Annotated in this window: 181 protein-coding genes, 3 tRNA genes, 2 rRNA genes, 1 other RNA gene, 3 pseudogenes and 1 riboswitch (1 of these 191 only partly in view); of the genes and pseudogenes, 87 read left to right on the forward strand and 103 right to left on the reverse strand. The window is 62.1% G+C overall.

Translation table 11 applies throughout. From position 1 onward, the window contains the following. The 9 genes and pseudogenes from BMY38_RS00005 to BMY38_RS00045 all read right to left on the reverse strand — a co-directional run. Nucleotides 1-285: pseudogene (locus BMY38_RS00005) on the reverse strand (IS481 family transposase); the annotation flags it as partial. Continuing rightward, on the reverse strand, nt 198-554 hold the full coding sequence (locus BMY38_RS18650; RefSeq protein ID WP_217638773.1) for a transposase: 357 nt from the start codon (nt 552-554) through the stop codon (nt 198-200). The gene BMY38_RS18650 and the pseudogene BMY38_RS00005, both read right to left, overlap by 88 nt. Before the next feature lie 403 nt (nt 555-957). After that, a complete protein-coding gene (locus BMY38_RS00015; protein WP_092758585.1) occupies nt 958-2,364 on the reverse strand; it encodes an FGGY-family carbohydrate kinase in 1,407 nt (468 codons plus the stop codon). Then, nucleotides 2,361-2,678 (reverse strand): L-rhamnose mutarotase, encoded by a 318-nt coding sequence (locus tag BMY38_RS00020; RefSeq protein WP_092758587.1) that lies wholly within the window; start codon nt 2,676-2,678, stop codon nt 2,361-2,363. Before BMY38_RS00020 ends, BMY38_RS00015 begins: the two co-directional genes overlap by 4 nt. Continuing rightward, nucleotides 2,675-3,691 (reverse strand): ABC transporter permease, encoded by a 1,017-nt coding sequence (locus BMY38_RS00025; protein ID WP_092758589.1) that lies wholly within the window; start codon nt 3,689-3,691, stop codon nt 2,675-2,677. The genes BMY38_RS00020 and BMY38_RS00025 overlap by 4 nt, the downstream gene beginning before the upstream one ends. Then, a complete protein-coding gene (locus BMY38_RS00030; RefSeq protein WP_092758591.1) occupies nt 3,688-4,671 on the reverse strand; it encodes an ABC transporter permease in 984 nt (327 codons plus the stop codon). Before BMY38_RS00030 ends, BMY38_RS00025 begins: the two co-directional genes overlap by 4 nt. Nucleotides 4,672-4,675: 4 nt before the next feature. After that, the gene (locus BMY38_RS00035; RefSeq protein ID WP_092758592.1) at nt 4,676-6,196 is read right to left on the reverse strand and encodes a sugar ABC transporter ATP-binding protein; all 1,521 of its coding nucleotides are present in this window, start codon (nt 6,194-6,196) and stop codon (nt 4,676-4,678) included. A 72-nt stretch (nt 6,197-6,268) separates the two neighbouring features. After that, nucleotides 6,269-7,264 (reverse strand): rhamnose ABC transporter substrate-binding protein, encoded by a 996-nt coding sequence (gene rhaS / locus BMY38_RS00040; RefSeq protein ID WP_092758593.1) that lies wholly within the window; start codon nt 7,262-7,264, stop codon nt 6,269-6,271. A gap of 27 nt (nt 7,265-7,291) precedes the next feature. Continuing rightward, complete coding sequence (locus BMY38_RS00045) at nt 7,292-8,104, reverse strand: DeoR/GlpR family DNA-binding transcription regulator (protein WP_092758594.1); 813 nt, start codon at nt 8,102-8,104, stop codon at nt 7,292-7,294. A gap of 187 nt (nt 8,105-8,291) precedes the next feature. Between BMY38_RS00045 and BMY38_RS00050 the strand changes: the two genes are divergently transcribed. Further along, nucleotides 8,292-10,394 carry a bifunctional rhamnulose-1-phosphate aldolase/short-chain dehydrogenase gene (locus BMY38_RS00050; protein ID WP_092758595.1) on the forward strand — a complete coding sequence of 701 codons (2,103 nt, stop codon included), beginning with the start codon at nt 8,292-8,294 and terminating at the stop codon, nt 10,392-10,394. Nucleotides 10,395-10,405: 11 nt separating this feature from the next. Next, entirely contained in the window at nt 10,406-11,680 is a 1,275-nt protein-coding gene (gene rhaI, locus BMY38_RS00055; RefSeq protein WP_092758596.1) for an L-rhamnose catabolism isomerase, read from the forward strand. Nucleotides 11,681-11,805: 125 nt separating this feature from the next. Here rhaI and BMY38_RS00060 read toward each other — a convergent pair whose 3' ends face one another. Next, a complete protein-coding gene (locus BMY38_RS00060) occupies nt 11,806-12,111 on the reverse strand; it encodes a hypothetical protein (protein ID WP_092758597.1) in 306 nt (101 codons plus the stop codon). A 193-nt stretch (nt 12,112-12,304) separates the two neighbouring features. Between BMY38_RS00060 and cobO the strand changes: the two genes are divergently transcribed. The 3 genes from cobO to BMY38_RS18530 all read left to right on the forward strand — a co-directional run bounded on the left by cobO (nt 12,305) and on the right by BMY38_RS18530 (nt 15,059). Further along, a complete protein-coding gene (gene cobO / locus BMY38_RS00065; RefSeq protein ID WP_092758599.1) occupies nt 12,305-12,916 on the forward strand; it encodes a cob(I)yrinic acid a,c-diamide adenosyltransferase in 612 nt (203 codons plus the stop codon). A 117-nt stretch (nt 12,917-13,033) separates the two neighbouring features. After that, on the forward strand, nt 13,034-14,746 hold the full coding sequence (locus BMY38_RS00070) for a glycosyltransferase family 61 protein (RefSeq protein ID WP_092758601.1): 1,713 nt from the start codon (nt 13,034-13,036) through the stop codon (nt 14,744-14,746). Nucleotides 14,747-14,933: 187 nt separating this feature from the next. Then, nucleotides 14,934-15,059, forward strand: coding sequence for a hypothetical protein (locus BMY38_RS18530; RefSeq protein WP_281243185.1), 126 nt, complete (start codon nt 14,934-14,936; stop codon nt 15,057-15,059). A gap of 102 nt (nt 15,060-15,161) precedes the next feature. On the opposite strand, the gene ileS is transcribed toward BMY38_RS18530, so the two are convergent. The 4 genes from ileS to BMY38_RS00090 all read right to left on the reverse strand — a co-directional run bounded on the left by ileS (nt 15,162) and on the right by BMY38_RS00090 (nt 24,135). Next, nucleotides 15,162-18,122, reverse strand: a complete 2,961-nt coding sequence (gene ileS / locus BMY38_RS00075; RefSeq protein ID WP_092758608.1) for an isoleucine--tRNA ligase — start codon at nt 18,120-18,122, stop codon at nt 15,162-15,164. A 467-nt stretch (nt 18,123-18,589) separates the two neighbouring features. Then, the gene (locus BMY38_RS00080) at nt 18,590-21,355 is read right to left on the reverse strand and encodes a DUF2339 domain-containing protein (protein WP_092758610.1); all 2,766 of its coding nucleotides are present in this window, start codon (nt 21,353-21,355) and stop codon (nt 18,590-18,592) included. Nucleotides 21,356-21,596: 241 nt separating this feature from the next. Continuing rightward, nucleotides 21,597-22,664 (reverse strand): YcjF family protein, encoded by a 1,068-nt coding sequence (locus BMY38_RS00085; protein WP_092758612.1) that lies wholly within the window; start codon nt 22,662-22,664, stop codon nt 21,597-21,599. A 58-nt stretch (nt 22,665-22,722) separates the two neighbouring features. Further along, nucleotides 22,723-24,135, reverse strand: a complete 1,413-nt coding sequence (locus tag BMY38_RS00090) for a YcjX family GTP-binding protein (protein ID WP_092758614.1) — start codon at nt 24,133-24,135, stop codon at nt 22,723-22,725. A 262-nt stretch (nt 24,136-24,397) separates the two neighbouring features. On the opposite strand from BMY38_RS00090, the gene truA reads away from it, so the two are divergent. Both truA and BMY38_RS00100 read left to right on the forward strand, forming a co-directional pair. Next, entirely contained in the window at nt 24,398-25,168 is a 771-nt protein-coding gene (truA, locus tag BMY38_RS00095) for a tRNA pseudouridine(38-40) synthase TruA (RefSeq protein ID WP_092758616.1), read from the forward strand. A 51-nt stretch (nt 25,169-25,219) separates the two neighbouring features. After that, nucleotides 25,220-26,404 (forward strand): alpha-hydroxy acid oxidase, encoded by a 1,185-nt coding sequence (locus BMY38_RS00100; RefSeq protein ID WP_092758618.1) that lies wholly within the window; start codon nt 25,220-25,222, stop codon nt 26,402-26,404. On the opposite strand, the gene BMY38_RS00105 is transcribed toward BMY38_RS00100, so the two are convergent. The 3 genes from BMY38_RS00105 to dapA all read right to left on the reverse strand — a co-directional run bounded on the left by BMY38_RS00105 (nt 26,367) and on the right by dapA (nt 29,170). After that, entirely contained in the window at nt 26,367-27,509 is a 1,143-nt protein-coding gene (locus BMY38_RS00105) for an MFS transporter (RefSeq protein WP_092758624.1), read from the reverse strand. The genes BMY38_RS00100 and BMY38_RS00105 overlap by 38 nt on opposite strands. A gap of 109 nt (nt 27,510-27,618) precedes the next feature. Next, complete coding sequence (gene smpB / locus BMY38_RS00110) at nt 27,619-28,095, reverse strand: SsrA-binding protein SmpB (protein ID WP_092758625.1); 477 nt, start codon at nt 28,093-28,095, stop codon at nt 27,619-27,621. A 202-nt stretch (nt 28,096-28,297) separates the two neighbouring features. Next, nucleotides 28,298-29,170 (reverse strand): 4-hydroxy-tetrahydrodipicolinate synthase, encoded by an 873-nt coding sequence (gene dapA, locus BMY38_RS00115; protein WP_092758626.1) that lies wholly within the window; start codon nt 29,168-29,170, stop codon nt 28,298-28,300. A 134-nt stretch (nt 29,171-29,304) separates the two neighbouring features. Here dapA and BMY38_RS00120 point away from each other — a divergent pair, with 134 nt between their 5' ends. Next, entirely contained in the window at nt 29,305-31,284 is a 1,980-nt protein-coding gene (locus BMY38_RS00120; RefSeq protein ID WP_175495722.1) for a lytic transglycosylase domain-containing protein, read from the forward strand. A gap of 114 nt (nt 31,285-31,398) precedes the next feature. On the opposite strand, the gene BMY38_RS00125 is transcribed toward BMY38_RS00120, so the two are convergent. Next, complete coding sequence (locus BMY38_RS00125) at nt 31,399-32,346, reverse strand: DMT family transporter (RefSeq protein WP_092758628.1); 948 nt, start codon at nt 32,344-32,346, stop codon at nt 31,399-31,401. Then, complete coding sequence (mnmC2, locus tag BMY38_RS00130; RefSeq protein ID WP_092758629.1) at nt 32,343-33,011, reverse strand: tRNA (5-methylaminomethyl-2-thiouridine)(34)-methyltransferase MnmC2; 669 nt, start codon at nt 33,009-33,011, stop codon at nt 32,343-32,345. Before mnmC2 ends, BMY38_RS00125 begins: the two co-directional genes overlap by 4 nt. A gap of 52 nt (nt 33,012-33,063) precedes the next feature. Between mnmC2 and BMY38_RS00135 the strand changes: the two genes are divergently transcribed. From BMY38_RS00135 to arfB, 3 genes are all read left to right on the forward strand, one after another. Continuing rightward, nucleotides 33,064-34,098, forward strand: a complete 1,035-nt coding sequence (locus BMY38_RS00135) for an NAD(P)/FAD-dependent oxidoreductase (RefSeq protein ID WP_092761010.1) — start codon at nt 33,064-33,066, stop codon at nt 34,096-34,098. 60 nt (nt 34,099-34,158) lie between these two features. Beyond that, on the forward strand, nt 34,159-34,770 hold the full coding sequence (locus BMY38_RS00140) for a queuosine precursor transporter (RefSeq protein WP_092758630.1): 612 nt from the start codon (nt 34,159-34,161) through the stop codon (nt 34,768-34,770). Between the two features lie 301 nt (nt 34,771-35,071). Next, nucleotides 35,072-35,491 (forward strand): alternative ribosome rescue aminoacyl-tRNA hydrolase ArfB, encoded by a 420-nt coding sequence (gene arfB / locus BMY38_RS00145; RefSeq protein WP_092758640.1) that lies wholly within the window; start codon nt 35,072-35,074, stop codon nt 35,489-35,491. A gap of 188 nt (nt 35,492-35,679) precedes the next feature. Here arfB and BMY38_RS00150 read toward each other — a convergent pair whose 3' ends face one another. From BMY38_RS00150 to pncA, 5 genes are all read right to left on the reverse strand, one after another. Then, on the reverse strand, nt 35,680-37,095 hold the full coding sequence (locus BMY38_RS00150; RefSeq protein ID WP_092758642.1) for an ATP-binding protein: 1,416 nt from the start codon (nt 37,093-37,095) through the stop codon (nt 35,680-35,682). A gap of 37 nt (nt 37,096-37,132) precedes the next feature. Then, the gene (gene pncB, locus BMY38_RS00155) at nt 37,133-38,425 is read right to left on the reverse strand and encodes a nicotinate phosphoribosyltransferase (RefSeq protein ID WP_092758644.1); all 1,293 of its coding nucleotides are present in this window, start codon (nt 38,423-38,425) and stop codon (nt 37,133-37,135) included. 57 nt (nt 38,426-38,482) lie between these two features. Next, a complete protein-coding gene (locus BMY38_RS00160; protein ID WP_092758646.1) occupies nt 38,483-39,244 on the reverse strand; it encodes a YkgJ family cysteine cluster protein in 762 nt (253 codons plus the stop codon). A gap of 106 nt (nt 39,245-39,350) precedes the next feature. After that, the gene (locus BMY38_RS00165; protein ID WP_092758648.1) at nt 39,351-41,030 is read right to left on the reverse strand and encodes a BCCT family transporter; all 1,680 of its coding nucleotides are present in this window, start codon (nt 41,028-41,030) and stop codon (nt 39,351-39,353) included. 146 nt (nt 41,031-41,176) lie between these two features. Further along, nucleotides 41,177-41,797, reverse strand: coding sequence for a bifunctional nicotinamidase/pyrazinamidase (pncA, locus tag BMY38_RS00170; protein ID WP_092758650.1), 621 nt, complete (start codon nt 41,795-41,797; stop codon nt 41,177-41,179). Nucleotides 41,798-41,869: 72 nt separating this feature from the next. Between pncA and trhO the strand changes: the two genes are divergently transcribed. The 3 genes from trhO to BMY38_RS00185 all read left to right on the forward strand — a co-directional run bounded on the left by trhO (nt 41,870) and on the right by BMY38_RS00185 (nt 44,216). Continuing rightward, complete coding sequence (trhO, locus tag BMY38_RS00175; RefSeq protein ID WP_092761012.1) at nt 41,870-42,769, forward strand: oxygen-dependent tRNA uridine(34) hydroxylase TrhO; 900 nt, start codon at nt 41,870-41,872, stop codon at nt 42,767-42,769. Nucleotides 42,770-43,104: 335 nt separating this feature from the next. After that, nucleotides 43,105-43,776 carry an alpha/beta fold hydrolase gene (locus BMY38_RS00180; RefSeq protein ID WP_092761014.1) on the forward strand — a complete coding sequence of 224 codons (672 nt, stop codon included), beginning with the start codon at nt 43,105-43,107 and terminating at the stop codon, nt 43,774-43,776. Then, complete coding sequence (locus tag BMY38_RS00185) at nt 43,773-44,216, forward strand: DMT family transporter (protein ID WP_092758652.1); 444 nt, start codon at nt 43,773-43,775, stop codon at nt 44,214-44,216. The genes BMY38_RS00180 and BMY38_RS00185 overlap by 4 nt, the downstream gene beginning before the upstream one ends. A 27-nt stretch (nt 44,217-44,243) precedes the next feature. Here the strand turns inward: BMY38_RS00185 and BMY38_RS00190 are convergent, their stop codons facing one another. Continuing rightward, on the reverse strand, nt 44,244-45,632 hold the full coding sequence (locus tag BMY38_RS00190; protein ID WP_092758654.1) for an FAD-binding oxidoreductase: 1,389 nt from the start codon (nt 45,630-45,632) through the stop codon (nt 44,244-44,246). A gap of 103 nt (nt 45,633-45,735) precedes the next feature. On the opposite strand from BMY38_RS00190, the gene BMY38_RS00195 reads away from it, so the two are divergent. The 3 genes from BMY38_RS00195 (at nt 45,736) to gndA (ending at nt 47,962) form a co-directional block, all read left to right on the forward strand. After that, nucleotides 45,736-45,812: transfer RNA gene (locus BMY38_RS00195), tRNA-Met, on the forward strand. Nucleotides 45,813-45,939: 127 nt separating this feature from the next. After that, nucleotides 45,940-46,467, forward strand: coding sequence for a heme oxygenase-like domain-containing protein (locus BMY38_RS00200; protein WP_092758656.1), 528 nt, complete (start codon nt 45,940-45,942; stop codon nt 46,465-46,467). Nucleotides 46,468-46,564: 97 nt separating this feature from the next. Further along, complete coding sequence (gndA, locus tag BMY38_RS00205) at nt 46,565-47,962, forward strand: NADP-dependent phosphogluconate dehydrogenase (RefSeq protein WP_092758658.1); 1,398 nt, start codon at nt 46,565-46,567, stop codon at nt 47,960-47,962. A gap of 14 nt (nt 47,963-47,976) precedes the next feature. On the opposite strand, the gene hemC is transcribed toward gndA, so the two are convergent. Further along, nucleotides 47,977-48,921 carry a hydroxymethylbilane synthase gene (hemC, locus tag BMY38_RS00210; protein ID WP_092758660.1) on the reverse strand — a complete coding sequence of 315 codons (945 nt, stop codon included), beginning with the start codon at nt 48,919-48,921 and terminating at the stop codon, nt 47,977-47,979. 91 nt (nt 48,922-49,012) lie between these two features. Between hemC and hemE the strand changes: the two genes are divergently transcribed. Together hemE and BMY38_RS00220 are read left to right on the forward strand one after the other, a co-directional pair. Continuing rightward, on the forward strand, nt 49,013-50,041 hold the full coding sequence (gene hemE, locus BMY38_RS00215; protein ID WP_092758662.1) for a uroporphyrinogen decarboxylase: 1,029 nt from the start codon (nt 49,013-49,015) through the stop codon (nt 50,039-50,041). 38 nt (nt 50,042-50,079) lie between these two features. Beyond that, a complete protein-coding gene (locus tag BMY38_RS00220; RefSeq protein ID WP_175495723.1) occupies nt 50,080-51,273 on the forward strand; it encodes an NAD(P)/FAD-dependent oxidoreductase in 1,194 nt (397 codons plus the stop codon). 4 nt (nt 51,274-51,277) lie between these two features. Here the strand turns inward: BMY38_RS00220 and hemF are convergent, their stop codons facing one another. Beyond that, nucleotides 51,278-52,180: an oxygen-dependent coproporphyrinogen oxidase gene (gene hemF, locus BMY38_RS00225; protein ID WP_092758666.1), complete on the reverse strand. Its 903-nt coding sequence runs from the start codon at nt 52,178-52,180 to the stop codon at nt 51,278-51,280. Nucleotides 52,181-52,452: 272 nt separating this feature from the next. Here hemF and BMY38_RS00230 point away from each other — a divergent pair, with 272 nt between their 5' ends. Next, nucleotides 52,453-53,718, forward strand: a complete 1,266-nt coding sequence (locus BMY38_RS00230) for a serine hydrolase (RefSeq protein WP_425431611.1) — start codon at nt 52,453-52,455, stop codon at nt 53,716-53,718. A 6-nt stretch (nt 53,719-53,724) separates the two neighbouring features. On the opposite strand, the gene BMY38_RS18275 is transcribed toward BMY38_RS00230, so the two are convergent. The 5 genes from BMY38_RS18275 to BMY38_RS00255 form a co-directional block, all read right to left on the reverse strand. Beyond that, nucleotides 53,725-55,332, reverse strand: a complete 1,608-nt coding sequence (locus BMY38_RS18275) for an ABC transporter ATP-binding protein (protein ID WP_092758668.1) — start codon at nt 55,330-55,332, stop codon at nt 53,725-53,727. Next, nucleotides 55,329-56,441 carry an ABC transporter permease gene (locus BMY38_RS18280; protein ID WP_092758670.1) on the reverse strand — a complete coding sequence of 371 codons (1,113 nt, stop codon included), beginning with the start codon at nt 56,439-56,441 and terminating at the stop codon, nt 55,329-55,331. The genes BMY38_RS18275 and BMY38_RS18280 overlap by 4 nt, the downstream gene beginning before the upstream one ends. Continuing rightward, a complete protein-coding gene (locus tag BMY38_RS00245) occupies nt 56,441-57,526 on the reverse strand; it encodes a microcin C ABC transporter permease YejB (RefSeq protein WP_092758672.1) in 1,086 nt (361 codons plus the stop codon). Before BMY38_RS00245 ends, BMY38_RS18280 begins: the two co-directional genes overlap by 1 nt. 3 nt (nt 57,527-57,529) lie before the next feature. Beyond that, entirely contained in the window at nt 57,530-59,365 is a 1,836-nt protein-coding gene (locus tag BMY38_RS00250; RefSeq protein ID WP_092758674.1) for an extracellular solute-binding protein, read from the reverse strand. Nucleotides 59,366-59,597: 232 nt separating this feature from the next. Beyond that, nucleotides 59,598-60,122 carry a c-type cytochrome gene (locus BMY38_RS00255; RefSeq protein ID WP_092758676.1) on the reverse strand — a complete coding sequence of 175 codons (525 nt, stop codon included), beginning with the start codon at nt 60,120-60,122 and terminating at the stop codon, nt 59,598-59,600. A 145-nt stretch (nt 60,123-60,267) separates the two neighbouring features. On the opposite strand from BMY38_RS00255, the gene BMY38_RS00260 reads away from it, so the two are divergent. Both BMY38_RS00260 and BMY38_RS00265 read left to right on the forward strand, forming a co-directional pair. After that, nucleotides 60,268-61,113, forward strand: a complete 846-nt coding sequence (locus tag BMY38_RS00260; RefSeq protein ID WP_092758678.1) for a prephenate dehydratase — start codon at nt 60,268-60,270, stop codon at nt 61,111-61,113. A 98-nt stretch (nt 61,114-61,211) separates the two neighbouring features. Continuing rightward, nucleotides 61,212-61,799 carry a sulfotransferase family protein gene (locus BMY38_RS00265; protein WP_245737454.1) on the forward strand — a complete coding sequence of 196 codons (588 nt, stop codon included), beginning with the start codon at nt 61,212-61,214 and terminating at the stop codon, nt 61,797-61,799. A 61-nt stretch (nt 61,800-61,860) separates the two neighbouring features. Here the strand turns inward: BMY38_RS00265 and BMY38_RS00270 are convergent, their stop codons facing one another. Both BMY38_RS00270 and nudC read right to left on the reverse strand, forming a co-directional pair. Further along, complete coding sequence (locus tag BMY38_RS00270; protein ID WP_092758680.1) at nt 61,861-62,322, reverse strand: SRPBCC family protein; 462 nt, start codon at nt 62,320-62,322, stop codon at nt 61,861-61,863. A gap of 89 nt (nt 62,323-62,411) precedes the next feature. Continuing rightward, nucleotides 62,412-63,353, reverse strand: coding sequence for an NAD(+) diphosphatase (nudC, locus tag BMY38_RS00275; protein ID WP_092758682.1), 942 nt, complete (start codon nt 63,351-63,353; stop codon nt 62,412-62,414). Nucleotides 63,354-63,539: 186 nt separating this feature from the next. Here nudC and ffs point away from each other — a divergent pair. The 7 genes from ffs (at nt 63,540) to BMY38_RS00310 (ending at nt 69,043) form a co-directional block, all read left to right on the forward strand. Further along, an RNA gene (gene ffs / locus BMY38_RS00280) (signal recognition particle sRNA small type) lies at nt 63,540-63,636 on the forward strand. Nucleotides 63,637-63,739: 103 nt separating this feature from the next. After that, nucleotides 63,740-64,162 (forward strand): YidH family protein, encoded by a 423-nt coding sequence (locus tag BMY38_RS00285; RefSeq protein ID WP_342707719.1) that lies wholly within the window; start codon nt 63,740-63,742, stop codon nt 64,160-64,162. 23 nt (nt 64,163-64,185) lie between these two features. Continuing rightward, nucleotides 64,186-65,919 (forward strand): DNA polymerase III subunit gamma/tau, encoded by a 1,734-nt coding sequence (locus tag BMY38_RS00290; RefSeq protein WP_342707745.1) that lies wholly within the window; start codon nt 64,186-64,188, stop codon nt 65,917-65,919. A 135-nt stretch (nt 65,920-66,054) separates the two neighbouring features. Continuing rightward, complete coding sequence (gene dps / locus BMY38_RS00295; RefSeq protein ID WP_092761019.1) at nt 66,055-66,534, forward strand: DNA starvation/stationary phase protection protein Dps; 480 nt, start codon at nt 66,055-66,057, stop codon at nt 66,532-66,534. Nucleotides 66,535-66,664: 130 nt separating this feature from the next. Beyond that, nucleotides 66,665-67,009, forward strand: coding sequence for a YbaB/EbfC family nucleoid-associated protein (locus BMY38_RS00300; RefSeq protein ID WP_092758688.1), 345 nt, complete (start codon nt 66,665-66,667; stop codon nt 67,007-67,009). Nucleotide 67,010: 1 nt separating this feature from the next. After that, a complete protein-coding gene (gene recR / locus BMY38_RS00305) occupies nt 67,011-67,607 on the forward strand; it encodes a recombination mediator RecR (protein ID WP_092758690.1) in 597 nt (198 codons plus the stop codon). Nucleotides 67,608-67,720: 113 nt separating this feature from the next. Continuing rightward, entirely contained in the window at nt 67,721-69,043 is a 1,323-nt protein-coding gene (locus tag BMY38_RS00310; RefSeq protein ID WP_092758692.1) for an EAL domain-containing protein, read from the forward strand. A gap of 13 nt (nt 69,044-69,056) precedes the next feature. Here the strand turns inward: BMY38_RS00310 and BMY38_RS00315 are convergent, their stop codons facing one another. Next, a complete protein-coding gene (locus BMY38_RS00315; protein ID WP_092758694.1) occupies nt 69,057-69,701 on the reverse strand; it encodes a ribonuclease T2 family protein in 645 nt (214 codons plus the stop codon). A gap of 130 nt (nt 69,702-69,831) precedes the next feature. Here BMY38_RS00315 and BMY38_RS00320 point away from each other — a divergent pair, with 130 nt between their 5' ends. Further along, nucleotides 69,832-70,611 carry a DUF1013 domain-containing protein gene (locus BMY38_RS00320; protein WP_092758696.1) on the forward strand — a complete coding sequence of 260 codons (780 nt, stop codon included), beginning with the start codon at nt 69,832-69,834 and terminating at the stop codon, nt 70,609-70,611. Between the two features lie 103 nt (nt 70,612-70,714). Here the strand turns inward: BMY38_RS00320 and BMY38_RS00325 are convergent, their stop codons facing one another. From BMY38_RS00325 to ubiA, 3 genes are read right to left on the reverse strand one after another with little or no spacing between them, the layout of a single operon-like run. After that, the gene (locus tag BMY38_RS00325; protein ID WP_092758698.1) at nt 70,715-71,038 is read right to left on the reverse strand and encodes a hypothetical protein; all 324 of its coding nucleotides are present in this window, start codon (nt 71,036-71,038) and stop codon (nt 70,715-70,717) included. Beyond that, nucleotides 71,035-73,026, reverse strand: a complete 1,992-nt coding sequence (locus BMY38_RS00330) for an OmpA family protein (RefSeq protein WP_092758700.1) — start codon at nt 73,024-73,026, stop codon at nt 71,035-71,037. The genes BMY38_RS00325 and BMY38_RS00330 overlap by 4 nt, the downstream gene beginning before the upstream one ends. 52 nt (nt 73,027-73,078) lie before the next feature. Then, on the reverse strand, nt 73,079-74,020 hold the full coding sequence (gene ubiA / locus BMY38_RS00335) for a 4-hydroxybenzoate octaprenyltransferase (RefSeq protein ID WP_092758702.1): 942 nt from the start codon (nt 74,018-74,020) through the stop codon (nt 73,079-73,081). Nucleotides 74,021-74,038: 18 nt separating this feature from the next. On the opposite strand from ubiA, the gene BMY38_RS00340 reads away from it, so the two are divergent. From BMY38_RS00340 to BMY38_RS00355, 4 genes are read left to right on the forward strand one after another with little or no spacing between them, the layout of a single operon-like run. Next, nucleotides 74,039-74,776 carry a 16S rRNA (uracil(1498)-N(3))-methyltransferase gene (locus tag BMY38_RS00340; protein WP_092758704.1) on the forward strand — a complete coding sequence of 246 codons (738 nt, stop codon included), beginning with the start codon at nt 74,039-74,041 and terminating at the stop codon, nt 74,774-74,776. Continuing rightward, nucleotides 74,776-75,597, forward strand: a complete 822-nt coding sequence (locus tag BMY38_RS00345; RefSeq protein WP_092758706.1) for a GNAT family N-acetyltransferase — start codon at nt 74,776-74,778, stop codon at nt 75,595-75,597. Before BMY38_RS00340 ends, BMY38_RS00345 begins: the two co-directional genes overlap by 1 nt. Further along, a complete protein-coding gene (locus BMY38_RS00350) occupies nt 75,594-76,106 on the forward strand; it encodes a hypothetical protein (RefSeq protein WP_092758708.1) in 513 nt (170 codons plus the stop codon). Before BMY38_RS00345 ends, BMY38_RS00350 begins: the two co-directional genes overlap by 4 nt. Before the next feature lie 46 nt (nt 76,107-76,152). Then, a complete protein-coding gene (locus BMY38_RS00355) occupies nt 76,153-77,523 on the forward strand; it encodes a glutamate--cysteine ligase (protein ID WP_092758710.1) in 1,371 nt (456 codons plus the stop codon). Nucleotides 77,524-77,627: 104 nt separating this feature from the next. Here the strand turns inward: BMY38_RS00355 and BMY38_RS00360 are convergent, their stop codons facing one another. From BMY38_RS00360 to BMY38_RS00380, 5 genes are all read right to left on the reverse strand, one after another. Then, the gene (locus BMY38_RS00360) at nt 77,628-77,987 is read right to left on the reverse strand and encodes a hypothetical protein (RefSeq protein WP_342707720.1); all 360 of its coding nucleotides are present in this window, start codon (nt 77,985-77,987) and stop codon (nt 77,628-77,630) included. An 89-nt stretch (nt 77,988-78,076) separates the two neighbouring features. Beyond that, nucleotides 78,077-78,682 (reverse strand): glycerol-3-phosphate 1-O-acyltransferase PlsY, encoded by a 606-nt coding sequence (gene plsY, locus BMY38_RS00365; RefSeq protein ID WP_092758712.1) that lies wholly within the window; start codon nt 78,680-78,682, stop codon nt 78,077-78,079. Next, nucleotides 78,682-79,947, reverse strand: a complete 1,266-nt coding sequence (gene pyrC, locus BMY38_RS00370) for a dihydroorotase (protein ID WP_092758714.1) — start codon at nt 79,945-79,947, stop codon at nt 78,682-78,684. The genes plsY and pyrC overlap by 1 nt, the downstream gene beginning before the upstream one ends. A gap of 94 nt (nt 79,948-80,041) precedes the next feature. Further along, the gene (locus BMY38_RS00375) at nt 80,042-80,578 is read right to left on the reverse strand and encodes a hypothetical protein (RefSeq protein ID WP_092758716.1); all 537 of its coding nucleotides are present in this window, start codon (nt 80,576-80,578) and stop codon (nt 80,042-80,044) included. 28 nt (nt 80,579-80,606) lie between these two features. After that, nucleotides 80,607-81,575, reverse strand: a complete 969-nt coding sequence (locus BMY38_RS00380; RefSeq protein WP_092758718.1) for an aspartate carbamoyltransferase catalytic subunit — start codon at nt 81,573-81,575, stop codon at nt 80,607-80,609. Nucleotides 81,576-81,903: 328 nt separating this feature from the next. Between BMY38_RS00380 and BMY38_RS00385 the strand changes: the two genes are divergently transcribed. After that, nucleotides 81,904-82,248, forward strand: a complete 345-nt coding sequence (locus tag BMY38_RS00385) for a GNAT family N-acetyltransferase (protein WP_245737455.1) — start codon at nt 81,904-81,906, stop codon at nt 82,246-82,248. Nucleotides 82,249-82,288: 40 nt separating this feature from the next. On the opposite strand, the gene BMY38_RS00390 is transcribed toward BMY38_RS00385, so the two are convergent. Further along, on the reverse strand, nt 82,289-82,774 hold the full coding sequence (locus BMY38_RS00390) for a GFA family protein (RefSeq protein ID WP_092758722.1): 486 nt from the start codon (nt 82,772-82,774) through the stop codon (nt 82,289-82,291). Nucleotides 82,775-82,923: 149 nt separating this feature from the next. Here BMY38_RS00390 and BMY38_RS00395 point away from each other — a divergent pair, with 149 nt between their 5' ends. The 5 genes from BMY38_RS00395 (at nt 82,924) to BMY38_RS00415 (ending at nt 90,170) form a co-directional block, all read left to right on the forward strand. Continuing rightward, entirely contained in the window at nt 82,924-83,730 is an 807-nt protein-coding gene (locus BMY38_RS00395; protein ID WP_092761023.1) for a uracil-DNA glycosylase, read from the forward strand. A gap of 133 nt (nt 83,731-83,863) precedes the next feature. Continuing rightward, the gene (gene yghU, locus BMY38_RS00400) at nt 83,864-84,685 is read left to right on the forward strand and encodes a glutathione-dependent disulfide-bond oxidoreductase (protein WP_092758724.1); all 822 of its coding nucleotides are present in this window, start codon (nt 83,864-83,866) and stop codon (nt 84,683-84,685) included. Then, the gene (moaB, locus tag BMY38_RS00405) at nt 84,682-85,212 is read left to right on the forward strand and encodes a molybdenum cofactor biosynthesis protein B (RefSeq protein ID WP_092758726.1); all 531 of its coding nucleotides are present in this window, start codon (nt 84,682-84,684) and stop codon (nt 85,210-85,212) included. Before yghU ends, moaB begins: the two co-directional genes overlap by 4 nt. A gap of 98 nt (nt 85,213-85,310) precedes the next feature. After that, nucleotides 85,311-86,798, forward strand: coding sequence for an efflux RND transporter periplasmic adaptor subunit (locus BMY38_RS00410; protein ID WP_092758728.1), 1,488 nt, complete (start codon nt 85,311-85,313; stop codon nt 86,796-86,798). Between the two features lie 3 nt (nt 86,799-86,801). Continuing rightward, nucleotides 86,802-90,170, forward strand: a complete 3,369-nt coding sequence (locus BMY38_RS00415) for an efflux RND transporter permease subunit (protein ID WP_092758730.1) — start codon at nt 86,802-86,804, stop codon at nt 90,168-90,170. Nucleotides 90,171-90,173: 3 nt separating this feature from the next. Here the strand turns inward: BMY38_RS00415 and nusB are convergent, their stop codons facing one another. The 7 genes from nusB to BMY38_RS00450 form a co-directional block, all read right to left on the reverse strand. Further along, nucleotides 90,174-90,668 carry a transcription antitermination factor NusB gene (gene nusB, locus BMY38_RS00420; RefSeq protein ID WP_092758732.1) on the reverse strand — a complete coding sequence of 165 codons (495 nt, stop codon included), beginning with the start codon at nt 90,666-90,668 and terminating at the stop codon, nt 90,174-90,176. A gap of 59 nt (nt 90,669-90,727) precedes the next feature. Continuing rightward, entirely contained in the window at nt 90,728-91,273 is a 546-nt protein-coding gene (locus tag BMY38_RS00425; RefSeq protein WP_092758734.1) for a 6,7-dimethyl-8-ribityllumazine synthase, read from the reverse strand. 4 nt (nt 91,274-91,277) lie between these two features. Beyond that, nucleotides 91,278-92,408 carry a 3,4-dihydroxy-2-butanone-4-phosphate synthase gene (ribB, locus tag BMY38_RS00430; RefSeq protein WP_092758736.1) on the reverse strand — a complete coding sequence of 377 codons (1,131 nt, stop codon included), beginning with the start codon at nt 92,406-92,408 and terminating at the stop codon, nt 91,278-91,280. Nucleotides 92,409-92,495: 87 nt separating this feature from the next. Continuing rightward, on the reverse strand, nt 92,496-93,272 hold the full coding sequence (locus BMY38_RS00435) for an SDR family NAD(P)-dependent oxidoreductase (protein ID WP_092758738.1): 777 nt from the start codon (nt 93,270-93,272) through the stop codon (nt 92,496-92,498). After that, nucleotides 93,269-93,832, reverse strand: a complete 564-nt coding sequence (locus BMY38_RS00440; RefSeq protein ID WP_175495724.1) for a hypothetical protein — start codon at nt 93,830-93,832, stop codon at nt 93,269-93,271. The genes BMY38_RS00435 and BMY38_RS00440 overlap by 4 nt, the downstream gene beginning before the upstream one ends. Nucleotides 93,833-93,875: 43 nt before the next feature. Beyond that, nucleotides 93,876-94,097, reverse strand: coding sequence for a hypothetical protein (locus BMY38_RS00445; RefSeq protein WP_092758740.1), 222 nt, complete (start codon nt 94,095-94,097; stop codon nt 93,876-93,878). Between the two features lie 2 nt (nt 94,098-94,099). Beyond that, nucleotides 94,100-94,702 carry a riboflavin synthase gene (locus BMY38_RS00450; protein ID WP_092758742.1) on the reverse strand — a complete coding sequence of 201 codons (603 nt, stop codon included), beginning with the start codon at nt 94,700-94,702 and terminating at the stop codon, nt 94,100-94,102. Between the two features lie 134 nt (nt 94,703-94,836). On the opposite strand from BMY38_RS00450, the gene BMY38_RS00455 reads away from it, so the two are divergent. The 3 genes from BMY38_RS00455 to BMY38_RS00465 all read left to right on the forward strand — a co-directional run bounded on the left by BMY38_RS00455 (nt 94,837) and on the right by BMY38_RS00465 (nt 99,353). Further along, on the forward strand, nt 94,837-96,120 hold the full coding sequence (locus BMY38_RS00455; RefSeq protein WP_092758744.1) for a capsule polysaccharide biogenesis protein: 1,284 nt from the start codon (nt 94,837-94,839) through the stop codon (nt 96,118-96,120). A 94-nt stretch (nt 96,121-96,214) separates the two neighbouring features. Beyond that, on the forward strand, nt 96,215-97,351 hold the full coding sequence (locus BMY38_RS00460; RefSeq protein ID WP_092758746.1) for a polysaccharide biosynthesis/export family protein: 1,137 nt from the start codon (nt 96,215-96,217) through the stop codon (nt 97,349-97,351). A 1-nt stretch (nt 97,352) separates the two neighbouring features. Next, nucleotides 97,353-99,353 (forward strand): capsule polysaccharide biogenesis protein, encoded by a 2,001-nt coding sequence (locus BMY38_RS00465; protein ID WP_092758748.1) that lies wholly within the window; start codon nt 97,353-97,355, stop codon nt 99,351-99,353. Between the two features lie 15 nt (nt 99,354-99,368). Here the strand turns inward: BMY38_RS00465 and parA are convergent, their stop codons facing one another. After that, nucleotides 99,369-100,007, reverse strand: a complete 639-nt coding sequence (parA, locus tag BMY38_RS00470) for a ParA family partition ATPase (protein WP_092758750.1) — start codon at nt 100,005-100,007, stop codon at nt 99,369-99,371. Between the two features lie 148 nt (nt 100,008-100,155). Then, nucleotides 100,156-100,231: transfer RNA gene (locus BMY38_RS00475), tRNA-Ala, on the reverse strand. Nucleotides 100,232-100,343: 112 nt separating this feature from the next. Here BMY38_RS00475 and BMY38_RS00480 point away from each other — a divergent pair. Further along, complete coding sequence (locus BMY38_RS00480; RefSeq protein WP_092758752.1) at nt 100,344-101,627, forward strand: DUF2254 domain-containing protein; 1,284 nt, start codon at nt 100,344-100,346, stop codon at nt 101,625-101,627. A gap of 3 nt (nt 101,628-101,630) precedes the next feature. Here BMY38_RS00480 and gcvP read toward each other — a convergent pair whose 3' ends face one another. The 3 genes from gcvP to gcvT form a co-directional block, all read right to left on the reverse strand. Beyond that, nucleotides 101,631-104,459 (reverse strand): aminomethyl-transferring glycine dehydrogenase, encoded by a 2,829-nt coding sequence (gene gcvP, locus BMY38_RS00485; protein ID WP_092761027.1) that lies wholly within the window; start codon nt 104,457-104,459, stop codon nt 101,631-101,633. 231 nt (nt 104,460-104,690) lie between these two features. Further along, nucleotides 104,691-105,050, reverse strand: coding sequence for a glycine cleavage system protein GcvH (gcvH, locus tag BMY38_RS00495; RefSeq protein ID WP_092758756.1), 360 nt, complete (start codon nt 105,048-105,050; stop codon nt 104,691-104,693). A 16-nt stretch (nt 105,051-105,066) separates the two neighbouring features. Continuing rightward, entirely contained in the window at nt 105,067-106,176 is a 1,110-nt protein-coding gene (gcvT, locus tag BMY38_RS00500; protein ID WP_092758758.1) for a glycine cleavage system aminomethyltransferase GcvT, read from the reverse strand. Between the two features lie 106 nt (nt 106,177-106,282). Then, nucleotides 106,283-106,370, reverse strand: a riboswitch (glycine riboswitch). Between the two features lie 43 nt (nt 106,371-106,413). On the opposite strand from gcvT, the gene BMY38_RS00505 reads away from it, so the two are divergent. Next, nucleotides 106,414-106,932, forward strand: coding sequence for a gamma-glutamylcyclotransferase family protein (locus BMY38_RS00505; protein WP_092758763.1), 519 nt, complete (start codon nt 106,414-106,416; stop codon nt 106,930-106,932). On the opposite strand, the gene BMY38_RS00510 is transcribed toward BMY38_RS00505, so the two are convergent. Further along, nucleotides 106,929-109,007 carry a protein-disulfide reductase DsbD family protein gene (locus BMY38_RS00510; protein ID WP_245737456.1) on the reverse strand — a complete coding sequence of 693 codons (2,079 nt, stop codon included), beginning with the start codon at nt 109,005-109,007 and terminating at the stop codon, nt 106,929-106,931. The genes BMY38_RS00505 and BMY38_RS00510 overlap by 4 nt on opposite strands. Before the next feature lie 82 nt (nt 109,008-109,089). On the opposite strand from BMY38_RS00510, the gene BMY38_RS00515 reads away from it, so the two are divergent. After that, complete coding sequence (locus BMY38_RS00515; RefSeq protein WP_092758765.1) at nt 109,090-109,812, forward strand: DsbA family protein; 723 nt, start codon at nt 109,090-109,092, stop codon at nt 109,810-109,812. Between the two features lie 5 nt (nt 109,813-109,817). Here BMY38_RS00515 and BMY38_RS00520 read toward each other — a convergent pair whose 3' ends face one another. Genes BMY38_RS00520 through BMY38_RS00530 form a run of 3 tightly spaced genes read right to left on the reverse strand, consistent with a single transcriptional unit; the run spans nt 109,818 to nt 111,629 of the window. Further along, nucleotides 109,818-110,234 (reverse strand): PaaI family thioesterase, encoded by a 417-nt coding sequence (locus BMY38_RS00520; protein WP_092758767.1) that lies wholly within the window; start codon nt 110,232-110,234, stop codon nt 109,818-109,820. 11 nt (nt 110,235-110,245) lie between these two features. After that, on the reverse strand, nt 110,246-110,719 hold the full coding sequence (locus BMY38_RS00525) for a PaaI family thioesterase (RefSeq protein ID WP_092758769.1): 474 nt from the start codon (nt 110,717-110,719) through the stop codon (nt 110,246-110,248). A 52-nt stretch (nt 110,720-110,771) separates the two neighbouring features. After that, nucleotides 110,772-111,629, reverse strand: coding sequence for a methylenetetrahydrofolate reductase (locus tag BMY38_RS00530; protein WP_092761031.1), 858 nt, complete (start codon nt 111,627-111,629; stop codon nt 110,772-110,774). Between the two features lie 103 nt (nt 111,630-111,732). On the opposite strand from BMY38_RS00530, the gene BMY38_RS00535 reads away from it, so the two are divergent. The 4 genes from BMY38_RS00535 (at nt 111,733) to BMY38_RS00550 (ending at nt 119,544) form a co-directional block, all read left to right on the forward strand. After that, nucleotides 111,733-112,650, forward strand: coding sequence for a LysR family transcriptional regulator (locus BMY38_RS00535; RefSeq protein ID WP_092761034.1), 918 nt, complete (start codon nt 111,733-111,735; stop codon nt 112,648-112,650). A 387-nt stretch (nt 112,651-113,037) separates the two neighbouring features. Next, complete coding sequence (locus tag BMY38_RS00540; protein WP_092758771.1) at nt 113,038-116,964, forward strand: hypothetical protein; 3,927 nt, start codon at nt 113,038-113,040, stop codon at nt 116,962-116,964. A 359-nt stretch (nt 116,965-117,323) separates the two neighbouring features. Then, nucleotides 117,324-118,370 carry a UDP-glucose 4-epimerase GalE gene (galE, locus tag BMY38_RS00545; protein ID WP_092758773.1) on the forward strand — a complete coding sequence of 349 codons (1,047 nt, stop codon included), beginning with the start codon at nt 117,324-117,326 and terminating at the stop codon, nt 118,368-118,370. Between the two features lie 58 nt (nt 118,371-118,428). Then, nucleotides 118,429-119,544: an endo alpha-1,4 polygalactosaminidase gene (locus tag BMY38_RS00550; protein ID WP_217638774.1), complete on the forward strand. Its 1,116-nt coding sequence runs from the start codon at nt 118,429-118,431 to the stop codon at nt 119,542-119,544. Here the strand turns inward: BMY38_RS00550 and BMY38_RS00555 are convergent. Both BMY38_RS00555 and BMY38_RS00560 read right to left on the reverse strand, forming a co-directional pair. After that, entirely contained in the window at nt 119,486-120,841 is a 1,356-nt protein-coding gene (locus BMY38_RS00555; RefSeq protein WP_092758777.1) for a tetratricopeptide repeat protein, read from the reverse strand. The genes BMY38_RS00550 and BMY38_RS00555 overlap by 59 nt on opposite strands. Before the next feature lies 1 nt (nt 120,842). Next, nucleotides 120,843-123,116 carry a polysaccharide deacetylase family protein gene (locus tag BMY38_RS00560; protein ID WP_139204627.1) on the reverse strand — a complete coding sequence of 758 codons (2,274 nt, stop codon included), beginning with the start codon at nt 123,114-123,116 and terminating at the stop codon, nt 120,843-120,845. Between the two features lie 348 nt (nt 123,117-123,464). On the opposite strand from BMY38_RS00560, the gene BMY38_RS00565 reads away from it, so the two are divergent. The 8 genes from BMY38_RS00565 (at nt 123,465) to BMY38_RS00600 (ending at nt 134,535) form a co-directional block, all read left to right on the forward strand. Then, nucleotides 123,465-125,036, forward strand: coding sequence for a polysaccharide biosynthesis/export family protein (locus BMY38_RS00565; protein ID WP_092758781.1), 1,572 nt, complete (start codon nt 123,465-123,467; stop codon nt 125,034-125,036). Beyond that, nucleotides 125,033-126,058, forward strand: a complete 1,026-nt coding sequence (locus tag BMY38_RS00570) for a hypothetical protein (RefSeq protein WP_092758783.1) — start codon at nt 125,033-125,035, stop codon at nt 126,056-126,058. The genes BMY38_RS00565 and BMY38_RS00570 overlap by 4 nt, the downstream gene beginning before the upstream one ends. Next, nucleotides 126,051-126,923 carry a hypothetical protein gene (locus BMY38_RS00575; protein WP_092758785.1) on the forward strand — a complete coding sequence of 291 codons (873 nt, stop codon included), beginning with the start codon at nt 126,051-126,053 and terminating at the stop codon, nt 126,921-126,923. The genes BMY38_RS00570 and BMY38_RS00575 overlap by 8 nt, the downstream gene beginning before the upstream one ends. Beyond that, nucleotides 126,920-128,431, forward strand: coding sequence for a GT4 family glycosyltransferase PelF (gene pelF / locus BMY38_RS00580; RefSeq protein ID WP_092761036.1), 1,512 nt, complete (start codon nt 126,920-126,922; stop codon nt 128,429-128,431). Before BMY38_RS00575 ends, pelF begins: the two co-directional genes overlap by 4 nt. Beyond that, entirely contained in the window at nt 128,431-129,855 is a 1,425-nt protein-coding gene (gene pelG / locus BMY38_RS00585) for an exopolysaccharide Pel transporter PelG (RefSeq protein WP_092758787.1), read from the forward strand. The genes pelF and pelG overlap by 1 nt, the downstream gene beginning before the upstream one ends. Nucleotides 129,856-130,162: 307 nt before the next feature. After that, the gene (locus BMY38_RS18320; protein ID WP_175495725.1) at nt 130,163-130,984 is read left to right on the forward strand and encodes a LuxR family transcriptional regulator; all 822 of its coding nucleotides are present in this window, start codon (nt 130,163-130,165) and stop codon (nt 130,982-130,984) included. A 450-nt stretch (nt 130,985-131,434) separates the two neighbouring features. Further along, a complete protein-coding gene (locus tag BMY38_RS00595) occupies nt 131,435-133,180 on the forward strand; it encodes a type I secretion system permease/ATPase (protein WP_092758791.1) in 1,746 nt (581 codons plus the stop codon). Next, nucleotides 133,177-134,535, forward strand: a complete 1,359-nt coding sequence (locus tag BMY38_RS00600) for an HlyD family type I secretion periplasmic adaptor subunit (RefSeq protein ID WP_245737457.1) — start codon at nt 133,177-133,179, stop codon at nt 134,533-134,535. The genes BMY38_RS00595 and BMY38_RS00600 overlap by 4 nt, the downstream gene beginning before the upstream one ends. Before the next feature lie 341 nt (nt 134,536-134,876). On the opposite strand, the gene radC is transcribed toward BMY38_RS00600, so the two are convergent. Then, complete coding sequence (radC, locus tag BMY38_RS00610) at nt 134,877-135,839, reverse strand: RadC family protein (RefSeq protein ID WP_092758797.1); 963 nt, start codon at nt 135,837-135,839, stop codon at nt 134,877-134,879. Between the two features lie 158 nt (nt 135,840-135,997). Between radC and BMY38_RS00615 the strand changes: the two genes are divergently transcribed. Beyond that, a complete protein-coding gene (locus tag BMY38_RS00615) occupies nt 135,998-136,789 on the forward strand; it encodes an inositol monophosphatase family protein (RefSeq protein ID WP_092758799.1) in 792 nt (263 codons plus the stop codon). Nucleotides 136,790-136,823: 34 nt separating this feature from the next. Here the strand turns inward: BMY38_RS00615 and BMY38_RS00620 are convergent, their stop codons facing one another. Next, nucleotides 136,824-137,843, reverse strand: coding sequence for a hypothetical protein (locus tag BMY38_RS00620; protein WP_092758801.1), 1,020 nt, complete (start codon nt 137,841-137,843; stop codon nt 136,824-136,826). Between the two features lie 181 nt (nt 137,844-138,024). On the opposite strand from BMY38_RS00620, the gene deoC reads away from it, so the two are divergent. Continuing rightward, nucleotides 138,025-138,945, forward strand: coding sequence for a deoxyribose-phosphate aldolase (gene deoC / locus BMY38_RS00625; RefSeq protein WP_092761038.1), 921 nt, complete (start codon nt 138,025-138,027; stop codon nt 138,943-138,945). Nucleotides 138,946-138,999: 54 nt separating this feature from the next. Further along, nucleotides 139,000-141,309 carry an aldehyde dehydrogenase family protein gene (locus BMY38_RS00630; RefSeq protein WP_092758803.1) on the forward strand — a complete coding sequence of 770 codons (2,310 nt, stop codon included), beginning with the start codon at nt 139,000-139,002 and terminating at the stop codon, nt 141,307-141,309. A gap of 45 nt (nt 141,310-141,354) precedes the next feature. Here BMY38_RS00630 and BMY38_RS00635 read toward each other — a convergent pair whose 3' ends face one another. Further along, nucleotides 141,355-142,104 (reverse strand): sulfite exporter TauE/SafE family protein, encoded by a 750-nt coding sequence (locus tag BMY38_RS00635; protein WP_092758805.1) that lies wholly within the window; start codon nt 142,102-142,104, stop codon nt 141,355-141,357. Nucleotides 142,105-142,152: 48 nt separating this feature from the next. Continuing rightward, on the reverse strand, nt 142,153-143,073 hold the full coding sequence (locus BMY38_RS00640; RefSeq protein WP_092758807.1) for a hydrogen peroxide-inducible genes activator: 921 nt from the start codon (nt 143,071-143,073) through the stop codon (nt 142,153-142,155). Nucleotides 143,074-143,170: 97 nt separating this feature from the next. On the opposite strand from BMY38_RS00640, the gene BMY38_RS00645 reads away from it, so the two are divergent. From BMY38_RS00645 to mnhG, 7 genes are read left to right on the forward strand one after another with little or no spacing between them, the layout of a single operon-like run. Next, the gene (locus BMY38_RS00645) at nt 143,171-145,408 is read left to right on the forward strand and encodes a putative monovalent cation/H+ antiporter subunit A (RefSeq protein ID WP_092758809.1); all 2,238 of its coding nucleotides are present in this window, start codon (nt 143,171-143,173) and stop codon (nt 145,406-145,408) included. After that, the gene (locus BMY38_RS00650; RefSeq protein ID WP_092758811.1) at nt 145,405-145,824 is read left to right on the forward strand and encodes a Na+/H+ antiporter subunit B; all 420 of its coding nucleotides are present in this window, start codon (nt 145,405-145,407) and stop codon (nt 145,822-145,824) included. Before BMY38_RS00645 ends, BMY38_RS00650 begins: the two co-directional genes overlap by 4 nt. Nucleotide 145,825: 1 nt before the next feature. Beyond that, entirely contained in the window at nt 145,826-146,185 is a 360-nt protein-coding gene (locus BMY38_RS00655) for a Na+/H+ antiporter subunit C (RefSeq protein ID WP_092758813.1), read from the forward strand. After that, the gene (locus BMY38_RS00660; RefSeq protein ID WP_092758815.1) at nt 146,182-147,681 is read left to right on the forward strand and encodes a Na+/H+ antiporter subunit D; all 1,500 of its coding nucleotides are present in this window, start codon (nt 146,182-146,184) and stop codon (nt 147,679-147,681) included. Before BMY38_RS00655 ends, BMY38_RS00660 begins: the two co-directional genes overlap by 4 nt. Further along, nucleotides 147,678-148,154, forward strand: a complete 477-nt coding sequence (locus tag BMY38_RS00665) for a Na+/H+ antiporter subunit E (protein ID WP_092758817.1) — start codon at nt 147,678-147,680, stop codon at nt 148,152-148,154. The genes BMY38_RS00660 and BMY38_RS00665 overlap by 4 nt, the downstream gene beginning before the upstream one ends. Then, complete coding sequence (locus BMY38_RS00670) at nt 148,151-148,516, forward strand: MrpF/PhaF family protein (RefSeq protein ID WP_245737458.1); 366 nt, start codon at nt 148,151-148,153, stop codon at nt 148,514-148,516. Before BMY38_RS00665 ends, BMY38_RS00670 begins: the two co-directional genes overlap by 4 nt. Next, a complete protein-coding gene (gene mnhG / locus BMY38_RS00675; RefSeq protein ID WP_092758819.1) occupies nt 148,513-148,857 on the forward strand; it encodes a monovalent cation/H(+) antiporter subunit G in 345 nt (114 codons plus the stop codon). The genes BMY38_RS00670 and mnhG overlap by 4 nt, the downstream gene beginning before the upstream one ends. A 12-nt stretch (nt 148,858-148,869) precedes the next feature. On the opposite strand, the gene BMY38_RS00680 is transcribed toward mnhG, so the two are convergent. Genes BMY38_RS00680 through BMY38_RS00715 form a run of 8 tightly spaced genes read right to left on the reverse strand, consistent with a single transcriptional unit; the run spans nt 148,870 to nt 156,186 of the window. Then, a complete protein-coding gene (locus BMY38_RS00680; protein WP_092758821.1) occupies nt 148,870-149,520 on the reverse strand; it encodes a DUF1523 family protein in 651 nt (216 codons plus the stop codon). A gap of 11 nt (nt 149,521-149,531) precedes the next feature. Continuing rightward, a complete protein-coding gene (locus tag BMY38_RS00685) occupies nt 149,532-149,798 on the reverse strand; it encodes a hypothetical protein (protein WP_092758823.1) in 267 nt (88 codons plus the stop codon). A 1-nt stretch (nt 149,799) separates the two neighbouring features. Next, entirely contained in the window at nt 149,800-151,116 is a 1,317-nt protein-coding gene (locus tag BMY38_RS00690) for a DUF6638 family protein (RefSeq protein ID WP_092758825.1), read from the reverse strand. Further along, the gene (locus tag BMY38_RS00695; RefSeq protein WP_175495726.1) at nt 151,113-151,838 is read right to left on the reverse strand and encodes a hypothetical protein; all 726 of its coding nucleotides are present in this window, start codon (nt 151,836-151,838) and stop codon (nt 151,113-151,115) included. Before BMY38_RS00695 ends, BMY38_RS00690 begins: the two co-directional genes overlap by 4 nt. Then, a complete protein-coding gene (locus BMY38_RS00700; protein ID WP_092758829.1) occupies nt 151,733-152,038 on the reverse strand; it encodes a hypothetical protein in 306 nt (101 codons plus the stop codon). Before BMY38_RS00700 ends, BMY38_RS00695 begins: the two co-directional genes overlap by 106 nt. Next, entirely contained in the window at nt 152,035-153,951 is a 1,917-nt protein-coding gene (locus BMY38_RS00705; RefSeq protein ID WP_092758831.1) for an AAA family ATPase, read from the reverse strand. Before BMY38_RS00705 ends, BMY38_RS00700 begins: the two co-directional genes overlap by 4 nt. A gap of 49 nt (nt 153,952-154,000) precedes the next feature. Then, a complete protein-coding gene (locus tag BMY38_RS00710; RefSeq protein ID WP_092758833.1) occupies nt 154,001-155,119 on the reverse strand; it encodes a hypothetical protein in 1,119 nt (372 codons plus the stop codon). Further along, the gene (locus BMY38_RS00715; protein ID WP_092758835.1) at nt 155,116-156,186 is read right to left on the reverse strand and encodes a coiled-coil domain-containing protein; all 1,071 of its coding nucleotides are present in this window, start codon (nt 156,184-156,186) and stop codon (nt 155,116-155,118) included. Before BMY38_RS00715 ends, BMY38_RS00710 begins: the two co-directional genes overlap by 4 nt. A gap of 128 nt (nt 156,187-156,314) precedes the next feature. On the opposite strand from BMY38_RS00715, the gene BMY38_RS00720 reads away from it, so the two are divergent. The 7 genes from BMY38_RS00720 (at nt 156,315) to BMY38_RS00750 (ending at nt 162,038) form a co-directional block, all read left to right on the forward strand. Then, entirely contained in the window at nt 156,315-157,583 is a 1,269-nt protein-coding gene (locus BMY38_RS00720; protein ID WP_092758837.1) for an acetylornithine deacetylase/succinyl-diaminopimelate desuccinylase family protein, read from the forward strand. Beyond that, complete coding sequence (locus BMY38_RS00725; protein ID WP_092758839.1) at nt 157,580-157,927, forward strand: YigZ family protein; 348 nt, start codon at nt 157,580-157,582, stop codon at nt 157,925-157,927. Before BMY38_RS00720 ends, BMY38_RS00725 begins: the two co-directional genes overlap by 4 nt. A gap of 193 nt (nt 157,928-158,120) precedes the next feature. Beyond that, nucleotides 158,121-158,576 carry a hypothetical protein gene (locus BMY38_RS00730; protein ID WP_092758841.1) on the forward strand — a complete coding sequence of 152 codons (456 nt, stop codon included), beginning with the start codon at nt 158,121-158,123 and terminating at the stop codon, nt 158,574-158,576. Next, on the forward strand, nt 158,573-159,148 hold the full coding sequence (locus BMY38_RS00735; protein ID WP_092758843.1) for a hypothetical protein: 576 nt from the start codon (nt 158,573-158,575) through the stop codon (nt 159,146-159,148). Before BMY38_RS00730 ends, BMY38_RS00735 begins: the two co-directional genes overlap by 4 nt. Beyond that, nucleotides 159,148-159,738 (forward strand): SCO family protein, encoded by a 591-nt coding sequence (locus BMY38_RS00740; protein WP_175495727.1) that lies wholly within the window; start codon nt 159,148-159,150, stop codon nt 159,736-159,738. The genes BMY38_RS00735 and BMY38_RS00740 overlap by 1 nt, the downstream gene beginning before the upstream one ends. 60 nt (nt 159,739-159,798) lie before the next feature. After that, nucleotides 159,799-161,256 (forward strand): ABC transporter substrate-binding protein, encoded by a 1,458-nt coding sequence (locus tag BMY38_RS00745; protein WP_092758847.1) that lies wholly within the window; start codon nt 159,799-159,801, stop codon nt 161,254-161,256. Nucleotides 161,257-161,333: 77 nt separating this feature from the next. After that, on the forward strand, nt 161,334-162,038 hold the full coding sequence (locus BMY38_RS00750; protein WP_092758849.1) for a TspO-related membrane protein: 705 nt from the start codon (nt 161,334-161,336) through the stop codon (nt 162,036-162,038). A gap of 6 nt (nt 162,039-162,044) precedes the next feature. Here BMY38_RS00750 and BMY38_RS00755 read toward each other — a convergent pair whose 3' ends face one another. Then, on the reverse strand, nt 162,045-162,824 hold the full coding sequence (locus tag BMY38_RS00755) for an SDR family oxidoreductase (protein WP_092758851.1): 780 nt from the start codon (nt 162,822-162,824) through the stop codon (nt 162,045-162,047). A 231-nt stretch (nt 162,825-163,055) separates the two neighbouring features. Between BMY38_RS00755 and BMY38_RS00760 the strand changes: the two genes are divergently transcribed. Further along, nucleotides 163,056-163,961 carry a Hint domain-containing protein gene (locus BMY38_RS00760; RefSeq protein ID WP_175495728.1) on the forward strand — a complete coding sequence of 302 codons (906 nt, stop codon included), beginning with the start codon at nt 163,056-163,058 and terminating at the stop codon, nt 163,959-163,961. A gap of 3 nt (nt 163,962-163,964) precedes the next feature. Here the strand turns inward: BMY38_RS00760 and BMY38_RS00765 are convergent, their stop codons facing one another. The 7 genes from BMY38_RS00765 to BMY38_RS00795 form a co-directional block, all read right to left on the reverse strand. Then, entirely contained in the window at nt 163,965-164,426 is a 462-nt protein-coding gene (locus BMY38_RS00765) for a molybdenum cofactor biosynthesis protein MoaE (protein WP_245737459.1), read from the reverse strand. Further along, complete coding sequence (locus BMY38_RS00770; RefSeq protein WP_092758855.1) at nt 164,426-164,677, reverse strand: MoaD/ThiS family protein; 252 nt, start codon at nt 164,675-164,677, stop codon at nt 164,426-164,428. The genes BMY38_RS00765 and BMY38_RS00770 overlap by 1 nt, the downstream gene beginning before the upstream one ends. Continuing rightward, entirely contained in the window at nt 164,674-165,342 is a 669-nt protein-coding gene (gene pgsA / locus BMY38_RS00775) for a CDP-diacylglycerol--glycerol-3-phosphate 3-phosphatidyltransferase (protein ID WP_092758857.1), read from the reverse strand. Before pgsA ends, BMY38_RS00770 begins: the two co-directional genes overlap by 4 nt. A gap of 87 nt (nt 165,343-165,429) precedes the next feature. Continuing rightward, a complete protein-coding gene (gene uvrC / locus BMY38_RS00780; protein WP_092758859.1) occupies nt 165,430-167,298 on the reverse strand; it encodes an excinuclease ABC subunit UvrC in 1,869 nt (622 codons plus the stop codon). Between the two features lie 304 nt (nt 167,299-167,602). Next, the gene (locus BMY38_RS00785; protein WP_092758861.1) at nt 167,603-168,373 is read right to left on the reverse strand and encodes an SDR family oxidoreductase; all 771 of its coding nucleotides are present in this window, start codon (nt 168,371-168,373) and stop codon (nt 167,603-167,605) included. Continuing rightward, the gene (locus tag BMY38_RS00790; RefSeq protein WP_092758863.1) at nt 168,370-169,296 is read right to left on the reverse strand and encodes a calcium/sodium antiporter; all 927 of its coding nucleotides are present in this window, start codon (nt 169,294-169,296) and stop codon (nt 168,370-168,372) included. Before BMY38_RS00790 ends, BMY38_RS00785 begins: the two co-directional genes overlap by 4 nt. Nucleotides 169,297-169,465: 169 nt before the next feature. After that, nucleotides 169,466-170,269 (reverse strand): S49 family peptidase, encoded by an 804-nt coding sequence (locus tag BMY38_RS00795; protein ID WP_092758865.1) that lies wholly within the window; start codon nt 170,267-170,269, stop codon nt 169,466-169,468. 257 nt (nt 170,270-170,526) lie between these two features. On the opposite strand from BMY38_RS00795, the pseudogene BMY38_RS18330 reads away from it, so the two are divergent. Continuing rightward, nucleotides 170,527-170,782 (forward strand): annotated as a pseudogene (locus BMY38_RS18330) (IS481 family transposase); the annotation flags it as partial. A 120-nt stretch (nt 170,783-170,902) separates the two neighbouring features. Here the strand turns inward: BMY38_RS18330 and BMY38_RS00805 are convergent. The 14 genes and pseudogenes from BMY38_RS00805 to BMY38_RS00870 form a co-directional block, all read right to left on the reverse strand. Beyond that, nucleotides 170,903-171,843, reverse strand: a pseudogene (locus BMY38_RS00805) (IS5 family transposase); the annotation flags it as partial. Between the two features lie 748 nt (nt 171,844-172,591). Beyond that, the gene (locus BMY38_RS00810; RefSeq protein WP_245737460.1) at nt 172,592-173,680 is read right to left on the reverse strand and encodes a flagellar basal body P-ring protein FlgI; all 1,089 of its coding nucleotides are present in this window, start codon (nt 173,678-173,680) and stop codon (nt 172,592-172,594) included. 92 nt (nt 173,681-173,772) lie between these two features. Continuing rightward, on the reverse strand, nt 173,773-174,423 hold the full coding sequence (locus tag BMY38_RS18015; RefSeq protein ID WP_175495729.1) for a flagellin: 651 nt from the start codon (nt 174,421-174,423) through the stop codon (nt 173,773-173,775). Between the two features lie 352 nt (nt 174,424-174,775). Beyond that, complete coding sequence (locus tag BMY38_RS00820; protein WP_092758871.1) at nt 174,776-176,221, reverse strand: FlgK family flagellar hook-associated protein; 1,446 nt, start codon at nt 176,219-176,221, stop codon at nt 174,776-174,778. A 27-nt stretch (nt 176,222-176,248) separates the two neighbouring features. Next, nucleotides 176,249-177,550 carry a flagellar hook protein FlgE gene (locus tag BMY38_RS00825; RefSeq protein WP_092758873.1) on the reverse strand — a complete coding sequence of 434 codons (1,302 nt, stop codon included), beginning with the start codon at nt 177,548-177,550 and terminating at the stop codon, nt 176,249-176,251. A gap of 122 nt (nt 177,551-177,672) precedes the next feature. Next, a complete protein-coding gene (locus BMY38_RS00830; protein WP_092758875.1) occupies nt 177,673-178,479 on the reverse strand; it encodes a flagellar motor protein MotB in 807 nt (268 codons plus the stop codon). A gap of 56 nt (nt 178,480-178,535) precedes the next feature. After that, the gene (locus BMY38_RS00835) at nt 178,536-179,078 is read right to left on the reverse strand and encodes a pyridoxamine 5'-phosphate oxidase family protein (protein WP_092758877.1); all 543 of its coding nucleotides are present in this window, start codon (nt 179,076-179,078) and stop codon (nt 178,536-178,538) included. Next, entirely contained in the window at nt 179,071-180,087 is a 1,017-nt protein-coding gene (locus tag BMY38_RS00840; protein WP_092758879.1) for a lipocalin-like domain-containing protein, read from the reverse strand. Before BMY38_RS00840 ends, BMY38_RS00835 begins: the two co-directional genes overlap by 8 nt. Further along, nucleotides 180,077-182,452: an ABC transporter permease gene (locus BMY38_RS00845; RefSeq protein WP_092758881.1), complete on the reverse strand. Its 2,376-nt coding sequence runs from the start codon at nt 182,450-182,452 to the stop codon at nt 180,077-180,079. The genes BMY38_RS00840 and BMY38_RS00845 overlap by 11 nt, the downstream gene beginning before the upstream one ends. Nucleotides 182,453-182,461: 9 nt before the next feature. Continuing rightward, nucleotides 182,462-183,115, reverse strand: a complete 654-nt coding sequence (locus BMY38_RS00850; RefSeq protein WP_092758883.1) for an ABC transporter ATP-binding protein — start codon at nt 183,113-183,115, stop codon at nt 182,462-182,464. 84 nt (nt 183,116-183,199) lie between these two features. Further along, nucleotides 183,200-183,931: a proteasome-type protease gene (locus BMY38_RS00855; RefSeq protein WP_092758885.1), complete on the reverse strand. Its 732-nt coding sequence runs from the start codon at nt 183,929-183,931 to the stop codon at nt 183,200-183,202. 125 nt (nt 183,932-184,056) lie between these two features. Then, nucleotides 184,057-184,878, reverse strand: a complete 822-nt coding sequence (locus BMY38_RS00860; RefSeq protein WP_092758887.1) for a transglutaminase family protein — start codon at nt 184,876-184,878, stop codon at nt 184,057-184,059. Then, on the reverse strand, nt 184,875-185,816 hold the full coding sequence (locus BMY38_RS00865) for an alpha-E domain-containing protein (RefSeq protein WP_092758889.1): 942 nt from the start codon (nt 185,814-185,816) through the stop codon (nt 184,875-184,877). Before BMY38_RS00865 ends, BMY38_RS00860 begins: the two co-directional genes overlap by 4 nt. A gap of 75 nt (nt 185,817-185,891) precedes the next feature. After that, on the reverse strand, nt 185,892-187,319 hold the full coding sequence (locus BMY38_RS00870; RefSeq protein WP_092758891.1) for a circularly permuted type 2 ATP-grasp protein: 1,428 nt from the start codon (nt 187,317-187,319) through the stop codon (nt 185,892-185,894). 408 nt (nt 187,320-187,727) lie between these two features. On the opposite strand from BMY38_RS00870, the gene BMY38_RS00875 reads away from it, so the two are divergent. From BMY38_RS00875 to BMY38_RS00905, 7 genes are all read left to right on the forward strand, one after another. Beyond that, the gene (locus BMY38_RS00875; RefSeq protein WP_175495730.1) at nt 187,728-189,506 is read left to right on the forward strand and encodes an autotransporter assembly complex protein TamA; all 1,779 of its coding nucleotides are present in this window, start codon (nt 187,728-187,730) and stop codon (nt 189,504-189,506) included. Beyond that, a complete protein-coding gene (locus BMY38_RS00880) occupies nt 189,507-194,075 on the forward strand; it encodes a translocation/assembly module TamB domain-containing protein (RefSeq protein WP_092758895.1) in 4,569 nt (1,522 codons plus the stop codon). A 4-nt stretch (nt 194,076-194,079) separates the two neighbouring features. After that, complete coding sequence (locus BMY38_RS00885) at nt 194,080-194,700, forward strand: paraquat-inducible protein A (RefSeq protein WP_092758897.1); 621 nt, start codon at nt 194,080-194,082, stop codon at nt 194,698-194,700. A gap of 122 nt (nt 194,701-194,822) precedes the next feature. Then, nucleotides 194,823-195,323: a paraquat-inducible protein A gene (locus BMY38_RS00890; RefSeq protein ID WP_342707721.1), complete on the forward strand. Its 501-nt coding sequence runs from the start codon at nt 194,823-194,825 to the stop codon at nt 195,321-195,323. After that, nucleotides 195,320-198,055, forward strand: a complete 2,736-nt coding sequence (locus BMY38_RS00895) for a PqiB family protein (RefSeq protein WP_092758901.1) — start codon at nt 195,320-195,322, stop codon at nt 198,053-198,055. The genes BMY38_RS00890 and BMY38_RS00895 overlap by 4 nt, the downstream gene beginning before the upstream one ends. 4 nt (nt 198,056-198,059) lie before the next feature. Then, entirely contained in the window at nt 198,060-198,614 is a 555-nt protein-coding gene (locus BMY38_RS00900) for a PqiC family protein (RefSeq protein ID WP_092758903.1), read from the forward strand. 38 nt (nt 198,615-198,652) lie between these two features. After that, a complete protein-coding gene (locus BMY38_RS00905; protein ID WP_092758905.1) occupies nt 198,653-199,435 on the forward strand; it encodes a histidine phosphatase family protein in 783 nt (260 codons plus the stop codon). 41 nt (nt 199,436-199,476) lie between these two features. Here BMY38_RS00905 and BMY38_RS00910 read toward each other — a convergent pair whose 3' ends face one another. Continuing rightward, entirely contained in the window at nt 199,477-200,175 is a 699-nt protein-coding gene (locus tag BMY38_RS00910) for a GntR family transcriptional regulator (RefSeq protein ID WP_245737461.1), read from the reverse strand. A 307-nt stretch (nt 200,176-200,482) separates the two neighbouring features. Here BMY38_RS00910 and BMY38_RS00915 point away from each other — a divergent pair, with 307 nt between their 5' ends. From BMY38_RS00915 to BMY38_RS00925, 3 genes are all read left to right on the forward strand, one after another. Beyond that, nucleotides 200,483-202,003 (forward strand): sugar ABC transporter ATP-binding protein, encoded by a 1,521-nt coding sequence (locus BMY38_RS00915; protein ID WP_092758907.1) that lies wholly within the window; start codon nt 200,483-200,485, stop codon nt 202,001-202,003. A gap of 1 nt (nt 202,004) precedes the next feature. Then, nucleotides 202,005-203,018, forward strand: coding sequence for an ABC transporter permease (locus tag BMY38_RS00920; RefSeq protein WP_092758909.1), 1,014 nt, complete (start codon nt 202,005-202,007; stop codon nt 203,016-203,018). Nucleotides 203,019-203,082: 64 nt separating this feature from the next. Continuing rightward, complete coding sequence (locus BMY38_RS00925; protein WP_092758911.1) at nt 203,083-204,033, forward strand: ABC transporter substrate-binding protein; 951 nt, start codon at nt 203,083-203,085, stop codon at nt 204,031-204,033. A 248-nt stretch (nt 204,034-204,281) separates the two neighbouring features. On the opposite strand, the gene tnpC is transcribed toward BMY38_RS00925, so the two are convergent. The 6 genes from tnpC to BMY38_RS00955 form a co-directional block, all read right to left on the reverse strand. Continuing rightward, nucleotides 204,282-205,898: an IS66 family transposase gene (gene tnpC, locus BMY38_RS00930; RefSeq protein WP_092758913.1), complete on the reverse strand. Its 1,617-nt coding sequence runs from the start codon at nt 205,896-205,898 to the stop codon at nt 204,282-204,284. A 61-nt stretch (nt 205,899-205,959) separates the two neighbouring features. Further along, nucleotides 205,960-206,307: an IS66 family insertion sequence element accessory protein TnpB gene (tnpB, locus tag BMY38_RS00935; protein WP_092758915.1), complete on the reverse strand. Its 348-nt coding sequence runs from the start codon at nt 206,305-206,307 to the stop codon at nt 205,960-205,962. After that, complete coding sequence (gene tnpA, locus BMY38_RS00940) at nt 206,304-206,684, reverse strand: IS66-like element accessory protein TnpA (RefSeq protein ID WP_092758917.1); 381 nt, start codon at nt 206,682-206,684, stop codon at nt 206,304-206,306. Before tnpA ends, tnpB begins: the two co-directional genes overlap by 4 nt. Before the next feature lie 224 nt (nt 206,685-206,908). Further along, a tRNA-Met gene (locus tag BMY38_RS00945) sits at nt 206,909-206,985 on the reverse strand. Between the two features lie 49 nt (nt 206,986-207,034). After that, nucleotides 207,035-207,149, reverse strand: a 5S ribosomal RNA gene (gene rrf, locus BMY38_RS00950). A 92-nt stretch (nt 207,150-207,241) separates the two neighbouring features. Continuing rightward, nucleotides 207,242-210,000, reverse strand: a 23S ribosomal RNA gene (locus tag BMY38_RS00955) (it continues 71 nt past the right edge of the window).

Raw genomic sequence — 210,000 nt, forward strand, 5'->3', positions numbered from 1 at the left:
CGGGATGGTCGGCTGCAACGCATAAAGACAGTCGTCGAGCGGGAGCAGAGTATGGCAGCGGAAGGCAATAACGACGGCTTCCTCTTCGGCGCTGAGAACCGTTGAGCGCGGCTCCTTGGGCCCGGTCTTCTGATCTTCAACCGTTTGCCGCTTGCGCCACTTTGCAACCGTCTTGGGATTGATCCCAAGCTCTCGGCTCAACCCCGCGATCGAAGCTTGCGATCGCTGTATTGCTGCTCTGACGGCGTACGTGGTCGTGGCGCTGCCGTGACGAACTTGTCCCATAGTGCTTCCTTCCAGTCCATCGAATGGATCGCACCATCAAACCGTGGGATCAAACACCTAGGATCGGGACTGTATGGCGGCAGGAACAAGTGCCAACAAACGTGTCTTTTCATGGCCTCTGCTGCGCGCGGGCCTTTGTGGGTGGACAGGTTATCGAGGATGACAACGGTGCCGGGTTCGAGTTCGGGGACCGGTTGTGTTTCTATGTCAGTGTCGAATGCCGGACCGTTCATAACCCCGGCGATGACCCAGGGCGCAACCCAGAGCACGCTGCAGCGATGACAGTTTCACCTGAACCCTTTCGGTTTCGGACAGCGCTGTGGCCAACTCCTTCAGCGTGATGTCCGGCTCCGCACGCACGATATCCAGGACTCCACGAGACAACCGAGGTGACGAGCCCGCTTGCCGAACCGGCCTGGCGGCCTGCCTTGCCGTCTGGAAACACCCGGCCCCCAGCCTTCCGGTCCGCTGCAACCCGCACCGCCGCCGCGGCACTGACACCGAAGACCCGGCCCGCAGTACGCGCCGGATGGCCCCGCGCGACACAGGAACAAATCCGGTGACGAAGATCCAGAGAGCAGGGCCTGCCCATGACCCACCTTCCGACGGACGTGCACCAGACAATAGCCCGTGTGGAAATCACCGACCGGTTCAAGTCAAACGCAAAGTGCTTCAGACCGAATTCCGGGCCATGATGCCGGCGCGGGCGTCGTCGGCCGATCGACTCCAGTGCTTGGCGTAGGATTGCCATAGCGGCGCATTCGGCACCGGAGCGACCGGATCGGGCGGTACAAGCGCCGCGCTTCGCCCCAGCAAAAGGGCCGCGCCGATGCTTGTTCCGGTCGCAGACCGGCTCTGCAGAACCGGACGCCCGGTGGCACAGGCCAGCATGGCCATGAACTGCGTGTTGCGCGCAAACGGCCCTTCCACGATGGTCGGGCCAAGCGCCCCGGTCAGCTGCAGGCAGGTATTGGTCATCATCGCAAGGTAGAACGACAGGGCCGCATCCCGCAGCCCCGTCCCGAGCGCAGGTTCCCCACCCTGCCAGCGCATCCGCTGATCCCGATACGGGCCGGTCGCAGGTTCGACCGCCGGAAGGAGCATTACCTTGCGGGTCAGGGCCGCCAGACTGTCTTCCTCACTGGCCGGGGCAGGCCGCCGCCCCTGGATTATTTCATATTCCCGTCCCCCCATGAACCGGGCGGAGGGCACCTCCTGCCCGCGGGCGTCCACGTTCACGAGCGTGTCGCGATCCGGATCGAGATCGGGATCACCGCCCCCGACCGTCATCGCGACCACCCATGTCCCTGTGGAAACCACGGAAAATGCACCCTCCTGCGTCAGGATATGCGGATACAGAGAGGCATTGGAATCATGGATTCCGACCGCCACCGGCGTCTCGGGCGGCAACCCCGTCGCAGCCGCAACTTGGGGCAGTATCGGTCCCAGAACGTCCGTGGACCTGCGCACGGGGGCCATCTTGTCGACAAGGCCGAGCTTGTCGACAAGATCCGAATAGCGCCCCTCGCGCGGGCACCACAGATCGGTGTGACAGCCGATCGAAGTGACATCGCTGGCCACGACCCCGGTCAGACGGTGGCCCCAATATTGCGGATAGGTGACGATATGAGCGGTTCGGGCCATCAGGGCCGGGTCGCGGTGAAACTGCCAATCCAGCTGCGCCCCGACATTCAGGCCGCCGGCCAGTCTGGGCGACCCGGTTCGGGCGAACGATGGTCGCAACGCGTCATACGCGACGACGCGCTCGGCCGGACCGTCATGTTCATAATCGAGGATCGGCGCGGCAAGACGACCATCGGCATCCAGCAAGGCGGCACAGGCCCCATGCGTCGTGACCGAGATGGCGTCGATGCGATGGCTCCGGTGAAATCGCCCCAGGGCCTCCAGCAGAAAGGCCCAGTGGCCGTCTACGTCGAAATGCGGCCAGGGCGGTCCCGGCAGAACGTGATTGGGCCGCGTCACGACGTCGATCTCCTTCAGCGTTGGCAGATCGACGAGCGCGAGCTTGGCGTTGGTCTTGCCGATATCGATGACGGCGATATGGCGCGGCGACATCATGGCATGTGAAACAGACGCGGCAGCGTCACCGCGACGGGGGCGTTGTCGGGGTCTGTCTCCATGATGTCAGCCATATGCGCCCACCAGCGCTGCATCACCGGATGATCGGGCAAGTCGTCCATCCCGTGATCCGCATCCCGGATCAAAACTCCGATCAGCAGGTCGTTGGCTGCGTCGAAATGAATGCTGTAATCGCTGACCCCGGCCCCCCGCAGCAGTTCCACCAAATCTGTCCAGATCGCATCGTGGCGACGGCGATACTCCTCCGCCATTCCGGGGTTCAGGCGCATGCGAAAGACGTGACGCTCGCTCATCCGCGCCTCCGGTTCGCAGCCATGGTCCAAAGGCGCGGCAGGGCGATCACCCCGATCAGCAGCAGGCCGATGAAGATCGACATCACGATCCCCGGCACATTGAGCAAGCCCAGCCCGAACGTCACCAGGCCCATAACGAAAGCCGCGATCACCACGCCCGGAATCGACCCCGATCCGCCCAGGATGTTTACGCCGCCCAGGACAACCATCGTCACCACCTCCAGCTCCATCCCGGTCGCGATGCTGGGTCGGGTCGAACCCAGTCGCGAGGTCAGGAAGACCGCGGCGGCGCCCGACATCAGACCGGTCAGCAGGAACAGGATGAACTTGACCTTCTGCACGCGGATACCACTGAACATCGCGCCCGTGGGATTGTTGCCGATGGCATAGACCGCGCGACCGAAGTTCGTTTTGTGCAGCAATACGCCAAAGGCGAGCGCGATGATCACGAAGAACAGCATCTCGACCGTGAAGACCCAGTAGATATATCCCTGTCCGAACCAGGCGAAGCTGGCCGGATAGCCCCGGAAAGCGTCGTCCCCCAGAATGATATAGCTGATGCCGCGAAACAGGCTCATCGTGCCGATGGTGACGACGATGGACGGCAGGCCCATGATCGTGACGAAGACCGCGTTGAACGCCCCGCAGAGCAGACCCACCGCCAGCCCGATCACCACCAGTTCCGGCGTCCCCGCCCCGTATTGCACCGCCAGCCCCATCGCCGTGCTGGCCAGCGCGATGATCGAGGCGACGGAGAGGTCGATTTCGCCGGAAATGATCAATAGCGCCATGGCGAAGGCGATCATCGCCTTTTCGGTGAAGTTGAAAGTCGCATCGCTCAGGTTCCAGACGTTCAGGAAATACGGCGAGGCGAAGCTGTTGACGATGAAGATGGCAATGGCCACGGCCAGCAACAGGCTTTCCCAACTGCGCAGGGTGCGGAAGGCGCGGCTGTTCAGGCGGTCCGGCACATGGCGCGTTTCGGGGCGGGCTTGCAGGGTGCTGTCACTCATGTCGGGGCCACCGTGGATTTCAGGATGATGCGGCCCCTGGCCTTCCCTGCGCGCGCATTGAAGGCGACGGCAATCAGGATGGCACTGCCCGAAATGGCCAGTTGCCAGAACGGCGAGATGTCGACGACCGGCAGTGCATTCTTGACGACGCCGAGAAAGATCGCGCCCAGAACGGCGCCCCCGACCGACCCGATGCCCCCCGCGATGGAAATGCCGCCGATGACGCAGGCGGCCACGACCTCCAACTCGAACCCGCCGGCGATGTCGACATAGGCCACGGCATAGCGCGCCACCCAGAGGTAACCGGTCAGCCCGGCCAGCGCGCCCGAAATCACGAAGGCCAGGAATTGCGTCCGTCCGACGTCGATGCCCGCATAGACCGCCGCATGCGGGTTGCCGCCCACCGCGAAGATCGACCGGCCCAGCGGCGTTCGCGCCATCATCACGCCGAAGACGAGGATCGTGGCGATGGCAGCCCAGGACAGCACCGGCAGGCCCAGGAATGCGGCACGCGGAAAACCAGTGAAGGCGGCGCTCATCTCATGTGCGTTGACCCACTTCCCGTCGGAGATCAGGAAGATCGTTCCACGGAAGATCGTCATCGTGCCCAGCGTCACCACGATCGGCGGGATCGAGAGTTTCCAGACCAGCAGGCCGTTGATCGCCCCCATGACCGCGCCCAATGCAATGGCAACGGCGATGATCACGGGGATCGGCAGCCCCGGCATGGCGACGTTGATCATCGCCACGGTCATGCCCGTCAGGGCCAGGTTGGCGGCGACCGACAGATCGATGCAGCGCGTCAGAATGACTACCATCTGCCCCAGCGCCAGGATGATCAGGGGCGCTGTGTCGTTGAACACATTGGCCAGGTTTGCGGGCGCCACGAACCCGGCGAAACGAGAGGCCACCAGCGCCAGAAGGACAAGAATTGCACCGGCAAGGATAGCTTCACGCACAGGGATCAGTCGGGATACCATAGCCTCAGGCCTCCTGCGGTGCGGGGGTGGAAATACCGGCGGCATGACGCACGAGGGTTTCGGGGCGCAGATCGTCGCCCGACAACTCGGCGGCGATGCGACCGTCGCGCATCACGATCACCCGGTCGGACATGCCGATCACCTCGGGGATCTCGGAGCTGACCATGATAACCGACAATCCCTGCGCTGCCAGTTCCGCCATGAATTCATGGACGGCTGCCTTGGAACCGATGTCGATGCCCTTGGTCGGCTCGTCCAGAATGATAACCTGCGGCTGCGTGGCCAGCCATTTGGCGATCACGACCTTCTGCTGGTTGCCGCCCGACAGGTTGCCCACATCCTGATCCAGCGAGGCGGCCCGCAGGTCCAGCCGCTCCGAATACTCGCGCGCCAGTTTGAATTCCTCGGCCAGTTGCAGGAAACCATTGCGCGAGGTGCGGCCCAGCGACGGCAGGGTGATGTTCTGAAAAATCGGCAGGCCGATGATGGCCCCCTGCTTGCCTCGGTCTTCGGGGACATAGACGATCCCGTTGGCGACCGCGTCGGCGGGCGAGCGGATCACACGGATCTTGCCGTTCATCTTGCACACGCCCTTGCTGGGTCTGGTGATCCCGAACAACGACTGCATGAATTCCGATCGGCCCGCGCCGACCAGGCCATAAAAACCAAGGATTTCGCCACGGTGCAGGCGGAAGCCGATATCCGCGAATTCGGTCGGGTGGTCATAGCCCACGACCTGAAGGACTTCTTCGGCAACGGTCGGTCTGCGGGCGGGAAAGATATGATCGACCGCGCGACCGACCATCATCTTGACCAGCGCGTTCTCGTCGATGTCGGCGATCTCACCGTCGGCCACGAAGGCCCCGTCGCGGAAGACGGTGTAGCGGTCTGCAATGCGAAAAATCTCGTCGAACTTGTGGCTGATGAACAGGATCGCCTTGCCTTGCGCCTTCAGCGTCTCGACCAGTTCGTACAGCTCCTCGATTTCCTTGTGCGACAGGGCTGCCGTCGGTTCGTCCATGATGACGACGCGGGCATCCACCGACAGGGCGCGGGCGATGGCGACAAGGTGCTTGTTGGCGATGCCAAGCTCGCGCAGCGGCGTGTGTGTGCCGAAGGGCGCGCCGATCTCATCCAGCAACCGGGCGGCGGCGCGGTGCATTTCGGCCCGGTCGATCAGGCCCAATCGAGTGCGCGGCGCGTGGCCGATGAAGACGTTCTCCGCCACCGAAAGCTCGTCGAACAGGACGGTTTCCTGATGGATCGCCGTGATCCCGGACGCGGCGGCATCGTTAGGCGTGGTTAAGTCGACCGGGTTTCCGTCGATACGGATGGTGCCACCATCGGGACGATAGATGCCGGTCAGGATCTTGACGGTCGTGGACTTGCCGGCCCCGTTTTCGCCGACCAGAGCGGTGACCTGACCCGGATAGAGATCGAGCCGCACCTGATCCAGCGCCTTGACGCCCGGAAAGGTCTTGGTGATGGCGTCCATCGATACGACGGGCGATCCAGACTCGGTCATTGTGACACTCTCACATGTGGGGGTGGCCGGGGCTCGGCCCGGCGCGGAAACATGCGCCGGACCGAAGCAAGCTCAGAAGATCGACTTGAACTCTTCGATGTTGCTGGCGTCATAGACGAAGGGGTCGGCCATCGCGCCCTCGGTATTCTCGTCCAGGGTCAGCGTGCCCATGCGGCCCATCGGGATTTCCGCGCCGGGGGCCGCTTCCACACCGTTCTGGCTCAACTCATAGGCCAGCATCGTTGCGGAATAGCCAAGGTCGATCGGGTTCCAGATCGCGAAGGATTTCGACGCGCCGCTCTCGATGGCACCTGCCATTTCGGACGGCAGGCCAAGACCGGTCACGTTGACCTGCCCCACTTTTCCGGCGTCGACCACGGCCTGCGCGGCGGCAACGATGCCGACCGAGGTCGGCGCGATGATCGCGTCGAGGTCCGGATAGGACTGCATCAGGCCCGTCGCCTCGCGGTAAGACTTGTCGGCCAGATCGTCGCCATAGACGGTCGCGACCACTTCGATGCCGGGATAATCGCCCATGACCTTGTTCATCTCCTCGATCCAGGTGTTCTGGTTCGTGGACGTCGTCGTCGCCGACAGCAGCGCGACCTCACCCCCGTCGGGCAACTGGTCGGCGGCCAGCTTGATGATCATGTTGCCGATCAGCGGGTTGGACGATGGGTTGAGGTGCAGTTGACGGCCTTCGGCGGCTACGCCGCTGTCCCAGCTGATCACCGTGATGCCGCGCTGCATCGCGCGCTTCAGCGCAGGCACAAGGGCATCGGTGTCATTCGCCGAAATCGCGATGGCATCGACGTTCTGCGCGATCAGGGCGTTGATCACCTCGATCTGGCCTTCGGCGGTGGTGTCGGTCGGGCCGGTATAGATGATCTCGACATTGCCAAGCTCGGCCGCGGCCTCCTCCGCACCCTTGGCGGCAGCCTCGAAAAAGCCGATGCCCAACGCCTTGACGACCAGCGCGATGCGCACATCCTCCTGCGCGAAGGCCGGACTGGTCAGCAGCGCCGTCGCGGCGACCGCCGTCGTCAGAAATTTACGAAATACACTCATGGTTTCCTCCCTGGAGCGATGAAATTGTCAGGCTGGCAAACGCGCCACCCCGTCTTTCTGCGCCGCGCCACCGGGCACGACGATCAGCGTCACATCCGCGGACTCCAGCATTGCCGCCGTGCGGTCGTCGATGCCGTCGTCCGTGATGATGGTGTCGATCCGTTCAAGCGGGCACAGCACAAGGCTGGAGCGGTTGGCGAACTTGCTGCTGTCGACCAGCACGATCAACTCATCTGCCTGCCCGATCAGCTTCTGTTCTGCCTGGATCAGCAGCGGGTCCTGTTCCATCAGGCCCAGCGGCCCGATGCCCTGCGCCCCCATGAACATGCGGCGCGCATAGAAATTGCGGGTCACGTCGTTGTCGAAGGGCGACAGGATGATGTTCTGTTCGCGGTAGATGATGCCGCCGGGCAGCATCACCGTGTTGCGCGTGTTCTTGAGCAGGTGTTCCGCGATCGGGAATGAATTGGTGAAGACCTGCATCCGGCGCGTAGCCAGCGGATGCACCATCTGAAACGTCGTCGTGCCGCCGTTGATGATGATCGCGTCACCGTCTTCGCACAACTCGACCGCAGCGGCGGCGATGGCCTGCTTTTCGGCGTTGTTCATCGTCTCGTTAACGGAAAACGGCCGCCCGGCCAGTCCGACGAAGGGCGTCGTGGTCCGGGCTTCGGCCCCGCCGCGCACCCGTCGCAGACGCTTCTGTTCGTCCAGCGTATTGATGTCGCGCCGGATCGTCGCTTCGGACGCGCCGGTCAGGGTGCAAAGATCGACCACTGTCACCAGTGACCGGTCCTGAACAGCGGACAGGATGACGCGATGACGGTCTTTCTCGTGCATGGATGACCCCTTTTGCTGCCGTCAGGATGGAGTGAGTCGCCTTTCTCTGTCAATCATTTTTATTCATATTCAGTCATTCTGCATTGCAGCATGATTGAATATGATCGTTTATGATTGACTTGGCGAGGTATGGAGTTCAGCTTGGCATCGATCGAATTCCATGCCCCGGTCGCCTACGGAGACAATGATGAGCCCGCCCAAATCCGCACAACGCCTCGAAAACAAATGGGATGCGTCCCGCGCCAAGAACATGAGCGAGCCCGAAAAGCTGCTCTATCGGTCCAATCTCCTGGGGTCCGACAAGAGAATCACCAACTACGGCGGCGGGAATACGTCGGCCAAGGTCCTGCAGAAAGATCCGCTGACGGGTGAAACCGTCGAGGTCCTCTGGGTCAAAGGCTCCGGGGGCGACGTCGGCTCCATTGCCATGGACGGCTTTTCGACGCTCTACATGGACAAGCTGAATGCCCTTCGCGGCCTATATCGCGGCGTCGAATACGAAGACGAGATGGTCGCCTACCTGCCCCATTGCACCTTCAACCTGAACCCCCGCGCGGCCAGCATCGACACGCCGCTGCACGCCTATGTCCCGGCCAGGCACGTCGATCACATGCACCCCGACGCCATTATCGCCATCGCGGCGGCCAGGGACAGCAAAGCCCTGACGCAACAGATCTTCGGCGACACCATCGGCTGGTTGCCGTGGAAAAAGCCGGGATACGAGCTGGGCCTGTGGCTGTCGGACTTCTGTGCCAGGAACCCGGACGCCAGGGGCGTCGTGCTGGAAAGCCACGGGTTGTTCACCTGGGCCGATGACGCGCGGGACTGCTACGACCTGACGCTGGACATCATCCAGACCGCCATGGACTGGTTCGCGGAACAGACCGCAGGCAAAGACGCCTTCGGGGGGGCCAGGCATCAAAGCCTGCCCGCCGATCAGCGTCGCGCCGCCGCGTCCCGCCTGATGCCCGCGATCCGGGGCATGGTGTCGGGTCAGCAGCATATGGTCGGGCATTTCACCGACAGCGACGCGGTGCTGGAGTTCGTGAACGCCAACGAGATGGAGCGTCTGGCCGCGCTGGGCACGTCCTGCCCCGACCATTTCCTGCGCACCAAGATCCGCCCGCTGGTCGTCGATTTCGACCCGGCGAAACCGGACATTGACGCTACTCTGGCCGGGTTGGCAGACGCCATTTCCGACTACCGCGAGGACTACATGGCCTATTACGAACGGTGCAAACACGACGATAGCCCGGCCCTTCGCGATCCCAATGCCGTCGTCTATCTGGTGCCTGGCGTCGGCATGATCACCTTCGCGAAAGACAAGGCGACGGCGCGCATTTCCGGCGAGTTCTACGTCAATGCGATCAACGTGATGCGCGGGGCGGATGCGGTGTCCGAATATCGGGGCCTGCCCGAGCAGGAAGCCTTCGACATCGAATACTGGTTGCTGGAGGAGGCGAAGCTGCAACGGATGCCTGCCCCCAAATCCATGGCCGGGCGCGTGGCGCTGGTCACCGGCGGCGCGGGCGGTATCGGGTCGGCCACGGCGGAACGGTATCTGCGCGAAGGCGCCTGCGTCATGCTGGCCGATATCGACGAGACGGCACTGGCCGAGACGGCGGAAAACCTGAGCGCCCGCTATTCCGCCGACGTGGTGCGCACCGTCACCATGAACGTCACCGACGAGGCGGCTGTCGTCAGTGCCTGTTCCAACATCGCGGCGGAGTTCGGCGGGGTCGACATCCTGGTGTCCAACGCGGGCATCGCCAGTTCCGCCCCGGTCGAGGAAACGACGCTGGACCTGTGGAACAGGAACATGGCGATCCTGTCGACCGGGTATTTCCTCGTCAGCCGCGAGGCGTTCAAGCTGTTCCGGGTGCAGGACATGGGCGGTGCGATCGTCTTCGTCGCGTCCAAGAACGGCCTTGCCGCCTCGCCCAATGCCTCCGCCTATTGCACGGCCAAGGCGTCGGAAATCCATCTCGCCCGCTGTCTTGCCCTCGAAGGCGCGCCGATGGGTGTGCGGGTGAACGTGGTGAACCCGGATGCCGTTCTGAAAGGGTCGAAGATCTGGCAGGGAGAATGGCTGGATCAGCGCGCCGGGACCTATGGCACCGACAAGGACGGGCTGGAAGCGATGTATCGCGACCGCTCCCTGCTCAAGCGTTCGGTGCTGCCGGACGACATTGCCGAGGCGGCTTATTTCCTGGCCTCCGACCTGTCGGCCAAATCGACCGGAAACATCATCAACGTGGACGCAGGCAACGTTCAGGCCTTCACCCGATAAAGGACGCCCTCATGATCGAACCGGACATCATCGAGCAGACCAACGACAAGGCCGCCGCGTCGCTCCGGGCGGATTATGACGCTTTGGGCGAACATCTGGACCGACGCGGCATCGACATCGCGACCGTCAAGCACAAGGTCGCCTCCTATGGCATCGCCGTGCCCAGTTGGGGTGTGGGAACCGGCGGCACCCGCTTCGCCCGTTTCCCCGGCGCGGGCGAGCCGCGCGATGTGTTCGACAAGCTGGACGACTGCGCCGTCATCCATCGCCTGACTGCGGCCACGCCCTCGGTTTCTCTGCATATCCCATGGGACGCGCAACCGGCGGCCGATCTGAACAGCAAGGCCGAGGAAGTCGGACTGGCGTTCGACGCGATGAACTCCAACACCTTTCAGGATCAGCCGGATCAGGCGCACAGCTACAAGTTCGGCTCCCTCTCGCACACCGATGCCGCCACGCGGCGACAGGCCGTCGATCACAACATCGCCTGTATCGAACTGGGCCGACAGATCGGATCGAAGGCGCTGACGATCTGGGTCGGCGACGGGTCGAACTTTCCCGGCCAGACCAACTTCACCCGCCAGTTCGGGCGGTATCTGGATGCCGCGACGCAGGTCTACGATGCCCTGCCCGACGACTGGACCCTGCTGTCCGAACACAAGATGTACGAGCCCGCGTTCTATTCGACCGTCGTGCAGGACTGGGGCACCAACCTGCTGATCGCGCAGCAGTTGGGCGACAAGGCGAAGTGCCTCGTCGACCTTGGCCACCATGCGCCGAACGTGAATATCGAGATGATCGTCGCGCGGCTGACGCAATTCGGCAAGCTGGGCGGATTTCACTTCAACGACAGCAAATACGGCGACGACGATCTCGATACCGGCAGCATCGACCCCTATCGACTGTTTCTTGTGTTCAACGAACTGGTCGAGGCCGAGGCCGATCCGGACTTCGACCCGATGCACATGCTGGACCAAAGCCACAACGTGACGGACCCGATCGAAAGCCTGATGATCTCCGCCACCGAAGTGCAGCGCGCCTACGCGCAGGCGCTATTGGTCGATCGTGCTGCACTGGCCGGTTTTCAGGACGACAACGACGCCCTCATGGCCACGACGACGCTCAAGCGCGGCTTCCGGACGGATGTCGAACCGATCCTGGCCATGGCACGGCTCGAGGCCGGGGCCGCGATTGATCCGGTCACGACCTATCGCGCCTCGGGCTATCGTGCGCGTGTCGCGAATGAACGCCCTGCGGTGAGCGGTGCAGGCGGGGGCATCGTCTGACGTCCGCCTGACGTCCGCCTGACGTCCAACTCATGCTCGACGGCTGAACGACGGTCCATGGCGCGCGGTTGCGGATCACTGTGGCACGCCGGACGGGTTGCGCTTCAGGCCACAACCCCGGCGCCTCACTCCACCCGGCAATCCAGCGCCATGTTAACCAGTGCGATATCCCCGATTGCCGTGCCGGGGCGAACCTTGCAGCCCGTCACCTCCTGCGTGGCCTGAACGGCTGACTGGATCACCTGTGTCAGACCGGGACGCCATGCCGGATTGGTGCGTGTGGCCTGCGCGGATTCCAGATTCCAGTTCACCCGAAAATCGTGCCCGCCCGCGCTGGCCGTCCCGGTGCGGTTCAACCCGTCCAGCGGATGCGCCACGTTGCAGGCCGTCAGGACAAGCGGAAATATAAGCGGAAGAAATCTGACACGCATGGCCCGACCTGACACTGCTTTGGTTAACGGTGTCTTAACGCATACGTATCATGCAGCGTATGACGCGGGTAATACGTTCGTAATACAGCGATAATACCTACGTTTTGCACCGATCTGTCCGCCCTGCGCGTCCACCTTGACGCGAGCGCGGGTTCACCGGATTGTCCCCAGAACCGAAGCCGGAGGCTTGCTGATGACCGATCCCGATACCGACCGCCACAATGCGAAGATGGCCAAGAAGAAGGCCGCGCGCGACAAAATCATGGCAACCAAGACCGACGAGAAAGGCCTGGTGATCGTCCATACCGGCAAGGGCAAGGGCAAGTCGTCGTCGGCCTTCGGCATGATCTTCCGCTGCATCGCCCACGACATGCCCTGCGCCGTCGTGCAGTTCATCAAGGGCGGCATGGGCACCGGCGAACGTGATCTTATCATTAAAAATTTCAGCGATTTGTGCGATTTTCACACGATGGGCGAAGGCTTCACCTGGGAGACGCAGGACAAGTCTCGCGACATCGAAATGGCACAAGCGGCCTGGGCCAAGGCGAAGGAACTGATTGCCGATCCGGTCAATCGCATGGTGCTGCTGGACGAGATCAATATCGCGATACGCTACGATTACGTCGACGTGGCCGAGGTGGTGACGTTCCTGCGCGATCACAAGCCGCCGATGACCCATGTCGTGCTGACCGGGCGCAACGCCAGGGAGGAGCTGATCGAGCTGGCCGATCTGGTCACCGAGATGGAGCTGGTCAAACACCCCTTCCGCTCCGGCGTGAAGGCCCAGGCCGGCGTCGAGTTCTAGATCCGAACACTGCCTCGCCAGAGTCCAGTCAAGGCTGAAACAGCATTGTTGGCAAATACTTGCGCGCCCCAGCACCCTTAACATAATGCTCAAATCTGACAGGCCAGATCCTCACGCATGACCGAACCGACGCCCCGCGTGACCCTCGACTGGCAGGTCCCGCCCCGCGACTTCTTCTTCGCGCCGGGCGTGGACGACGGCTTGTGGACCGTGGGTCCGCTGCCACAGATGTGGGACAAGCGACCCAAGGGGCGCATCGCCGCCGCCTCGGTCAGCGAATTCGCCAGGTTCGAGACGCAGATCGAAAGCCATATCGAAACACATTTCCGCCGCCGCTCCTTCAGGTCGGGCCTCGTATTTCAGACCGTTCCCGTCGTGTTGGAGGGGCTGCGAACGGAAGGACATTATCTGGCCGTCCACGATCGCTATCTTCTGACCGGAGCGGCGGGGACACGGCTGCGCAATCGGTATCACTGGTATAACGAAGGCCTGCGTGACGCCGATGCCGAGACCGCTGAATACTTCGCCCGGCTTCAGGCCAAAGACCCCGTGCCGCCCATCTGGGACGGCCCGACCGACGGCCTGGATTTCGTCATCGACGCGCGCAACGCCTTCAACTTCTACCACTTTTCGACTGAAACGCTGGGGCAGCTATGCCTCGTCGATCACGATGGTTTCACGGGTCAGGTCTATATTCATTGCGACCGCCATGACGTGAAGGACTTCATCCGGGATTGGGTCGATCAGATGTTTCCGCGCCTTCTGGGGCGGGTGCATTTTCGGTCGGGCAGACACAGGTATGATCGCTGTCTGTCGACGCTGAATGCCCGGCATCTGTGGTATCAGAGCGGTCCGACCGTAATGGACGGCATCGACGCAGAGGCACCGGACACGCACTATTGGAAAGGCCGTGATCCCGACCGCATGAGCCTGGCTGTGCTTGCCATGAACTCCTGCGATGGACTGCTCCTGCGACTGCGCGAGACGGCGCTGCGCCTGATCGAGGGGGGCGAATGGGATCATTTGCCCCGACGCTTCTGGGTCGGTCGGAAATCGAACCGCGTGCGGCCCATGTGGGGCGAGGACGACCTGACCGATGCGTTGGAAAACCGGGGCTTCAAGGTCATCTATTTCGAGGATTACAGCCCGCTGGAACAGGTCGCCCTGATGGCCCGCGCCGAGGTGATGATGTCCTATCACGGGGCCGGTTTCGCCAACATGATGTTTGCCGGCCCCGACACCCATTGCATCGAAATCGGGACGTTGCAGACCTGTCTGTACCGCTGGCAGGATTTCATGCCGCATACCATCGTATCGGGGTGCCGCTATACCTCGCTGTTCGCGGATTTCAACGTCGCCGATCCGGCGGAAGGCCCGGAAATCCGGTCCCGCCCGCTGAACGCCGTGCGTCTTGGGCCTGTCGGACAGGCGCGCGTGCTGGACTATGTCGATGCGATTCTGGGCGATGTGAGGATCGACGATGCCGGATGGCTGGCCCGCGTCGCGGCCTGTCTGGGTCGAACGGACGATATGGTGGCGCTGGAGCGGTTGCTGGACGGGCATCCAAGGGCCGCGATGGCCGATCCCGACCTGATGATCCTGCGGGCGAACCTCTATCTGGCCGCCGACGACGAGGCTCTGGCCCGACTACTTCTGGAGCGCGCATGGGAGGCGACGGGCGATCGGCCGTTTCTGCTGGAACGACTGATCCTTCTCTGTGACCGTGCCGGGGCCGATGCCCCCTGGGCCGCGCTGCACCGGGACCTGTATCCCAACCGTGCCAGTCTGCTGAACCGGAAACTGCGGCGACAGCGACGACGAAGCGTCTAGGGCACATCCTCGCGATTCCACCCGGCAAGCGGGCACACAGCCCCGCGAACACTGCGCCGCGACGGAAGGCGCATGCTCCTGCGTGTAACCCTCAGTACGACGATGGTTGGATCTATTTCCGACAAGTCATCGCCCCCCAAACCGAGGCCCGGCTCAGAACAGGCAGGCCTGCAATGAGGATTGAGCCATGCGGACCCTTGCGATGTTTGTGACAATGTCCGGCCTTGCCCTGCTGATCGGCATCGCAACATTCCAGACCTTCGGCCCGACCGACGCCATGGAGCAATGGAACATGCAATCTGGGCGCGGTTGAGAGGCAATCCCCTTGCTGGATATTGCCGTTTAAACTCTGCGCTTGATTATCAGGTCGATGACTATCCCGGCGGCTCCATAATCGGGTCCACCGGGATATGTCTTACAATGCGCTGTCGCAGCGGGCGCAAACTCCGTCATGCCCGTGGTGCCCAACGTCCGGCAGGATCTTCCAGCACCGCTGACATTTGCCCCCTTCGGCCTGTGCAAATCCGACGGCAACACCGGGCGTATCGTCCAAGGTAAACGCATCGTCCTGCGCGGGTTCGGTCGTGACGACGATGCCGCTGGTGATGCAGATGTCATCGAAGGCCACATCCGACAGCAAAGCCGCCGTTTCCGCATCGACATGCACCACCGGCGCCGCTTCCAGCGACGCACCGATGATCTTGTCACGCCGCGCGTCTTCCAGCGCACCATTGACGACCCGGCGAACGGCGCGGATGCGCGACCACTTGGCGGCCAGTGCGTCGTCGCGCCAACCGGGACGCGGGGCGGGGAAATCCTGCAGATGAACAGATGAGCCGTCGCCCGGATGCACCTCCAGCCAGACTTCCTCCATCGTGAACGGCAGGATCGGGGCAAGCCAGGTCGTCAACCGTTCGTGCAGCAGCGCCAGAACCGTGCGCGCCGAGCGACGGCGCAGTGTGTCGCCATCGCAATAAAGCGCATCCTTGCGGATATCGAAGTAAAACGCCGACAGATCGACCGTCGCGAACTGGAAGATGATCTGGATGACAGCCGCGAAATCATGCGCCGAATAGGCGGCCCGGACCTGATCATCAAGTTCCGAAAGGCGGTGCAGGACCCAGCGCTCCAACTCCGGCATTTCCAGCGGATCGGCGGGCGCATCATCGGTCAGCGACCCCAGCAGGAAGCGCAGCGTGTTGCGCAGGCGACGATATCCATCCGCCACACCCTTGAGGATTTCCGGCCCGATCCGGTGGTCGGCGGTGTAATCCACCTGCGCCACCCAAAGCCGCAGGATATCCGCGCCGTATTGTTCGACGATGTCCTGTGGCGCGATGGTATTGCCGATGGACTTGGACATCTTCACGCCCTTGGCGTCCAGCGTGAAGCCGTGCGTGACGACAGACCGATAGGGTGCGCGCCCCATCGTGCCGCACGCCTGCAACATCGAGGAATGGAACCATCCGCGATGCTGGTCGGTGCCTTCCAGATAGACGTCGGCGATACCGTCCGCCGTACCGTCGGGCCGGTCACGCAGAACGAAGGCGTGGGTCGAGCCGGAGTCGAACCAGACATCCAGAATGTCGTCGACCTTCTGCCATTCGTCCGGATTGTAATCGCTGCCCAGGAATCGCTCTTTCGCGCCGGGTTTGTACCAGGCATCCGCGCCCTCTTCCTCGAAGGCCTGGATGATCCGCTGATTGATTGTCTCGTCCTGAAGCAAGAAGTCGGGGTCGTCCGCCTTGGCCCCGACGCGCGTGAAACAGGTCAGCGGCACACCCCAGGCGCGCTGCCGCGACAGCACCCAGTCAGGCCGGTTTTCGATCATCGAGAACAGACGGTTGCGGCCGTTCTTCGGCGTCCATTCGACAAGCTGGTCGATGGAGGTCAGCGCGCGGCTGCGCACCGTTTCGCCATAGGTGTCCTGCCCGTCGCCCACGGCCTTGTCGATCGCGGCGAACCACTGAGGGCGGTTCAGACGGATGACCGGGGCCTTGGACCGCCAGCTATGCGCGTCGGAAATCGTGATCCGGGCACGGGCCAGCAACGCGCCGACCTCCACCAGCTTGTCGATGACGGCCTTGTTCGCCCCGCCGGGCTTGCCGTTCGGCTTCAGGATCGCCTCGCCGCCGAACAACGGCAGATCGGCGCGATACGACCCATCGGCCTCGATGTTGAATGTCATCTTCAACCCGTGCTTCAGGCCGATCTGATAGTCATCATCGCCGTGGCTGGGCGCTGTGTGGACAAAGCCCGTGCCCGCGTCGTCGGTGACGTGATCGCCGGGGAACAGAGGCACGTCATAATCCCATTCGCCGTCCGCCCCCTCGGCCCCGCGAAGGGGGTGGGCGCAGATCAGCGCGGCAAGTTCATCGGTTGGCACGTCGCGCACCCGCGTCCACATGCCATCTTCCAGCCGAGCAGATGTCAGCGTGGCCTCGGCCAGCGCGTCGGCCAGCAGATAGCGGTCGCCGACATTCGCCCAGCTTTCGTCCGGCGTGCCGGTCACCTCATAGAGACCGTAGGAGATGCCGGGACCGAAGCTGATCGCGCGGTTCTGCGGCAGGGTCCAGGGCGTGGTGGTCCAGATAACGACCTGCGCTCCTGAGAAATCTGAAAAATACTGGGTGAATTGCCCCGCATCTGTCTTTCGAAACGTGGGCACATCGCGTCCAGGCTCATACAGTTCGGCCTTGCCCCCTTTCACCACCGGAAACTTCACCCAGACCGCATCCACCTGCCGGTCGTGATACTCTACCTCGGCCTCGGCCAGCGCGGTCTTCTCGACCGGCGACCACATCACCGGCTTCGACCCCTGATAGACCAAGCCGTTCATCAGGAACTTCTGGAACTCCGCCGCGATCACCGCCTCGGCGTGGAAATCCATCGTCAGATACGGATCGGCCCAGTTGCCGGTGATGCCCAGCCGCTTGAATTCCTCGCGCTGGATATCGACCCAACCGGCAGCGAACTCGCGGCATTCCTGACGGAACTCCACCAGATCGACGGCATCCTTGTCGCGGCCCTTCTTGCGATAGGCCTCCTCGACCTTCCATTCGATCGGCAGCCCGTGACAATCCCAACCGGGCACGTATCGCGCGTCGAAGCCCATCATCTGATGCGACCGGACAACCATGTCCTTCAGCGTCTTGTTCAGCGCGTGCCCGATGTGCAGGTGCCCGTTCGCATAGGGCGGCCCGTCGTGCAGCGTATAAGGCGCGCGGCCCTGTTTTTCACGCAGGCGGTCATAGACGCCGATCTCGGCCCAACGGGCCAGCCACTCCGGCTCGCGCTTGGGCAGGCCCGCCCGCATCGGAAAATCGGTAACCGGCAGGTTCAGCGTGGATTTGTAGTCGGGGGCTTCGGCGCTCATCGGGGGCGTCCTTCGGATCGGAATTGCATCAAGGTCGGTGCGGATCGGTCAGCACCTTGGCCCGGCCGCCCCTGTCGTCAGGGCGCCGGGGGACTAATTCGCGCTGGTTTCAGAACTCGTTCCGTCATCGCGCGCGTTATAGGCACCGGCGCGGGGGAACGGCAAGCGGGCCGGGTGTCGTCAAAGACCGGATTCGCAGGCACCGGACGCCCTGGACCGGTCGCTGCCGCCAGACTGGCGCGGAACAGACCCGGAGCGGTCGTTTCACACCGGACGATGACACGGTCGCGCGGAGCATCATGCCTTAACGCAAAGTTCATCATTTCGATGCAGGGTGACAGGCGGAGGAAATGCCATGTCCCTGTCCCTGCTGATCGCCTTTCTCGGCACCGCCGCTCTGGTTCTGGTGCCGCTGTGCCTGCCCCGTCCGCGTAAATTGCCCGTTCGCAAACACTGATCCGATTGCATTAAGGGGGCGGACCCTGTCCGCCATCCCGAGGTGCGTCGGAAGGCAACCCTTGCACCGGGCTCGCCGGTGCTGATGTCGTGCCCCCTGCCCAGCGATACAGCCATGCCAGCCCGCCCATCGCCGTTGCCAGTGCAATCAGCGCGCCGACCCGCAACAACCCGTCAAGGGACCAGACGTCGATCAGGAAAACCTTGAGCATCGTCACCGCCAATACCGCCGTCCCCGCGCGCCGCCACAGATCGGACCGTCTGGCCACGCCCTGATAGAACAGGGCCGCGCCAAGAATCAGGAGCGCAATCGTGTAGGTCGTGGTCTCCGGCTGCATTGCACCTTTCCAGATGCTCATCCGGTCGGCTCCCTGCCAGAAATGCCGGATCGTCAGCACGGCCCAGACCCCTGCCAGCATGCATCCGGTCGCAGCGGCCATCAGGGTCCATGCCTGAGACAATCGCAGATGCGCCATTCGCCACCATACCGCCAGCAGCAGAAGCGCAGGCAGCAGATAGCCGGGAATCAAGGTGTTGAGGACCGGCCAACCGGCGATGCTGTTCACCCCGGGGAAGGTGAACAACGGGTTGCCGAAGGTCAGCCCCGCAACAAGCGCCAGCCCGGCAATGCCGCCGAACGCCGCCGTCAGACCAAGACGCAGCCACGGCATCCGACCGCCCCGCGCCCAGACCTCGAACTGCGCCCAGGCCAGGATCAGCCAGATCAGCGCCGTCAGCCCGGCTCGCAGATGCCACGGGTCCGCCCCCCATTGCGCCAGCGCCCGCCACAACAGGATCGACGCGGTATATCCGATCGCAGCCAGTGCAGCCGATTCCGCCACCGCAAGGGGTTCGGGGCGACCCTTTGCGGGGTCCGCCTGCCGCAGCCACAATGCGGCAAGACCGAACCCGGCCGCAGACCCGACCATCGACAGAAGCGCAGGCAGGATCGGTGTCTCCAGATGCCACTCCAATCCCGGCACTCCCATCAGGCGCCAGAACGTGAATGGCGCGGCCAGAACCACGAACCACGACAGCAGCGGCAGGTTGAACCGCCGGTCCAGCCAAGCGGCCCCCGCAGCGATCAACGCAACCGAAGCGGTCAGCGCAGCCTCGCCCGCGACCTGCCCCAGCGCATAGGCAATCAACGTTACCGCGACCAGCGCGGCCAACGACGGGCGCAGGCGGTCTTCTCCGTCCATCGACGCCCAGACCCCCGCCGCCAAAGTCAACCCTGCCGCCACAGCCAGCGCGTGCAACGCCCAGACATAAGCCCCCATCATGCTGGGGGCGGCCCATGCCAGATGCAGGGCCAACCCTGTGGCAGGCGCAATCAGCACCGTCGCCAAGGCCCAGCCCAGCCGGTGCGTGACCGTGTCCCGAAAGCTGCGGAGCAATGCCGCAAACGACAGTGTGCCCCCCGCCAGCAAGGCCAGGGTGATCGCGGCGGCCCCGTCCGGCGCGGGCCATTCCGCGATGATCGCCAGCATGCCCAGCGCCGGGGCAAGCGCGGCGTCCTGCAGTCCCTCGGCCTTCTGCGCCCAAAGTGCGACCGCGACGAACAGCAGGACCTGCACGGCGATGGCGGGCCAAAGCGCCTCCGCCGCGCCCAGTACGGCAAGTGCCGCGGCAATGCTGACTGCGGCGAAGGCCAGCAGGTTCTCCAATGGCGCGCGATATCCCTTGCAGGCCGCCGTCAACACCATCGGTCCGGCGTGATCCGGTTGCAGACGCGCAATCGGAAGTGCCATCGCCGCCAGCGCCATCCCGGTGACGGCCATCAGATGCACGGTCACAGTATCCGGGTTGCCCAGGGCCAGCAGAGTCGAGGCGCCGAGCCCGATGGCAAGTGCCAGCCCGCTGACCCATCGCCCGCGCCAGCGCCGTACCGCGTCTATGGACAGGCCCATCACCGCCAGGATCAGGAAATAGCCGTGCAAGGGGCGCAGGTCGGCCCCGCGACCGCCGCCCACGACGAAGGGTGTCACTGCCCCGCCGATCAGGCCGACCGCCACCAGAAGCGGGCCGTGGAACCAGCCCAGCACGATGGCTCCCAGCGCGATCACCGACATCGCGCCCAACGCCGCGCCCTGTCCGATCAGATCATACAGATGGTGCGCGCCCAGCACCGCACCGAACAGCGTCACGACGCCCGCGCCGGACAGGACGGACGGCAGATAAGCAGTCGCCACATCCTCTCCGTCGCCAAAACGTCGCCGGATCAGTTCGCCGCCCGCAATCAACCCCGCACCGAAGATCAGCGCCGCGATAACCCGCACAGGGGGCGGCAATAGCCCCTGTTCCGCGCCGTATTGCACCAGAAATATCCCGGCCAGCGCCAGCGACGCGGCGGCGGCGGCATAGAACCAGTTCACCGACAGCCAGGCGATGGCCCGGTCGATCAGATTCGGACCGGATCGGATGGGACGCGGCGGATTGGCAGGCGAGGTCTGACTTATGAAGACCTGTGCGTCTGTGTCGTTCGGACCGGTGTCGGGCAACGGGATGACAGGCAACGGATCGTCCGTTTGCCCCGCCGCAGGACCCCATGGCGCTGCCTTTTCGACCGGTTTGGTTTCTGTCGCAGGCTGTGACGCAAACGGGGCCGACCCGTCGTCGGTTGCGCGGGATACACCGCCGCGCATCTGTGCAATCTCCTGCTCGGCCGCGCGCAGACGACGCCCCAGGCCGAAGACCGAAACCGTCAGGGCGATAATGGCAAGCGGCACCCCGACGACAAGCGCAATTGCCATAAAAACAAGCAAGGTTTCCATCATGTGTCCCGTCTGCCCGGTTTTGACGGGCAGCCTAGATCACGCGATGGGCAAGCGGGCAGTGAAACCGGCCAGCCGCGTCACAGACAAGGCGATAGTGGCGCAGAGGCCTCAGCCCGCCGCTGTCCTGTCGTTCACCCGCTGCTTCGCTATACGCCCCCAACCCCCAGTACAGGATGGCCGAACCTGCCCACCGAACCCGAAACCCGCCTTACCGATCCGTGGGAACGTCACCCTCCAAACATCAGCCTGTGGCGTCCTTCTGCCCGAACAATCCGGTCAGGGCGCGCCCGATCACGTCGGTGATCCGGGGCGGACGTTCGTGAACGAAGGGAAGCGGGCGGCAGACCTCCATCGCGGCCAGACCGACGCGCGCCGTCAGCGCCCCGTTCACGATGCCTTCGCCGAACCGGCGCGACAGCTTGGACAATACGCCACCGCCTGCGACCGACTGGATCATGTCGTCGCCCACCGCCACCGCGCCGGTCGCCGCAAGATGCGTCAGCACCGTGCGGGCCAGACGCCAGGACCCCAGTGTCCCGCCCCGTCCGCCATAGATCAGCGCGATGCGGCGGATCATCCGCAGGTTCGACGTCAAGGCGGCCACCACATCGGCCAGCGCCAGCGGCACGATCGCCGTGACCATCGCGACCTGCCGGGCCGCCGCTTCGACCTCACGGGTGGCGGCGGCGTCCAGCGGGCCCAGCAGGCTGCGTTCGGTCAGGGCAAGCATCGCATCCGCGTCGAAGACATCGCCGGTGCGCGCGGCCAGATCCTCGCGGCCCCAGCGCGTATCGGGACGACCCGCATAAAACGCGCCCAGCCGTTCCGATAGTCTGCGTGCGCTCGTCAGATCGGTGACGGCAGCGGCGTCACGATGAAATCCGTCGATGCGCTTCAGCCGCGACAAGGCCACCAGTTCACGCAATGCAATGGCAAGGCAGACCGCAACGAAGGCCCCGACCAGCGCCAGCGCGACCCAGCCCAGAACCGGGTTCGACGCAATCAGGCCGGTCACGAAATTCCACGCGGCCAGCGACATCGCAAACGTCAGCAGTGCGCCCAGCGTAGCGAAAAACCATCGTGCCAGACCGCTTTGCCGCCGCGTCGCCAGGATCGCCAGCGTCTGCATTGCACGTCCCGAGGCGGGCGGCGCACCGTCGTCGTCGGGCACCGGCGGGGCCGAGGCGGGGTCCAATCCGGTGGCGGTCGTGGCCAGCCGCACCGCTCCGGCGCGCGTTTCCTCGGCGGGCCGCGCTTCATCCTCGATATCGAACAGAACGGCTCGGCGCGGCGGGTCTCGGTCACTCATGGATCAGCCCTCGTTGTCGGTCGAAACCTATGATCGCCCACTTGATTTGCAATGGCCGTCACAACCGGTCGGACAGCAGGAACTCCGCCGCCCGGTCCAGCCGGATATGCGGCGGTCCTTCTCCGGGCCGCAGCGTCAGGGGCGCGGGCGCGAACTCCATCAGGTCGTATTCGCCGTCCAGCCAACTCTCCGCTCCTTGCCGCGCGCGTGTCAGAACATGCGCCGGATCTGCGGGCATCTCGCCCGGATACAGTGCTGCCTCGCGCCCCGGTGTGCCGTCTGTCCCCATCAGACGCCCGCGCACCACGGGCAGATCGTGTCCCTGATGTTCGCGCATTTCCTCGACCGTGGCGCGCAGCGCGGCCATCGAAATCGCCTTGGTCTGCGCGCCCGCAAAATCGGCGCGGGACTTGGCGTCGCGGACCATCGCTTCGGTCAGTGCGGTCAAACGCGCGTGTTGCGTGTGGTGCAGATGATCGGCCTTGGTCGCCGCGAACAGCAACCGATCTACCCGACGCGCCCCCAGAAGCGACAGCAGCCAACCAATCGCGCCGGGCCGGAACGCCGTCAGGATGTCGGTCATCGCAGCGCGCATTTCCTCCAGTGCACGGGGTCCGCGCCGCAAGGCACCCAGCACGTCAAGCAAAACGACCTGCCGATCCAGCCGGGCGAAATGATCGCGGAAAAACGGACGCACGACCTGGGATTTATAGGCCTCGAACCGCCGCTCCATTTCGCGGCGCAGGCTGCCGCGCGGCGCATCGCCGGGGGGAAGCGGGGCAAAGGTCAGCGCGGGCGATCCCTCCAGCTCTCCGGGCAGGAGAAACCGCCCCGGCGTCAGATCGTAAGCCCCGGCTAACCGCGCGGCGTGCAAAGCGGCGGTATAAGCACGGGCCAGTGTCTGCGCCTCCGTCTCTATCAGTTTGGCGGTGGGATCGATGGTCTGCATCGCCGCCGCGTAATCGCCGGCGTTCCAGGATGACAGCCGCGCCAGCGCAGCGGCGGACCATGCGTCATACGTCTTGTCCATCAACCCAAGGTCCAGCAGCCATTCGCCCGGATAATCCACGATATCCAGATGCACCGTCCGCGTTCCGCGTAGTCCGGCCAGCATGCCGGCGGGCCGCACCTTCAAGGACAGGCGCAGTTCCGACACGGCGCGGGTGCCGTCGGGCCAATGCGGTGTGCGCGACGTCAGCGCGGCCAGATGGCTCTCGTAGTCGAAGCGCGGCACGGTGTCGTCGGGCTGCGGTTGCAGGAAGGCCGTTTCAATCCGGGAACCGGCCGAAAATCCGGGCATCCGGCCCCGGTCGATCAGGTTCGCCACCAGCGACGTGATGAACACGGTCTTGCCCGCCCGGCTCAGGCCGGTGACGCCCAGCCGCAGCGTCGGGTCGAATACGTCGGTCACCGAGGACGCCACGTCCCCCACCCCGCGCGTCACTGCATCCGCCAGCCGTCCGATCACCATCCGCGCACCCCTTTGTCGTCGGCAAAGATAGGGGCGCTGAAGGCCGAGGGAAAGGCGCGGTCGAAAACCTGACCAGTTGGCCTTGCCGCGAATGGCATTCCGACAACGTCGGACCGGGATCGGACGTGGATCACCCCCATATCCGACGTGAAGCGGGTATGACCAAATCATCCGGATTGGTAAGGTATCAGGACCGATCCGCGTAAATGAAACGTTAACCCGGCATCTTGCCCTCGCCCCGTTCCCCGCCCTATCTGCGCCCATGCCCCGATATGCCTTTCGCATCGAATACGACGGTCGCCCCTTCGCCGGATGGCAGCGTCAGGACGGCCCCGCCTCGGTTCAGCAGACGGTCGAGGAGGCGCTACGCGCGTTGGAGCCTGACATGGGCAGCATCGCCGCTGCGGGCCGCACCGATGCCGGTGTCCATGCCACGGGACAGGTCGCCCATGCCGATTTATCAAGGGACTGGGGTGCCTTCCGCCTGTCCGAGGCGCTGAACTGGCACCTGAAGCCCGCTCCCGTCGCGGTGACCGCGTGCACCCGTGTGGACGACGACTGGCACGCAAGGTTTTCGGCGCTCGAACGGCGCTATACCTTCCGCATCATCGCCCGCCGCGCCCCCCTGGCGCTGGACGCAGGCCATGCCTGGCGCGTTATCGGCCCGTTGGATGTCGACGCCATGCGCGCGGGCGCGACGCGTCTGATCGGACATCACGATTTCACCACGTTCCGCGCGTCGATCTGCCAGGCGAAATCGCCGGTCAAAACCCTCGACGAGATTACCTTGACCGAGTCGCCCTACCCCGGTGGCCAGGATATACGCATTCACCTGCGTGCCCGCAGCTTTCTGCACAATCAGGTTCGTTCCATCGCCGGAACACTGGAGCGCGTCGGCGCAGGCGCCTGGTCTCCGGATCGCGTGGCCGAAGCATTGGAGGCCCGTGACCGCGCCGCCTGTGGGCCGGTCTCGCCGCCTGACGGGCTGGTTCTCACGGGTGTGGGCTATCCGAACGATCCATTTGCGGATTGAGCCCACCCCCTGAATTGGTTAAAAAGCCTTACCAATTTTCGGAGCCCCGACATGCCCCCCGTCATTACCGACATCGAAGACCTGCACAGGCTCTACCGCCGCCGCGTCCCCAGGATGTTCTACGACTACTGCCAGTCCGGCAGCTGGACCGAGCAGACCTATCGCGAGAACGAAACCGACTTCGACCTTATTCGGTTGCGCCAACGTGTTGCAGTCGACATGGAGGGCCGGTCGGTCCGGTCCAAGATGATCGGGCGCGAGGTCGCGATGCCGGTGGCGCTGGCGCCGGTCGGTCTGACGGGGATGCAACACGCGGACGGCGAAATCCTTGCCGCGAAGGCCGCCGAAGCGATGGGGGTGCCGTTCACCCTTTCCACGATGTCGATCTGTTCGATCGAGGACGTGGCCCGGAATACGACCGCACCGTTCTGGTTTCAGCTCTATGTGATGCGGGACGAGGATTTCATCGACCGCCTGATCGAACGCGCGCAGGCCGCCGGGTGCGATGCTCTGGTCATAACGCTTGATCTGCAGATCATGGGTCAACGCCACAAGGACCTGAAAAACGGCCTTAGCGCCCCGCCCAAGCTGACGCCCACGTCCATCGCCAACATGATGACGAAGGTGCAGTGGGGTCTGGGGATGGCGCAAACCAAGCGCAGGTTCTTCGGCAATATCATCGGCCATGCCAAGGGGGTCGAGGACGCGTCGTCACTGTCGTCCTGGACGGCGGAGCAATTCGATCCCCGGCTGGATTGGGACAAGATCCGGCGGCTGAAGGAGAAGTGGGGCGGCAAGGTCATCCTGAAGGGCATCCTCGACGCCGAGGATGCGCGCATGGCGCTGGCTGTCGGAGCGGACGCCATCGTCGTGTCGAACCACGGCGGGCGGCAGTTGGACGGCGCGCTGTCGTCGATCCGCATGTTGTCTGAAATAGTCGACGCCGTGGGCGACCAGATCGAGGTTCACATGGACGGCGGCATCCGGTCGGGGCAAGACGTGCTGAAGGCGATCGCGATGGGGGCCAAGGGCACCTATATCGGCCGGGCTTTCATCTATGGTCTGGGGGCCATGGGTCAGGCGGGTGTGACACGTGCACTGGAAGTGATCCGTCGCGAGTTGGACGTTACGATGGCGCTGTGTGGCGAGAAGGACATTCATAATGTCGGGCGGCACAACCTGTTGGTGCCCAGGGGATTCAGCGGCGAATGGGACCCTCGCGGACGAGACGGCTGAGCGGCCAGATCGCCGCCAGAAGAATCGCGACGCAGGCGAAGGCCCAGCGCAGGCCGAACGTCTGCGCACCAATCCCCATCAGGGCGGGCGCGATAAAGAAACCGATGAAGCCGATCACGGCGACCCGCGCGATGACGGCGGTCCGTTGTGACGGCAGCGACAATCGGCCCGCCAGGGCCAGACCCATCGGACCTATGACCGAGATACCAAGCCCCATCAGGCCGAACCCGATATAGGCAACGAACGGCGTCGGAGCGGCGGCGGCGATCAATACCCCGGCAACAGCCAGCGCTGTGGCGATACGGATAACGCCGATCTCGGAAAGGCGCGCGGCGACGGCCTGCCCCGAGAAACGGCCCACGGCCATCGTCAGGCCCAGCATCGCCGGGCCGAATGCGCCTTCGGCAGCGCCACCCAGAAGGGTGCGTTCGATATGCAGGGCCGACCAGCTTTCGACCGTCGCCTCGGCCATGAAACCGATCAGCACGATCGCCCCGCACAGCGCCACCAGTCCCAATGGAAGGCGCGGGACGGGACCGTTGCCGACGTCCCGAACCGCGACCTGCATCATCTGGAACGGCGCGGTCGCCAGAACCAGCATCGCTATCGCCGGAAAGATCGCGCCCGGTCCCCAGCCCGCCTCGCGCATGGCACCGGTCAGCAGGGCCGAGACGGCGTAGGCCACAGAAAACATAGCATGGTTCACGTTCATCAGGCTGCGGCTTGTTCGCGTCTCGATCTCGGAAACGCGGGCATTCATCACCACGTCGGTCAGGCCCGATGTCGCACCAAGGATCATCAGGATCACGAAGAACAACGGCACTGTATAGGCCACGGCTGGCAGCATTGACGCCGCCGCCAATATCACCGTGCCAGCCGGCAGCGCCCAACGTCCCATCCTTCGGTCCCAGCGCGGCGCGATATAGAGCGTGGTGGACAACCCGATGGCCGTGCCCAGCAACAGGAGCCCGAAGGAGGCGTCATCCACGCCGATCCGCGCCTTCAGCACTGGGGCCATGGCCGCGATGCAGCCCCAGGTCAGACCGACGGCCATGAAAGCGGCAACCGGCGCGCGGCTGAGGCGAAGGGCAGAAAGGATCGACATGGGCGGCAGGTGGTCCGTTCGTTCGGTTGAAAGCGGCGGGTCATCTGCCAGTTTCTCTTGGCGAAAATATCCCGGAGGAGCCGAAGGCCGGGGCTGGCCCCCGCCGGATCTAGCCGTGATCCTTCATCAGGCGGGCCTTCTGCCGCTGCCAGTCGCGCTTGGCCGCGGTTTCGCGCTTGTCGTGGTTCTTCTTGCCCTTGCCGACGCCGATCTTCAGCTTCACCATGCCCCGATGGTTGAAATACATCACCAGTGGAACCAGCGTGTAGCCCTCGCGCGCCGTGGCATTCCAAAGCTTCGACATCTCGCGGGAGCGTACCAGCAGCTTGCGGCGGCGACGCTCTTCATGGCCGAAGGTCTTGGCCTGTGCATAGGGCGCGATATAGCCATTCACCAACCATAACTCGCCCTCTTTCACCTCGGCATAGGATTCGGCGATGTTCGCCCCGCCCTGCCGCAGCGACTTGACCTCGGACCCCTCCAGCATGATGCCGCATTCGATATCGTCCTCGATCGCGTAATCGTAGCGGGCCCGCCGGTTCTCGGCGATTACCTTGTAGTTCTTGTCTTTGTCATCCTTGGCCATGTTGTGCCACTTAGGCCTGTGCAGCCGCCCTGTCCACGGGGGAGAAGCGACGCGACAGGAAGTTCCAACCGACCGCGACCGGCGTCATCGCGCCAGCCGCTAAACCAGCGCCTGCAACCCTGCGCCCGCCACGACCCAGCCGCTCGACGATGCACCACCAGGCCCGGCACAAGGCCCCTGGGCAGGCCCTATATCGTCTCGGTCAATTCAGCAGACCGGCGTGGCGCATGGCCTCGGCGATTCGGGTTCTGGTGCCTTCGGTGGCAGGCGTGATGGGCAGGCGGACCTCGTCCGAACATTTGCCCAGCATCGCCAATGCGGTCTTGGCCCCGACGACGCCCGGTTCAGCGAAAATGGCCTGATGCAGCGGCATCAGCCGGTCCTGAATGTCCAGCGCAGTGGCATAATCGCCCGCGAACGTCGCCTCGTGCAATTGCGACAGCAAGCGCGGCGCGACATTGCAGGTCACCGAAATGCATCCCACCCCGCCCTGCGCGTTGAAGCCGTGCGCCGTCGCATCCTCGCCCGAAAGCTGGATGAAGTCCTTGCCACAGGTAATTCGCTGCGCCGAAACGCGGGCCAGATCGCCCGTCGCATCCTTGACGCCGACGATATTCGGCAACTTCGCCAGTTCGCCCATTGTCGCGGGCGTCATGTCGACGACCGACCGACCGGGAATGTTGTAGATGATGATCGGGATGCCGACCTCGTTCAGCGCAGTGTAATGCGCGATCAGGCCCGCCTGCGTCGGCTTGTTGTAATAGGGCGTGACGACCAGCGCACCGTCCGCGCCGACGTCCCTGGCGAACTGTACGAAGCGCAGCGCCTCGGCGGTGTTGTTGGACCCGGCCCCTGCGATCACCTTGACCCGGCCCGCCGCGCGTTTGACGACGGCCTTGATGACCGCCTCGTGTTCGGCGTGAGTCAACGTCGGGCTTTCGCCGGTGGTGCCGACCGGGACCAACCCGTGGGAGCCTTCTTCGATCTGCCAGTCGACCAGCGCGTCCAGCGCGTCGAAATCGACCTCGCCATTCTTGAGGGGCGTCACCAACGCGGGCATGGAGCCTTTGAACATCGACGCATCCTCCTGTGGTCCGTATTCGCGCGGAAACTAGCCGGGGCCGTGCGGCGCGGCAAGGTGATGCTTTTTGATGGATCGCATCACTGTTAGTCGCCATGCGAGTGCCTTGCCCCTATATTGACGGAATGATGTTCAAAGACTTTCTTGCCGCAGCCACATTGACCTTCGCCCTGACCCTCAGTGGACAAGGGCAGGCCAATCCCGCAGTTGCTGCGGGGATTGCAGCCCTGCGCGCGGATGACGAGGTCGGGACCCGTGCCGCGTTGACGCAGACCGACGACCAGATCGCCCGCGATGTCATCTTGTGGCACCTTCTGCGGGCCCGGAAAGGTACCTTTTCGGAAGGGGAGGATTTCCTGCGCCGCAACCCCGACTGGCCCGGTCTGAACCTTCTGCGCGCGCGGGTGGAGCTGGACATTCCGGCCACCATTGCGCCCGAACGGATTGTCGCATTCTTCGACGGTGCACCGCCCCGCACCTCGCGTGGGGCGCTGATGCTGACGATCGCGCTTATGTCACTGAACCGCGAGACCGAAGCCGAAACCGTCGCCATCGACGCTTGGCTGACGATGCCGATGTCCGCCGCGTCCGAGGCGGGATTCCTCGAAATCATGGGTGATCTCCTGCGCCCTTTCGACGCCGCCAGGCTGGATGCAATGACCTGGGGAGGCGATATACAGTCGGCTGAACGGACGCTGGCCCGCGTCACCGGACCCGAAGCTGCACTGGCCCGCGCGCGCATTGCATTGCGCGCCGGGCGCGAAGGCGTGGACGAGTTGATCGCGGCAGTCCCCGAAGGTTTCCGCGACCATCAGGGACTGGCCTACGAACGGTTCCGCTGGCGCCTTGGCAAGTCCCGGCTGGACGGCCCCGATGGGGCGCTGGCGTTGCTGTTTGCCTTTGATGCCGACGCCGACACGCTTGGCAACCCGAGCGTATGGGGCCAGCACCGGGAGCGTCTGGCGCGCAGCCTGATGCAGAACGGTCGATACGAAGATGCCTATCGCGTGGCTGCGAAACACAATCTGCCCGAAGGCGATTCCAACATCCCGGGGAACGAATGGCTGGCGGGATATATTGCGCTGCGGTTCCTTGATCGCCCCCAGGATGCCGCCGTGCATTTCCGTACCTTCGATGGCAACGTGGCCTCGCCCATCTCCAAGGGGCGCGCCGGGTATTGGCTGGGGCGCGCACTGGAAGCCAGCGGCGATGCCACGGGGGCTGTCACGGCCTATATCATGGGCGCGCGCTACCAGACCAGTTTCTATGGACAGTTGGCCGCCGAGCGCGCCAATCTGCCGGCCGATCCTCTGCTGAACGGGAGCGAGGTTTTTCCTCCTCTCGACCAGACCTCCTTTGCACAATCCAGTCTGTTGGCCGCCGCGCGTCTGCTGGACGGTTTGGGCGAACGCGAACTGGCCGAAATGTTTCTGGCCGAACTGGCCGAAAGCCTGCCGCGCGCCGAAATCGGCAGCCTGCTCGATGTCATTCTCGACGATCTGGGCGATGCGCATGTCGCACTTCTGGTGGCCAAGCGCGCGGCCCAGTCGGGCTATGAATTGCACAGGGGGTATTTCCCGGTAACGGATCTGGCCACCATCGAAAGCCCGGTCGCACCCGAGCTTGCCCTGTCGATCGCGCGTCGCGAATCCGAATTCAATCCGATCGTCGTGTCGGGCGCGGGCGCAGCCGGACTGATGCAGCTGATGCCGGGCACCGCGCGCGATATGGCGGCGCTGGTCGGCATTCCGTATCGTCAACCGGCGTTGACGGAAGAGCCGCTCTATAACGCACGCCTCGGCACCGCCTACCTGAGGGAGCTGGAGGCGGAGTTCGGCTTGTCTCCGATCCTGATCCCGGCCGCCTATAATGCCGGACCCACCCGCGCGCGGCGCTGGTCTGCGGAGTTCGGCAACCCGTCCGACCCGTCCATCGACGTCATCGACTGGATCGAGGATGTGCCCTACAGCGAGACGCGCAACTACATCATGCGGGTATCGGAAAGTCTTCTGCCCTATCATGCGCAACTGACCGGCTCGGTCGAGGATGTGAAACTGGAAGACTGGCTGAAGGACGGCTACGGCGACCTGGCGCAACGCAACAACTGACGCCCGGGACACAGCGCCGCCGCATGACAGACAGGGCGGGAATGAACGGGACTATGACAGGCCAAGGGGCGACGCCGAACCCATCCGCGCCGCAATCGTTGCCTCACCTCCCGCTCAACCGTTTCGGCCGGGTGCGGCGTGTTCTGGAACATCGTCTTTCCGAAAACCGTCTGCGCCCCGGTCGGTCGATGCCTCCTGTGCCTGGTCGACCCGTCGTCCCCGCCAGAGCGTGAAGAGACCCGCCGCTATGACGATGGCCGCGCCCAGAACGACCTGCGCCTGCAATGCCTCGCCGAAGACGGTCACGCCGATAAAGGACGCGAACACAAGTTGTAGATAGGCGAATGGCTGGACCACGCCGACCTCCGCCACCTCGTAACAGCGGATCAGCAACCAGTGCCCCGTTGCGCCTGAAAGGCACAGCGCAGCCATCCACCCCCAATCGGACAATGTCATAGGCTCCCAGAACCAGACTCCGACCAGGGTGATTGCCATGGCTCCGACCGTGCCGGTCCAGAAGAAACTGGTCGCCGTCGTGTCGCGTCGCGCGACATATCGGGTCAGCAAACCATACATCGCAAACAATGCCGCCGCCGTCAGTGGAACGAGTGCGGCGGGCGAAAATACCGTCACACCCGGCTGTAGGATAATCAGCACACCCACGAAGCCCAGCGCAATGGCGGTCCACCTGCGCCAGCCCACGCGCTCGCCCAGGATCGGGCCGGACAGGGCGGCGGCCAGCAAGGGGTACGCCGCGAAAATGGCATGCGCCTCGACCAGTCCCAGCAGGACGAAACCGGCCACCATGACGCAGATTTCTCCCACCAGAAGCAATCCGCGCAGGCCCTGGATCACTGGCTGCGACGTGGCGGCAGCGGCGCGCAACCCGCCCGCCCTGCGCGCGGCAATGGCAATGACAAAGGCGGCGAAGAACCAATACCGGATCATCACAACCATCAGTACGTTATATTCCCCGGCCAGATGCCGCGAGAGGCCGTCCTGGATGGCGAACACGAAGGTCGTCGCCACCATCAGCGCGATACCCAGCCGGTCGCCCCTCATCGCAGGACGCCTCGTGTCATATGGCGTTTGCGTCCGAAGCCTGGCACGCGTTCCACGGCAAACCCCGCAGCGCCCAGCGCCTGCCGGACATGGCCCGCCGCAGTATAGGTGGCGAAGGTGCCGCCCGGCGCGGTATGGCGCGCGACCTCGGCCATCAGGTCCGCTCCCCACATCTCGGGATTTCGAGCGGGCGAGAAACCGTCCAGAAACCATGCATCTGCACGTCCGTTCCATGCAGGCAGGGTTTGGCGTACGTCGCCTTGAACGATTTCGATTTCGACCCCCGGCAGGGTGATCCGGTCGCCGGGCCACTGATCCAGCAGGGGCGTCGCGTCGATGCCCGGAAACGCCGATAAGGCGCGCGCCATATCGTCCCGCCCCATTGGATAAGCCTCGAATGACGTGAAGCGCAGCGCCCCCGCTCCGGTCCAGTCCTGCGCCATCACCAGCGCATTCAGCCCCGTCCCGAAACCCAGTTCGGCGATGTGAAACCCGGCGCGCAGGCGCGTCGCCAGATCGTTGCCTCGCACAAAAACGTGCCGTGTCTCCTCCGCCCCGTCGATGATCGAAAAATACGGGTCGTCGAAGCGCACCGCCACAGGTGTACCCTCGCGCCATTCCAGATCGGGCACGCCTGTCGTCGGGTCCGGGTTTCCGTCGCTCATATCCTGCCCTATGGCCTTGATGTGACTGGACAGGAAGGGCGAGGAATTGGCAATCGACGTGACGATCCTTGGGGCAGGCGTTTTTGGATTAGGCTGTGCCTGGGCGATGGCGCGGCGCGGCGCGAAAGTCCGCGTGGTCGATCCCAATGGCGTGGGCGCAGGGGCGTCCGGTGGCATCGTCGGGGCGCTGGCCCCGCATGTCCCAGAACAATGGAACGACAAGAAGGCCTTCCAACTGGACAGTCTGCTGATGGCGCGGGATTGGTGGAAGGCCGTGGCCGAAGTCGGCGGCGGCGATCCCGGATACGCGCGAACGGGCCGTCTGCAACCCATCCCCGACAAGGCGGCACACGCGCTGGCAATGGAACGCGCAGTCGGCGCCGCGACGCTGTGGCAGGAACACGCGACATGGACCATCGAGCCTGCCCCTCAGGAATGGTCACCCGGCACGCCGACCGTTATCCGCGACACCCTGTCCGCACGCATTCATCCACGCCGCGCCTGCGAGGCACTGGCGTCGGCCATACGCGCCACGGGCGGAGAGATCGTGCCTTCGGGAGATATCGGGGGCTTCGTTCTGCACGCCACGGGTTGGCGGGGACTGACCGCGATGCGGGACGACCGGGGCCGCACGGCTGGCACCGGCGTAAAGGGACAGGCGGCATTGTTGCGCCTGGACCGCCGCGACCTGCCGCAGCTTTATGCACACGGCATGCATATCGTGCCGCATTCGGATGGCACGGTAGCCATCGGCTCGACCTCGGAGCGGGAGTTCGCGGATACCTCCACCGATGATCGACTCGACGACCTGCTGGCCCGCGCCTGCACCGCTGTGCCTGCACTGGTCGGGGCCGAGGTGCTGCAACGCTGGGCCGGTGTGCGTCCTCGGGCCCGGTCCCGCGCGCCGTTGATCGGAGCATGGCCCGGGCGGGACGGACATTTCGTCGCCAACGGCGGCTTCAAGATCGGGTTTGGTGTCGCGCCCAAGGTGGCGGAAGTGATGGCCGACCTGATCCTGTCGGGAACCAACAATATCCCCGATCCCTTCCGTACCGATCATCTTGCACCCTGGGTCTCAGGCGTCTAAAGTGCCCATCTGCCCGTCAGGGCCATGTCTCCGACCACCATGTCAAAACGGGTTACAGAAATGAAAATACTTCCCGCCATCGTTGCGATGGCCGTTATCGTTGTCGCCTCGAACATCGGCGTCCAATTTTTAGTTGCTGACGGCTGGCTGACGTGGGGGGCGTTCACATACCCCCTCGCGTTCCTTGTCACCGACGTCACGAACCGTCTTTATGGTCCTGATAATGCACGAAAAGTCGTGCTGGTCGGGTTCGTCGCGGGCCTTGCGTGTTCCCTGATCGGGACGCAGATCGTGGGGGAGTTCGGGCCATTGGTGACGCTGCGCATCGCGCTGGCGTCCGGAACGGCGTTCCTCGTGGCGCAACTGCTTGACCTGGCGATCTTTTCGAAGCTTCGGGATCGGGCCTGGTGGGTGGCTCCGTTGACATCTTCGGTGATCGGATCGGTTGTCGACACGGCACTGTTCTTCACCATTGCCTTCGCCGGTTTTCTTGCATTTCCAACGACTTGGGGCGACGTGTCCTGGGCGCAGGAGACGACGGTTGTGGGGCCGCTGTGGGTCGGGCTGGGATTGGCGGATTGGGGCGTGAAGATGGCGATTGCGCTGCTGGCGCTGGTACCGTTTCGTGTCATTACGATGAATTTGCACCATGGATTGCGGGAAAGGGGTTGACCCACACAATATCTGTGCAAATCTACAAGCACAGAAACCCATTGAAAGGAGGTGATCCAGTGTCAAGAAAGATAGTGGAGAAGACAGTCGGGACAACTTGGGGGGTTCGCGTCTAGGGCAGCCCCTAAACGTCTGATAACCTTAGGTTGATGCGTCTAACCGACCTCACCTCCTGATCCTTTCGGAAGGCCGCCCTCGCACTTTGGGGGCGGCCTTCTTTGCCATTTGCCGCCGGTATTACGCCAATGCATACGAGGGTATTACCCCGGTATTACCCAATTCGCTGCCCAAAGGCTCCTCCATGCCCCTGACCATCACGCCGCAGATCGAACTTCAGGACTGGGAAATCACCGAGACCTTCGTGCGCGCCTCCGGGCCCGGCGGGCAGAACGTGAACAAGGTGTCGAGCGCCGTGGAATTGCGGTTCGAGGCGGAACGCTCGCCCAGCCTGCCCGGCCCGGTCAAGACGCGGCTTCGGCGTCTGGCGGGGCGGCGCTGGACGAAGGAGGGGGCGGTGGTGCTGCAGGTCTCCGAAGAACGCAGCCAAGCCCGCAACCGGGAGATCGCGCGGGACCGGTTGGTGGAGTTGGTGCGGGCAGCGGCACACAAGCCCAAGCCGCGTGTGAAGACGAAGGTATCGCAGAACCAGAAGCGCAAGCGGGTGGAGGCGAAGAAGAAGCGCGGGGAGGTCAAGGCGCTCAGGGGTGGGGTGGATTTGTAGGGCTGAGAGACACTGTATGACTTCCACATTGACATAGGTTGCCTCAAGTTTTGGTCACTGAGACTGCTATGGAAAGTTCATGGAACGTTCCGTGACATTGCAAATGACAACAAAAAACAAATGCGTTACTTTTCAATATCTTAAATTGACACTTCTTCGAAAAGAGTAGTTACCAAAAGATGAACAACCTAGCTCCCTTCTTGTGCAAAATAAGGAAGATAGCGTGCAAACTTCCGCGACTTACCCACAGCCGGATCTGGTATGATCATACCAGAGTCTACCGTGGCTTTGATGATCCGAGACACAGCTGAAGTATCGGGGCCACTTCCAAATCGCTCTCGGAGCGTGTCATTTGTCATCGGTTCGCGCATCACATACTTGAGAACAGCATGTTGATAGCAAGCGCGCGTCTTGTCATCTTGGGTCATCGCCTCGAATGATCGATGACCATGCACAATTGCCTTCGTGGACTCAAACTCTGCGATGAATTCTGGGGCAGGAAGTTGATACATCTCAGCTGCAGAAACTACCCTATCGATACCGCTGCTACGCTCTTCGCAGATTTTCAATTGCCTCATCACCCAAGTCAAACGCTCATTTCGAGACCTATGACCATCGATAAATCTCTCAACTGGAACAACCGGCAATCCAGGGTTTGATATTTCAATCCTGTTTTGATAAATTTCAATTATCGGACTGGTTCCAGAAACTTCTAGGTCTTGATGAATCAAGGCATTGGCAACAAGTTCTCTGAGCGGCCTCTCGGGAAATAGGGGTGCGGTCGTTCGCAAAGCATTTTCAAGAACCTCATTCTGAGGCATTGAATCCATAGCGCTACGAACCAGCCCACTAAATCCGACAGCATAACCACGCCGCCCCACAATATCCTTCCGGGTGTCTAGTTTGTCATTTCCATTGTAAATTATGAGACGAGGGGCTTTCCTCTCAAGAGGCGGAAAAATTGACAAATCATTTGAAAGTAGAAGGCCAGCCATATTCGTAAGAATGTAAGCGGACCCATTTCCTTCAATAAGTCGAGCATCAACAAGACGACCAATTTTCTCATCGTCGCTTCCACCTTCGGGATGTCCCCATATAGAAAGAAAGGACCCAACATCAAGTAACTCAAAGACTTCTGCCGCCGAAACTCCGGAGACTAGCGGCTGCATGCCCCACTCTAGCCTGCCCTCACTGAAGATAGATCGAAGCCGATCTTCGGTCATGGCTACAAGCTCTTCCCCCGACCGCATCCAGTAGGCACCGCGATATTGGTAGCATGTTCCTGCCGGCCGGCTAGGTATACGTAATGCTAGTACTCTTTTATCATCGAGACGCATTTGGGACACTTCAACATTTAAGCCAGTATTCTGACGTATCTGTGAAGTGATTTGCTCTAGATTTGGAAAAACCGAGGTGCCCACGATGGTACGAGGAGGCACATCAGAGACACCGAAAACGATAAACCCACCACGTTCATTTGCGATCGCTACAACATATTTGAACAGCTTTTCGCGATCATAAGAAGTCTTGGCTTCTTTAAACTCCAAACCAGACGTTTCACGGGGCTGAGATATCAGGTTACGCAGGCGTTCGGTAGAAATCATAGTATCCTCACATCTTACTCCTAGAATACTACCTCACCTAAACCACAACCTCGACCCCAACCTGCTCGCCAACCCCAAACACCCGCTTGTAGCGCGCCACCTCGTCCTCCGGCCCCATCGCCTTCTTCGGATTGTCCGACAGCTTCACCGTCGGCCTGCCATCGGCAGACACCGCCTTGCACACGAGGGAAAACGGCGCCAGCGCGTCGCCATCGACCAGCCCCCGGAAATCGTTGGTCAGCAGCGTCCCCCAACCAAACGACACGCGGACGCGGCCCTGAAACTGGGCGTGGAGTTCCTCGATCTTGGCGACGTCCAGGCCGTCGGAGAAGATGACGAGTTTGTCGCGGGGGTCCTCGCCCCGCTCCTGCCACCAGCGGATCGCGGTTTCCGCCCCGGTGGCCGGGTCGCCGGAATCGACGCGGATACCGGTCCAGCCGGCCAGCCAGTCGGGGGCGTTCGCCAGAAAGCCGGGCGTGCCGTAGGTGTCGGGCAGGATGATGCGCAGGTTGCCGTCATGCTCCTCCTGCCAGTCGGCCAGCACGTCATAGGGGGCCTGCGCCAGTTCGGCGTCGCTGTCGGCGAGTGCGGCATAGACCATCGGCAGTTCGTGGGCGTTGGTGCCGATCGCCTCCACATCGTTGTTCTTGGCGATCAGGCAGTTGGAGGTGCCGGCGAAATTGGCGCCCAGCCCCTCGCCCAATGCCTGCACGCACCAGTCCTGCCAGAGGAAGGAATGGCGGCGCCGGGTGCCGAAGTCGGCGAGGCGGAGGCCGTCGAGGTCGCGCAGGCGTTCGACCTTTTCCCAGACGCGGGTCATGGCGCGGGCATAGAGGACCTGGGTCTCGAAGCGGCCCATGTCCTTGAGGACGGCGCGGGAGCGGAGTTCCATCAGGATGGCGAGGGCGGGGATTTCCCAGAGCATGACCTCGGGCCATGTGCCTTCGAAGGTGAGTTCGTATTGGTCGCCGTGGCGTTCGAGGTGATAGGGCGGCAGGCGGAGCTTTTCGAACCATTCCATGAAATCGGGGCGGAACATCTGGCGTTTGCCGTAGAAGGTATTGCCGCGCAGCCAGGTGGATTCGCCGCGCGACAGGGAGAGCGTGCGGACGTGGTCGAGTTGTTCGCGGAGTTCGCCCTCGTCGACGAGGTCGGCCAGCGGGATATGGGTGGAGCGGTTGATGAGCGAGAAGCGGACCTGTGTGCGCGGGCGGTTGCGGAACACCGACTGGCACATCAGCAGTTTGTAGAAATCGGTGTCGATGAGGGAGCGGACGATCGGGTCGATCTTCCACTTGTGGTTCCAGACGCGCGTGGCGATGTCCTGCATTTCGGCTCTCCCTGTCCCGTTGGGTTTGGAGCATGGGGCGGCGGGGGCGTCCAGCCGTTATCCCGCGCCGCGGGTCAGGCCGCGGGCCAGGCGGCGGCGCTCGGCGTCCAGCGATTTCGGGCTGTGGCGGGCGGATTTGAGGGCGTCGGGGGCGGGTGTGCCCCGCAGGGCGGCGGTGGCGATGGCGCGCAGGTTGTAGGTGTGGACCGGGGTGGTGCCGTGGAGGGCGGCGCGGGCCAGCGCATGGACCGTGATGGTGATGATTTGCGCCGGGAGGGTGCCGGTGCCGGGTTTGGCATGGCCTTCGGCGATGGCTTCGCAGGCGGTCACGTCGCGGCTGACGTAGGTGCGGCAGATCATCGGGCGGGCCGCGTAGGCGCGGCAGAGGCGGGTCGCGGGGTCGAGCGCCGGGCAGGCCTGCGGGTGCCATTGGGTGCCGTCGGGTGTGCCTTGCAGCGGGATGAGCGCGGCGTGGAGGGTTCGGGCCTCGGCCGCCGTGACGGTTCCGCCATCGTCGCCGGGCAGGATGCAGCAGAAGGCGCAGCCGGACTTGCAGTCGAGACCCGGAGGTTCGGGCGTGCGGTCGAGGAGGGCCAGGCCAATCGCACGCGCCGCCTCGCCCGAGGACAGGTCGCGGAGGGCGTCGGCGAAGGTGCGGGACGGATCGAGCCAGCCCAGAAGCAACGCGCGCGCCTGTTCGGTAACCTGCGGCGGCGATCCGGGCAGGCGTGCGGCGGTAATGGCGGCGCGCAGGGACGCGGTGTCGTGGGGCGGGCCGGGTTTGGCGGCGCGGCGTGCGGCGCGGGGGGATCTGGGCATCAGCGACCTTCGGGCAGGAACGGAGACTGTTTAAACCAAGGACAACCTTGGGCAGCCAGCAAAAAGGGAGCGCGAACGCCCCCTTTCCGGTCGATATGACCGCAGTTTACTCTGCTGGCGTCAGCGGAACATCCACGGTGGTGGCGATGCCCGCCCGTTCGCGGCGACCGTCGTTGATGATCGCCTTGATGAGCGAGATTGCCATCAGCACCATCACCAGGCTGAACGGCAATGCGCCGATCACCATGGCTGTCTGGATCGCTGCGATATCGCCGACGATCAGCAGCGCGGCCACCACCAGCCCGAGGGCAGAGCCCCAGAAAATGATGTGGGGCCGCGCCTTGGGGCCTTCGTCGCCCGCCGCATTGATCGTGTTGACGATCAGCACCGCGGAGTCCGCCGATGTGACGAGGTAGGTCATCAGCAGGATCACGATGATCACGGCCATGAGCCAGGACAGGAGCGGGCTGAACGGTTCGATCATCAGCTGCGTCATGGCGAAGATCTTGTCACCATCCGGCGCCGCGAAGATGGCTCCGTTCGCCTCGCCGTTGAGTTCCAGTGCGATGGCGGTACCGCCTGCATAGGCAAACCAGATAAAGCACATGAAAGCGGGCACGATCAGCGCGCCCATAACGAATTCGCGGATCGTCCGACCGCGCGAGATGCGCGCCAGGAACAGTCCGACAAAGGGAGCGAAGGCGACCCACCAGGCCCAGTAGAACACCGTCCAGGCCCCCTGCCAATTGGCAAGCTGGTCGGGCACGGAGTTCGGGATGCCGTCACTGCGTTCGACATTGAAGAGCATGCCGGGCAGCGAAATCAGATAGTCGAACGTGCCTGCGAACAGCGCCCAGGCCCCGTAAAGCGTGGCCCCGAAAATCAGGAAGAAGCCGAGCAGGAAGATCGACAGCACCATATTGATGTTCGACAGCCACTTGATGCCCTTGCCGACACCTGACAGCGCCGACAGCGTCGAGGCCCCCATGATGATGAACAGCGCGAACAGGATGCCGCCGCTGGACGGATTGCCTTCGGCGGTGGTCAGCCAGTCGCCGATACCGATCCGCGACATGCCCGCGACGAACTGGTTCACGCCAAAGCCCAGCGTCTGCGCGACACCCAGAATGGTGGCGACAACGGCGACGATGTCGATGACGTGGCCCAGCCAGCCCGACAGGCGATCACCGAACAGCGGCGTCAGCGCCGACCGGATCGTCAGAGGCAGGCCACGGCGATAGGCGAAGAACGCCAGCGCAAGTCCGATGATCGCATAGGTGGACCAGGCGGACAGGCCCCAGTGCAGGAAGCTGTAGGTAAAGGAATTCAGCCTGTTGGCTTCGCTGCTGGCCTCGGCCAGCCCCATGATGACACGGGGATTGGTCTGAAAGTGATAGATCGGTTCAGCCACCGACCAGGTCAGCATGCCGACACCGATTCCGGCCCCGAACATCATCGAAAACCACGAAAAATTGTCGAATTCCGGCCGATCGGTATCGGCCCCCAGACGCATGCGGCCCGCGGCGGGCCAGATGGCAAGACCAAGGCAGACCAGAAGGAAGCTACCGATCACATAGATGTACCAGGTCGCGAAATTCGTGAGGATCAGCTTGTTAAGTCCGGTCAGTACGGCGCCGGCCTGGGTCGGAAAGATCACCGCCCACAGGATCAGAACCGCAATGATGATCTTCGCCGGGATCGTGACGCGTGTGGCGAAACCATTGTAGAACCCGCCGTCGTGCGTATCTATCGGAAGATCGGTAAGGGGTGGTTCGATGTTAGCCATATCAGTGCCTCCCACGGCGATTGTGCCACGAACAATACGTTCGGTCCTGCCACAACCGGGCAGCAATTGCGACATGACTTGCCTGAATACGACATTAATTTGCAGATCGAGGCCGGAAAGCAAGCGATTTGGCGACTGCTCGCAGACTAGTCGACCAGTGCCACACCCGCCTTTTTCATCGCCGTTCGCGCCGCCGCCAGCGAGCCGTCGAGGTCGATAGCGCGACTCAGATCCTCGCGCACGGCCACATCAAACCCCAGCTGCGCGGCGTCCAGCGCCGAGAAGTTGACGCAGAAATCGGTCGCCAGCCCGACAAGTGTCAGGTCGCTGATATTCAGCGCGCGCAGCAGACCTTCCAGCCCGGTCGGAGTTTCATGATCGTTCTCGAAAAACGCGGAATAGCTGTCGACGGCGGGGTTGAAGCCCTTGCGGATGACGGCACGGGCGCGGTCGGTGTGCAGGTCGGGGTAGAACGCGGCGTCCCGCGTGCCCTGGATGCAATGATCGGGCCAGAGGACCTGAGCGCCGTAGGGCATGTCGATCACGTCATAGGGCGCACGGCCGGGATGCGAGGACGCAAAGGACGAATGGCCCGCCGGATGCCAGTCCTGCGTCAGGATCACATGGTCGAAATCCACCATCAGCGCGTTGATGCCCGGCACGATTTCGTCGCCGCCGGGCACGGCGAGATTGCCGCCGGGGCAGAAGCCGGTCTGCACGTCGATGACGATAAGGGCGCGTGTGTCGGTCTTGGCGGCGGCGGTCATGGCGGCACTCCTGATGTTCGAGGCGACCCTAATGCTTGAGGCACCGGGGGCAACGGCTTATGGCGCGGGATGATGTTCACGGTCGCCGCCCTTTATCGGTTCACGCCCCTGCCCGACCCGCACGCGCTGCGCGGGCCGTTGCTGGACCTGTGCCTGGCGAACGGCGTGACCGGAACGCTGTTGCTGGCGCCCGAGGGCATCAACGGCACCATCGCGGGCCCGTCGGACGGCATCGCCGCCGTGCTGGCGCATTTGCGCGCCCTGCCCGGCTGCGCCGATCTGGAGCCGAAATACGCGCAGGCGGAGGTCGCGCCGTTCGGTCGGATGCGGGTGCGGGTGAAGCGGGAAATCGTGACGATGGGCCAGCCGGACGTCGACCCGCTGGCGGGGGTCGGGCGATACGTGGCACCGGGCGACTGGAATGCGGTGGTGCGCGATCCGCAGACGGTCGTGATCGACACGCGCAACGCCTATGAGGTCGCCATCGGAAGTTTCGAAGGGGCCGTGGACCCGCAGACCGAGGCCTTCGGCGATTTCCCTGCGTGGTGGGCGGCGAACGCCGACCGGCTGAGGGGCAAGCGCGTGGCGATGTTCTGCACGGGCGGCATCCGCTGCGAGAAATCCACGGCTTACCTTCGCGGACAAGGGGTGGAGGATGTGGTGCACTTGCAGGGCGGCATCCTGAAGTACCTGGAGGAAGTGCCCGCGGCGGACAGCCTGTGGCAGGGGGCATGCTTCGTGTTCGACGACCGCGTCAGTGTCGGGCACGGGCTGGAACCGGGCGGTCATGTGCTGTGCCATGCCTGTCGCCGACCGCTGGAGCCATGCGATACCGAACGTCCGGAATATGAAGCGGGCGTGCAGTGCCATCACTGCGTCGACCAGTTTGACGCGAGCGACCGGGCGCGGTTTCGCGAACGCATGAAACAGATTGCACTGGCCCGCGACCGGGGCGAACGGCACCTGCGCTGAGAATTGCGCGGAATTTTGCCGATACGACGGACGAAACTATCGCCCGATGTCGACTTCCTCGGTCTCGTCGGAGGTGCGGGACCAGTGCTGGGTCAGGACGCGCACAAGGACCACAGCCGCGAAAACTGCCGTTGCCAGCAAGAAAAAATCCGTCATCCGATTCTCCCAAACCGAAACGATGCCGGATTTTTAACATGGGTTGCCGCCCGCTCAAAGCGCGTGTTGTCTGGCGAAATGGGATGGAGCATCCGGAGCGGATTTGGCGGATCAGGCGAAAATCGCGTGCCGAGAGCATCGTGAGTCGTCGCTTACCTTTAATTCTGCTGCCCGGCATGATGTGCGACGCACGCCTGTTTTGTCCCCAGACCGACGCGCTTGCCGACCGGCACGTCGAGGTTCTGCCGATCATCGCGGCCGACACGACCGAGGAGCTGGCCGACGCCGTTCTGGCCGACGCCCCGCCCCGGTTTGCCCTGGCGGGGCTGAGCATGGGCGGCATCGTCGCGATGGAGGTTCTGGCCCGCGCGCCCGGACGGATCGCCGGTCTGTGCCTGATGGACACAAACCCGATGGCCGAGACGCCGGAGTTCGCCGCCCGGCGAGAGCCACAAATCCAGCGTGTCCGCGCCGGCCACCTGCGCGCAGTGATGCGCGACGAGATGAAGCCGAACTACCTGGCCGACGGTCCGGGCCGCGATGCGATCCTCGATCTGTGCATGGATATGGCCGAAAGGCTGGGGGCGGAGGTCTTCATCCGGCAGTCCCGCGCCCTGCAAACCCGACCCGACCACCAGGATACGCTGCGTGGCGTCACGGCCCCCACGTTGGTCCTCTGCGGACGGGAGGATGCGCTCTGTCCGCTGCACCGACATGCGTTGATGCAGGACCTGATCCCCGGATCGACGTTGACCGTGATCGAAAACGCAGGCCATCTGCCGACGCTGGAGCAGCCGGACGCCACGACGTCGGCCCTGCGCAACTGGCTGACACAGGTGGATATGACATGACCCATTATGCCGCCATCATGCTTGCCGCAGGCATCGGCATCCCGGTTCTCGCGGCGCTGAACGCCCGCCTGGGCGCGAATATCGGTGGACCCGCAGCGGCGGCCTTCGTGCTGTTCACCGTGGCGCTGATCTGTTCGGGGGTGGCGATGGTTCTGACCGGGCCGGGTGCCCTGGCCCGTGTCGCCGTGCAACCGCCGCATCTGTTCCTGGCGGGTGTGCTGGTCGCATTCTACGTCCTGTCGATTACCTGGATCGCCCCGGTGTTCGGTGTCGGCAACGCGGTGTTTTTCGTGTTGCTGGGGCAGATGATCTCGGCGGCGGCGATCGACCACTTCGGCCTGTTCGGAGCGCGGATCGTGCCGTTGACGGCGGTCCGGGTCGTCGGGCTGATGGCGATGACCGGGGGGCTGGCGCTGATACAGCTGACGAACCGGGGATAGCTGCACCCCGGCGGCGGGATCGCCCGATCAGGGGTCCGGCATCACCTTGCCGGGATTCATGCGGTTGTCGGGGTCCAGCGCCGCCTTGATTGCGCGCATCACGTCCAGCGCCACCGGGTCCTTGCGCCGCGTCATCGTCGCCAGCTTGGACAGGCCGATGCCGTGTTCGGCGCTGATCGAGCCGCCAAGATCGACCACCACGCCTTCGATCATTTCGCGGATCGCATCCAGATGCGCCGCGTCGTCGCGCGTCGGATAGACCGTCAGATGCACGTTGCCGTCGCCCAGATGGGCGACAATCAGGTCGTCTGCCTGCGGGTCGATTCTGGCCAGCCCGGCGTGCATCCGCTCGATAAAGTCAGCGACGCCATCCAGCGGCAGGGCGACATCGTTGTCGACGATGGGCAGCCGGGTGAAGGTGATCTCGGCGGCGACTTCGCGCATGTCCCAGATGTGCCGCCGCTGCGCCTCGTTCTGGGTGATCATCGCATCGAGAACTTCGCCCGTTTCGACCGCCTCGGCCAGCACCTCCTCCATCACGTCCCCCAGGGGCCGGGACAGCCCGCCCATGTCGATCATCACGGCATGATCCTGAATCGCGAAGGGCTGACGCAGATCGGGGCGATGGGTCGCCAGTGCGGTCATGTAGCTGCGCGGCATGTATTCAAACGCCTCGACCGCGCCGTCGCTGGCCGCCTGAAGCCGCCGCAGAAGCGTCAGTGCCGATGGCAGGTCGCGCACGGCGGCCAGGGCGGTCGCATGGTGGCGGGGTTTCGGCAACAGGCGCAGGACGGCGCCGGTGATGATGCCCAGCACGCCTTCGGCCCCGATGAACAGGTCGCGCAGGTCGAGACCGGAGTTGTCCTTGCGCAGCTCGCTCATCAGATCAAGCACCCGGCCGTCGGCCAGCACAACCTCCAACCCCAGCACCAGCCCGCGCGTCGACCCGTATCGCACGACGTTGGACCCGCCCGCGTTGGTCGACAGGAAGCCGCCGACGCGGGCCGATCCCCGTGCCCCGAAGGTCAGCGGAAAGATCAGGTCGTGGGCGTCGGCGGCATCGTGGATGTCGGACAGGACGACGCCTGCCTCGACCACGGCGACCCCTGCATCGGGCCGCAGATCGCGGATTGCCGTCATCCGTTCGAGCGAGATCATCAGTGCGCCGGTATTTGCCGTGCCGCCGACCAGCCCGGTGTTGCCGCCGACGGGCACGACAGCCAGACCGTGCCGGGCGGCGATGCGCACCGTCTGCGATACCTGATCGGTGGAAGCCGGGCGCGCCACGGCAAGCGGATCGGCGCGCCATTTGCCGGTCCAGTCCTTCGCAAAACGTGCGGTCGCCTCGCCGGTCAGGACGTGTGCGTCGCCCAGAAGTGCGCGCAGGTCGTTCAGCGCGGCGCGGTGGTCTGTCATGGCGGCTCCTCCAAAGGTGAGTGCTGCCACGGGTCGCCTGCGATGAAAAGGCGTGGTGGCGGTCTTGACGCTTCTGGCGCGGGGTCGTATTCGGCGCGCCAGAGGCGGTGTAGCTCAGTTGGTTAGAGCAGCGGAATCATAATCCGCGTGTCCGGGGTTCAAGTCCCTGCACCGCCACCAGTCCTTCGTTCCCAACCTGAAGTCTGCGTCCGATTGCGCGCCTGACGGAATTGCACGCGCGTGCAAAGTCATCGGTCAGGCGAACCAACGACTTGCAACGGTCGACCGGGCGGGCGATCACTTTGTCATGACATTGACCGAACCGTTTCTCCGCGATCGACTGCGCACCGGCACCCGCGCTGCACAGGACGCGCTGGACCGGGCGCAGCGCCGCTTTTCCCTGAAGGATCCGGACGGGTTGCGGCGGTTTCTGGCGGCTCAGTCAGATGCGCTTTCCGCTTTGCGGACCTGCGATGACGCGCTGGCCCCGGCACTGGATGCGGCGCTGGCGTTGCTGGCTGAAGACTTGGACGACCTCGGTCACGACGCGCCGCCCAAGACCTGGCCGCGTCCTCGGACCGACGACGCCCTGGCGCGGGGCTATGTCTGGCATTCCCAGCGGGTGGCGCTGCGGATGATGGCGCGCGCGCTGCCCGAGGGCGGATCGGGACAATCGTATCTGACGGCACCCCGCGACGCGACGGAATGGCGGACGCTGTGCGCCATTCTGGAGGAGACGCCGGGGTACGGTGCGGCGGGCGACGTGACGTTGCAGGCGGCGAACGACTGGCTGGCCCTGTTCGAAACGATCTGCCACGATCATGCGCGCCGCTGACATCCATGCACGTCTGCCGTTTCCGACAAAGCCTGGTCTTTTCATGCGCGACCCGGCGGTCTAGGACCGGCGGTATCGGTAACAGAAGGACGCCGCGATGCCCGCAGATGCACGGATCGGCCTGATTGGCCTTGGCACCATGGGCACAGCCCTGGCGCTGAACATTGCCGAAAAAGGTTTCGACATCGCGGTCTTCAACCGCACCACGCAGGTGACGCGCGACTTTGCCGCGGGCGCGGGCGATCTGGCCCCAAGGATCACTCCGACCGAAACGCTGGAAGAATTTGTCGCCGCCCTCGCGAAACCCCGCGCGATCATCCTTATGGTGCCGGCGGGCGATCCGGTCGACGACCAGATCGAAGCGCTTCGACCGCTGCTGGACGACGACGATCTTATCATCGATGCCGGTAACGCGAACTTCCATGACACCAATCGCCGGGTCGCGGCGTCGGACCATCCCTATCTGGGTGTCGGCGTCTCGGGCGGAGAAGAAGGTGCGCGACACGGCCCTTCGATCATGGGTGGCGGCGCGCCGGAGGTCTGGGCGCGGGTCGAGGATATCATGCTGGCGATTTCGGCCAAGTATAAGGGCGAGCCCTGCGCCGCGCTGATGGGACCTGCGGGCGCGGGTCACTTCGTCAAGATGGTCCACAACGGCATCGAATACGCCGACATGCAGATGATCGCCGAGATCTATGGCATCCTGCGCGATGGCCACGGCCTGTCCGAGGACGAGATCGGCAAGGTCTTCGAAGATTGGAACACCGGTCCGCTCGAAAGCTATCTGATCGAGATCTCCGGCAAGGTCGCGCGCGCCAGGGACGTCGCAACCGGCAAGCCGCTGCTTTCGGTCATCGTGGATGCAGCCGGGCAGAAGGGCACCGGTCGCTGGACCGCGATCGAGGCGCTGCACCTGCTGACGCCGATCCCCGCCATCTCCGCCGCCGTCGACGCGCGAAACATATCCTCGCGGCTCCAGGAGCGGGCCTCGGGGCAGGATATCTTCGGGGCCGCCCCGCAGCGCTTCGACGATCTGGATCTCAAGACACTTGAAGGCGCGCTGATCGCGGGCAAGATCTTGGCCTATGCGCAGGGCTTCGTCATGATCGCAGCTACCGGAGATGTGTATGGCTGGGACATCGACCTGCCTCAGGTGGCGCGTATCTGGCGGGAAGGCTGCATCATCCGCTCCACGATGCTGGACGATATGGCCGCCGCCCTGGCCGACCATGCGGGCGATAACCTGATGCGCACACCGTATTTCGCGGATCTGATGAAGACCCATCACGGCGCGCTGCGGCACGTTGTGGCCGGGGCCGCGCTGAACGGGCATGCAACGCCCGCGCTGTCATCAGGGCTGGCGTATTTCGATATGATGCGCACGGCACGCGGCACCGCGAACATGATTCAGGGTCAGCGCGATTTCTTTGGACTGCACGGGTTCGTTCATGTGAATGGCGCGACGGATCAGCACGGCCCCTGGGCCCAGGACTGAGATAACAAGGACGGTCAGGCGCGCCAGTCGAAGAACCCGGCGGGCGCACGGGCCAGAAGGTTTTCGGCCATGGCATATCCCAGCGCCGCGCCCTCCATCGCCGGACAATCGCCCGCAACCGTCAGCACGTCCGACCCGTCGGGGCGCAGAATCTCGCCCCGGAATCGCAGCCTGTCGCCGTCCAGCTCGGCCAGCCCGGCGATCGGTGTTTCGCAGCTGCCGTCCAGCGTCAAAAGGAAGGCACGTTCGCAAGCCAGCCGCAGGCCGGTGTCCCTGTCGTGGATCGCCGACAGCAGTTCGGCCATGCGAGTGTCGTCGGCGCGACGTTCGATCCCGATTGCACCCTGCGCCACGGCGGGCAGCATATCGGCGGGATCGGTCGCATGGCGCGGCACGTCCGTCAGACCCAGCCGGTTCAGCCCCGCCATCGCAAGAAACGTGGCATCCGCCACGCCGTCGCGCAGCTTGGCCATGCGGGTCTGCACGTTGCCGCGAAACTCGACCAGTTTCACGTCGGGCCGCCGCACCGCGATCTGGGCACGACGGCGCAGGCTGGACGATCCGACGACCGCGCCCTGCGGCATATCGGCCAGCGCCACACCGGTCAGGGTGACGAAAGCATCGCGCACGTCTTCGCGCGGCAGATAGGTGTCGATTGTCAGACCGTCCGGTTGCAGCGTCGGCATGTCCTTCATCGAATGAACCGCGATGTCGATTGAGCCGTCCAGAAGCGCGTCCTCGATTTCGCGCGTGAATAGGCCCTTGCCGCCGATTTCCGACAGGGGACGGTCCAGCACGCGATCGCCGGTGGTCTTGATGATCTCGATGTGGAATGCCGCCTGCGGCAGGTCGAAGGCCGCCGCCAGCCGGTCGCGCGTCTCGTGCGCCTGCGCCAGCGCAAGGGGCGAGCCGCGCGTGCCGATAGACAGGGGCGCGTCAGAGGTTGGCAAATCGGACATAGGGCACACTTCCCGCTTCGGTTGACACCACCTGCCCGCCACGACAGGTCGTGTCCAGACCAGACCCGCCTCAGACCGCGCCGGAGTGAACATGACCAAAGCCATCCTCAGATCCCTCGCCGGTGAAACGCTGCCGGTGCCGCCCGTCTGGATGATGCGACAGGCCGGACGGTACCTGCCGGAATACAAGGCGACGCGGGCACAGGCCGGGGATTTCCTGTCGCTGTGCTACAACCCCGATCTGGCGACCGAAGTGACGCTGCAGCCGATCCGGCGCTTCGGCTTCGACGCCGCGATCCTGTTTGCGGACATCCTGCTGGTGCCGCAGGCGCTGGGCGCGGACCTGTGGTTCGTCACCGGCGAAGGCCCGCGCCTGTCTACCGTCACAAGGGCCGTTGATCTGGCGAAGCTGAAACCGGTCGCCGCCATCCACGAGACGTTACACCCGATCTATCAGACGGTCCGCAATCTGGCGGGCGAACTGCCGTCCGAGGTAACGCTGATCGGCTTTGCCGGTGCGCCGTGGACGGTGGCGACATATATGATTGCGGGTCAGGGGACGCCCGATCAGGCCCCGGCCCACGCGCTGAAAGACACCGACCGTGCGACGTTCGAAGCGCTGATTGATCTTATCACCGACGCCACCATCGAATACCTGTCGGCGCAGATCGACGCGGGCGCCGAAGTGGTCAAGCTGTTCGACAGCTGGGCCGGGTCGCTGTCGGGCGACGACTTCGACCGCTATGCGCTGGCCCCCGCCCGCACGATCATCGCCGCGCTCAAGGCCAGGCATCCGGGTGTGCCGGTTATCGCCTTCCCGCGCGAGGCAGGAGACAAATACGTGGGCTTCCATGCCGCGACAGGGGCCGATTGCGTGGCTGTCGATAATTCGGTCGATGCGGCATGGGTCGCCGAAAACGTGCAGACCGGCGGCTGCGTTCAGGGCAATCTTGCGTCGCGGCACATGGTCACGGGGGGTGACGCCCTGGTGTCGGAGGTCCGGCGCATTCGCGATGCGCTGTCGCAGGGACCGCATATCTTCAACCTGGGCCACGGCATCACCCCGGACGCGGACCCCGACAACGTCTCGCTGATGATCGACACGCTGCGCGAGAAATAGCTTTCGCGGAGGCGGTCCCTGCGCCAGCATCGGATATGATGCAGAGATTCGATTATATCGTCATCGGTGGCGGCATGATGGGTGCGCCCTGCGCCCGGTATCTGGCCGAATCCGGCGCGTCCGTCGCGTTGATCGCGCCCCCGGAACCGCCCGTCAAATCCGACAGCAAGGGGCCTTTCGCCAGCCATTACGATGCCGCGCGGATCACCCGGCGCGTGGCGGCGGATGCGGACTGGTCGCTGCTCTCGCGCCGGTCCATCGACCGTTATCGCGATCTGGAAGCCCGGTCAGGTCAGACCATTTTCCACGAAACCGGAGCCATCATGGCCGGGCCGCAGGACGGACCGATGGGGGATTTCACCGCCCGGTTCCACGCCGTGGCCGAAGCCCTGCCGCCTCCGCCGTCGATTATCGGCACCTGCGAGACATGGGAAACGCTGGGGTTGGCCCTGCCCTGCGGGTCCCTGGTCAGCCATGAGACGACGCTGGGCGGCTGGATCGACCCGCGCGCCATGCGCGACGCGCAGATCGCTCTGGCGCAAGCGGCCGGTGCAACCGTCCTGAGCCAGGCCGCCATCGCCCGGCAGGACGGCATCGTCACACTCGCCGACGGCACGCGGACCGGCGGCGCGCAGGTCGTCGTCGCCACCGGACCCCATGCCGGGTCGGATGGTTTGTTGCCCCGGCAGCCGCGTATCAAGGTCTGGGCCCGCACCATCGCCTTCGCCCGCCTGTCCGAAGCGACGGGCGCGGCGCTGGCCGACATGCCGTCGGTCATATGGGTGCCGCAGGGATGGGATCATGACCTGTATATGCTGCCCCCGGTCCGTTATCCCGACGGGCATCTGTACCTCAAGATCGGCGGGCAGGTGGACAGCCCGCGCATTCACACCGCCACCGAGATGCGAAACTGGTATCACGGCACCGGTGACGCTCATGTCGGCGCACGCCTTCTGGACGAGATGCGGGCCTTGCTGCCGGGTGTTGCGTTCGAAGCGACGCACACCGGTCCCTGCGCGGTGGTCTGGACCGACACCGGATTCCCCTGCATCGAGCGTCAGGACGACACCGTGACCGCGCTTATCGGCGGCAATGGCGCGGCGGCGAAATGCGGGGATGAACTGGGGCGACTGGGCTCGATGGTGGCGCGAGGCCTGTCGCTGGATGGCGAAGGCTACGCCACCGATTTCGCGGGTGTCTGGGAGCGGGCGGGCGAAATGGCGGACGGCTGATCCGTCAGTGCCACTTGGCCTCGGGCGGCAGCGACATCAGAACCGCATCGGCATCATGCCCGGATTCCAGCCCGAACTTCGTGCCCCGGTCATAGACCAGGTTATATTCCGCATAGAGACCGCGATGCACCAGTTGCACGTCCTTGTCCGCATCGGTCCAGGGCTGAGCGCGCCGTTTCTCCACCAGCGGCAGGAACGCGGGCAGGAACTGTTCGCCGACTGACCTGGTGAAGGCGAAATCCGCATCCCAGTCGCCTGTGTTCAGGTCGTCGTAGAAGATCCCGCCGACGCCCCGCGCCCGTTTGCGGTGGGGGATATAAAAATACTCGTCGGCCCAGGCTTTCAGCCGGGCATAACGCCCCGCCTCTCCTTCGGCCTCGTGCCCGTCGCAGGCCTGCTGCATCCGGGCGTGGAAATGCGCCGTGTCCTCGGGATATTCCAGACAGGGGTTCAGGTCGCTGCCGCCGCCGAACCACCATGCATGCGGCGTCCAGAACATGCGCGTGTTCATATGGACCGCCGGAACATGCGGGTTTCGCATATGCGCCACCAGAGAAATGCCGCTGGCCCAGAAGCGCGGGTCGTCGGCCATGCCGGGCACGCCGCGCGCGGCCATCGCCTTTTGCGCCCGGTCGCCCAGATGGCCGTGAACTTCGGACCAGTTTACGCCGACCTTCTCGAAAACGCGCCCGCCGCGCATCACCGACATCAATCCGCCGCCCGCATCGGACCCGTCATCCGCCGTGCGCCGGGTCGGCGTCACCTCGAACCGTCCGGCGGGCAGGTCCGCAAAGGGACGGGGTGCATCCGCGTCTTCCACCGTCTCGAAGGCGGCGACGATCCGGTCGCGCAATTCATGAAACCAGTCGGCTGCATCCCGTTTTCGGGTCTTGGATATGTCTGTCATATATCGAAACCTGCTTTTGCATTTTGGCAGTCTTCAGCGAGTGGTCGCCGAACCCGCCATATTTCCGCCACGATATACGCCTTCGGTTGTGGACAAGTCGAGATCAGCCCACCAGATGTCGCCGAATGATGCCGCAATCTGGGCAATTTGAAGGCACCCCGCTGAGCGGTAGATTTTACTACTCAATTAAGGTTAGTATAAACCAAATCACACAGGTCACCGGCGACAAGATCGGGACCCAAGGCAGACTGAGCAGTCTAGTGAACATAAACATGATCCGAAGCGCCCTTTGGGGCATAATGCCGATTGTCGTGACCATGATGCTTGCCCTTCCGGGTCAGGCCGCGCCCTATGCGGAAATGGTAATCGACGCCCGCACCGGCGAAGTCATCCGGGCCCGCAACGCCGACGCCCGGCTGCACCCCGCCTCGCTGACCAAGATGATGACCCTCTATATCGCGTTCGAAGCCGTCAGCCGCGGCGAGATCACGCTGGATACCGAGGTCCGCATTTCGCGCAACGCCGCGAACGAGCCGCCGTCCAAGCTGGGCCTCCGTGCCGGGCAAAAGATCGCGTTCCGATATCTCATCCGCGCGGCGGCGGTGAAATCCGCCAATGATGCCGCAACCGCCATCGGCGAAGCGATTTCCGGGTCCGAAGATGCCTTTTCGGAACGCATGAACCGCACCGCGCTGGCACTCGGCATGACGAACACCACTTTTCGCAACGCGAATGGCCTGACGCGATCCGGTCACCTGAGCACGGCGCGCGATATGACCACATTGGGACGTCGGCTTTTCTATGACTATCCCGAATATTACAATCTGTTCTCACGCACCACGACGGACGCGGGCATTACCCAGGTGCGCAATACCAACCGTCGGCTGCTGAATGATTATGAGGGCGCTGACGGGATCAAGACCGGATACACGAACGCCGCCGGATTCAACCTGGTGTCGTCGGCGCAGCGTGGCAATGTGCGGATCATCGCGACCGTTTTCGGTGGCCGTTCCACGGCGACCCGCAATGCCCGCATTGCCGAGCTGCTGGACATTGGCTTTGCCTCCGCGCCCAGCCGCGTCACCGAGCGTCGTCCCAGCCCGCCGGTCTACAGCGTTGCATCGCGGGCCGGACCGTCCGCCCCGGCGCTTTCGATGCGCCCGGTTCCACGTGGCACGGCGTCGGTTAGCATGATCTATGCCTCGGCCTCCACGCAAGTGGCTCAGCCATCGCCCAGACCTGCCCCCGAAGCGCCGCGCGTTGAAGCGCCGCGCGTTGTCGTGACCCGTGCGTCCACCGCCGGTCAGAACTACGGGATCGAACTGTCCGCGCAACGCACCCGCTCCGCCGCCGACAAACTTCTGCTGCGCACCGCCTTGCAGGAGCTGGACACGCTGGACCGTGCATTGCGCCGCGTGGACCGGGTTCGCAACGGCTTCGCGCCGGGCTTCATCGGCCTGTCCGAGCGGGAAGCCCAGCGTGCCTGCACCCGGCTTCGGGCGCGCGATGTGGATTGCAGCGTGGTTCTGGGCAGCTGAGCGGGGTCAGACCGCCGCCGCGACATCCGCCTTCAGGTCGAAGGCCGCCGCCATCAGCGCGCGGGTATAGGGGTTGGCGGGGGCATCGAAAACCTGCTTCGCGTCCCCTGCCTCGACCACATCGCCGCGCTTCATCACCATCACCTTGTGCGACAGCGCGCGTACGACCTTCAGATCGTGGCTGATGAACAGATACGCCAGCCCATGTCTTCTTTGAAGATCGCGCAGCAGGTCGACAATCTGCACCTGCACCGTCTGGTCCAGCGCCGACGTCGGCTCGTCCAGAACGACCAGCTTGGGTCGCAGGATCATGGCGCGGGCGATGGCGATACGCTGGCGCTGACCACCCGAGAACTCGTGGGGATAACGATCCATCGACGCCGGATCGATCCCCGTCTCGGTCAGGATTTCCGCAACCTGGTCGCGGTGTGGACGATCGTCGCCGGTATCATGCAGGCGCAGGCCTTCGGCCACGATCTCGGCCACTGTCATCCGGGGTGACAGCGAGCCATAGGGGTCCTGGAACACGATCTGCATGTCCTGTCGCAGCGGTTTCATCTGCTTGGATTTCAACCCGTCGATGCGCTTGCCCAGAAGGGTGATCGGTCCCTCGGACGAGATCAGACGCATGATCGCCAGTGCCAGCGTGGTCTTGCCCGACCCCGACTCGCCCACGATGCCGACGGTTTCGCCGGCACGGACCGACAGCGTGGCATCATTGACTGCCTTCACATAGCCCGCCGTCCGTTTCAGCAGACCCTTGGTGATCGGAAACCAGATTTTCAGCCCGTCCGTCGCGGCAATTTCCGACGCGCCGTCGGGCACGGGGTCCGGCACGCCGGTCGACTCGGCGGCCAGCAACATCTGCGTATAGGGGTGCTGCGGATTGTCGAAAATCGTGGCGACCGGCCCGGTCTCGACGATCTTGCCGTGCTGCATGACGCAGACGCGGTCTGCGAAGCGGCGCACGATGCCAAGGTCGTGGGTGATGAACAGCATGCTCATCCCCTCGTCGCGTTTCAGATTGGCCAGCAGTTCCAGGATCTGCGCCTGAATCGTCACATCCAGCGCCGTCGTCGGCTCGTCCGCAATCAGCAGGTCCGGCCCGTTGGCCAGCGCCATCGCGATCATCACCCGCTGCCGCTGCCCGCCCGACAACTGGTGCGGGTAGGCCGACAAACGGCTTTCGGCGTCGTGGATGCCGACCTTGTGCAGCATATCGAGGATGCGGACCCGCACCGCATCGCCGCGCAGGCCCTGATGCAGTTCGATACTTTCCCGCAGTTGCTTTTCGATGGTGTGCAGCGGGTTCAGCGAGGTCATCGGTTCCTGGAAGATGAAGCTGATGTCGTTGCCACGCACCCGTCGCAGGTCAGCCTCGGGCGCGCCGATCATCTGGGTGCCACCGTAGGTGATCGACCCGCTGACCTGCGCGCTGTCGGGCAGAAGCGACACCGTGGACAGGGCCGTGATCGATTTGCCAGACCCCGACTCGCCCACCAGCGCGACCGTCTCGCCCTTGTCGACGACGAAGCTGACGCCCTTCACGGCTTCGCTTGAAATGCCGTCCTGCCGGAAGGCGATCCGTAAGTCGCGGACGTCGAGAAGGCTCATGAAAAGGTCTTTCGCGGGTCGAAAGCGTCGCGAATGCCCTCGAAGATGAAGACCAGCAGCGACAGCATCACGGCGAAGGTCACGAAGGCGGTAAAGCCCAGCCACGGTGCCTGCAGGTTCTGTTTCGCCTGCAACGTCATCTCGCCCAGTGACGGCGACGACGACGGCAGACCGAACCCAAGAAAGTCGAGCGAGGCGAGGCCGCCGATGGTGCCCGTCACGATGAACGGCAGGAAGGTCACGGTGGCGACCATCGCGTTGGGCAACACGTGCCGGAACATGATCGTGCCGCTGCCGACGCCCAGCGCGCGGGCGGCGCGGACATATTCGAAATTGCGCGCGCGCAGGAATTCGGCCCGGACCACACCGACCAGCGCGGTCCAGCCGAACAGCGTCATCAGGAAGACCAGCAGCCAGAAATCCATCGGGATGATCGCCGCCACGATGATGATGATATAGAGCGACGGCGTGGACCCCCAGATCTCGATCACGCGCTGGAAGATCAGGTCGGTCCAGCCGCCGAAGAAGCCCTGGATCGCCCCTGCCGCGATGCCGATCACGCTGGTCAGGAAGGTCACGATCAACGCGAAGGCCACCGACAGGCGGAAGCCATAGATCACCCGTGCCAGCACGTCGCGCGCGGTATCGTCCGTGCCCAGCCAGTGCTTGGCATCCGGGGCCGACGGGGCCGCGCCGTCGATGTCGTTCACGGTATTGTACTTGTAGGGGATCGGCGGCCAGAGCAGCCAGCCTGCATCGGTCGGCGCGCCCTCGACCGTGCCGGACGCGCGGACTTCTGCAATGATGCCCTCGGGGTCGTCGAGGCACGGGTCCTCGGTCCCGCCCGCAATGATGAGGCACTGCACCTCGATCTCGCGGTAGGTGGCCTCGGTCTTGAAGAAGCCGCCGAAGTCCTCCTCGGAATAGAACGACATAAGCGGCGAACGCCATTCGCCGCGATAGCTGACGAGCAGGGGTTTGTCGTTCGCCAGCACCTCCGCGAAGAGCGACAGACCGAACAGCACTGCGAAAATCCACAGCGACCAGACGGCCCGCCGGTTCTTCTTGAAATTGCGCCAGCGGCGCGCGTTCAGGGGTGACAGGGCCATCAGGCTTCCCGGCTTTCGAAGTCGATCCGGGGGTCGACCCAGATATAGGTCAGATCGGTGATAAGCCCCATCACCAGCCCGATCAGCGAGAATGTGAACAGCGTGCCGAACATCACCGGGTAATCACGGTTGACTGCTGCTTCGAACCCGAGCCGTCCCAATCCGTCGAGCGAGAAGATCGTCTCGATGATCAACGAACCGCCAAAGAACACCGACACGAACAGCGCAGGAAAGCCCGAGATGACGATCAGCATCGCATTGCGGAAGACGTGACCATAGAGCACACGGCGCTCGGTCAGGCCCTTGGCCTTGGCGGTCACGACGTATTGCTTGCGGATTTCGTCAAGAAAGCTGTTCTTGGTCAAAAGCGTCAGTCCGGCAAAGGCGCTGATGGTCGACGCGGCAACCGGCAAGGTGATGTGCCACAGATAATCCAGTGCCTTTCCTATCAGGGAAAGATCATCGAAGCCGGGCGACGTCAGCCCGCGCAACGGAAAAATCTTCCAATACGATCCGCCCGCGAACAGCACCAGAAGCAGGATCGCGAACAAAAAGCCGGGGATGGCATAGGCCACGATGACGACCCCGCTGGTCCATGTGTCGAAGTTCGATCCGTCGCGAACCGCCTTGCGGACGCCCAGCGGGATCGAAATCAGATAGGCCAGAACCGTCGACCACAGGCCCAGCGTGATCGACACGGGCATCTTTTCCAGCACCAGATCAACGACCGAGATCGAACGGAAATAGCTCTCTCCGAAATCAAAGCGCAGATAGTCCCACATCATGTTCAGAAACCGCTCCAACGGCGGTTTGTCGAAACCGAACTGGCGCTCCAGTTCTGCGATGAATTCGGGCGGCAGGCCCCGCGCACCCAGATAACCGCTGTCGTTCTCGAATTGCTGCGCGCCGGCACCGTCCCCACCGCCGGCGATATTGGCGAAAGCATCGCCTTCGCCCTGCAACTGCGCCAGAACCTGTTCGACCGGGCCGCCCGGTACGAACTGGATCAGGGCAAAGTTGATGATCATGATCCCGAGCAACGTCGGGATCATCAACAGCAACCGTCGGAGGATATAGGCGCCCAAGGTCTAGAATGCCCCGGCAGCTTTGAGCCGGTCGTAGGCGTCCTGATCCGCCCACCAGAAATCCAGATTGCCCAGCGCAAAGGGCGGCAGGGGTTCCGGGTAGCGCAGATAATCATAATAGGCGACGGTATGGACCGGCTTGAACCACTGGGGAATCCAGAACTTCTGCGCCCGCAGCCCGCGATCCAGCGCCGAAATCGCCGTCTCCAGCGCCTCCTGATCCGCCGCCGCCTCGACCACCGAAATCAGGGCGTCGATGCCAGGGTCCTGAAGACCCATGAGATTGAACACATCGTCCACCCCCTCCGAGCCGAAATATTGCCGCAGGTTCGAACCGGGAACATAGGACATCGGCATCTGATGAGTGATGACATCGAAATCATAGCTGCGCTCGCGCTGCGTCATCTGGGCATTGTCGACACGCGTCATCCGGGCGTCGACACCCAGCCGCAGCAGGTTGTCCACGAACGGATTGATCACACGGTCAAAGGTCTGGCTGTCGTTCAGGAATTCGACCGACAGGGTCTTGCCGTCCTTGCGCCTGATACCATCGGCCCCGACGATCCAGCCCGCCTCCTCCAGAAGGGCCGACGCCCGGCGCAGGTTGCCCCGGTCCAGCTGTCGCGTGCCCGACACCGGCGGCAGCACCGCGTCTTCTGTCAGGATGGCCGCGTCCAGAAGACCCTTTTCCACCAGCGGCGTCAGGATCGCCAACTCCTCCTCGGACGGCGGACCTTCAGCCCGCAGGTCGGTGTTCTCCCAAAACGAGGTGATGCGGTCGTAGATGCCGTAGAACAGCGTCTCGTTGGACCATTCGAAGTTATACATCAGGCCGATCGCCTCGCGGACGCGGGGGTCCTGAAACGTCTCGCGGCGCAGATTGAAGATGAAGCTCTGCGATGTGGAAATGGTGCCGTCGGGCAATTCAGCCTTGATGACCGTGCCGTTCTGCACGGCCGGGAAATCGTATCCCGTGGCCCATGTCTTCGACGACGCTTCGTTGCGGAAGGTGTAGTTTCCGCCCTTGAAGCCCTGAAACGCGGCGTCGTAATCCGCGTAATACTCGATGCGGATGCGGTCGAAATTATTGCGACCGACGTTCAGCGGATGATCTTCTCCCCAGTAGTCATCGCGGCGGCGATAGGTGATCGACCGCCCGATATCCATGTTGTCCAGGATATACGCCCCCGACCCGACCAGCGGCTCCAGCGTCGAATCTTCGAAGTCGATGCCCCGCGCGTCGAAATCGGCCTTGGAGAATATCGGCAGGCCGCCCACCGTGGCCGGAAGATCGCGGGTCGGAACGCCATCCTTGAAGACGAAGCGAACGGTCTGCGGATCGATCACCTCGGCGGTTTCCACCTGCGTCGACAGGACCGCGCGAAAGCTGGGCAGGCCCTTGTCGCGAAACGTCTCGTAACTGAATACGATATCTTCGGCGGTCAGGGGCACGCCGCTGCTGAATGTCACGTCCTCGCGCAGGGTGAACGTCACCTCGCTGCGATCCGCCGGATAATCCATCGAGGTGCAGATCAGGCAATAGGCGGACCCGATCTCGTCCGAGGTGCCGCTCAGCAACGACTCGTATGCAGCCGACGACAGTCCGGCGGCGCGGCCCTTGGGTGTGTAGGGGTTCATGGAATCGAACGACCCGAAGGCCCAGACGCTGATCTCGCCGCCCTTGGGGGCATCGGGGTTCACGTAATCCAGATTGGTGAACCCCGGCTGATACTTCAACACGCCCCCCGGAAAGGTCGAAATGCCATGATCGGGTGTCGCGTCCTGCGCGAACGCGGGCAAGGCGGCAGTTACAGCGACAAGCGCGAGCCGTCTGATCATGATGAACGCTCCCTGGTTTATTCAATGCAACAGCTAACGAGGCGGGGTGCCGATATTCAAGGCCCCGAACCACACATGCCGGTGACTTTGCGCGCGATCCTGCTGCGAATCGTCGTTCGTTTCCTCCAGGCCACCCTTGCGTGAAATCCACCCGCGCGATGGTGCAGTTCTTTTCGCACGAAAAAGACCCGCCGCTTCGGACGGGCCTTTGGCAACCGGATCGACTGTTCCGCTACTGCTGGGTGGCAAGATAGGCGATCAGATTCGCCCGATCCTGAATATCCGTCATGCCGCGATAGGCCATCTTGGTGCCCGGCGCGTATTCCTTGGGATTGAGAATGAAGTTCGAGAGATTCTCGGGCGTCCACGCGCCCTCCATCGTCGCCAGCGTCTCGGAATAGTCATAGCCATCGGCCGAACCCTTGTCGCGACCGACCACGCCATACAGATACGGCCCGGTCGCGTTCGCGCCCTGCTCCAGCTTGTGGCACGACGCGCACTGCCGCCAAAGTTTCTCGCCGTCTGTGGCAGAGGCATTGACGTAGACTTCCTCGAAGGGAACCTCGGGCGCGGCATCTGCGGCGGCCTCTGCTCCGGCGTCCGCGACTTCGATCCGATAGCCCTGTGCGACTTCCTCTTCGTCGCCCTCTCCGGGACCGACATGATACAGGGATTCACTCGCCCATGCACCCAGCAGGAGAACCAGAAGGGCGCCGCAGATTGCACCAACGGTTTTGGTAATCGTCATCGTGTCCATTTATGGCACCTCTTCTTCTTGGTCGTATGTCTACGTTCGGACATCTTCGCACGGGTCGCGGTCATCTATGTGGTTTCATGGTCCGCGCGCAAGAGATACAGCCTGCGACCATACGCACCATCCACATCCGGGGGACGCAAATCACATGGCCACAATCGCATTTCAGGGTGAACTCGGTGCCTATTCGCATCAGGCCTGTCACGAGGCGCGCCCCGATTACACCCCCCTGCCCTGTCCCACGTTCGAGGATTGCATCGAAGCGGTCCGCGAAGGACGTGCCGATCTGGCGATGCTGCCCGTCGAAAACTCGACCTATGGCCGAGTGGCCGACATTCATTCGCTGCTGCCCCATTCCGGTCTGCACATCGTCGAGGAGGCCTTCGTCCGCGTACATATTAACCTGCTGGCGGTTCCGGGCACTACGCTGGATCAGGTGAAAATCGCGCAATCGCACACCGTCCTTCTGGGCCAGTGTCGCGATTTCCTGTCCGGTCACGGCATCCGCCCCCGCGTCGGGGCCGACACCGCCGGGTCGGCGATGCAGGTCGCGCAAACCGGCGATCCATCCGTGGCTGCGCTGGCCTCCGAGATGGCGGGCACGATCTATGGCCTCGACCTGCTGGCGCGGCATATCGAGGATCACGACCGCAATACCACGCGCTTCCTGATCATGTCCGCCGATCCGACGCGACCGGCACCCGGCTCCGGCCCGATCAAGACGACCTTCGTGTTCCGTGTCCGCAACATTCCCGCCGCACTCTACAAGGCAATGGGCGGTTTCGCGACCAACGGCGTGAACATGACCAAGCTGGAATCCTATATGGTGGACGGATCGTTCTCGGCCACGCAGTTCTATTCCGACATCGAAGGCCATCCCGACGATCCCGCCGTCGCCCGCGCGCTGGAGGAGTTGGCCTATTTCACCTCGTCGCTCGATATCCTCGGTGTCTATCCCGCCGATCCCGACCATTTCGATGGCGGCGCGGGCTAGGCATACCATCGCTTATTGACGCTGGGTAAGCTTGCTGACTCATGCTACGATCCGACCTGCGGAACCCGTCACCAAACCTGCGTGCGACAGGACGTCGAATGGCACTCGAAATCGTCGGTTCCGGCTTTGGCCGAACCGGAACCATGACCACAAAGGACGCTCTGGGTATCCTGGGCTTCGGACCGACACATCACATGGTCGAAATCCTGGAGGACCCGTCGCAGATCGGCCTCTGGAAGCATCACATGGCCGGACGGCCCGTCGACTGGTCGGCGGTGTTCAAGGGCTACCGCTCGCAGGTCGATTTTCCGGGCGCGGCAGTCTGGCAGGACTTGCTGACAGCCTTTCCCGACGCGCGGGTCATTCACACCGAGCGCCCCGAGGACGCCTGGTGGGCCAGCTTCAACAAGACGATCGGCAAAGTTTTTCGCCTTGCCGAGACGCTGCCGCTCCCCGATCCGATCATGGATGTGACCGTGAGCTTCCGGGATGGCCTGATCGGGCCGCTGCTCGGCGATTATCGCGACCGCGAAACGGCAATTGCCGCCTACCGCGCCAACAACGCCCGTGTGCGGAAGGTTGTGCCGCCGGACCGGCTGCTGGTGTTCGACGTGGCACAGGGCTGGAAGCCGCTCTGTGCATTCCTCGACGTCCCGGTGCCGGACACACACCTTTCCGCACCATAACGTCCGGGGCGAGTTCTGGGACCACTTCGGAGGTGAACCTGACGAAGCCTGACCGGGGAAATCAGCCCTTCGCGGCTGTCTTCTCGATCCGTGCGGCAAAATCGGATATCCGCCCCTTGTACCGCTTCGCCAGCGTCTTGCGGGCCAACTTGGCGGATTGCAGCATCAGCCGCGCCGCCAGACTGCGGGCGCGCGCTTCGGTCGTGACGGTCAGGCGGGTCAGGCGCGGCCCCAGTTCGGCCAGATCGACGTCGATATTGACCTGCATCCCGTCCGTCGCCGCCTCTGCCGTCAGCCTGGACCATGTCTCGATGGTTGCAGCGGTCACCGTCACGTCGCGCTTCTTGCCCATCACATCGGCCTTGCCGGACCAGACGGTGCCCTGCGCGGGCGGACCCGGCGGCCTGCGCTGGATTGCACCGATACGGGCGCGGGCGCGGTCCTCGAAAGCCTCCAGATCGGCCACGTGGGACCAGACCAGAGCAATCGGTGCGGCAACGTCCTCGACAGCGACGAACTTCATGAATGGTCCTCTTGCGGCAATCCGGGGCGGGCTGACGCCCTGCATAGCCGTCCGGCCCGACAGGTCAACGCCATCCCGGGCCGGACGCATCAATCCAGCGTATCGGCCAGCCAGTTCTGCAACAGGAAGTGTGCGATTGCCCCTTCCCGCGCTGGCAGGATGCGGGCGTGATTGCCGGCAAGGACCTCGGCCATGTCCTCGCGGCTCAACCAGATCGCCTCGGCAATTTCCTCGGGGTCGATCTCGATCTGCTCACTGATCGCCTCGCCATGCGCACCCAGCATCAGGCTGCCCGGAAAGGGCCAGGGCTGACTGGACAGATACGACACCGGGCCGACGCGAATTCCGGTTTCCTCCCAGACTTCGCGGCGCACAGCGGCTTCCAGCGTTTCCCCCGGCTCCATGAAACCGGCCAGGCAGGAAAAGAATCCCTCGGGCCAAGCCGGCGATCGCCCCAGAAGCACTGAATTGCCGCGTGTTATCAGCATGATGACAACCGGGTCGGTGCGCGGAAAATGCATCCGGCCACAGCCCGCGCATCCGCGCATCCATCCGGCTTTGCCCGCGTCGGTCGGTGACCCGCAATTGGCGCAGAACCCATGCGTCCGGTGCCAGTCCAGCACGCCCTTCGCCGTCGCCGCGATCTCTGCATCCAGCGGCGACAATCGCGTCATCGCCTGCCGCAATTCCGCGAAGGCAGTGCCGTCCGGCAGGTCTACATGCGTCTGCTCGGATGTATCGGTGAACCCGCCCAGCATGTCGGACACGTCCTCGACACGAAGGGCCGACACATCCCGCGCAAAGATCGCCGCCCCGTCGATCCGACCTATCAGGACCGGCGTGCCATGGTCCGTGAAGGCTGGCCCGCCGATGAATGCCAGCCCGTCCCGTGATGCATTCAACAGCGGCTTGCCCCGCCACAACGGCAGTGTGCGGACAGGCAGGGCGGACAGCATCTCCGGGTGGCGCCGCAGGTCCTCGGCCCGGTCCAGCCCGCCACCGCCGAAGGTCACCGTTTCGGCATGTTTCATGTCGTCATCCCCGCACCAGTCCGCGCCGGGTCTGCGGCAAAGCTCCGGCGCTGTCCAGAACCGCGCGGACCCTCGACCGGAGATGGTCCAGACGCATTCAATCACCCACAAGCGGCTACGATGACATCTCAGCAGATCCGAGGCTCTGCTCTTGCACCCTCGCCGCGTCCATCCTATCTGACCTTCGAGAGGTTGGCACGGGCAGGTGCTTCGCCAACCTGGTCAGGACCGGAAGGTAGCAGCCACAACGATTACCACTTGGGTCGTCGTCCAGCCTCTCACCCCACGGAACTTTGCCAAGGGCGAAATCTCCGTCTTAACTTTCCAGCAGCAGATCCATACGGTCGCCCGCCACGCAATACATCCGCCATCCCGCCGATGATCGCTTGGCCACCCTAACGAAACCCGCTAGCATCCTGACGATGCAGGATAATGCCACCGACGACCAGGATACCGAGACGGAATGGGCCGAACACCGGACCGACTGGGCCGAAGATCGTACGATTCTCGCGAATGAGCGCACCTTCGCGGGATGGATGCGGACCGGCATGGCCTCCATCGCCATCGCGGTCGGTCTGAAGGCCGTGTTCGGGGCCGCCGAACCGACATGGCTGCCCAAATCGGTTTCCATGATCTTCATCGTTGCCGCTCTTCTCATCTTCTGGTCTGCTTGGCGCAACGCGGGCAAGGCGCAAAACCGGCTGAATGCGCATAACGCGGAATGCCAGCCGACCCGGACCTTCGCGATACTCTCCACGATTTTCTCGATCGGCGCGGTTATCATCGGCGTTGTCCTCTGGATGCTCTAGCCCTCGGACCGATCCCGCCCTAGATTGCGCCGACCTCGGAGGCCCGCATGAGCGACACAGAATATCAGGTGCTGGCGCGCAAATACCGTCCGGCGACGTTCGCCGACCTGATCGGACAGGACCCGATGGTCCGCACCCTGCGCAATGCCTTTGCCGCCGACCGTATCGCGCAGGCCTTTATCCTGACCGGCATTCGCGGCACCGGAAAGACCACCACCGCACGCATCGTCGCCAAGGGGCTGAACTGCATCGGGCCGGACGGAACCGGCGGACCGACGACTGACCCCTGCGGCGTGTGCGAGCCCTGCGTCGCCATCTCTGAAGGCCGCCACGTCGATGTGCTGGAAATGGACGCCGCGTCCAACACCGGCGTCGGCGACATGCGCGAAATCATCGACTCGGTGCATTACCGCGCGGCCTCCGCCCGCTATAAGATTTATATCATCGACGAAGTTCACATGTTGTCGAACAGCGCATTCAACGCGTTGCTCAAGACGTTGGAAGAACCGCCCGCGCATGTGAAATTCATCTTCGCCACCACCGAAATCCGCAAGGTGCCGGTCACCGTCCTGTCGCGTTGCCAGCGCTTCGACCTGCGCCGGATCGAACCCGAAGTCATGATCGCCCACCTGCAAACCGTTGCGGGCAAGGAAGATGCCCGGATTGCCGACGATGCGCTGGCCCTGATCGCGCGGGCCGCCGAAGGATCGGTCCGCGATGCGATGTCCCTGCTGGATCAGGCGATCAGTCATGGCGCGGGCGAATCCACGGCCGATCAGGTCCGCGCGATGCTGGGGCTGGCCGACCGGGGCCGCGTCATGGACCTGTTCGACCTGATCATGAAGGGCGAGGCGGCGGCGGCGCTGATGGAACTCGGTGCACAGTATTCCGACGGGGCCGATCCGATGGCCGTGCTGCGCGACCTGGCCGAACTGACCCATTGGATCAGCGTCATCCAGATCACCCCCGATGCCGCCGAAGATCCGACGGTCAGTCCCGACGAGCGCGCGCGCGGACAAGCCTTTGCTCAGGGTCTCCAGATGCGGTCGCTGACCCGGATGTGGCAGATGCTGCTCAAGGCACTGGAAGAGGTCGGAAATGCCCCCAACGCGATGATGGCCGCCGAGATGGCCGTGATCCGCCTGACCCATGTCGCCGACCTGCCCAGCCCGGACGATCTGGTTCGCAAGCTGCGCGACACTCCGATGCCCCGGAGCGATGCCCCCGCGCCGCGCCCTGCCCCGGCGGGCGGCAGCGGCCCGGTTGCCCGTGGCGGTGCGGCACAGGCCCATGCCATCGCGCCCGACGCCGAACAGGCCCTCGCCCGGTTTCGGACATTTCCGCAGGTGGTCGAACTGATCCGCGCCAACCGCGACGTCAAGCTTCTGGTCGAGATTGAAAACTACGTTCGTCTCACCCGCTACACACCCGGTCGGATCGAGTTCGAGCCCGCACCGGGTGCCGCATCCGACCTTGCCGCCCGGATCGCCGGTCGGCTGCAGGGCTGGACCGGAAATCGCTGGGTCGTGTCTCTGGTCTCAGAGGGCGGAGCGCCTACCATCTCCGAAGTTCGGGACAGCGATTTGCGCCAGGCCGAAGCAACGGCGATGGCGCACCCGATGACGCAGGCCATTCTTCAGGCGTTTCCGGGTGCGGAACTGGTCGAGATCCGCACGCGCGATGCGATGGCGCGGGACGCCGCGCAGGATGCCCTCGCCGAAGTCGAGGACGAATGGGATCCGTTCGACGAGGATTGAACGTCCGACATGGATCAGACCTGGATCACCCGCAGGTCCGACCTCGGTTTGCGACATGTTTTTGGCATGTGGCGTGCAACCGAATCCCTCCTTTCTCCGTTGATCCCACGAGCGATCCAAACACCGGAGGACGACATGCCAGAGAGCTTTGTCACAGGCATTGACCAACAGACCCAGGAACAGATGTGCGAATTGCTGAACGCGCGTCTGGCGGACGGCATCGACCTGCGGCTTGCCGTCAAGCAGGCGCATTGGAACCTGCGTGGTCGGGGATACATCGGTGTGCACGAACTGCTGGACGAGGTTTCGGCCCGGCTGGGCGAGGGCACCGACATGATGGCGGAACGTGTTGCGATGATGGGCGGTTTGGCCCGCGGCACCTCGCAAGTGGTTGCAAAGCAAACCGATCTGGAAGCCTATCCGGTGGAGTTGACGGCAATCGAGGATCACGTCTCCGCCTTGGTCGAACGATTCAAGGCCTATGGTGAATCCCTGCGCAAAGCCATCGACTCGGCGGGTGAAGCCGGTGATGAGGACAGTGCCGACCTGTTCACCGAAGTCAGCCGTCTGGTCGAAAAGGACACCTGGTTCATCGGTGCGAACGCCGCCGACTGACGCCGGTCAACCCGCAGAAGACCCTGAAGATGGGCCGCCCCTTTCGGGCGGCCCTTTTGCATTCGCGACGGTTGCGGGACCCCCGGCAGATCGCTACCTGAAGGAGAACGCGACTTTACGGAGAAACGGTATGTTCAAGGGAATGGGCGGCCTCGGCGACATGGCCGGGATGATGAAGAAAGCGCAGGAAATGCAGACCAAGATGGGCGAAATGCAGGACGCATTGTCGGCCATCACGGTCACCGGTGAATCCGGTGCCGGACTGGTCAAGGCAACTGCCACGGCCAAGGGTGAGCTGGTCGGTCTGGATATCGACCCGTCGATCTTCGTGCCATCGGAAAAGGAAATGGCCGAAGATCTGATTCTGGCGGCGATCAAGGATGCACAGGCCCGCGCCAGCGAACGGTCGCAGCAGGAGATGGGCAAGATGGCCGAGGGCCTGGGCCTGCCCCCGGGCATGAAGCTGCCGTTCTGACGTGGATGGCACCCGCGATATCGAAGCATTGATCGACCTGATGGCCCGCCTTCCGGGCCTAGGTCCCCGATCGGCCCGGCGCGCGGTTCTGCATCTGATCAAGAAGCGCGATAGCCGTCTTCTGCCGCTGGCGCAGTTGATGGACGAAGTGGGCCGGACGATCCGCACCTGTCTGAATTGCGCCAACCTGTCGACTGGCGACATCTGTCCGATCTGCCTCAGCGAAAAGCGCGCCAACGGTCAGATCTGTGTGGTCGAGGATGTTGCCGATCTCTGGGCGATGGAACGGGCACAGGTGTTTCAGGGCCGCTATCACGTTTTGGGCGGTACACTGTCGCCGCTTGATGACATCGGACCGGACGATCTGCACATCCCGAAGCTGCGTGACCGCATCGCCGCCGAGAATGTCCGCGAGGTCATCCTGGCGCTGAATGCGACAGTGGACGGCCAGACCACGGCGCATTATGTCGCGCAGGAACTTGCCCCGACAGGCGTGGGTCTCAGCGGCCTGGCACAGGGGATGCCCGTCGGCGGTGAACTTGACTACTTGGACGACGGTACGCTTCGCGCGGCCCTGTCTTCACGCAAGCCATATTAAGACGGGTATCCAGCTTTCGGGCTTCGTGTTAAAAATTGCAAAGCTGATCTGCAAATTTGCAAATATGAATAAGTGTGGGGACTGAACAATCCTGGAGTTTGGTTGATATAATTATGAACGGCGCTTCATTCTGGAATTTGCTGACCCAAAGAATATTCAGCATCTCGGGCTGGGCCCTGCGTCCACGTCTGGCTGACAACATTGTAGAACCCGCGTTCGACGCTCCTTCGCGCCGCATGTCATCAAGCCCGGCGCAGGTTTCGCAAGCGGCGACGCTTGCCCTTATGGATATCGACGATCTGAAAGGCGTGAATGTCACGGCAGATTTCGATACCGGTGACCGGCTTTTGAATGAGGTGGACAATATCCTGCGCCGAGCGCTTCCCTGCGGAGCCGGTTTCGAGCGTCTGGAGAGTGGCCGTTTCCTGGTCTGGTTGCCCAAAATGTCGCTGGAGTGCGCGGCCAAGATGGCGGAACAGATGCGACTGCTGGCGTGTCAGGCGCTGGTCGATGGCCCGAGCGGTCGCGTTGCACGCACCTTGTCCGCCGGACTGGTTGCGACGTCATCGAACGAAAGCAGGGCCCGCGCGATCCTGCGGGCCGATGTCGCGCTGGCAAACGCCAAACGTATCGGCGGCAACAAAACGGAAACGACGCCGAACCTGCCGATGCCGTCGTTGGTACCGTCCCGCGAGCAGATCGAGGAAGCGATCACGACGCGCGCGCTGGAATATCATGTTCAGCCGATCTTCGATCTGCGGTCCATGATGCCCGCAGGGGTCGAGGCCCTGCTGCGCTGGAACCGTCCCGATGGTGCGGTGCTGGGTCCGAACGGTTTCATGGATACTCTCAACCGTATTCCGGAAGTCGGCGCCGAGTTGTTCCCTGATCTTGCTGTCGAGGCAGCGATGCCATTCGCCACGGGTGCCGCCCCGATCTATACGACGTTCAACATTACCGGCGCGGTTCTGGACGGGGTCAACAGCCCCGGCTGCCGTTGGCTTTCGACGGTTCTGGAACGTATTCCTGCCGAGAACCTCGTGCTGGAAATCGTCGAGACCGCCGTGATCGTGAACCCGCAGCGCGCCGCCGATCTGATCGACCGCCTCAGGGCGAGGGGAGTTCGCATTGCGCTGGATGACTTTGGCACCGGCTTGTCCAACCTCGAACGACTGCGGCGATTTCCGGTCGATATTCTGAAAGTCGACCGGGCCTTCGTCGATGGCATCGGCGGGGATGGCCGGGAGGAAGCAATCCTCGCCAGCCTCGTTGCGCTGGCGGGCGGACTGGATATCGACGTCATCGCAGAAGGGATCGAAACCGAAGCGCAGGCCCGGACCGTCGGCGATCTGGGTATCTATTACGGTCAGGGCTATCATCTGGGACGACCCGCGCCCGCGTCGGATTGGGCGACCCGGATGGCCGAAGGGTACTAGCCGCCTTCGGATATCAGCGCATCGGCGACAACAGGGCATTGCCCAGCGTACAATCGCGGATGACATCCGCACCACAGCGTCGCGGGTCCAGATCCTTGGTCAGACAGACGCGCACTTCCTGAATCCGCCCGGCGCGACAGGTGATCGTCACTCCATCGGCGGACAGGTCTGGATTGGCCTCCAGAAAAGCCTCTTCGATCACACGGGCAGGCAGGGTCACTTCGCGGCCCAGATCGCGGATCGCAGCTGGCTTGTTGACTACGCTGTAAGCATCCCGCGCCGCAGCCAGATAAGCCGGCGCAGTCAGTCCGGAACAGGTACCGTGCTTGCGCCACTGATAAAATGCCAGCCCGGAACTGCCCATGATATCCTCCATCGCCTCGGTTTCACCGCGCGTCGCTGGCCGGGCCGCGGTGCGGCAGAAGCTGGGCCAACCACTCTCATATTGCGGCCACAGACCATGAAGCGTGAACCCGAACCCGCGTCCAGGATCGCATTGCGGCGATCTGCGAGCGTCCCCGTCCAGCGCGCACCAGGTCGGCGTCCACGACAGCGCCAGGACATAATAGTCGAAATCGCCCTGTGCATCGCCCTCTGCCCAAGCCGGTACGGCCATTGGGGCAGTGAGGATCAAAAGGACGGCAAGCAGACGTTTCATCTTGGGTCTTTCCCATTGGCGCGACCCGGCCTATATAGCGTCCCAAGTTCCCCGAAAGCGAGAACAAGCGGCCCCGGTCGCAGCCCCTGATCCGGGCGACGCTAAAGTCATGTCTGAAGGAAGCGATCCGATGAACAAACCCATCATGGCGAAAGCCACGGCCGTCTGGCTGGTCGACAATACCACCCTGAGCTTCAAGCAGATCGGCGATTTCTGCGACCTGCACGAGTTGGAAGTCCAGGGCATTGCCGACGGCGACGTTGCCGTTGGCGTCAAGGGTTTCGACCCGATCGCCAACAACCAGTTGACTGCCGAAGAGATCGAAAAGGCCGAGAAAGATCCGGTCCACAAGATCCAGTTGAAGTTCAATGCCGCCGCACAGGGCGAAGAAAAGCGCCGGGGTCCGCGCTACACTCCCCTGTCCAAACGTCAGGACCGGCCCGCGTCGATCCTGTGGCTGGTGAAGTTTCACCCCGAGTTGTCGGACGCGCAGGTCAGCAAGCTGATCGGCACCACCAAGCCGACCATTCAGGCGATCCGCGAGCGGACGCACTGGAACATCCAGAACATCCAGCCGATCGACCCCGTTGCCCTCGGCCTGTGCAAACAGACCGAACTGGATGCCGCAGTCCAGAAAGCCGCCGCCAAACTGACAGCGTCAGGTGAAGTGATGAGCGACGATGAGCGGCGCAAGCTGGTCTCGACCGAGCAGAGCCTTGGCATGGATACGGACGAGCCGAAGATGCCGTCCAACATGTCCGGCCTCGAAACATTCAGCCTGTCCGGGCAGGACGACGAGGATAAACCCGACCGCCGCGACGTGCGCGATGCCGAAAGCTTCTTCAACCTGCCTGAGGGTGAGGACGACGAGGATGATGACGAAGACGGCAAGAAGAAAAAGAAGCGTTGACCGCTATCGGTTCTCGACCGTGATCAGCCGCCTCTCGGGGCGGCTTTTTCATTGGGGGACCAATCAAGATAACCGCGAAGGACCGGCGCACCCGTCAGATGGATCAGGCGTTCAGCGACTCGATATAGGCGCGCAGCTCGGAGCCTTCCTGTCGCGCTTCGCGCAACCCATCCATGGCGGCTCTTGCCTCGGCTTCCGATGCGCTCAGCTTGGTCATCAGCTCCTGCTCCCGGTATTGCAGATAGGTGATCGCCTCGTCGCGTTGTTCCTCAGCGTCGTGCAGAGACTTGGCCATGTCTTCCAACTCGGCGACGTCGGACACGGTCACGCGGCTGAACCGATAGACCAACCAGGATGCGAACCATCCCAGCACGAAGGCGACAAACAGGATCACCGCGATCGCGATGACGAATTCGGTGCGGTTCATTCGGTGGCCCCTCCCGTGGGCGTGGTGTCGGGCGGATGGTCGGCGGCCGCGCCGTCGTGCGGAGGCGCTTCCTGATCAGCAGCGTCAGGGACGGCAGCGTCAGGGGCGGCACCATCTGCTGCGGACGGGGCATCCCCTACCTCAGCCGTGCCGGTCCGGCGATCGAACAGGGTGAAGGTAATGCGGCGGTTGGCCTCGCGTCCCTCCTCGGTGTCGTTATCGGCGATGGGCTGCGATTCGCCATAGCCGTTCGCGATCAGTTGGCTGGGGGCCACACCCAGCCCGATCAGCGCATTGCGCACTGCATCGGCCCGCGCGATGGACAGGGCGAGGTTGGTATCCTCTCGCCCCTGGCTATCGGTATGTCCGCCGATTTCGAACACCGTGTTGGGACATTCGTCCAGCGCATCCTTCAGGCTGCCGAGCTGTTCGTCGCCTGCTTCTTCGATAATCGCCTCGCCAGGGGCGAACGACAGCTTGTGTTCAACCAGTATCGTGTTCAGGCGATCGGCGCATTCTGCAGGCGAGGGTATGTTCAGCAGCGGGTCGAGTTCCGCGTCATACCGGACCTCGACGCGGAAATTCGCCTCGGCCCCCAGCTTGTCGGACAACAGACCGGAAATTTCCGCCTCGGCCCGCGTATTGCCGGTGACGCCCCGCAGAACCACCAGGTCCGGCTGCACGATCACCGACCCGTTTTCCAGTCGCGACAGGGCATCCATCCCGGCCAGTACGCGGGCGGGCCAGCCGCGCGGCAGACTCGTGTCCTGACGGGTCGCGATATAGGTATTCGACGAGCCGAACAAAGCGCGACCATAGCTGACGACGGCGGCCTGCTGCGCCTCGTCGTACAGCCGTCCGCGCAACTGCACCTGACCTTCCGGCGCGAGGGTGGCGACGAATTCGGGGGTGCCGGTTTCGGCTTCGCCCGTACCATCGACCTGTGTTGCCTCGGGCAGGACGGCGGACAGGACGAAGAGATCGGGCAAGGCGGCAGAGAGTTCGGCCACGACGGTGTCGAAAGCCGGTTGATCCGTGCCTTCGCTGGCGATCAGCGATACGTCGGCATCCGACAGTGTCAGCGCACCTCCGCCCAGATTGTTCAGGGCAGCGATCCCCTCGGCGGCGGCGACCGACCAGCCGGCCGATGGGACGCCAAGTGCGATCACGCAATCCGCCTCGCCCGCAAAACCCGCCGCAACGGCCGCATCCAGAACGCGGGTCCGGGCCTGTTCGGAATCGACGGCACAAGCTTCAAATCGGGGGGCACCGTCTGGCGGCATGACAAAGCGCAGCGTGAAAGGTGTGATCACCGGACGCGGTGCCCCGATGTTCAGCGACAGATCGATATCGGCTGGCTTATCGCGGGTAATCGCGCGCTCCAGCGTGATCCGCTCCTCGTCGCTGTCGGCAACGGCCGTGACGACGACACGTCCCGCATCGACCGAGACCTTGGCGCGGGGCAACTGATCCAACGCGGACATCGCGAAGCGAAGCGACTCCTCCCATCCGGGCGGAACGGCATAATCCGCCGTCTCGACCATGTTGGTGACCTCCAGCGGCATCGCCCTTCCGGCGCGCGCCAGCAGAGAGGACAACAATTCAGGGCCGCCATTCGCCGGGACCAGCCCGATGACCGAGACATCGGCATCGTTGCGCAGGATTTCCAGCGAAAAACGGGGTGCGGTCACCGGGCGACTGGCCTCCACTTCCATCGCGTCGATGATGCGGCCCGGATCGACAATGGCACCCGCGCGGGTGATGGCGCGAAAGCGCGACGGTTCGTCAGGGGCAGTGCCAGACAGGATCAGCTGCAACCCGTCCGTATCGACTTCGGCCCAGTCCAGCCCGGCGGCGTCCAGTGCCCCGGCCACCACGGCGCGCGACGACGTTTCAATGTAACTGGCCCCGAACCATGCTCCGGCGACTGCACTGGCTGCCGCAAGACCGAATGCGATAGTGGTTGCGATTGTGCGCTTGGCTGACATGTTTATCCCGAATTCCCTGCGCCTGACTAACGGCCCTCTCGGGCAGGGGCAATCACACCAGGGCCGCCATGGCAAAAAACGGCAAGGGGATCAGCCCGGTCGTGCGATTGGCCCGAAACAATCTCAGGCAAAGCGCGGCATCGGTGACATCCAGCCGCATCATCTGCCAGGCCAGATGCCACCCCATCGCCCAGACGCCCAACAACGCAGCCATTGCCGAAACCGGTGGAAGCGCCGTGACGATTGCCGCCGACAGCAGGATCACCGTCGACGCCGCGAAGCCTCGCATCCACGGACCAGGTGTATCGCCAAAGCGCCGGGCCGTGGATTTGACGCCGATCAGGGCGTCATCCTCAACGTCCTGATAAGCATAGATCGTATCGTAGAAGAGCGTCCATGCAATGCCGCCAAGATAAAGCAGAATCGGCGGCCACCCCAACCCCCCGGTGTGCGCCGCCCATGCCAGCAGCGCGCCCCAGTTGAACGCCAGGCCCAGGAACACCTGCGGCCACCAGGTGAACCGCTTGGCGAACGGATAGATCGTGACCGGGATCAGGGACAGCAGCCCCAGGACAATGGCCGTGCCGTTGAACGTCAGCAGGATCGCGGCGGATGCCACGACCTGCACCGTCAACCAGATCAGCGCGCCGCGTACCGTCACCTGCCCGGACGGAATGGGTCGTGACCGGGTACGCGCGACCGCGGTGTCGATGTCACGGTCGGTCACATCGTTCCAGGTGCAGCCCGCGCCGCGCATCAGGACCGCTCCGATGGCGCAGCCTACCGCGATCCAGATGTCAAAAGGTCGAAATCCGGTTGCCGCCACCGCAAGGGCCAGCCCCCACCAGCACGGCAACAGCAACAGCCATGTCCCGATCGGCCGGTCGGCGCGCGACAGTCGCAGATAGGGTCGCGTCGCCTTCGGGGCCAACCGATCGACCCAGTTGCCCTTGACGGCGTCGGCCACCTGTCCTTGATCGGACGCATCGGTCATCGGAAGGACCCCTCTCTCATGGACAGCAAAGTCAGGCTGCACATAACCGGACCCCTGTACGGGGGACAACAGGCGGTGCTGTCGAAGGATCAGGCGCATTACCTGTCTGGCGTCATGCGGCTTTCGCCGGGCGACACGATCACCGTATTCGACGGCGCGTCCGGTGCGTGGCGGGCAACCATCGACGCGGCGTCCAAGCGCGGCGGCACCCTGACGCTGGGCGACCGGGTCGCGCCGCAACGCGATCCGCCCGACATCTGGCTGTGCTTCGCGCCGATCAAGAAAGCGCGAACGGACTTCATCGTGGAAAAGGCGACGGAGCTGGGCGCGGCACGCATCTGCCCGGTCACGACGCGCTACACCAATTCCGAACGCATTCGCCGCGACCGGCTGCAGGCTCATGCTGTCGAAGCCGCCGAGCAATGCGGCGGCACCTTTGTGCCCCCGGTCGACGAAATCGTAACGCTGGCGAAGCTGCTGGACCACTGGCCCGACGACCGCGCGCTGATTTTCTGCGACGAGGCGCTGTCTGACGATCCCGATTGGTCTGGAGAGGGAGAATCGAACCCATGGCCCCCCGCCCCCGCCGCGATCCTGATCGGCCCGGAAGGCGGCTTCGCTCCCGCAGAACGCGACCGTCTGCGCGCGCATCCGCAGGCCATGGCCGTGGGTCTGGGTCCGCGCATCCTGCGGGCGGATACGGCGGCAGTGGCAGCGCTGACGGTGTGGCAGACCACGCAGGGGGACTGGACGTGATGCTCGCGTCTGAGTCGCATCGCCCGGCGATCGAAGCGATGTTGGGCATAAGTCCGGAACTGGCGATGTTCCCGCTCGGCAATCTGGTTCGGTACGGGATGGAGGGCGGGCATCCACACGCGATGTCCTTCTGGCTGGACGGCGCGACATCCCCGACGGCAATCCTTGGCCTGACGGACGGCGGCATGGTTCTGCCGGTCTGGTCCGGTGCCTTCGATCCGGCGCGCGCGGCGGAACACCTTTGCGGGCAGACTCTGACGGGTTTCGCCGGGGCCGCATCGCCGGTCCGCGACCTGATCGCGGCGGTAGGTCTGTCGGGCGCCCCGGCGGTCCTGTCGGAGGACGAGCCGCAGTTCCTCGCCCATCTGAATACCCTGTCCGTGCCCGTCCGCCCCGGCATGCTGTCTCCGCTGACCGTGGACGTCGCTACGGCCGTTGCGTGGCGGCAAGCCTATGACGCGGAACTGCATCTGGGCGCTTCGTCGGTCGAAGACGCTGAAGCGCAGGTTCAGCGCTGGATCGCCGAAGACACGCACCGCTTCCTGATGATCGACGGCATCCCCGCCGCCATGACCGGCTTCACCGCGGTGCTGCCCGACATTGTGCAGGTCGGCGGCGTTTATACCCCGCCTTCTGCGCGCAACCGCGGGCTGGCGCGCCACGCCGTCGCGCTGCATCTGGCCGAAGCACGGGATGCGGGCGTGACCCGTGCCACCCTGTTCGCAGCCACGAATGCGGCGGTCGCCTGCTATCGCCCGCTGGGGTTCGAGCGGATCGGCGATTTCGCCCTCGTGCTGTTCGACGGAAAGGTTGTGCCATGATCCGCCCCGAGGCCGCCGCTCTGATGATCCGCTGGCGCGAGGCGCTGATCGGCGGGGGCGCGGTTATTCTGGGCCTCGGGCTCTGGATCGCATCCGGCGGTCTGATCGCCTTTTTCGGGGCGGTCGCCATGACGGTCGGCGCGTTCCTTCTTGTGTCGGGCATCCGGGCCGCAAGATTCCGTACCGCAACCCAGTCGCCCGGCGTGGTCGAGGTGGACGAGGGACGCATCACCTATCTGGGGCCGATCCTCGGTGGCAGCGTCGAGCTGGACGAGTTGACCGAAGTGGCCTTCCTCCGCACCCGCGGGGGCGAGGCGTTCTGGCGCCTCGCGCAGTTCACTGGCCAGCCGCTGATGATCCCCGAAGGAGCTGCCGGGTCCGACAAGCTGCTGGATGCCCTGGCCCCTCTGCCGGGGCTGGACACGGGTGCCATGGTGCGGGCCGTGCAGTCGCCTGCGCCTGCGACGATCACAGTCTGGCGGCGGACGGGTCACCGCGCCTTGACTTGACCCCGTCCGACCCTCATCCCCGAACCGAAACGGCAGGAGGCCGCGCATGTCCATTCCCCAGTCCGGCGGCGGCCAGATTACCGACCATTCCCAGCTTGCCGAATACCTGGCTTCGGGGTGCAAGCCCAAAGACCAGTGGCGCATCGGCACCGAGCATGAAAAATTCGGTTATTGTGAAGACACCCTGAAGCCCCTGCCCTACGAAGGCGAGCGGTCGATTCATGCCGTCCTGTCAGGACTGCGCGACCGCTTCGGCTGGACCCCGGTCGAGGAGGGCGGTCACCTGATCGGGCTGGAAAAGGACGGGGCCAACGTCAGCCTTGAACCGGGCGGCCAGCTGGAGCTTTCGGGCGCACCGCTGGAGAGCATCCACCAGACCTGCGACGAAGTGAACGTCCATCTTGCCGAAGTGAGGTCCGTCGCCGACGAGATCGGCGTCAAGTTCATCGGGCTGGGTGCCGCACCGATCTGGCGGCACGAGGACATGCCTTTGATGCCCAAGGGGCGTTACAAGTTGATGGACGCCTATATGGGCAAGGTCGGCACGATGGGCCGGGTGATGATGCGGCGCACGACGACAGTGCAGGTCAACCTCGACTTCGCGTCCGAGGCGGACATGGTGCAGAAACTGCGCGTCGCCATGGCCTTGCAATCGGTGGCAACGGCGCTGTTTGCCAATTCGCCGTTTTTCGAGGGCAGGCCCAACGGCCACAAGTCATGGCGCAGCCGGGTCTGGCGCGATCTGGATGCCGACCGCACCGGCATCCCTGCCTTTGTCTTCGAGGACGGCTTCGGGTTCGAGCGGTGGGTGCAATATGCCCTCGATACGCCGATGTACTTCGTCTACCGCGACGGCAAGTATGTCGACGCATTGGGCATGTCGTTCCGCGATTTCCTCAAGGGTGAATTGCCCGCGCTGCCAGGCGAAAAGCCGACGCTGTCGGACTGGGCCGATCACCTGACGACGCTGTTCCCCGAAGCCCGCATCAAGAAATACATGGAGATGCGCGGTGCCGACGGCGGCACGTGGCGGCGGCTCTGCGCCCTGCCCGCGTTCTGGGTCGGGTTGCTCTATGATCAGTCGTCGCTGGACGCGGCATGGGACCTGGCAAAGGGCTGGGATCACGAAACGCGGCTGGCGCTGCGGGTCGCGGCCAGCGAAGACGGGCTTCAGGCCGAAGTGAACGGCATCAGGATGCACGACCTGGCGCGCGAGCTGGTCGACATCAGCCACGCCGGTCTTGCCGCCCGCGCGATGCCCGGTGCGGGCGGGTTGGTTCCGGACGAGACGCATTTCCTGAACGCGCTGAAGGAATCGATCGAGTCGGGGAAAACTCCCGCCGACGAGCTTCTGGACGATTACAACGGTCGCTGGGGTGGGGATCTGACGCGAATTTACGCCGAACGCAGCTACTGACGGTGTGTTGCCCGCCACGCGGTCTTCACGGACGGCAGGGACGGAAACCCTCCCAATACCCGCTGCTTTGCCGGTGCGTTGGAATTGCTTGCCACTTTGTGCCGTCAGGTCTCGGGCACCAGGTCCAGAACGAACCGCGCCACCCTGGCGGCGGGCATTTCGCAGGGTTTGAGGCGGGATCCCGATTCAAGACGATACAGGTTCATGCTGATATAATCCGTCCCATCCAGCGCGTGGGCGACCAGCTTCTCCGATGCGCCCCCGGCAAACAAACTGCGCGTCACCAGCCAGGTCTTGCCTAGGGCCTGTCCCCTGAACGTGCCCAGCGGAAGCGCCAACAGCGCCTCTGCCACGGCGTCGGGATCGGAGTCGGAGTCGGAGTCGGGCCGGTTGGGGATGCGGTCAGTCAGAGTGAATACCAACCTTTGCCAAACAAGGCCGCTTATCCCGATGCGGTCCAGCAACAAGCTCCGATTTCAAGATCCATCACCCGTTGCACCTGCGCGCAGTGCTGGCGAGGATGACGAAACCAGCACGTGTCACAACCAGAAAGTCACTTCAGACCGATCCGGGGTTCCTCACCGTTCAGGATGCGACGAATATTCGCAGCGTGACGATAAAAAATCAGGGCGGCCAGCGCGATATAGAACACTACGGCCTGCGGCACCAGCCACAGTGCGAAGACGGGGGCCGCGACGGCGGCGATCAGTGCGGCCAGCGACGACATGCGGAACGCGGCGGCGGCAGCCAGCCACGTCAGACATGCGGCGACTCCAAGCGGCCACGACAGCGCCAGCAGCGTGCCGAGGAAGGTCGCCACCCCCTTGCCGCCCCGGAATCGCAGAAAGACCGGGAAACAATGCCCGAGGAATGCCATCAGCCCGGCCAGTTGCGCCGCGTCTTCCCCGACCAGCGCGCGCGCCAGCAGGACGGCGGCACCGCCCTTACCCGCATCGCCCAGCAATGTCAGCAGCGCGGCGGGCTTGTTGCCGGTGCGCAGAACATTGGTCGCGCCGATGTTGCCCGATCCGATCTTTCGCAGATCGCCCAGCCCGAACAGCCGCGCCATGACGATACCGAACGGCACCGACCCCAGCAGATAGGCCAGCACGGCAACGACCAGCAGGGACAGGGGGGCGGATGCGATCTCGGGCGTCATCAGGTCGCCGCCCGGTCGTAAACGCAGGTGCCCGCGACCCAGGTGGCCAGCACACGTCCTTCCATCCGCGCGCCATCGAACGGGGTGTTCTTGGACTTGGAGGCAAGGGTGAAACGGTCCAGCACGAACGGCGCATCCGGGTCGAACAGCACCAGATCGGCGGGCGCGCCCGCGTCCAGCGTTCCACCTTCCAGTCCCAGCCGCCGGGCAGGGTTCATCGACAGCGCGCGCCACAGTTCCGGCAGCGTCAGATGGCCCGCCTTCACCAACCGCATCGCCGCGGGCAGCAGCGTTTCCAGACCGACGGCGCCCGGCGCGGCCTCCTCGAAGGGCAGGCGCTTCGATTCCTCGTCCTGCGGGGTGTGCATGGAGCTGATGATGTCGATCACCCCATCCGTCAGCGCGCCTGCTACGGCCATCCGGTCGTCCTCGTCCCGCAGGGGCGGCATCACCTTGAAGAAGGTGCGGTAGTCGGCGACGTCCAGCACATTCAGCGTCAGGTGGTGGATCGACGTGCCCGCCGTCACGTCCAGTCCGGAAGCCTTGGCCCGGATCAACGCTGGCAAGGCCGCAGCCGTGGTGATCTGGTCCATGTGATAAGCGACGCCCGTCGCCTCGACCAGGGCCAGGTCGCGGTCCAGCCCCATGCGTTCGGCCAGGGGCGACACGCCCGGCAGCCCGCGCAGGCTGGCGAATTTGCCGGACGTAATGCAGGCCCCGGCCGACAGTCCCGGATCCTGCGGATGACCGATGACCAGTGCACCCAGCGACCGTGCATAGGTCAGGCAGCGCGACAGGACCTTGGTGTCTGCAACGACATGCGTGCCATCCGAAAACGCGACCGCACCGGCATCGCGCAGAAACCCGATCTCGACCATCTCGCGGCCCGCACGGCCCCGTGTCAGGGCCGCAATGTGACGGACGCGAACCGGCGAATGGCCGGCACGTCCGCGGGCATGTTCCAGTATTTCGGGACTGTCGATAACGGGCATTGTATCGGGGCGGCAAACCATCGTTGTCACACCGCCACGCGCCGCCGCGATGCCTGCCGTACGGAAGCTTTCCTTGTGTCGCTCACCGGGTTCGCCGACCTTGACACCGATATCGACAATACCGGGGGCCAGACATTTTCCGCGACAGTCGATGACCTGTGCAGCCGGGCCGGGGTCGGTGATGCGGCCATCCTCGATCCGCAATTCGCCATGGGTGTCCGCGCCCGTGACGGGGTCGATCAGGCGGGCGTTGGTCAACAGGATCGAGCTCATGCCACCCGGTTAGCCAAGAGGCCGCGCCAAGTCCATCAGCGATACAGGGGCGATCAGGGGTGGGCGACCCGCATTGCGGGGCCGCCATCCGATGTCACCACAGCATCAGAAGGATCGCCGCGGCCACGATTGCCCCCAACACGATCCAGACGATGCGCCGCTTTGTCATAGGGTTGCCCACGGCGGCACCCGGCGTTTCCAGATGCGGCGACTTCGAAGCCCGTGGCAGGGACCTTGGGCTGTCGTCGGCTTCGGCCGGAGCATAGCTGCCGATGTGGGTCAGCTCGGACCGGGGGGTCAGCGTCTGCAACCCCTCGACCGCGCGAGGGGCCAATACCACGACATCGCCGGACAGTGCATCGAGGCGGGCCGCATCAGCGGCCAGAACCGGGTCGGGAATGTCGTGCGCCTGCGCCAGATAGGCCCGCAGACCCATAGGCGCGACGTCTTCCACGGCAAAAACTTCGGCATAGGTCGGATCGATCGCACCCCCCACAGCCGTTTCGAGCGAGGTCGCGGAGACCTCTTCGCTCAGACGTGACAGATAGGTCTGATGCGTCAGCTTCAGGGTGCCGTCACTGACGGAAAAGACGTGGATACGGGGGTCGCGCGGTGTCAGGGCTAAGGTCATGGAAACTCCAGTGGTCATGCATCGAAGATCAACGCGCGGCAGGGCCGCCGGGTTCAACCTGACCCGCCGACGCCCGCAAATTCGCTGCCAGAAGGTCCATCGCCGCCATGCGAACTGCAACCCCCATCTCCACCTGTTCCTGAATGACGGAGCGGTTGATATCGTCGGCCAGCGTTCCGTCGATCTCCACACCGCGGTTCATCGGACCCGGATGCATGACGATGGCATCTGGTTTGGCATGCGATAACTTTTCTGCGTCCAGCCCGAAGCGATGGTAATATTCCCGCTCGGAAGGGATGAAGCCGCCGTCCATTCGCTCCTTCTGAAGACGCAGCATCATCACCACGTCCGCGCCCTTCAGCCCTTCGGCCATATTGTCGGTCACCTCCACGCCCAACTGGTCGATCTGCGCGGGCATCAGCGTCGGCGGCCCGACCAGACGGACGCGGTTTTCCATCTTGCCCAGCAGGATCAGGTTCGACCGGGCCACGCGCGAATGCGCGATGTCGCCGCAGATCGCCACGGTCAGCCGGTGCAGTCGACCCTTCGCGCGCCGGATCGTCAACGCATCCAACAGGGCTTGCGTCGGATGTTCGTGCTTGCCATCCCCCGCGTTCAGCACGGCGCAATTCACCTTTTCCGCCAACAGGTTCACTGCCCCCGACTGCGGATGCCGCACCACCAGAAGATCGGGTCGCATCGCGTTCAGCGTCAGGGCCGTGTCGATCAGCGTCTCACCCTTTTTCAGGCTGCTGGCCTGCATCGCCATGTTCATGACGTCCGCGCCCAGCCGCTTGCCCGCGATCTCGAAACTCGCCTGAGTCCGCGTCGAATTCTCGAAGAACATGTTGATCTGCGTCAGCCCGGCCAGCGCATCGCCATGCTTGTGCCCGGCCCGCGTCGCTTCGGCGTAATGGTCGGCACGGTCCAGCAGAGCGATGATTTCCGACGGGTGCAGGGGCTCGATGCCCAGAAGGTGGCGTTGATTGAAAGTCATGGGACATCCCTTGCCGCTCCGCGTCCTGCTTGTCGGGCGTTGTGGCGCGGGGATCAAGGGGATGCGGTCATGTTGAAGATTGGCGGCGACGACCGACAGAGTATAATGGGGTTCGGCGGAACAATGCCGCGGCTCATCGAGCGACACTTCCGGGGCCAGTTTGTCGATTGGGACGCATCCGTTCGAAAGGCAGTGTCACACAGCGGCCAGACGAAGGAGACGCGATGTGATCCGAAAGGCCAGCGCATCAGATGCGCCCGCGATCAGAGATTGCACCAATCAGGCCTACGCTCGATATATACCTGTAATTGGCCGGAAGCCTGCGCCGATGGTTGCCGACTTCGAGACGCAAATTGCTGCCGGATCAGTTTATGTTGCCACCGGCGCAAACGACGATTTCCAAGGTTTCATAGTGTTCTTCCCCGAAGATCAGCACATCCTACTGGAAAACGTGGCTGTCCTGCCAAGCGTTGCGGGACAGGGTATCGGCAAGACCCTGATACAGTTCTGCGAGGCTGAAGGGCGGCGGCTCGGCTTTGAGATCGTGCGTCTCTATACGAATGAAAAGATGACCGAGAACCTCTTGATCTATCCGCGACTTGGTTATGACGAAGTGGCGCGGCGCACTGAAGAAGGCTTCCATCGGATATATTACGAGAAACGCCTCTGCTAAGCGACGGCGGCACGGGTCCGGAAGGTCCGGGATATCGGGGCTAACAATTTCCGATAATGTATGGCGCATCGAACACTTTCGGTGCGACCGGCGTCCCGTCCCGCTCGCTGGCATGTTCGAGATAGGTGTTGACGTGGGGAGGAATGACCGTGCCTCTTTGCGCTACGCCAAGAAAAATCTGCTTCGTGTTCTCAGGCGTGAGTTCGAACCAATTCGGATCGTCAAACGTTCCGCCGTAGACACCAACGAAATTTTCAAATCGCTGGAAGGTCAGGAACAGCTTGGTCCCGCAGTTATCGCAGAAATGTATGAAAACCTTTTTTCCGCTGCCTTCTGAGATGTGAACATACCGTTTCGGAGACCCTTTGTTGACCTGAAAGTCCTGCGCTTCGAACACCGGTTCCACCAGATACGCGCCACCGGTCGCGCGTTGGCAGAACCTGCAGTGGCAGATCGTCACTCTGACTGGCTGATTTTCAGCTTTATATCTGATGTTTCCGCAGAGGCATCCGCCTTGAGCATCCATTGTCGCCTGCCTCCGAAATCGCAAATCACGTCATCTATTCGCCAGTCTACACCGGATTGCCGATTCCAATGCGGTATTCGTCGCGCATCGCCCATGCTGCCCTTGGCTCCTCCCTTCCCCTCATCGACGCCCCGCGCTATTTCCCTCACATGCAGCCTGACATGGACCCCTTCACTGCCCGCGCCACGCTTGAATGGCTGGTCGAGATGGGCTGTGACGAGGCGATCTGCGCCCAACCCGTCAATCGATATGCCCTTCCCGACCGTATGCCTGCAGCCGCGAAACCCGCGCCGTTGACGCCTGCGGCGGAGACTGTCGCATCCGTGCCGCAGCATGTGCCCCCGGCACACAAAAGCGATCCCGTGACCGAGGCCGAACAGTCCGCCGCCGGGGCCGCCACGCTGGAAGACCTGCAAGCCGCGCTCTCGACCTATCCGCACTGCGAATTACGGCTGGGCGCAAAATCTCTGGTGTTTTCCGACGGCAACCCCAAGGCCCGCGTCATGATCATCGGCGAGGCACCGGGCCGTGAGGAAGACCGCGCGGGCAAGCCCTTCGTCGGGCAGGCCGGTCAGCTTCTGGACAGGATGCTCGCCGCTATCGGCCTGTCCCGCGATCATGCCGATGCGGAGCGTGCGGTCTATATCACCAATGTCCTGCCGTGGCGCCCGCCGTCGAACCGCGACCCCGAACCCGACGAAGTGGCCATGATGCTGCCGTTCCTGCGCCGTCACGTCGAACTCGCCGATCCGGACGTTCTGATCCTGATGGGCAACCACGCCTGCAACGCGGTGCTGGGTCGACGTGGCATTACCAGGCTGCGCGGGCAGTGGACCGAAGGTTTCGGCAAGCCGGTCCTGCCGATGCTGCATCCTGCCTATCTGCTACGACAACAGGCAGCGAAACGCGACGCATGGGCGGACCTGCTGGACCTTGCCGCCCGGCTGGATACCTGACGTCCGCCCTGTGCGCCCCCGCACAGTTGCACCTGCCCTGACGCCGGGCGACATGACCCCCGACCGCACCACATTGCACCAAACGAAAATCCGGGGTCACATGTCCCGAACGCAGACAGTCCGAAGGAATTTCATGACCTATACGCCCCCCAAAGTCTGGCAGAACACGCAATCCGGCGGTCAGTTCGCCAATATCAACCGTCCCGTTGCCGGTCCGACCCACGACAGGGACCTGCCTGTGGGTGAACATCCCTACCAACTCTACTCGCTGGCGACGCCGAACGGCGTGAAGGTCACCGTCCTGTTCGAGGAGCTGATCGAGGCCGGTCACGATTTCGATTATGACGCATGGAAAATCGACATTGGCGAAGGCGATCAGTTCGGCTCGGGCTTCGTCGAAGTGAACCCGAACTCCAAGATCCCCGCGTTGATGGACCGGTCTGGCGACACCCCTGTCCGTATCTTCGAGTCGGGCGCGATGATGCTGCACGTTGCCGAAAAGTATAATGCGTTCCTCGGAGAAAACCGCGCGGAGATGCTGTCCTGGCTGTTCTGGCAGATGGGCAGCGCCCCGTTTCTGGGCGGCGGGTTCGGCCATTTCTACGCCTATGCGCCTGAAAAGTACGAATACCCGATCAACCGCTACGCGATGGAAGCCAAGCGTCAACTGGATGTGCTGGACCGACGTCTGGGCGAAAGCGCCTTCATCGCAGGCGAGACTTATACCATCGCCGACATGGCGATCTGGTCCTGGTACGGTCAGTTGGTTCTGGGTCGGTTGTATGACGCCGCCGAGTTCCTCGATGTCGCAAGCTACAGGAACGTCGTCGCATGGGCAGAAAAGATCGACGCCCGCCCCGCCACTCGTCGGGGCCGCATGGTCAATCGCAGCTTCGGCGACGATGAGAGCCTGAAACTGCCCGAGCGGCACTCGCGCGCCGATTTCACCAAATGACCGATCGCGCTTTCCTGCCCTGTCGCATCGCGGTGCTGACCGTCTCCGACACGCGGACGCCGGATGACGACCGGTCCGGCGACACCCTTGTAGAACGGCTGGAGGGCGCGGGGCATCTGCTGGCGGATCGCGCCATCACGCGCGACGACCGCGCCGACATCGCGGGCAAACTTCGCGAGTGGTGCGCCGACCCGGACATCGACGTCGTGATCTCGACCGGCGGCACCGGGCTGACGGGTCGCGACGTGACGGTCGAGGCGCACCGCGACGTCTACCAAAAGGAAATCGACGCCTTCGGAACGGTCTTCACCCTCGTGAGCATGAAAAAGATCGGCACCTCCGCCGTGCAGTCGCGCGCCTGCGCGGGTGTGGCTCACGGCACCTATCTGTTCGCGCTGCCCGGTTCGCCCTCGGCCTGTCGCGATGCCTGGGATGAAATTCTGGTTCACCAACTGGACTTCAGGCACAAACCCTGCAATTTCGTCGAGATCATGCCCCGGCTTGAAGAACATTTGCGCAGAAAATGATCTGATCGCGCGACGGAACCCGGCTCTACGAACGTGTGAGTTGGCAGGGACCGTGAAAACCTTATCTTCAGGTCGACGCATCGCAGATCGGAAATTGAATGCGCTTTCTCGGACGCAGCCTTGTGGCGCTCTTCCTGTTGGCCCTGACGGTCGGCCTTCTGGGCTGGGCCGCACAGATCTCGTTTTCCGCACTCGAGGCGCGACAGGCGCGTGACGGCGGAAGCCGTCCGGCGCGTGAACGTGTACTGGCCGCCAACGTGCTGACCGCCACACCGCAGACCATCGCCCCCGTCCTGACCACCTTCGGCGAGGTTCGCGCCCGTCGCGTGCTGGAACTGCGGGCCCCCACAGCAGGCCGTATCGTCGAACTGTCGGACAGGTTCGAAGACGGCGGTCAGGTCGAGGCGGGGCAATTCCTGCTCAGGATCGACCCTGCCGGGGCCGAAGCCGATGTCGCCGTTGCCCGCGCCGATCTGTCCGGGGCCGAGGCAGAACTGCGCGACGCCACCCGAGCGCTGGATCTGGCCCAGGCCGAACTTGCCGGGGCCGAGGCGCAACGCGATCTGCAAAGTGCCGCTTTGCAACGACAGCGCGATCTTTCACAGCGGGGCGTCGGCTCCACCTCCGCCGTGGAAGCCGCTCAACTGGCGCTGTCGTCTGCCGAAAGCACGATCCTTGCGAAACGCGGGGCCATCGCGCAGGCGCAGACCCGGATCGACTCGGCCGAACTTGCGATCGAACGCGCCCGGATCGCCGTCGATACGGCCCTGCGCGACCTTGCCGATCGGGAACTGACCGCCGAATTCGATGGCCAGCTCAGCGATGTGTCGGTTCTGGCCGGGGGTCTGATATCGGCAAACGAACAGATCGCCACGCTGATCGACCCGGATGCGCTGGAAGTTGCGTTCCGTCTGTCCGCCGCGCAGCATTCGCGCCTGCTGGACGACCGCGGGAACCTGATCGGCGCACCTGTTCGCGCAATTCTCGATGTGCAGGGCCTGACGATCGAGGCCACGGGCCTCATCACCCGCGAAAGCGCGTCGGTCGGAGAAGGCCAGACCGGCCGACTGGTGTTTGCCACGCTCGACACCGCGCGTGGCTTGCGCCCCGGCGACTTTCTGCGGGTCGAGGTCGAGGAACCGGTGCTGACCTCTGCCATCCGCCTGCCTGCCACCGCGCTGTCCGCCCAGTCCAGCGTTCTGATGCTGGGCGACGATGACCGCCTGTCCGAAATCGCCGTGACGCTCCTGCGTCGTCAAGGTGACGATGTGCTGGTCTCGGGCGATATCGCAGGGCGCGAGGTCGTAGCCGAACGCACGGCGGCGCTGGGCGCGGGCATCCGGGTCCGTCCCCTGCGGCCCGAATCCGGAACATCCGATACAGACGCGTCCGACATCGCGCAGGTCCGGGTCGAAACACCCACGCTGATGACACTGGATCCCGAACGCCGCGCCCGCCTCGTGGCCTTCGTGGAGAACAACAGCCGCATTCCTGACCCCGTGAAATCGCGGATGCTGACGCAACTTGCCGATGAACAGGTGCCGACCGAAATGGTCGAACGCCTCGAATCCCGGATCGGGGGCTGACCCGTGGGCATACTGGGATACTTTACGCGCCACCGCACAGCCGCCAATCTTCTGCTGGTGCTGATGCTGGCGGCGGGCGCAGTGGCCGTTCCCAACATGCGCGCCCAGTTCTTCCCCGATGTCATTGTCGAGAACGTCTCGGTCAGTGTTGTCTGGGACGGTGCGGGGGCCGAAGACGTGGATCTCGGTATCGTGCAATTGCTGGAACCGGCGCTTCTGGCCGTCGACGGCGTGACCGACAGCTCTTCCACGTCGCGCGAAGGGTCGGCAACCCTGACGCTGGAGTTCGAGCCGGGCGCCGATGTCGCCGCTGCCGCCGACGACGTGCAGGCCGCCGTCGATGCCGTCTCGGGCCTGCCCGATGGCATCGACGACCCCGAAGTGCGGCAGGGCGCGTGGCGCGACCGCGTGACCGATGTCATCGTCACCGGGCCGGTCGGCGTCGACCAGCTGGCGCGCATTGCCGACGATTTCGTGCTGCGCCTGTTCGCCGCTGGGGTGACGCGGACGTCGATCCGGGGCATCGCCGCGCCCGAAGTGATCATAGAGGTGCCGACCGCCAACCTGCTGCGCTACGATCTGACCATGGCGGAAATCTCCGCCGCCATCGGCGCGCAGGCGCAGGCCGATCCGGCGGGCGACGTGAGTGGCGCGAACGCCCGCGTCCGCACCGGCAGCGCCCGGCGCGATGCCGTCGACATCGAGGCCATCGTGTTGCGGCGCACCGGAGGAGGCGACGCGCTGACCGTGGGCGACGTGGGCCGGGTTCTGTCCGAGGGCGTCGACCGCGACCGCGCCTATTTCGTCGGCTCCGACCCGGCGATCAGCGTTCAGGTCGACCGATCCGCCGAAGGCGACGCCATCGCCCTGCAAAAGCGCGTTGAGGAGGTCGCCGCCGATGTCCTGACCGATGCGCCACAGGGCACGAGGATCGAGCTGATCCGCACCCGGACCGAGGCCATCACGGGCCGTATCGACCTTCTGATCGACAATGCACTGATGGGGCTGGCCCTCGTCGTCGGGCTTCTGTTTCTGTTTCTGAACGCCCGGACCGCCTTCTGGGTCGCGGCAGGCATCCCGGTTGCCATGCTCTCGGCCATCGCGCTGATGTGGGCGGCGGGGATCACGATCAACATGATCTCGCTCTTCGCGCTGATCATCACGCTGGGCATCGTGGTGGATGATGCCATCGTCGTCGGCGAACATGCCGATTTCCGCGCCCGCCGTCTGGGCGAAGATCCCCAGACTGCCGCCGAAAACGCCGCCCGCCGGATGTTCGCGCCGGTGTTTTCCGCCACCCTGACCACCGTGATCGCGTTCTTCGGGCTGGTCGCCATTGGTGGGCGTTTCGGAAACCTGATCTACGACATACCTTTTACCGTGATCGTGGTTCTGATCGCCTCGTTGATCGAATGTTTCCTGATCCTGCCGCACCACATGGCCGGCGCGCTCAGGCATACCGCGCGCGAACATTGGTACGATCTGCCGTCGCGCGTGGTGAACCGGGGCTTCAAATGGGTGCGCGAAACGCTGTTCCGCCCGCTTGTACGGCTGGCACTCTGGGCGCGTTATCCGGTGGCGGCGCTGGCCCTGGTGCTGTTGTCGACGCAGGCGGCCCTGTTCATCCGCGGCGACGTACAGTGGCGGTTCTTCAACGCGCCCGAACGTGGGTCCATCACCGGCAATTTCGCCATGGTCGATGGCGCGACGCGGGCCGATGCCATCGACCAGATGCGAGAGTTGCAGCGCGCGACCGAGGCGCTTGGCGCACAGTATGAAGCCGAATACGGCACCAATCCCATCGCCTATGTCCTGGCCGAAGTCGGGGGCAATGCGGGGCGCGAGTTGCCGTCGGCGGCCGACAAGGAGCCGGACCAACTGGGTGCGATCTCGATCGAGCTGATCGACGCAGACCTGCGACCCTACCCCAGTTCCGAGTTCGTCGAGGCCTTGCAGGATACCGTGCTCCGGCAACCCCTGACGGAAGAGATCGGCTTTCGCGGGGCACATGCGGGTCCGGGCGGCGACTCTTTGTCCGTCGATTTCTATGGCGCGGATTCGGCCACGCTGAAGAATGCGGCGGAAGCCCTGAAACTCGCCGTTCTGCGCTTCCCAGAAGTCTCGGCCGTGGAGGACAGTCTGCCCTACGACAAGGATGAACTGATCCTGAACCTGACGCCGCAGGGCGAGGCGCTGGGCTTCGATATCGACACGCTGGGCACGACATTGCGCAACCGTCTGAACGGGATCGAGGCGGCGACCTTCCCGTCCGGTCCCCGTACCGGCGCGATCCGGGTCGAATTGCCACAGGGTGAAGTGCGCGCCGACTTCCTGGATACTCTGCGACTGGCCTCGCCCTCCGGGGGCGACGTCGCACTGTCGGATATCGTGACGGTCGAGGTGCAATCGGGCTTTGCCACCGTGCGCCGCACCAATGGCGTGCAGGTGGTCACAGTGTCCGGTGAAATCGCGCAGGATGACGCAGCGCGCGCGAACGAAATCCGCAGGGAACTGACCGAAACCATCCTGCCCGAGATCGCCAGCCTCTATCAGGTTGGCTTCGAGCAGGGCGGTCTGGCCGAGCAGGAACAGGAATTCCTGACCGACGCGACGCTGGGCCTGATGGCCTGTCTGCTGGGTATCTATCTGGTGCTGGCCTGGATCTTCAGCAGCTGGACCCGCCCCGCCGTTATCATGGCGGTAATCCCCTTCGGCCTGATCGGGGCGGTCTGGGGCCATTGGTGGTGGGGGGTGCCGCTGTCGATGTTCTCTGTCGTGGGTCTGATCGGCATGACCGGCATCATCATCAACGATTCCATCGTTCTGGTCACGACGGTCGACGAATATGCCCGCGACCGCGCACTGCGCCCGGCCATCATCGATGCGGTCTGCGACCGTCTGCGACCGATTCTGCTGACCACGCTGACGACGGTTCTGGGGCTTGCGCCGCTGCTCTACGAATCCTCCAGCCAGGCACAGTTCCTGCGACCCACGGTAATCACACTGGTCTATGGGCTGGGGTTCGGAATGCTTCTCGTCCTCGTCCTCGTCCCCGCCATGCTCGCCATGGGTCAGGACATCTCCCGTTTGACGACCGCGCTGCGCCGGATGGCGCGTCTGCCGCTCCGCCGCCGGGGCCGGGCTACGGGAATGCTGGGCCTGACGCTGGGCACCGTAATCCTGGCCTGGGGGTTCCTGACACTGGGCTGGCATCTGGTGACCGGCACGATCTGGCCGCCGCTGGTGCCCTTGCTGCCGTCGGGCGACACACTGCGCGTTTTTGCCGTGTTCCTTGCCGGAACGGCTGTACTGCTGCTCGGGGCATGGATCATCGCGGGGCTGACGATGGGTCTGCGGCGCAGACCGGCCTGAAACTCAGAACGCTTCGGGCTTGGCTTCGCGCGCCATGTGGTCCAGCACGGCGTTGACGAAGCCGCCTTCCTTCCCGTCCGGGAAGAACGCGCGCGCGACGTCGACGAACTCGGTGATGACAACTTTGGGTGGCGTGGCGCTGTCGATCAATTCGCCGCCTGCCGCCCGGAACAGCGCGCGTAACGTCGGATCGATCCGCCCGAGCGGCCATTTCGCAACCAGTGCGCGGTCGGTCAACTGGTCGATGCGCGCCTGATTGTTCACCGCCGACTCCAGCAGCGACCGAAACACATCGACGTTCGCTTCCGAGAATTCGCCCTCCTCGGTGACCATGCCGAAGCGGTGCGTCTCGAACTCGACCTGCACCTTGTCGACGGTCTGACCGGCTGCCTCCATCTGGAACAGCGCCTGCACGGCATACAGCCGGGCCGCGGATTTCATCCGGCGCTTCATCGCGCGCTTTTCGTCTGGTGTCATGTCGGGTGTGATTTCACTCATGGCCGCGACCTATGGGGGCGGTTCGGGGGCGTCAAGTCACCGTCGTCAGGCAACCGTCGTCAGGCAACCGTCGGTCCGGACTTGCGCAGGCCATCGTGCTGGAAGCTGCCGGGTTTGAAACCCACGCCGGTGTCCGCCTTCTTCATCGACCGCTGCAACGCGATCAGATGCAACGCCGCTGCCGCCGCCCCACCCGCCGTATCAAGACGATCCGCATCCGCGCGTTCCTCGGCCTGCTCCATGTTCTCGACGGTAATGATGCCGTTGCCGATGCAGGCTCCGGCCAGGCCCAGTGTCGCAATTGCCCGCGCGCTTTCGTTGACCACGACATCGTAATGCGACGTCCGCCCCCGGATCACGCACCCCAGCGCGACATAGCCGTCGAAGTCGGACTGCCGGTGCGCGATGCCGATGGCCGTTGGAATTTCCAGCGAGCCGGGCATCTCGACCGTCTCATGCGTCACGCCCGCACTGTCCAGTACCGCGCGGGCCGAGGCCAGCTGCGCCGCCGAGATCGCGCCGTAATAGGGGGCGATCACGATCAGAACCCTGGCGGGTTTGTCGAAAGCAGGCAGGGTCAGCACGTTATCGGAATGTCCGGCCATCGGATCAGCCTTTCGGAATGGTGTGGGTGCCCGTGATCTTCAGGCCATAGGCGTCCAGCCCCACGATGCGCGGCGTGCCGGAGTTGGTCACAAGCTCCATCTCGTGAATGCCCAGCGCCGCAAGGATCTGCGCTCCCAGCCCGTATTGTCGCAGCTTATGGGGCGAGACGCCGCCGCCATGGCCATGGAAATCCAGCTTCATCTCGGTATCGCGCAGCAACACGACGACGCCCCGCCCAACTTCGGCGATGACCTGCATCGCACCCGCCAGATCGCTGTCGCCGATGCCCAGCGCGTCCTCCAGCGGGTTCATCGCATGCATCCGAACCAGGACCGGGCCGCCATGGTCGATATCCCCCTTGGTCAGCACGATGTGTTCAGACCCCTGCGTCTCGTCGGTGAAAATCCGCATCAGCCAGTCGCCGCCAATATGGCTGGTGACGGGCCGCGCATCGGTCTGATTCACAAGGTTGTCGTGGCGACGGCGGTACGAAATCAGATCGCTGATCGTGCCGATCTTCAGCCCGTGCAACTGCGCAAAGGCGATCAGGTCGGGCAGACGCGCCATCGATCCGTCGTCTTTCATGATCTCGCAGATCACGCCCGACGGGTTCAGCCCGGCCAGCCGCGCGATATCCGTCGCGGCTTCGGTATGACCCGCCCGAACCAACACGCCGCCGTCCCGCGCCCGCAGCGGGAAGACATGGCCCGGCGTGGCGATATCCGCCGCGCCCTTGGACGCGTCGATGGCGGTGCTGACGGTGCGCGCGCGGTCATGCGCCGAAATGCCGGTGCTGACGCCTTCGCGCGCTTCGATTGAAATCGTAAACGCTGTCTCGTGGCGCGAGGAATTCTGCGACGCCATCAGCGGCAGTCCCAGCGCGTCGATCCGCTCGCCCGGCAGGGTCAGGCAGATCAGCCCGCGCCCGTGCATCGCCATGAAGTTGATCGCATCCGGCGTGGCCATCTGCGCGGGGATCACCAGATCGCCTTCGTTCTCGCGGTCCTCGTGGTCCACCAGAATGAACATGCGCCCGTTGCGCGCGTCCTCGATGATGTCCTCGATCGGGGAGATAACGTCCGAGTTTTCACGCTCGACGGGTCCGGGAGCCTCGAAAGGGATGGGATCGGCCATGGGCGCACCTCCTGTTGCAGGCTTCATCTAGCGACCCATGGGGCCGGGGACCAGACCGTCCGGCGCAGACGTTGCGTGCGCACGTTGCTATTTGGTCTGCATCTTCCGCACCATCTTGAGCACCTGGCGGCGGGGCAGCAGCGGAATGACCCAGTTTGTCAGCACCGACAGCATGCCTTCATTCACCACGTGCAGCCTGCCATCCATCATTGCACCATATCCGACCCTGGCAACCGCTTCGGGGCTCTGCCCCGACTTGGTAAGCGGCGTGTTTTCCAGATCGGCACGGGCGGCAAAATCCGTTTCGACGTATCCGGGGGCCAACACGGTGACGGTGACGCCCTGCGCCCGCAACTCCTCGTCCAGCGCCTGACTGAAACTGTTCACAAAGGCTTTGGTGGCGAAATACGTCGCCTGCATCGGCCCCGGCATCATTCCCGCCGTCGATCCGACATTCAGGATACGCCCTTTGCCGCGAGCGACCATGCCCGGCGCAATCGAGTGACACAGTATCATCACGGCGTTCACGTTAAGATCCACCATCGCCAGATCATCGGCCAGATGCCGCTCGATGAATGCGCCGCGCCCGCCGAACCCGGCGTTGTTGATCAGGATGCCAATGTCACGCCCCTCGCAGGCGGCGATCAATGTGGCCAGGCCCTCTGGCGTACCCAGGTCGCAGGCCACCGGCGTGACGGAGACGGAATGTTTCGCCTCGATGTCGGCTTTCAGCGCGTCCAGCTCCACCGCGCGCCGTGCCGCGAGGATCAGGTCTCCCCCTTTTGCCGCGTGATACTCGGCCAGGGCGCGCCCGATGCCGCCGGATGCGCCGGTTATGACGGCCAGTGGTGCCTTGTCGGTCATGTTGTCTCTCCAAAATAACGGTCAGCGGTCAGATATCCGCCCGCGCGCAAGGCCGCGCACCAACTCGCCTCGAATGCGGTGTCGCCGATCATAAGCACCGCATCCGCAGGCAAACCACGCCTGCGCAGCAGATCGCGCAGCCGCCTCCGCATCGTGGTCCAACTCTCGGTAAAAAGCGGTGCAGCGTCGGCAAAATCCAGCGGCGCTTCCGCCTCGACCACCAGCGGCCGATGCACCAGAACGCCCCGCAGGGCCTCGACCCGGGTCAGTTTCGCGGCCCGGTCCGCATCCATCTCCGCGCGTCGGATCATGCCCAGCGCGTTGGACGAGAACAAAAGCGCCGTTATGTCGCGCCCGGTGCCCGCGCGGATGCCGGCATAGGTCCGGTAACTCAGCCCGATGGCAGCGGCACGTCTGACACGTATCCGCACGACCTCCACTGGCATCGTGTTCGGGATCAGATCGCGGCGCGCCTTGCGCCATTGATGCAGGCGACTGGTATAGCCGTTGAAATCATGGCCTGAGTTATGGCCGATGCCGGGGGTGCTTGAAGTGCTCATTCGTCATTCGCGCACGATGGCAGCGCCGCCGCAAGGGGCCTGCTCAGCACCTGCCCAACCATCCGACCGATCGCCCGGCTTCCGCCCGCGCCGCCGCCGCATCGGCAAACCCCATGCGCGGTGGATGCAAATGCCGCCAACCATGCGCGTCTTCCGGGTCGCGGCGACACTCCACCCAGCCATAATCCTCGCCCATGCACAGGATATCGACGCAACGATCGCCGCCTGTGTCCTCGATGGACGTCAGGACAAGGCGCTTCGTCACGGTCAGCCCGGCATCTCTGCCAGACGTGCGACGTAGCGCGCCAGGGTGTCGATCTCCAGATTGACCCGGTCGCCGGGCGCTGCCGTGCCCCAGGTTGTCACCGATTGCGTGTGCGGGATCAGGTTGATGCCGAAGGTCGCGCCATCCACCTCGTTCACTGTCAACGACGTCCCGTTCAGTGCCACCGAACCCTTGGGCGCGATGAACCGGGCCAGGGCATCGGGCGCGGCGAAAACGTATCGTACCGAGTCGCCGTCTGGTATGATCGACAGGATTTCGGCAGTGCCGTCGACGTGGCCAGACACGATATGCCCGCCCAGTTCGTCACCCACCCGCAAGCTGCGTTCCAGATTGACACGCGATCCGGTTTGCCAGCGGTCCAGCGCGGTTTTCGACAGGCTCTCGGCCGATACATCCACGTCGAACCAGTGGCCTTCGGTGTCCGCGCCCCGGTCCACCACGGTCAGACAGCAGCCGTCGCAGGCGATGGACGCACCGATGTCGATGCCGCCCGCGTCGTATCGTGTGCCGATCCGCGCCCGCAGGTCGCCGCGACGTTCCAGTGTCCGGATCGTTCCGATGTCGGTAATGATACCTGTGAACATTAAGTCCTCCGCAGCGTTTCAACCCCAGCTAAGCCTGTGGTCCATTTGCCGCAAGTGCCTCAAACCTGCCACATTCGCGCCTTTCCCCTGCCCACGCAGCGCCCGATAAAGGACGAAACAACCCGAGGGGCGAAATGCGTCCAACGCGCCGATTCCTGTTTCTGCAAGGGCCTCACGGGCCCTTCTTCCATCGTCTCGGATGTCTTCTCCGGGCGGCGGGATGCGAGGTGTGGCGCGTCGGTTTCAATCGCGGGGACGCGGCGTTCTGGTTTGATCGCAACAGCTACATTCCATTCCATGGCAATCCCGAAAACTGGCCCGAAGCCTGCGCCAAGCTTCTGGACGAAAAGGGAATTACAGATCTGGTGCTTTACGGCGACGTTCGCGCCATCCATGCCCAGGCCATTGAAATCGCCCACGCCCGTGGCCTGACTGTGCATGTGTTCGAGGAAGGCTATTTGCGTCCCTGGTGGATCAGTTATGAACGCGGCGGCTCGAACGCCCATTCGCGCTTGATGGACAAATCCGTTCCGGACATGCAGGCCGCGCTCGCCGAACTGGACCTCGACCTGCCGGATGCGCCCGCGCATTGGGGCGACATGCGCCACCATATCTTCTACGGCATGCTCTATCACCTGTTCGTGGTCGCGGCGCCGGGTCGGTATCGCGCCTATCGCCCGCACCGCGACATTACCGTGATGAAGGAATTCCGCCTGTATCTGCGTCGCCTTCTGACGATGCCCGCGACCGCGCTGCAACGGAAGATTGCGACCTGGCGCATAACCCATGGCGGCTTTCCCTATCACCTGTGCCTGATGCAGCTGGAACATGACTCCAGTTTCCGCGCGCATTCGCCCTTCGCCTCCATGACCGAGTTTCTGGAACAGGTCGTCGATGGCTTCGCCAGGGGCGCGCCCAGCCATCACCACCTTGTCCTCAAGGCACACCCACTCGAGGACGGCCGCGCACCCGTGCGCGCGACGATCCGCCGCCTGGTCGAACATTACGGCCTGGACGGTCGTGTCCACTATCTGCGCGGCGGCAAACTGGCCGCCCTCATGAACGAAGCCCGCTCCGCCGTCACCGTCAATTCCACCGCGGCGCAACAGGCGCTCTGGCGGGGTCTGCCGGTCAAGGCGATGGGCCGCTCGGTCTATGACAAACCCGAATTCGTCAGCGACCAACCGCTCGATGAATTCTTCGCCGACCCGCATCGTCCCGACAGCCGCGCCTATCGCGATTACCGCCACTATCTGTTGGAAACCAGTCAGGTGGCGGGCGGCTTCTACTCCTCGCGCGGACGGCGGCAACTTCTGCGTCAGGTCGTGGACATGATGCTGTCGGACCTCGACCCCTACGACAGGCTGGCGACGGGACGTCCCGCGCCACGCCAGAACTTGAAACTCGTGTCAGGCTAGACACAAACCGGAACCTGCGGCAGGCGAATGGAACATTCGCAAGACGGGGATCAACCCTGCAATATTGCCAAAGGCAGATCGAAAGGCAGAGCACGTGAGCAGACAGGTATCCCGGACGGCGAAGTCCATCGTCGCATTCCTGGCTTTGACCCTGGTGGCATCCTGCGGGACGCTGCCCCGGTCAGGTCCAAACAAACGCGAAATCTACGCGGGCAGCGTTATCAACGGCGGCGATGCCTTCATCGTCAGCGTGAACCCCCGCGTCACCGCCGCCACTGCCGTCACCCCGGCGCTCGGCTTCTCGTCCGAGTTTCGCAACGCAAGTGCGCTGGGTGCCGACACCATCCGCCCCGGCGATACGCTGGGCCTGATCATCTATGAAAACGTCGAGGATGGCCTGCTGACCAACGCCGGGGCCTCGGCCTCGCTGATCGACGAGGTGCAGGTCGACTCGGCGGGCATGATCTTCATCCCCTACGCCGGGCGCCTTCGCGCCGCGGGCAACACGCCCGAGGCCCTGCGCCGGATCATCACGCAGCGACTGGACGAACAGACCCCCGATCCGCAGGTCGTCGTTCGCCGCCTGGCCGGTAACGGTGCCACTGTCAGCGTCGTCGGCGGCGCGGGCGCACAGGGCGTGTTTCCCATCGAACGTCCGACCCGGACCCTGACCGCGATGATCGCGGCCGCCGGTGGCGTAGCCATTTCGCCCGAAATCGCGCTGGTCAACGTCAGCCGCGGTGCCCGGACCGAGACCGCCTACCTTTCGGATCTCTACAAGAACCCGAGCATGGACATCGCCCTGCGCGACGGCGACACGATCTACATCGAACAGGACACCCGCGCCTTTACCGTGCTGGGTGCGACCGGCGCGCAGAACCGCATGGAGTTCGAGACCGAAGTGATCTCCGCGATCGAAGCGCTGGCCCAGGTCGGTGGCCTGAATGCCAACCTCGCCAATCCCACCGGTGTGTTTGTCTTCCGCAACGAACCCGAGGAAATCGCCGAGGCCGTGATGGGCCGCGACGATCTGACCGGCACGCAGCGTCTGGTCTATGTCCTCGACCTGACCGAACCCAACGGCATGTTCGACGCGCGCGATTTCATCATCCGCGACGGCGACACGATTTACGTGACCGAAGCGCCCATTGTCGCCTGGAACCGTTCGGTCGCCGCGATCTTCGGATCGCTGGGCCAGATCAGGTCTGCCGCCACGACCGTCGGCGGCTGACATGACCCCGCCCGAGACGCGCTGCGTCGCGCGCTATGTCTCGGGCGGGTTTCTCAACCGGCGCATCCGCCGCATCGCCGGGCTGGCGGGGGTCGACTTGCGTCCCGGCCTGCCCCGCGCGGGCGAATACGTCGCCGTCTGGGGCCACGCCGCAACCTCCGCCCGCGCCGAAGCCGTCGCACGTCGCGCCGGCGCCCCCGTCCTGCGGTTCGAAGATGCGTTTCTCCGCTCTCTCCACCCCGGTCGCACCCGCCCGCGCGAAGATACGCTGGGCCTGCTGATCGACCGCAAAGCCGCCTGTTTCGACAGCCGGTCCCCCTCCGATCTCGAAACCCTGCTCGCCACTCAGGCCTTCGACGACGGCGACCTGATCGGGCGCACCCGTGTGCTGATGGATGAATGGGTGCGCTCGGGCGTCACCAAATACGCTGCCACGCGCATTGATCTCGCGCCCTCCGATCCGGGCTATGTGCTGGTCATCGACCAGACGCGCGGCGATGCCGCGATCCGTCTGGGCAACGCCTCCGAGGCGACGTTCCGCGAAATGCTCCTGATCGCGCGCGAGGAAAACCCCGGCGCGCGGATCGTCATCAAGACGCACCCCGAAACCGCCGCCGGGCACCGGTCGGGACATTATAACCAGGACGATGCCGTGTTCGGCGCGACGTTGGAGACCCGCTCCCTGCCCCCCGCGACCCTGCTGGCCGGGGCCATCCGCGTCTATACCGTCAGCAGCCAGATGGGGTTCGAGGCGATCCTGCATGGCCACCGGCCCGTGACGTTCGGACAGCCATTTTATGCCGGTTGGGGTCTGGACGACGACCGAAATCCGCTGGATCGCCGCCACCGCAAGCTGACGCGGGTGCAATTGTTCGCGGGCGCGATGGTGCTGTATCCGCATTGGTACGACCCGCATGCCGATGCGCTCTGCGATCCGGTCGATGTCGTCCGTATTCTGCAAGCCCGCGCCCGCGCCTGGCGCGAAGACCGGTCGGGCTGGTCCGCGCCAGACATGCGCCTGTGGAAACGCGCGCCCCTGCGCAGGTTTCTGTCGAATAATGTGCGGTTCGGACATGACCCCCAGCGCCGCCCGCTCGTCTGGGGCGGGGGTCAGCCTCAATCGGCTGACGTCGGACGCATATCCGACGTGGATCACCCGTCCATCACCCGTCTGGAAGACGGGTTTCTGCGGTCCCGCGGGCTGGGAGCCGATCTGATCCCGCCGCTATCGCTCGTATTGGATGCAAAGGGTATTTATTTCGACCCGACACGGCCATCCGCGCTTGAGGACGCCATCGTCACCGCCGCTGCGTTGCCTCCGGAAGCCCTTGTTCGCGCTCGTGAATTGCGCGCTTCCATCGTCGCGGCGGGCCTTACGAAATACAACCTGTCTGGCGATCTGCCTGCCCTGCCCGACGTCCCGTTCATTCTGGTGCCCGGTCAGGTCGCGGACGATGCCTCGATCCGCCTGGGCACCTCCGAAGTTTCTGATAACGCAGCGCTTCTGTCGGCCACCCGCGCCGCCAATCCCGGTTCGTTCATCGTCTACAAGCCACATCCCGACGTCGAGGCGGGACTACGCGACGGGGCCATCGACGCAGGCGACGCCGACCTCGTGGCGACACGCGCCAACGCCCATGCGTTGATCGAAAAGGCCAGTGAAATCTGGACGATGACTTCCCTTCTGGGGTTCGAGGCGCTGATCCGGGACACCCCCGTGACCACCCTCGGCACACCCTTCTACGCAGGCTGGGGTCTGACGGACGACCGGGGCAGCATCCCCGCTCGACGTCGCGCCGCGCGACCGTCGATGGACGCCTTGGTTCACGCCGTTCTGATTGATTATCCACGGTATTTCGACCCGGTTACCGGCACGGCCGCCCCACCCGAGGCCATCGTGAAGCGCCTTGCGCAAGGGCAGATCCCCCGCCCCGGCCCGGCCAATCGCCTGCTGGCCAAGACACAAGGCGCGCTCGTCAGCTTTGCCCCCTTGTGGCGCTGACTGCTCGGCGTCAGATTACTTGTCCAACCGTCCGAGAATCTCATCGGTCAACGCCGCAACTTCCGCGGCCGCGATCTTCGCGCCGGGAAATTCGCAAACCCCCTGGCCCTGACCCAAAGCCTCGGCGTAGGCGACGCGCTGACCCAGAATCGTCGTCGCCGGATCGGCCTCCAGCTTCGACAGGGCGGTCATGATCTTCTCGCTCAAACGCGTCCCGCTGCGCGCCCGGTTCAGGACAACAACGGGCCGTTTTCCCTCGCGCGCAGCGATTTCAAGGACACCCTCGGTCGCCCAGAGATCCACCTCTGAGGCGGAGACGGGCACAATTACAAGGTCCGCAATCCGCAGCGACGGCTTCAGGTCGCTGTCGATCTTGGGAGGCGTGTCGATCAGGATAAAATCGTAATCTTCCTGATACTTGGACGATTCGAACGTCACCCCCCACGCCGAAGACGTGGAAAAGGTAATGTCGCCTTTCAAACCGCCAGTGCGTTCGTATCGCATCATGAACCACTGCCCCAGCGACCCTTGCGGATCGACGTCCAGCAACGCCACCCGATGCCCCCGGCTGGCCAGTTCGGTTGCCAGATGTGCCGTGACCGTTGTCTTGCCCGAGCCGCCCTTCTGCTGAGCTAATGTAATGATCGTTGCCATATCGCGCCTCATGCTGCGGTGCGGCATGACGATGCGTCAGAAAGTGCGGAAGGTCAATGTCGCGTGACAGACCACCAGACACGGATGAAGGAATGTTAGGGGCACGGAAGCACCCCCCTAAGAACAGCGTATAAACCAAAGGAAATCGTGGTGGAGCCGAGGGGAATCGAACCCCTGACCTCGTCATTGCGAACGACGCGCTCTACCAACTGAGCTACGACCCCAACGGCGCCCATATGGCGGCGGGTCCGGGGTGTGTCAAGCAACCGCAAAGATACTTGGGGGCCCATCGCAACCATGCGACATTGACTTGCACGACCCATTGGAGACGACCGGATGATCCTGACCCAAACCCTGTGGCACCTGCGCGAACTGACCCGACAGATCTGGATTCGCGTCGCGCTGCTTTCGGCGCTCGCCATTTTCGCGGCTGCCCTGACGCCGGTGTTGGGGCCGCTGGTACCGGACGCCGTGCGCTTCGGCATCGACGAGACGGCGGCGCAGGCCCTTCTGGAAATCCTTACGAACTCGATGCTGGTGGTTGCAACCTTTTCGCTGACCGTGATGGTGACAGCCCATAATTTTGCCGCAAGTCAGGCCAGCCCCCGTGCTCACCGTCTATTGCGGCAGGACGGCCGGACCCAATCCATTCTGGCGACCTTCATCGGTGCGTTCGTCTTCGCGCTCTTCTCCAGGATCGTGATCAGTGTGGGCCTGTATGGAGACGGCGGTTTCTCGATCATCTATCTTGTCACGATCTTCGTCATCGGACTGGTGATCGTCGCGCTGATCCGCTGGGTACAGCAACTCTCGGAACTCGGATCGATGGAAGCGACGACGGCACGCATTGAAGAGGCGGCCCATCATGCAATGAAGACACGTATGGACTCGCCCTACCTGGGATGCACCCGCCTGCCGGAAGACGCCGAACTGACCGGACAGGAAATTTTTTCGACGAAATCGGGTTACGTGCAACATATCGACGCAAACGCCCTGTCTGAGGCCGCCGATGCCAGTGGCGGTCGCGTCGATCTGGTTGTGTTGCCCGGCGACTGGGTTGCAAAGGGCGATCTGTTGATGCGCGTGTCGGGCCTCCCCGTGGTTACCGATGTTCCGACAACCGGGGATGACAGTGCCGAGTATACCGACCTCCGCGAGAATGTCCTTATCGACGATCTGCAATCCTTCGATCAGGACCCGCTTTTCGGATTCCAGGTCATGTCGGAAATCGCGCAACGTGCCCTCTCTCCCAGCCTGAACGACCCGCGGACAGCAATCGACGTGATTCACCGACAGTCCAGGCTGCTTGCCCTGTGGCCGGCCCCGTCGGACCCCGTGCCAGACAACACTAGGTCCCCTCTGCCCGGCGTGCGGACGAGAGAGATTTCAGCGGAGGCTGCCATCAGCACGGCCCTTGACGCAATTGCGCGCGACGGAGCCAAAATGGTCGAGGTGCAAATGGCACTGCAACGCGTGCTCGCCCGCCTGGCGGAACATGGCGATCCCGAAATGGCAAAGGCCGCGCGCACTGCATCGGCGCGCGCGATCAAACTGTCGGACGCGGGCCTGTCTCTGGAACAAGACCGCGTCCGCGTCCGCGAGATCGCGCCAAAGGCCTAGGCCCTATTCCGCCGCGTCGAGGTAATCTTCCAGTGGCGGACAGGTACAGATCAGATTCCGGTCGCCTGCGACGTTGTCGACGCGATTGACCGGCGGCCAGTATTTGTCGACGCGGAAGGCACCGGCCGGAAAACACCCCGCCTCGCGCGAATAGGGGCGGTCCCAATCGCGCACCAGATCCTCCATCGTGTGCGGCGCATTCTTCAGCGGATTGTTGTCGGCATCCATCGTTCCCGCCTCGATCTGCGCAACCTCCTCACGGATGGCGAGCATGGCCGTAATAAAGCGGTCAAGCTCTGGCTTGGGCTCGCTCTCGGTCGGTTCCACCATCAAGGTGCCTGCGACGGGCCAGGACATCGTGGGCGCATGGAACCCGTTGTCCATCAGCCGCTTGGCCACGTCGTCGACGGTAACATGCGCGGATTCCGCAAACGGGCGCGTGTCCAGAATACATTCGTGCGCAACGCGACCGTTACGCCCCGTGAACAGGACCTCATAGGCCCCTTCCAATCGCTTGGCGATATAGTTCGCCGACAGGATGGCGACCTTGGTGGCCTGCGTCAGACCCGAGCCGCCCATCATCATCACATAGGCATAACTGATCGGCAGGATCGACGCGCTGCCGTAAGGCGCGGCGGATACCGGACCTTCGCCCCCGGTTTCGGGGTGGCCGGGCAAATGCGGCGCCAGATGTGCCTTGACGCCGATCGGCCCCATGCCGGGTCCGCCGCCGCCGTGCGGAATGCAGAACGTCTTGTGCAGGTTCAGGTGCGAGACATCCGCACCGATTTCCCCCGGCTTGGACAGACCGACCATCGCGTTCAGATTGGCCCCGTCCAGATAGACCTGTCCGCCATGCGCGTGAGTTATTTCGCAGACCTGCCGCACCGTGTCCTCGAACACTCCGTGGGTGCTGGGATAGGTGATCATGCAGGCCGCCAGATCCTCGCCCGCCGCTTCGGCCTTGGTGCGGAAATCGTCCAGATCGACGTCGCCGTTATCGGCTGCCTTGACGATCACGACCTTCATGCCCGCCATTTGGGCCGAGGCAGGGTTGGTGCCATGCGCACTGGTGGGAATCAGGCAGATCCGCCGTTTTTCCTGCCCGTTTGCCTTGTGGAAGGCAGCAATGGTCAACAGGCCGGCATATTCGCCCTGCGCACCGGAATTCGGTTGCATCGACATCGCGTCATAGCCGGTGATGACGCAGAGACGATCAGACAGCTCGTCGATCATTTCCTTGTATCCCCCGGCATCCTCAACCGGGGCAAAGGGATGCAGTTTGCCAAACTCGGGAAAGGTGACAGGCATCATTTCCACGGCGGCATTCAGCTTCATCGTGCAGGACCCGAGCGGGATCATCGCCCGGTCCAGCGCAAGATCACGGTCGGCAAGACGGCGCATATAGCGCATCATCTCGGATTCCGCCCGGTTCATGTGGAAGATCGGGTGTGTCAGATACTCGGTCTGGCGCGCCAGGTCGTCGGGGATGTCGATGTGCAAATCCGGTTTGGACGAGATTTCGAACACACCCAGAAGGCGCTTCAGAACATCGCCGTCCGTCAACTCGTCGCAAGCAATACCAAGCTGATCCGTCCCGATCCTGCGCAGCGTGATTCCGGCATCGCGGGCGGCGTTCCAGATACCATCACGGTCATCAGACGTGACTGTCAGGGTGTCGAATATCGGACCGTCGGCAACGTCCACGCCACCGTCCACCAGGGCTTTGCGCAGGGCGACGGCATGCGCGTGAACGTGACTGGCGATATGATGCAAACCCTTTGGTCCGTGGAACACCGCGAAAAAGCTGGCCATGACCGCAAGAAGGGCCTGCGCCGTGCAGACGTTGCTGGTCGCCTTTTCGCGACGAATATGCTGCTCGCGGGTCTGAAGCGACAGGCGGTAGGCCTGGTTGCCCTGACTGTCGACGCTGACACCGACCAGACGACCGGGCATGTTGCGCTTGTAGGCGTCGGCGCAGGCGAAGAACGCGGCGTGCGGTCCGCCATAGCCCAGAGGCACGCCAAAGCGTTGCGCCGATCCAACGGCAATGTCGGCACCCATCGCGCCCGGTTCCTTCAGCAGGCACAGCGCCAGCAGGTCCGTCGCCACAATGCCCAGAGCGTTCGCACCATGCAGCGCGTCGATCTGCGGGGTCAGATCGCGCAAGCCGCCCGTCGTGTCAGGATACTGGAAGATCGCCCCGAATACCCTGGAGGCGTCGAGATCACCGACCTCGCCCACGATAAGTTCGATCCCCAGCGGCTCTGCCCGCGTTCGCATGACCGCGATGTTCTGTGGGTGACAGCGGGCATCGACGAAGAACGCCGAAGCCTTCGACCTGGCGACCCGCTGCGCCATCACCATCGCCTCGGCGCAGGCAGTGGCTTCATCCAGCAGGGAGGCGTTTGCGACCGGCAATCCAGTCAGGTCGGACACCATCGTCTGGAAGTTCAGCAACGCCTCCAGCCGACCCTGTGCGATTTCGGGCTGATACGGGGTGTAGGCCGTGTACCACGCCGGATTTTCCAGAATGTTGCGCTGAATCGCGGGCGGCGTCACGGTGTCGGAATAACCCTGCCCGATCATACTGACCGTCACGCGGTTCTTGTCCGCCAAGGCCCGCATGCGCCCCAGAATCGCGTGCTCGGTCATCTGCGGCCAGGGCAGCGGGTCTTTTTGCCGGATGGATTTCGGCACTGTCTCGTCAATCAGATCGTCCAGTGTATCGCAGCCGATGACCCTGAGCATTTCGGCCATTTCCTCGGGCGAGGGGCCGATATGGCGGCGGTTGGCGAAATCGTAGGTGTCATACTCGGGGGCAAACGGCATCTGAGGCATGGGAACTCCGGTGGGATCAGGCAGAATGGGTCAGGACATTTATCAAAGGGCCATAAGGGTTCGGTCAGACGAAAGCGGCTCCGGTCAGGTCGGAGCGATCCGGGTTGGGGACGTCGCGGACAGGCAAGGAGACTCCGGGGCTGACGGTTCGTCGGTTTTTTGCGGCGGTGACGATCGCTGCGCGATCATCACCTTGCTGCCGGATTGATCGTGTCTGCGCGATCAATCCCCGATGAATTCCTTGTATCCGTCTTCGTCCATCATCCCGTCCATCTCCTCGGGGGTGGTGGTCGTCATGCGGAAGAACCACGCGGCCTCGGCGTCGTCGTTCACCAGACCCGGCGTATCGGCCAACGCATCGTTAACTTCGACGATCTCGCCATCCAGCGGCGACAGGATGTCGGACGCGGCCTTGACGGATTCGATCACCACGATCTCCTCGCCCTTGCTCACGGTCTGGCCCACTTCGGGCAGGTCGACGAATACGACGTCGCCCAACTGGGTCGCGGCGTGACCGGTGATGCCGACGGTGATGACGCCATCGTTGTCTTCAAGCCATTCGTGGTCTTCGGTGTACTTCATCTGGAGCCTCGTGATCTCAGCGCTTGTAGCGCGGCTGGTGGAAAGGAAGGTCGGTGACGGTGACCGGCAGGCGTTTGCCCCGCACATCACCATATAAAACGGTGCCCGTCACGGTCCCATCTGGAACATAACCCATCGCTATGGGTGCACCGACCGACGGGCCGAATCCGCCTGACGTGACTGTGCCGATGGGGGCGGTGGCCGTATCACTGCCATAGAGCATGACGCCCATCCGCATCGGCGCGCGTCCCTCGGGCAAAAGGCCGACGCGACGGCGCTTCGGGCCATTGTCCAACTCGGCCAGCACACGATCCGCACCTGGAAAGCCGCCCGCACGGTCGCCGCCGGTGCGCCGTATTTTCTGGATCGCCCATCCCAGATCGGCTTCGACCGGGCTGATATCGGCGGTCAGGTCCTGTCCATAAAGCGGCATTCCCGCTTCCAGCCGCAGGCTGTCACGCGCGCCCAGACCGATGGGCATCACGTCGTCGGACGCCAGCAGTGCACGGGCGAAGGCCTCGGCCTGCGCGACCGGGACACTGATTTCGTACCCGTCCTCACCCGTATATCCTGATCGGCTGATCCACAGATCCGCGCCGTTCCAATCGAACGAGCGCACATCCATGAACTTCATCGCGGCGACACCGGGGACCATCGCCTCCAGCACCGTCTCGGCCAGCGGACCCTGCAATGCCAGAAGCGCGCGACCGTCCAGCATTTCAACCGACAGACCCGGCAGACCAGCGCGCAAAATCTCCATGTCGGCATGTTTCATCGCGCCGTTCACCACCAGCAGCAGATGATCGCCACGGTTGGCAAACATCAGATCGTCGGCCACGCCCCCGTCCGGCAGCATCAGCAGGCCATAGCGTTGCCGCCCTTCGGCCAGTCCGACCACGTTGACGGGCAGCAAGCCTTCCAATGCCCGCGCCGCGCCGTCGCCGCGCAGGACGACCTGCCCCATGTGCGACACATCGAAAAGGCCCGCCTTATCGCGCACATGCAAATGTTCGGACATCACGCCTGCCGGGTACTGCACCGGCATCGAATAGCCCGCGAAAGGCACCATCTTGCCGCCAAGCTCCGCATGCAGATCGGCCAGCGGCAGGGAAATAGGATCGGACACATGCACCTCCTCGGGCCTTGGCCCCGTTTCGATGCCCCCTCTGTCCTTTCGCCTGAGATCGCTATCCCTTCGGCGGACGCGGATGCGCCTCTCTCCAGAGTTGTCGTCGCACACCGGGTCCGTTTGCCTGAGAGTTTACCGGGGCGGTTGCTCCTTCGGCCCTGTCTTGCGACAGTGTCTCCCGCGGCGTGCATGTTTCCTATAGGAAACCGGACCGGTAACGCGCAAGGGGAAAAGATGCATCGCTTCTTCGGCTATGGCAGCCTCGTGAATCGCCGGACGCATAGTTATCCGGGTGGCACCCCCCTGACGATACAGGGCTGGCGGCGTGCCTGGAGGCATACGACGCTGCATCCGGCCCCCTTCCTGACCGCGGTGCCCGACCCGAACGGCGAGATCGACGGGCTGACGGCAGAGGTGCCGATGGGCGATTGGGAGGCGCTGGATGCGCGGGAGGCGGGATATCTGCGCGTGCCCCTGCCGGAAGGGCCGTCGATATATCACATCCCCGAGGGGCATCACCCTGCCCCTGATCGTGCCCATCCGATCCTGCGCAGCTATCTCGATGTCGTGGTGCAGGGCTATCTGATCGAGTTCGGCGAAGAGGGTGTGGACCGGTTCTTTGCCACGACCTCCGGCTGGGACGCGCCAATCCGTGACGACCGAACCGACCCGGCCTATCCCCGTGCGCAGAAATTGACGCCTGGCGAAACCGCATTGGTCGACCGGCATCTGGCGCGTCTTGTCAGACCCTAGTTCGCAGCCGCCGCCGAAATCGCATCGAGCACGACGGCATCGGTCAACAGTTCCGGCAGAACGATCCCGTCCGGCGCACCGGGACCATAGACCGCATTGAACGGAATACCGAAGCGATCGTTGGCCTGAAGGAACGCGGCAATCGTATCCGAAGGGCGCGTCCAGTCGGCCTGAAGCGCCACGATGTCGGCCAACGCCGACGACACCGGGTCGCGGTCCAGGACAAGGCGTTTGTTCGCCTTGCAGGTCAGACACCAATCCGCCGTTACATCGACAAAGACGGTATTGCCCGCGGCGACTTCCTGCGCGATGCGCGCCTCCGAAAAAGGCTCCCACCCGGCATCGACCGAGGCTTCCGCCGGTGTCACCGAGGGTAGCAGAAGAACAGTCGCCAGCACCGCGAATACGCCTGCGCCCCCGACCACGACGGCCTGCCGCCGCAGCGCCAGCGCCCCCAGCATCAACAGGACCAGAACGCCCACGATTACGGCCGTGCGCGCGCCCGCGCTGGCCGCCAGAACGGTAATCAGCCAGATCGCAGTCAAGAGCAGCAGCCCGCCCAGCACCACCTGCACCGTTCGCATCCAGCGGCCCGGACGAGGCAGTCGCTGAATCAGCGTGGGTCGGACCGCGACGGCCAGATACGGCAACGACAGTCCCACGCCCATCGCAGCAAAGACGGCGACGATTTCCGTGGGACCGTTGGTCAGCGCATAGGTTATCGCCGTGCCGATGAAGGGCGCGGAACAGGGTGTGGCCATCACGGCGGCAAACATCCCCGTGGTGAAATCGCCGCCCCACCCGCCGCTTCCCCCGATCTTTGCCATGCCGGTCATCGCGCCCTGCCCGATATTCACCGCGAACAGGCCCAGCATATTGGCTGCAAACAGCACGACCAACGCGATCATCAGCGCCAGAAACGTCGGGTTCTGGAACTGCATGCCCCAGCCCACTGTAACGCCCGCCGCGCGCAGTGCGATCACCACGCCCGCAAGGCCCAGGAAGAACACCAACACCCCCGCCGCCGACGCCAGAAAGCCCCCGCGAACACGGCCGACCGATTTGTCCCGGGCCTGCAGCGCACTGGCCAGTTTGAGCGATAGCACAGGCAGGACACAGGGCATTATGTTCAGGATCAGCCCCCCCAGCAGCGCGATCAGCAAGACTCCCCAGATCGCCGACCCAACGGCGGGCGGCGTTGGCGCAACCGGCGACAGTGTGGCCGCGATCGTGTCGGCGCGGCGGCCGTCCACCAAAGTCAGGTCGAGGGTGCCTTCGCCCGGATTCAGAACGGGAAGCGTCGCGAACATGGTTCGCCCGCCATCGGCCAGAACAATCTCGGGCCGGTCGAACGCAGCATAATCGCCCCGCTCAGGAAAGATATCGGGCGACAGGAACGGCTGCTCGGACCTGGCCAGAACCGTCAACGTCGTGTCGTCCATATGCACGGTTTCCAGCCTCATGCCGGCCTCGTCGCCCGTGCCCGGCACCCGCGCGATCCAGTCAGACAAAAGTGCTGCGGCCTCGGCGTCGATGCCGCCGCCCGCCGGAATATCCAGGGTCAGGTTCAGGGTTTCCGGCACACATATCTCGGCGCAGACCAGAATGTTCACCGTCAGGACCAATCGCGCGGGTTCACCGGGCTTGATCAACCGAACGGTCAGGGGATAGACGACTTCCTTGGCATAGCCGAAATTCTGAATCCCGAAGGCTTCGAACCGGCTTGGCGCAGGATATGCCAGATCGACCGATGCAACATTCCCGGACCCGTCCCATGACAGATCGGGAGGTAGCCCGACTTCGCCCGGCGATCGCCAATATGTTTTCCAGCCATCCTCCAGCACCAGTTGCAAACCGGCAGAAATCGTCTCGCTACCAGGGCCGACCCCATCCTCGACCGTGACCAACCTGGCAGTGACGGTATTGGCCTGCACCGTGTTGGATGTCGCCGCCAGAGAAGGGGCTCCGAACAACAGGGCGATCAGGATCAGGATACGAAACATGGACAACTCATATGACAGCGATTTGAGGCCCGCCAGACGACCCCGGACAACTGACGCGAACGTGACCGACATGCGCGCTTGCACCTGTGCATCGTAACGGTCACCCTGTCACGACCCCGTGATCCCCGACCGTGATCCCAGAAGGACCATCGCCATGCGCATCCTCATTGCCCTGACCCTGTCCACAACCCTGTCGGTTCTGCCCGCCACAGCGCAGGACTTTTCCGAAGAACAGATCAAGGAGCTGGCCCTGCAGGCCATCCTCGAAAATCCCCAGATCGTGATGGATGCCGTCGCCATCCTTCAGGAACGCGATGCCGCCAAGGCCGAAGCACAGGCGCAGGCAACGCTGGGCAACAACCGGGATACGCTGGAACGCGACCCGAACGCGCCTGTGATTGGCAACCCTGATGGCGACGTCACCGTGGTCGAGTTCTTCGATTATAACTGTCCCTACTGCAAACGCGCGGCGGACGAGGTGGCCAAAGTGCTGGACACAGACAAAGAGGTGCGGATCGTCTATCGCGAATGGCCGATCCTGGGCGAAGGCTCCGTCTTTGCCGCGCGCGCCGCACTGGCCGCTCGCGCGCAGGGCAAATACCCCGAAATGCACAAGGCCCTGATGAGCATGCGCGGGCGGGTCAACGAACGCTCGACCCTCCAGGCCGCTGCAGAGCTTGGTCTCGACATCGACCAGCTGCGCGCCGACATGGAAGATCCCGCAGTGCAGGAGCATATCGACACTACCATGCGGCTTGCCAGTTCGCTGGGCTTTTCCGGCACACCCAGTTTCGTGATCGGCGAAGCCCGTGCGCCGGGCCTGATAGACGCAGAACAGATGCAGCAGATGATTGACGACGTCCGCGAAGGCGGATGATCCCGTCAGTCGTTCTGGCTGGCCGGGGCAGGCTTGACGGGGACCATCGTGCCAAGCGCTGTCGCCACATGCGCCCCGTCCTCGCCATGCACATCCGCCGCGACTGCGATCAGCCGCCGTCCGGGCCGGATCACCCGACCTACGGCGACCAGACGTCCCCGCGCCGGGGCAAGCAGGGAGATGCGGAATTCGGACGTGACGACTTCGAACCCCGGTTCCATCACCGTCAGCGCCGCATATCCCGCCGCCGTATCCGCCAGCGCGAAGGTCAGGCCGGCATGGCCCGCGCCGTGGTGCTGACTGGTGGCCTCGGAGACGGTGGCGGTGATGCGCGCGACACCGTCGCCGACATGCTCCAGCGTCGCGCCCAACGTGCGCATAAGGCCTTGTCGGGCAAAACTGTCGGTGACACGGTCTTCCATCGGGCGGCCTCTTAACCTTGCATGATCAGGCATGTCGTGGAGCCTGTCGCATAAAGCCTCCCATCCGCCGCGCCCCTGATCCACCCATCGGCGACACCGGTGGATCGACCGATGTGCTGCACAACGCCTTCGGCCCGTATTTCGGTGCCTAACGGAATCGCCCGCACGACGTTCACCTTGTATTCAAGGGTGGTGTAAAAACTGCCTTTCGGCACCTGTGTCATCACGGCACAGGCCATCGCACTGTCCAGAAGCGTACCGTACCAGCCGCCATGGACCGCCCCCACGGGATTGCAGTGATCGAAGGCCGGCACGCCCGAGAAGACGACCCTGCCGTCGTCAACTTCGACCAGACGATAGTTCAGTATGCGACCGATCGGTGGTTCCGGTATCTGTCCGTCGCGGACCGCCTCCATGAAGTCGCGGCCCGACATGGACAGAACCCGATCTCTGGATGCAAGATCTTCAGGCGTGTTGACGAACATCCGCAGTCTCCGGGTCAGGGCGCTTGCCCGGACCCTAGCCGCGTCTTTCCGGTCAGGCCACCCGGCTGAGCGAGGGGCGCGGGGCGAGGCCAAGCGCTGTGCAGACGTCGCGTGTCAACTCGGGCCGGTTGAGAGTGTAGAAGTGCAGATGATCGCAACCTTCGCAGACCAGCGTGTCCGCAAGCTCCGCCGCCTGAGCGATGGCCAGCAGATCGGCCCGATCATCGCGTACCGCCACTTCGAAGGCCGCCCGCAGCTCATCGGGGATAATCGCACCGCAGGCTTCGGCGAACTTTGACGTCTTGGCCCAATCTTCGATCGGCAAAATGCCCGGAATGATCGGTGCCGCAATGCCAGCCGCCGCCGCGCGGTCGCGAAAGCGCAGAAATGTCTCGGCGTCGAAGAAGAACTGCGTGATCGCCTCGGACGCACCGGCGTCGATCTTGGCACGCAGCCAGTCCAGATCGGCCTGGGCGTTCTTTGCCTCGGGGTGGACATCCGGATAGCAGCCGACGCGCACGTTGAAACCATCATCGGCCAGCGCGGCGATCAATTCGACCGAATTGGCGAAACCATCGGGGTGCGGCACAAAGCCGTCCGCGCCCTTGGGCGGATCGCCCCGCAGTGCCACGATGTCCTCGACCCCCGCTTTGCGGAAGCCACGTGCGACCTCCAGCGTCTCTTCCCGGCTGGCGTCAACGCAGGTCAGATGCCCGGCAACCCGCAGCCCGAACTGCTTACCAAGGGTGCCGACCGCTTCCCGCGTCAATTCACGTGTCGTGCCGCCCGCGCCATAGGTCACCGATACCCATTCAGGGGCCAGAGGAGCGAGTGTTGAGATGCAATCCCAGAGGCGAAAGCTGCCTTCAAGAGATTTAGGTGGAAAGAACTCGAACGAGACGGCAGGCATGATGGCGGTTCCTTTAGCAATTGAACCCTTGTGCCCCGATCCGGTTTCGTGAGACAGGCTCATAATCTTCATCATCAACATGAGCCGGACACGATTCATGAAGCTGCATCTGGAGTTCCGCCATCTCCGCACCATCCGCGCGATCCAAGATTGCGGCGGGCTGGCCCGCGCCGCCGACCGACTGAACATCACACAGTCCGCTCTGTCGCATCAGGTCAAGAACCTCGAAGATCAGATCGGGGTGGAATTGTTCGTCCGCCGCTCCAAGCCGATGACCCTTTCGGCGGCCGGGCAGCGTTTGTTGCGTCTGGCCGAACAGGTGCTGCCGCAGGTCGAAGCGGTGGAGCAGGATTTCGCGGGACTTAAATCCGGCAAAACGGGTCGCCTGCATATCGCCATCGAATGCCACGCCTGCTTCGAATGGCTGTTCCCGGTGCTGGAGCAGTTTCGCCGCGCATGGCCCGAAGTCGACGTCGACATCCGCCCCGGTTTGCAGTTCCAGGCCTTGCCCGCACTTCAGAAAGAAGAGGTCGATCTGGTCGTCTCCTCCGACCCAGAGACACTTGCGGGTGTCGAATTTGCTCCACTGTTCGATTACGAGCCGGTGTTCCTCGCGTCATCTTCTCATCCGCTGGCCGCGAAACCCTATGTCGAGGCAGAAGATTTCGCGGGCGAGACCCTGATCACCTATCCGGTCGAGCGCCCCCGCCTCGACGTGTTCAGCCAGCTTCTGACGCCCGCCGGGGTGGAGCCTGCGGCGATCCGGCAAGTCGAACTGACCGCTGTGATCCTGCTGCTTGTGGCATCGAACCGGGGGGTATCCGTCCTGCCCGACTGGGTCGTTCGGGAGGTGCGATACAACTCCGACTACGTGACCCGCCCGCTGACCGCCAAGGGCGTGACCCGCAGGCTTTACGCGGCGGTCCGCGAAGTCGACGCCTCCAAGCCGTTTATGGCCCATGTCCTGCGCCTGATGCGGACCGAACCGCTCAAACTGCAACGCAGCGACGTATCGGCCTGACTCTGACGTCCGAACTTTTCACATGTAGCGCCTGAATCATTAAGTGTCTGAGCCAGCGGATCGACCTGACCGCAGGTTCATGAGTATTTAGGTCTCGTCAATCGGCGCAAGTTTCGGACATGGCTGCATAACCAAAACGAGTCGGTTTCGGCAAATCCGGCGCGATATAATGTCATTCGCACCTTTTCGTTATCCATTTCTCTCCCTTGGACGAACCGCGCTCTCCTTTAGTCGCTAGTCGTTTCGTCATTTCCTCACCTGAAGTTCATTAACCGCCGCGCTCATTGATCCGGCCCTTCCAACTCAGGATGATTGGCGCACAGAGCCGTTTGCGGGAACGTGCGTCTGGTTCTTGTTCTCGGTGACGATAGCAGAGGGAGGCATCCAATGCCGACGATCGATGGTTCCATTTCGGACTGGTCCCCGGATGCACGACTGGATACGGCTGCTACCGGCACCCTGGGCTACGGGCTATGGGGCGTTGCCGATCCTGACTACTTCTATTTCGCGATCACGTCTGACGACGTCATTATTGGCGAGAACACCACGCTCTGGCTGGACACCGACCTCGACCGGGGCACGGGCTACCAGATCTGGGGATGGGCAGGCGGCGCAGAATATCAGGTCGAGATCGCGGCCGATGGAACCGCGCGGCTCTATTCCGGCGGTCCGGAAGAGACCTTGGTCGCCGAGCTCGAAGCAGTCCGCAGCGCCGATGGGCGTGTTCTTGAGTTCCGTATTGACCGATCCTTGCTTGCCGGAAATCCTGACGCAGTTCGCGTCTATGCAGATGTCAACGATTCCGCCTTTCTTCCCAACAGCTACGCAAACACGAATTTCATTGTCGCCGAACCAAGCCCGAGCGTCGTCACCGGAGGCAAGACCCTTGATGGGAATCTTGTGGATTGGGATGCAGCCACACGCCTTGATACGCCCGCTACCGGCGCGGCGGGGTATGCGTTTTACGGCGACCTTCAGGATAACGTCTTCACCTTCGCCATTTCCACCGACGGTACCGCGATCGGGGCGAATACCACGATCTGGCTGGATACCGACCGCGACACCGCGACCGGCTATCAGGTCTGGGGCTGGGCCGTGGGCGGCGAATACAACATCAACATCACGGCTGATGGCGAGGCGCGCCTCTATACAGGTGCCGCGGGCGAGACCTTCGTGGCCAACCTCGACTTTGCATACAATGCAGATGGCACCGTGATCGAAATCGCATTGGATCGGGCACTTGTCGGGAACCCAGCGTCGATGCGGGTCTTCGCCGACGTCAACGACTCGGTCTTCATTCCCAACAGTTATGCAAACGCGAATTTCATCGTCGGATCCGAGCCCACGCCCGTCATCGGCGGCATCACTCTGGACGGGTCGGTTTCCGAGTGGACGCCCGAGAGCATTTTGTTGACCCAGGGTGGGTACCAGTTGCGCGGCGAATTTGTCGTGGATGCCGCTGGTGACCAGTATGTCTTTGCCATCGAGTCGGACGGAACAACGATCGGTGCCAACACGACCATCTGGCTTGATACCGACCTCAACAGCACCACAGGTTATCAGATCTGGGGCTGGGCCGGCGGGGCCGAATACAACGTCAACATCACTGCCGATGGCCAGGCCAGACTCTACAGTGGTGCTGCCGGCGGCACCTATATTGCTGATCTCGATTTCGGATTTTCCGCCGACGGAACCGGGTTTGAGGTCGCGATCTCGAAAGATCTCCTCTCGGGGGCACCTGATCAGGTGCGGATTCTCGCCGACGTCAACGACGCTGTTTTCCTGCCGGGCGACTATAGCAGTGCGAACCTTGTCGTAGGTGCTCCCCTGCCGCCGCCGACGGATGCGCCCGAGTCACGCATTGCGATAGTCTATTCGGCGACCACCGCTGCAAACTTCTATGACATCACGGCCTATGGTCAGCTTTTCATGGCCGCGCAAAATCAGGCCATGCAGGCCGGAATCCCGTTCGACCTGCTGACCGAGGCCGACCTGCTCGATCCGACCGGCCTGGCCGGTTACGATGCCATCGTATTCCCCGGCTTTTCGAACGTTCAGGCAAGCCAGGCTGCTACCATCGCCGCATCCCTGACGACCGCAGCGCAGGATTATGGAGTCGGCATGATCGTCGCAGGTAATTTCCTGACCAACGATGAAACCGGCGCGGCCCTTCCCGGAAACTCCTATGCCCGCATGAACGCTCTACTGGGTGTCACTCTCGAAGGTTTTGGCGCCACTCAGGGAATTACACTTAACGCCTCCAATGCGGCCAACCCTATCCTCGATGGCTATACCAACGGGCAGGTCGTGGGCAATTACGGCAACCTTTCATACCTGAACTTCACCGACACCACCGGATCAGGGCAGGTTCTTTTCGAACAAGTTGTGAGTGATGGCACCTACGATGCCGTCATTGCGACACAGACCGCCGGGCGCAATGTCCATTTCGCGACCGATGCGATCATGGGCAACAACAACATCCTGGGCGAGGCGATCGACTGGGTTCTTCAGGATAATGCGCCGGACATCTCGCTGCTGATGACCCGCAACAGCTCAATCTTCTATTCGCGCAATGACATGGACCAGTCGCAGGAGACGTGGGACGTCAGCGGACAGACTCCCGGCATCTATGATGCGATGCTGCCGATCATAGAGACCTGGTACGAAAACTACGGCTTCGTCGGGTCATACTATGTCAATATCGGTTCCAACCCGCCCGATCAGCAGACCGACTGGTCTGTCTCGAAGCCCTATTACGATCGGCTTCTGGCGCTTGAGAGCGAGATCGGAACCCATTCCTATACACATGCCGTTGATACGAACCTGCTTTTCCCCGATGTGGTGACGGATGAGCTTCTGCAGGCGCGGAACTTCGTTTATCCGGACATGACAGCGAGCGAGTTCAACGCCATTCTGGCTGACACACTGGCACGGACCGACCCCACCAACCCCAACGCCATCGACCCCGCCGACCTGACCGTTCAGGAAAAGGCGGTCCTTGAAGCATCATACCGTTTCCAGTTCGAATATTCCAAACTGGTTATCGAACGCGAGATGGGTATCCAGGTCACTGGGGCCGCAGTATCCGGTGCGCCGGAACGGATCGACGCCACGCGTGAGATCATCCAGTTCTTCGACTATATCAGCGGCGGGTATTCGGGGACCGGGGCGGGCTACCCCGGTGCTTTCGGATACCTGACGCCCGGTGAGAACGATCGGGTCTATCTGGCCCCCAACATGTCTTTCGATTTCTCGCTTGTCGGCTTTAACGGCATGACCCCAGAACAGGCCGAAGCCACGTGGCTTGCGGAATTCGCCGCACTGACCGCCAACGGCACGACCCCGATCCTTGCATTTCCCTGGCATGATTACGGACCTACCGAATGGAACCTCGGAACCCCTGGGCAGGTCTATACTTTTCAAATGTATGAAACGCTTATCGCGGCCGCGGCTGCATCCGGAGCCGAGTTCGTCACAGGAAAGGACCTGGCCGAACGTATCGCGAGTTTCTCGGCAAGCAGCCTGACCACATCACGTGTGGGCGATGTTGTGAACGTGACTGTCGGCTCCAGCGACGCGGGGAAATTCGCGATCGACCTCGGCAAGGAGGGCCAGATTGCATCCGTCACCAATTGGTACGCATGGGACAGCGATTCCGTCTTCCTGCCCAGCTCCGGCGGAACCTTCGAGATTACGCTGGGCACTGAGATGGCGGACGTGACGCGCATTTCCGCACTACCGATGCGCGGCGATCTTCTGTCCGTTTCTGGCGACGGGTCCGATCTCGACTTCAGCTTCTCGGGGCGCGGAGAGGTTCTCGTCACTCTCAGGTCGCAGGACAGCGCACCCATCCGCATCACCGGTGCCGACAGCGCGACCTTGCCTGATGCCGGATCCGTATCGCTGACTTTCGATACTGTTGGCCTGAACACGGCCTCGGTCGACTACCTTGCACCGGGCACCCTTCTGATCGGTGATGCCGGCTCCGATATACTACTTGGCGGCAGTGCAGCAGACACTCTTGAAGGGCGCGGCGGCAATGACATCCTCTCCGGCGGCGGCGGCGATGATTACTTTGTTTTCCGTCTTGGCGATGCTTTCGACACGATCCTCGACTTCGCGACCGGGATCGACACGCTGGAGCTTTCAGGTTTCGGCTTTGCCGATGCCGAGGCTGCGTGGGGCGCCTTCGTAGACACTGCTGAAGGGTTAGAGCTGACTTTCGGTGACACGGATCGTCTGCTTCTGGCGGGCCTCAACCAGGGGGATCTTTCATCTGCTGACATCGTCACCGATCCGTTCCTCTTTGCCTGACCATTCCTCCAGCTTCTTCCATTACGCATCCCGAAGCGTCATAACGATCTGCGACTCGCACAGAACGCCCTTTGGGCCAGATGGATATATGTTCCCGGCTACCGAGGAGGTCACGATGGATCAGAGCGGTAATCCGGCGGAGCCATCTTCCACCGGGAAGGCCAGTGACGGCGTATCCTAGCTTGCATTGTGCCTCCGCCGGGATCGCACAGCTTCAGCCTGGAATTGCGCAAAACGCCTGAGGAGAACTCGCTTATGTGTGGAATTGTCGGTGTGATCGCCAATCGACCGGTCGCCCGGATCCTTCTTTCCTCGCTGGCGCGGCCCCACAACCTTGCAAAATCAGTCACGGTGGAATGATGCGCCCTCCAACAAAGCCCCCATCGGGCAAGACCATCCTGGCGACAGGTGGTGCCGGCTACATCGGATCGCACGTCGTTGTCGAACTCCTCCAGGCCGGACACCGGGTCGTTATCTTCGACAATTTCGAGAACTCAGACCGTCGCGCCGTGGCGTGCATTCCGAAAATCGCCCCCGGCACAATCGTCCTTGTCGAAGGGGACGTCCGCAATCGGCTTGTCGTCGAGGAGATCCTTTCCCGATACAACATAGATGCCGTCATCCACCTTGCCGGCAAGAAAGCCGTCGGCGAATCCGTGGCCGATCCCATGCTCTATTTTCACGACAATCTTCTTGGTGCGATCTCCTTGTTGCAGGCAATGCGCAACGTCGGCACAAAGAATCTCGTCTTTTCATCCTCGGCCACGGTCTATGGGGTCCCGAAGGTTCTACCGATCCCGGAAGCCGCGCCGACCCAGGTTACGAACCCTTACGGTCGCACCAAGCTGATGATCGAAGAGATGATTGACGATTTCGCCGTCGCGGAACCGGATTTCCGCGCAATCTCCTTGCGATACTTCAATCCGGTCGGTGCCCATGCCAGCGGTCTCATCGGGGAAAACCCCAAGGATGTACCGAACAACCTCTTTCCTTACGTGGCGCAAACGGCCATCGGTTTGCGAAAGGAGGTTCAGGTCTTCGGGGCGGATTACGACACTCCCGACGGAACCGGTGTCCGCGACTATATCCATGTGGTGGATCTTGCGTCCGGACATGTCGCGGCGATCCAGCATCTTTTCGATACCTCTCCCGAAGATCGCCATCTCCGGATCAACCTCGGCACCGGAACAGGATATAGCGTCCTTCAGATCATCGAGGCGTTCTCGGTCGCCTGCGGCTTTGCGATCCCTTATCGCGTAACAGATCGTCGTCCGGGTGACGCGGCAGTGTCACTTGCAGATCCCAAGCGCGCCGCTGCCCTTTTGCAATGGTGCGCGACCCGTGACCTATCCCGGATGTGCGCCGATCATTGGGCGTTCCAGCGACAGACGGCTCTGGTCACTTAGCCCCCCGGTCCGCTCCAACCCTGCGCCGGGGAGCAGCGCCTTTCGGAAAATATCTGCCTTGAACCTCATGTCCCTGTTTCGGCCAGCTGCCTTTTTGGGATTCGTCGCTGCCAGCATTCCCGCCCTCATCGTTATGACCCAGGATGCTTCTTCTGCCCTCCAGCCTCCCGACCGGGAATGTGCCATGTCCAGTGCAAGATTACGCTCCGCACGGCTTGCCTCGGCGTTGCAAAAGGGGTTCGGCGTCCAGTACTGGGGAGCTACATACAGTGCCGAAACGCTGTCCCAGCAGCCGCACGGCCTTCTGATCCTCGAAGTAACCAAGATCGGCGCGACCTACAGCGAGACTGGCCGCGAGGTCTTCTTCAGCCCCGAAGAGATCGCAAAGATTAACAGGGACGGCACCCGCCCTACCCTCGGCTACCTTAATGTCAGCGAGATCGAAACCTATCGCGATTACTGGATCGACCTTGTTACCGAACCTGACACCGCATCGCCCGATGACCTTCCAGAGTGGTACGGCCCCACCTCCAGTAGTGGTGAGCATCTTGCCGCCTATTGGACAAAAGCCTGGCAGGGCATCGTCCTGGCGCGGGTTGACCGTCTGATGCAGACGGGCATCGATGGCCTCTTTCTGGACGACGTGCTGCACTATTACACTCAGGCGCTTGATGGCACACTCCGCTGGCCGACAGGTAACCGTCCCGAAAGTCCCGAGGATGCCCCGGAATTCGCGCTTGAAATGATGCGGCTGGTCGAACTGATCGCAGCCCGCGCCCGCGAATGGAAATGCGATGCATATATCGTTGTTAACAATGGCGTCTTCATCGGTCGCGATGCAGCCGGGGCAGAGCCCGGACCCGAAGGCAAGGCCGGTTTTTCATCCTATCTGAACGCCATCGAAGCCATCATGCTCGAAAACTTCTCGGCCGCGACCACAAACGCCGGCACGATCGAGGCGCTGCAACAGGACTTTCGCGACCAGGGAGTCGCCGTTCTGTCGCTCGATGTCTTGACTCAATTTCCGGACCAGGACCCTGAAAAACTGCGCCAGACAATTGCGAAGAAGGCGGCGCAATCGGGCTTTTATCCCTATATCGCCGCCGACGAAGCCTTCAACCAGGTTGCCCCTCCGATCCAGCTTCCGTCAGGTCGGCCGGCCGTAACGGAATGATGCTTTCGCGCAAGCGATAGCGCAGGTCCGGATTGTCCACCACGCCCGTCAGAAGCGTTCGATGCAAAGGGCTGCCGCGCAGCCCTTCGAGCAACGACATCCAGATAAGCTGGTCCCATTCTCCCAGCGGGTATTTCGCCGCGGCGACCAGATGCCTGTAGGTCGCGGGCTGATCACCTCTCCAGTTTGCCCAGGCTGCGCCTACCAGCGGTGCTTCCTTGAAAATCTCCTCGCTCAGCAGTTGGCGATACGGGACCAGGGCTCCGGCGCCGCGATAACGCACCAATTGCATCAGGGCCTGCCCGGTCGCCCGCGGGCTTGCCAGTTTGCGCTCGGACGCAAGCGCGCTTTGCAAGCCCCGCATATCGCCGGTGCTTTCCGCAAGAAGGGACAGCGCCGCCCATTCCGCCTCGCTCAGGGTGTCGCGGGTCGAGAGCCATTCCGCCTGCAGGATGCGCGCAACACCACCATGGCCGCTACTGGCAAAGACAGCCACGACCACGTACCCATCCTGCGGTAACACGCGAAATCCTTCTCGGGCCAACAGAATTGCCGCATCGATTGCACCACGTCCGATCAATGCCCGCACCGAAGTCTCGAGCGCCTCAGAGCCCTTGGGCCCTTCGGCCCATCGCGTTGCAACGTCCACCGCTTCCATTGGCCGTCCCGCCTCGACCAGGAATTCAAGCAACCTCCTCTTGAACGCGAGGTTCTCCTGTATGTCGCTTTCGGCAAATGACGTGAGCAGTCTCTCGTAGCTATCGACCCGCCCGGCGGCAATCAGCAGGCGCCCCAGACGTTCGGCCTCCCAGACCGAAAGCTTTGTCGGATCGACGGACAGAAGAAGCGCACGCTCGGCTTCGGCCATGCGCAGGGATCTGTACCAGCCGCCAAGGCGCACCCGACGATCCGGCGTCGGATAGGCATCATATGCCTGCCGAAGAAATACCGCCGCACCGGACAAATCGCCCGCTGTCACTTCTATACCCGCAAGTGTCTCAAGAATATCCTCGGACGGCCCAGCCTGCGACAGCAGCCTCAGGAACGACCTGCGGGCCCCGTCCAGATCACCGTCCGCCAAGGATAGCCGACCAAAGACAAGCTCAAGATTGTCGTGAAACACAATCTTGCCCTCTGCCTGGCGCAGCTCTTTCAACGCCACCTCGGGTTCCATACGCGACAGATCTGCTTCGAACTTTATTGCAGGGTCGGGTCGCAGTGCCACGATTCCTCCGACCGCGATCACCCCAACAACCACAGACACTATTGCGTAGTCGCGCATCGCCTCCAGTCTCATCCTAGCACGCTCCCAAAACGGACAGACCGGTCAGGCCGCCGGGCGCCGCCGGGACCAGAACTCTCAGCAGTCCCGCCTCGTCTGCCATTATCTCCTGCCGTCGATCCTGATCGGCATCCGAGATCGCGACCCCGTATTGGGCCTGAGGCGGCCCGAACAGAACCACCTCACCCTCAGCAAAGCCCGAAACCTCCAGTTCCACGCCACAGTCGCCCCGCTTCCAGGTTTCAATGATCAGTCGGCTTTCGATCAGCGCCGGAGCTTCGGAGCCAAGTACGATGCCGCTCTGGATGCCCTCCTGCGTCAGCGCGACCAGCGGCACCTCGACTCCGGGATCGAGCGTGACATAAAGGCTCTCGCCCTTTCGCCGCGCGCCCATGACGCCTTCGCTACGTCCCATATCGAGGGCCCAGTTCTCGGCCTGATCCAGGCGCACCGTCTGCAGCGCACCCCGATCACGAATCTGCCAGGTGCCGGGCGCCGTGGAAATGATCCGCGCCGATAGAAAACCCTGAACGGTTTCCGCATAGGTCGACGCACGGATAGGCACTACTTCTGATGACCGCGCCAGTTCCAGGTAAGACGCGATCGCCCGCCGGGTTTCAAAGTAGATCGTCGACCGCGCGGCGAAAGAAAGCTGGAAGGGTTTCAGTCGCCGGGGATTTTCGGTTTGTTCAAGGGTCTCTTTCAACCCGTAAAAACCGTATAGTGGCGATGTCCAGTATCCCGTATAGGACGCGTCTCCGCTGAGCGCGTCATAGACTTGGTTATAATCGCCGACTTGGGCTGAGAACGGCCAGAGGCCCGTCAGCGACGGCCCTGCCGCATCCATGATACCGCCACCACCGCCCATGGCGGGCACACTTGTTGCCGACTGCGCTTCAAGCGCCTCCTCGAATGGCCGGGCATTGCCACTCCAGGCATAAAGTTGCACAGGACGTTCGCCCTGCGAAAGCGCGTTCAACTCATTGATCGCCCCTGCCACTTCCGTGCCCAGGTCGAACGGTGCTGTCGCATATTTTCGAGGCGCCCCCGGAGTGTGCGAAAACGTCGATGCCCCAGTGTCCGCAAACGCACCTCGCAGCGTCTTCACTGCTGACGTTACCAGCGCGTCCCGTCCTTCCTCCACTTCCGGCGCATCAAGTATCTCGGCCTCTTGGCCCTCATCATAATCTGCGAAAAAGCTCCAGTCACGGATATCGCTGAAGCCCTGCGCGGCCCCCTGCACATTCGCGGCCGCGAAGGCGCGCATCGCCGCCTGACGTCCCCGATCTGCAAAGTTCCCACCGGGTTCGCGGACAAGATCCCCTGCCAGGACAGCAATCGACATCGGAATATCGAAGAAGGGCTCGACCAGCCGCTCCACAAGGACTTCGGACGCCAGTCGTTCCGGCTCTCCAAACACCCGTGTCGGCATCACATCCAGCCATCCCACCGAGGAAACGGTGACGAAGAATGTGCGCAGACCCTGAAATGTTGTGGGGTCCGGCTTTGGAACCGCATCCTCCTGCAGCACGCGCTGGAAAAATCCGAACGGATCAATGATCCAGAAAGCCTGACCGCGCGCGTCCGTATCGACCGCTGCAGAGGCATGGACATAACCACCTGCCGGCCCTGCCACCGCCAAAGCGACCTCCTTGCCCGGAGAGGAAATCTGCAAGAGCGGGAGAGCGGCGGCTGATGCGGCTACACCTTGATAATCACCCGGTTCAATCAGGAAATCTGCTTCATAACCCAGCAGGGCATCATTCTTTTGGGAAACTACAGATGACACACCGACGGGGTAAATTACACCGTCGGTTTCCATTCCCATTGAAGCCAGAGCTTTATTGGAAATATCATCCTGAAGTCCGGTCCAGGGATCGAAATTGCCGAACGCAACGATTTTAGGGCCGCCATTGCAAAAAGCATCTTCTTGCGCCAGCCATTTCCCTACATTCGGCATTCCGACCGCAGGCTCATCAAACCAAGACATGACAAGCCCCACTTCGGCCGGATCAACCTCGGGCGGCGTCTCTTGCGCCACATCGTAGTAAACGACCACTTGTCCCATGTGATTGAGAACCACCTCGGCATACCTGTGAATCCGCGTGTCCCGTGGCTCGCCTTCACGATCGCTATCGTACAGTGCCAGCGTCTTTCGCGGCAAAGATTCGCAACCCCAGACCCCAGCTGCGGAAACGCCCCAGACAAGTAACGCCATAAGGGCGATGGGCGCAGCCTTGTAACGTTGGCTGAACGCCCGTTTCTCATGGACCAGCAAAGGTCTCCTCATGCTTTCGATCATCATTAACCCAACTTATTTTGGCCCTCTCCCAAAGGTGTCATCCGAAGGGTTAAGCGTCTTGCAGTCGCGGACCTCGCAAGCGCTGACTGGCTTGCTCTTTGGCAAACATGTCTTGCCACCGGGCTGAGAGTTCCTTCGGATTCACCCTGTGGCCAGTCATTTTAAACCTTCGAATATCTTTTTCACTATTGGCTGAGTGTCACTCGGCTGTTTCCCCAGTCGACTCTCCCTAAAGTCAATTGAAGACAGATTTGATTTATCGTAATTTTTCCATGCTTCAAAGATATTTTTTTGAGTCGTTTGCGCGAGTGCAGACAGAATTTTAGGGGAAACGAAATGTCGAGCGGATTTGGTAGTTTTCTCGTCAGCGCGACAATTGTAACAACCGGGCTGACCGGTATTTGGGCCTGGCCCGCCGTGCAGGATGGCGGCATTCAGGCGTTAACCACACAGGCAAGCGACCTTTATCGCCGCGCCGATCTCCGCCTGCGCCCAGCCATCTCGGCGCTTCAATCGCCAGCGGTTCAATCACCTGCAGAAAGCTCAGGCGAACCTGTCACAATCGCCACGGCCATCGCCGTGTCGCTTCCGCCTCCGGAACCGGTTGAGATCAAACCGCTGCAGACCGGGGTATCCGCACCGATCGTCCCGGATCGTTGCAATACTCCGGAGGCCAGATATGACGCCTCAGTCATTGGCGACCGGATCCAGTTGAGGATCTTTGAAACTTCCACCTTGGCCGCTGATACGACCTCCGGCGGCAGCATGTCGCCAACCGATATAGTCTTTGAGCGCCTCGACCTTTCCGGTACCTACGAGGTCGGCGACAGCGGCGCGGTTTCCCTGCCGGCCATTGGCCGGGTCGATGTCGCCGGGCAAACATTGTCCTGCATCGAGGCCATTGTCGCACATGCCGCGTTCAAGCGCATGCGTACGCAGAATACCATCACCGCGGCTTTTACCACGCGGCCCCCGATCCTCATGCGCGGCGCTGTTCGCGCACCCGGAGCCTATACTTACAGCTCCGGACTGACCGTCGAGCGAGTCCTCGCCCAAGCCGGTGCAATTGATGAGCGTGACCCTATGGAGGAAGTCCGCCGCATTGCGCTCGAATCCCGCCGCTCGGAACTGGGCAAGACCCGCATTAGTCTGTCGCTGGAACGCATGCGCATCGAAGCCGCTTTGAACGATCAGGATGTATTTCCCGAAGATGACAAGGCGATCAGGATAGCGCTGGACCTTTTGGGCGAGGATCGGGTCACCACCGAACGTCGTGCCCTCGCCGCGGAGATCGAGGCTGAACGCCTGCGCCAGATTCGAACCGAAGCCATGCTCAACGACATGACCATAAGGATCGAGACCGCTCGCCAACAGCAAGAGGTGGCAAAATCCCAGATGGACTACTATGTCGCCCGCCGCGAGCAAAAGACCGAGATGCTCCAGAACGGGTTAATTTCCGCCTCTGGTCTCGACGACACAGCGATGCGCGCCATGGACGCCGAACGCATTTTCCTCGAAAAGCACGATCTGCTGCTTCGTCTTGAGGCAGAACTGCGACTGGCACAACATGATGCAGAACTGGTCAAGGCAGACCGTATCAAGACCCTGACGGCCGAATTGCGCGGCCTTTCCGCCAGGTCCGACACGGTCGACAGGGAATTCCACACTGTGCTTGCCGAACTGGACCTCTTCAAGAACGATGGGATCGGTTTTGCTGTCACCATCGACCGACCCACCGACGAGAACGAGACCCGCACCATCTCCGCCAATCTAGATACCCTTGTTCGACCCGGTGATTTGGTCACCGTAGCGGCCCGGACGGCGGATGAAGATGATGAAGACGCACTCACCAACGCTTCGGCGGCCCGGGACCGGCCTGTATTCATCCAGAGTGCTTATACGAGATGACCTATGCAGATAATGTCGTCCCTCAAGATCTGAAACTTCCGCGTGCCGAAACCGGCCTGTTCCTGCGAGGCCTTGTCGGCAGTGCAGTACTGCTGCTTGCTATCAAGGCCTCCGAGTCCCTGTTTTTTGGCGCAGGCTATTTTTCCAGCCTCACCTATCACCCATTCTGGATCGTCATTCTTCTTGCCGCAGTCCAACATGGTCTTTTCGTCGGCCTTTCGATCGTTGGCCTCGCGACCATGATGATGGACTGGCCGTCGCGCGCCGTCGGGACTGACATCACCGAATATTACGTCGATATCGCCACCCAGCCGGTACAGTGGCTTGTTGTTGCCCTTGTCATCGGCCTTTATCGACAGCAGCAACTGGGCCGAGAGCGCGCTCTGGCCCAAGAAGCCGAGCGGCTTCGGAACGTCAACCTTACGCTGGCTGGAGAAATCCACCGCCTTGATGCATTCGTCGCCCGGACCGAACTTGCAGCGGCCACTCGTGCCTTCGAGACCGCGCTTCCCCATGATGCTACCGGCGCCGATATTCTGGAAGCTCTTGATCGCCTCTCAAGGGCGGACGCTTCCCATCGCCCAATGGCATTCATCGAAGCTGCGCGCACCTGCCTGTCCACACCGGTTGTCTGGCTTCATCTCGACAAAAATCAAAACCTGTCGCCGGTCATCGCCACCCATGACAATATCCAAATGCCAAACAGAACGCCGGCTCATATTCTGACCTCTGCTATCATGACCTCTGCGTCCGACCAGCCCTTGCGCTTTGCTCCGGGCGAGGGACCTGCACCTGCCGGATATAACGCCATCTGCCGTACGGTGTTCTCCCAGGTTGGCCGCCCTATAGGAGCAATTCTTGCCCTCACGCCGTCAGAGCGTGGCATGGAGGATGCTGAGCCTGCCCTTGCCGCCCTTTGTTGTGCAATCGAGAGCAGCCTTCGACGCTCCCCGCCAAGTCGTGCTCCGTCGATGATTTACCTCGCGCCCCCGCGTGAAGAACCCGCGCACGCCCATGCCTGACATCTTCGCCATGGCACCTCGAAGAGCGGGAATTTATTCCAGCTTCCTCGTAGGGTTGGCCGCGCTTGGAGATATCCTCTTAATCCAGGCTTGGCTGAGTCAGGACCTGTCGATGATCCTGGTCATTGCCTTTCACCTCGGTCTGGCGCTGGCGTTCGGTATTCTGTCAGCCCTACTCTGCCCTCGGCCCCTATCCGCAACCGTCGCCAGTTTCGTCATTCTCGTTCTCTTCGGGCCGTTCGGTGGCCTCGCTCTGATGATGATCGCTCCGGGGCTTGGTCTGCCGCAGGCCCGCATTTTATCCAGCCGTACGGCGTACCAGTTTTCACGTGATCCGCAGCTGCACGATGCTGCGGACAAGCTATTTGATCAGATCTGCCAGCGCCGACGGCACCCATTGTCCGGTAATGCGGTATCAAGCTTCCTGAAAACCTTCCGCTCGGGCACGCTTCACCAGCAACAGGAGGCTATCGCCGCGATTTCGCGCAGTTATCATCCCGATATGCGGCCAGCCCTGTCCGCTGCCCTGGCATCCCCCGTACCTGCGCTTCGCGTTCAGGCGGCGGCCGTCTATGCCAAGCTGCGCGGGACTTACGGCACTCGGGCCAAAGATCTTCTAGACCAAGCCGAGCGCGAGGACCACGCGCGCCCCGCCCTCGACGCAAACGCCTTTCTGGAAGTCGCCGCTTCCGGGTTCGTTGACAATGAGACCCGTGAGAAACTCCTCTTTCTTGCTTCTAAGCTGAAAGAAGAAAATACCCCGCCCTCTGTTCCCTCCGCCTCCGCCTCCGGACCTGGGCCTTCTCGGTCGATGCTTCGGGCGATGCCTCGCATCAAACGATACGCATGCGGCGGCTTGGGATGACCCCCGATGAGCCCTTTGTCGATGTCTGCATCGTTGTCGAGGGCTGCTATCCATTCATTTCCGGAGGGGTCTCGTCGTGGCTCGACTGGCTGATCCGGACTCAGCCGGAAACAACCTTCGCTGTGGTAGCCATCGTTTCAGATGAGCGGGTCCGCGAGATAAAATACGAGCTGCCTTCGAACGTACTCTCCTTTCAGGTGGTCCCTCTTGCGCCTCGGGTCCGAAAGCCCGGACTGCGGGGGCCTGCGATCAACCGAGTCCGCTTTGCGGATCTTATGTACAGTGTGCTGTGCGATGGCGACCTTGATGCCTTCGGTGACCTTCTCGACTTTGTCTCGCAACCGGTGCGACGAAAGCCCTTAGGGTTCATCGCCGCGCCTCGTCCGCCTGACTATGGCGACCTTACAACTTCGGCTGCTGCTTGGTACGCGATTACCGACTGTTACCGGCGCATCGCGCCCGAAGCCGCATTCGGCGACTTCTTCTGGGCCTGGCGCACCCTTGTCGGAAGCCTTCTTTCCATAGCGACCGCACCCATACCGCCTGCGCGCACCTATCACGCCATCTCGACAGGCTATGCCGGTCTTTACGCCGTGCGCGCTGCACGCGTTACGGGACGCACCGCCGCCATTACTGAGCACGGTATCTACACTAACGAGCGCCGCATCGATCTTGTCATGGCCGACTGGATCGCCGACACGATCGACAGTGGCCTTTCTGGCAACGATGCGCGCACCGACGTCCGACGGTTCTGGATCGATACGTTCGAATCATTCGCCAGTATCGCCTATGACGGCTGTCTCAGGATCACGACGCTCTATGGGGCCAATCAATCGTTCCAGCGCACACTTGGTGCCGCCGAAGCGAAGCTTCGGGTCATCCCGAACGGCATCGATCTCGAGAAATTCGACGCGATCCGGCCGCAACGATCCGGTCGGCGCCCAACCGTCGCACTGATCGGGCGCGTCGTTCCGATCAAGGACATCGAAGCCTACATCGCTTCCGCAGCGATTGTCCGCCGCGCCATCCCCGACGTCCATGTTCTTATCATCGGGCCGACTGACGAGGACGAGGATTATCATGCCCTTTGCAGGCGTCGGGTGGCCGAACTGGGGCTGAGCGAGACTGTAAGCTTCACGGGCAAGGTCAACATTGTCGACTTTCTGCCTCAGATCGATGTTCTCGTCCTGACAAGTATCAGCGAAGCCCAGCCGCTTGTCCTGCTCGAAGCCGGTGCCGCGAAAATTCCCTGCGTGGCCACGGATGTCGGGTCCTGCCGCGAAATCATCGAAGGGGCGCCAGACGAGCATCCCAATCTGGGACTTGGCGGCCGTATCGCCCCCCCGATGGACGCCGATGCCATCGGCCAGGCCATCGTCGAACTTATGGCCGATCCGGCCCTTCGTGCCGCCTGTGGCGAAACGCTTCGCAAACGTGTCGAGATGTACTTCACTTCGGAGATATCGGCCGGACGCTATGCTGCGCTCTATCAGGAGCTTGTCGCCTGATGTCGCATTCCCGCCGAATACATGATCGCCTTCGCGCCGTTGCCCGCGATGCAGAGTGGCTGATGGCCGATCCGCTTCTGGCCGGTATTTGTCGATTTGGTGCTGCCATTATTGTCGCTGCCGGGCCCTGGCTGGTCTCCGTCATCGCGCTGGCCATCATTTCCGTCACAATGACACCGATCATGGGGCTTGCCGCCGTCGAGGATCTCCGGCTCACCTTTGTATATGCCTTCAGTATCGCTCCGCTGGCTGCCGGACCTATCGGCGCGGTCACGGCGCGTAGCATCTCTGCTGCGGTCGAAGCCGGCGAGCACGCCACCATCGCAGAGCTTTTCCTGTCTTCTGCCGCACTTTCCGGCATCGTGGCGCAGATCGTCGCCATTGCCGTAATCCTGCTTCTCGGAATCGGCCCGGTCGGCGTCGCGACCGGATTTGTCTTCCTGACCGTCTCGGCCGCGTTGCTATGGACCAGTTTCGCCGTCCTGGCCGCCGTAAAATCTTACGGCTTCCTTATTGCAGCCTTTACCTGTGGCATGGCGCTTTCGGTCGGCTGCGCGCTTCTGGCCGCGATTTATGCCCCGACCACCGAGGTCCTCATCTGGTGTCTCGCTGCGGGAATTTCGTTCTGCGCCGCCCTGTCCATCCGACACATCCAGCAGATGTTCCCCTGTCGCTACGATAGATTTGCGGATACCTTCCGTCAGCTTCTGCGAGAATTGCGCGCAAACGCCATCCTGTGCATAGGCGTCTTTCTCGCGATCTGCGGCGTCTGGATCGACAAATGGGTATTCTGGTTCGGTCCCGATGGCGTCCGGTCAACTGCAGGCTTCCTTCACTACAGTGCCTATGACAGCGTCATGTTTCTGTCGCACCTCTCGGTTATCCCCACCTACGCTGCGTTACTTGTCTTTCACCATGGCGATCTTGTCGCCGTGATTGAGCGTTTCAAAACCGTCCTCGAGTCGCGCGCGACCCATGCGGTCCTCCGCAACCGTATCGATGGCCTTGCACGGGTTGCCTGGTCCGGCCTGTTCAACATCGCCTTGGTACAAGCCGCAATCACCATAGGCCTGATATTGATGTCACCCCTGCTGGCAAAATCATTCGATTTCAGCTTCGGACAGTTTCTGATGATGCGCGTGGGCCTGATCGGCGTGTTCTTCCACTCGTTAATGTTTCTCTGCGCGTCGCTGCTTCTTGTCGCCAATCGTACCCGTCACTTCGCCATAATCCAGGGCGGGTTCCTGCTGCTCAATCTTGGTCTTAGCCTGACGCTATATGCGACAATCGGAATTTCCGCCTACGCTTTCCTTGTAAGTTCACTCGTCGCAGCGGTTGTCGCTTTCTACGCCGCCTACAAGGCCTTGCTGGCGTATGACTACCATCTGTTTCTCGGAGAGAACGATTCGCTATACGGGAGGTGATTCTTACTTGTGATAATCACTTCATCCTGAAGACGAGCCGGTCTGGAAGGCTGCCCCCCCTTGGTAACGCCATGGTTACCAAGCCACTTGACGCCTAGCCTATACATGCAACCAGTTGAATATTTACAGGTTTGCTGCAACCTAAGCTCCTGAAAACGTTAACAGTAAAGTTGGCAGGAAAAATCTGTGACATGCCTGCAACTTTATGTTAAGATTTGGTTAATTTTATTAAACCTTTGAATAACGCTGGACATGAGAATTTTTCTCAAGTTCGCGCCGGACAATGACTTTTGGGGTGGGGTATATCATGGTTTCCGATGCATTTATTATTGTCGATACGTGTGAGTTTCGTGCGGCTGCCTTTGCCGCCATTCTTGCGCCCTGGGCGAGGCGGATAGACGCCGATATCCACGTGGTCCATGATCCCGATAAGCTTGCCGATCTTCCTGATCACGTGCCCTTGGCATGTTTCTATTCCATCGGAGGGCTATCCCTTCGCGACCAACGCGTTACTCAGACCATTGCTCGGCTCCGCGACCTTTTTGCGGCCTGTCCGCACATCGTTTTTTCTGATATCCACGACAATCTCGAAATTGCCGCTGCGATCGATTGCGGATTGCATGGCTTCATCCCGACCAAGATGCCGGCACATATCGCTCTTGCAGCCATCCAGTTCATTCTCGACGGCGGAACCTATCATCCGCACTCTGTAACGAACGCGGAGACGTCGGTTAAGACGCGCTCGCCTTCTGTCGTTGTCAGTCACATTGGCAGTCATCAAACACCGCAGGCAGCGTCGCCCGAGCGGTCGCAAACTGTCCCTCCCGCACCCCGCTGGACTGCATCACCCGACCGGCATGCTGCCTCTTCAAGATGCGCCGACGGGGCGTATGAGCCAAGGCAGGATGATGCTCCTACAAAGAAACGTCATATCGAAGTGCTGGAATTTCTCATCAAAGGCGAGACTAACAAGGAAATCGCACGCCACCTCGACCTGACGGAAGCGACCATTAAGGTCTACGTCCGCGAGTTGATGAAGCATTTCGGAGCGAAAAACCGGATGCAGGTGGCCCTGAAGGCTTCCGCTCTTCGTCAACACACGGCTTCCGGCAACCCTGTCAGTCAATGAAAGCTCGGTGAACATGGGACGCGGCAGCCGCGTCGCCATGATTGAATGTAACACCGTGCAGTCCATCCCGGCCCGCAAGCCCGGCAGACCATGGAAAGACAACTGCCTGACAGTAATAGCCTGGTATGAAACGCTCCTCGCCATGCGACACTATGGGAGTGGCCGAATGTCACATCAACGCGCTGAACCAGATCAACGATCCTACAAGACATCGGTTCACAGACCCGGCACTCCATCTGTGAATAAGAGTTGCATGGTAGACGTTCTTCCTTTTCGCGGCCCTGGAAAACAGTTTTTCTAAGATCGACAGTTAAAGGGAAGAAGAACTCTTGTTTGGTGAACTCCAGCAATCGGCGGCGCAAGTCGGGGTGTGCCCAGCGCGCCGCAGATGTTATCGTACCGACATTCCGCATTGCGTCGTCCGATGCAAACCGTAACGATGCTCGGCAGATGACCAACCGCTCTTCCACCCATTTCAAGTCCGGCGCGCAGGAAGTCGGGGATGTCCGCAGCAAGAGCACGCACCTTCTGATGATGGTGTTTGTTGTCTCGATAGTCGTGAACGCGCTCATGCTGACCGGTCCGCTGTATATGCTGCAGGTCTACGACCGGGTGCTGGGGTCGCGATCGGAGGAGACGTTGCTGGCGTTGTCGGTTCTGGTGACGTTCCTGTTCCTGATGATGGGCATCCTAGATTATGCGCGCGGGCGTATCACGACGCGGGCCGGGGCCCGGTTTCAGGATCTGCTGGATGGTCGGGTGTTTCAGGCGCATCTGCGCCGCGCGGCCGCCACGCCGGGCGGTTCGGGCGCGCGCAATCCGCTGCGCGACCTTGAAGCCGTGCAGAGGCTGATGGCCTCGCCGGTCTTCCTGGCGCTATTCGACGCGCCCTGGACCCCGTTCTTCCTGGCCGCGATCTTTCTGTTCCATCCGTGGCTGGGTATCCTGGCGATAAGTGGCGGGGCCGTCCTGATGGCAATCGCCGTTGTCAATCAATGGCTGACGTCCGGTCCGATGGCGCAGGCCAATCAGGCGACCGCGCGCGCCGAGTTAACAGCGCAGCAACTGTCCTCCGAGGCGGAGCTGGTGCAATCGCTGGGCATGCGCGGCGCGGCGTTCCAGCGCTGGCGGACGGCGCGCGGTGCTTCGCTCGAACAGTCAGTTCTGTTTTCCGACTGGTCCGGCCTGTTCACCGTCACGACGCGAACTCTGCGGTTGTTTCTGCAATCGGCCATGCTGGGTCTCGGGGCCTATCTGGTTTTGCAGAACGAGATGACGGCGGGCGCCATGATCGCAGGTTCCATCCTGTTTGGCCGGGCGCTGGCACCGATCGAGATGCTGATCGGACAGTGGCAGCTGGTGCAGGCCGCGCGGCGCGGCAAAGCGTCGGTCATTGAACTGCTGGATCAAGTGCCGCCGGAGGAGACAAGGATCAGCTTGCCGCACCCCAAGGCGCTTCTGGTCGCGGAAAACATCAGCGTTGTGCCGCCCGGAGCCACACAGGCAAGCCTGCGCAGCATTTCCTTCGTGCTCAAACCGGGTCAGGCGATGGGGGTGATCGGCCCGTCCGGGGCGGGAAAGACTTCGCTGGCCAAGGCTATCACAGGCGTCTGGACCCCGATTGGCGGCAAGATGCGACTCGATAGCGCGACGCTCGATCAATACGATCCGGACACATTGGGCCGGTACATCGGCTACCTGCCGCAAAGCGTCACTCTATTCGACGGAACGATTGCCGAAAACATCGCCCGCCTTGATCCTGCGCCGGCCTCGGCAAAGGTGGTGGAAGCCGCCAAACAGGCCGCAGCGCATGAGATGATCCTGCAACAGCCCAAGGGTTACGATACCCCAGTCTCGGCAGTCGGAGGACGGCTGTCAGGCGGACAGGTCCAGCGGATCGGCCTGGCGCGGGCAATATACGGCGATCCGGTGATCCTTGTGTTGGATGAGCCGAACTCGAACCTCGACAATGACGGCACAATCGCACTGAACCGTGCCATCAAAGGTATGAAGGATACGGGCCGATCCGTGGTCATCATCGCCCACCGGCCTGGGGCGATCCAGGAATGCGAACTGCTGCTGATGCTGGACCAGGGCGTGCGGCAGGCCTTCGGACCAACGCAGGAAGTTCTGTCCAAGATGGTCAAAAATCATGGGGCGCTTGCAGGGCAGACCGTTTCGGGGACCGTTTCGTGACACGGACCACGGCAAATTTGTCTACGGTTCCACCAGTCCGGCCTGATCCGCCCGAGGCCCGGGCAGGTCAGGCATGGTCCGCCCGATGGTACACGACACTCTGCATTCTGGGGATGCTGATCCTGTTCGGTGGCTTCGGATCCTGGGCCGTTCTTGCGAACATCTCGGGGGCCATAATCTCCACCGGCCGGGTTGCGGTCGAAAGCAATCGTCAGGTTGTGCAGCATCCGGATGGTGGAGTGGTGATGGAAATCCTAGTCGCCGAAGGAGACAGGGTCGCTGAGGGGGATACCTTGATCCGCCTCGATCCGGAAGACCTGCTCTCCAGTGCAGATATCCTCGGCAGCCAGCTTCACGAGTTGGCCGCGCGAACGGCCCGGTTGGTCGCGGAGCGGGATGACAAGGCCGAGATCGACTTTCCGTCCGATCTCCTTGAGGCAGCCAGTCTTACCCCCGAAATCGGCGAGGTCGTCCAGGGCCAGCGCAATATGTTCGAAGCCCGGGCGGCTTTCGTCGCACGGGAGACGGAGCAGCTGAACCAGCAATCCGATCAGATCGACAGCCAGATCGACGGGATCGAAGCGCAAGCCCTTGCGCTGAAGTCACAGCTTGAGCTGATCCGAGAAGAGCTGGAAGCACAGGAAAGTTTGCTGGATCGCGGTCTGACCCAAGCCCAGCGTGTCCTCACACTGCGCCGGGACGAAGCCTCGCTAATGGGCACGGTCGGAGAGTTCGAGGCTTCCATCGCGGAGTTGGAAGGACGACGGATCGGGATTGGCCTTGAGATCATCAAGCTCCGGGCCAGAGCCCATGAGACAGCCATCGCCGAGCTTCGCGACCTTCAGGCACGGCAACTCGAACTGTCGGGAGAGTATCGTGCCACGATCAAGCGGATGAGCCGGCTTGATGTGACGGCCCCCGTGGACGGTATCGTCTACGACCTCCAGGTCTTTGCCCGCCGCTCGGTGATCCGGCCCGCCGATCCGATCCTCTATCTCGTCCCACAGGATCGACCACTGGTGATCCAGACCGAGGTCGATCCGATCCACATCGACCAGGTCTATCCCGGTCAGCCAGTGACATTGCGCCTGCCGACCTTCGATGCCCGCACCACGCCGGAACTGTTCGGGACTGTCATCCGCGTGTCGCCCGATGCGTTTACCAATCAGGCGACCGGAGCAACGTACTATCAGGCGGAGGTGCTTCCCGACGAGGGAGAGATCGCGCGGCTGGGAGGTCTGGTGCTGTTGCCCGGGATGCCGGTGGAGGCTTATTTGAGAACGGAAGATCGGACGCCGTTGGGCTATCTTGTGAAGCCCTTGGCGGATTACTTCAATCGGGCGTTTCGTGAGTGAGAAATGTAAATTCAAACAACAGAGCCTTATGGCTCTGTTGATGGCGTGGATGCCCCCTCCCGACGGCATCGACAGTGCCCAATCAAACCGTAAAATCGGACAGCCGGGTCAGCGCGGCGGGCTTTGCAATTCAGGCGGATGACGGTCTGTCCAGCTATCCGAACATGCAGGCATGGTTCGACAAGGTAAATGCCCGACCCGCGACCATCCGAACCGAGGGTTTCATCGAAATTCCATTTCAAGGCCGAGGTGAACGAAGTCATGATGCGCGCGACAGTCCCGCAAACCTTCTGACCCCTTTATGCGGTCGCCGAGAACTGCAGCCCTAAAGGCACTTCCGATTAGTCCTCGATCAGGCCCAGCGTGCGGAACGAAACTTCCTGATCCTTGCCGATGATCATGTGGTCATGGATCACGATCTCCAGCGCAGCGCAGGCGGCGACGATTTTGCGCGTCATCTCGATGTCTGCGTTACTGGGCGTCGGGTCGCCGGACGGATGATTATGGACGAGGATCAGCGCGCTGGCGTTCAATTCCAGCGCCCGGCGCGTCACTTCGCGCGGATAGACCGGCACATGATCGATGGTCCCCTCGCCCTGCTCCTCGTCGGCGATCACACGGTTTTTGCGATCCAGAAACAGGATGCGGAACTGTTCGGTATCGCGGTGCGCCATCGTCGTGCGGCAGTATCCCACCACGTCCGTCCACGACGACAAAACTTCCTTGTTGAGTATCTTCGCCTGCCCCATCCGATGCGCAAAGGCCTCGGCGATCCGAAGTTGCAGGTAGACCTTGTCGGTCGCCCCATCGACGCGGAGGAGGTTACGCTCGGACGCGGCGACGACTCCGTTCAGGTCCCCGAAGGCGGCCAGCAGGCGCTTGGCCAGTGGTTTCACGTCGATGCGTGGAATCGCATTGAACAGCATCAGTTCCAAGAGCTCGTATTCCGGCATCGACTTGTGCCCGCCGGACAGGAAGCGGATGCGCAGGCGTTCACGATGCCCCCAATAATGTGGGCGCGTCGACCCATCGGAATGCCGCACCAGCCCGCCGCCCGCGCTTTCCGATGGAGAGAGCCGATCAGTCTGACGCCAGCTTGGCGAGTGGACGGGTTGGGTCGGCACGTCACGCGGCGGCAGGCGCGCCTCCAGATCGGCAAGCCCCCGCTGTGCAGCCTCATTGAAACCAGACGTCCGACAAGTGGAGGCTTCGGGGTAGGTCGGAATTTCCGGCCGACGCCCCCTCACCCGGTCTGGCAGCCAGTCTGTCAGTCGCGTCAGGTCGAAAGACCGTGGATTCGTCATCAGCCCGCCTCTTCACATCTCTCCGGGACTGTAGGTGAAGAATAGTAAACGGCGGGTTAATGACGGGTTTCTTCCCGCGAACGGAACGGCGTGATCGGGGGCTGGTCCCCCGCGCCTTCCTCGGCTAGATGCCGCCCCTGACCGAACGGAGCGACCCGATGCAAGGCAGTGCCAACCTCAACGTGATGATCAAGACGGCCCGCAAGGCCGGGCGCGCCCTGCTGAAGGATTTCGGCGAAGTCGAGGCCCTGCAGGTCTCGGCCAATGGTCCGCGCGATTTCACCAACAAGGCTGTCGCCAAATCGGAAGATATCCTGCGCGCAGACCTGGAAAACGCCCGCCCTAATTATGGCTTTCAGGCCTTGTCCGGCAGCGTAGAGGGCACCGACCCGACCCGCCGCTGGATCATCACACCGCTGGACGGGTCAGTGAACTATCTGCACGGCATCCCGCATTGGGCCGTGTCCATCGCGTTGGAGCACAAGGGCGAGGTAGTCTCTGCCGTCACCTATGACCCGCTGCGGGATGAGTTGTTCTGGGCTGAAAAAGGTACCGGTGCCTGGCTGGACGGTCGCACCCGCCTGCGCGTGTCTGGTCGCATTGCGCTGGTCGAGTGCATCTTCGCGACCGGCCTGCCCGCCGCCGCCGAGAAATACCTGCCCGCCGCGATCAAGGACCTTGTGCAGCTCCTTCCCGTCTGCGCTGGCGTGCGTCAGTTGGGCGTCCCTTCGCTGGATCTGGCGCATGTCGCCGCCGGACGTTTCGATGGCTTCTGGCAACGCGGCATGAAGCCTTGGGAATTTGCGACCGGCATCCTGATCCTGCGCGAGGCGGGCGGGTTCGCAGAACCGATCCGCGACACCCAGACCATGCTGCAGGACGGGCATGTCATCGGTGGTTCCTCCGCCATTTTCGAAAAATTCTCGAAGATTATCCGTTCGACGGATTGATTGCGCCGCCGAGTCGAGGCTTTGACCGCAAAGCCTAATCCGGCGCCCGCGCAATCAACGCCTTGCCAACCGCTCTGAACCAATCTTCGAAGCCCGCCGTCAATGGATCGCTGGCCGCGATCTGGGGCATCCGCGCGCACAGATCGCGCACAACTTCTGGCACCGCACCGATCCGGTCCAGCCGCAGCGCGTCGTCGGCATCCGCCCAACCATCGGCGTCGATCCGCGCCGTGATCCGTTTCAGCCGGTTCGCTGCGACCAGAACCGCCATACGCAACGCCAGCCCGCGTGCGTCGGCATCGGGCATGACCTCTGATAGAAGAGCGGTCGTGGTCGCCGGGTTCAGTCGCCAGTATTCATCGGCGATGGCCCAGCCCAGATCCTCGACCCCGGCGCGCCGACCAAACAGGTCCCAATCGAACCACGTCACAGATCCGTCCGGCTGCACTGCGGCATTGGCCAGTCGCGCATCCCATCGGGTAAATACCAGCGGGTCATGCGCCAGCGACATGGCGAGCGCGTTTGCATCGACATCCGGCATGGCGATGCCGAGATCGCCTGACAGGAAGAATGGCTGAGACACGAAATCCTCGGCCCAGCCGGGACGCGTCCCCAGACCGGGTAGCTTAGACAATATGTCGGGCCGCCGGTCCATCGCAGCGCGGCAGGCCTGCAGACTGGTCAGCGCCGCACGGGCCAGCGCGGCCTTCTGGTCCGCATCCGCAGAGGCCATCGCGAATGACAACCGTCTCCGGCCCACGTCTTGCTGCACCAGCAGGCCGTCACGGAATCCGATCACCGCGGGCACCGGGGCACCCTCACTCGACAGAACCTGCAATAGCGCGGCTTCTGTTTCGCTGCGGGCGGGTGTTTCACGCCGCGTCACGATCACGCTGCGTCCATCTTCCAGAAGCGCGCGAACGGACTTGCGCCCGCGCCCTCCCGGTGCAGTCAGCGTATGGATCGGGCTGCCCGTCAAGTTTAGGACCAACGCCTTGGTCCAGCCGATCGAACCGGGCTGGAACAGGGCCGAAGAAATGCCGGTGGGGGCCATAAAAGCGTCGCAACCTCTTGCAAGTCGGCTTGAGTATCCGTGTCGGACCCAAGCATCGCGGGCCCCAGGCGTCGCGGGGTCATGGTTGCACTTGGCCAGACCCCGTGCAACGCTTTTCAGGTAAATTCAACCATTCCGGACCGTCTGTGTGACCGCATCCGACCTGCCCCGAAATGCCGGTATGCCATTCGACCCTGCCGTGGTTGAAGCGGTGCGCGTCAACACGCCCGCAACACTGCGTCGTGCTGCAACGATCCCGGCGCGCCGGTCCGTCAAGAAAGACCATCAGGCCGCCTGGCTGGCCCGCGCCGTGTCGATGATCGACCTGACGACACTGTCGGGCGATGACACGCCGGGCCGGGTTCGTCGCCTCTGCGCCAAGGCCCTGTCACCGGTCCGCGCTGATCTGCTGGAGGCGATAGGCCTGCCCGATCTGACCACCGGGGCGGTCTGCGTGTATCACGACATGGTCCCCGTGGCGGTCGAGGCCGTTGCTGGTCGTATTCCCGTCGCTGCCGTCTCTACCGGGTTTCCGGCGGGCCTTTCGCCGTTTCACCTGCGCCTGCGCGAGATCGAGGAGTCTGTCGCTGCCGGTGCCACCGAAATCGATATCGTCATTTCCCGCCGCCATGTTCTGGCTGGCGACTGGGCGGCGCTCTATGACGAAACGGCGCAGATGCGCGCGGCCTGCCGCGATGCCCATATGAAGGCTATCCTTGCCACCGGCGAGCTTGGTACGTTGAAAAATGTAATGAAGGCCAGCATGGTCACGATGATGGCCGGGTCGGACTTCATCAAAACCTCGACCGGCAAGGAAGCGGTGAACGCGACCCTGCCCGTCTCTCTCACCATGATGCGTGCAATCCGCGCCTATGATGCTGCGGCTGGTTTCAAGGTCGGCTACAAACCTGCGGGCGGGGTCTCCAAGGCCAAGGACGCGATCACTTATCTGGCGCTTCTGAAGGAAGAACTGGGCGATCGCTGGCTGCGCCCGGACCTGTTCCGGTTCGGCGCGTCGTCCCTGCTGGGCGATATCGAACGGCAGTTGGAACATCATGTAACAGGGCGCTATTCGTCCAGCCATCGTCACGCAATCGGATAGCGGCGGGGCGCTGCACCCGCCCCCGGAATATTTGAAGAGCAAAGAAGGCACTAAATGACTGTGGCCGAAATTTTCGAGACGATGGACTGGGGCACAGCACCCGAAGCACGGGCGGAGGCGGACGCCTGGCTAAACGCGCATGACAGCGTTTTCGGACATTACATTGGCGGCAAACGTCAGGCCTCCGGCAATACCTTCGCCACCACCAGCCCCGCAACCGGCGCACATCTTGCTGAAATTACCCAAGGGACCGAGGCTGACGTCGCAGCAGCCGTCAAGGCAGCACGCAAAGCCGCGAAGGGCTGGGCCGCAACATCCGATCACGACCGGGCCAAGGTTCTCTATGCCATTGCGCGTGGCCTCCAGAAGAATGCCCGCCTGTTCGCCGTCTTGGAAACCCTCGATACCGGCAAGCCAATCCGCGAGGCACGTGACATCGACGTAGCACTGGCGGTGCGCCACTTCTATCATCACGCAGGCCACGCCGAATTGCGTTCCGAAATCACACCCGATGCCGAGCCATGGGGCGTCTGCGGCCAGATCGTGCCGTGGAACTTCCCCCTGCTGATGCTGTCGTGGAAAATCGCGCCCGCGCTCGCCATGGGCAACACCGTCGTTCTGAAGCCCGCCGAATGGACTCCGCTGACTGCATTGGCCTTCGCCGATATATGTGACGCCGCCGGGGTTCCGCCCGGGGTCGTCAACATCGTAACTGGAAACGGCGAAACCGGGGCCGCGTTGGTTGCTGCCGATATCGACAAGTTGGCCTTCACCGGCTCAACGGACGTGGGCCGCATCCTGCGCCACGAGACCGCAGGACGCGGTATTGGCCTGACGCTGGAGCTGGGCGGTAAATCCCCCTACGTGGTATTCGAAGATGCCGATATCGACTCGGCCATAGAGGGTCTGGTCGACGCGATCTGGTTCAACGGGGGGCAGGTCTGCTGTGCCGGGGCGCGTTTGCTGGTTCAGGAAGGCATCGCGGACGATTTCACCAGCCGTCTGAAACACCGAATGGACCGCATCCGCGTCGGCAACCCGCTGGATAAGTCCGTTGACATGGGCGCGATGGTCCATCCCGATCATAAGGCGAATGTCGAGGCGATGCTGGCGCGCACATCCGGCAAGGTCACGCAGGGCAGTTGCCCCGATGGCTGCTATCTGCCCCCGACCCTCGTGACCGACCTGCACGGCGCAGACCCCCTGATGCAGGAGGAAGTGTTTGGGCCCGTCCTCGCCATGACCACTTTCCGCACCCCTGCCGAGGCGGTGCAACTGGCCAACGATACGCGCTACGGTCTGGCGGCATCGGTGTGGTCGCAGGACATCGATGTGGCGCTGGACACTGCGCCGAAGATCCGCGCGGGCGTCATCTGGGTCAATGGCGCGAACATGCTCGACGCCGCTGCACCCTTCGGCGGCATGAAGGAGTCGGGCTTCGGGCGCGAAGGCGGCATCGTCGGCTTGCAGGCCTATCTGCGTCCAGCGATGGGATCGAAGCTGGCTGTGCCCAAGACGTTCGAAACCTCGCAAAATGTGAGAGCCGGTATAGACCGGACCCCAAAAATGTATATCGGCGGCAAACAGGCACGCCCCGATGGCGGCTATTCTCGTTCCGTGATCGGACCGAAGGGCATCGTCGGCGAAGTTGGCATCGCCAATCGAAAAGACCTTCGCAATGCTGTCGAAGCCGCAAACTCCGCCAAGGGATGGAGTCGGTCGACAGGTCACATGCGCGCGCAAATCCTGTATTTTCTGGCTGAGAACCTGTCTGCCCGCGCAGATGAATTCGACGCCCGGCTGAGCGCGCAAACCGGCGGAAAAGGCGAGACGGACCAAGCCGTTCGCCACTTGTTCCGTTGGGCTGCCTGGGCCGATAAGCACGATGGTCGAACGCTGGGTGTGCCGACCAGTGGCATGGCGCTTGCGCTGAACACTCCGCAAGGGAATATCGGTGCGTTCGCCGCCGAAGACAGCCCGTTGATCGCGCTGGCGCAGATCATCGGCGCGACTTTGGCGACGGGCAATCGCCTTATCCTGATCGCCCCTGAAACTGCACCTCTGACGGCGACTGACCTGTATCAGGTCATTGATACGTCCGATATTCCGGGAGGTGTCGTTAATATTCTGACCGGTTCGCATATCGACCTCGCTCCGGATGTTGCGGGCCATATGGATATTGATGCGGTTTGGAGCTTTTCCTCCGCCGACATCTCCGCCACCATCGAGCGCGAGGCGGCACACGATCTGAAGCGCACGTGGGTGAATTACGGCCGGTCGCGCGACTGGAGCTCGGCCGAGGCGCGACCGTTCCTGAATGCCGCGACCGATACACAGACGATCTGGATTCCATTCGACACCTGATCATCTGTCTTTGCTCCGGCAATATTTCCGCCGGAGGATGCCCGATCAATTCAGGACAGACCGGATCAGGCTGAGCATAGCCAAACTCAGCAACAGGCACAGCGCGAAGGGCTTGTAGAACCGCTCGAGCGAAGGCCGGAACAGCACCTTGCCGATGACTACGCCCCCTGCGACAGGCATGGCCAATATTACGCCGCGTTGTAGGGCCAGTTCATCCATCACACCATATCCGAGCAACCACATGAGCGAAAATAAGGATGACGCGAACAGGAACAGCACCAAAGAGGCGCGCATTACCCGTGCCGGATGATCCTGAGCCAGCACGTAAAGTGCCACGACCATGCCACCGATCGAAGCAATGCCAGTGACGACGCCTGCGACCAGGCCGGATGCATACAACCCGAAATTGCTGGCCAGAAACGGCAACCTCACGCGGGCCAGTTGCAATGCCGCCAGTGCAATCAGAACCACCAGGGCCAGCATCCGGGTCTGATCGACCGGCAATGTCGTCGTAAGGTAGAGGCCAAGCGGAACACCCAGTGCCGACGACACGGCAAGACCCAGTGCAATGCGCTTGTCCGCCTCGGCAATTCCCCCACGCACCATCATAAGCGAAGCCGTCATTTCAAGAACCCAGCAGACCGGGATCAATTCCCTTGGTGGCAAGATCAGCACCGCAGACGCCATCACCAAAGCTGACAAAGCGAAACCGGAAAAGCCGCGCACGACCCCGGCCGCGAAGGCGATGACTATCAGGACAATCAGGTCTGGCAGGGTCAATGCGAGAAGTTGCATCCACGTGGCTTGCCATTCCGGACCGTCCGCCGATAGGGCCAGATCAACCTATTCTATGACCCTAACTTCGGGCGCGGTTTTTGCCAGTGTGTCGCGAATTGCTGCGGCAAGCTCTCCATAGGCATTGCCCTGCGCCGCCGCCTTCCGCCAGACCATGCCGATGTCCCTGCCCGGTGCCGGGTCGGACAGCGGACGGGCGGTCACCAACGCCTCGCGCGTGACTTCGGACCTGACGTAAAGTGCGGGCAGGACAGATAATCCCAATCCCATCGCCACCATTTGTCGCAGGGTATCGAGCGATGTCCCTTCGTAATCCAGCGACAGTTGCGCGCCAGTTTCGGTGCACAGATCGGCCACTGTGTCATGCAGGCGATGCCCCGGTTCCAACGTCATTACCGTCTCGCCCCGAAGGGCAGTGCGATCCACGACCGGCGTAGCACTCAGCGGATGATCGGCTGGTAAAACGATCAGGAGCGGCTCATGAAACAGCGGGGTGATATGCAGGCTGCTTTCGTCCAGCGGGGTCGGAAAGAACAGCACGTCAAGCGAGCCTTCACTCAGCCGCGAAAGCAGATCAGCCGCCGTGCCCTCGCGAACATAGAATTTCAACTTCGGATACTGCGCATGGAGAGACGGAATGACGAGCGGCAGGAAATACGACCCGAGGGACCCGACTACGCCAACGCGCACGGTTCCGGCAAGCGGGTCGGCTGCGGATCGGGCCAGCGCCGCGATGTCAGCCACGTCGCGCAACACGACGCGTGCCCGAGCCGCCACTTCGGCACCAATGGCAGTCAGGGTCACACCGGAACGGGACCGTTCGACCAATTGCACCCCGAGTTTCTCTTCCAGTTCCCGCAACTGGGTCGACAGCGTAGGCTGCGTGACATGCACATTTTCAGCAGCACGACGGAAGTGCAAAGTCTCGGCGATGGCAACCAGATAACGAAACTGTTGTAGGGTGGGCATCAAGCTCTCGATAGATAGCGGCTATTGAAATTAAGTTATCATTATGGGTTGAACAATCAAGGCGTTCCTCTATCTCGGATCAAAGCAAAGGGTTCAGATGGCAGACCACGGATCAAACAGCCGCGTTCTGGGCGGGCCGGCAGGTTGGATATCAATCCTGCTTCCGCTGAGTTTGTTCCTCTGGTTTCTTCAGTTTCTGCCTGCAATTGCCGCGGGCGAGGTGCTGGTCTGGCAAATCGACTGGGTGCCGTCCCTTGGTGTATCGCTCGGCATTCTGCTGGATGGATTGTCGCTGACTTTCGCGCTTTTGATTACCGGCATCGGCGCACTGGTGACGCTCTTTTCGTCCAGCTACCTGGGAGGACACATCCATTACACGCGATTCGTGATCTACCTTCTGGCCTTTATGACGGGCATGCTGGGGCTGGTTCTGTCAGACAATCTTCTGGCCCTTTTCGTCTTCTGGGAAGTAACGACGGTATCCTCTTATCTGCTGATCGGCTTCGACGCTGATCTGGCGAAAGCCCGACGCGATGCGTTACAGGCCCTTCTGGTCACCGGTATCGGCGGCCTCGCATTTCTGGCGGGCATCGTTTTGATCGGCATCGCGAGCGGTGGCTTCTCGATCGCGGCTATCGAAGGGTCGCTGGCAGACCACCCCCTCTATCTGCCGATCTTTCTGCTGGTCGTGGCCGGAGCGTTCACCAAGTCCGCACAGGTGCCATTTCATTTCTGGCTCCCGAACGCGATGTCGGCCCCAACGCCGGTATCGGCCTATCTGCATTCCGCCACGATGGTCAAAGGCGGGGTTTACCTGTTGGCGCGACTGAACCCCAGTCTGGGTGGCACAGACATCTGGTTCTGGACGCTTGTGGTATTCGGTGGTGTCACGGCCGTCTTCGCCAGCGTGCTGGCGATCCGGCAAACCGACATCAAACAGGTGCTGGCCTATACGACGCTGATGGCGCTTGGGACGTTGGTGATGTTTATCGGGGTCGGGTCGGATTACGCCATCGAGGCGGCAATGGCGTTCCTGATGGTTCATTCGTTCTATAAGGCCGCGTTGTTCCTGATGATCGGGATCGTCGACCATGGCACCGGCACGCGGGACGCGACGGTTCTGCGCGGTTTGGGTCGGGCGATGCCATTCACGATGCTGGCGGCGGTGCTGGCCGCGCTCAGCATGGCGGGCCTGCCGCCGATGTTCGGCTTCGTCGGCAAAGAGTTCCTCTACAAGGCCGCACTCGGCGCGCCTGCCATGCTGTGGGTTACGGGCTGCATCTTTGTGGCGTCGGCCCTGATGTTCGCGGCGGGTGGCATCGTGGCGTTTCGCCCCTTTACCGGCAATCTGGCGAAAACGCCTGTAACTCCGCATGACGGGCCGTGGCCGATGCTGGTCGGGCCAATCCTTCTGGGCCTGTTCGGTCTGGCATTCGGCCTGATGCCGGATTGGGCTGAACCCCTCGTCCGCCCATCCACGGCAGCCGTTCTAGGCAGGGACGCAGAGGTGGATCTATACCTTTTCAAGGAGGTCAATGCCGCCTTCCTGCTGTCGCTGGCAACCTTCGCTGTCGGCTTCGTCATCTATCTGATCCACCCCCTTCTGCGCGTGGGATTGGCCCGTGTGCCCCCTCTGTTCGATCCCGGCTGGAATCGTGGGATGGACGGCGTCGCGGCGGGCACACACGGGTTGACGGCGCTGATCCAGACGGGTCGTTTACGGCGTTATATCTTCGTGACGTTCATGACGCTCGCGTTCGCCCTCGGGGCTGCGATCTGGCGCGCCGATCTGACACCGGAAATCCCCGCACTGGAGGATTTGCGGGTCAAACACTGGGCGGTCCTGATCTTCATTCTGGCCGGTGCGCTTCTCACGGCCTTCACCAATAGCCGGATGACCGCCGTCGCGGCACTCGGCGTCGTGGGCATCGGCGTGGCCCTGGTGTTCATCATATTTGGCGCACCCGACGTGGCGATCACGCAACTGCTGGTCGAGGTGCTGCAGGTCGTGCTTGTCGCCGTTGCCATGCTGAAGCTGCCGAACCTGAACCCCGAATACATCCGGACCATTCGCGGCTGGGATCTGGCGCTGGCCGTCACCCTGGGCGTCATGACGACGGTGATTTTGCTCGCGGTCATGACCGTGCCACTGGACCTTCGCCTGACCGAATTTTTCGAGGTGACGTCCGTTCCGGAAGCTTTCGGCCGTAACATCGTGAACGTGATCCTTGTGGACTTCAGGGCTTTGGACACCTTTGGCGAGATCGCCGTCATCGCGGTCGCGGGTCTTGGCGCTTATGCCCTGCTGCGCGGCACGCGGAGGCCGAACCCATGACGTCGCTTATCGTTCGCGCCGCGACACGGCTTCTGGTCGGCTTGTTGCTGATGTTTTCGATCTGGATGCTGCTACGCGGTCATAATGACCCGGGCGGCGGGTTCATCGGCGGGCTGATCGGTGCGACGGGTTTTATCCTTTATGCCATCGCTCATGGCAGTAAGGCCGCGCGTGAAGCGCTCCGGCTGGACCCGCAGACGATTGCAGTCTCGGGACTTGCAGTTGCCTTTCTGGCTGGATTGGCAGGGCTGATTCCCGGCGATGCGATCTTCACCGGGCAATGGCTGTTTCTGGGGGCGACGGAAGGTGACAAAGGGCTGCCGCTCTCGACCATTCTGGTCTTCGATCTGGGTGTCTATCTTGTGGTGCTGGGCGCTGTCCTCACCCTTGTCTTCGCGCTGGAAGAGGAAATCTGAGATGGAATTCCTGATCGCCCTGATGGTCGGTGCGTTGGTTGCTGCCGCAGTCTATCTGATGTTGGCGCGCAACGTGCTGCGCTTCCTCTTCGGTCTTCTGCTGATCTCGAACGCGGCGAACCTGTTGATCTTCGCATCCGGGGGCCTGACACCGGAATCGCCGCCCCTCATCCCCGAAGGGGCCAAACTTCCGCCCGAAGGTGTTGCCAACGCATTACCACAGGCGTTGGTCCTGACGGCGATCGTTATCGGTTTCGGTCTGTTCGCCTTTGCGCTGGTGCTGATCTATCGCGGTTATCAGACGATGGGCACGCTCGATTCCGATGAAATGCGTCTGGCCGAGCCGGAGGACGGGCATTGACCGACCTTTTGCTGCCGCTGCCGATCCTGATCGCTTTCGCCACTGCGATCCTGACGTTCTTTTTCCGCAAGGGGCCCGAGGGGCGCTGGGTTTCGGTCGCCGGATCGGCGCTGATGCTGGTTGCAGGCGGTATGCTGCTGGCCGAGGTGCTGGCAAACGGGGTCCAGGCCGCACAGATGGGCAACTGGCCCGCACCATTCGGCATCACACTGGTGGCCGATACGCTGTCCGCAATCATGGTAGTCATCACCGCCATCACCGCGCTGGCCGTCAGTGTCTACGCCATATCCGACGTCACGCGAGAGATGGAGGCGGTCGGCTATCACACCCTGTTCCATACCCTTATCGCAGGCGTCATGGGCGCGTTTCTGACGGGCGATCTGTTCAATCTTTATGTCTGGTTCGAGGTGATGCTGATTTCCTCCTTCGGCCTGCTGGTGATGGGCGGCAAGCGGGTGCAGATGGACGCGGGCATCAAATATGTGACGCTCAACCTGATCTCGACGGTGTTGTTCCTGTCTGGCATCGGGCTTCTGTATGGCGTGACCGGCACGCTGAACATGGCGGACCTGCATACAGCGGTGCAGACCGCCGATGCCGGGTTGATCACAGTGATCGCCATGATGTTTCTTGTCGGCTTCGGCGTGAAGGCTGCGGTCTTTCCACTCTTCTTCTGGCTACCCGCCGCCTATCACACCCCGGCCTTTGCAGTGTCTGCCGTTTTCGCGGGATTGCTGACCAAAGTCGGTGTCTATGCGCTGCTGCGAATGTTCACGCTGGTCTTCACGCGGGACGTCGGATTCACCCATGGCCTGCTGCTCTGGGTTGCCGTGGCGACGATGGTGACAGGCGTTCTGGGGGCCGCCGCACAGACCGATTTCCGCCGCATCCTGTCGTTCCACATCGTCAGTCAGATCGGTTACATGGTGCTGGGTCTGGCGCTGTATACGCCGCTCGCGTTGACCGGCGCGGTCTTCTATCTGGTCCACCACATCATCGTGAAAGCGAACCTGTTCCTGGTGTCGGGCGTCGCGAACCGCATCGCGGGCGGCACGAACATAGACCGGATCGGGGGCTTGTACAAAGGCGCGCCGCTTCTGGCGTTTCTGTTCCTGATCCCGGCATTTTCGCTGGCGGGCTTTCCGCCGTTATCGGGATTCTGGGCGAAATTTGTGCTGGTCAAGGCGTCGCTCGATCTGGAACTCTGGTTTGTCGCCTTCGCCGCGCTGGCTGTAGGCCTGATGACGATCTATTCCATGACCAAGATCTGGGGCCGCGCCTTTTGGGCCCCGCATCCCGGCGGCACAGTGCCCAGCCTGTCGTCGCTGCCCCTGAGCGAACGTGTCACCCTGCTTGTACCGATCGCATTCTTGGCCAGCCTGACCATCGTGATCGGCCTGTTCCCCGAGCCGTTCGTGCAGGTGGCCGCACGCGCGGCGGCGGAATTGCTGGACCCGACCGCCTATCTGGCCGCCGTATTGGGAGGACCGTCATGAGTGTCTTTCTTCTGAACCTTCTGCTGGCCATCGCATGGGCCGCGCTGACCGGTCAGTTCACTCTGCCTGGCCTGGCGTTAGGATTCGCCGTGGGCTTTGGCGCGCTCTGGGTCATTCAGCCATTGTTTGGAACGACGGGTAATTATTTCGCCAAGGTTTATCGCTGGGTTAAATTGCTGGTGCTGTTTCATTACGAGTTGATCGTATCGTCTATTTCGGTTGCCTGGGATGTGCTCACACCGCGCCATCGCGCACGCCCCGGCATCATCTGCGTCCCTTTGAAAGCCAGGGGTGAGGCCGAAGTTCTGTTGGTCACCAACCTGATTTCTCTGACCCCCGGTACCCTGTCGCTGGACGTGACCGAGGATTGCAACACGCTCGTCGTCCACGCGATGTTCGCGGACGATCCGGCCAAAATAGCGGCGCAGATCGAGAACGGTATGGAACGCTGGGTGCGGGAGGCATTGGAATGAAAGGAGACACCTTGCTGGCGGTCAGCCTGACCGAACAGATGCCGATCCTGAATGCTGCCGTGCAAATCGCCTTCGTGATGGTGATGGCCGGAGTCATTCTTGCCATGATCCGGCTGATTAAAGGCCCGTCCCTGCCCGACCGGGTTGTCGCGCTGGATACAATGACGGTGCTGGTCGTCGCTTTCAGCGGTTTGTTCGCCATCGACACCGGCGTGGCGGCGTTTCTGGACGTCGCAGTCGTTCTGGCCTTGATCGGCTTTCTTGCAACCGTAGCACTTGCGCGTTTTGTCGAGCGCAGGACCAGCCGTCCGGACGCGCAACGCCTGCACCGCGCGGGCGAAGACAGCGAGGACGGGGCATGATCCTGGAACTGTTCATGACGGCTTGCGTCCTTCTCGGCGGGTTCTTCGCATTCGTGGCAGGGCTGGGGGTATTGCGCCTGCCGGATGTTTTGATCCGCATGCACGCGACAACCAAGGCTGGCACGCTGGCGTCGGGTCTGATCATGCTGGCGGTCGCGGCGGGCTTTGGCGATGCCCCTACAGTTGCGCGCGCAGTGGCTATCGTGATTTTTCTGCTCATAACCGCGCCTGTCGGCGCCCATATGATAGGCCGCGCTGCGTTCAGGTCGGGCGTAGCGCTCTGGCCGCCAACCAAGATCGACCCCGAAGCGCGGATGAAGCTGGGGGTGCGGGACGATTGACCGAAGGGGCCATCAGGCCCGCGGCTTGCCCTTCCAGGTATCCAGCCATGCCCGGAACCCCTTGCGGCGGCGCTCCACTGCATCGCCCGCATCGTCCCAGACCTCGCCCGCATCTTCCAGAAGGGGGTCTATCCGGTTGCGGCGGAACCGCAGGATACGGACCGTGATTGCCCAGATCAAAGCCGCCAGCAGTGTCAGGAAGATGATGTTGAACCACGGAATGATCGTGACGTCCGGCCCTTCGACCGGGCGCACGCCGACGGCGTTTGGGAAGATCGTCAGAAACTCCGACCGCCAACCGTAATGCGTGAGCGCCACCCATTGAGGGGCACCAGACGTGGAAATCTGATCCCGCGCCTCGGCCTGAAGGTTCGATGAATCCAGCTTGAAATACGGCGGCCAGCCCCAGCCGGTATCTTCGTTGCGATAGACAGATGCGCGACCCGAAGGCTTTACCGCTTCGATGAAACGCACGTCGCGGGTCGCAAGACCCGTAGTGCCGACATCAGGGGTCGCCCAGAAGATCGAATTCTCGCCGAAGTCGATGCGCCGGTTCTCGGTCCCGACGATCCGCACGATATCGGTCTGGGGCAGGGTGTAGTGCAGGAAGCCCCCGACGACGGCTACGACCATCAGAAGAAAGATCCATTTCACATAGGTCATCGCGCGGTCCCTCAGGCGTAGTTAACAAGATAGATCAACAGCAAGATGGCCCCGATTGGCACGATATACACCCCCCAGAGCAACTTGCGCCGAAGGCTTCGCCGATAATCGCGGATGCCGTTTTCGACGTAGGTATGCTGCGGCAGGGGCGGTTGTTTCGCGACCCACTCCGCTTCCAGACGATCACGTTCGCCGGCGCGGAAATAGAAGACCAGCGCCCAATAGACGATCGTCAGAACGATCAGCAGCACGACGGCCAGTCTCAGAAGTCCGAACATTCTATCCCCATGGTCCCTTGGCCCGCACGGCCTTCGTCAACACAACCTGCGGCATAGGCGCTGCGACGTCAGACGCATATAAATGCTTCCACACCCCTGCCCGGTCGGCAGCATAATCCTTTGTCAGCCGTTCGGCGACCCATGCCTTCAATGGCTCGGGGCTGGCGCGATAGAGATCATAGAACAGCGGCTTGTGGCAAATATGCAGCTGCCGGAAATCCTGCGGTGCCAATTCCGCCAGCAACATATTGGTCAGGTCGCGCAGCGGGCCAGGGGCGGCGCGCAACGTATGGAAATACGCAGGGTTCGCGCTGTCGATCCGGGGCCAGTCGCCACGCCCTTCAGCCCAGGCCAGCATCGCGCCCAGGGCATGAACAGACGGCGGCAGTCCGGCCCCTCTGGCCTGCATCGCGCGGCGCAACGACCTGTCGTCGATTGCCTCGGGCAACTGACCGGCACGGCCCAGCGCGTCGATGGCCAGGTGTTCCATCTTCTCGCGCAGGATGCCCGCCGCCGCTTCGCCCCGTCCCTCGACGATGGGCTGGGTCAGGCCATTCACCTGCAGGAAATTTGCGACCCCGTTGCGATTGGCAAGGTCGTGGACGTCAATCCCGCTGGCCTCGAACGGCACGTTGGCCAGTACGGCGGGGCTGCCGACCGATCGAAAGACGTAGAGCCCGCCGTGATGCGCTGTCCAGAAATCGTCCTGCCGGAAACTGGGCGTTTCGAACGTGACAGGCGCGCGGGTCACGTCGCCGGTGGTGCGCGCCAGCCCGATCATCTGCGCGACCAGCACGTCGTCCCACCACGCATCCGGCTCGTCCCGGAACCGTGCGATCAGTTTGTCCAGCTTGGCGGCGTCGCGCACGATGCCGGTGGTCGTATCCGCCTCGACCGTGACCGAGCGGATGTCGAGCAGGCTTTGTGGTTCCGGCACCGAAAAGACTGAATTCTGCAACTCCCCTGCCACTGCGTCGCGGGCGGTCAGGGTGAACAATTGCGCCTCGTTCGCGGCGATGAAATCGCGGATGATGTTCTGGGTCGTGGAGAACTTCATCTCCAGCAATGGCGCGTCCTTCTGCTGCGTGGACAACAGAATGATCTGCCGGTTGCAGCCGCCGGGGTTGAGGTAGTCCATGTCGCCCAACTCGTCGCCGACTTCGGGGGAGAAACCGCTGAGGTCGATGTGGAAGTTGTCGAGTTTCGTGCGCTTGCCCGTGAGGTGATCAAGCGCGCGGTTGTAGCGTTCAATGAGCGCGGGGGACGAGACCTCGAAGAGGTTGGCAAACATCAGGCCGTGTTGGATGAGGCGTTTCATTTCGTATAACGCTTCAAAATCGACCGTAGCTCTTCCTCAATCAATTTCAGTGATTCATGATAACTATCCCGAAAAGCGTCCCTTAAGGGATGGGATTGTATCGTTGAAAGCGTATCTGGGTGAATGTCCCTATTTTTATGACTGTCAGGTCCGTCAGCATTTGGTTGTTTTGATTCGAGAAAATTGTCAATTTCGCTGAGGAGTTGTCCTTCTAAGCACCTTAAAGTCTCCAGTGACTTTAGGCAGTCACGGCCCCATTGGACGCTGGCGCGGATTTCCAAAGGATACATTCTGCTTTTGACGTTCTCTAAGCGATCAATGCGATCGCTGTAGTACTTGCGAACACCGAAATATTCTTGCTTTTGCTCACCCTTTATGGGTTCGTCAAAATCATCTTTTTTCGCTAGCGTATACAATACCGGGTGATATCTAATGTGCTGTACAGCATCATTTCTCTCATAAAGTAGAATGAGCAGCGATTCGGCTAGTTCGGTATTTCGCATCCAATTTTTCTCATCTCGCCATGATCTTACGCCTCGGTATGCGGTGTAGGCACCAAAGAGCGCGGCCAAGGTCAAAACCAGATTTCTGCCGATTTCCGTAACCTCCACCCAATTCACCAAACCACCTCCTTCCACCGCTTCGGCAAAGCACTCAACGACAGCACCATCACCGGCCCCCAGACGATCCCCGCCTTTGCCGACAGCAGCACGAAGTGCCAAGGCGCTTCCCGCCACACGACACCGCCTGCCTCACCATACAGCCAGACGAAACCGGCGGCAGCGACAACGGCCAGCAGCAGCGCCGACAGCACTCCGTTCACCAGCAGCCAGATGACTCCTTCGGGCAGCAGCTTGCCCAGCATCCACGGCACCAGCCAGGCCACGACAGCAAGACCGACTAGAGGCAGGACCAGGTTCAACTCTTGCCTTCCAGATAGCGGCGCTTGGCGACCTCCATCCGCTGCATGTCGCGGACGGTATTTTCGATGGCGACCTCGTCGGATTTATCGGCGTAGCGGAATTCGGAATCGGCGTAGCGGTTGACCTCTTGCAGCACCATTTCAGTAGTGATCGGCACGCGCATCTCGGACACCATGGCCAGCTTGTCGTCGTAGGATTTGTGCATGAAGGCGTCCGGCGTTTCGAACCACGCGTCGGGCAGTTCCACGTCCATCGCGCGGACCTTTACCGCGTCGGTGATGTTCTTGATCGCACGCCCGGTAAAGCGTTCGTCCGCCTCCTGGATGCTCTTCAGATAGGTGCCGATCCTGGCGATGGTATCCAACTCGCCGATCCGGTCTTTCACCCGGTCGAACACCTCTGCCAGCTTCTGCTCGGCGGGTCGCGAATGCCTGGCAAAGCTTTCGGCCACGGCGCGCGTCAGTTCCTGCGCGGCGAACAGGTCGTGATCGCCCAGCGGAATATCGTGGCGTTTGCCCAACAGAAGCGACAGGATGTCGATGTAGTCGTCTCGCGTCTGCGGGCCATCAACCAGAAACCGCGCCCCCGCCCGCTGGCGCAGGGCATCATCGACGTTTTCGGGATAGTTCGAGAACATGCCGAAGGTGCAGTTGCCTCGCACAACGGTGTTTGCACCTGCGAAGCTTTCCATCAGGACGGAGGTAATTTCCAACTGTCCCGCCGACGCCTGCCGGTCACCGCGCTTACCCGCCAGTTGGTCGATATCGTCGATCGTGCCGAAGCCGATGACATTCGGGTCCAGTATGCCGGTGACGAAGGCCTTGGCATTCTGCGCCGACTTGCCCTGATAGCTGTCGATGCTGTCGGTCGACAGGTTTTCGTAACGGAACGGATAGCCCGCGATCTCACAATATCCGTGGATCAAACCGGCCATCATCTGGATCAGGGTCGTCTTGCCGGTGCCGGGCGCGCCGTCGCCCATGAAAGTGAAGATGAAGCCGCCAAGGTCGGCAAAGGGGTTCAGCCTGCGTTCGAAATCGTAGGCCATCAGCATCTTCGACAGCTTCAGTGCCTGATGCTTGGCGATGTGGTTGCCAACGACTTCATGCGGTGCCTTGAACTGCATCACCAGGGGTCTGCCCGTTGCGCGCAAGGCGGGCGTGAATCCATTCAGCGACAGGTCGTCGGCTTCGATCCGATAGGTCACGTCGCCGAAGATCGCGCTGCGGGCAGCGGTGCGGGCGCGGTCGGAGAGGCGGTCCAGCAGCGCCTCGGCCTGGGCGGCAAGTGTGGCGACCAGCGCGTCGTCGTCCAAACCATCCAGCCGCTGGTCGATCTCCCACAGCAGGCCTTCCAGCATAAGCTGTGCATTGTCGGTCAGGATTTCTTGCGGGGCAGGCACTTCTACGGTGGTCGTGCCGCGCAACGGAGCGATCAGAAATGCCAGCGTATTGGCGAAGACATGGCCGACGGCCAGCGCCTCGACTTCCAGCAATTCGGTGAACTTGGCGCGGTCGCCCTCGGGCAGGCGGCCGGCAAGGTTCGCAGCCTTGAGCCCGTCCAACCCCGTGCGATCGTCCAACGCGCCGCCGACGGCCAAAGCCACCGCCAGCGCCCGCCGCAAACCCTGCAATACCTGCGCGCGGGCAGGCGTGACCAGACCTTCGCCTTCGACCGTTTCGCGCAGATGAACGCCACCCGCTGGCGTCGTGCGCCGTGTCACCAAACCCGGCGTGGTGGAGCGGAACCGCGTCCGTGTTCCGATACCGGACGAGCGTTCTGATCGTTGAGACTCGGACGCCCTGCCCAGTCGTGGGGCGTGATCGAATCCCGACAGAAGCGTCAGCGCCGCATCATAACGCGCCGTGACTTCGGCCTCAGACAGTTCCATCGCATCGCCCGACAAGCTCATCCCACATCCCTTCTGTACGTTTCAAATATCCCCGCGTGCGGATCCGGCCTCACTCCTCCGCCCGCCACAGACGCCCCCCGCCCACGACATACTTGATCACGTCCGAAAATCCCGCTGCAGCGGTCTCGGTCATCGCCTGATAGACCCGTTCCGGCAGGATGGCGGCGCGTTCGGTGTGCGTCGCACCTGCTTCGGGGCCTTCCAGACCCGGCAGATCCCAGACCTGTTTGTCGACGGTGGAGAACCAACCAGCCTTTTCCTTTTCGACGCGCTTGGACTTCAGCGTCTCCAGCGTCCAGGCCAGCGCCCAATCCTCGCCCGCAGGTGCGCGCGCCGCCTCAAGCACCGCGCCCAACCCTTCGGTCTGAAGCGTGAAGGCCGACGAATACATCGGGCCGACCGTCAGTCGCAGCAACCGCTTGGGATGCAGGCCTTCGAAATCGTCATCAAAGCCCTTGGCGACCGTTACCAGTTTCAGATCGGGAAGTGCCTGCGCCATCAGATGGCCCTGCACTCTTGCCAGCCGCGCGAAATCCTGCGGCAAGGGTCGACGACCGTTATCCTCGATCTGCATCAGCCAGATCACCGGCAGGTTGCGCTGGCCATCCCACGCCGACCAATGCAGGAGATAACGCGCGTCTTCCGTCGCCAGCGTTTCGATCTGAACGTCGTTGCGCGGCCAGAACAGATCGCCATTCCGCAACTCGTCCAGATAAAGCCGCTGCGACATCGCATATTGCAGATCGGTCGGGATGCGGCGCTCGCCGACGATGGTGGCGATCATCGCTTCCTTCAGGTCGTCGGCCGCGGGCAACCGGGTCAGCGCATCCGCCGCCTGCGCCGCATCCGATGCCATGGACAGCAATTCCCGCAACACAGGAAAGCCGGATGCGTGTCGATCCACCGTCAGCGAGCCCAGAAACACGCCGGTGTCGCGCCCGGTCATCAGATACTTGTGGCTGAGTGCGCGGAAGGTGCGGTTCAGGGCGGTCAGATGGGTTGAGACAGCGGCCAACTCGACGCGGTCCAGCTTTCCCCGCGCCTCCATCTCACCTGCGATGCGGGGCAGATTGTCCAGGATGCGCTCGAACTTGGCGAAGTACCGGCGGGCCTGGCGATTTTCCTGCAGGCCGACATGATCGCGGACAAGGTCTTCCTTGAGGGTCATCCGCCGTAGAGATTCTTGTCGTGCTTTTCGACGATGGCGCTGAACCGTCGGGCGAACCGCTCATCCGCCTTGGCCTTGGCCTCCAGTACGTCACGGGCGAAAACCATATGATCTTCATGCGCCTCCAGCATTTCCGCCATGCGGGTATTGGTGGCCGCGCCGATAGCGGCCATTGCTTGTTGCGCTTCCTGATCGGTCTTCACGCCGATCTCGTTGATGCGGTGGGCCACGTCCTGCTGCTGCGCCGTTTTCAGCGACTTGGATAGCGCGTCATACAAAACAACTCGCTGCCTGGTGTCCGTCTCCAGCTTGTTGATCAGAACCATCTGTGTAGCCGCCTGGTTCTGCAAACTGTCGACCCATGTCTTGCCCTTCTCGATATACCGCTCCAGCGTCTGCGAACGAGCCAGAGCAACCTGCTCTTGCTGAACCAGATCGTTATGGCGCGTGTTTGCCTCTGCCAATTCGGTCTCCAGCTGGGTGCGAACCGAGGCATCCTGTTCGACGCTGATCTTGTTCTCCAGCTCGATCAAACGAGGATCCATGGAAACGATCTCGGCGCGGATGCCTTCCAGTTCCGAAACGGCGGCTTCCCGATCAACCAGCGTCGTCGACAGGTTCGTCTCGACCTTCGATTTCTGCTCGTTCAGCATCGCAAGTTGCCCTTCCAAAAGGCGCGTGATCGTGTCGGATTTGGAAATCAGATCCTGTAGCTTGTCGTCGATACTGGCGGAGCGAAGCCGCTCCTGCCGCATCGCCTCCGACTTGCCGCGCGCGAAAATGCCGATGAAGCTTTCCATGCCGGTCTTGGTCCGCATCTCATCGAAGTCCTTGGAGAACCCCGCCGTCACGTCGTCCAGCCCCATGATCAGCTCGGCAATGTTCGCGTTCATAGTGTCAGTATGGGCGCGCACATCTTCAAGCGTCGCGTTTTCCACGTCGATGGTGATGCCCTGATCCAGCTTCTGGCGTGCGGTTTCTATCCGGCTGGTAATGTCGGAAATCTTGGATTGCGCCGCCGCAACCTGAGCTTGGCTTTCCCGTACTTGAGCTTCAAAATCGGCCATTGGTAACGCTCTCCCGTTCAAAACTTATTCTTATTATGTCATTCTTACATGGATACGATTTTCGCGGTTTGCAGTGACATCGCAAGCGGTTTCGACACAGTGTGACCCCCGCACCACGAGGAGATTTCATGAACGCGCTGATGCAGCGGATCGAAAATCGACGCGATGACCTCATCACGCTGACACAGGATCTGATCCGTATTCCAACCTTGAACCCGCCCGGTCGACACTACCACGACGTTTGCTCTCTCGTCGGAGAGCGCATGAGCAAACAGGGGTGGAAGGTCGAAATGGTGCGCGCCGAAGGGGCGTTGGGCGACAGCGACAGATACCCGCGCTGGAATGTCGTCTGCCGTCTGGAGGGGCGCGCTGCGGGCGACTGCGTTCACTTCAACAGCCACCATGACGTCGTGGCCGTGGGCGAAGGCTGGACCCGCGACCCGTTCGGCGCGGAGCTGGACGGCGGCAAGATTTATGGCCGGGGGGCCTGCGACATGAAAGGCGGCATGGCGACGTCGATCATCGCCGCCGAAGCCTTTGTTGCCCATCATCCAGAGTTCAGTGGAGCGATCGAAATTTCGGCCACTGCGGACGAGGAATCCGGTGGCTATGGCGGCGTGGCGTATCTGGCGGAGCGGGGTTTTTTCGATCCCGCCCGAGTGCAGCATGTCATTATCCCCGAGCCGTTGAACAAGGACCGCATCTGTCTGGGTCATCGCGGCGTCTGGTGGGCCGAGATTGAGACCAAGGGACATATCGCCCATGGCTCGATGCCATTTCTCGGCGACTGTGCCGTGCGTCATATGGGGGCGGTTCTGGATGAAATGGAGGCGACGCTGTTCCCACTGCTTGCTGGAAAGCGAACCGATATGCCTGTGGTGCCCGACGGTGCGAAATCCTCGACCCTAAACATCAATTCGATACACGGGGGGGAGCCGGTGCAGGACGCCGATTACACGGGCCTGCCCTCGGCCTGTGTGCCCGACCGATGCATCCTGACCATCGACCGCCGTTTCCTGATCGAAGAGGACATCGCCGAGGTGAAAGCCGAAGTCGCCCGTATGATGGATAAGATCCGTACCACCCGCCCCGACTTTCGCTACGAGATCCGCGACCTGTTCGAGGTCATGCCCACCATGACCCCGGAAGATGCCCCTATCGTGCGGACCGTGCAGGATGCGGTTCAACTGGTGATGGGCAAACCCGCTGAATTCGTCGTCAGCCCCGGAACCTATGACCAGAAACATATCGACCGGATCGGACGATTGAAGAATTGCATCGCCTACGGTCCCGGCGTTCTGGACCTGGCGCATCAGCCGGATGAATGGATCGGAGTCGATGACATGGTGGACAGCGGCAAGGTAATGGCGCTGACCCTGACGAAGCTGCTGACGTGAATACCATCCATCTCGACATAAACGACAAAGGCAGTAAATACGCGGTCACCGGAGCGCCCGCAGCGACTGCAGACGACGCGAAAGATGTCGTGAAGGAACTTTGTCGTAACAAGAAATTCGCCAAGGCCACGCATAACACATGGGCGATGATCGGTGCAGATGGGCCGATCAAGACCGACGATGGCGAAGCCGGTGCGGGTCTTGTGATCCTTCGCATGCTGGAACGGGATGCGATCCGGAACCATGTGGTGATCGTTACCCGCTGGTATGGTGGCAAGCATCTGGGCGGCGACCGTTTCCGGCATGTGCAGACGGCGGTCAGGACATATCTCGACGCATTGTAACGGCGCTGCCTTCAAAGATGCGCCGCGCACGGCTGGATGGTCTGATGGGTTTGTTCATGACCCGCACAGGTCTGGATGTCGCGGCAAGGCTGCGATGCCTGCCTTTCTGACCGACCTGTGGGACCCATCCACAGATCGTGATTTGCCAGTGAGGGGTTCCTTAAGGTCAATTGGAGCAGATCAGGAGGAAATCATGCATCGTCTCATTCCGTTCGCCCTTGCCGTAATCGCAAGTCCTGCCGCAGCCGCCATAGAAGGCGAACGGGTGCAGATTACCGGCGAAGTCATCGACACCTGGTGCTATTTTTCGGGCGTAATGGGCGGGCCGGATGCAGTCGTGGGATCGGCGCACCGGACCTGCGCGCTCTGGTGCAGCGCGGGTGGCATTCCGGTTGGCCTGCTGGCTCCGGACGGACAGGTGTACATGGTGTTGAAGATGGCCGGCGACGATAGGACAGCGGGCGGCGACACCAGCCTGAACATCGCGGCCCATACCATCGAAGCGGACGGAATGCTGTATCGGCGCGACGGAATGAATTACCTCGTGGTCGAAAAAATCACCGCTGATCAGGATATCATCAATGCCACGCATGAGGACTTCGGGGTGATTCCCGGCTTCGCCATCCCGGATTCGGAGGCACTGAAATGATCCGCCCGACTCTCAAGCGTTCCATCATCTGCTTTGCTGCTCTGGCTATACCAGCCACTGCACAGGATTTTTCCGAAGGCTCTGAAGCCCGCGAATGGGGTCTTTACGCAGAACAGAAGGCGCTGTTCACCGCGACCGTAACCGACCCGCTGTGCGTACTGGCCGGCGATTGCGCGGATAATTGCGGTGCGGGCAATCGACAGGTCGTCCTGGTCCGAGAAGCCGATGACGTCATGATCTTCCCCCTCAAGAACGCGCAATCGGCTTTTAACGGAGCGGTCGCAGATCTGGCACCGTTCTGCGGCCAGACCGTCGATGTGGACGGATTGCTGATCGAAGATCCGGAAATCGGTGCGATGAGCGTCTATATGGTCCAACGCATCCGTCCAGAAGGCGGCGACTGGCAGCGCGCCAATACCTGGACCGACGACTGGGCCGCGAAGAACCCGGACGCCAGCGGCGATGGCCCATGGTTCCGCCGCGATCCCCGCGTCCGGCAACAGATCGAGGAAGAGGGCTATCTGGGTTTGGGCAAGGAGGTCGACAAAGCCTTCATCGCGGATTGGTTCTGATGCGCGCGATTCTGCTGGCGATTGTCATGGCTGCCCCCGCAGGAGCGCAAGAGAAGATGCCGACTGCGCCCTTGCCTGACACGCTGTTTCCCTCGAATTTCGGCGGCGATTACGCCTTGATCGATCACCGCGGCAATACGCGTACTCAGACCGACCCGGATGGCAATATTCAACTGGTGTTTTTCGGCTATGCATCCTGCAGGGCGATCTGCACTGTCGCCTTGCCGATCATGTCGAACGTGACCGCAGAACTGGCCGCCAGCGATATCTACGTCACGCCGTTGCTCATCACTGTCGATCCGGCGACCGACACGGTCGAAGCGATGGGTCCGGCGCTGGACAGATTCGCCCCCGGCCTGACGGGGCTGACCGGGTCGGAAGCTGATTTGGCAGCCGTCCGCGACATGTTTCACGTCGAAAGCGCATATCTGTTCACCGACCCGAGCGGCGTCGACGTCTATTCCCACGGATCGCATATCTTCGTCATGGATGGAAATGGCGGTTTCCTGACCTTGCTGCCCCCGATCCTGTCAGCCGAACGTATGGTCGAAATCGTCAAGGGCTATGCCCGTAACGTCTCGGGCGGCTGACACTTGCCCCCTGCCCCCCGCGGAGCCTAATCTGCGCGCGACATACGGGAGGGAGACCCCATGCTCATCAAAACCACCGCCGCACTTTGCCTGCTGGCGACCGCCGCATTGGCCCAGCAGACCGACATTACCATCGGCATGCAGCTGGAGCCGCCCAATCTGGACCCGACCGGCGGGGCCGCCGCCGCCATCGACGAAGTCGTCTATGCCAATGTGTTCGAAGGCCTGACACGCTTCGGACCCGACGGATCGGTGCAGCCGGCCCTTGCGGAAAGCTGGGACGTGTCCGAAGACGGCACCGTATGGACCTTCAAACTACGCGAAGGCGTGGAATTTCATGACGGCAGCACAATGGATGCCGAGGACGTGGTGTTCAGCCTTGACCGTGCCCGCGCCGAAGACAGCACAAATGCCCAAAAGGCGCTGTTCGAAGCTATCGAGAGCGTTGAGGCCCTCGATCCGTCCACCGTCAAGATCACGCTGAGTGCGCCGAACGGAAACCTCGGCTTCAACCTGGCCTGGGGCGACGCGGTGATCGTCGCGCCCGAAACTGCGGATACGAATGCCAGCAACCCCGTCGGCACAGGCCCCTTCGTCTTTACCGATTGGGTGCAGGGCGACAGGGTCGATCTGACGCGAAACCCCGATTATTGGGGCGAGGCACCGGCGTTGGAAAAGGCGACATTCAAATTCATCTCGGATCCGAATGCAGCATTCTCGGCGTTGATGGCAGGCGATCTGGATGCCTTTCCGAACTTCCCTGCACCCGAGACCCTGTCAAGTTTCGAGGCCGATCCCCGCTTCAATGTCATCATCGGCTCGACCGAGGGCGAAACGATCCTGGGCATCAACAACGCCAACATCACAGACGTCAAAGTGCGGCAGGCCATTGCCCACGCCATCGACCGTCAGGCAATCATCGATGGCGCGATGTTCGGATACGGCACGCCCATCGGCACCCACTTCGCGCCGCATAATCCCGATTACGTCGATCTGACTGCGCAGTCTGCCTATGACCCCGAGAAAGCCAGGGCCCTGCTGGCCGAGGCGGGTGCGACTGACCTCAAACTGCGCCTGATGCTGCCGCCCCCGGTCTATGCCCGGCGGGGCGGCGAGATCATCGCCAGTCAGTTGCGCGAAGTCGGGATCGAGACCGAAATCAGCAATCTGGAATGGGCACAGTGGCTGGAGCAGGTCTTCAAGGGCAAGGACTTCGACCTGACCATCGTCAGTCATACCGAACCTGCGGACATCAATATCTATGCGCGCCCGGATTACTACTTTCAGTACGATAATCCAGCATTCCAGACCCTGATCGAGAACATCGGCATCACGACCGACGACGCGGAGCGGAGCGCGATGCTCAGGCAGGCGCAGCAGATAATCGCCGACGATTACGTCAATGCCTATCTGTTCCAACTGGCCAAGACCGGCGTGGCGGATGCCCGCATTCAGGGTCTGTGGGAAAATGCGCCGACGCAGGCGAACGACCTGACCGGGGTCAGTTGGTCGGAGTGAACGGCTGACATGAGCTTCGGGCCACCCGCCACATGGGCGCGGGTGGCCTTTTTCATTCCCGGTCCTAGGTTTGACGCATGTTCATACGCTCGATCCTCGTGCTCATTGCGGCGATATTTTTCGCCATCTCCCCCGTCTTCACGCCGGGGTTTGGCGGATACGATCCGTCGCAATTTCCCGTGGCCATCGAAAACCCTCCGGCTCAACCTGCCGGATACGCATTCTCGATCTGGGGCATCATCTATCTCTGGCTGATCGTCATGGCCGGGTTCGGTGCATGGAAGCGGCGCGACGTCGCAGGCTGGGATGCCACGCGTCTGCCATTGCTGGGCAGTCTGGCCATCGGTGCCTTCTGGCTGGCCGTTGCGTTCGTCTCACCGATCTGGGCGACGGTTCTGATCTGGGCGATGCTGGCCGGTGCGCTTATGGCTCTGTTGCGCACACCGGCCGCAGATCTGTGGCTGCTGCGCGCACCGCTAGGCCTTTATGCAGGCTGGCTGACTGCGGCCAGTGCAGTATCGCTTGGCATCTTGTTGCCGGGCTATGGCATCGGTCCGTTCGGCCCCGAAGGCTGGGCCATTGTGGCGCTGTCCATTGCGCTTGCCATCACGGTGGCGATGCAACGGGCGCGCCCATCCCAGATGTACGGGCTTGCGGTGTTCTGGGCACTGGTCGCCATCTACGTTCAGAATGGTGCGACTGTAGTCGGCATCTTCGCCATCGGGGCGGCCATAGTTGTGGCCGCCCTGACTTTGCTGAGGTTCAAGGCATCGCAGCGCTGAACAATCTCAAATCGTCGCGTTCGTCGCGCCTCCATCCAGAAGGACGTTCTGGCCGACCATGAAACCCGCGTGCTGCGAACAGATGAAGGCACAGGTCGCGCCGAACTCGGCCGCCGTACCATAGCGCCGTGCGGGGATCGAAGCTTCGCGTCGCGACCGCGCCTCGTCCTGGCTGATGTTCTGGACACGGCTTACGCCTTGATCCAGCGAAGTTGCACGATCCGTGGCGTGGATGCCGGGCAGCAGGTTATTGATCGTGACTCCGGACGGCGCGACTTGGCGGGCCGTTCCGGCAACATAACCGGTCAGACCCGTACGTGCCGCGTTCGACAGACCCAGGGCGGGGATCGGGGCTTTGACTGACTGCGATGTGATGTTCACGACCCGGCCCCAGCCCCGCTCCATCATCGCAGGAAGGCATGCCGTCATTAGTGCGATCGGCGTCAGCATGTTGGCATCAAGGGCCGCGATAAAATCATCACGATCCCAGTCAGACCAGATACCGGGTGGTGGCCCGCCAGCGTTGGTCACCAGAATATCGGGCGATCCGGCAGCGGCCAAAACCTCGGCACGTCCCTCTTCGGTAGTGACATCGGCCGCCACGGTCGTGATCTCAACTCCGAACTGCGCCCTCAGGTCTGCGGCCGCTGCCTCCAGCGCCTCTGACCCACGGGCATTCATGACCAGATTCACCCCCGCTTCTGCCAGCGCAGTGGCACAGCCGAGCCCCAAGCCTTTTGAAGACGCACAAACAAGCGCGCGCTTTCCTTTAATTCCCAAGTCCATCGTGAAACCCTTTCGTTATTCTTGCGTGTGTAACATCGGGAACCAGCCGAAGCATCGGACAATTTCGCACTTTTTTTGCTTCTGCCGTCCATTTGCCCGGCTGTCGCCCCGTTACGGTCACTGACGATCTGGAATACTGAAAAAATGACAAAACCTGCCCCTCTGCTGACTGCCCTCAGCCATTGCACTGTATATCCAGCCGCAGCCCTCTCTGTTGAAACGGGTGCGCTGATGGGCGATGCCATCGGTAACGTCACCGATGTCGTGGCCGGCGATATCTATATTCTGGACCCGAAAGCGATGTCGCAGGAACTGGTTCTGGGCCGTCAAGGGGCTCAGTCCGTCGTGGCCAAAGGCTCTTCAGTCGGAGCCGCCGGCCAGATCGTGACTCCGCTGGCCCGACATCAGATCATGGGGGAGCGGGGCGCATCGGTCGAGGTCCTCGTTCTGGATATAGAAGGACAACGGCTGGCACTGCCTTTGGGACCGTTATCGTCGTCGGATGAATATACCCTGATTTCGTCCAGTACGGTTGACGGCGAACTGAACCATGTCTCTCAGGTCAGCTTCGCGCGCGGGACCCGGATCACCATGGCAAACGGGTTGCAGATCCCTGTCGAACAACTGACCGCTGGCGACCGCGTCCTGACCCGCGACAATGGTCCTCAGCCAGTGCGCTGGACCGGCATGCAGACCGTCCGGGCCGAAGGATCGAACGCCCCGGTCGTAATCGCGCGCAACGCGCTCAATAATGCCGAGGATCTGGTCCTGTCGCCGGATCACCGCCTGTTCATCTATCAACGCCACGATACCATCGGCATAGGAATGGCGGAATTGCTGGTTCGTGCCCGGCATCTGGTGAACGGCGAAACCATCTGGCGTGGCCGGGGTGGGCACGTCGACTATTTCCACCTTCTTTTCGATGCACACGAGATTATCTATGTCGAAGGCATCCCCGCCGAAAGTCTGCTTGTCTCGCCCGAGGTCTTGGCCGGCCTTGGCGAAGACCTTGCCGAAGAATTGCGCGGCAGCATGGCAGGGCAGGCCCAGACGCAGCACCACGGGGTAGAACCGTCGGCTTCCGATCTGGGCGGCGTTAATGCAGCGGAAATTCTTCGGCGCGCCTCACGGCGCTGATGATCAGGGTTTGCCCCAGCGATCAAGCGCGGCTTCATCGCTGTCACAGGACGCGACCCAACCTTCACCCTGATTGGTGACTTCCTTCTTCCAGAAGGGTGCGCGGGACTTGAGGTAATCCATCAGGAACGCAGCCGATTCAAACGCGGCATCACGATGCCGCGATGCCGTGGCAACCATCATGATCCGGTCGCCGGGTCGAAGCTTGCCATATCGATGGATCACAGTGACTCCTGACAGCGGCCATCGTGCAATCGCCTGTTGCGCGATGTCGGTCAGCGCAGCGTCCGTCATACCGGGATAATGTTCGATCTGCATGTGCCGCAGCCCGTCGGCCACGTCTCGGACCCGTCCCGTGAATGTCACAACCGCCCCGGTGTCCGGGCCAGCCTCGAGCGCCGCCGCTTCGGTCCCCAGATCGAAATCGTCCTCGCTGACGACGACACGAATGGAGGGCGTCGACATCAACCGCCCGTCATCGGCGGAAAGAATGCGACCTCGCGCGCGCCGACCAGCGAAGTGTCCAGCGGCATCAGCATCTGATCGACGGCGCAGCGCACCGCCGTCATGTCTGAAAACGCCAGATCATAGCGATCTTCGCGTGCCCGCAATTCCGCAATGAGGTCCGCGACCGTGGCAGCTTCGGTTATCACATCCTCACGCCCCAGACCGATGCGCTCACGCAGCCATGCGAAATACAGAACCTGAAGTTTCATCTCTGCCGATCCATCAGAAAAGGTTTTGCCTTTATGAAATAATCCCATCCGGTGATCGCCGTCAGGGCCGCCGCGATCCACAGCAAGACAACGCCGGCAAAGAAGGTTGCATCCTGCCACCAGAGCAGTCGGCCAAGGAAAAACTCGTCAGGCAGATCGCCCGAAAGGATCGCGCCGATCGTCGGTCCATCCATGTCCTGAACGCGTTCGGCGAAATGATATTTGAATATCCCGGTCGAAAACAGGACGGCCAACGCAACCATCTGTGCCGTCGTCTTCCACTTAGCCAGCCTGGTGACCTTGAGCAGTCCAGCCGTGTTGCCCAGAAATTCGCGCAGCCCACTGACGAATACTTCCCGGAAAAGGATCAGCGTAGCGGGCAGCAAAATCCATGCGTTCATCCCGGAAAAGCCGGTCACCACCAGCAGTGCGATCACGACCATCGTCTTGTCGGCAATCGGATCGAGCATCGCGCCGAAGCGGGTCTCCTGCTTCCATTCACGCGCCAGATAACCATCGAACCAGTCGGTGACGGCGGCGGTGACGAACAGCACGAGTGCAAACCAATCCGCCCAGGGCCGGGCAAAGAACAGGAACATGACTGCCACACCAGGAGCCGCGAGAAGGCGCAATACGGTCAGGATATTTGGTATGGTCCAGGTCATTGATTGCATCTGTAACCTGCCTGCTCGCGCTCGACCATAGCAGGAGCGCCAAGGATCGGTTCGATTAGATCGCGCCCGACCTTCGCATCAGCCCTTGTCGTGGAAATGCGCATGGATCGTTTCGGCAAGGGCGTCACTGATCCCATCGACCGCCTTGAGATCCGCCAGCGCGGCGCGAGACACCGCCTTGGCGCTGCCGAAATGGGCCAGCAAGGCCCGCTTGCGACCGGGACCCACGCCCGCCACTTCGTCCAGAGGGTTCGCGACGAAGGCCTTCGCGCGCTTGGCGCGGTGGGTGCCGATCGCAAATCGGTGCGCTTCATCGCGCAGACGCTGAACGAAATAAAGGACCGGATCGTTACGCTGCAACGCGAAAGGGCGCAGGCCTGTGCGGTGAAACTCCTCCTTCCCGTGGTCGCGGTCGACGCCCTTGGCGACGCCGACCATGGCAACCTCTTCGACTTGTAAATCACGAAGGATCTGTCGCACGGCACTGACCTGCCCCGCACCGCCGTCGATCAACAACAGGTCAGGCCACATGCCGGAGGTCCGTTCCGGATCTTCCTTCAGAAGCCGCTTGAATCGCCGGGTCAGCACCTCTTTCATCATGCCGAAATCGTCGCCGGGCGTCAGTTCGTCACCCCGAATGTTGAATTTGCGATATTGCGATTTCTCGAAGCCTTCTGCACCCGAAACGATCATGGCGCCGACGGCGAAGTTTCCCTGAATATGGCTGTTGTCGTAAACTTCGATCCGCCTTGGTGGGGCCGGAAGATCGAAAGCCTCGGCGATGCCCTTCAGCAACCGGGCCTGCGTGGCGCTTTCCGACATCTTTCGGCCAAGGCTTTCCCGTGCGTTCCGCACCGCGCCCTGGACCAGATCGTATTTTTCGCCCCGTTGCGGCACCAGAAGCTGCACCCGGCGACCTGCGCGTTCCGACAGCGCCTCAACCATAAGATCCCTTTCTTCAATGGCATGGGATAGCAGGAGCATCTTCGGCGGCTCTTTCCCGTCATAGAACTGACCGAGGAAGGCTTCCATCACTTCGGTCGGATTCATGTCGTCGGCAACGCGCGGATAGACATCCACGTTGCCCCAATTCTGGTTGGCGCGGATGAAGAACACCTGAATGCAGGCCTGTCCGCCATCCATGTGCAGGCCGATGACATCCGCCTCGGCCACGCCTTGCGGGTTCACGCCCTGCACTGACTGCACGTTGGTCAATGCCTTGATCCTGTCACGCATGGCGGCCGCGCGTTCGAACTCCATATCCTGACTTGCGCGCGCCATTTCACCGGCCAGTTTTTCCTGAATGCCGGTGGTTTCGCCCCGCAGAAACCGCTCCGCATCCTTGACGCTGGAGGCATAGTCCGCAGCCGAAATCAGACCGACGCAAGGGGCACTGCAGCGCTTGATCTGATAATTCAGACAAGGCCGCGTGCGCGTCTCGAAATCGCTGTCGGAACAGTTTCGTAACAGGAATACGCGTTGCAACTGGTTCAGGACACGATTGACGGCCCCCGCGCTGGCGAAGGGTCCGAAATACAGGCCGTCTCCCTTCTTGCCGCGATGCTTGCGGATCTGCGGAAAGCTGTGGCTTGTCGTGACTTCGATGTTGGGAAACGATTTGTCGTCGCGCAGCAGCACATTATAGCGCGGCTTGAGTTGCTTGATCAGGTTCTGCTCCAGCAACAGAGCTTCGAGTTCCGTCTCGGTCGTCAGCACCATCATCGAGGCCGTTTCCGCGATCATCCGTGCAATCCGACCCGAATGCCCCTGCAACCGCGTGTAACTCGCCACCCGGTTCTTCAGGTTGCGCGCCTTGCCGACGTAAAGAACCCGGTTCTGTTCATCCAGCATCCGATACACGCCCGGAGACCCGTCCAGCGTGCGCAGGAAACGTTTTATGACCTCGGGTCCGGTCAGCTTTCGCGTCTCTTTCGTGGTCCCGGTCATACGTTTGCGATTCCTTTCGGCGCTGCCTCGGATGCACCAGGAGATCAAGGGGTGCAAGCGAGTCCTGTTCTGTGGATAAACCTGAGGGGCAATTTATCAGCCCTCTGTGATGCAACGGAAAATTCACAAACCTGTTACATTATTGCAAAACTCATATTTATCGTAAGACACTAATATAAATAGATTATTTTATCCCGATAAATTTAGTCATGCTGCTGTCTGCGCAGAGCCAGCATCCATTTTCCTACCCTGACGGCAGGTGGAGTAATTATCGTTCAGGCCGCCGCATCCCATCCTGAAACGCTTATTCGCGCCCGATCACATCCGGTGTCTGCCAGGCCAGATGTTGTCCGCCATCGACACAAATCAACTGGCCCGTCACAGCCTTTGCACCGATGATATAGCGCAACGCCCCTACGACATCATCGGTATCCGATCCACGACCCAAAACGGTCGCAGCCCGTTGCGCGGCAAAATGCTTGGCAGATTGTCGACTTCCCTTCAGCGTCGGACCGGGTCCGATCGCATTGACCCGGATCGCAGGTGCCAGTGCCCTCGCCGTCGTCCGGGTCAAGGTCCACAACGCCGATTTCGCCAGGGTATAGGTCATGAACTCCGGCGTCAGCTTGCGGACCCGCTGGTCAATCATGTTCACGATGCAACCCGACGCCAATGGCGCGCCATCCGATGCGACAGCCGGGGCCTGCGCAGCGAACGCCTGCGTCAGGATTAATGGGGCACGCAGGTTGGATCCAATATGACGGTCCCATGTTTCGCGGCTGGCGGTATGGATATCATCGTATTCAAAGATAGAGGCATTGTTGACAAGCACGTTCAGCGGCCCGCCCAAGACGCCAGCCGCCCTGTCGACCAATGCTTCGCAGGCATCCAGATCTAGCAGATCGGCTTGCACCGGCACTCCCTTGCGCCCTTCGGATGCAACCGCCTCGGCCGTGTCCTCAGCCCCGTTGCAACTGCTGGCAAAATGGATAGCGACATCGTGACCAAGACGGGCAAGCTCGATCGCCATGGCCGCGCCCAGTCGGCCACCTGCACCAGTGACCAGAGCCCTCATGTCAAGGCCCAAACAAGATATGATAAATACAAACCGGTCAGCGCGACTCCCCAGGTTCGGGTGATATCCCGCCCAAAGAACACGAACGGCACCAAAAGCATGGTCGCCGCCAGCATAACCCAGAGGTCCGACTTCAGAAAAGACGTTTCAACCGGGATCGGACCAATCAGGACCGCGACCCCAATGATACCCAACAGGTTAAAAAGGTTGGATCCAATGACGTTCCCCAGGGCCACGTCCGCATGCCTGCGCAGAGCCGCCATGACGGTGGTGGCCAGTTCCGGCAGGGACGTTCCGATAGCAACGAGTGTCAGGCCGATGACAGTTTCGCTGACCCCGAATTCGCGCGCGATCAACGTGGCTCCCTCGACAAGAAGATTAGCGCCCAGCGGCAGCCCGATCAGCCCAAGGATCAGATAAGCCGTGATCTTCCAACCCGGCAATCCCGGTTCTGCCCCCTCGACCTCGATATCTTCGGCTCGACTGGAAAAGAAAGTCGCCAGAAGGATCCCAGCAAGAACAATCAACAAGATGACGCCATGCCACCAGACCAGATTTCCGGTCAGGGAAAACCCGATGAACAGCAATGTCGCGGCAAGCATGTAAAGGAAATCGCGACGTGTATCGCAACCCGCTACGTGCATTGTCGCAATAATCGCAGGGATGCCCAGTACAAGCAGGACGTTGGCTGTATTCGACCCCACGACGTTACCCAGTGCGAGCCCCGGTGCCCCATCCAGAATTGCCTGCACACTGACCAACAGTTCGGGGGCCGAGGTGCCGAAGGCCACAACCGTCAAGCTGACCACCAAGGCAGGAATGCCCAGCCGCAGCGCAAGGTTCACAGCACCTTTGACAAGGGCATCGCCAGCGAAAATCAGGATCAGCAGACCGACAGCCACCATCAGGAATTCGACGATCATCGGCGCGTCATTCCTTTTCGCAAGGGCAAGCCCCGCTGCCAACACGAGGGGCCCCGCAATTGTCGCAGGTCTTACGTGTCAAACGTCCGCCGCCCGGAAATCGCAAGCGCCCGAACATGGCGAGTACGGCCATACCGATCAGAAAGAGTGTAACGATCTTGAAGATCATTCAGAGGCCATACCTTGTCCAGCCGACGCGATCCTCGACCGCACCAATGGCATCGGACAGAATACCGGGGATAAAGCGTTGAAGAAGCGGGCGGCGCTGACCCAGATGAACCAGGCGAACCTTCTTACCGTAAAGCTCCTGCAATTTCGGCACCATATGCGCGACACCGTCGGCCAGTCCTGCGGTCACAGCCTCGGCCCCGATAAAGATCTCTCCCGTAAAAAGATCCTTCTCCCTATTCAGGCGTTCGCCCCGACGGGCTGTTACGTGAGCGATGAAATGGGTATGAATCCGTTGTTGCACGGCCTTGAGCCTGTCGATGTCCTGCGCCCTTTCAGGTCGAAAGGGATCCAGCATCGACTTGTCTTCTCCTGCCGTATGGACCCGCCGTTCGATACCGTAACGAGCGATCAAGTCCTGAAAACCAAAACCGGCCGAGATGACACCGATGCTGCCGGTAATCGAACTGTCGTCGACCCAGATATCATCCGCTGCAGTCGCCAGCCAATATCCCCCAGAAGCGGCGACATCTTCCACGAAAGCGTGAACCGGCAAGCTGATTTCATCCGCAAGTCGACGAATCTGCGCTCCAATCAGTGCGGACTGTACGGGCGACCCACCGGGTGAGTTTATCGCCAGTGCCACGGCATCGGGCTTTCCCTTACGGAAGGCTTTCTCGATTACCGCTGCGATGGATGCATGCGCCAGCGCGCCCCGCCCGCCGGTCGCCGAGATGACGCCCTGCAAACGCAACACGGAAACCTTACGGGACGATTTACGGCGGAAAGGGGGGAAGCGCAGCATGAAGGGGGATGTATATCCCGCCCGGACCGGGAACAAGGCAACTCCAAATCTTTTACCCGGACCGTCCGATGCAGATCCAACCTGAGATTCCTGTTCGTGATCCCAACCTATATTCGCCCAAGTGGCGTATCGGGCAGGATGGTCCGGTGGGCGAAGCCTCACATGCGCTTTTTTTTGGACTGGCGAAGACGCGCAGGATCTTGACGGATCGCAAAAGCCAACTCCCTGCCTCTGGGACACCGCGCCATACTTTTCTCAAGTCACTCCACATCCTGGGCCGGGATCGGGGCATCAACCCGAAGACAGCCGCCAAGTGGCGAAAGCGTGAGATCGTTAAGGATCGCCAAGACGGGGCCGAAAGAGCCGCGATCTACTGCTCATTGCGATGCAAATGAGGCAATGGTCGTCGCGTTCCGGCGCCACACACTGCTTTTGTTGGACGATTGCCTCTATGCACTGCAGCCCTCGATCCCGCATCTGACACGCTCAGTTCTAGAAACATCTGAACAACGCCTCGGCTTGGCGGTTTCAATCTGATCTTGACTTGCGGTAGCTGATTTCCCCTCTGTTCTGGCGGTTTCGCCGCGTTTTCACTGCCATCGTCCAATCTTTGGTGAATTCATCCCGTCGCACCATCCGCCGCCTTCGGTCCAGATACGGGTTGCAGAAAGCGAACAGGCGGAACAACTGCGCCCGGTTCTTTGCCAGCCCACGATATCGGGTCTTGATGTAGCCGAACTGGCGTTTCAACACCCGGAACGGATGCTCGCCCCCTGGACCTGCCTTTGGCAATCAGACGGTTGATGTGCTCATCACTGGGGTGCAGCGAGTCGCCCGGGCTTGCGCATTACCCCCCAAAACTTGCCGGGACCGTCGAATGTGGCCTCACGCTCGGCGATGACACAAGCCTTGTCCACTAAGCCTTGTCCGCCCAGACAGGTTTTCACCACCATGCAGAAGCTCGTCCCAGACACGGCAGTCCTGCACTTTCGCCGTTGAGGCCTCAGGGCTATGCACCACGCCGCTATCGGCATCGACGTGAGCCTTCATGCCAAAATACCGACCGTTGCCTTTCTTCGTACTCGTCATCTCGGGGGCCACGCTTGCCAGACTTGTTCTTCGTCGAGGGCTGAGAGTCGATGATCGCCGCATCGACCAGCGTGCCAGAGCGCCGCATCACGCCCTTCTCGGCCAGATGTGCTTCACTTCGGCAAAGATTGCCTATGGCAACGCATGGTGGTCCAGAAAGTGGCGGAAGTTCAGGATCGTGGTTTCGTCCGGAATACGGTCATCTCCGAGTTCCAAACCGGCGAAACGGCGCATAGCGTCGCTGTCGTAGAGGCTTCCTCGGCCATCGGATCGCTCAGCGCATCCCACTGCTGAAGGCAATAAATACGCAGCATGGTTTTCAAAGGCATCGCCGGTCGCCCACCCTTGCTGCCCACCTTCGGGTAATGCGGTTCGCATCAATGCCAAAAGCCGCGACCAGGGCACACAGCATCCATCTCGGACAGGAACTTTTCCCGCCGCGTCACCTTCTTCTTGGTGGCGTGGGAGAGTGCGGCAAATGTCATCCGTTTGGGCATCGGCGGGTTCCTTTGTCGTTCGATCCGAACCTACCAGATCACGCCGCCAAGCCGAGGTTTTTCAGATGTTCCTCTACATCGCTGCCTTCAGCGTCATGGCATTTCCCGGCTGGCCGCGAAGGCTTTGATTTGCGCAGGCGGCAATTGCCGCGTCGCGATCCCGGTAGTCTCCAGGGTGGACCACAGACGCCATTCCTGTCCCTCAGTGGTCTCAAATTACACCAACGCACCGATTGAATGCGCCAAATCGACAAGCGCCGTGTGTGCTTCCTTCCAGTCCATCGAATGGATCGCACCATCAAACCGTGGGATCAAACACCTAAGCCGCGGTGCGATCCTACGCTTACAATGCAACTGTTCGCGATGATGAAAAGAGACGGGGCTGGCTCGCTAGAAAACATGGTCAAACCACACAAGGTTCAGACGCCATACGCCCCCGTCAGCAGCTTCGGCCAAGGCCGCTGACGGGGGGGGCAACATAGCAAAGCCGAGATACAGAAGGCTCAAATTGCCGAACATGTTGCAGCGAGTAAAAGTGTTCAAGCCACAGTCATGGCCATGAATTGTGCTCCTTCAATGCAACTTTGTATTGGAAAGTAAGTTGCCTAAAAAATCCATTCCAGACGGTGCCGTAACAGCAAACAGCTTGTGCGGTCCGATCTATCAACCGCCTCGGGTGAGACAATTAAATCTTTGATATTTAAGACTTAACTGTGCTCAGGAGTACCAGGACATTCTATCGAACCACGAATTCCGCATGCATTGCTCCGGCGGCCTTGATACTTTTTAGGATATCAATCATGTCGCGGGCAGAAACTCCCAGTGCATTCAATCCCGCGATCACATCCGACAAGGTCGTACCGCCCTGAACCAGTGCAAGCCCGGGCCCCGGTTCTTCTTGCAGCGCGACCCCGGTGCGCGGGACCACAACAGTCTGGCCTTCCGCGAACGGATTAGGTTGTACCACAATGGGTGCCTCCTCAATGCGCAGTGTCAGATTGTTCTGCGACACGGCGACTTCAGAAATTCGCACAGTGCTGCCCATGACTATAGTGCCCGAGGCCTGATCAACGACGACCCGCGCACGTTGTTCAGGAGTTATCGTGACGTTTTCGATTGCACTCAGCGCATGTGCCGGAGAAGCCTTTCCAGCACGCCCGATATCCAGCAGGACCGTTCCGGCATCCAGCATGCGCGCAACATCGCGACCGGTTTCGCGATTGATGGCAGTTTCAATTCGCAGTGCCGTCGTGAAATCCGGACTTCGCAAGGCAAGGCGGATCTGCGTCATCGATGAGAAATCGAAATCTACCTCGCGCTCGACGCGTGCGCCAGCCGGAACGACGCCTGCCGTAGGCACGCCTTCGACCACGCTCGCCGCGTCACCCGTAGCAGAAACCCCGCCCGCAATGATCGTACCTTGCGCCACCGCATAGATTTCGCCATCCGCCGCTGTGAGTGGCGTCATAACCAATGTCCCCCCCAGAAGACTTTCAGCATCTCCGATAGCAGACACGGTTACATCAATACGTCCCCCGCTCCGGGAGAATGGTGGAAGGGCGGCAGTCACTATAACAGCCGCAACATTTCGGGGCCGGAACTGTTCCCCGGTCACATTCACACCCAAACGCTCCAGAATATTCGTCATGATCTCTTCTGTGAAAGGAGCGTTCCTTAATCCATCACCGGTGCCATTCAGTCCAACCACCAGACCATATCCAACCAGATCGTTGCCACGGACTCCGTCGAATTCCACCAGATCCTTGATTCGGATTGACTGTGCAGCGATAGGCGAAGTGGTCACGATCAATCCAAGGATAAACACGACTATGACAGATGATGTGTATACTATGGTTAGTCTGCCGATAGCGCGACAAAACGATGTTGACTGCATTAGAAGAAGTCTCAATTGTCGGATCACCGCAGATAATCCGTCAGCCGCAGATTTGCCCGTCGCGCCGTAACTGAATAGATCGTCTCCAGCCGCGTCATTTCAGCCTGAACCTTTGCAGCCGTCTGGAACGGATCAGCTCCCACGGCTTCTGATTTGCGAGCTTCCAGCTTGGCACGTTCCGTGCCCAAGGTATCAAGGAATCGGGATACACGAGCTTGCACCCCACCCAATTCGGCTTGCGTAGACACCAGACCGCTCACAACCATGGACGCGCGAACCGGAAGCTCGCGAGACAACGTCTTTCGCGCAGTATCATCTATTTCGAACCCCGCATCAGGTAGGGACGCAATCAAAGCAGTCTGTTTCAATGCGTCCCGGATGGACATGTCGCCAGCGGCGACCGGTATCGAGAGAGACATTCCTCCGCCCAATGGGAAGACGGTTGGATCCGCTGGATAGGCCGAGAGGACATTTGTCTCGAACCCGCCGCCGGTAGCAAAGTAATCATCGAATGCTTGGAGCAGCTCAGACACATCAGTTGCTGACGTCGCCAGCGCAATGGTTTCAGCGACCAAGGCGTCAATATCGACCGGAGGACGCCCGGACGGGTCTCCATTTGCAAAGACCGCGCGTCCACCCAGTTTGTAACCAATGGCGACGGCGATATCGGTCAAGGCACCACTCGCAGTCGCGGCAATCGCATCGACCTGCCCGGAGCCGCCTGGTACGAGTGCAGATGTCAAACCTTCTGTCACTCGGCTTCCGATCGACTGGATCGACGACATCGCAGTTTGCACAGAGTCGAGCCATGTCCCCGCACGACTCAATGCGCCTTGCCGCGCGTCTTGGGTCCGTAAGGCATGGGAAATACGCGAGAATGTCGAAAAGTCGCTGCTCAAAGCCCGTCCGATGTCTGCAAACCGACCGCTTGCAAGCTCTTCCGTCAAGACATCCAGACGAGCCCGGGTATCTGCCGACAGGTCGCGCGGCGCAATCAGAGGTGTGAGTGTCGTCTTGTTAAGCATATCAGATCTCCGTCAGGCGGTTCATCATGTCGCTTACAGCCTGAACGATCCGCGCATTGGCTGCATACGCTTGTTCAATTTCAACAAGGCGACGCATTTCGGTGTCGATATCGACTTGGCCACCATCGCGTCCAGCATCCAGGCCCTCTGTGCTGATCATGCTGAATGCTACGCGGTCGTCCATCGCAAGACGTTCACTTGAAACTATAGATTTCAATGATGCGGCATGGCCCGCCAAGCTTGCGGTTATACCCGGCAAGCCACCACTGGATGGCTGTGCCTGCTTGGAAAGTGTCGCACCATAGCGCAGGATGAGGGAGGCATCCACACCTGTGCCCTCTGCCATTGCCCCAAGACCATCACGTAAGCGCCACAAGTCATCACCGGCATCAGGTAGTATACGTTCATTGACCTCCAGGCGACCGGCTAGACCTGGGTCCGGAACAGCCGCAATCACGGTGCCCCGGTCTGTAAACAGGCCTGCATCGCCGACCATCCGCGTCGTGTCGACATCTGCGGCTTCGAACCGTTCGATCAAATCGGCTGCCAAACCATCCAGCCGCGACGTCGCCTGTGGCGCAACATCGTCCCTTATTTTAAATAATGCTTCGAGAGCACCGCCTGGAATTCCGCTGGGCGTCCCGGTTGTGCCCACATCTCGACCGTTCACACGCAGCCCGGACAACTGGGTCGGTGCTGACATTTCAGCCGTGATCGGTGCGCGCGTGTCGAAGCCCAGTGTCGCAGGCCGACCGTCCAGCAGAAGAAGTCCACCCTTGGAGACAAGGGCAACCGCACCATCGTCCCGAGCCAGTTCGCGCACCGGTACCTGAGCGGAAATACGATCAATCAGAAGCGCCCGCTGATCTTGAAGATCGGCGGCATCGTTGCCCCCTGAGCTAAGACGCCGGATATCAGTGTTTAGCCGTGCTACGTCTGCGAGATCACTGTTCAACTGCGCAACGACGCGTCCAATGTCTGTATCTGCGGATTGGCGCTCATCCTGGATGACGTCATCCAGCGTGTTTATCAGCGCTACAAGATCTGTTGCGGCATTGGCAATTTCCGTCATTCCAACAACAGATCGGGGATCGGCGGCAGCAGTGACAAATGCAGCGTCGAGGCGGGCTATTTGATCTGAAAGACTTCCCGACTGATCAGGGTCCCCGATGCCAGAATCTAATCGTGCGTAGAACGATTGCAGGACTTCTTCGCCAGCTTGTCGGGATTGTGCCTCCCTCCGCATCAGCACCAGCCTGGGATCAGAGTCGCGCGAAATCGTGACAAGCGATCCAGGTACGCCCACGCCCGGTCCACCCATGTCGATGCTGCGGCGGGCATATCCGGCGCGGTCCGCATTCGCGACATTGCGTGCCACGACTTCAGCCCGGCGCGAGCTGAGGTCCAAGCCGGCGACCGCAATATTGAGCGAGGAAGAGAGACTCATATCGAAACTCCTGTTCGGGAAGCACAATCAGCGCTTGATGTTAGTCGTTTCCTGCAACATCTCGTCGACAGTCTGGATAACCTTCGCATTCGAATTGTAGGCTCGTTGCGTCTGGATGAGCTGCGTCAGCTCAGAAGCGACGTCGGTAGCGCTTTCCTCGCGCGAGAAGCCGATCACATCGCCGACCGGGCCGTCGCCGGCGTTCCAGAGATAGAACGCGCCGCTGTCGGACGAGACCTGGTAAGTCTGATTCGCCAGAGGCTTGAGTCCGTTCGGGTTCGGAACATCGACAATCGGGATCTGATAGAGCGTCTTGGTGAACCCGCTGTCGTAAATGGCCGAGAGCATGCCCAGCGCATCAACTTCGATCGATGCAAGATTGCCCACCGGAGAGCCGTTTTTGGTGATCGACAGCGGTGCAAAGGTGTCCGATAACTGAGACAGGCCACGCGCTTCCAGCGGGCGCCCGATGTCCAGTTCCAACGCTCCACTCTGTGCACCGACGGTGATCAGACCTGTACCCGCGTCATAAGCGCCTACAGAACCTGTCGTGACACTGGAAATCGTGCCGCCATAGTCGCGTGTATCATCGAATTGCACGGTGAATTCGCCGACCAGCAGACCGCCCTGAGCCGCATCATTGACCTGAATGGTCCATTCGTTGCTGGATCCGCTGGCCGGGATTGTCGGAACGAAGGTGATATCCAGGTTCTGCGCCTGACCGAGATTACCGAAATATTCGAGCGCCATCGTACGCGATCCGCCGCTTGAATCGAAAGACGTATCGGTCGCCGGCAGGTTCACACCGAGAGAAATTCTCGTCGTGGCATCCCCCTCGAACTGATTGGCATCGACTCGCACGGGCATCAAGCCGCCCATGGTGTCACGTGCATAGCTTGGAATTCCGCCATCCTGATTTGCAGGCCAGCCCAATAAAGCCTGGCCGCTGGCCGTGCGAAGGATACCGTTGGCATCGGCGCGAAATGATCCCGTTGACGTCATTCGCAGCGGGAGATCACTGGATCCCGACGCCACCGCCGTGATCGGTGTCACCGGCAACATGCCCCGGCCCGTAACCGAAAGATCGGTAGGATTGTTCGTTGTGATCAGCGTGCCGCGCTGTTCTACGGCGCGACCGGTGGTAACGCGCACCCCGCCCGCAGAATAAGCACCGCGACTTTGATCCAAAACGAGGGAATGGAAGTCCGCCGTCGATCGCTTATACCCAAACGTGGCCGAATTCGCGATGTTATCGGAGATGGTAGCCAGGCGGCTGGCGTTCACATTCAAGCCCGTGACACCTGCATTGAGGGAAGAGGAAATCGTCATCGGCGGTCCTTTCGGTATCTCGGTTTGGTAGCGACATTGAGTCGTCTTCGCCCGACCATGGCGGACGAAGTCTTAAGGGCCTGCTAATGGCAGTGGCTTTTGTTCGTCATAGCCGCCGTCATTTATCGTCTCGGCGCCACCCGGTCGCGTAGGATAATGATTTCAATACGATTGTTACGGCTGGACAGCGGATCGGAGGCGACCGGCCGACGGTCGGCATGCCCGGTTACACGCACGACCCGCGCATCGGACACCCCTGCAACGGGCAAAAGGCGACGCACGGCATCAGCGCGACCATTCGACATCCGCCAGACCTGTGGCCGTCGTGTGACGACCGGCTCGGCGGCAATGAACGACGCAATGGCAATGGCGTTGGGACGGGCGCGAAGCTGACCCCCTACCGACCGGATCAACTTGCGTAAAAGTGGCGTCGGGGCAACGCCCTCGAACAGGGGTGAGCTGGGCAGGTCGAAAAACTCGATTACCAGTCCTTCGTCGCTCAGCCGCACGGAAACGTGGCGCAACATCTCTTCGTCAAGCAGACTGTCGCCGCCTTTACCAAAGATCGCGGCCTCAACCGCCATCAGCTCGGCATCTTCGACGGTCGTGCCATTAGCTTCGGACGAGGTGATGCCGCCCCGACCCAATTGCACCTGACTGGCATCGGCAGACATCGACCGTCCGCCCAACGCGCCTTCCCCACCGCCGGATACGCGGCTGACGGCTATGGTCGGGCTAAAATAGTCGGCAAGCCCCTTGCGTTGCTTGTCGGTCGTCGCATTGAGCAGCCACATCAGCATGAAGAACGCCATCATCGCGGTCACGAAATCTGCATAGGCCACTTTCCAAGCGCCGCCATGATGACCACCCGCGATCACTTTCTTGCGCTTGACAATGATTGGTCTTTTGTTGTCGTCCTTGTCGGCCATCCTCATACCTCCGCCAGTCTGGTCTAGGGGCAAGAGATGAAGAATCTGTTAGCGGTTCAGGGTGCGATCCAACGGCCAACCGTGCCCGTGAAGACCGCACGACGGTGTGGGTCATGGGAGAGCGATACGGCGTCGATCACGCGAACACACCCCGATAATACAATAAAGCGTTCGATTTCTGGCGTGCGGGTCACATCTTCCGGCGCATCGACCGTATCGCCGGGGGCGGGGTCGGTGCCATAGTTCAGGCGGGATGACGGTGGCACCGTAGACCAGCGGGCGGGATCTGCGGGCAGGAGTGTCATCGTCAGCGTCAGCCGCACCTGGAGCTGCGCTGCGGCATCCCATAACAGGAGCGCGGCTCTTGGATCGCGGGACAACGCACGAACCTTGGCGGTGCGCAGGTCGGAATGAACCTCGACGGTACCCGCATCCCGGTCCGCCGCCCGCAACCCGACCGTCCGCGCCTCGGGTCCATCGGTACCGATCGTCGCCAGAGTGACAAATCGGAACGGGTCGTCCGACACCCGCGCGCCACGGGCGAGACGGCCCCACACGTGCGTCAACAGATCATCCAACTGTCCGAACGGGTCACTCATAACCCGTCATCTCCAGATATCCGGTCGCGGTATGGGTTCCGGTAGCCGTGACCGGACCTTCCCAATAGGGAAAGAGCGTGGCCTGCCAACTGTCTGGGTTCACCGCATCAACCGTCAAATCGATGTCCCGATCCGGCAGGGCCAGCCGCCAGCGCACGGGCACGTTGCGCCCTGCGACCGTCGCAGTCTCCAGCGGCTCTGCGATCAGAGCATCGCCATAGTAGGGCGACATCGTGCCATCCGCTGCAATGTAGGAGGCATAATGAAACCCTTCCCCGCCGCGCAGCGAAAACGCCATCAGCCGCGCGCCGTCGTCCAGGTACAGTGAGAACCAGTCCCATCCCTCCTGATCGGCCTCCAGCGGTTGCGACGACCACTCCCTGTCCAGCCAGCCCTTGCCGGTCACGGACACCGGCCCGTCGGGCAGGTCGAGCGTTCCGGTCACGTCGTAGAACGGTTGCGAATAGTAGTAGCTGGCCTGCCCCGAGGCGGACTTGACCGAAAAGCCACCGTCGCCGTGAAACACCAGCGGCCCCTGTGCCGTCAGATCCAGCGCATAGCCGACTTCGCCGTTTGACGCCCGCAAGGTCAGCGCATCCAGATCGTCGCCCGCCATCGACCAGTCGTCGATCCAGGCCTCGAAAGGTGCGGGCGTCACACCGGCCTGCCCGACATCGCCGCGTGCGAACCGCTCGCCGGTGTAATGCGCATCCGGCGTCGTCAGGCCGAAATGTCCCATCCAGACCTGAGGCCCCGTGGGCGTCAGGGCCGAACGGAACAATGTCCATTGCACACCGTATTGTTGTCCGTCCGCGTCCTGCACCGACGCCGTCAGATACCACCATTCAATGCGATAATCATCATGTGCGCCTAGGTCGGCAGGAAAATCGAATGTTGGATTTGGTGTCGGAAGGGCAAATCCATCCGCTGCCTGCCCCAGTCCGGCGAAGCCTTGCGCGTGTAGAGGCAAGGCCAGCCACAGAGCCGCGATCAGAGCCCTAACGTTCATGCGCGAATACCTTTACAAGATCGGCGGGCGCCATTCGCCACAGCCGCCACGCCGGAAGTGCTGCCGCCAGCCCCGCTGCGACCATCGACCAGATCGCCAGTGTCAACCAACCGGCTGGATCGGGCAAAAGCGGCAGGCGCCAGCCGAAAGCCTGCACATTGACGACCGCCAGAAGCACCCATGCAAGCGCGATGCCTGTCGGAATGGCCAGAACCGCCGTGAACGCCGCCAGCAACAGCGCGCGTCCCAAATCGGCGAGTGCGATCCGCGACCGGGTCATGCCAAGCGCCCAGACCGGCGCGACCTGCGGCACCCGCATCGCTCCCAGCGTCGTCAAAGACGCCCAGAGCGCAAAGGCCGCCACGCCCAGCGTCAGCACATTCAGCGAAGCGGTGACGGCGAAGGTCTGCTCGAAAACATTGAGCGAAAACGCCTTGATTCCGGCCTGATCCTCGATCCGGCGAGGCGGCAGGTCGAACCGTTCGGTCAGGTCGCGGGCCAGGGCGGGAACGTCCGCAGGATCAAGTCGCAGGCCGAAGGTGGTCGTCACGGCCTCGGGAAAAGTCTGGCGAAACAGCGTGTCGGTCAGGATCGCCTGACCGAGCGGATTACCATAGTCCGAATAGACACCCAGAACCTGTTGTCGCCCCGCGCGCCCCAGATCGACTTCTGCCCCGGCCCACAGACCCGTACGGCGAGCCAGTTGTTCGTTGATCAGCGCACCCTCTCCAGTCGCAAGCCTGTCCCAGACGCCCGGCACTGCATCCAGAAGGGGCCAGTTGTCGCGGAAAGTCGGATGATCGACTTGCCCGAAGACGTCGCCCGTGGCGCCCTCCAGCACCGTCTCCGCCGATGCTACAGGCAGTACGGCATCAACCTTGTCGATGACATAGGCCTGCATCTCCGCCGCTTCTTCTGCATCATTGGCATAAAGATACAGCTCAGATGCCAGCCGCTGATCCAGCCATCCGGTGAAGGTCGCGCGAAAACTGCCGACCATTGTGCTCACGCCGACATTCGCGGCAAGCGCCAGCAGCAGCGCCATCAGCGCAAGGCTCAGTCCGGGAACCTGTTGCCGCGCATCGGCCCAGAGCCATTGCGCCACGGCCCCCCTGGCCCGCGACGCGCCCACAGCCAGCACGCCGGACAGCATTGGCGGCAGCAGCAGTGCGGCCCCAAGCAACAGCGCGCCCAGACAGACAAATCCTATGACCAGTCCGTTTCCAAACAAGGCCAGAGCGCCTGCGACGATCAGCAATCCGCCCCCCCCGATGCCCTGTCGCATCAATGTCGCGGCCCGCGCGCGGGCCCAGGCACGCGGCATGGCGGGGGCCAGAACCGGCAGGCGGACAAGTTGCCAGAGGCTCTGTCCGCCTGCGACAGCCAGCCCGATGCCCGCCATCGCGAACCCCGACAACCACCAGACTGGCGAAAGGGACAGGGTGTCCGCGACGCCCGCACCATACAGCCCAGACAGCGTTGCTGCGACACCTGGCAGCAGGAGCGCCGCAACAAGATAGCCCAGCAGGATGCCCAACGTCCCCGAAATCAGCGTGAAGGCCGCCAGTTCGACGGCCAGCAAGAAGGTCAACCGCCGCGCAGGCAATCCAAGCGCGCGCAGGGTCCGGAACAGGGGGCGACGCTGTTCGAATGCGAGACCAATAGCGGCGTGGACAATGAACAGGCCGACCGCGAAGGCCAGCAATCCAAAGGCCGTCAGGTTCAGGTGAAAGCTGTCGGTCAATCGCGCGATATCACTGCTGCCCGTCGGCTGCACCAGCCGTGTATCCGGGAACAGATCGGTCAATGGCCTTAAATCGGGCCGCACGCCGGGCAGGACCATAAGGCGCGACACTTCCTGCGTTCCAAGAATTGCCTGCGCCGCTGCGATATCCGCGATCACCAGACCCGGGGCCAGGTCGGGCGCAATGCGCGCTTCGGGCCATCCTTCGGGCAGCGTGACATCCGGCGCGACAAACACCAGATCGCCGGTCAGGAAACCGGTCAATGCGTCTTCGGGCGACAGATCCGGTGTCGCGGCCGATGGAGGTGCGGTGAACGGGTCGATGCCCAGAAGGCGCAGATGAGTGCCGGGAACCCTGCCTTCGATTACGGGGGTCACAGGCCATCCGGCCCGCCGCGCCGTGGCGAAATCCGCCAAAGTCAGCGGTCCTTCCAGGCGCGGCAGAGCATCCTGCCCCAGTGTCGCGGCGGCGCGGGCGTAGGACAGGCGCGCCTGCGCGTTGATTGCCTGCACACCGGTCCAGAGGCCCGTCGCCAGCGCCAACCCCACCACCAGCGTCAGCAATTGCAGTGGATGTCGTCGCCAATGCGCAAGCAGTGCGTCCAATGCTGCTCTATTCATGGCGCACCCTCATGTGATCCGGCCCGCGCGCAGATGCAGGCGGTCGTCCAGCATGGCGGCCAGCCGCTCCGAATGCGTCACCATCAGAAAGCCCGCGCCTGTCTCGACCGCCATGTCACGCATCAGCGCCATCATCGCATCGCCCGTCGCCTCGTCGAGGTTGCCCGTCGGCTCATCCGCCAACACCAGTCGGGGACGTGCCGCCAGCGTGCGTCCTATTGCGACCCTTTGCTGCTGCCCACCCGACAATTGTTCGGGGAACCGATGCAGGTGATCGCCCAGACCCAGCCTTTCGGCCAAAGCGAAGATATTGCCGGGGTCCCGCCCGGCAAGACGCGCATGGAATGTCAGGTTATCGGCCACATTCAGCGACGGGATCAGGTTGAACTGCTGAAACACCAGGCCGACAGTATCGCGTCGCATCGCCGCCCGCGCGCCGTCTCCCATGGCGGCAATGTCCTGGCCTTCGACCAGAATGGTGCCGCTGTCAGGTATATCTAACCCAGCCACCAGATGCAGCAGCGTGGACTTGCCCGACCCGCTTTCACCCGTCAGGGCCAGTGTCCGGCCCGCCGTCAGATCGAAGGACACGTCCCGCAGAACAGGCTGCGGGCCATCGGTGGTCTCAAAGGATTTCTCGACGGCGCGCACGGACAAAAGCATGTGCGGACGGTAGCGGAGAGGCCTGCGACTTCAACATGCAAAGCGCCGCAGGGTGCAGCCTTTGGGGCCGCTCCGGGCATTTATTCAGAGGTTGACGTCGGGCAAGCTGTCGAAGGCCTGCCGCAAGGCATCGGACCAGCCGTCCGAGACGGCGCGCCAATCCTCGTCGGTGTCCAGAATGCGCCGCGAATACCCCAGCTTCAGACTGTCGGTTTCGTAGATTTGCAGATCGAGCGGCGTTCCCACGGACAGGTTGGCGCGAATGGTCGAATCGAAGCTGACCATCAACAGCTTTACGCCCTGGGCGAAATCCATGTCGTTGTCATAAGCGCGCACCAGAATGGGACGGCCGTACTTGGTCTCACCGATCTGGAAAAACGGCGTGTCGGTCTGGGCCTCGACGAAATTCCCCTCGGGGTAGATCATATAAAGGCGCGGCGGACCGCCTTTTACCTGTCCGCCGAAGATCATAGTGGCGTTGAACGTGCTGCCGGCATTCGGACCGCCTGCCCGCTGCTGCGCGATCACGTCCTTCAAGGTCTGGCCGATCAGGCGCGCGGCCTGAAACATCGACGGCGCGCTCATCAATGATGGATCACGTTCGGAGGGCGCCAGATTACGTTCCTCCAGAAGGCTGACAACGGCTTGGGTCGTAGCCAGGTTACCGGCGGTCATCAGCATTAGCGTCCGCTCGCCCGGCTCCTCCCAGGTATAAAGTTTGCGATAGCTGGAGATGTTATCGAGGCCCGCATTGGTGCGGGTATCGGCGAGGAAGACGAGGCCGCGTTCGAGTTGCAGGCCAACGCAATAAGTCATGGGATCAGGTCCAGAATGAGGTCGCGGCTACAGGTCAGCCTTGGCAGCGATTGTGTCAAGCAATCGTGTCAAATTTCACGGAATGACGCGATTCATCGGCCACAGCTTCACCATTTTCGCAACCCTCAGGCCTCGGAAACCGTGACCTTAACGTCCATCGACTCGACACCAAGGCCCTGCCGAATACCCGAGATCGGAGCGGCGTCCGAATAATCGAGTCCGGTCGCAACCCGCACATAGCGGTCATCGGGCGAATATCCGTTCGAGATATCGAACCCGACCCAGCCCAGTCCTTCCAGATGTGCCTCGGCCCAGGCATGGGTGGCATCCTGCTCGTCGCGGTCGTTCATCCGCAGATAGCCAGAAACATAACGTGCGGGATAATCCAGCAGGCGCGCGCAGGTGACGAAGATATGCGCATGATCCTGACAGACGCCAGAACCGACGGCGATTGCATCCTCTGCGGTCTGATGCACTTCGGTGGTGCCTGTGTCATAGCCAACCGCTTCGCGGATCGCGGCGGACAGCGCATGCAGACGATCGAGAGGGTCTTCGATCTCGCGGACATCGCGGGCCAAAGCCATTGTACCGCTGCCGCGTCGCGTCAGATCGGTGGGCCGCAGGAACATCCACAGCGGCATGTAACCCCCCTGATCTCCGATAACGCCGGCCTGATCCTGCACTTCAACGATACCGTGGGCGGTGATCGTCACATCGGTCCGGCCCGAGTCTACCGACACCAGTTGCGTGGTGTTGGCGTGGGCGTCATCGAACGACACCTCGATCTGACCGCCGTCGATGTCTGTCACCCAGTCCACGACCTGCTGTCCGGGTCGGCTTTTGGGTATCAGGCGCAGTTGCTGAAGGGCGTAAGTGACCGGCTCGGACCAGCGATAGGAGGTCACATGGCGAATGGCTAGGCGGGATGTTCTGGGGGCATCCGTCATTGCGAAAACCTGTAGTCGAGTTCGATCTGCACCGCCAACTCTCCGTTCCGCCTGAGGAAGTTCTGAAGAAACTGGTGTAAGCCGTTCTCGAAAATGGTTTCGATCGTGGCGTGGTTCAGATCCTGGCACATCGCTTCGGCCATGTCGTGGCTGGGCATTCTGATACCATAGTCGGACTCAAGATAGCCCAGGTTATCACCGATCTTGGAATAACAAAACGCCAGCGACCGCGGCATGCGGCTATCCAGTGTCAGGAATTTCGCGATGTCGGCAGGCTTGCGATTGCGTCCATGCACCATGCGGAAGGCACCTTCGGCGGACACCGAGCGGAGGATCATTTCCCACTGGGCATTGTCGAGCGTCGATCCAACCCCGGCGGCCGATGGCAGCAGAACGTAATACTTAACATCCAGCAGACGCGCGGTGGCATCGGCCCGTTCCAGAAAAGTACCCAATCGAGCGAAGTCATAAATGTCGTTTCGCAGCATCGTACCGTGCAGCGCACCTCGCACGAAGGCCGATCGCTGCTTGATGACCCCCAAAGTGCGCGGCAGATCGCGGGGAATGACCTTGCGCGACAGTTCGCTGCACAGCGTCATCCAACATTCGTTTACCGCCTCCCAGACTTCGCGGGTCAGGGCAGTGCGGACAAGGCGCGCATTCATCCGGGCACCTTCGATACAGTTCAGGATTGACGAATGATTGTCCTTGCCACGCAGAATCCAGTCGACCACCTGTTCACCCGTGACATCGTCGTGGTGCGCCTTGTAGGAAGCGGTAACTCCCGCGGTCTTGAGTACCGAAGCCCATTCGCTCTCGGCGCGATCGGGACGGGTCAGGGCTATTCGCTGACCGGTCTCGACCAGTCGCGCAAGGTTTTCCGAACGCTCCAGATAACGGAACATCCACGCCAGGCCGCCCGCGGTTTTACCCAGCATGGTCAACCTCCCGGATCAGGGACACGGAAATATCGTGTGCGGTCGGGGCGCAACGGCTCTGGGCAGGGTTTCCCATCAGTCGTCCTCCAGCACCCAGGTGTCCTTGGTGCCTCCGCCCTGGCTGGAGTTGACGACCAGCGAGCCCTTCTTGAGTGCCACGCGGGTCAGACCGCCGGGTGTGATCTCGATTCCGTTTGGGGACACCAGGACGAAGGGGCGCAGATCGACGTGTCGCGGCGTGAGCCCGGCCTTGCTGAAAATCGGACAGGTCGAAAGCGCCAACGTCGGCTGGGCGATATAATTCGACGGGCGCGCTTCCAGCTTGGCCCGGAACTCGCGGATATCCTTTTTCGACGCTGTCGGTCCGATGAGCATACCGTAGCCGCCGGAACCGTGGACTTCCTTGACGACCAACTCCTCGAGATTGTCGAGGACATGCGCGAGGCTGTCGGGGTCCGAGCAGCGCCAGGTCGGCACGTTTTCAAGCATCGCCTTTTCGCCGGTATAGAATTCGACGATATCGGGCATGTAGCTGTAGATCGCCTTGTCATCCGAAACCCCGGTGCCCGGCGCATTCGCAATCGTGATCCCGCCAGCCCGATAGACGTCGAAGATACCCGGTACGCCCAACTGACTGTCGGGGCGAAAATTCAGCGGGTCCAGATAATCGTCATCGACCCGTCGATAGAGCACGTCGATGGTGCGATAGCCCTCGGTCGTCCGCATTGCCACACGCCCGTCGACGACGCGCAGGTCGTGACCTTCAACCAGCTCCACGCCCATTTGATCGGCAAGGAAGCTGTGTTCGTAGTAAGCGGAATTATGGATACCCGGCGTCAGCACGGCGACGACAGGGTCCTGGTCGCACCGACGCGGCGCGGAAGCAGCAAGACTGGAATGCAGTGACTGCGGATAGCGGCTGACGCGTTGGATGCGGTTCTTTGCGAACAACTCGGGAAACATGTGCAGCATCGTCTCGCGATTTTCGAGCATGTAGCTGACGCCCGACGGAGTACGGGCATTGTCTTCGAGAACGTAGAACTGATCGGGACCCGTGCGAACCAGATCGACGCCGACAATATGGGTATAGATGCCGCCCGGCGGATCGACTCCGATCATCTGCTGCAGGAAGGCGTCGTTGCGGGCAATCATCTCAACCGGCAGCACGCCGGCACGGACGATCTCCTGGCGATGGTAGATATCGTGCAGGAAAGCGTTCAGCGCCCGCACACGCTGCTCGATGCCCCTCGACAGTCTCGCCCACTCACGTGCTGCGATAATCCGGGGCACTATGTCAAAAGGGATCAAGCGTTCGCCCGCACCCGCTGCGCCATACACGTTGAAGGTGATGCCGGTCAGACGGAATACGGCTTCGGCTTCGCGGGCCTTGGCGCGCAGGTGAGCGGGATCTTCCGAAGAGAACCATGTCTCGAAGGCTTGATAGGCATCGCGCACGGATCTGTCGGATCTCAGCATCTCGTCGAAAGGGGATACATCGCTCATTCGCACAGGATGCGAGGACAAAACGACAAAGGCAATATGGGCAGCCTCTTAAATAATTCGGAAATCACAATCATAAGGCGAGTACAGCCCTCGCAACAAACACCGGATTGGCACCTGACCATGATCGCCGCCCCCCTTCCGGATCGCGCGTCCTCGCGCGGTTGGCCCGGAAGATCGGGGCGGCGCAAGCAATGAACGTCCCCGACTGTCGCTGAGTTCCCGAAAGTGCACAAAATAGAAGAAAAAGCACTTGTGAGCGCAACCATGACTGGAGACGGTACAATTCCGCGCCATGTACCGGACTATATACTTCCACCACTTACACGCGCCTGTTAGGGTTGGGCGGCTGCAAACGGAAAAGACCCTATGATCGGCCTATGGCCGAATTGCCATCGGGATGGGGATATCTTGAAGAGACTGATTGCTACGGGGCTCGCCCTGATATTTCTGGCCGCGCCATCCGGTGCTGCGCAACTGGATCTGAACCTGCCTGCGGACGAAGATCTTCAGGACAGTTTGCGGAATGCTTCGCTGACGGTTCAGGCCATCGACGAGAACGAGACCGAACGCCGTAATCTCGTCGCGGCTGCGCAATCCGACTACCGCAGGTTGTTGGCTGTGTTGTTTGAAGCAGGACATTTCGGTCCCGTCATCAGCATCAAGATCGACGGGGTCGAGGCCGCCAATCTACCGGCTGTCGGGTCCAGCGACCCAATCGGCACGATCCGCATCGATGTGCAGCCGGGACCGCGCTTCCTGTTCCGCACCGCAGAAGTCGGACCGCTGGCAAGCGGAACGGAAATTCCTGAGGGCTTCGCGCCCGGCCAGATCGCCGGAACAGATGTTCTGCGACGGACGTCCTCCGCCAGCGTCGAAGCCTGGCGCAATATAGGCCATGCCAAAGCCCGTTTGGCCGATCAGGAGATCGTTGCTGATCATGACGTCGACCGGCTGGATGTCCGTCTGATCATCGCACCCGGCCCTAAGCTCAGCTATGGTCCGATCTTCGTGGAAGGTGCCAAGGACGTTCGCGAAGGCCAGATCCTGAAGATCGCAGATCTGCGCCAAGGTCAGACGTTCGATCCCGGTCAGATTCAGGCGTCTGCGCAGCGCCTGCAAAGGACCGGCGCCTTCCAGTCCGTTGCAATCGTTGAATCCGAAGAGATCGGTCCCGCTGATACCTTGAACATGGCCATTCAGGTGGTCGAACGTCTGCCGCGGCGGATCGGCTTCGGTGCCGAGATCGCGACGGATGAGGGCATCTCGACCAGCGCCTACTGGCTGCACCGGAACCTGACCGGCTATGCCGACAGTCTGCGGATCGAAGGGGCGGTCGACGGGATCGCCGGCAATTCGGGCGGGGCCGACTACAGCCTGACCTTTGCCTATAATCGCCCCGCGACCTTCAATCCGGAAACCGACCTGTTCGTGAATGGCGGCATCGAGCGCGTGGACGAGGAGGATTTCAGTTCCGACAGGGCCTACATCGAAGGTGGCGCGCGGCGGATCGTGTCGGACGAGTTCCAGTATTCCTATGGTATCGGATATGAATACAGTCAGGATCGTGATGCATTCGGCGATCGCAACTTCTCGATCGCATCCTTCCCGCTGGAAATGACATACAACCGGCGCAACGACAATTTGGACCCCAGCGACGGCTATTACATCGAAGCGGGCCTGCGCCCCTTTGTCGGCTTCGAAACGGCGGGCACAGGAGCCATCTTCACTGCCGATCTGCGCGGGTATCAGGGTTTCGGAGCAGACGACGGCACCGTCATTGCCGCCCGGCTGCAACTGGGCAGCGTGGTTGGACCCGAACTGAACGAAATTCCGTCCAAGTATCTGTTTTATTCGGGAGGTGGTGGCACCGTGCGTGGACAGGAATATCAGGCACTTGGCGTGACCCTGCCAAGCGGAGACAAAGTTGGCGGCAAATCCTTCGTCGGGTTGTCGACGGAACTGCGGCAAAAGGTAACGAAGAAAATCGGCATCGTCGGTTTCGTCGATTATGGCATGATCAGCGCCGATGCCGGGTTCTCGGATGGTGAGAGCCATGCTGGCGCGGGCCTTGGCGTGCGCTACAATACAGGTATCGGACCGATCAGAGTTGATCTGGGTGTGCCGGTATCTGGTCCCGGCAACCCGTCGGGGCTGCAAATCTACATCGGTATCGGTCAGGCTTTCTGAATGAAAATGCGCCGTGTTTTCCTCCCTTTGGCTGTCGTGGCCGCTGCTCAGGTTCCGTTCCCGGTTCTGGCACAGAGCACTACCGAGGAACGTGACCGTGGTTTCCTCGCCGGTCTGATCGAGGACAATCTTTCCGCGCCGGGCCTTTCGGTTCGCATTGATGGGTTTTCCGGCGCGCTGTCGTCGGCGGCTTCCATCGACGTGCTTCAGATTTCGGACGAACAGGGCATCTGGCTGCGAATGGAAAACGTAGTTCTGGACTGGAACCGTTCGGCCCTGTTGCGCGGACGGCTCGAGGTACAGGAGCTTTCGGCAGAGTTGATCGCGCTGGAACGCGCGCCCCTGCCCGCCGAAGGAGTCGAGGCCCTGCCCGATGCAGGGGCCAGTGGTTTCTCGCTGCCGGACCTGCCGGTATCGGTCGATATTCAGGCGCTCACGGCCCAGCGTATCGAACTCGGGGCTGCCCTTCTGGGGCAGGAAATGGCGCTTTCTCTCGATGCTTCGGCGCAGCTGGCCAATGGGTCCGGTACGGCAACGATCGAGGCGCAGCGGCTGGACGGGACAACGGGGTCGTTCTCGATCGCCGCGTCCTATGACCGCGACACGCAGAATCTGTCCGTCGATCTGGACGTGGCCGAGGCACAGGGCGGGATCGCCGCGACCCTTCTGCAATTGCCCGGTCGACCGGCCATCGAACTGACTGTGAAGGGCGATGGACCACTGGACGCTTTCGTCGCTGATATTGCCATCGCATCGGACGGCGTGGAACGACTTGGCGGTCAGGTCACCCTTAATGGAACCGAAGACGGGCGCCGCTTCGCCGTCGATCTGGGTGGCGATGTCACTTCGCTTTTCGCCCCCAGGTATCAGGATTTCTTCGGTGACGACGTCGCGCTTGTGGTCGGAGGACTGCAACGCACCGACGGGCGGCTGGATCTCGAAACGCTGAACCTGCGGACGAAGGCATTGTCGCTGAACGGGGAGGCCCGGCTTGGCGCGGACGGCTGGCCCGTCTTCGTGGACATTACCGGGCGTGTCGCTGCCGAAGATGGGACGACGGTCCTGTTGCCAAGCGCTGCCAACAGCCAGTTGCGAGAGGCTGATCTGTCGATCCGCCACAACGCGTCAGTATCGGACAACTGGGCGCTGGACCTGTCGTTGCTGGAATATTCCTCGTCAACCGTAACGCTGGGCGACGCCGCGATTTCCGCGACCGGCATCCTGAGCCGCCGCGACGGCGTGGTCGAGACGGCAACGGCAACCATCACGTCCGCCCTGAACCAGCTTGGGTTCACCAATCCGGCGCTGGCGCAGGCGGTCGGGCCGCGTGTGTCGCTGGACGCGGACGTTGCATGGCAATCCGGGCAACCGGTGCGCCTGACCGGCCTGAGGCTGAGCGGTCCGGGCTATGGTCTGAGCGGCACCATCGAGGTCGACAACACCGACGCTGAACGGCCGCTGACCGTCACGCTGGATCTGGCTGCTATGTTCGAGGATCTGAGCCGTCTGTCCGGCATTTCGGGTCAGGATCTTTCGGGGACCGCCGACGCAACGGTAACGGGTGATTATGCGCCGTTGGCAGGCACTTTCGATCTGATGCTGGGAGCGGTCGCGCAGGATCTGGCGCTGAACATACCGCAGGCCGATGCCGTGCTGGAGGGCGAGACCTCGCTGACACTGGCTACGCAGCGCACGGTCGACGGCACCTTTGTGGATGCGCTTCGGCTGGGCAACGCGCATTTGACGGCCAACGGAAGTGCGGCACTGCTGTCCAAGGACTCCGCGCCCTATCTGCAGGGCGAACGGTCGAAGGCCACCTTCAACGCACGGCTTGCAGACGGAACGCGCATCGATCCGCGTCTGGACGGACCGATCGAACTTGCTGTGAATGCCACGCAGAACGAAGTGGGCGCGTGGCAGGGAACGCTCGACGCGCTGGCACCGGAGGGGGTTACAGTATCGGCATCGGGGACGCTGACGGGCGAGACACCCGACGTGACGTTCGCTGCCACCGTCCCGCGACTGGAGCCGTTTGCCCCCGGCGTGCCGGGCGGGCTGGGCGTGAACGGACGGGCCTTCGCGACGGACGGCATCTGGTCGGTCGACGTCGATGCCGCCGGTCCCTATGACCTGACCGCAAAAGTCGCGGGCCGCATCACCGGACCCGCCCCCGAGATCGCATTCGAGGCCTTGTTGCCCGATCTGACCGCCCCGGTTCCGGCGCTGGCCGAAACGCCTGCGCTGCAAGGTGCGGTTTCGCTTGACGGAACGCTGGCGCAGATCGGCGGGGCCTGGGTTGTCGATACCTCAATTTCAGCGCCGTCGGATATCACGCTGCGCGCGGTGGGCCCGGTAACCGGCGACATGCCCAAGATCGAATTTGCCGGCACCATTCCACAGGTTTCGGACGTCGTGCCCGCCATCGAAGGACGTGTCGATCTGGATGGCACGCTTGAAAAGACGGGCACGGACTGGGCTGCGGATGTCTCGATCAACGGGCCCTATGACGCACGCGTTACGGCTCGAACAATTCTGACACGCACACCGCTGCGGGTAAACTTCACCGCCGATATCGACGACCTGAGCCCCTTGGTCCCCGTGCCCGGCGGTGTGTCTGTCGCGGGCGAGGCCCTACGAACCGACACCGGCTTCCGCATCGACGTGGACGGCACCGGGCCGTATTCCGCGACGCTGGACGCGACGGTCAATCTGGTCGACGGCGTGCCCGATATCACCGCAACCGGACAGGTGCCCGATGCAGGCGCACTGGTCCCGCAACTTCGCGGCCCGCTCAACTACGACGTGACCGCAACACAAACCGGCGGACAATGGCGCGTGACCGCAGATGTAGATGGCGCGCAGGCCCTCTCGGCCAGCGTCACGGGCATCGCGACAGGACCGGATGCCGCCCTCGATTTCCGACTGGGCGTAGGTAATGTCGCGGTCTTTGCACCCGGATTGAATGGCGCGCTAAATGCATCGGGTCGCCTGTTTCAGCAAAATGGACAATGGGCCACTGATCTGGATGCCTCGGGGCCTCTCAACTCGACGTTGACCGCACAGGGCGTGCTGACGGGACCCTCCCCCCAGGCCACCTTCACATTGTCGGTGCCGAACATCGCGCCGCTGGTCCCCGACCTGCCCGGCCCCCTGCGGGTTACTGGCACGGCCCAGCAGCGCGACAACGCCTGGGCGCTGGACATCAATCTGGACGGCCCGTCGGGAACCACCGCCGCCGTCGCAGGCGATGTCGGCACGGATGGCAATCTGAATCTTTCGGTAAATGGATCGGCTCCGCTGGGCCTGGCGAACACCGCGCTGGCACCCAACCGTCTGACCGGCATCGCGCGCTTCGATCTGAATGTGAATGGCCCTCCGTCGCTTGACAGTGTGACGGGCACGATCACGACGACGAATACGGCGCTGTCGCTGCCTTCGTTGCAGAACGGGTTCGACAATATCAACACAACCGTCACTTTGCAGGGCGGCGAGGCGCAGATCGCGCTGACCGCTGCGCCGCAGACCGGCGGGCGGATCGAGTTGAACGGTCCGGTCACCCTTTCAGCCCCGTTCAACGCAAGTCTTGCAGCCAATTTCGATGTCACCCTGTCTGACCCCAAGCTCTACACCGCCCAGGTCTCGGGGCGTTTGGCTGTGAACGGGCCGTTGACAGGCGGCGCGATCATCGGGGGCACGATCAATATAAACGAAGCCGAAATCGCGGTCCCTTCGTCCGGGTTGACGGCCATCGGCGATCTGCCGGACATCCGCCATGTCTCGTCCCCGCGGCCGGTACAACGGACGCTTGAACTGGCCGGGCAGTCCATCAATGGCGAGCCTGCGAATGGCGCGGCGCAGGTGGCAACGGGTCCGGGCTACGGGCTGGACCTTACGATCAATGCTCCGGGTCGCATCTTCGTGCGCGGGCGGGGGTTGGATGCCGAGCTTGGCGGAACGCTGCGACTGACCGGAACGACGAACAACATGGTGACAACCGGCGGGTTCGAGCTGGTCCGTGGTCGTCTGGACATTCTGGAGCAGCGGTTTGATCTGGACGAAGGGCGTATCACTTTCCTGGGCAGCTTCATGCCTTACATCAGGCTTGTCGCCGTGACCGAGACCGACACGATCACCGCGTCTATCGTGATGCAGGGTCCGGCCGATGACATTGAAGTCACGTTCGAATCCACACCCGAGGTCCCGCAGGAGGAAATCGTCGCGCAGATCTTCTTCGGGCGCGACCTGAGCCAGCTATCGCCTCTACAGGCGCTTCAACTCGCGAATTCGATTGCCATTCTGGCAGGTCGGGGCAGTGGCGGGTTGCTGGACAACCTGCGCGGGAGCGCGGGGCTGGATGATCTTGATGTCACAACAGACGCAGACGGGAATGTTGCCCTGCGCGCAGGAAAATACGTTTCCGACAACGTCTATACTGATGTGGAGATAAACCAGAAGGGCGAGGCCGAGATTTCACTGAACCTTGACGTGACACCAAACCTGACGGTGCGCGGATCGGCTGGGGCGACTGGAGCAACGTCGCTGGGGCTGTTCTACGAAAAGGACTACTGAGGCAATGACGCCGAGCGACAATATCCTGTGCTGTCCGGTCTGCGATGCCCTCCACGAGGTGGGCGAGGTTCCCGACGGTATCCGGTTGCGCTGTATCCGATGTCACACGGTGCTCGCGGTCGGCCAGCCAGAAGCGATCATCCGGATCGTGGTTTTGGCCACAACAGCCCTGATCCTGATGTCGATCGTGGTTTTCTATCCGTTTCTGGAATTGCGCAACGGCGTCTTCACCAGCCGGGCATCGGTTTTCCAGACGGTAATGAGCTTCAGCGAAGGCGTAATGGCACCTCTTTCCATCGCAGTCGCGTTTTTCGTCATCATCCTGCCCGTGGCGCGCTTGAGCGCGATCGTCTGGGCGCTTGGTCCCTTGTCGTTCGACCGCCCTCCTCTGCCGGGGGCCAAGACGATGCTGCGGCTGGCTGAAACGGTGAAGCCCTGGGCCATGGCCGAGATATTCATGGTCGGTGTCGCCGTTGCACTGGTAAAGCTCGCTGACCTGGCGACGTTGTCAATGGGTCCCGCGTTCTGGTCCTTTGCCGCAATTGTCTTCATAACAGCCCTTCAGGACACACAGATGAGCAAATATTCGGTATGGACGGCTCTGGACATGGCATCGAAACGTTAGCTGCATTGACGGCACGGGATGCCGGCATGGTCGGATGCCGTCAGTGTACACGCGTCTGGCCAATAGGCACGGAGGTCTGCGGCCTATGCGGCAGCAGTCTCGAGAGCCGTGACCGCACGTCGTTGCAACGGGTCTTCGCATGGTGGCTGGTGGGGTTGCTGTTCTACATACCGGCTAACCTCTATCCGATGCTGATCACCCGGACGATGGGCCGCGAATCCGATGCGACAATCGTCGGGGGCGTGATCGAACTGGCGCAATATGGCGCCTGGGGCGTCGCATTCATCGTGTTCTTCGCGTCGGTCGTCATCCCAGTCGGCAAGTTCATTGCCATCGCATATCTTGCTATGGTCGTTCGGCGCCCACATGGACATAAGCCGCGCAATCTTCTACATCTTTTCGAGTTGGTCGAATGGATCGGGCGCTGGTCCATGATCGACGTGTTCGTCGTGGCCATTCTGGTGGCGCTTGTGCAGTTCAACCTTATCGCCACGATCAATCCTGGCATCGCTGCCGTCAGCTTTGCCCTGTCCGTCGTGTTTACAATGCTGTCCGCCATGAGCTTTGACAGCCGTCGCATCTGGGATGAAATTGAGATTATCTCGGAAGAAAGCTCGAAATGACTGAACCCTCCGACCGCCCCGCTACCCCGATAACCGAACGTACACGGCGGCGACGCGGCATAATATCCGCCGTCTGGCTGGTGCCGATCATCGCGATAATCATCGCGCTGGCAATCGCGTGGCAGTCATGGTCCGACCGCGGCGTTCTGATTGCGGTGACCTTTCCCGATGCTTCAGGGGTAACCGCAGGCCAGACGACACTGCGTTACCGCGAAGTGACAGTCGGCGTGGTCGAGGACGTGGGCTTCACCGCGGATCTGAGCCAGGTGAACGTCTACATCCGCGTGAACAAGGAAATCGCGCCCTATCTGGATGATGACGCAAGTTTTTGGGTGGTCCAGCCCGAAGTCAGTGCGCGCGGTGTGCAGGGCCTGAACACGATCCTGTCGGGCACATACATCGAAGGCACATGGGACAATTCGGTCGGTGCGACCAAGGTCGCCTTTCTTGGCGACGAACGCGCGCCGATCATTCCGCCGGGCGTAGAGGGCACGGCCATCGTCTTGCGGGCCAAGGACAGTTCGCGCCTGGGACCGGGCGCGCCCATCCTGTATCGTGGTATAGAAGTTGGCGAGGTCGCCACGCCACGCCTGTCGCCCGATGGAACCGAAGTGCGCGTCGACGCCTTCATCCGATCACCCTATGACCGGCAATTATCGACGGCGACACGCTTCTGGGACGCGTCTGGCGTGTCGGCAACGCTGGGCACCGGCGGCGTCGACCTGAGGATCGGATCCATCGCATCGATCCTAGAAGGGGGCGTGAACTTCGACACATTGATTTCCGGCGGCGACGCGATCGAAAGTGGCCAGGTCTTTTCCATTTTCGAGGACGAGCCTGCCGCGCTCGCGTCGACATTCGAGGCACCGGCGAACCGGACCATTCGCATCTCGGCGTTGTTCCCCACGGCGGCTGTCGGACTGACCCAAGGCGCGCCAGTCCGTTTTCAGGGTATTCAGGTCGGTACTGTCGCGCAGATTACCGGTTTCATCATGCCCGATGATCCCGACAGACGGGTGCAGCTTCTGGCCGTCATGGCGCTCCAGCCTGGCAAGATGGGTCTGGAAACATACGAGAACGACTTGCAGGCTATAGACTTCGTGGAAACGCTTGTCAGCAACGGCGTCCGCGCCAAACTGGTTTCGACCTCCATTCTGGGCGGCGACCTTGCGATCGACCTGATCGACGCCCCGGAGGCTGAAGAAGGCGCATCGCTTCAGATCGGTATCGTGGACAATCCGCTGATGCCAAGTCTGCCGTCGGACATTCAGGGGCTGACAGCGAGCGCGGAATCGGTGCTGGGGCGGATCAACGACTTGCCGATCGAGGAGTTGCTGGCGGCTGCCACCGATCTTCTGGACAACATCAACCGCATCGCAGGCGACGAAAGCACCCGCGCCATTCCTGCCGAGGCATTGGCTCTGCTGTCTGACGGACGCGGACTGGTGCGCGATGGACGAGGCATCCTTTCCTCGCCGCAGGTTGCATCGATCCTGCTGGACATCGAGACAATCACCGGCGATCTGCGCAGCGTGACGGAGGCCATTGCGGCGCAGGACGTCGCAACGAAGCTGGACGTCGCGCTGGTCGCCGCGACTGAAGCCGCCGAGAATATCGCTCGTGGAACGGCCGATCTGGATGCGCTGACAGGCATCGTCAGAACGACGCTGGACGGCGTGAACGGTCTTATCAGCTCAGAAGATGCGCAGGCCTTGCCCGGCCTTGCACGTCAGACGCTGGAAGGTACTGCTGAATTCGTCAGCGGTCCGGAACTGGCGGCGATCCTTGCCGACACGGCAGCCGCGACTGCAGATATCCGCGCTCTTATCGCACCCTTCGACGGCACCGCGCTGGCCACGACGGTCGAACGGGCACTGGCCTCCATCGACACTACGGCTGCCAATGTCGCAGGCGGAACCGCCGATCTGGACACCCTGCGCACGCAAATCGACGGTGTGGTCGCCGCCGCGGAGGCGCTTTTGTCGTCGGCTGACACACAAGCTCTGCCCGCGTCGGCGCGAAGCTTGCTGGATGACAGCCGCGACCTGATCACCTCGCCCGAGGTGACGACGATCCTGTCCGATCTGGCCGCGACTACCGCCGACATCCGAACGCTGACCGCGCAGCTGGCCGCGCAGGAGGCCGGCACCCGCCTGACGACCGCACTGGATGCTGCTGCCGATGCTGCCACTTCGATCGCGAAGGGGACCGTCAACCTGCCGGAGTTGAGCGCCTCCGCGCAGCGCGTCATGGCCGAAGCTGAAGTGCTGGGGCAGAATCTGTCGGAGCTGAGCGCCAAGGCCAACCAGCTGGCGCTGGATGAGCTGGTCAATTCCACCACCCAACTGATGCAGACCGCTGACGCTTTCCTGTCATCGGACGAGGCGGACGACGTACCCGTCGTCCTGGCCGAGACACTGGAAGAATTGCGACTGACGATCGAGACGATCCGTACAGGTGGCACACTGGACAATCTGAATTCGACCCTGCGTTCGGCCTCGGGTGCGGCCGACAGCGTCCGGGTCGCGGCCCAGAATCTGCCCGCGCTGGTCAATCGGCTTCAGACACTGACCACGCAGGCAGGAAGCCTGTTGGGCACCTATGGCGACGGCAGCCGCGTGAATACGGAGCTGTATGCCGCACTGCGTGCCGCCACCCGTGCCGCCGAGGACGTCTCGTCCCTGTCGCGCACCATCGAACGCAACCCCAATTCTCTGCTGCTAGGACGCTGAAGCCATGACACTGCCGTTTGCCCTGCGCCTTGCGCCCCTTGCCATCCTTCTTGCCGGCTGCGGCCAGACGCTGTATTTCGCCCCGCCTCCGACCGTGTCGGACGTACGCGTCAACGTTCGCGCTGACACCGTGCAGATCAACGATGTGTCGATGCCGGAATATGCGATCAATCAGGAAATACCGATTCAGCAGGCGGACGGCAGCCTGAGCACCGACACCAGCCGCCTGTGGGCCGATTTGCCCGATCGGGCGATGCAGGGCGCGTTGACGCGGCAACTCAACGTCATAACCGACGCCAGTGTCGCCTCCGAGCCCTGGCCGCTGTCCGGTTTCCCCGAGGTCGAAGTTTCGATCTTCGTCGACGACATGATCGTGCAGGCCAACAGTACGCTCCGCCTGACCGGCACCTATGCCATGAAATCCGAAGTCGGGCGCGACCGCGTCGGCACCTTCGCCATCGTTACGCCTGTCGTCGATCTGGCCAGCTATACCGCGATCATAGCCGCCCACGAGGCCGCATGGCAGCAATTGTCCGAACAACTTGCACGCGATCTGTAACGATCATACCCCATCAACCGGTCAAATCAGGACATCTCATGTTGAAAGCCTATGCAATCGCCGCCACGCTGGTGGCAACTCCACTGTTCGCTCAGGACCTGTCCGGTGATTTGGTCAGCGATATTGCCGGTAATATCACCCGCGTCTCGGGCTTCGCGGGGGAAATGACGGTTACGATGGGCAGCGAGGACTCGACCCGCTCCGTCAAGGAAGTTCTCCGGTTCGAACCGTGGCAGATGCTTGAAGAGTTGTTCCGGGACGACATCGTGCTTTTGATGCGACATGGGCCCACCGACTGGTCCAAGCGCGATCCGGCCGATGTGGCACCGGACGACTGTGAAAATCAGCGCGTGATGACCGAAGAAGGCAAACAGCAGATGCGCGAGTTGGGCATTCTGATGGTCGCCAACGACATCGTGCCCGGCCGGATCGCAGTAAGCCAGTGGTGTCGCAATCAGCAAACCCTGGACGCCTTGCGCGCGGGGATGCTGGATGCCGACCCCAAGGCCCTGGATGACGTGTCGATCCAGACCGTCCCGGACCTTAATCTGCTTCTGTCGCTGCAAGGTGCCCCGAATGTGACCGCGATGCGCAAGCTCATCAGCGCCTGGAGCGGAGACGGTGCAAGCGGTCCCATGCTTGTGATCACGCATTACACCAATATCGCTGAATTGACCGAGTTCAGCGTATATGAGGGCGAGATGCTGGTGGTCGATCCGAAACGGGACAATCGCGTTCTTGGCTATCTCCGCCTGAAATCGGCCGCGCCCGATATCGGTCATTTCGACCCAGACGTTGTCGAGGGTGAAACCGACTACTGACGACGCTAGGGGGGCGCGTCGCGGAAATTCTGCGACCGCCCTCAGTGGCTCCGGAAGTAGTCGGGATGCATCCGTTCAAGCGGCTCCACCCGCGAAATCAACTGCCGCAGATGGTGTGACATGGCGTGGCATGCTGCATCGGCATCGCGATCCCTGATCGCATTCAGAACGGCGACATGTTCGTCCTGCGTCTCGGCCAGACGGCCTTCCTCAGGCAAAATCAGCATCCGCGCACGACGCACCTGTAGAGACATCTGCGTCGTCACCGCCGCGACATTGGGAAATCCTGTGAATCCAAGGATCAGATCATGGAAGGCTTCGTCGGCTTCGAAAAAACCCTGGAAGTCCCGATCTTCGATCAGCAATGCCTGCAGCCGCAAATTTCTTGATAGCTGGGCCAGTTGATCATCGGTCCGTTCCACCGCGACCCGCACAGTCGCGGCCAGCTCGACAGCTTCGCGCAGGAAGGACTCTTCGCGGATTTCGTTCATCGAAAACCGCGAAACACGTGTTGTGGATTGCGGAATGACGTCGACCAGACCTTCCGCTGACAGGCGTGCCAAAGCTTCCGAGACGGGAGAGCGAGATACGCCAAGCTGTTCGCAGATTGCCCCCTTGCGAAGAACCGCACCTGGATTGAACGTGAGGTCGAGTATCCCGCCGCGCAAGGCGCGATACACCCGTTGCGCCAGCGAGCCATCCAAACCGTCGATGGAAATCAGACCTTCGGTTCTGGTCACCACAATACCTGCCGCCTTCAAGATACCTCACAACTGGCATGTTAGTTGACAGGTGCATCATGTCAAACTACGCCTGTTCTTCATGGTGAATGCCGCTGCGTCATGATCGGGAGGAACAGCAATGCCAAGGGCCTATTCAATCATGCAGGATGCTTCTGGCAACGTATGGATTGAGTGGGCCAATCGACTGCGGCGCACGGCGACATGAATCGTGATCATACCAGAACGGATCGTGCAAATAAGCGGGTAACGATCTTGTACGGGAGCGTCACGACCTGACGCGACCGGGCTTGGGAGGGCACCGCGCATGACATACCTTGTCGAGATGAAAGGCATCGAGAAACACTTTCCAGGCGTTCACGCCCTGAAATCCGTGCAGTTCGATCTGATGCCCGGCGAGGTCCATGCACTGATGGGCGAAAACGGTGCGGGCAAATCGACACTGATGAAGATCATGTCCGGCATCTATGCCCGCGACGGCGGCGAGATGCGGGTCGACGGTACGACTGTCTACCTAGACGGGCCGCGCGCCGCGCAGGATCTGGGTATCGGCATCATTCATCAGGAACTCAGCCTGATGAATGACCTTACGGCGGCGCAGAATGTCCTGATCGGGCGCGAACCGCGTCTACGGTTCGGGCGGCTGGACGAGGCCGAGCTTAACCGCCAGACAACCGAAATCTTCGATGCACTGAAGCTAAATATCGACCCTCGTGCCTCTGTCGGGTCGCTGACCATCGCCCGACAGCAATTGATCGAAATCGCCAAGGCACTATCATACCGACCGCGCGTATTGATCATGGACGAGCCGACTGCCGCCCTGAACGATGCCGAAATCGCCGAGCTGTTCGCGGTTATCGCGCGGTTGCGCGCCGACGGCGTGGGGATCGTCTACATCAGTCACAAGATGGACGAGATAAAGCGTATCGCCGACCGGGTGACGGTAATGCGCGACGGGGCCTATATCGACACATTGGATGTGGCAGAAACGCCGCTTTCGACGATCATCACGTTGATGGTCGGGCGCGAGGTTACGCAATCCACCCCCGAAATCCCTGATACATCACAGGCCCCGGTCGCGCTGCAGGTTCGCGGCTTGACCCGCGGTCGCGATGTCCGCAACGTCAGCTTTGCCCTGCGGCGCGGTGAAATCCTGGGCTTCGCTGGTCTGATGGGGGCCGGTCGGACCGAAGTGGCGCGCATCATTTTCGGCGCCGATCCAAGGGACGCAGGCGAGATCGATGTCGGCGGGGCCCCCGTCGATATCCGTACGCCAAACGATGCGGTCCGGGTCGGCATCGGATACCTGTCCGAGGATCGCAAGCACTTCGGTTTGGCCACCGACATGACTGTGCGCGCCAATATTGCGATGGCCAGTCTGGAACGATTCACGGGGTCCACCGGCGTGCTGGACGAAGCGGCGATGAAGCGCGTCGCGCAGGACCACATCGCGCAACTGGGCATCCGTACCCCATCGGACATGCAGGCCGTGCGGCTGTTATCGGGGGGAAACCAACAGAAGGTGGTGATGGCGAAATGGCTGCTGCGCGACTGCGATATTCTGATTTTCGACGAACCGACGCGCGGCATCGATGTCGGCGCAAAGGCCGAAATCTATCGCCTGCTACAGGACCTTGCGGCGCAGGGCCGGGCGATCATCGTGATCTCCTCCGAACTGCCGGAGGTCATGCGGTTGAGCCACCGCATCGCAGTCATGTGCGAGGGGCGGCTGACAGGCATCCTTCCGGGCGGCCCAGCGACAACACAGGAACAAATCATGGAACTGGCGACCCGGCGCGATACGGCGCTGGCCCCGGCGGGAGACTGACATGACCACGACCACCACGACCACCCATGCTCCGAAATCAGCCGTGTCGCGCATTGTCGCCGCCGGAACCCATCAGCGGGTGCTGGCCTTCACCAGCCTGATCATCCTGCTGATCGGCTTTTCGCTGGCATCGCCCAACTTCATGCAGACGTCGAACATGATCGCCATCCTGCAGGCGACATCGGTGAACGGTGTGCTGGCTGTCGCCGTGACGCTGGTCATCATCACCGGCGGCATCGACCTGTCGATCGGTACGATGATGACGTTCTGCGCAGTGATCACCGGCGTCGTGCTGACTTATGCCGGGCTACCATTGCTGTTGGGTGTTATCGCCGCAATCGCGACCGGTGCGGGATGCGGCCTGGCGTCGGGTACATTCGTCGCCAAGATGAAAATCCCGCCGTTTATCGCGACCCTTGGCATGATGCTGATTCTGAAGGGTCTGTCGCTGGTCATTTCGGGCACCCGCCCGATTTACTTCAACGATACTCCGGGGTTCTCCGAAATTTCGCGTGGGTCGCTGATCGGCAAGGTTCTGCCTTTGCTGCCGATCCCCAACGGCGTGCTGATCCTGTTTATCGTAGCTGGTCTTGCCGCGTACATTCTGGGGCGCACCGTGCTGGGACGCTACTGCTACGCACTCGGCTCGAACGAGGAGGCAGTGCGGCTGTCTGGGGTGAACACCGACCGCTGGAAAATCGCGATCTATGCCATGTCAGGGTCTATCGTCGGCGTTGCCGGTTTGCTGATTGCATCGCGCCTGAATTCGGCCCAGCCCGCGCTCGGACTTGGATACGAACTGGAGGCAATCGCCGCCGTCGTGATCGGCGGCACGTCCCTGTCCGGTGGACGCGGCACGATACTGGGGTCGCTGATCGGCGCGCTGATCATGGCGGTGCTGACAAACGGATTGCGCGTTCTGTCGGTGGCGCAGGAATGGCAGACCGTCGTGACCGGCGCGATCATTATTCTGGCAGTCTATGCGGACATGATGCGTCGCAAACGCAGCAGCTGATCCAGAGAAACCATCCGGGGCGCACGCCGCACCGGCAAATAACGACAACCAAGGAGGAACCAAAATGTTGTCACGTCGCACGATACTCGGCGCCATAAGCGTCACGCTCGCCCTCGGATCGGCCCCCGCCGCATTCGCCCAATCGGACGAGATCTACATCCCCCTCATCTCCAAGGGCTTCCAGCACCAGTTCTGGCAGGCCGTCAAATCCGGTGCTGATCAGGCCGCGGACGAATTGGGGGTCCGCATCACGTTCGAAGGGCCGGACAACGAGACGATGGTGGACCGCCAGATCGACATGCTGGCCGCCGCCCTGGCGAACAATCCGTCCGCCGTAGGCTTTGCCGCGCTTGATAGCCAGGCCGCGATCCCGCTTCTGCGCCAGGCGAGCGAGGCAGGCATCCCGATCGTCGCCTTCGACAGCGGCGTCGACAGCGACATTCCCGTCACCACGGCCACGACCGATAACGTCGCCGCCGCCGCGCTGGCTGCCGACAAGATGGCCGAGATGATCGGCGGGTCCGGCAAGGTCGCCGTCGTTGCGCACGACCAGACAAGCCGCACCGGTATCGACCGGCGCGATGGGTTCCTGAACCGGATGAAGTCCGAGTATCCGGACATTGAGGTCGTATCGGTCCAATATGGTCAAGGCGATCAATTGCAATCGACTGAGGTCGCAAAGGCGATCCTGACCGCCAATCCGGATCTGAACGGCATGTTCGGAACCAACGAGGGCTCGGCCATCGGTATCGTCAATGCGATCCGCGAAACCGGCACGACCGGCCTTGCGATCATCGGATACGATTCCGGCAAGGCGCAGACAGATGCGATCCGCGAAGGGCTGATGTCCGGCGCGATCACCCAGAACCCGGTCGGCATCGGCTATGAAACCGTCAAGGCGGCCGTCGCCGCCCTGAATGGAGAGACGCTGGAACCTGTAATCGACACAGGGTTCTATTACTACGATCAGTCGAATATCGACGACCCCGAAATTCAGGCCGTGCTCTACGATTGACCCTGTTGCCGTCGCGATCCGGTCAACTCCGGGTCGCGATAACATCCCTGAAAATCAGCATTCGTATCCCGCCGGAGGTTCGAGGCGATCAGCGCATCGGATCATGAATATTCTTGAGGAAATATTCGAAATGACTGATCTGATGCGCCTGCGGTGTAGTCCTGCATTCGCACGAATTTGGGCAAAGACAACTATACACAGGCAGGTCAGCCGCGCTTTTACCGTAACCGCCCCATTGATGCCGCAGCTTATGCGGCTTGACTGTCGGTTTTCGAGACCCGCAGCGTCCAATTCCACGGCAGCAATTCATCGAGCCTTTTGATCTTGTGATCATGTATGCGGTCAAGAATGTCGGCGAGATAGGCCAGGGGATCGAGGCCGTTGAGCTTGGCTGTCTCAATGATGGTCATGGCGCGGGCCAGGGTTTCCGCACCGGTATCGGCTCCTGCGAAGAGCCAGTTTTTCCGTCCTATACCGATCGGACGCAAGGCCCGCTCGGCGGGATTGTTGCCGATGGCCACACGCCCATCGGTCAGGAGCAGGCTGAAGGCGTCCCGCCGACTGAGACCATAGCGGAAGGCCTTGGCCAGATCGCTTTTGCCCGGAATGCGCAGAAGCTGCTGTTCGGACCAGGCAAAGAAGGCTTCGACTTGCGGGCGGCTCAACTTTTGCCGCGCCCCATGGCGGAGGTCAGCAGACTGGCCGTTGATGTCGCGCTCGACATCGTAGAACTTTCCGATCCGGTCGAGCGCCTCGCGGGCGATCTCGGACTTGGTCGAGGCCCAAAAATCATGGAAGTCGCGCCGCAGATGCGCCCAACAGGCCGCCTCCCGCAAACGCGGCACGCCATCGGGTTCAGGCTCGTAAAGTTTGGCGTAGCCCTTGTAACCGTCGGCCTGAAGGATGCCTCGGGCGTTGGCCAGATGGCTCAGGACATGCTCCTCTTTCCAATCCGGCGCCAACCGATACACAGCACCGGGTGGTGCGGCCCCTGCCCAAGGTCGCTGGTCGCGCACATAGGCCCAGATACGGCCTTGGCTGACCCCTTTGCCAAGCCCCTTGTCGCGCATTGTGCGATCCAGCACCCGTATCGGCGTGTCATCCGCGTGCAGCAGATCGCTGCCCATGATGTCTGCCTCGATCCGTTCAATCAGCGGCGACAGCGTCTTCATGGCGCGGCAACACCAACCGACGAGCGTGCTTTCGGGAATATCTGCACCCATACGGGCGTAGATCTCGTGCTGGCGATATAAAGGAAGGTGATCGTCGAACTTCGAGACCAGCACATGCGCCAGCAAGTTCGGACCGGCCATGCTGCCCGGGATCGGGCGGCTTGGCGCGGGCTCCTGCACCATCCGCTCGCAGCGGCGGCAGGACTTCTTGATCCGGGCGATCTGGATCACCTTCATCTGGGCGGCGATCATATCGAGGAGTTCGCTGACATCTTCGCCCACCACACGCAGATCGCCGCCACAGTCGGGGCAGCAGGCACCGGGATCAAGCTCGCGGCGCTCGCGCGGGGTTGCATCCGAGACACGTGGACGTCGACGCAGCGAGGGCGCAGAGGGCTCTTCCGGCGACCGTTCATCCTGCCCCTCGTCGATGGGTGCCTCATCACCCTCGGCCACCGCAACCAGCAGGTCTTCGAGCGCCAGTTCCAGCTGTTCGATCTCGCGCTCGATCTTTTCAGAGGATTTACCGAAAGCCAGTTTCTGGAGTTTGGCGATCCGCAGACGCAGGGCCTGAACCAGCTGGTCGTGCACACGGAGTGTGGCCGATATCTTGGCGTTTTCCGCCTGTAAAGCGGCGATCATCGCCTTCAATACAGCGGGGTCATCTGGCAAATTTTCAGCAGGACCTGACATGCGCCTGCCTACCAAAAAGCAGGCCTAAACACCATATAAATAACTGATATCGGTGATAAAATCACCCGACACGCGCGGGTGGGACACCCCAATCCGGACGCCGCCAATCAATACCCTCCCAGAGCATTGCAAGCTGCGCTGAAGTCATCCGCACCGCCCCATCCCTGGCGCTCGGCCAAGGGAAGCGGCCACGCTCCAAAACCTTGTAATAGAGACAAAAGCCTTGCCCGTCCCAGTAAAGCAACTTCAGCCGGTCACCTCGCCGTCCCCGGAATGCAAACACCGCCCCACTGGTGGGCTTTTGCCGCAGCACATCCTGGGCAAGTGCCGCCAGACCTGCGATCCCTTTCCTCATATCCGTCACCCCGCAGGCCAAATACACGCGAACACCGGTGCCAGGGCCGATCATGCGGCTTCCACCGCACGGATCAGGGACGTCAGCGCGGCCGGGTCCATTGCACTGTCAAACTGCAAACAGCGACCACCCCGCAAACGCAATTCGACCGCGCCCGGCGGCGCCGTTTCGGCGACTGGGGGCTGCGGCACCGGAACCCCGGCCGCATCCGGAATATCTAACGGAAAGAAGAGCGCCCCAGCATCGGGGGACCACAGACCTTTCTTCTTCAGTTCGTGCCGCCAGGCGTAAACCTGCTGTCGCGTAATCTCATGACGCTGCGCCACCTGCGTTACCGTCGCCCCGCCAACACCAACCGACGTGACAATCTCGAGTTTGTCCTCGTCATGCCAGAAACGCCGCCGTTCCAGGCCAAGAATTTCGCCGCGCATCGCAGACCCCGCATAAGACACGTCGCTAACGACGTCGTTAAATACGTGCCTTAGATCAAAGCCCCAGGGTCAGGCAGGCGGTGCCAATGGGGTGGTTACGATCATTTTGACGCTGACTGACGACGAAATGCTCATCGATGTGAGGGGCGATCTTGCTGGAATCCTTGGCATTTCCCTAAACCGCAAAAAACCCACCACAAGGGCGGGTCAATCGCAATTTGAGTTGGTTGCGGGAGTAGGATTTGAACCTACGACCTTCAGGTTATGAGCCTGACGAGCTACCGGACTGCTCCATCCCGCGCCAATTGCCATCGTTCGAGAGAGATACACGAGTTCAATAGGTTTTCTAGGTTTGGCGATGACCTACTCTCCCACGCCTTAAGACGCAGTACCATCGGCGCTACAGCACTTAACTGCCGGGTTCGGGATGGGACCGGGTGTTTTGCTTGCGCTATGATCACCAAACCGAAAAAACCTATCGAAATTCCAAGCCAAATATACCATTATGGTGTGTATGCTTTTGATTAATCCAACCAGTTTCCTGGCTTCTACTGGATCAAATCAAGCCTATCGGACAATTAGTACCGGTCAACTGAACGCATTGCTGCGCTTACATCTCCGGCCTATCGACGTGGTGGTCTACCACGGTCCTCAGGGATATCTTGTTTTGAAGGGGGCTTCCCGCTTAGATGCCTTCAGCGGTTATCCTGTCCGATCATAGCTACCCAGCACTGCTATTGGCATAACAACTGGTCCACCAGTGGATCGTTCACCCCGGTCCTCTCGTACTAGGGGCAACTCTTCTCAAATATCCTACACCCACGGAAGATAGGGACCGAACTGTCTCACGACGTTCTAAACCCAGCTCACGTACCTCTTTAAACGGCGAACAGCCGTACCCTTGGGACCTGCTCCAGCCCCAGGATGAGATGAGCCGACATCGAGGTGCCAAACGATGCCGTCGATATGGACTCTTGGGCATCATCAGCCTGTTATCCCCGGCGTACCTTTTATCCGTTGAGCGATGGCCCTCCCACTTGGGACCACCGGATCACTATGGCCGTCTTTCGACTCTGCTCGACTTGTCAGTCTTGCAGTCAGGCTGGCTTCTGCCATTGCACTCAACGATCGATGTCCGACCGATCTGAGCCAACCTTCGCGCGCCTCCGTTACTCTTTAGGAGGCGACCGCCCCAGTCAAACTACCCGCCACAGAGGGTCCCGGATCCGGATAACGGACCGCGGTTAGATATCAAGCGAAGCAAGGGTGGTATCTCAAGGAAGGCTCCACACAGACTTGCGTCCATGCTTCAAAGCCTACCACCTATCCTGCACATGCTTGACCTGATATCAGTCTGAAGCTGTAGTAAAGGTGCACGGGGTCTTTCCGTCTAACCGCGGGTAACCTGCATCTTGACAGGTAATTCAATTTCGCTGAGTCGATGTTGGAGACAGCGGGGAAGTCGTTACGCCATTCGTGCAGGTCGGAACTTACCCGACAAGGAATTTCGCTACCTTAGGACCGTTATAGTTACGGCCGCCGTTTACCTGGGCTTCAATTCAGAGCTTGCACCCCTCCTTTTAACCTTCAGGCACCGGGCAGGCGTCAGACCCTATACGTCGTCTTGCGACTTCGCAGAGCCCTGTGTTTTTAGTAAACAGTCGCCACCCCCTGGTTTGTGCCCCCAGCCTCCAGTTGCCTGGAAACCGGGCCTCCTTCTCGCGAACTTACGGAGGTATTTTGCCGAGTTCCTTCAACATCGTTCTCTCAAGCGCCTTGGTATTCTCTACCAGTCCACCTGTGTCGGTTTAGGGTACGATCTCATGTAGGGCTATTTCCAGGAACCTCTAAGCAGCCCATTCAATCCAATAAGGATGAACTACCCTCGAGATCCGTCACATCCTACTGGCTCAGGAATATTAACCTGATTCCCATCGACTACGCCTTTCGGCCTCGCCTTAGGGGTCGGCTTACCCTGCTCAGATTAGCTTTAAGCAGGAACCCTTGGACTTTCGGCGACAGGGTCTCTCACCCTGTTTGTCGCTACTCATGTCATCATTCTCGCTAGTGATCTCTCCACCCGATGGCTCACGCCCGGGCTTCATCGAAAATTCCCTGCCTCCTATGCACCGCAAGCGATGCAAAAGAGGCGTGGAATTATGTCACACTACGCTCCGCTACCATGCACTATGTGCATCCTCAGCTTCGGCTCATGGCTTGAGCCCCGTTACATTTTCGCCGCAAGACAACTTGTTTAGACCAGTGAGCTGTTACGCTATCTTTAAAGGATGGCTGCTTCTAAGCCAACCTCCTGGTTGTTTTGGTCGTCTCACCTGCTTTACCACTTAGCCATGAATTAGGGGCCTTAGCTGGAGGTCAGGGTTGTTTCCCTCTTCACGACGGACGTTAGCATTCGCCGTGTGTCTGCCATCTAGTACTCCCGGGTATTCGGAGTTTGGTTAGGATCAGTAAGCCTGTGGGGCCCCATTACCCATCCAGTGCTCTACCCCCCGGGGTATTCGGATGACGCTCTACCTAAATAGATTTCGCGGAGAACCAGCTATCTCCGAGTTTGATTGGCCTTTCACCCCTAGGCACAACTCATCCCGACCTTTTTCAACAGGTGTGGGTTCGGACCTCCAGTTAGTGTTACCTAACCTTCATCCTGGTCATGCCTAGATCACTCGGTTTCGGGTCTGATCCCACGAACTAAGTCGCCCTATTAAGACTCGCTTTCGCTGCGCCTACACCTAACGGCTTAAGCTTGCTCGTGAGACCAAGTCGATGACCCATTATACAAAAGGTACGCGGTCAGGCCTCAAGGGCCCTCCCACTGCTTGTAAGCGTCCGGTTTCAGGAACTGTTTCACTCCCCTCGTCGGGGTGCTTTTCACCTTTCCCTCACGGTACTGGTTCGCTATCGGTCAGTAAGGAGTACTTAGCCTTCGAAGGTGGTCCTCCGATCTTCAGACAGAATTTCACGTGTTCCGCCCTACTTAATACGTCCGATCATGCTTCTTGTACGGGGCTATCACCCACTTTGGCTGACCTTCCCAGGTCATTCCAATCACAATTACGGCTCGGCTGGTCCCCGTTCGCTCGCCGCTACTAGGGGAGTATCAATTGATTTCCTTTCCTCCGGGTACTTAGATGTTTCAGTTCCCCGGGTTTGCTTTCTAAACCCTATGTATTCAGGTAAAGAATACCTGGTTCAGCATCCTGTTGATTACCGAAGTAAACAACAGAGCACTGTCAGGTGGGTTGCCCCATTCGGAAATTCATGGATCAAAGCTTATTCTCAGCTCCCCATGACTTAT

It is taken from the genome of Jannaschia helgolandensis, assembly GCF_900109285.1.
GTDB classification, from domain to species: Bacteria; Pseudomonadota; Alphaproteobacteria; order Rhodobacterales; family Rhodobacteraceae; genus Jannaschia; species Jannaschia helgolandensis.

What these genes read in the sequence shown, in the direction of transcription:
- BMY38_RS00755 (WP_092758851.1), bottom strand. Translation starts at nt 162,824, where the DNA reads ATGGACTTGGGAATTAAAGGAAAGCGCGCGCTTGTTTGTGCGTCTTCA.
- BMY38_RS00330 (WP_092758700.1), bottom strand. Translation starts at nt 73,026, where the DNA reads ATGTCAGCCAAGCGCACAATCGCAACCACTATCGCATTCGGTCTTGCG.
- rhaS (WP_092758593.1), bottom strand. Translation starts at nt 7,264, where the DNA reads ATGAGTGTATTTCGTAAATTTCTGACGACGGCGGTCGCCGCGACGGCG.
- BMY38_RS00100 (WP_092758618.1), top strand. Translation starts at nt 25,220, where the DNA reads ATGCCCCCCGTCATTACCGACATCGAAGACCTGCACAGGCTCTACCGC.
- BMY38_RS00310 (WP_092758692.1), top strand. Translation starts at nt 67,721, where the DNA reads ATGAACGGCGCTTCATTCTGGAATTTGCTGACCCAAAGAATATTCAGC.
- BMY38_RS00150 (WP_092758642.1), bottom strand. Translation starts at nt 37,095, where the DNA reads ATGATTTCTACCGAACGCCTGCGTAACCTGATATCTCAGCCCCGTGAA.
- BMY38_RS00435 (WP_092758738.1), bottom strand. Translation starts at nt 93,272, where the DNA reads ATGACCGACAAGGCACCACTGGCCGTCATAACCGGCGCATCCGGCGGC.
- BMY38_RS00835 (WP_092758877.1), bottom strand. Translation starts at nt 179,078, where the DNA reads ATGAGTGACCCGTTCGGACAGTTGGATGATCTGTTGACGCACGTGTGG.
- truA (WP_092758616.1), top strand. Translation starts at nt 24,398, where the DNA reads ATGCCCCGATATGCCTTTCGCATCGAATACGACGGTCGCCCCTTCGCC.
- BMY38_RS00855 (WP_092758885.1), bottom strand. Translation starts at nt 183,931, where the DNA reads ATGACTTATTGCGTTGGCCTGCAACTCGAACGCGGCCTCGTCTTCCTC.
- BMY38_RS00375 (WP_092758716.1), bottom strand. Translation starts at nt 80,578, where the DNA reads ATGACCTTAGCCCTGACACCGCGCGACCCCCGTATCCACGTCTTTTCC.
- BMY38_RS00785 (WP_092758861.1), bottom strand. Translation starts at nt 168,373, where the DNA reads ATGAGGGCTCTGGTCACTGGTGCAGGTGGCCGACTGGGCGCGGCCATG.
- BMY38_RS00750 (WP_092758849.1), top strand. Translation starts at nt 161,334, where the DNA reads ATGTTCATACGCTCGATCCTCGTGCTCATTGCGGCGATATTTTTCGCC.
- BMY38_RS00670 (WP_245737458.1), top strand. Translation starts at nt 148,151, where the DNA reads ATGAAAGGAGACACCTTGCTGGCGGTCAGCCTGACCGAACAGATGCCG.
- pgsA (WP_092758857.1), bottom strand. Translation starts at nt 165,342, where the DNA reads ATGACCTGGACCATACCAAATATCCTGACCGTATTGCGCCTTCTCGCG.
- BMY38_RS00325 (WP_092758698.1), bottom strand. Translation starts at nt 71,038, where the DNA reads ATGAACCGCACCGAATTCGTCATCGCGATCGCGGTGATCCTGTTTGTC.
- BMY38_RS00635 (WP_092758805.1), bottom strand. Translation starts at nt 142,104, where the DNA reads ATGCAACTTCTCGCATTGACCCTGCCAGACCTGATTGTCCTGATAGTC.
- BMY38_RS00770 (WP_092758855.1), bottom strand. Translation starts at nt 164,677, where the DNA reads ATGAAACTTCAGGTTCTGTATTTCGCATGGCTGCGTGAGCGCATCGGT.
- BMY38_RS00520 (WP_092758767.1), bottom strand. Translation starts at nt 110,234, where the DNA reads ATGGAAGACCGTGTCACCGACAGTTTTGCCCGACAAGGCCTTATGCGC.
- BMY38_RS00920 (WP_092758909.1), top strand. Translation starts at nt 202,005, where the DNA reads ATGACCACGACCACCACGACCACCCATGCTCCGAAATCAGCCGTGTCG.
- BMY38_RS00640 (WP_092758807.1), bottom strand. Translation starts at nt 143,073, where the DNA reads ATGCCCACCCTACAACAGTTTCGTTATCTGGTTGCCATCGCCGAGACT.
- BMY38_RS00480 (WP_092758752.1), top strand. Translation starts at nt 100,344, where the DNA reads ATGATCCTGACCCAAACCCTGTGGCACCTGCGCGAACTGACCCGACAG.
- BMY38_RS00900 (WP_092758903.1), top strand. Translation starts at nt 198,060, where the DNA reads ATGACACTGCCGTTTGCCCTGCGCCTTGCGCCCCTTGCCATCCTTCTT.
- BMY38_RS00300 (WP_092758688.1), top strand. Translation starts at nt 66,665, where the DNA reads ATGTTCAAGGGAATGGGCGGCCTCGGCGACATGGCCGGGATGATGAAG.
- BMY38_RS00050 (WP_092758595.1), top strand. Translation starts at nt 8,292, where the DNA reads ATGAGCCCGCCCAAATCCGCACAACGCCTCGAAAACAAATGGGATGCG.
- BMY38_RS00735 (WP_092758843.1), top strand. Translation starts at nt 158,573, where the DNA reads ATGATCCGCCCGACTCTCAAGCGTTCCATCATCTGCTTTGCTGCTCTG.
- BMY38_RS00015 (WP_092758585.1), bottom strand. Translation starts at nt 2,364, where the DNA reads ATGATGTCGCCGCGCCATATCGCCGTCATCGATATCGGCAAGACCAAC.
- BMY38_RS00745 (WP_092758847.1), top strand. Translation starts at nt 159,799, where the DNA reads ATGCTCATCAAAACCACCGCCGCACTTTGCCTGCTGGCGACCGCCGCA.
- BMY38_RS00560 (WP_139204627.1), bottom strand. Translation starts at nt 123,116, where the DNA reads ATGAGGAGACCTTTGCTGGTCCATGAGAAACGGGCGTTCAGCCAACGT.
- parA (WP_092758750.1), bottom strand. Translation starts at nt 100,007, where the DNA reads ATGGCAACGATCATTACATTAGCTCAGCAGAAGGGCGGCTCGGGCAAG.
- BMY38_RS00440 (WP_175495724.1), bottom strand. Translation starts at nt 93,832, where the DNA reads ATGAGCACTTCAAGCACCCCCGGCATCGGCCATAACTCAGGCCATGAT.
- tnpC (WP_092758913.1), bottom strand. Translation starts at nt 205,898, where the DNA reads ATGTCAGGTCCTGCTGAAAATTTGCCAGATGACCCCGCTGTATTGAAG.
- gndA (WP_092758658.1), top strand. Translation starts at nt 46,565, where the DNA reads ATGCCCGCAGATGCACGGATCGGCCTGATTGGCCTTGGCACCATGGGC.
- radC (WP_092758797.1), bottom strand. Translation starts at nt 135,839, where the DNA reads ATGACGAATCCACGGTCTTTCGACCTGACGCGACTGACAGACTGGCTG.
- ubiA (WP_092758702.1), bottom strand. Translation starts at nt 74,020, where the DNA reads ATGACCGATGCGTCCGATCAAGGACAGGTGGCCGACGCCGTCAAGGGC.
- BMY38_RS00705 (WP_092758831.1), bottom strand. Translation starts at nt 153,951, where the DNA reads ATGAGCTTGTCGGGCGATGCGATGGAACTGTCTGAGGCCGAAGTCACG.
- BMY38_RS00730 (WP_092758841.1), top strand. Translation starts at nt 158,121, where the DNA reads ATGCATCGTCTCATTCCGTTCGCCCTTGCCGTAATCGCAAGTCCTGCC.
- BMY38_RS00395 (WP_092761023.1), top strand. Translation starts at nt 82,924, where the DNA reads ATGCAGCCTGACATGGACCCCTTCACTGCCCGCGCCACGCTTGAATGG.
- BMY38_RS00680 (WP_092758821.1), bottom strand. Translation starts at nt 149,520, where the DNA reads ATGACCTATGTGAAATGGATCTTTCTTCTGATGGTCGTAGCCGTCGTC.
- BMY38_RS00265 (WP_245737454.1), top strand. Translation starts at nt 61,212, where the DNA reads ATGGCACTCGAAATCGTCGGTTCCGGCTTTGGCCGAACCGGAACCATG.
- BMY38_RS00190 (WP_092758654.1), bottom strand. Translation starts at nt 45,632, where the DNA reads ATGACAGACCACCGCGCCGCGCTGAACGACCTGCGCGCACTTCTGGGC.
- BMY38_RS00830 (WP_092758875.1), bottom strand. Translation starts at nt 178,479, where the DNA reads ATGGCCGACAAGGACGACAACAAAAGACCAATCATTGTCAAGCGCAAG.
- BMY38_RS00105 (WP_092758624.1), bottom strand. Translation starts at nt 27,509, where the DNA reads ATGTCGATCCTTTCTGCCCTTCGCCTCAGCCGCGCGCCGGTTGCCGCT.
- yghU (WP_092758724.1), top strand. Translation starts at nt 83,864, where the DNA reads ATGACCTATACGCCCCCCAAAGTCTGGCAGAACACGCAATCCGGCGGT.
- BMY38_RS00860 (WP_092758887.1), bottom strand. Translation starts at nt 184,878, where the DNA reads ATGACGGATGCCCCCAGAACATCCCGCCTAGCCATTCGCCATGTGACC.
- BMY38_RS00025 (WP_092758589.1), bottom strand. Translation starts at nt 3,691, where the DNA reads ATGAGTGACAGCACCCTGCAAGCCCGCCCCGAAACGCGCCATGTGCCG.
- BMY38_RS00030 (WP_092758591.1), bottom strand. Translation starts at nt 4,671, where the DNA reads ATGGTATCCCGACTGATCCCTGTGCGTGAAGCTATCCTTGCCGGTGCA.
- nusB (WP_092758732.1), bottom strand. Translation starts at nt 90,668, where the DNA reads ATGAGTGAAATCACACCCGACATGACACCAGACGAAAAGCGCGCGATG.
- BMY38_RS00350 (WP_092758708.1), top strand. Translation starts at nt 75,594, where the DNA reads ATGATCCGCCCCGAGGCCGCCGCTCTGATGATCCGCTGGCGCGAGGCG.
- BMY38_RS00085 (WP_092758612.1), bottom strand. Translation starts at nt 22,664, where the DNA reads ATGAGTGACCGAGACCCGCCGCGCCGAGCCGTTCTGTTCGATATCGAG.
- BMY38_RS00915 (WP_092758907.1), top strand. Translation starts at nt 200,483, where the DNA reads ATGACATACCTTGTCGAGATGAAAGGCATCGAGAAACACTTTCCAGGC.
- mnmC2 (WP_092758629.1), bottom strand. Translation starts at nt 33,011, where the DNA reads ATGAGCGACGGAAACCCGGACCCGACGACAGGCGTGCCCGATCTGGAA.
- gcvP (WP_092761027.1), bottom strand. Translation starts at nt 104,459, where the DNA reads ATGCCGTTTGCCCCCGAGTATGACACCTACGATTTCGCCAACCGCCGC.
- BMY38_RS00455 (WP_092758744.1), top strand. Translation starts at nt 94,837, where the DNA reads ATGCGTCCAACGCGCCGATTCCTGTTTCTGCAAGGGCCTCACGGGCCC.
- BMY38_RS00410 (WP_092758728.1), top strand. Translation starts at nt 85,311, where the DNA reads ATGCGCTTTCTCGGACGCAGCCTTGTGGCGCTCTTCCTGTTGGCCCTG.
- BMY38_RS00840 (WP_092758879.1), bottom strand. Translation starts at nt 180,087, where the DNA reads ATGAACGTTAGGGCTCTGATCGCGGCTCTGTGGCTGGCCTTGCCTCTA.
- pyrC (WP_092758714.1), bottom strand. Translation starts at nt 79,947, where the DNA reads ATGAGCTCGATCCTGTTGACCAACGCCCGCCTGATCGACCCCGTCACG.
- BMY38_RS00340 (WP_092758704.1), top strand. Translation starts at nt 74,039, where the DNA reads ATGGACAGCAAAGTCAGGCTGCACATAACCGGACCCCTGTACGGGGGA.
- BMY38_RS00595 (WP_092758791.1), top strand. Translation starts at nt 131,435, where the DNA reads ATGACCAACCGCTCTTCCACCCATTTCAAGTCCGGCGCGCAGGAAGTC.
- BMY38_RS00185 (WP_092758652.1), top strand. Translation starts at nt 43,773, where the DNA reads ATGACCCATTATGCCGCCATCATGCTTGCCGCAGGCATCGGCATCCCG.
- uvrC (WP_092758859.1), bottom strand. Translation starts at nt 167,298, where the DNA reads ATGACCGGGACCACGAAAGAGACGCGAAAGCTGACCGGACCCGAGGTC.
- BMY38_RS00650 (WP_092758811.1), top strand. Translation starts at nt 145,405, where the DNA reads ATGACGTCGCTTATCGTTCGCGCCGCGACACGGCTTCTGGTCGGCTTG.
- galE (WP_092758773.1), top strand. Translation starts at nt 117,324, where the DNA reads ATGCGCCCTCCAACAAAGCCCCCATCGGGCAAGACCATCCTGGCGACA.
- BMY38_RS00140 (WP_092758630.1), top strand. Translation starts at nt 34,159, where the DNA reads ATGAAAATACTTCCCGCCATCGTTGCGATGGCCGTTATCGTTGTCGCC.
- BMY38_RS00870 (WP_092758891.1), bottom strand. Translation starts at nt 187,319, where the DNA reads ATGAGCGATGTATCCCCTTTCGACGAGATGCTGAGATCCGACAGATCC.
- BMY38_RS18530 (WP_281243185.1), top strand. Translation starts at nt 14,934, where the DNA reads ATGCGGACCCTTGCGATGTTTGTGACAATGTCCGGCCTTGCCCTGCTG.
- BMY38_RS00505 (WP_092758763.1), top strand. Translation starts at nt 106,414, where the DNA reads ATGCATCGCTTCTTCGGCTATGGCAGCCTCGTGAATCGCCGGACGCAT.
- trhO (WP_092761012.1), top strand. Translation starts at nt 41,870, where the DNA reads ATGTTCACGGTCGCCGCCCTTTATCGGTTCACGCCCCTGCCCGACCCG.
- BMY38_RS00385 (WP_245737455.1), top strand. Translation starts at nt 81,904, where the DNA reads ATGGTTGCCGACTTCGAGACGCAAATTGCTGCCGGATCAGTTTATGTT.
- ribB (WP_092758736.1), bottom strand. Translation starts at nt 92,408, where the DNA reads ATGGCCGATCCCATCCCTTTCGAGGCTCCCGGACCCGTCGAGCGTGAA.
- BMY38_RS00740 (WP_175495727.1), top strand. Translation starts at nt 159,148, where the DNA reads ATGCGCGCGATTCTGCTGGCGATTGTCATGGCTGCCCCCGCAGGAGCG.
- BMY38_RS00570 (WP_092758783.1), top strand. Translation starts at nt 125,033, where the DNA reads ATGACCTATGCAGATAATGTCGTCCCTCAAGATCTGAAACTTCCGCGT.
- tnpA (WP_092758917.1), bottom strand. Translation starts at nt 206,684, where the DNA reads ATGCGCGGCGAAATTCTTGGCCTGGAACGGCGGCGTTTCTGGCATGAC.
- BMY38_RS18320 (WP_175495725.1), top strand. Translation starts at nt 130,163, where the DNA reads ATGGTTTCCGATGCATTTATTATTGTCGATACGTGTGAGTTTCGTGCG.
- moaB (WP_092758726.1), top strand. Translation starts at nt 84,682, where the DNA reads ATGACCGATCGCGCTTTCCTGCCCTGTCGCATCGCGGTGCTGACCGTC.
- ileS (WP_092758608.1), bottom strand. Translation starts at nt 18,122, where the DNA reads ATGAGCGCCGAAGCCCCCGACTACAAATCCACGCTGAACCTGCCGGTT.
- cobO (WP_092758599.1), top strand. Translation starts at nt 12,305, where the DNA reads ATGACCGATCCCGATACCGACCGCCACAATGCGAAGATGGCCAAGAAG.
- BMY38_RS00555 (WP_092758777.1), bottom strand. Translation starts at nt 120,841, where the DNA reads ATGAGACTGGAGGCGATGCGCGACTACGCAATAGTGTCTGTGGTTGTT.
- gcvH (WP_092758756.1), bottom strand. Translation starts at nt 105,050, where the DNA reads ATGAAGTACACCGAAGACCACGAATGGCTTGAAGACAACGATGGCGTC.
- dps (WP_092761019.1), top strand. Translation starts at nt 66,055, where the DNA reads ATGCCAGAGAGCTTTGTCACAGGCATTGACCAACAGACCCAGGAACAG.
- pncA (WP_092758650.1), bottom strand. Translation starts at nt 41,797, where the DNA reads ATGACCGCCGCCGCCAAGACCGACACACGCGCCCTTATCGTCATCGAC.
- rhaI (WP_092758596.1), top strand. Translation starts at nt 10,406, where the DNA reads ATGATCGAACCGGACATCATCGAGCAGACCAACGACAAGGCCGCCGCG.
- BMY38_RS00715 (WP_092758835.1), bottom strand. Translation starts at nt 156,186, where the DNA reads ATGGCCGATTTTGAAGCTCAAGTACGGGAAAGCCAAGCTCAGGTTGCG.
- BMY38_RS00530 (WP_092761031.1), bottom strand. Translation starts at nt 111,629, where the DNA reads ATGCCTGCCGTCTCGTTCGAGTTCTTTCCACCTAAATCTCTTGAAGGC.
- BMY38_RS00345 (WP_092758706.1), top strand. Translation starts at nt 74,776, where the DNA reads ATGCTCGCGTCTGAGTCGCATCGCCCGGCGATCGAAGCGATGTTGGGC.
- BMY38_RS00565 (WP_092758781.1), top strand. Translation starts at nt 123,465, where the DNA reads ATGTCGAGCGGATTTGGTAGTTTTCTCGTCAGCGCGACAATTGTAACA.
- BMY38_RS00380 (WP_092758718.1), bottom strand. Translation starts at nt 81,575, where the DNA reads ATGACTTTCAATCAACGCCACCTTCTGGGCATCGAGCCCCTGCACCCG.
- BMY38_RS00765 (WP_245737459.1), bottom strand. Translation starts at nt 164,426, where the DNA reads ATGTCGACGCCCTCCATTCGTGTCGTCGTCAGCGAGGACGATTTCGAT.
- plsY (WP_092758712.1), bottom strand. Translation starts at nt 78,682, where the DNA reads ATGACGCCCGAGATCGCATCCGCCCCCCTGTCCCTGCTGGTCGTTGCC.
- BMY38_RS00790 (WP_092758863.1), bottom strand. Translation starts at nt 169,296, where the DNA reads ATGATCGTCGAATTCCTGATGGTGGCTGTCGGTCTGCTGATCCTGATT.
- BMY38_RS00270 (WP_092758680.1), bottom strand. Translation starts at nt 62,322, where the DNA reads ATGAAGTTCGTCGCTGTCGAGGACGTTGCCGCACCGATTGCTCTGGTC.
- BMY38_RS00620 (WP_092758801.1), bottom strand. Translation starts at nt 137,843, where the DNA reads ATGGCCCCCACCGGCATTTCTTCGGCCCTGTTCCAGCCCGGTTCGATC.
- BMY38_RS00125 (WP_092758628.1), bottom strand. Translation starts at nt 32,346, where the DNA reads ATGAGGGGCGACCGGCTGGGTATCGCGCTGATGGTGGCGACGACCTTC.
- BMY38_RS00390 (WP_092758722.1), bottom strand. Translation starts at nt 82,774, where the DNA reads ATGGATGCTCAAGGCGGATGCCTCTGCGGAAACATCAGATATAAAGCT.
- BMY38_RS00665 (WP_092758817.1), top strand. Translation starts at nt 147,678, where the DNA reads ATGAGTGTCTTTCTTCTGAACCTTCTGCTGGCCATCGCATGGGCCGCG.
- nudC (WP_092758682.1), bottom strand. Translation starts at nt 63,353, where the DNA reads ATGAAACATGCCGAAACGGTGACCTTCGGCGGTGGCGGGCTGGACCGG.
- arfB (WP_092758640.1), top strand. Translation starts at nt 35,072, where the DNA reads ATGCCCCTGACCATCACGCCGCAGATCGAACTTCAGGACTGGGAAATC.
- BMY38_RS00090 (WP_092758614.1), bottom strand. Translation starts at nt 24,135, where the DNA reads ATGGTGATCGGACGGCTGGCGGATGCAGTGACGCGCGGGGTGGGGGAC.
- BMY38_RS00720 (WP_092758837.1), top strand. Translation starts at nt 156,315, where the DNA reads ATGAACGCGCTGATGCAGCGGATCGAAAATCGACGCGATGACCTCATC.
- pelF (WP_092761036.1), top strand. Translation starts at nt 126,920, where the DNA reads ATGACCCCCGATGAGCCCTTTGTCGATGTCTGCATCGTTGTCGAGGGC.
- BMY38_RS00070 (WP_092758601.1), top strand. Translation starts at nt 13,034, where the DNA reads ATGACCGAACCGACGCCCCGCGTGACCCTCGACTGGCAGGTCCCGCCC.
- BMY38_RS00465 (WP_092758748.1), top strand. Translation starts at nt 97,353, where the DNA reads ATGACCCCGCCCGAGACGCGCTGCGTCGCGCGCTATGTCTCGGGCGGG.
- BMY38_RS00820 (WP_092758871.1), bottom strand. Translation starts at nt 176,221, where the DNA reads ATGAGTCTCTCTTCCTCGCTCAATATTGCGGTCGCCGGCTTGGACCTC.
- BMY38_RS18275 (WP_092758668.1), bottom strand. Translation starts at nt 55,332, where the DNA reads ATGAGCCTTCTCGACGTCCGCGACTTACGGATCGCCTTCCGGCAGGAC.
- BMY38_RS18280 (WP_092758670.1), bottom strand. Translation starts at nt 56,441, where the DNA reads ATGGCCCTGTCACCCCTGAACGCGCGCCGCTGGCGCAATTTCAAGAAG.
- BMY38_RS00045 (WP_092758594.1), bottom strand. Translation starts at nt 8,104, where the DNA reads ATGCACGAGAAAGACCGTCATCGCGTCATCCTGTCCGCTGTTCAGGAC.
- BMY38_RS00035 (WP_092758592.1), bottom strand. Translation starts at nt 6,196, where the DNA reads ATGACCGAGTCTGGATCGCCCGTCGTATCGATGGACGCCATCACCAAG.
- BMY38_RS00355 (WP_092758710.1), top strand. Translation starts at nt 76,153, where the DNA reads ATGTCCATTCCCCAGTCCGGCGGCGGCCAGATTACCGACCATTCCCAG.
- BMY38_RS00315 (WP_092758694.1), bottom strand. Translation starts at nt 69,701, where the DNA reads ATGAAACGTCTGCTTGCCGTCCTTTTGATCCTCACTGCCCCAATGGCC.
- BMY38_RS00905 (WP_092758905.1), top strand. Translation starts at nt 198,653, where the DNA reads ATGTTGAAAGCCTATGCAATCGCCGCCACGCTGGTGGCAACTCCACTG.
- BMY38_RS00845 (WP_092758881.1), bottom strand. Translation starts at nt 182,452, where the DNA reads ATGAATAGAGCAGCATTGGACGCACTGCTTGCGCATTGGCGACGACAT.
- BMY38_RS00250 (WP_092758674.1), bottom strand. Translation starts at nt 59,365, where the DNA reads ATGATCAGACGGCTCGCGCTTGTCGCTGTAACTGCCGCCTTGCCCGCG.
- BMY38_RS00655 (WP_092758813.1), top strand. Translation starts at nt 145,826, where the DNA reads ATGGAATTCCTGATCGCCCTGATGGTCGGTGCGTTGGTTGCTGCCGCA.
- BMY38_RS00160 (WP_092758646.1), bottom strand. Translation starts at nt 39,244, where the DNA reads ATGCCCAGATCCCCCCGCGCCGCACGCCGCGCCGCCAAACCCGGCCCG.
- BMY38_RS00795 (WP_092758865.1), bottom strand. Translation starts at nt 170,269, where the DNA reads ATGCTGCGCTTCCCCCCTTTCCGCCGTAAATCGTCCCGTAAGGTTTCC.
- BMY38_RS00165 (WP_092758648.1), bottom strand. Translation starts at nt 41,030, where the DNA reads ATGGCTAACATCGAACCACCCCTTACCGATCTTCCGATAGATACGCAC.
- pelG (WP_092758787.1), top strand. Translation starts at nt 128,431, where the DNA reads ATGTCGCATTCCCGCCGAATACATGATCGCCTTCGCGCCGTTGCCCGC.
- BMY38_RS00230 (WP_425431611.1), top strand. Translation starts at nt 52,453, where the DNA reads ATGATCCGAAGCGCCCTTTGGGGCATAATGCCGATTGTCGTGACCATG.
- BMY38_RS00120 (WP_175495722.1), top strand. Translation starts at nt 29,305, where the DNA reads ATGTTCAAAGACTTTCTTGCCGCAGCCACATTGACCTTCGCCCTGACC.
- BMY38_RS00760 (WP_175495728.1), top strand. Translation starts at nt 163,056, where the DNA reads ATGGGCGATGCCATCGGTAACGTCACCGATGTCGTGGCCGGCGATATC.
- BMY38_RS00615 (WP_092758799.1), top strand. Translation starts at nt 135,998, where the DNA reads ATGCAAGGCAGTGCCAACCTCAACGTGATGATCAAGACGGCCCGCAAG.
- deoC (WP_092761038.1), top strand. Translation starts at nt 138,025, where the DNA reads ATGCCATTCGACCCTGCCGTGGTTGAAGCGGTGCGCGTCAACACGCCC.
- BMY38_RS00925 (WP_092758911.1), top strand. Translation starts at nt 203,083, where the DNA reads ATGTTGTCACGTCGCACGATACTCGGCGCCATAAGCGTCACGCTCGCC.
- BMY38_RS00180 (WP_092761014.1), top strand. Translation starts at nt 43,105, where the DNA reads ATGTGCGACGCACGCCTGTTTTGTCCCCAGACCGACGCGCTTGCCGAC.
- BMY38_RS00255 (WP_092758676.1), bottom strand. Translation starts at nt 60,122, where the DNA reads ATGGACACGATGACGATTACCAAAACCGTTGGTGCAATCTGCGGCGCC.
- BMY38_RS00850 (WP_092758883.1), bottom strand. Translation starts at nt 183,115, where the DNA reads ATGCTTTTGTCCGTGCGCGCCGTCGAGAAATCCTTTGAGACCACCGAT.
- BMY38_RS00880 (WP_092758895.1), top strand. Translation starts at nt 189,507, where the DNA reads ATGAAAATGCGCCGTGTTTTCCTCCCTTTGGCTGTCGTGGCCGCTGCT.
- mnhG (WP_092758819.1), top strand. Translation starts at nt 148,513, where the DNA reads ATGATCCTGGAACTGTTCATGACGGCTTGCGTCCTTCTCGGCGGGTTC.
- BMY38_RS00510 (WP_245737456.1), bottom strand. Translation starts at nt 109,007, where the DNA reads ATGTCGGTCACGTTCGCGTCAGTTGTCCGGGGTCGTCTGGCGGGCCTC.
- BMY38_RS00320 (WP_092758696.1), top strand. Translation starts at nt 69,832, where the DNA reads ATGAACAAACCCATCATGGCGAAAGCCACGGCCGTCTGGCTGGTCGAC.
- BMY38_RS00260 (WP_092758678.1), top strand. Translation starts at nt 60,268, where the DNA reads ATGGCCACAATCGCATTTCAGGGTGAACTCGGTGCCTATTCGCATCAG.
- BMY38_RS00200 (WP_092758656.1), top strand. Translation starts at nt 45,940, where the DNA reads ATGACATTGACCGAACCGTTTCTCCGCGATCGACTGCGCACCGGCACC.
- BMY38_RS00895 (WP_092758901.1), top strand. Translation starts at nt 195,320, where the DNA reads ATGACTGAACCCTCCGACCGCCCCGCTACCCCGATAACCGAACGTACA.
- hemC (WP_092758660.1), bottom strand. Translation starts at nt 48,921, where the DNA reads ATGTCCGATTTGCCAACCTCTGACGCGCCCCTGTCTATCGGCACGCGC.
- BMY38_RS00710 (WP_092758833.1), bottom strand. Translation starts at nt 155,119, where the DNA reads ATGACCCTCAAGGAAGACCTTGTCCGCGATCATGTCGGCCTGCAGGAA.
- hemE (WP_092758662.1), top strand. Translation starts at nt 49,013, where the DNA reads ATGACCAAAGCCATCCTCAGATCCCTCGCCGGTGAAACGCTGCCGGTG.
- BMY38_RS00645 (WP_092758809.1), top strand. Translation starts at nt 143,171, where the DNA reads ATGGCAGACCACGGATCAAACAGCCGCGTTCTGGGCGGGCCGGCAGGT.
- BMY38_RS00690 (WP_092758825.1), bottom strand. Translation starts at nt 151,116, where the DNA reads ATGAAACGCCTCATCCAACACGGCCTGATGTTTGCCAACCTCTTCGAG.
- BMY38_RS00685 (WP_092758823.1), bottom strand. Translation starts at nt 149,798, where the DNA reads ATGTTCGGACTTCTGAGACTGGCCGTCGTGCTGCTGATCGTTCTGACG.
- BMY38_RS00220 (WP_175495723.1), top strand. Translation starts at nt 50,080, where the DNA reads ATGCAGAGATTCGATTATATCGTCATCGGTGGCGGCATGATGGGTGCG.
- smpB (WP_092758625.1), bottom strand. Translation starts at nt 28,095, where the DNA reads ATGGCCAAGGATGACAAAGACAAGAACTACAAGGTAATCGCCGAGAAC.
- BMY38_RS00515 (WP_092758765.1), top strand. Translation starts at nt 109,090, where the DNA reads ATGCGCATCCTCATTGCCCTGACCCTGTCCACAACCCTGTCGGTTCTG.
- BMY38_RS00080 (WP_092758610.1), bottom strand. Translation starts at nt 21,355, where the DNA reads ATGATGGAAACCTTGCTTGTTTTTATGGCAATTGCGCTTGTCGTCGGG.
- BMY38_RS00575 (WP_092758785.1), top strand. Translation starts at nt 126,051, where the DNA reads ATGCCTGACATCTTCGCCATGGCACCTCGAAGAGCGGGAATTTATTCC.
- BMY38_RS00630 (WP_092758803.1), top strand. Translation starts at nt 139,000, where the DNA reads ATGACTGTGGCCGAAATTTTCGAGACGATGGACTGGGGCACAGCACCC.
- BMY38_RS00450 (WP_092758742.1), bottom strand. Translation starts at nt 94,702, where the DNA reads ATGTTCACAGGTATCATTACCGACATCGGAACGATCCGGACACTGGAA.
- BMY38_RS00540 (WP_092758771.1), top strand. Translation starts at nt 113,038, where the DNA reads ATGCCGACGATCGATGGTTCCATTTCGGACTGGTCCCCGGATGCACGA.
- hemF (WP_092758666.1), bottom strand. Translation starts at nt 52,180, where the DNA reads ATGACAGACATATCCAAGACCCGAAAACGGGATGCAGCCGACTGGTTT.
- BMY38_RS00825 (WP_092758873.1), bottom strand. Translation starts at nt 177,550, where the DNA reads ATGACGATTTCCTCTTCCCTCAATGCAGGTGTCACGGGCTTGAATGTG.
- BMY38_RS00525 (WP_092758769.1), bottom strand. Translation starts at nt 110,719, where the DNA reads ATGTTCGTCAACACGCCTGAAGATCTTGCATCCAGAGATCGGGTTCTG.
- dapA (WP_092758626.1), bottom strand. Translation starts at nt 29,170, where the DNA reads ATGTTCAAAGGCTCCATGCCCGCGTTGGTGACGCCCCTCAAGAATGGC.
- pncB (WP_092758644.1), bottom strand. Translation starts at nt 38,425, where the DNA reads ATGCAGGACATCGCCACGCGCGTCTGGAACCACAAGTGGAAGATCGAC.
- BMY38_RS00425 (WP_092758734.1), bottom strand. Translation starts at nt 91,273, where the DNA reads ATGGCCGGACATTCCGATAACGTGCTGACCCTGCCTGCTTTCGACAAA.
- BMY38_RS00020 (WP_092758587.1), bottom strand. Translation starts at nt 2,678, where the DNA reads ATGAGCGAGCGTCACGTCTTTCGCATGCGCCTGAACCCCGGAATGGCG.
- BMY38_RS00060 (WP_092758597.1), bottom strand. Translation starts at nt 12,111, where the DNA reads ATGCGTGTCAGATTTCTTCCGCTTATATTTCCGCTTGTCCTGACGGCC.
- BMY38_RS00885 (WP_092758897.1), top strand. Translation starts at nt 194,080, where the DNA reads ATGACGCCGAGCGACAATATCCTGTGCTGTCCGGTCTGCGATGCCCTC.
- tnpB (WP_092758915.1), bottom strand. Translation starts at nt 206,307, where the DNA reads ATGATCGGCCCTGGCACCGGTGTTCGCGTGTATTTGGCCTGCGGGGTG.
- BMY38_RS00865 (WP_092758889.1), bottom strand. Translation starts at nt 185,816, where the DNA reads ATGCTGGGTAAAACCGCGGGCGGCCTGGCGTGGATGTTCCGTTATCTG.